At 65.2% G+C, this 230686-nt stretch carries 213 protein-coding genes and 1 tRNA gene (2 of these 214 cut by a window edge); 106 read left to right on the top strand and 108 right to left on the bottom strand.

What is annotated here, in order from left to right:
• Positions 1–398: the 5' portion of a helix-turn-helix domain-containing protein gene (locus KYE46_RS10315; protein WP_219000539.1), read on the bottom strand. 229 nt of this gene lie to the left of the window's left edge; the window shows 398 of its 627 coding nt (coding positions 1–398); it begins with the start codon at positions 396–398; its stop codon lies beyond the left edge, outside the window.
• A 66-nt stretch (positions 399–464) separates the two neighbouring features.
• On the opposite strand from KYE46_RS10315, the gene KYE46_RS10310 reads away from it, so the two are divergent.
• From KYE46_RS10310 to KYE46_RS10300, 3 genes are all read left to right on the top strand, one after another.
• Positions 465–1898 (top strand): class I adenylate-forming enzyme family protein, encoded by a 1434-nt coding sequence (locus tag KYE46_RS10310; RefSeq protein ID WP_219000538.1) that lies wholly within the window; start codon positions 465–467, stop codon positions 1896–1898.
• Positions 1895–2557, top strand: coding sequence for a DsbA family oxidoreductase (locus tag KYE46_RS10305; protein WP_219000537.1), 663 nt, complete (start codon positions 1895–1897; stop codon positions 2555–2557). Before KYE46_RS10310 ends, KYE46_RS10305 begins: the two co-directional genes overlap by 4 nt.
• Positions 2558–2727: 170 nt before the next feature.
• The gene (locus tag KYE46_RS10300) at positions 2728–3885 is read left to right on the top strand and encodes a multidrug effflux MFS transporter (RefSeq protein ID WP_219005087.1); all 1158 of its coding nucleotides are present in this window, start codon (positions 2728–2730) and stop codon (positions 3883–3885) included.
• Between the two features lie 15 nt (positions 3886–3900).
• Here KYE46_RS10300 and KYE46_RS10295 read toward each other — a convergent pair whose 3' ends face one another.
• The 3 genes from KYE46_RS10295 to KYE46_RS10285 all read right to left on the bottom strand — a co-directional run bounded on the left by KYE46_RS10295 (position 3901) and on the right by KYE46_RS10285 (position 8811).
• The gene (locus tag KYE46_RS10295; protein ID WP_219000536.1) at positions 3901–4671 is read right to left on the bottom strand and encodes a DUF2306 domain-containing protein; all 771 of its coding nucleotides are present in this window, start codon (positions 4669–4671) and stop codon (positions 3901–3903) included.
• 87 nt (positions 4672–4758) lie between these two features.
• Positions 4759–8208 (bottom strand): transcription-repair coupling factor, encoded by a 3450-nt coding sequence (gene mfd, locus KYE46_RS10290; RefSeq protein WP_219000535.1) that lies wholly within the window; start codon positions 8206–8208, stop codon positions 4759–4761.
• Between the two features lie 42 nt (positions 8209–8250).
• Complete coding sequence (locus KYE46_RS10285; RefSeq protein ID WP_219000534.1) at positions 8251–8811, bottom strand: component of SufBCD complex; 561 nt, start codon at positions 8809–8811, stop codon at positions 8251–8253.
• A gap of 103 nt (positions 8812–8914) precedes the next feature.
• Here KYE46_RS10285 and hemB point away from each other — a divergent pair, with 103 nt between their 5' ends.
• The 3 genes from hemB (at position 8915) to KYE46_RS10270 (ending at position 13283) form a co-directional block, all read left to right on the top strand.
• A complete protein-coding gene (hemB, locus tag KYE46_RS10280) occupies positions 8915–9913 on the top strand; it encodes a porphobilinogen synthase (RefSeq protein WP_219000533.1) in 999 nt (332 codons plus the stop codon).
• A gap of 155 nt (positions 9914–10068) precedes the next feature.
• Positions 10069–10644, top strand: a complete 576-nt coding sequence (locus tag KYE46_RS10275; RefSeq protein WP_219000532.1) for a lipid-binding SYLF domain-containing protein — start codon at positions 10069–10071, stop codon at positions 10642–10644.
• A 158-nt stretch (positions 10645–10802) separates the two neighbouring features.
• On the top strand, positions 10803–13283 hold the full coding sequence (locus KYE46_RS10270) for a penicillin acylase family protein (protein WP_219000531.1): 2481 nt from the start codon (positions 10803–10805) through the stop codon (positions 13281–13283).
• A 47-nt stretch (positions 13284–13330) separates the two neighbouring features.
• On the opposite strand, the gene hflX is transcribed toward KYE46_RS10270, so the two are convergent.
• The 9 genes from hflX to dusB form a co-directional block, all read right to left on the bottom strand.
• The gene (gene hflX / locus KYE46_RS10265) at positions 13331–14581 is read right to left on the bottom strand and encodes a GTPase HflX (RefSeq protein ID WP_219005086.1); all 1251 of its coding nucleotides are present in this window, start codon (positions 14579–14581) and stop codon (positions 13331–13333) included.
• A 53-nt stretch (positions 14582–14634) separates the two neighbouring features.
• Entirely contained in the window at positions 14635–14868 is a 234-nt protein-coding gene (gene hfq / locus KYE46_RS10260) for an RNA chaperone Hfq (protein ID WP_011455365.1), read from the bottom strand.
• 116 nt (positions 14869–14984) lie between these two features.
• A complete protein-coding gene (locus KYE46_RS10255; RefSeq protein WP_219000530.1) occupies positions 14985–16502 on the bottom strand; it encodes a potassium transporter TrkG in 1518 nt (505 codons plus the stop codon).
• A gap of 12 nt (positions 16503–16514) precedes the next feature.
• Positions 16515–17891: a Trk system potassium transporter TrkA gene (gene trkA / locus KYE46_RS10250; RefSeq protein WP_219000529.1), complete on the bottom strand. Its 1377-nt coding sequence runs from the start codon at positions 17889–17891 to the stop codon at positions 16515–16517.
• A 121-nt stretch (positions 17892–18012) separates the two neighbouring features.
• On the bottom strand, positions 18013–19410 hold the full coding sequence (gene ntrX / locus KYE46_RS10245; RefSeq protein ID WP_219000528.1) for a nitrogen assimilation response regulator NtrX: 1398 nt from the start codon (positions 19408–19410) through the stop codon (positions 18013–18015).
• Positions 19407–21629: a sensor histidine kinase NtrY-like gene (locus KYE46_RS10240; protein WP_219005085.1), complete on the bottom strand. Its 2223-nt coding sequence runs from the start codon at positions 21627–21629 to the stop codon at positions 19407–19409. The genes ntrX and KYE46_RS10240 overlap by 4 nt, the downstream gene beginning before the upstream one ends.
• A 132-nt stretch (positions 21630–21761) precedes the next feature.
• The gene (locus KYE46_RS10235; RefSeq protein WP_219000527.1) at positions 21762–23141 is read right to left on the bottom strand and encodes a response regulator; all 1380 of its coding nucleotides are present in this window, start codon (positions 23139–23141) and stop codon (positions 21762–21764) included.
• Between the two features lie 92 nt (positions 23142–23233).
• Entirely contained in the window at positions 23234–24301 is a 1068-nt protein-coding gene (locus KYE46_RS10230; RefSeq protein WP_219000526.1) for a two-component system sensor histidine kinase NtrB, read from the bottom strand.
• Positions 24298–25284 (bottom strand): tRNA dihydrouridine synthase DusB, encoded by a 987-nt coding sequence (gene dusB, locus KYE46_RS10225; protein ID WP_219000525.1) that lies wholly within the window; start codon positions 25282–25284, stop codon positions 24298–24300. Before dusB ends, KYE46_RS10230 begins: the two co-directional genes overlap by 4 nt.
• A gap of 180 nt (positions 25285–25464) precedes the next feature.
• On the opposite strand from dusB, the gene KYE46_RS10220 reads away from it, so the two are divergent.
• From KYE46_RS10220 to KYE46_RS10205, 4 genes are all read left to right on the top strand, one after another.
• Positions 25465–26631 carry a bifunctional 2-C-methyl-D-erythritol 4-phosphate cytidylyltransferase/2-C-methyl-D-erythritol 2,4-cyclodiphosphate synthase gene (locus KYE46_RS10220; RefSeq protein WP_219000524.1) on the top strand — a complete coding sequence of 389 codons (1167 nt, stop codon included), beginning with the start codon at positions 25465–25467 and terminating at the stop codon, positions 26629–26631.
• Complete coding sequence (locus KYE46_RS10215) at positions 26628–27113, top strand: phosphatidylglycerophosphatase A family protein (protein ID WP_219000523.1); 486 nt, start codon at positions 26628–26630, stop codon at positions 27111–27113. Before KYE46_RS10220 ends, KYE46_RS10215 begins: the two co-directional genes overlap by 4 nt.
• Complete coding sequence (locus tag KYE46_RS10210) at positions 27110–27574, top strand: CinA family protein (RefSeq protein ID WP_283095192.1); 465 nt, start codon at positions 27110–27112, stop codon at positions 27572–27574. Before KYE46_RS10215 ends, KYE46_RS10210 begins: the two co-directional genes overlap by 4 nt.
• A 152-nt stretch (positions 27575–27726) precedes the next feature.
• The gene (locus tag KYE46_RS10205; RefSeq protein ID WP_219000521.1) at positions 27727–28911 is read left to right on the top strand and encodes an ammonium transporter; all 1185 of its coding nucleotides are present in this window, start codon (positions 27727–27729) and stop codon (positions 28909–28911) included.
• 86 nt (positions 28912–28997) lie between these two features.
• Here the strand turns inward: KYE46_RS10205 and KYE46_RS10200 are convergent, their stop codons facing one another.
• The gene (locus KYE46_RS10200; RefSeq protein ID WP_219000520.1) at positions 28998–29450 is read right to left on the bottom strand and encodes a type II toxin-antitoxin system RatA family toxin; all 453 of its coding nucleotides are present in this window, start codon (positions 29448–29450) and stop codon (positions 28998–29000) included.
• An 85-nt stretch (positions 29451–29535) separates the two neighbouring features.
• Here KYE46_RS10200 and hpt point away from each other — a divergent pair, with 85 nt between their 5' ends.
• From hpt to KYE46_RS10185, 3 genes are all read left to right on the top strand, one after another.
• Positions 29536–30075 (top strand): hypoxanthine phosphoribosyltransferase, encoded by a 540-nt coding sequence (gene hpt, locus KYE46_RS10195; RefSeq protein WP_219000519.1) that lies wholly within the window; start codon positions 29536–29538, stop codon positions 30073–30075.
• A 151-nt stretch (positions 30076–30226) separates the two neighbouring features.
• The gene (locus KYE46_RS10190; RefSeq protein WP_219000518.1) at positions 30227–30703 is read left to right on the top strand and encodes a c-type cytochrome; all 477 of its coding nucleotides are present in this window, start codon (positions 30227–30229) and stop codon (positions 30701–30703) included.
• Between the two features lie 12 nt (positions 30704–30715).
• Entirely contained in the window at positions 30716–31624 is a 909-nt protein-coding gene (locus KYE46_RS10185) for a cytochrome c (RefSeq protein ID WP_219000517.1), read from the top strand.
• A 14-nt stretch (positions 31625–31638) separates the two neighbouring features.
• On the opposite strand, the gene lipA is transcribed toward KYE46_RS10185, so the two are convergent.
• From lipA to KYE46_RS10170, 3 genes are all read right to left on the bottom strand, one after another.
• Positions 31639–32592, bottom strand: coding sequence for a lipoyl synthase (lipA, locus tag KYE46_RS10180; RefSeq protein WP_219000516.1), 954 nt, complete (start codon positions 32590–32592; stop codon positions 31639–31641).
• A gap of 594 nt (positions 32593–33186) precedes the next feature.
• Positions 33187–33894, bottom strand: a complete 708-nt coding sequence (locus tag KYE46_RS10175; protein WP_219000515.1) for a hypothetical protein — start codon at positions 33892–33894, stop codon at positions 33187–33189.
• Between the two features lie 221 nt (positions 33895–34115).
• The gene (locus tag KYE46_RS10170; RefSeq protein ID WP_219000514.1) at positions 34116–35255 is read right to left on the bottom strand and encodes a DUF6456 domain-containing protein; all 1140 of its coding nucleotides are present in this window, start codon (positions 35253–35255) and stop codon (positions 34116–34118) included.
• A gap of 208 nt (positions 35256–35463) precedes the next feature.
• On the opposite strand from KYE46_RS10170, the gene KYE46_RS10165 reads away from it, so the two are divergent.
• A complete protein-coding gene (locus KYE46_RS10165; protein ID WP_219000513.1) occupies positions 35464–35706 on the top strand; it encodes a DUF6477 family protein in 243 nt (80 codons plus the stop codon).
• 160 nt (positions 35707–35866) lie between these two features.
• Here the strand turns inward: KYE46_RS10165 and KYE46_RS10160 are convergent, their stop codons facing one another.
• The gene (locus KYE46_RS10160) at positions 35867–37420 is read right to left on the bottom strand and encodes a trimethylamine methyltransferase family protein (RefSeq protein WP_219005084.1); all 1554 of its coding nucleotides are present in this window, start codon (positions 37418–37420) and stop codon (positions 35867–35869) included.
• A gap of 168 nt (positions 37421–37588) precedes the next feature.
• Here KYE46_RS10160 and guaA point away from each other — a divergent pair, with 168 nt between their 5' ends.
• Complete coding sequence (gene guaA, locus KYE46_RS10155) at positions 37589–39181, top strand: glutamine-hydrolyzing GMP synthase (protein ID WP_219000512.1); 1593 nt, start codon at positions 37589–37591, stop codon at positions 39179–39181.
• Positions 39178–39777 (top strand): YdcF family protein, encoded by a 600-nt coding sequence (locus KYE46_RS10150; protein ID WP_219000511.1) that lies wholly within the window; start codon positions 39178–39180, stop codon positions 39775–39777. The genes guaA and KYE46_RS10150 overlap by 4 nt, the downstream gene beginning before the upstream one ends.
• A 21-nt stretch (positions 39778–39798) precedes the next feature.
• Here the strand turns inward: KYE46_RS10150 and KYE46_RS10145 are convergent, their stop codons facing one another.
• Both KYE46_RS10145 and KYE46_RS10140 read right to left on the bottom strand, forming a co-directional pair.
• Positions 39799–41142, bottom strand: coding sequence for a PQQ-like beta-propeller repeat protein (locus KYE46_RS10145; protein ID WP_219000510.1), 1344 nt, complete (start codon positions 41140–41142; stop codon positions 39799–39801).
• Positions 41143–41247: 105 nt separating this feature from the next.
• Positions 41248–42153 (bottom strand): hypothetical protein, encoded by a 906-nt coding sequence (locus tag KYE46_RS10140; RefSeq protein ID WP_346345203.1) that lies wholly within the window; start codon positions 42151–42153, stop codon positions 41248–41250.
• Positions 42154–42451: 298 nt separating this feature from the next.
• Here KYE46_RS10140 and KYE46_RS10135 point away from each other — a divergent pair, with 298 nt between their 5' ends.
• Positions 42452–43798, top strand: a complete 1347-nt coding sequence (locus tag KYE46_RS10135) for an efflux RND transporter periplasmic adaptor subunit (protein WP_219000509.1) — start codon at positions 42452–42454, stop codon at positions 43796–43798.
• Positions 43795–47628 carry an efflux RND transporter permease subunit gene (locus KYE46_RS10130; protein ID WP_219000508.1) on the top strand — a complete coding sequence of 1278 codons (3834 nt, stop codon included), beginning with the start codon at positions 43795–43797 and terminating at the stop codon, positions 47626–47628. Before KYE46_RS10135 ends, KYE46_RS10130 begins: the two co-directional genes overlap by 4 nt.
• Positions 47629–47805: 177 nt before the next feature.
• Here the strand turns inward: KYE46_RS10130 and KYE46_RS10125 are convergent, their stop codons facing one another.
• The gene (locus KYE46_RS10125) at positions 47806–49695 is read right to left on the bottom strand and encodes an ABCB family ABC transporter ATP-binding protein/permease (protein WP_219000507.1); all 1890 of its coding nucleotides are present in this window, start codon (positions 49693–49695) and stop codon (positions 47806–47808) included.
• A 66-nt stretch (positions 49696–49761) separates the two neighbouring features.
• Positions 49762–51807 (bottom strand): LysM peptidoglycan-binding domain-containing protein, encoded by a 2046-nt coding sequence (locus KYE46_RS10120; RefSeq protein ID WP_219000506.1) that lies wholly within the window; start codon positions 51805–51807, stop codon positions 49762–49764.
• A 137-nt stretch (positions 51808–51944) separates the two neighbouring features.
• On the opposite strand from KYE46_RS10120, the gene KYE46_RS10115 reads away from it, so the two are divergent.
• The gene (locus KYE46_RS10115) at positions 51945–52493 is read left to right on the top strand and encodes an LOG family protein (protein ID WP_219000505.1); all 549 of its coding nucleotides are present in this window, start codon (positions 51945–51947) and stop codon (positions 52491–52493) included.
• Between the two features lie 110 nt (positions 52494–52603).
• The gene (locus tag KYE46_RS10110) at positions 52604–52897 is read left to right on the top strand and encodes a hypothetical protein (RefSeq protein ID WP_219000504.1); all 294 of its coding nucleotides are present in this window, start codon (positions 52604–52606) and stop codon (positions 52895–52897) included.
• Positions 52898–52962: 65 nt separating this feature from the next.
• On the opposite strand, the gene KYE46_RS10105 is transcribed toward KYE46_RS10110, so the two are convergent.
• From KYE46_RS10105 to KYE46_RS10060, 10 genes are all read right to left on the bottom strand, one after another.
• Complete coding sequence (locus KYE46_RS10105; RefSeq protein WP_219000503.1) at positions 52963–53457, bottom strand: baeRF12 domain-containing protein; 495 nt, start codon at positions 53455–53457, stop codon at positions 52963–52965.
• A gap of 16 nt (positions 53458–53473) precedes the next feature.
• Positions 53474–53704, bottom strand: a complete 231-nt coding sequence (locus KYE46_RS10100; protein ID WP_219000502.1) for a hypothetical protein — start codon at positions 53702–53704, stop codon at positions 53474–53476.
• 125 nt (positions 53705–53829) lie between these two features.
• Positions 53830–54429 carry a superoxide dismutase gene (locus KYE46_RS10095; protein ID WP_219000501.1) on the bottom strand — a complete coding sequence of 200 codons (600 nt, stop codon included), beginning with the start codon at positions 54427–54429 and terminating at the stop codon, positions 53830–53832.
• A gap of 159 nt (positions 54430–54588) precedes the next feature.
• Complete coding sequence (locus KYE46_RS10090; protein ID WP_219000500.1) at positions 54589–55152, bottom strand: sarcosine oxidase subunit gamma; 564 nt, start codon at positions 55150–55152, stop codon at positions 54589–54591.
• Positions 55145–58159 carry a sarcosine oxidase subunit alpha family protein gene (locus KYE46_RS10085; RefSeq protein WP_219000499.1) on the bottom strand — a complete coding sequence of 1005 codons (3015 nt, stop codon included), beginning with the start codon at positions 58157–58159 and terminating at the stop codon, positions 55145–55147. Before KYE46_RS10085 ends, KYE46_RS10090 begins: the two co-directional genes overlap by 8 nt.
• Entirely contained in the window at positions 58156–58479 is a 324-nt protein-coding gene (locus KYE46_RS10080; RefSeq protein ID WP_219000498.1) for a sarcosine oxidase subunit delta, read from the bottom strand. Before KYE46_RS10080 ends, KYE46_RS10085 begins: the two co-directional genes overlap by 4 nt.
• Positions 58480–58482: 3 nt before the next feature.
• A complete protein-coding gene (locus KYE46_RS10075) occupies positions 58483–59217 on the bottom strand; it encodes a glycosyltransferase family 32 protein (RefSeq protein ID WP_219000497.1) in 735 nt (244 codons plus the stop codon).
• 51 nt (positions 59218–59268) lie between these two features.
• The gene (locus KYE46_RS10070; protein ID WP_219000496.1) at positions 59269–59493 is read right to left on the bottom strand and encodes a hypothetical protein; all 225 of its coding nucleotides are present in this window, start codon (positions 59491–59493) and stop codon (positions 59269–59271) included.
• Positions 59494–59754: 261 nt separating this feature from the next.
• Positions 59755–60051, bottom strand: coding sequence for a hypothetical protein (locus KYE46_RS10065; protein WP_219000495.1), 297 nt, complete (start codon positions 60049–60051; stop codon positions 59755–59757).
• Positions 60052–60145: 94 nt separating this feature from the next.
• Positions 60146–61390, bottom strand: a complete 1245-nt coding sequence (locus KYE46_RS10060) for a sarcosine oxidase subunit beta family protein (protein WP_219000494.1) — start codon at positions 61388–61390, stop codon at positions 60146–60148.
• Between the two features lie 201 nt (positions 61391–61591).
• On the opposite strand from KYE46_RS10060, the gene ccmI reads away from it, so the two are divergent.
• Genes ccmI through KYE46_RS10045 form a run of 3 tightly spaced genes read left to right on the top strand, consistent with a single transcriptional unit; the run spans position 61592 to position 63560 of the window.
• On the top strand, positions 61592–62845 hold the full coding sequence (gene ccmI / locus KYE46_RS10055) for a c-type cytochrome biogenesis protein CcmI (RefSeq protein WP_219000493.1): 1254 nt from the start codon (positions 61592–61594) through the stop codon (positions 62843–62845).
• Positions 62842–63327, top strand: coding sequence for a Holliday junction resolvase RuvX (ruvX, locus tag KYE46_RS10050; protein WP_219000492.1), 486 nt, complete (start codon positions 62842–62844; stop codon positions 63325–63327). The genes ccmI and ruvX overlap by 4 nt, the downstream gene beginning before the upstream one ends.
• A complete protein-coding gene (locus tag KYE46_RS10045) occupies positions 63324–63560 on the top strand; it encodes a DUF1289 domain-containing protein (protein WP_219000491.1) in 237 nt (78 codons plus the stop codon). Before ruvX ends, KYE46_RS10045 begins: the two co-directional genes overlap by 4 nt.
• Before the next feature lie 4 nt (positions 63561–63564).
• On the opposite strand, the gene KYE46_RS10040 is transcribed toward KYE46_RS10045, so the two are convergent.
• The 3 genes from KYE46_RS10040 to KYE46_RS10030 all read right to left on the bottom strand — a co-directional run bounded on the left by KYE46_RS10040 (position 63565) and on the right by KYE46_RS10030 (position 68663).
• A complete protein-coding gene (locus KYE46_RS10040; protein WP_219000490.1) occupies positions 63565–64329 on the bottom strand; it encodes a hypothetical protein in 765 nt (254 codons plus the stop codon).
• The gene (locus KYE46_RS10035; protein WP_219000489.1) at positions 64326–65150 is read right to left on the bottom strand and encodes a sulfite exporter TauE/SafE family protein; all 825 of its coding nucleotides are present in this window, start codon (positions 65148–65150) and stop codon (positions 64326–64328) included. The genes KYE46_RS10040 and KYE46_RS10035 overlap by 4 nt, the downstream gene beginning before the upstream one ends.
• Before the next feature lie 111 nt (positions 65151–65261).
• A complete protein-coding gene (locus KYE46_RS10030) occupies positions 65262–68663 on the bottom strand; it encodes an indolepyruvate ferredoxin oxidoreductase family protein (RefSeq protein ID WP_219000488.1) in 3402 nt (1133 codons plus the stop codon).
• Positions 68664–68900: 237 nt separating this feature from the next.
• Here KYE46_RS10030 and KYE46_RS10025 point away from each other — a divergent pair, with 237 nt between their 5' ends.
• The 5 genes from KYE46_RS10025 to grxD all read left to right on the top strand — a co-directional run bounded on the left by KYE46_RS10025 (position 68901) and on the right by grxD (position 73577).
• Entirely contained in the window at positions 68901–69821 is a 921-nt protein-coding gene (locus KYE46_RS10025; protein ID WP_219000487.1) for a LysR family transcriptional regulator, read from the top strand.
• A 224-nt stretch (positions 69822–70045) separates the two neighbouring features.
• Complete coding sequence (locus KYE46_RS10020; protein ID WP_219000486.1) at positions 70046–70531, top strand: GNAT family N-acetyltransferase; 486 nt, start codon at positions 70046–70048, stop codon at positions 70529–70531.
• Between the two features lie 139 nt (positions 70532–70670).
• Entirely contained in the window at positions 70671–72830 is a 2160-nt protein-coding gene (purL, locus tag KYE46_RS10015; RefSeq protein ID WP_219000485.1) for a phosphoribosylformylglycinamidine synthase subunit PurL, read from the top strand.
• A 77-nt stretch (positions 72831–72907) separates the two neighbouring features.
• A complete protein-coding gene (locus tag KYE46_RS10010; protein WP_219000484.1) occupies positions 72908–73144 on the top strand; it encodes a BolA/IbaG family iron-sulfur metabolism protein in 237 nt (78 codons plus the stop codon).
• A gap of 73 nt (positions 73145–73217) precedes the next feature.
• Positions 73218–73577 carry a Grx4 family monothiol glutaredoxin gene (gene grxD, locus KYE46_RS10005; RefSeq protein ID WP_219000483.1) on the top strand — a complete coding sequence of 120 codons (360 nt, stop codon included), beginning with the start codon at positions 73218–73220 and terminating at the stop codon, positions 73575–73577.
• A gap of 244 nt (positions 73578–73821) precedes the next feature.
• Here grxD and der read toward each other — a convergent pair whose 3' ends face one another.
• The 4 genes from der to KYE46_RS09985 form a co-directional block, all read right to left on the bottom strand.
• Entirely contained in the window at positions 73822–75264 is a 1443-nt protein-coding gene (der, locus tag KYE46_RS10000) for a ribosome biogenesis GTPase Der (protein ID WP_219000482.1), read from the bottom strand.
• 80 nt (positions 75265–75344) lie between these two features.
• Positions 75345–75812, bottom strand: coding sequence for a YaiI/YqxD family protein (locus KYE46_RS09995; RefSeq protein WP_219000481.1), 468 nt, complete (start codon positions 75810–75812; stop codon positions 75345–75347).
• Entirely contained in the window at positions 75805–76857 is a 1053-nt protein-coding gene (locus tag KYE46_RS09990) for a hypothetical protein (RefSeq protein WP_219000480.1), read from the bottom strand. The genes KYE46_RS09995 and KYE46_RS09990 overlap by 8 nt, the downstream gene beginning before the upstream one ends.
• Positions 76854–77612, bottom strand: coding sequence for an HpcH/HpaI aldolase family protein (locus KYE46_RS09985; RefSeq protein WP_219000479.1), 759 nt, complete (start codon positions 77610–77612; stop codon positions 76854–76856). Before KYE46_RS09985 ends, KYE46_RS09990 begins: the two co-directional genes overlap by 4 nt.
• Positions 77613–77864: 252 nt before the next feature.
• Here KYE46_RS09985 and KYE46_RS09980 point away from each other — a divergent pair, with 252 nt between their 5' ends.
• The 12 genes from KYE46_RS09980 to yczE all read left to right on the top strand — a co-directional run bounded on the left by KYE46_RS09980 (position 77865) and on the right by yczE (position 86745).
• Positions 77865–79061, top strand: a complete 1197-nt coding sequence (locus KYE46_RS09980; protein ID WP_219000478.1) for an ABC transporter substrate-binding protein — start codon at positions 77865–77867, stop codon at positions 79059–79061.
• Positions 79062–79159: 98 nt separating this feature from the next.
• Positions 79160–79951, top strand: coding sequence for an ABC transporter ATP-binding protein (locus KYE46_RS09975; RefSeq protein WP_219000477.1), 792 nt, complete (start codon positions 79160–79162; stop codon positions 79949–79951).
• Positions 79948–80775: an ABC transporter ATP-binding protein gene (locus KYE46_RS09970; protein WP_219000476.1), complete on the top strand. Its 828-nt coding sequence runs from the start codon at positions 79948–79950 to the stop codon at positions 80773–80775. Before KYE46_RS09975 ends, KYE46_RS09970 begins: the two co-directional genes overlap by 4 nt.
• A gap of 5 nt (positions 80776–80780) precedes the next feature.
• A complete protein-coding gene (locus KYE46_RS09965; protein WP_219000475.1) occupies positions 80781–81206 on the top strand; it encodes a hypothetical protein in 426 nt (141 codons plus the stop codon).
• The gene (locus KYE46_RS09960) at positions 81203–81574 is read left to right on the top strand and encodes a hypothetical protein (RefSeq protein ID WP_219000474.1); all 372 of its coding nucleotides are present in this window, start codon (positions 81203–81205) and stop codon (positions 81572–81574) included. Before KYE46_RS09965 ends, KYE46_RS09960 begins: the two co-directional genes overlap by 4 nt.
• Positions 81575–81639: 65 nt before the next feature.
• The gene (locus KYE46_RS09955; RefSeq protein WP_219000473.1) at positions 81640–82041 is read left to right on the top strand and encodes a hypothetical protein; all 402 of its coding nucleotides are present in this window, start codon (positions 81640–81642) and stop codon (positions 82039–82041) included.
• The gene (locus tag KYE46_RS09950; RefSeq protein ID WP_219000472.1) at positions 82038–82418 is read left to right on the top strand and encodes a hypothetical protein; all 381 of its coding nucleotides are present in this window, start codon (positions 82038–82040) and stop codon (positions 82416–82418) included. The genes KYE46_RS09955 and KYE46_RS09950 overlap by 4 nt, the downstream gene beginning before the upstream one ends.
• 93 nt (positions 82419–82511) lie before the next feature.
• Positions 82512–83522 carry a branched-chain amino acid ABC transporter permease gene (locus KYE46_RS09945; protein ID WP_219000471.1) on the top strand — a complete coding sequence of 337 codons (1011 nt, stop codon included), beginning with the start codon at positions 82512–82514 and terminating at the stop codon, positions 83520–83522.
• Positions 83519–84865, top strand: a complete 1347-nt coding sequence (locus KYE46_RS09940; protein WP_219000470.1) for a branched-chain amino acid ABC transporter permease — start codon at positions 83519–83521, stop codon at positions 84863–84865. The genes KYE46_RS09945 and KYE46_RS09940 overlap by 4 nt, the downstream gene beginning before the upstream one ends.
• Before the next feature lie 138 nt (positions 84866–85003).
• Positions 85004–85357 (top strand): DMT family transporter, encoded by a 354-nt coding sequence (locus tag KYE46_RS09935; RefSeq protein WP_219000469.1) that lies wholly within the window; start codon positions 85004–85006, stop codon positions 85355–85357.
• A gap of 18 nt (positions 85358–85375) precedes the next feature.
• Entirely contained in the window at positions 85376–86008 is a 633-nt protein-coding gene (locus KYE46_RS09930) for a cysteine hydrolase family protein (protein ID WP_219000468.1), read from the top strand.
• Between the two features lie 80 nt (positions 86009–86088).
• The gene (gene yczE, locus KYE46_RS09925; RefSeq protein WP_219000467.1) at positions 86089–86745 is read left to right on the top strand and encodes a membrane protein YczE; all 657 of its coding nucleotides are present in this window, start codon (positions 86089–86091) and stop codon (positions 86743–86745) included.
• A 290-nt stretch (positions 86746–87035) separates the two neighbouring features.
• Here the strand turns inward: yczE and KYE46_RS09920 are convergent, their stop codons facing one another.
• The 4 genes from KYE46_RS09920 to KYE46_RS09905 form a co-directional block, all read right to left on the bottom strand.
• Entirely contained in the window at positions 87036–87812 is a 777-nt protein-coding gene (locus KYE46_RS09920) for an enoyl-CoA hydratase-related protein (protein ID WP_219000466.1), read from the bottom strand.
• A 68-nt stretch (positions 87813–87880) separates the two neighbouring features.
• Entirely contained in the window at positions 87881–88378 is a 498-nt protein-coding gene (locus KYE46_RS09915; protein WP_219000465.1) for a cytochrome c-type biogenesis protein, read from the bottom strand.
• Positions 88375–90363, bottom strand: coding sequence for a heme lyase CcmF/NrfE family subunit (locus tag KYE46_RS09910; RefSeq protein WP_219000464.1), 1989 nt, complete (start codon positions 90361–90363; stop codon positions 88375–88377). Before KYE46_RS09910 ends, KYE46_RS09915 begins: the two co-directional genes overlap by 4 nt.
• Positions 90364–90556: 193 nt before the next feature.
• The gene (locus KYE46_RS09905) at positions 90557–92119 is read right to left on the bottom strand and encodes a helicase HerA-like domain-containing protein (protein WP_219000463.1); all 1563 of its coding nucleotides are present in this window, start codon (positions 92117–92119) and stop codon (positions 90557–90559) included.
• A 535-nt stretch (positions 92120–92654) separates the two neighbouring features.
• Here KYE46_RS09905 and KYE46_RS09900 point away from each other — a divergent pair.
• Complete coding sequence (locus tag KYE46_RS09900) at positions 92655–93347, top strand: invasion associated locus B family protein (protein ID WP_219000462.1); 693 nt, start codon at positions 92655–92657, stop codon at positions 93345–93347.
• Between the two features lie 67 nt (positions 93348–93414).
• Here the strand turns inward: KYE46_RS09900 and KYE46_RS09895 are convergent, their stop codons facing one another.
• The 4 genes from KYE46_RS09895 to KYE46_RS09880 are packed head-to-tail and all read right to left on the bottom strand — an operon-like array spanning position 93415 to position 97644.
• Positions 93415–94620 (bottom strand): beta-ketoacyl-[acyl-carrier-protein] synthase family protein, encoded by a 1206-nt coding sequence (locus KYE46_RS09895; RefSeq protein WP_219000461.1) that lies wholly within the window; start codon positions 94618–94620, stop codon positions 93415–93417.
• A gap of 3 nt (positions 94621–94623) precedes the next feature.
• Positions 94624–94890 carry an acyl carrier protein gene (locus KYE46_RS09890; protein ID WP_219000460.1) on the bottom strand — a complete coding sequence of 89 codons (267 nt, stop codon included), beginning with the start codon at positions 94888–94890 and terminating at the stop codon, positions 94624–94626.
• Between the two features lie 29 nt (positions 94891–94919).
• Positions 94920–96017, bottom strand: a complete 1098-nt coding sequence (gene lpxD, locus KYE46_RS09885) for a UDP-3-O-(3-hydroxymyristoyl)glucosamine N-acyltransferase (RefSeq protein ID WP_219000459.1) — start codon at positions 96015–96017, stop codon at positions 94920–94922.
• Between the two features lie 31 nt (positions 96018–96048).
• Complete coding sequence (locus KYE46_RS09880) at positions 96049–97644, bottom strand: L,D-transpeptidase family protein (protein ID WP_219000458.1); 1596 nt, start codon at positions 97642–97644, stop codon at positions 96049–96051.
• Between the two features lie 410 nt (positions 97645–98054).
• Between KYE46_RS09880 and mepK the strand changes: the two genes are divergently transcribed.
• The 3 genes from mepK to msrA all read left to right on the top strand — a co-directional run bounded on the left by mepK (position 98055) and on the right by msrA (position 99804).
• Positions 98055–98612, top strand: a complete 558-nt coding sequence (gene mepK, locus KYE46_RS09875; protein ID WP_219000457.1) for a peptidoglycan L,D-endopeptidase MepK — start codon at positions 98055–98057, stop codon at positions 98610–98612.
• 236 nt (positions 98613–98848) lie between these two features.
• Entirely contained in the window at positions 98849–99298 is a 450-nt protein-coding gene (gene msrB, locus KYE46_RS09870) for a peptide-methionine (R)-S-oxide reductase MsrB (RefSeq protein ID WP_219000456.1), read from the top strand.
• Positions 99295–99804: a peptide-methionine (S)-S-oxide reductase MsrA gene (msrA, locus tag KYE46_RS09865; protein ID WP_219000455.1), complete on the top strand. Its 510-nt coding sequence runs from the start codon at positions 99295–99297 to the stop codon at positions 99802–99804. The genes msrB and msrA overlap by 4 nt, the downstream gene beginning before the upstream one ends.
• 15 nt (positions 99805–99819) lie before the next feature.
• On the opposite strand, the gene KYE46_RS09860 is transcribed toward msrA, so the two are convergent.
• The 4 genes from KYE46_RS09860 to KYE46_RS09845 all read right to left on the bottom strand — a co-directional run bounded on the left by KYE46_RS09860 (position 99820) and on the right by KYE46_RS09845 (position 103001).
• Complete coding sequence (locus KYE46_RS09860; RefSeq protein ID WP_219000454.1) at positions 99820–100821, bottom strand: Ldh family oxidoreductase; 1002 nt, start codon at positions 100819–100821, stop codon at positions 99820–99822.
• 153 nt (positions 100822–100974) lie between these two features.
• Positions 100975–101051 (bottom strand) — tRNA-Arg (locus KYE46_RS09855).
• 75 nt (positions 101052–101126) lie between these two features.
• Positions 101127–102116 (bottom strand): tRNA dihydrouridine(20/20a) synthase DusA, encoded by a 990-nt coding sequence (gene dusA / locus KYE46_RS09850; RefSeq protein ID WP_219000453.1) that lies wholly within the window; start codon positions 102114–102116, stop codon positions 101127–101129.
• 144 nt (positions 102117–102260) lie between these two features.
• A complete protein-coding gene (locus tag KYE46_RS09845) occupies positions 102261–103001 on the bottom strand; it encodes an IclR family transcriptional regulator (protein WP_219000452.1) in 741 nt (246 codons plus the stop codon).
• Between the two features lie 96 nt (positions 103002–103097).
• Between KYE46_RS09845 and KYE46_RS09840 the strand changes: the two genes are divergently transcribed.
• From KYE46_RS09840 to KYE46_RS09820, 5 genes are read left to right on the top strand one after another with little or no spacing between them, the layout of a single operon-like run.
• Positions 103098–104054: a cupin domain-containing protein gene (locus KYE46_RS09840; protein ID WP_219000451.1), complete on the top strand. Its 957-nt coding sequence runs from the start codon at positions 103098–103100 to the stop codon at positions 104052–104054.
• Between the two features lie 5 nt (positions 104055–104059).
• The gene (locus tag KYE46_RS09835) at positions 104060–104377 is read left to right on the top strand and encodes a recombinase-like helix-turn-helix domain-containing protein (protein ID WP_219000450.1); all 318 of its coding nucleotides are present in this window, start codon (positions 104060–104062) and stop codon (positions 104375–104377) included.
• A 12-nt stretch (positions 104378–104389) separates the two neighbouring features.
• Positions 104390–105442: an aromatic ring-hydroxylating oxygenase subunit alpha gene (locus KYE46_RS09830; protein WP_219000449.1), complete on the top strand. Its 1053-nt coding sequence runs from the start codon at positions 104390–104392 to the stop codon at positions 105440–105442.
• On the top strand, positions 105439–106179 hold the full coding sequence (locus tag KYE46_RS09825) for an SDR family oxidoreductase (protein WP_219000448.1): 741 nt from the start codon (positions 105439–105441) through the stop codon (positions 106177–106179). The genes KYE46_RS09830 and KYE46_RS09825 overlap by 4 nt, the downstream gene beginning before the upstream one ends.
• Positions 106176–106700, top strand: coding sequence for a pentapeptide repeat-containing protein (locus KYE46_RS09820; RefSeq protein WP_219000447.1), 525 nt, complete (start codon positions 106176–106178; stop codon positions 106698–106700). Before KYE46_RS09825 ends, KYE46_RS09820 begins: the two co-directional genes overlap by 4 nt.
• Before the next feature lie 8 nt (positions 106701–106708).
• On the opposite strand, the gene KYE46_RS09815 is transcribed toward KYE46_RS09820, so the two are convergent.
• From KYE46_RS09815 to KYE46_RS09790, 6 genes are all read right to left on the bottom strand, one after another.
• Positions 106709–107890 (bottom strand): FAD-dependent oxidoreductase, encoded by a 1182-nt coding sequence (locus tag KYE46_RS09815; protein WP_219000446.1) that lies wholly within the window; start codon positions 107888–107890, stop codon positions 106709–106711.
• Complete coding sequence (locus KYE46_RS09810; protein ID WP_219000445.1) at positions 107890–109452, bottom strand: sulfatase family protein; 1563 nt, start codon at positions 109450–109452, stop codon at positions 107890–107892. The genes KYE46_RS09815 and KYE46_RS09810 overlap by 1 nt, the downstream gene beginning before the upstream one ends.
• Positions 109449–110765, bottom strand: coding sequence for a TRAP transporter large permease (locus tag KYE46_RS09805; RefSeq protein ID WP_219000444.1), 1317 nt, complete (start codon positions 110763–110765; stop codon positions 109449–109451). Before KYE46_RS09805 ends, KYE46_RS09810 begins: the two co-directional genes overlap by 4 nt.
• A 3-nt stretch (positions 110766–110768) precedes the next feature.
• Entirely contained in the window at positions 110769–111263 is a 495-nt protein-coding gene (locus KYE46_RS09800; protein ID WP_219000443.1) for a TRAP transporter small permease, read from the bottom strand.
• 81 nt (positions 111264–111344) lie between these two features.
• A complete protein-coding gene (gene dctP / locus KYE46_RS09795) occupies positions 111345–112328 on the bottom strand; it encodes a TRAP transporter substrate-binding protein DctP (RefSeq protein ID WP_219000442.1) in 984 nt (327 codons plus the stop codon).
• Complete coding sequence (locus tag KYE46_RS09790; RefSeq protein WP_219000441.1) at positions 112312–113475, bottom strand: FAD-dependent monooxygenase; 1164 nt, start codon at positions 113473–113475, stop codon at positions 112312–112314. Before KYE46_RS09790 ends, dctP begins: the two co-directional genes overlap by 17 nt.
• Positions 113476–113621: 146 nt before the next feature.
• On the opposite strand from KYE46_RS09790, the gene KYE46_RS09785 reads away from it, so the two are divergent.
• Complete coding sequence (locus KYE46_RS09785) at positions 113622–114404, top strand: IclR family transcriptional regulator (protein WP_219000440.1); 783 nt, start codon at positions 113622–113624, stop codon at positions 114402–114404.
• Here the strand turns inward: KYE46_RS09785 and KYE46_RS09780 are convergent.
• From KYE46_RS09780 to KYE46_RS09750, 7 genes are all read right to left on the bottom strand, one after another.
• Positions 114401–115879, bottom strand: a complete 1479-nt coding sequence (locus KYE46_RS09780; protein ID WP_219000439.1) for an aldehyde dehydrogenase — start codon at positions 115877–115879, stop codon at positions 114401–114403. The genes KYE46_RS09785 and KYE46_RS09780 overlap by 4 nt on opposite strands.
• A gap of 7 nt (positions 115880–115886) precedes the next feature.
• Complete coding sequence (locus KYE46_RS09775; RefSeq protein ID WP_219000438.1) at positions 115887–116696, bottom strand: aspartate dehydrogenase; 810 nt, start codon at positions 116694–116696, stop codon at positions 115887–115889.
• The gene (locus KYE46_RS09770; protein ID WP_219000437.1) at positions 116693–118342 is read right to left on the bottom strand and encodes a thiamine pyrophosphate-binding protein; all 1650 of its coding nucleotides are present in this window, start codon (positions 118340–118342) and stop codon (positions 116693–116695) included. Before KYE46_RS09770 ends, KYE46_RS09775 begins: the two co-directional genes overlap by 4 nt.
• 18 nt (positions 118343–118360) lie before the next feature.
• Positions 118361–119152, bottom strand: coding sequence for an SDR family oxidoreductase (locus tag KYE46_RS09765; RefSeq protein WP_219000436.1), 792 nt, complete (start codon positions 119150–119152; stop codon positions 118361–118363).
• Positions 119153–119154: 2 nt separating this feature from the next.
• Entirely contained in the window at positions 119155–120063 is a 909-nt protein-coding gene (locus KYE46_RS09760) for a VOC family protein (RefSeq protein WP_219000435.1), read from the bottom strand.
• 1 nt (position 120064) lies between these two features.
• Entirely contained in the window at positions 120065–120904 is an 840-nt protein-coding gene (locus tag KYE46_RS09755) for an alpha/beta fold hydrolase (RefSeq protein WP_219000434.1), read from the bottom strand.
• A 268-nt stretch (positions 120905–121172) separates the two neighbouring features.
• Positions 121173–122687 carry a malonate--CoA ligase gene (locus tag KYE46_RS09750; protein ID WP_219000433.1) on the bottom strand — a complete coding sequence of 505 codons (1515 nt, stop codon included), beginning with the start codon at positions 122685–122687 and terminating at the stop codon, positions 121173–121175.
• Positions 122688–122937: 250 nt separating this feature from the next.
• On the opposite strand from KYE46_RS09750, the gene KYE46_RS09745 reads away from it, so the two are divergent.
• Positions 122938–124206 (top strand): aminotransferase class V-fold PLP-dependent enzyme, encoded by a 1269-nt coding sequence (locus KYE46_RS09745; RefSeq protein WP_219000432.1) that lies wholly within the window; start codon positions 122938–122940, stop codon positions 124204–124206.
• 135 nt (positions 124207–124341) lie between these two features.
• Here KYE46_RS09745 and KYE46_RS09740 read toward each other — a convergent pair whose 3' ends face one another.
• Complete coding sequence (locus tag KYE46_RS09740; protein ID WP_219000431.1) at positions 124342–126861, bottom strand: cation:proton antiporter; 2520 nt, start codon at positions 126859–126861, stop codon at positions 124342–124344.
• A gap of 196 nt (positions 126862–127057) precedes the next feature.
• Between KYE46_RS09740 and KYE46_RS09735 the strand changes: the two genes are divergently transcribed.
• Together KYE46_RS09735 and KYE46_RS09730 are read left to right on the top strand one after the other, a co-directional pair.
• On the top strand, positions 127058–127621 hold the full coding sequence (locus KYE46_RS09735; RefSeq protein WP_219000430.1) for an NADPH-dependent FMN reductase: 564 nt from the start codon (positions 127058–127060) through the stop codon (positions 127619–127621).
• Positions 127622–127768: 147 nt separating this feature from the next.
• Entirely contained in the window at positions 127769–129427 is a 1659-nt protein-coding gene (locus KYE46_RS09730; RefSeq protein ID WP_219000429.1) for a sulfatase-like hydrolase/transferase, read from the top strand.
• Between the two features lie 14 nt (positions 129428–129441).
• Here KYE46_RS09730 and KYE46_RS09725 read toward each other — a convergent pair whose 3' ends face one another.
• Positions 129442–131313: an FAD-dependent monooxygenase gene (locus tag KYE46_RS09725; protein WP_219000428.1), complete on the bottom strand. Its 1872-nt coding sequence runs from the start codon at positions 131311–131313 to the stop codon at positions 129442–129444.
• 160 nt (positions 131314–131473) lie between these two features.
• Between KYE46_RS09725 and KYE46_RS09720 the strand changes: the two genes are divergently transcribed.
• Complete coding sequence (locus tag KYE46_RS09720) at positions 131474–131701, top strand: DUF6455 family protein (RefSeq protein ID WP_219000427.1); 228 nt, start codon at positions 131474–131476, stop codon at positions 131699–131701.
• A gap of 7 nt (positions 131702–131708) precedes the next feature.
• On the opposite strand, the gene KYE46_RS09715 is transcribed toward KYE46_RS09720, so the two are convergent.
• The 12 genes from KYE46_RS09715 to KYE46_RS09660 all read right to left on the bottom strand — a co-directional run bounded on the left by KYE46_RS09715 (position 131709) and on the right by KYE46_RS09660 (position 144253).
• Complete coding sequence (locus tag KYE46_RS09715) at positions 131709–132722, bottom strand: aldo/keto reductase (protein WP_219000426.1); 1014 nt, start codon at positions 132720–132722, stop codon at positions 131709–131711.
• A complete protein-coding gene (locus KYE46_RS09710) occupies positions 132719–134785 on the bottom strand; it encodes an FAD-dependent oxidoreductase (protein WP_219000425.1) in 2067 nt (688 codons plus the stop codon). Before KYE46_RS09710 ends, KYE46_RS09715 begins: the two co-directional genes overlap by 4 nt.
• A 37-nt stretch (positions 134786–134822) precedes the next feature.
• The gene (locus KYE46_RS09705) at positions 134823–135722 is read right to left on the bottom strand and encodes a helix-turn-helix transcriptional regulator (protein WP_219000424.1); all 900 of its coding nucleotides are present in this window, start codon (positions 135720–135722) and stop codon (positions 134823–134825) included.
• The gene (locus KYE46_RS09700) at positions 135715–136167 is read right to left on the bottom strand and encodes an acyl-CoA thioesterase (protein ID WP_219000423.1); all 453 of its coding nucleotides are present in this window, start codon (positions 136165–136167) and stop codon (positions 135715–135717) included. The genes KYE46_RS09705 and KYE46_RS09700 overlap by 8 nt, the downstream gene beginning before the upstream one ends.
• 1 nt (position 136168) lies before the next feature.
• Positions 136169–137371, bottom strand: a complete 1203-nt coding sequence (boxA, locus tag KYE46_RS09695; RefSeq protein ID WP_219000422.1) for a benzoyl-CoA 2,3-epoxidase subunit BoxA — start codon at positions 137369–137371, stop codon at positions 136169–136171.
• Entirely contained in the window at positions 137368–137535 is a 168-nt protein-coding gene (locus KYE46_RS09690) for a hypothetical protein (protein WP_219000421.1), read from the bottom strand. The genes boxA and KYE46_RS09690 overlap by 4 nt, the downstream gene beginning before the upstream one ends.
• A gap of 57 nt (positions 137536–137592) precedes the next feature.
• A complete protein-coding gene (gene boxB, locus KYE46_RS09685) occupies positions 137593–139041 on the bottom strand; it encodes a benzoyl-CoA 2,3-epoxidase subunit BoxB (RefSeq protein ID WP_219000420.1) in 1449 nt (482 codons plus the stop codon).
• A gap of 118 nt (positions 139042–139159) precedes the next feature.
• Positions 139160–140815 carry a 2,3-epoxybenzoyl-CoA dihydrolase gene (gene boxC, locus KYE46_RS09680; RefSeq protein WP_219000419.1) on the bottom strand — a complete coding sequence of 552 codons (1656 nt, stop codon included), beginning with the start codon at positions 140813–140815 and terminating at the stop codon, positions 139160–139162.
• A gap of 147 nt (positions 140816–140962) precedes the next feature.
• A complete protein-coding gene (locus KYE46_RS09675) occupies positions 140963–141403 on the bottom strand; it encodes a DUF309 domain-containing protein (protein WP_219000418.1) in 441 nt (146 codons plus the stop codon).
• On the bottom strand, positions 141400–142221 hold the full coding sequence (locus KYE46_RS09670) for an alpha/beta fold hydrolase (protein ID WP_219000417.1): 822 nt from the start codon (positions 142219–142221) through the stop codon (positions 141400–141402). The genes KYE46_RS09675 and KYE46_RS09670 overlap by 4 nt, the downstream gene beginning before the upstream one ends.
• The gene (locus KYE46_RS09665; RefSeq protein ID WP_219000416.1) at positions 142218–143753 is read right to left on the bottom strand and encodes a benzoate-CoA ligase family protein; all 1536 of its coding nucleotides are present in this window, start codon (positions 143751–143753) and stop codon (positions 142218–142220) included. The genes KYE46_RS09670 and KYE46_RS09665 overlap by 4 nt, the downstream gene beginning before the upstream one ends.
• A gap of 32 nt (positions 143754–143785) precedes the next feature.
• Positions 143786–144253, bottom strand: coding sequence for a 4-hydroxylaminobenzoate lyase (locus KYE46_RS09660; RefSeq protein ID WP_219000415.1), 468 nt, complete (start codon positions 144251–144253; stop codon positions 143786–143788).
• Positions 144254–144403: 150 nt separating this feature from the next.
• On the opposite strand from KYE46_RS09660, the gene KYE46_RS09655 reads away from it, so the two are divergent.
• Positions 144404–144886: a MarR family winged helix-turn-helix transcriptional regulator gene (locus KYE46_RS09655; RefSeq protein ID WP_247716816.1), complete on the top strand. Its 483-nt coding sequence runs from the start codon at positions 144404–144406 to the stop codon at positions 144884–144886.
• Positions 144887–144962: 76 nt separating this feature from the next.
• Positions 144963–145745 (top strand): 2-(1,2-epoxy-1,2-dihydrophenyl)acetyl-CoA isomerase PaaG, encoded by a 783-nt coding sequence (paaG, locus tag KYE46_RS09650; protein ID WP_219000414.1) that lies wholly within the window; start codon positions 144963–144965, stop codon positions 145743–145745.
• Between the two features lie 18 nt (positions 145746–145763).
• On the opposite strand, the gene KYE46_RS09645 is transcribed toward paaG, so the two are convergent.
• Positions 145764–148070 (bottom strand): PIG-L family deacetylase, encoded by a 2307-nt coding sequence (locus KYE46_RS09645; protein ID WP_219000413.1) that lies wholly within the window; start codon positions 148068–148070, stop codon positions 145764–145766.
• 12 nt (positions 148071–148082) lie between these two features.
• Entirely contained in the window at positions 148083–149252 is a 1170-nt protein-coding gene (locus tag KYE46_RS09640) for an ROK family transcriptional regulator (protein WP_219000412.1), read from the bottom strand.
• 121 nt (positions 149253–149373) lie between these two features.
• Here KYE46_RS09640 and KYE46_RS09635 point away from each other — a divergent pair, with 121 nt between their 5' ends.
• The 7 genes from KYE46_RS09635 to KYE46_RS09605 all read left to right on the top strand — a co-directional run bounded on the left by KYE46_RS09635 (position 149374) and on the right by KYE46_RS09605 (position 157277).
• On the top strand, positions 149374–150636 hold the full coding sequence (locus KYE46_RS09635; RefSeq protein WP_219000411.1) for a sugar ABC transporter substrate-binding protein: 1263 nt from the start codon (positions 149374–149376) through the stop codon (positions 150634–150636).
• A 124-nt stretch (positions 150637–150760) separates the two neighbouring features.
• Positions 150761–151666: a carbohydrate ABC transporter permease gene (locus KYE46_RS09630; RefSeq protein WP_247716815.1), complete on the top strand. Its 906-nt coding sequence runs from the start codon at positions 150761–150763 to the stop codon at positions 151664–151666.
• Positions 151667–151669: 3 nt separating this feature from the next.
• On the top strand, positions 151670–152554 hold the full coding sequence (locus KYE46_RS09625; RefSeq protein WP_219000410.1) for a carbohydrate ABC transporter permease: 885 nt from the start codon (positions 151670–151672) through the stop codon (positions 152552–152554).
• Entirely contained in the window at positions 152551–154074 is a 1524-nt protein-coding gene (argH, locus tag KYE46_RS09620; protein ID WP_219000409.1) for an argininosuccinate lyase, read from the top strand. The genes KYE46_RS09625 and argH overlap by 4 nt, the downstream gene beginning before the upstream one ends.
• Complete coding sequence (locus KYE46_RS09615; protein ID WP_219000408.1) at positions 154071–155132, top strand: ABC transporter ATP-binding protein; 1062 nt, start codon at positions 154071–154073, stop codon at positions 155130–155132. Before argH ends, KYE46_RS09615 begins: the two co-directional genes overlap by 4 nt.
• Positions 155133–155328: 196 nt before the next feature.
• Positions 155329–156270, top strand: coding sequence for a p-hydroxyphenylacetate 3-hydroxylase reductase component (locus tag KYE46_RS09610; protein ID WP_219000407.1), 942 nt, complete (start codon positions 155329–155331; stop codon positions 156268–156270).
• Between the two features lie 92 nt (positions 156271–156362).
• Positions 156363–157277 (top strand): LysR family transcriptional regulator, encoded by a 915-nt coding sequence (locus KYE46_RS09605; RefSeq protein ID WP_219000406.1) that lies wholly within the window; start codon positions 156363–156365, stop codon positions 157275–157277.
• Positions 157278–157343: 66 nt separating this feature from the next.
• Here KYE46_RS09605 and KYE46_RS09600 read toward each other — a convergent pair whose 3' ends face one another.
• Positions 157344–158363, bottom strand: coding sequence for a Gfo/Idh/MocA family protein (locus tag KYE46_RS09600; RefSeq protein WP_219000405.1), 1020 nt, complete (start codon positions 158361–158363; stop codon positions 157344–157346).
• Between the two features lie 372 nt (positions 158364–158735).
• On the opposite strand from KYE46_RS09600, the gene KYE46_RS09595 reads away from it, so the two are divergent.
• The 7 genes from KYE46_RS09595 to KYE46_RS09565 all read left to right on the top strand — a co-directional run bounded on the left by KYE46_RS09595 (position 158736) and on the right by KYE46_RS09565 (position 165059).
• Positions 158736–159206, top strand: a complete 471-nt coding sequence (locus KYE46_RS09595; protein WP_219000404.1) for an OsmC family protein — start codon at positions 158736–158738, stop codon at positions 159204–159206.
• Positions 159207–159267: 61 nt separating this feature from the next.
• Entirely contained in the window at positions 159268–160161 is an 894-nt protein-coding gene (locus tag KYE46_RS09590; RefSeq protein ID WP_219000403.1) for an AEC family transporter, read from the top strand.
• A gap of 16 nt (positions 160162–160177) precedes the next feature.
• Positions 160178–161179: a TRAP transporter substrate-binding protein gene (locus tag KYE46_RS09585; RefSeq protein ID WP_219000402.1), complete on the top strand. Its 1002-nt coding sequence runs from the start codon at positions 160178–160180 to the stop codon at positions 161177–161179.
• A complete protein-coding gene (locus tag KYE46_RS09580) occupies positions 161176–161694 on the top strand; it encodes a tripartite tricarboxylate transporter TctB family protein (protein ID WP_219000401.1) in 519 nt (172 codons plus the stop codon). The genes KYE46_RS09585 and KYE46_RS09580 overlap by 4 nt, the downstream gene beginning before the upstream one ends.
• A gap of 39 nt (positions 161695–161733) precedes the next feature.
• A complete protein-coding gene (locus KYE46_RS09575) occupies positions 161734–163221 on the top strand; it encodes a tripartite tricarboxylate transporter permease (RefSeq protein ID WP_219000400.1) in 1488 nt (495 codons plus the stop codon).
• 58 nt (positions 163222–163279) lie between these two features.
• Positions 163280–164239 (top strand): Bug family tripartite tricarboxylate transporter substrate binding protein, encoded by a 960-nt coding sequence (locus KYE46_RS09570; RefSeq protein WP_219000399.1) that lies wholly within the window; start codon positions 163280–163282, stop codon positions 164237–164239.
• Positions 164240–164309: 70 nt separating this feature from the next.
• Positions 164310–165059 (top strand): maleate cis-trans isomerase family protein, encoded by a 750-nt coding sequence (locus KYE46_RS09565; protein ID WP_219000398.1) that lies wholly within the window; start codon positions 164310–164312, stop codon positions 165057–165059.
• Between the two features lie 16 nt (positions 165060–165075).
• Here KYE46_RS09565 and KYE46_RS09560 read toward each other — a convergent pair whose 3' ends face one another.
• The gene (locus KYE46_RS09560; RefSeq protein WP_219000397.1) at positions 165076–166122 is read right to left on the bottom strand and encodes an Ldh family oxidoreductase; all 1047 of its coding nucleotides are present in this window, start codon (positions 166120–166122) and stop codon (positions 165076–165078) included.
• 31 nt (positions 166123–166153) lie between these two features.
• Between KYE46_RS09560 and KYE46_RS09555 the strand changes: the two genes are divergently transcribed.
• The 5 genes from KYE46_RS09555 (at position 166154) to KYE46_RS09535 (ending at position 170309) form a co-directional block, all read left to right on the top strand.
• Complete coding sequence (locus KYE46_RS09555) at positions 166154–166570, top strand: cupin domain-containing protein (protein ID WP_219000396.1); 417 nt, start codon at positions 166154–166156, stop codon at positions 166568–166570.
• Positions 166571–166715: 145 nt separating this feature from the next.
• Entirely contained in the window at positions 166716–167402 is a 687-nt protein-coding gene (locus KYE46_RS09550; RefSeq protein ID WP_219000395.1) for a FadR/GntR family transcriptional regulator, read from the top strand.
• A gap of 105 nt (positions 167403–167507) precedes the next feature.
• A complete protein-coding gene (locus KYE46_RS09545; protein WP_219000394.1) occupies positions 167508–168593 on the top strand; it encodes a Gfo/Idh/MocA family protein in 1086 nt (361 codons plus the stop codon).
• Positions 168593–169450, top strand: a complete 858-nt coding sequence (locus tag KYE46_RS09540) for an NAD(P)-dependent oxidoreductase (protein ID WP_219000393.1) — start codon at positions 168593–168595, stop codon at positions 169448–169450. The genes KYE46_RS09545 and KYE46_RS09540 overlap by 1 nt, the downstream gene beginning before the upstream one ends.
• Positions 169443–170309: an NAD(P)-dependent oxidoreductase gene (locus tag KYE46_RS09535; RefSeq protein ID WP_219000392.1), complete on the top strand. Its 867-nt coding sequence runs from the start codon at positions 169443–169445 to the stop codon at positions 170307–170309. Before KYE46_RS09540 ends, KYE46_RS09535 begins: the two co-directional genes overlap by 8 nt.
• Here the strand turns inward: KYE46_RS09535 and KYE46_RS09530 are convergent.
• The 4 genes from KYE46_RS09530 to KYE46_RS09515 form a co-directional block, all read right to left on the bottom strand.
• Positions 170306–170767: a cupin domain-containing protein gene (locus KYE46_RS09530; protein WP_219000391.1), complete on the bottom strand. Its 462-nt coding sequence runs from the start codon at positions 170765–170767 to the stop codon at positions 170306–170308. The genes KYE46_RS09535 and KYE46_RS09530 overlap by 4 nt on opposite strands.
• A 13-nt stretch (positions 170768–170780) precedes the next feature.
• On the bottom strand, positions 170781–171692 hold the full coding sequence (locus tag KYE46_RS09525) for a dihydrodipicolinate synthase family protein (RefSeq protein WP_219000390.1): 912 nt from the start codon (positions 171690–171692) through the stop codon (positions 170781–170783).
• Positions 171689–172861, bottom strand: a complete 1173-nt coding sequence (locus KYE46_RS09520) for a zinc-dependent alcohol dehydrogenase (protein WP_247716814.1) — start codon at positions 172859–172861, stop codon at positions 171689–171691. Before KYE46_RS09520 ends, KYE46_RS09525 begins: the two co-directional genes overlap by 4 nt.
• A 141-nt stretch (positions 172862–173002) precedes the next feature.
• Positions 173003–174256, bottom strand: coding sequence for a serine hydroxymethyltransferase (locus tag KYE46_RS09515; protein WP_219000389.1), 1254 nt, complete (start codon positions 174254–174256; stop codon positions 173003–173005).
• A gap of 128 nt (positions 174257–174384) precedes the next feature.
• Here KYE46_RS09515 and KYE46_RS09510 point away from each other — a divergent pair, with 128 nt between their 5' ends.
• From KYE46_RS09510 to KYE46_RS09495, 4 genes are all read left to right on the top strand, one after another.
• Positions 174385–175284: a LysR family transcriptional regulator gene (locus KYE46_RS09510; protein ID WP_283095191.1), complete on the top strand. Its 900-nt coding sequence runs from the start codon at positions 174385–174387 to the stop codon at positions 175282–175284.
• Positions 175285–175432: 148 nt separating this feature from the next.
• Positions 175433–176644, top strand: a complete 1212-nt coding sequence (locus KYE46_RS09505; protein WP_219005080.1) for an acyl-CoA dehydrogenase — start codon at positions 175433–175435, stop codon at positions 176642–176644.
• Positions 176645–176796: 152 nt separating this feature from the next.
• Positions 176797–177510, top strand: coding sequence for an alpha/beta fold hydrolase (locus tag KYE46_RS09500; protein ID WP_219000387.1), 714 nt, complete (start codon positions 176797–176799; stop codon positions 177508–177510).
• The gene (locus KYE46_RS09495; protein ID WP_219000386.1) at positions 177504–178520 is read left to right on the top strand and encodes an AbrB family transcriptional regulator; all 1017 of its coding nucleotides are present in this window, start codon (positions 177504–177506) and stop codon (positions 178518–178520) included. Before KYE46_RS09500 ends, KYE46_RS09495 begins: the two co-directional genes overlap by 7 nt.
• A 40-nt stretch (positions 178521–178560) precedes the next feature.
• On the opposite strand, the gene KYE46_RS09490 is transcribed toward KYE46_RS09495, so the two are convergent.
• The 13 genes from KYE46_RS09490 to KYE46_RS09430 all read right to left on the bottom strand — a co-directional run bounded on the left by KYE46_RS09490 (position 178561) and on the right by KYE46_RS09430 (position 192397).
• A complete protein-coding gene (locus KYE46_RS09490) occupies positions 178561–180786 on the bottom strand; it encodes a heavy metal translocating P-type ATPase (protein WP_219000385.1) in 2226 nt (741 codons plus the stop codon).
• A gap of 98 nt (positions 180787–180884) precedes the next feature.
• Positions 180885–182072 (bottom strand): kynureninase, encoded by a 1188-nt coding sequence (kynU, locus tag KYE46_RS09485; RefSeq protein ID WP_219000384.1) that lies wholly within the window; start codon positions 182070–182072, stop codon positions 180885–180887.
• The gene (locus tag KYE46_RS09480; RefSeq protein WP_219000383.1) at positions 182069–182890 is read right to left on the bottom strand and encodes a tryptophan 2,3-dioxygenase; all 822 of its coding nucleotides are present in this window, start codon (positions 182888–182890) and stop codon (positions 182069–182071) included. Before KYE46_RS09480 ends, kynU begins: the two co-directional genes overlap by 4 nt.
• Before the next feature lie 24 nt (positions 182891–182914).
• The gene (locus KYE46_RS09475; protein WP_219000382.1) at positions 182915–183289 is read right to left on the bottom strand and encodes a Rieske (2Fe-2S) protein; all 375 of its coding nucleotides are present in this window, start codon (positions 183287–183289) and stop codon (positions 182915–182917) included.
• A 4-nt stretch (positions 183290–183293) separates the two neighbouring features.
• Positions 183294–184220: a metal ABC transporter permease gene (locus KYE46_RS09470; protein ID WP_219000381.1), complete on the bottom strand. Its 927-nt coding sequence runs from the start codon at positions 184218–184220 to the stop codon at positions 183294–183296.
• Positions 184221–185420 (bottom strand): metal ABC transporter permease, encoded by a 1200-nt coding sequence (locus KYE46_RS09465; RefSeq protein WP_219000380.1) that lies wholly within the window; start codon positions 185418–185420, stop codon positions 184221–184223.
• A complete protein-coding gene (locus tag KYE46_RS09460; RefSeq protein ID WP_219000379.1) occupies positions 185417–186256 on the bottom strand; it encodes a metal ABC transporter ATP-binding protein in 840 nt (279 codons plus the stop codon). Before KYE46_RS09460 ends, KYE46_RS09465 begins: the two co-directional genes overlap by 4 nt.
• Entirely contained in the window at positions 186253–187185 is a 933-nt protein-coding gene (locus KYE46_RS09455; RefSeq protein ID WP_219000378.1) for a metal ABC transporter solute-binding protein, Zn/Mn family, read from the bottom strand. Before KYE46_RS09455 ends, KYE46_RS09460 begins: the two co-directional genes overlap by 4 nt.
• A gap of 200 nt (positions 187186–187385) precedes the next feature.
• The gene (gene ugpC / locus KYE46_RS09450; RefSeq protein ID WP_219000377.1) at positions 187386–188435 is read right to left on the bottom strand and encodes a sn-glycerol-3-phosphate ABC transporter ATP-binding protein UgpC; all 1050 of its coding nucleotides are present in this window, start codon (positions 188433–188435) and stop codon (positions 187386–187388) included.
• Between the two features lie 14 nt (positions 188436–188449).
• A complete protein-coding gene (gene ugpE, locus KYE46_RS09445; protein WP_219000376.1) occupies positions 188450–189355 on the bottom strand; it encodes a sn-glycerol-3-phosphate ABC transporter permease UgpE in 906 nt (301 codons plus the stop codon).
• 12 nt (positions 189356–189367) lie between these two features.
• Positions 189368–190249 carry an ABC transporter permease subunit gene (locus tag KYE46_RS09440; RefSeq protein ID WP_219000375.1) on the bottom strand — a complete coding sequence of 294 codons (882 nt, stop codon included), beginning with the start codon at positions 190247–190249 and terminating at the stop codon, positions 189368–189370.
• Between the two features lie 104 nt (positions 190250–190353).
• Positions 190354–191652 carry an extracellular solute-binding protein gene (locus KYE46_RS09435; RefSeq protein ID WP_219000374.1) on the bottom strand — a complete coding sequence of 433 codons (1299 nt, stop codon included), beginning with the start codon at positions 191650–191652 and terminating at the stop codon, positions 190354–190356.
• A gap of 373 nt (positions 191653–192025) precedes the next feature.
• Positions 192026–192397 (bottom strand): methylglyoxal synthase, encoded by a 372-nt coding sequence (locus tag KYE46_RS09430; protein ID WP_219000373.1) that lies wholly within the window; start codon positions 192395–192397, stop codon positions 192026–192028.
• Between the two features lie 202 nt (positions 192398–192599).
• Here KYE46_RS09430 and KYE46_RS09425 point away from each other — a divergent pair, with 202 nt between their 5' ends.
• A complete protein-coding gene (locus tag KYE46_RS09425; protein ID WP_219000372.1) occupies positions 192600–193364 on the top strand; it encodes a DeoR/GlpR family DNA-binding transcription regulator in 765 nt (254 codons plus the stop codon).
• A gap of 1 nt (position 193365) precedes the next feature.
• On the opposite strand, the gene KYE46_RS09420 is transcribed toward KYE46_RS09425, so the two are convergent.
• On the bottom strand, positions 193366–194292 hold the full coding sequence (locus KYE46_RS09420) for a LysR family transcriptional regulator (RefSeq protein WP_219000371.1): 927 nt from the start codon (positions 194290–194292) through the stop codon (positions 193366–193368).
• Between the two features lie 104 nt (positions 194293–194396).
• Here KYE46_RS09420 and KYE46_RS09415 point away from each other — a divergent pair, with 104 nt between their 5' ends.
• The 8 genes from KYE46_RS09415 (at position 194397) to KYE46_RS09380 (ending at position 203218) form a co-directional block, all read left to right on the top strand.
• Positions 194397–195377 (top strand): sterol desaturase family protein, encoded by a 981-nt coding sequence (locus KYE46_RS09415; protein ID WP_219000370.1) that lies wholly within the window; start codon positions 194397–194399, stop codon positions 195375–195377.
• Positions 195378–195824: 447 nt separating this feature from the next.
• A complete protein-coding gene (locus KYE46_RS09410; protein ID WP_219000369.1) occupies positions 195825–196058 on the top strand; it encodes a Flp family type IVb pilin in 234 nt (77 codons plus the stop codon).
• Between the two features lie 87 nt (positions 196059–196145).
• Positions 196146–197384 (top strand): CpaE/TadZ family protein, encoded by a 1239-nt coding sequence (locus KYE46_RS09405; protein ID WP_219000368.1) that lies wholly within the window; start codon positions 196146–196148, stop codon positions 197382–197384.
• Positions 197381–199042 carry a TadA family conjugal transfer-associated ATPase gene (locus tag KYE46_RS09400; RefSeq protein ID WP_219000367.1) on the top strand — a complete coding sequence of 554 codons (1662 nt, stop codon included), beginning with the start codon at positions 197381–197383 and terminating at the stop codon, positions 199040–199042. Before KYE46_RS09405 ends, KYE46_RS09400 begins: the two co-directional genes overlap by 4 nt.
• Before the next feature lie 3 nt (positions 199043–199045).
• Positions 199046–200005 (top strand): type II secretion system F family protein, encoded by a 960-nt coding sequence (locus tag KYE46_RS09395; protein WP_219000366.1) that lies wholly within the window; start codon positions 199046–199048, stop codon positions 200003–200005.
• 30 nt (positions 200006–200035) lie between these two features.
• Positions 200036–201004 (top strand): type II secretion system F family protein, encoded by a 969-nt coding sequence (locus tag KYE46_RS09390; protein WP_219000365.1) that lies wholly within the window; start codon positions 200036–200038, stop codon positions 201002–201004.
• Between the two features lie 11 nt (positions 201005–201015).
• Entirely contained in the window at positions 201016–201444 is a 429-nt protein-coding gene (locus KYE46_RS09385; protein WP_219000364.1) for a TadE/TadG family type IV pilus assembly protein, read from the top strand.
• Positions 201434–203218 carry a pilus assembly protein TadG-related protein gene (locus KYE46_RS09380; RefSeq protein WP_219000363.1) on the top strand — a complete coding sequence of 595 codons (1785 nt, stop codon included), beginning with the start codon at positions 201434–201436 and terminating at the stop codon, positions 203216–203218. Before KYE46_RS09385 ends, KYE46_RS09380 begins: the two co-directional genes overlap by 11 nt.
• Before the next feature lie 85 nt (positions 203219–203303).
• Here the strand turns inward: KYE46_RS09380 and KYE46_RS09375 are convergent, their stop codons facing one another.
• Positions 203304–203921: a helix-turn-helix transcriptional regulator gene (locus KYE46_RS09375; protein WP_219000362.1), complete on the bottom strand. Its 618-nt coding sequence runs from the start codon at positions 203919–203921 to the stop codon at positions 203304–203306.
• Between the two features lie 511 nt (positions 203922–204432).
• On the opposite strand from KYE46_RS09375, the gene KYE46_RS09370 reads away from it, so the two are divergent.
• Positions 204433–204999 (top strand): helix-turn-helix domain-containing protein, encoded by a 567-nt coding sequence (locus tag KYE46_RS09370; protein ID WP_219000361.1) that lies wholly within the window; start codon positions 204433–204435, stop codon positions 204997–204999.
• Positions 205000–205113: 114 nt separating this feature from the next.
• On the opposite strand, the gene KYE46_RS09365 is transcribed toward KYE46_RS09370, so the two are convergent.
• Positions 205114–206061: a YihY/virulence factor BrkB family protein gene (locus KYE46_RS09365; RefSeq protein WP_219000360.1), complete on the bottom strand. Its 948-nt coding sequence runs from the start codon at positions 206059–206061 to the stop codon at positions 205114–205116.
• Between the two features lie 200 nt (positions 206062–206261).
• On the opposite strand from KYE46_RS09365, the gene KYE46_RS09360 reads away from it, so the two are divergent.
• The 6 genes from KYE46_RS09360 to KYE46_RS09335 all read left to right on the top strand — a co-directional run bounded on the left by KYE46_RS09360 (position 206262) and on the right by KYE46_RS09335 (position 213491).
• On the top strand, positions 206262–207464 hold the full coding sequence (locus KYE46_RS09360; RefSeq protein WP_219000359.1) for a glycine C-acetyltransferase: 1203 nt from the start codon (positions 206262–206264) through the stop codon (positions 207462–207464).
• Positions 207465–207472: 8 nt separating this feature from the next.
• Complete coding sequence (gene tdh / locus KYE46_RS09355) at positions 207473–208501, top strand: L-threonine 3-dehydrogenase (protein ID WP_219000358.1); 1029 nt, start codon at positions 207473–207475, stop codon at positions 208499–208501.
• 115 nt (positions 208502–208616) lie between these two features.
• Positions 208617–209186 (top strand): carboxymuconolactone decarboxylase family protein, encoded by a 570-nt coding sequence (locus KYE46_RS09350; RefSeq protein WP_219000357.1) that lies wholly within the window; start codon positions 208617–208619, stop codon positions 209184–209186.
• Positions 209187–209323: 137 nt separating this feature from the next.
• The gene (locus KYE46_RS09345) at positions 209324–209968 is read left to right on the top strand and encodes a DsbA family oxidoreductase (RefSeq protein WP_219005079.1); all 645 of its coding nucleotides are present in this window, start codon (positions 209324–209326) and stop codon (positions 209966–209968) included.
• Positions 209968–210567: a TetR/AcrR family transcriptional regulator gene (locus KYE46_RS09340; protein WP_219000356.1), complete on the top strand. Its 600-nt coding sequence runs from the start codon at positions 209968–209970 to the stop codon at positions 210565–210567. The genes KYE46_RS09345 and KYE46_RS09340 overlap by 1 nt, the downstream gene beginning before the upstream one ends.
• Before the next feature lie 134 nt (positions 210568–210701).
• Positions 210702–213491, top strand: coding sequence for an AMP-binding protein (locus tag KYE46_RS09335; RefSeq protein ID WP_219000355.1), 2790 nt, complete (start codon positions 210702–210704; stop codon positions 213489–213491).
• On the opposite strand, the gene KYE46_RS09330 is transcribed toward KYE46_RS09335, so the two are convergent.
• Positions 213469–214233, bottom strand: coding sequence for an SDR family NAD(P)-dependent oxidoreductase (locus tag KYE46_RS09330; RefSeq protein ID WP_219000354.1), 765 nt, complete (start codon positions 214231–214233; stop codon positions 213469–213471). The two genes, KYE46_RS09335 and KYE46_RS09330, sit on opposite strands and share 23 nt — an antisense overlap.
• Positions 214234–214346: 113 nt before the next feature.
• A complete protein-coding gene (locus KYE46_RS09325) occupies positions 214347–214808 on the bottom strand; it encodes an Lrp/AsnC family transcriptional regulator (protein WP_219000353.1) in 462 nt (153 codons plus the stop codon).
• 136 nt (positions 214809–214944) lie between these two features.
• Between KYE46_RS09325 and KYE46_RS09320 the strand changes: the two genes are divergently transcribed.
• From KYE46_RS09320 to KYE46_RS09300, 5 genes are all read left to right on the top strand, one after another.
• Positions 214945–216564 carry a thiamine pyrophosphate-binding protein gene (locus tag KYE46_RS09320; protein ID WP_219000352.1) on the top strand — a complete coding sequence of 540 codons (1620 nt, stop codon included), beginning with the start codon at positions 214945–214947 and terminating at the stop codon, positions 216562–216564.
• A 293-nt stretch (positions 216565–216857) separates the two neighbouring features.
• Positions 216858–218435 carry a flavin monoamine oxidase family protein gene (locus KYE46_RS09315; protein WP_219000351.1) on the top strand — a complete coding sequence of 526 codons (1578 nt, stop codon included), beginning with the start codon at positions 216858–216860 and terminating at the stop codon, positions 218433–218435.
• A gap of 1 nt (position 218436) precedes the next feature.
• On the top strand, positions 218437–219324 hold the full coding sequence (locus KYE46_RS09310; RefSeq protein ID WP_219000350.1) for a Rid family hydrolase: 888 nt from the start codon (positions 218437–218439) through the stop codon (positions 219322–219324).
• A 312-nt stretch (positions 219325–219636) separates the two neighbouring features.
• Positions 219637–220608, top strand: coding sequence for a PAS domain-containing protein (locus KYE46_RS09305; RefSeq protein WP_219000349.1), 972 nt, complete (start codon positions 219637–219639; stop codon positions 220606–220608).
• Between the two features lie 57 nt (positions 220609–220665).
• Positions 220666–221616, top strand: a complete 951-nt coding sequence (locus KYE46_RS09300) for an asparaginase (RefSeq protein ID WP_219000348.1) — start codon at positions 220666–220668, stop codon at positions 221614–221616.
• A 10-nt stretch (positions 221617–221626) separates the two neighbouring features.
• On the opposite strand, the gene KYE46_RS09295 is transcribed toward KYE46_RS09300, so the two are convergent.
• Entirely contained in the window at positions 221627–223294 is a 1668-nt protein-coding gene (locus tag KYE46_RS09295; RefSeq protein ID WP_219005078.1) for a GMC family oxidoreductase, read from the bottom strand.
• 213 nt (positions 223295–223507) lie between these two features.
• Between KYE46_RS09295 and KYE46_RS09290 the strand changes: the two genes are divergently transcribed.
• Both KYE46_RS09290 and KYE46_RS09285 read left to right on the top strand, forming a co-directional pair.
• Entirely contained in the window at positions 223508–224113 is a 606-nt protein-coding gene (locus KYE46_RS09290) for a TetR/AcrR family transcriptional regulator (RefSeq protein ID WP_346345201.1), read from the top strand.
• 125 nt (positions 224114–224238) lie between these two features.
• A complete protein-coding gene (locus tag KYE46_RS09285; protein WP_219000347.1) occupies positions 224239–225273 on the top strand; it encodes an NADP-dependent oxidoreductase in 1035 nt (344 codons plus the stop codon).
• Positions 225274–225381: 108 nt separating this feature from the next.
• Here KYE46_RS09285 and KYE46_RS09280 read toward each other — a convergent pair whose 3' ends face one another.
• The gene (locus KYE46_RS09280; protein WP_219000346.1) at positions 225382–227025 is read right to left on the bottom strand and encodes a BCCT family transporter; all 1644 of its coding nucleotides are present in this window, start codon (positions 227023–227025) and stop codon (positions 225382–225384) included.
• 328 nt (positions 227026–227353) lie between these two features.
• Here KYE46_RS09280 and KYE46_RS09275 point away from each other — a divergent pair, with 328 nt between their 5' ends.
• Complete coding sequence (locus tag KYE46_RS09275) at positions 227354–227968, top strand: hypothetical protein (protein ID WP_219000345.1); 615 nt, start codon at positions 227354–227356, stop codon at positions 227966–227968.
• Between the two features lie 24 nt (positions 227969–227992).
• Here the strand turns inward: KYE46_RS09275 and aac(6') are convergent, their stop codons facing one another.
• Positions 227993–228433 carry an aminoglycoside 6'-N-acetyltransferase gene (aac(6'), locus tag KYE46_RS09270; RefSeq protein WP_219000344.1) on the bottom strand — a complete coding sequence of 147 codons (441 nt, stop codon included), beginning with the start codon at positions 228431–228433 and terminating at the stop codon, positions 227993–227995.
• Positions 228434–228500: 67 nt separating this feature from the next.
• The gene (locus tag KYE46_RS09265) at positions 228501–228845 is read right to left on the bottom strand and encodes a winged helix-turn-helix transcriptional regulator (protein ID WP_219000343.1); all 345 of its coding nucleotides are present in this window, start codon (positions 228843–228845) and stop codon (positions 228501–228503) included.
• Positions 228846–228957: 112 nt separating this feature from the next.
• Between KYE46_RS09265 and KYE46_RS09260 the strand changes: the two genes are divergently transcribed.
• The 3 genes in view from KYE46_RS09260 to KYE46_RS09250 are tightly spaced (at most 56 nt apart) and all read left to right on the top strand, a layout consistent with a single transcriptional unit that may run on beyond the window.
• Positions 228958–229887, top strand: coding sequence for a ring-cleaving dioxygenase (locus KYE46_RS09260; protein ID WP_219000342.1), 930 nt, complete (start codon positions 228958–228960; stop codon positions 229885–229887).
• A 56-nt stretch (positions 229888–229943) separates the two neighbouring features.
• Positions 229944–230591: an alpha/beta hydrolase gene (locus KYE46_RS09255; protein ID WP_219000341.1), complete on the top strand. Its 648-nt coding sequence runs from the start codon at positions 229944–229946 to the stop codon at positions 230589–230591.
• An 11-nt stretch (positions 230592–230602) separates the two neighbouring features.
• Positions 230603–230686, top strand: the 5' portion of a protein-coding gene (locus tag KYE46_RS09250; protein WP_219000340.1) for a GNAT family N-acetyltransferase. It continues 204 nt past the right edge of the window; 84 of the gene's 288 nt are visible here — the first part of the coding sequence; the start codon lies at positions 230603–230605; its stop codon lies beyond the right edge, outside the window.

Below are 230686 nucleotides of genomic sequence, written 5' to 3'. Positions count from 1 at the left end.
CGGTAGGGCAGCATGGATTTCTGCACCAGTTGGTCGGCCAGCAACTCATGCTCGTAGGTCGTGGTCGCATGGGCCGCGCCCTCGCCCCGCTTGGTGGTGACCATCCGACCTCCGCCCTGCGGCGTGGCCGAAGGGGTGAAGAGCTGCGGCACCGAGATGCCAAGCCCCCCGGCCAGCTTCTTGAGCGCATCGTAGGTCGGCGACATCTGCCCGTTTTCGATCTTCGAGAGCGTCGAGCGCGCCAACCCGGCTTGGTTCGCGGCTTGCTCCAAGGTCCAGGCCCTTTCCTTGCGCAGCTCGCGCACCCGCGCGGCGAGATCGACCGGCAAGGGCGCGGTCTCTTCCCCCGAGGCGCGGGCGAGACGGATGAGGCTCGGGCTGTCTGACGGTAGGCTCATACCGCGTGCGATAGCGCACAGATGTGGCCGCTTGCAACCTGCGTCGTGGTCTCATACGCCCCTTACATGCAATGTCCCGACCGATTTAACCTCTCCTCCTACGTGTTGAGCGCCGCAGAGCGCACGCCGGACAAGATCGCCCTCGCGATCCTCGGGCCGTCGCGGTCGGAGCGGTGGTCCTTCGCGCGCCTGGAAGAGGCCGTGTCGCGGGCCGCAGGCGGCTTGATTGCGGCGGGGTTGCGCCCCGGAGACCGCTTGATGCTGCGCTTGGGAAACTCGGCGCGGTTTCCCATCGCATACCTTGGCGCGATCCGCGCGGGCATCGTGCCGATCCCGACCTCGGCCGCTTTCACGAGCCGCGAAGTGACCGCTCTGACGGGGTCGCTTCCCCCCGATGCTGTGCTGGCCGAAGAGGGCATCGCCCTGCCCGAGGTCGCCTGCCCCGTCCTGTCGCCCGAGGTGCTGGACGGGCCTCTGCATCCTGTCCACGACTCCGGCGCCGATGATCTGGCCTATATCGTTTTCACCTCCGGCTCCTCCGGTCGGCCCAAGGCCGTGGCCCATGCGCATCGGGCGGTCTGGGCACGACGGATGATGTGGGATGGGTGGTACGGGCTGCGCGAGGATGATCGCGTGATGCATACCGGCGCGTTCAACTGGACCTATACGCTCGGCACCGGCTTGCTGGACCCCTGGGCCATCGGCGCGACGGCGCTGGTTCCGGCCCCCGGCGTCGCGCCGGAGAGCCTTGCGCTGTTGGCCAAGCGCCACGACGCGAGCATCCTTGCGGGCAGCCCGGGGATCTTTCGCAAGCTCCTGCGCGCGCCGCTGCCGCCGATGCCGAAGCTGCGCCACGCGCTCAGCGCGGGCGAGGCCCTGCCCCCCGCGCTGCGCGATCGTTGGCGCGTGGCCACCAACACCGACATTCACGAGGCCCTTGGCATGTCCGAGGTCTCGACCTTCATCTCCGGCTCACCGACGCGCCCGGCACCGGATGGCGCCACGGGCTACCCGCAGGAGGGGCGTCAGATCGCTGTCCATGACGGGTGCCTCTCAATCCACGGCAGCGATCCCGGCCTGATGCTCGGCTACATCGATGGAGACACGCCGAAGCTGCCGCTGACAGAGGGCTGGTTTCGCACCAGTGACCGGGTGGAGCAGGCCGAGGACGGCGCGGTACGCTACCTCGGGCGGGCTGACGATATCCTGACGGCGGGCGGTTTCCGGATCGCCCCTCTGGAGATCGAGCAGGTCTTCGAGAGCCTTGAAGGCGTGACCGATTGCGCGGCCCTCACGCTGCAGCCGAACCCCGAGACCACCATTCTCGCCCTTGTCTATAGCGGCGATGCGCGCGAGGATCGGCTGCACGCCCATGCCAGCCCCCTCCTCGCCCGCCACAAACAACCCCGTGCCTATCTGCGCATGGATAGCCTGCCCCGTGGGGCCAATGGTAAATTGAACCGAGCCGCCCTGAAGGCGGCAGCGAAGGACATGATATGATCAAGCTCGACATCCTCTCCGACCCGATCTGCCCGTGGTGCTACATCGGCTGGTCCAACCTCGCGCGGGCCATGGAGGCGCGGCCGAACCACCCTTTCACCATCGAATGGCACCCGTTCCAGTTGAACCCGGACATGCCTGAAGGCGGCATGGACCGTCGCGCCTATCTGGAGGGCAAATTCGGCGGCAAGGAGGCGGCCGTCAAAGCCTATGCGCCGGTCGCGCAGAAGGCCGAGGAAGCCGGGCTGAAGATCAACCTCGGCGATATCAAGCGCACCCCCAACACCCGCGACGCCCATCGGCTGATCCACTGGGCCGGTATCGAGGGGCGGCAGACGCCGACGGTTCTGGCCCTCTTCCGCGCCTATTTCGTGGAGGGTCGCGACATCGGGGACCGCGAGACGCTTCTGGATATCGCCGAGAGCGTCGATCTGGACCGCGCGATGATCGCCAAACTGTATGAGAGCGGCGCGGATGCGGAAGACATCATGGCCCGCGATGCCCATGCCCGCGAGCGCGGCGTGCAAGCTGTTCCGACCTTCATCGTCGCCAACCAGCACGCAGTTCCCGGCGCGCAGCCGCCCGAGCAATGGGAGGCCATCATCGACGATCTGAACGCGCAGATCGAGAAAATGGAGCAGAAAGAAAGCAGCGGCTAGGCACCGGCCTCGCACCGACCCGACGGGCAGCGAAGCTGCCCGCAGACCCTCGCTTTTATCCCGGTGTTCCTGTGACGGTGAAAACCGCCTCGCAGGACGCCCTCTCCGGAGATCCTTCCTTGCCCAAAGCCCCCACCGCCCGGCTTTCCTCGGGCGAATTCATCGCCCTCATGGGGATGCTTTTCGCATCCATCGCCTTCTCGATGGACTCGATGCTGCCCGCCCTGCCGCAGATCGCGGAGGAACTCAGCCCGCAGGACGTGACGCTCGCGCAGTTGGTCCTGACGAGCTTCATCATCGGCATGGGCATCGGCACGCTCTTCGCCGGCCCCCTGTCGGACCGCTTCGGGCGCAAGAAGGTGATTTTCGCAGGCTCCTGCATTTACGTGGCGGGCGCTTTGCTTGCCTGGCAGGCACCGACGCTGGAACTTCTTCTGGCCGCGCGCGTCCTTCAGGGCTTGGGCGTGGCGGGGCCGCGCATCGTCTCCATGGCGTTGATCCGGGACCTCTATACCGGGCGCGAGATGGCGCGGATCACCTCCTTCGTGATGCTGGTCTTCACCATCTTCCCGGCCATCGCACCCCTGATCGGCTATGGCATCATCTCGCTCTTCGATTGGCGCGCGATCTTCCTCGCCTTCGTCCTTTTCGCCTTCATCTCCGTAGGCTGGCTGATCCTGCGCCAGCCCGAGACCTTGCCGCCCGAAAGCCGCAGGCCTCTCAACCTGGGCAAGCTCTGGGAAGGCATGGTCGAGACGCTCTCGGTGCGGCAGATGCAGCTTTCGATCCTCGTTCAGGCGCTGATCTACGCGATGCTGTTCGCCTGCCTCTCATCGATCCAGCAGATTTTCGATCTGACCTACGGCATGGGTGAATGGTTCCACTGGCTGTTCGCGGCCATCGCGCTTCTGACGGCCCCCTGCGCGCCGATCAACGGACGGCTGGTGGTGCGGATCGGGATGCGCCCCATCGTCAGCCGCGCGCTGTTCACGCAGGTCGCCGCCACGGCCCTTTTCGTGGCCGCCCTCATGCTCGGGACCGCGCCAGAGACCGAGGTGTGGATCTACTTCGTCTGGACGGTGAGCGTCTTCATGGTGATGGGCTTCACCATCGGCAACCTCAATGCTCTGGCGCTTGAGCCCTTGGGCCATGTGGCCGGGCTCGCCGCCTCGATCATGGGATCGCTCAGCACGATCGCAGGGGCGCTTATCGGCGGGCTGATCGGGCAGCTCTACGAGGGCACGGCTCTGCCTCTGGCGATTGGCGTAGCGGTGCTGGCAGGCATCGGCGGTCTGATCATGCTGCGCATGCCGCGCGAGCGTGTCTGACGCCGCGCGGCCGCCCTATTCGGCCGGGGCGGGCGAGAGCGATTGCCGCTCGGCCTTTACCTGATTGCGCCACCACCAGGCGACAACCAGCACATTTGGCACCCAACAGGTCCACCCGAGGTAGGGGAAGACCACGTCCATGTCCCAGAAAATGCGCAGCAGCGGTAGCTGCAATCGGAACGAGACCGCCCCGAAGCTGAGTGCGGCCATCATCACCATCCAACGCTGGTGCAACACGAGCTTCCGCTTCCGGATCGCCCAGATGCCCATAACCAGCGCGCTGAACCACGCGACCGAGCCAAGCGCGAAGCCCAGTTCCGACCAGAACGGCAGGCGCATGTTGAAGCTGATCGGCGGTGTGGTCAGCGCCGCGATGGTCACGATCGGCACCAGCGCCCACCCCAGATAGATGTGCTTGCGCCGGTCACCCCGGCGCCACATGCGGCTGACCTGGATCGGCACGAGGCAGACGGCAAGCCCGCCAAAGATCATGTGTACGGCCAGCGTCGTGCCGACGTTCTCGATATGATAGGCAACGTGATCCGCGCCCCGCTCGATCCCCTCGACAACGAAGCCCATCCACGTGGCCTCGACGCCCTCGCCCCAATTGCCGAAGACGCCGTAGAAAAGGCCCGGCGGAATGAACTTGAAGGCAGAGGCCGCCGAGATGAAGGAGAAGACGAGGAAGGCAATCCAGCCCCACTTGGGGATCTGGCGCGGCGGCTCGCGCCGGGCCGCTGCAGTCTCTGGCGCGGCGGTTGTCTTGGTGGGGGCGGTATCTGACATCGGGTCGAAATCCTGTAGATGACGTCGCGCTTTCGCACGCCTTCTACAGCGCGTGCCCTGCTCCCGCAATGCGCACGATCCGCCGCGCTACCCCTTCGCGAAAACCGCCAGATCGCGGGCGATGGCGAAGGCGCCCTTGATCTTGTCGGCGTCCTTGGGCCAATCGGCCATGACGACGATCTTGTTGTCCTTGACCTTCGCGCGGCCGTTCTGGTCCTGCACGAATTGCACGAGACCGCCGGGGTTCGGGAACTTGTCGTTGTGGAACTGGATCGTGACCCCCTTGGGGCCGGCGTCCAGCTTGGCGATATGGGCACGCTTGCACATCGCCTTGATGCGCACGACCAGCAGGAGCGTGTTGACCTCCTTGGGCAGCTTGCCGAAGCGGTCGATCAGCTCTGCGGCGAAGCCCTCGAGATCCACCTTCGTCTCGAGCTGCGACAGGCGCCGGTAGAGGCCAAGGCGCACGTCGAGGTCGGGGACGTAATCCTCGGGGATCAGCACCGGCACGCCAAGGTTGATCGTCGGCGACCATTGGCCGTCGCTGTCGCCCAGAAGCCCCTCGCCCTCGCCGGAGCGGATCTTGGCAATCGCCTCCTCCAGCATCGACTGGTAGAGCTCGAAGCCCACCTCCTTGACGTGGCCGGACTGCTCCTCGCCCACGATGTTGCCCGCGCCGCGGATGTCGAGGTCCTGGCTGGCGATGGTGAAGCCCGCGCCGAGGCTGTCGAGGCTCCCCAGAACCCGCAGTCTCTTCTCGGCCGACGTCGTCAGCTTGCCGCGCGGCTTGGTGGTGAGATAGGCGTAAGCCCTTGTTTTCGCACGCCCGACCCGGCCCCGGATCTGGTAAAGCTGCGCCAGACCGAACATGTCGGCACGGTGGATGATCATCGTGTTGGCGGTCGGAATATCGATGCCGGATTCCACGATGGTCGTCGCCAGAAGCACGTCGTATTTGCCGTCGTAGAACGCGTTCATGCGGTCGTCCAACTCGCCCGCCGCCATCTGGCCATGGGCCACGACATAGGTCACCTCCGGCACGTGATCGCGCAGGAATTCCTCGATTTCGGGCAGATCCTGGATGCGCGGCACCACGTAGAAGCTCTGCCCGCCGCGGTAGTGTTCGCGCAGGAGCGCCTCGCGGATCGTGACGGTATCGAATTCGGACACATAGGTGCGGATCGCCAGCCGGTCGACGGGCGGCGTGCCGATCATCGACAGGTCACGCACGCCCGAAAGAGACATCTGCAAAGTCCGCGGGATCGGCGTGGCCGAGAGCGTCAGAACGTGAACGTCCGAGCGCATCTCCTTCAGGCGTTCCTTGTGGGTGACGCCAAAGCGCTGCTCTTCGTCGATGATCATCAGCCCGAGGTTCTGGATCCGCACATTCTTGGCGAGGATCGCATGGGTGCCGATCACGATGTCGACGGAGCCGTCGGCCAGCCCCTTGCGGGTCTGCTCGGCCTCCTTGGCAGGGACGAAGCGCGAGAGTTGCCGCACGGTGATCGGGAAGCCGCGGAAGCGGTCCTGGAAGGTCTTGGCGTGCTGGCGCGCGAGCAGCGTCGTGGGCGCCACGACCGCCACCTGCATCCCGCTGGCCGCCGCCACGAAGGCCGCGCGCATGGCCACCTCGGTCTTGCCGAAGCCCACGTCGCCCACCACCAGCCGGTCCATCGGGCGGCCGAGGGTCATGTCATCGAGCACGTCGGCAATGGCGGACAGCTGGTCGTCGGTCTCCTCGTAGGGGAAGCGCGCGTTGAAGGCCTCCCACATGTCGCCCGGCGGCTCGAAGATCGGGGCCTTGCGCAGCTCGCGCTCGGCGGCGATGCGGATCAGCTTGTCCGCGATTAGGCGGATACGCTCCTTCAGGCGGGCCTTCTTGGCCTGCCATGCGCCGCCGCCGAGCTTGTCGAGCAACCCGTCATCGTGGCCATAACGCGACAGAAGCTCGATGTTCTCCACCGGCAGGAACAGCCGGTCGCCGCCGGCATATTCCAGCGCGATGCATTCGTGCGGCGCGCCGGCGGCGGTGACGGTCTCGAGCCCCTTGTAGCGCCCGACGCCGTGGTCGACATGCACCACGAGATCACCGGGGCTGAGGCTCTGCGCCTCGGTCAGGTAATTGTCGGCGCGCTTGACCTTGCGCTTGGGGCGGATGAGCCGATCACCCAGAACGTCCTGCTCGGAGATCACGGTGACAGCGCCGCCCGCCACGGGGCCGGTGAAGCCCTCCTCCAGCGGCCAGACGGTGAGGTTCACGCTGCCCGCCCCGCCGATGCCGCGCGCATCGTTAACGCGGTTAACCTCGGTCAGGCCCTCATCTTCCATCAGCCCTTCCAGACGCTCGCGCGCGCCCTCGGACCAGGAGGCGATGACAACGGCACTGTCCTTGCGCATCGTCCGCACGTGATCCGCCAAGGCACCGAAAAGGCTGAGGTTTTCCTGCTGACGCTCGGGCGCGAAGCTGCGGCCGACGCGGCCGCCTGCGTCGATGATACCGGGACCGGGAGCCGCCGCGTTGACCGAGAACTGAACGACCCTGTGACCCTCCACCGCCGCCTTCCAAGCCGCGTCATCAAGATAGAGAAGGCCCGGCGGCGCGGGCTTGTATACGGTATCGAGCCGTCCCTTCTGGGTCAGCGCCGTCTTGCGGGTGTCATATTGGTCGGTGATGCTCTCCCACCGCGCGAGGCGCTGCGGCGTGGATTGATCGTCAAGCGTGACCGTTGCACCGGGGAGGTAATCGAACAGCGTCTCCAGCCGCTCGTGGTAGAAGGGCAGCCAATGCTCCATCCCCTGCGCCTTGCGGCCCGCGGTCACCGCCTCGTAGAGCGGATCGTCCGAGCCACCGGCGCCGAACTCGACGCGGTAATTCTGCCGGAAGCGCGCGATGGCGGCCTCGTCGAGGATGACTTCGGAGACCGGCGCAAGCTCGACGCGGTCCATCTTCTCGGTGGTCCGCTGCGAGACCACGTCAAAGCGCCGCGCCCCGTCGAGCGTGTCGCCGAACAGATCGAGCCGAACCGGGCTTTCCTCGCCCGGCGGCCAGACGTCGATGATCCCGCCGCGCACAGCGTAATCGCCCGGCTCTGCCACTGTGGGCGATTGCACGTAGCCCATCCGCACGAGGAAGGCGCGCAGGGCGTTTTCGTCCACCCGGCCTCCGACGGTCGCCACGAAAGCGGAGGAGGCCAGCAGATCGCGCGGCGGCACCCTCTGGGTCGCGGCGTTGAGCGTGGTGAGCAGGATGAACGGCCCCGAGAGCCCTGCCGCCAGCGTCGCGAGGGTCGCCATGCGGGCCGCGGAAATTTCGGCCTGCGGTGACACGCGGTCGTAGGGCAGGCAATCCCATCCGGGAAATTCCAATACCGGCACGGAAGGATCGAAGAAGGCCAGCGCCGTGGCCATCGCGCGCAGACGCTTGTCGTCGCGCGCCACGTGAACCACGGGCCCGCCCTTGGCCGCTTCGGCAAGCACAAGGGTGGCGTCGAAACCCTCAGGCGCCCCGCCGCATAGAATTTGAGTTTGATCAGCCATGGATCGCCTCAGCTACGCCGCTTGGCGCTCAAGTCAAGGTCGCTACCCCAAGGGGCCGACATTAACGTTTTGATACATGCCCCAGAATGCGGTGATGAAGATGAACACGACGCCCAGAAGCTGCACGATCAACCGGTGCTGGCGCAGCATCTGCGAAACATGCTGGTAATCATCCGCCTTCAGCCTCTGAGAGGTCCAGACCGCGAGCGCCACCACGATCATCGAGGGGCAGAGAAGCAGGAAGATTGCCTGACAGAATTCCACCCCGTAGCCCCATCCGGTGATTGCCAGACCGGTGAGCAGGAAGGTCGAGAATGCCGTGGCAAATATGCCGGAGGTCTCGGAATAGGCGACGTTGCGCTCTGCGTTCATCCGGGCCAGCACCAGCATGTCGGCCTCGGCCTGGGGATCGCCACGCCTGGCGCGCGCCACGAGGCTGAAGGGCACGCCCACGGTCCAATGGCTCAGCGACGACCACAGAATGGCCAGGACGATCCAATACCACAGGTTCGAAAACGACCTGAGATTGATCACTTCGGTAAGCAGGTCGAGGAAGTCCAATGGCAGATCCAGTAAGCAGGCGGGCGGAATTTCGCGCACCATATGCGCGGCTTTTGCCAGATGCTAGCCCCGGGGCGTTGCGCTTGCGCGGGCAGCGTTGCCGTGGCACCTCTGTCGCATCTGAAAGCCCTGAAAGCCCTTGCCCATGAGTGTGAACCAAGCCCCGTTTCCGCGAACCCGTTTCCGTCGCACACGCGCCTCTGCGCCGCTGCGCAACCTGGTGCGCGAGAGCAGCCTTTCGGTCCACGATCTGATCTGGCCGGTTTTCGTTTGCGCCGGCACGAACGAGCGGCAAACCATCGGCTCGATGCCGGGAGTGGAGCGGCTTTCGGTCGATTTGCTGGTGGCCGCCGCGCGCGAAGCGGCGGGCCTCGGCATCCCGGCGATCTGCATCTTTCCCTATACCGACCCGGCCCTGAAGACCGAGCTTTGCGAAGAGGCCTGGAACCCGGACAACCTCTCCAACCGCGCGATCAGCGCGATCCGCGATGCGGGCATCGATATTGCGATCATGACCGATATCGCGCTCGACCCCTACAACATCAACGGACACGACGGGATCGTGCGCGACGGGGTGATCGTGAATGACGAAACCGTGGAGGCACTGGTGAAGATGGGTCTCGCGCAGGCCCGCGCGGGCGCCGATATCCTCGGGCCCTCCGACATGATGGACGGCCGCATCGGCGCGCTCCGCGCCATGCTGGAGGACGAGGGCCATCCCAATGTGACGATCATGTCCTACGCCGCGAAGTTCGCCAGCGCGTTTTACGGGCCGTTCCGCGATGCCGTCGGCGCCTCGGGCGCATTGAAGGGGGACAAGAAGACATACCAGATCGATCCGCTCAACGCGCGCGAGGCGCTGCGCTGCGTGGAGCGCGACCTGAGCGAGGGCGCGGACATGGTGATGGTCAAACCCGGTATGCCCTATCTCGACCTTTGCCGGCAGGTGAAAGACCGCTTCGGCGCACCGACCTTCGCTTATCAGGTGAGCGGTGAATACGCGATGATCGAGGCGGCGGCTCAGAACAATTGGGTCGACGGCGAAAAGGTGATGCTGGAGAGCCTGATGTCGTTCCGGCGTGCGGGATGCGACGGGGTGCTGACCTATTTCGCGCCGCGTGTGGCGAAGATCCTCAACGATTAGACGCCGCTCCTGCCTTGCCTCCGCGGAGCAATCGGCGAAAACCCGCAAGGACAGGGGTTTCGCGGATGACACCACGGGCGTTTCGGCGTAATCTTGCCGCCAAGGATCGGGGCACGAAGTCCCGGCGATAGCAGTGATATAGGCAAGGCATTCCCATGGCAGATGGTCTCTCTACTCCTACGATTTCCCGGCGTTCCCTTTTGCTCGGCGCAGGCGCGGCGCCGCTTCTGGCCGCTTGCGGCAACCCCCTCGGCAACGCCAATGGCCCGCGCATCGACAGTCGCGTGGATGCGGCGCTCGAGTTCATGCAGCAAGAAGTCCCCGGCACCTCCGACCTGATCAATCAGGCCTCGGGCATGCTGGTGATGCCGCTGATCTCCGAGGCGGGCTTCGGCTTTGGCGGCAGCTACGGGCGCGGCGCCCTGCGCGTGGGCGGCGCCACGGTGGACTATTACTCCGCCGTCTCGGGCAGCTTCGGGCTCCAGATCGGGGCGCAGCAATATGCCCACACCCTGTTTTTCATGACCCCGCAATCGCTGGCCGAATTCCGCGGCTCCGTCGGCTGGTCCGTCGGCGCGGACGTGCGTTATGCGGTCAACACGAACGCGGGCAACCTCGGGTTCGACACCGCCACGCTGGCCGAACCGGTCATCGCGGTGATCTACGGCCAGGCGGGCCTGATCATCGGCGCGACGCTCGACGGCACGCGCTACACCCGCATCATTCCCTGACCTGACAGGGCCGCGGCACGCCTTGGGCGCCTGCCGCGGCTCCCGCCGTCTCGCCGGCATGGTTTCGCCTGTCGCCATTGCGGCAGAGCCCGCTGCAAGGTAGATGCAGTCGGGCCGCGTTTGCGACTCTCCTACCCGAGCGAAGGGCTGTTTGGCTGATGATGACACTCCTGCGATGGCTGACGCGCCTTGTCGGCGTGGGTATCGCCGTGGTCGTGCTGATCGGCAGCGTCTTCTACTGGATGGCGGGCCGCTCGATCCCTGATTACGACGCAGATTGGACCGTCCCCGGCCTCAACGGTCAGGTCGAGATCGTGCGCAACACGGCCGCCGTGCCGCACATCTTCGCGCTTACGGATCATGACGCCTACTTCGGGCTCGGCTTCAGCCATGCGCAGGACCGACTGTGGCAGATGCTCCTGCTGCGCCGGCAGGGACAGGGCCGGTTGTCCGAGATTTTCGGGCGGCGCACGCTGGAGGTCGACGACCTCATGCGCCGGTTGGATCTGGATGGCTACGCCAGCCGCTCCCTCCCCGCCTATTCCGATGAAAGTCGCGCGATCCTGCAGGCTTACGCCGATGGTGTGAACGCGTGGCTGCGCCTTGTGGGGACCGAGGCGCTTGGCCGCGGCGCACCGGAACTGTTCCTGTTCGAGCCCGAAATCGCGCCGTGGCGGCCCAACGACTCCGTGCTGATCTCGTTGCTGATGGCACTGCAGATGACCACGCAACATGAGAGTGAGATCCTGCGGGCGCGGGCCTCCCTCGCGCTGCCTGATCCCGCGCGCATCACCGATCTGATGCCCGATGCGCCCGGCAACGGCGCGGCGGAGCTGGGCGATTTTGCCAGCCTGCTCGACCTGCCCCGCCGGATGTTTGCCGAGGTCGAGGGCGCAGGCGCCCCGCGCGACCCGCTTCATCCCAACGCCCAGGGCTTGAACCGCGGCGGCGCCTCCAACGTCTGGGCCGCCACCCCGGCGCGATCGGCGGCAGGTGGGGCGCTGATGGCCACCGATCCCCACGTGCCCCTGACCGCGCCGTCGCAATGGTATCTGGCGCGGTTGGAGCTGGCGACGGGCGCCGTGATCGGGGCCACGATCCCTGGCATGCCGAACATCATCAACGGCCGATCCGAGCGGCTGAGTTGGGGCCTGACCGCCGCCTATATGGATGATGTCGACCTCTATATCGAAGAGGTGAACCCGCAGAACCCGACGCAGTACCGGACCCCCGATGGATGGGCGGATTTCGAGACCCGGCGCGAGATCATCGAGATCGCGGACGAGGCACCGATCACCATCACCCTGCGCGAGACCGTCAATGGACCGGTCATCCCCGGCCGCCATTGGAACGCGGGCTCCGTGACCCCCGCCGGTCACGTGATGTCGATGCGCTGGACCGCGCTTACCGATGAGAATACCACGATCCAGGCCGGCCTCCGCCTGATGCGCGCGCGCAGCATCGAAGAGGCGCTGGAGAGCGGCGAGGATCACGTCGCCCCCGCCGCCAACCTGATGCTGGCCGCCGAGGATGGGCGCATCGCCATGCAGGTCGTCGGCCACATGCCGTGGCGGCTGAACGAGCATGAGACCCAGGCCCGCATGCCATCTCGCGGGTGGGTGGAGGGCAACCTCTGGCAAGGCACGACGCAGTATTTCGCCAATCCGACCTTCGAGGACCCCGAAAGCGGCGTGCTCGGCAATACCAACAACAAGATGGTGGAGCGCGCCTTCCCGCTTCACGTCAGCTTCAACTGGGGCGACACGCAGCGCATCCAGCGTCTGGGCCGGTTGATGGAAGCGCGCGAGGTCCATACCCGCGACAGCTTCATCGGCGCGCAGCTCGATACCGTCTCTCCCGCCGCGCGCAATCTCTTGCCTCTGGTTGCCCGCGATCTCTGGTTCACCGGCCAGCCCGCCGCCATCGGCACGACCGAACGCCTGCGCCAACGCGCGTTGGAGTTGCTGGCCGACTGGAACGGCGAGATGAACGAACATCTGCCAGAGCCTCTTATCTTCGCCGCCTGGATGCGCGCCCTGCAGCATCGGCTCATCCGTGACGATATCGGCCCCTTGGCCGAGGAGTTCTGGCAGGTGGAGCCCGTGTTCCTCGAGCGTGTCTTCCGCAACATCGGCGGCGCCTCTGAATGGTGCGACGTGCGCCCTTCCAACGCGGTCGAGACCTGCAACGAGATCGCCGAGCTGGCGCTGGACGAGGCCCTGCAGGAGCTTTCGGAGTCCTACGGGAGTGACATCGAAAGCTGGCGCTGGGGCGCGGCCCATGAGGCCGTCCACGAGCACCCGGTTCTGGGGGAGACCCGGTTCTTCTCGTGGATCGTGAACATCCGCCAAGCGACCTCGGGCGGAGATTTCACCCTCAACCGTGCCGCCACGCCCGGTCGCGGGCCGGAGCCCTATATCAACACCCACGGCGCGGGCTATCGCGGCGTCTACGACTTCGCAGACCCCGACAGCTCGGTCTTCATCATCTCAACCGGGCAATCCGGCCATCCCTTCAGTCGCCACTACGACGACATGGGAGAGCTATGGCGGCGCGGTGAATACGTGCCGATGACGCTGGATCCGGAGCTTGCGCGGGCCGCGAACCTTGGCATCACCGTGCTGTCCCCCGCACGATGAGCCGCAGTCTGCGGGATATTTCTTGAGAAAAGACTAACCGCGCGCGGTCAGAGCGCCCGGAAGGCTTTCTGCTGGCGCGCGGTCCACAGAACGGTCAGCTCGGTGCTGTCCTGACCGGGGGTCTCGTCCTCCACCACGCCCTGCTCGAACAGCCAAGCCCGCTTGCGCCCCTCGCTGTGCGACAGGGTCAAAACGCTCTGCGTGCGCGGCGGTGAGAGGGCCTCTGAGACGGCGGCGAGCATTTCTTCCATGCCCTGCCCCGTCAGCGCCGAGGTGGCGAAGATGGCGTCGTTGCGGTCCGCCTCGGTCTGGCGCGCCTCCTGCGTCGCAGGATCGAGCAGGTCGAGCTTGTTCCAGACCTCCAGCTGAGCCGATTGGTCCGAGACGCCCAAATCGGCAAGGATCGTATGCACGTCCTCGGCCTGCTCGGCGCTTTGCGGGTGGCTGATGTCGCGCACATGGACGATCAGGTCAGCGTCCAGAACCTCTTCCAGCGTCGCCCGGAAGGCCGCAACCAGCTGCGTCGGCAGATCGCTGATGAAGCCCACCGTGTCCGACAGGATCACGTCGGTGCCATCGGGCAGCGTCACGGCGCGCATGGTCGGGTCCAGGGTGGCGAAGAGCATGTCTTTCGCCATCACGTCCGCGCCCGTCAAGCGGTTGAAAAGCGTCGATTTTCCGGCGTTTGTGTAGCCCACCAGCGCCACGATCGGATAGGGCACCTTGGCCCGCGCGGAGCGGTGCAGCGCGCGGGTTTTCACCACCTTGGCAAGCTGCCGTTTGATCCGGGTCACCGCCTCGTCGATGGCGCGGCGGTCGGCCTCGATCTGGGTCTCGCCGGGGCCGCCGACGAAGCCGAGCCCGCCCCGCTGACGCTCGAGGTGGGTCCAGGCCCGCACCAGCCGCGTGCGCTGGTAGGACAGGGCCGCCAGTTCGACCTGCAACACGCCCTCGCGGGTCGCGGCGCGGTCGGCAAAGATCTCGAGGATGAGGCCGGTGCGGTCGAGCACCTTGCAGCCCCATTCCTTCTCCAGATTGCGCTGCTGCACAGGCGTCACGGGACCGTCGACGAGCACCAAACCGATGTCCATCGCCTCGATCAGATCGTGCAATTCCTTGATCTTGCCGGTGCCGAACAACAGACCCGGCTGCGCGCGCGGCAATCGCACCACCTGCGCGTCCACAACTTCCAAGTCAGGCAAGGCCGCAGCCAACGCCACGGCCTCGTCCAACGCGAATTCGGGCGCGCGGCGATCACGGTCGGACTTGATATCTGGATGCAGGACAAGCGCCCGCATCGGGCCTTTCCCAAGGTCCCCGTCTCCGACATCGGTGGCGCGGTTATCGGCGCTCACTCTTCCCCGTCGTAAAGGCTGATGGGTTGTGCTGGCATGACGGTCGAAATCGCATGCTTGTAGACCAGTTGCGACTGTCCATCGCGGCGCAGCAAGACGCAGAAGTTATCGAACCACGTGATCACACCTTGCAGCTTCACGCCGTTGATCAGGAAGATTGTCACTGGAACTTTGGTCTTGCGAACGTGATTCAGGAACGCATCCTGCAGGTTCTGTTTATTTTCGGCCATTTATTCGTACGCCCTGTTGGTGTTTTTTTCCCCGAGGTTCTGCTCGGTTACTTCACGTGCCTACGCACTATGGAGGCGATTCCTGCGGATTTCCACCCCCAGAGGTTGACAAGCCTTCAATCGCGCCAAAAGCCGGGGTTCAGCAGGGCGATCAGGACAAGGGTCTCGATCCGGCCGACGATCATCGCGGCGGCGCAGATCAGCTTCGCGGCATCGGTCAGGGTGAAGTAATCGATCGGGCGCGCGCCTGCGACCGAGGCCAGCGGCCCCGTCGTCGTCAGGCTGGAAATGGCAAGAACCGTGGCCGCCTCGAAGTCCAGCCCGGTGGCCGCCAGCCCCACCATGACCACGGCAATGCTGAGCACCAGCAGCATGAAGACGACCCAGGCGATATAGGCGCCTTCACGGCGGATGCGGCGGCCAAGGCGCCCTGCCCCGGCGACGGAGTTGGGGTAAATCAGTTTGCCCATCTCGCGCACGCCATGCTTATAGAGCGCATAGACCCGCAAGAGCTTCACGCCGCCGGTCGTCGTGGCCACGCCGCCGCCCATCAGGACCAGTCCGACAAGCAGAAGCCCCGGCGTCTGCAGGCCCGACCAGGTGCGGGCATCGACCCAGGCTTCGCTGACCCATCCCGTCGTGGTCAGGAACGACAGGACGGTGAACACCGCTCCCCAAAGCGCCGAGAGCGCCGCCTGCCCGTCGGAGAGGTCATCGACCTCCAGCGCGCCGACCCAATGGCGCATGAAGAGAAGCGTCGGCACCACGACGGTGGCAAAAAGCGCGAGGCGGATTTCACGGTCACGGGTCAGACGCTCGCGGAATTCACGGCCAAAGCCGCTGGAGTAGGTGCGCCGCGACAGGGCGAAGAGGAAGAAAAAGAAGATCAGCACTTCGCCCACGAAGCCCGGGGGGCGCGATTCCAACCCGGTGCCGGGGCTGATCCCTGAGGTTGCGAGGGTCGACATGGCGTGGATCGCCGCGACCAGCGGCGTCTCGCCCGAAGCGGCCAGCCCCACGGCGAGCACGACGGTCAGCCCGGCATAGATCGGCGTCAGCCGCATCGCGTGTTTTCGCAACCTCTCGGACGCGCCCGCCGCGCGCATCTGTCCGCGCGCGTTGACGATCTTGCCCTGCACCGTCGCCTCGGACGTCACCTCGTAGCCGCCGAGGTTCAGGGGTGCCAGCACCGCGAAGGCCGTGATCCAGATCAGCAGGCCGCCGAACCAGCCCACGAGCCCGCGCCACAGATGCACCGAGGGCGCCAGACGCATCGGCTCGAACACCTCCGCGCCGGTGGTGGTCAGCGCCGAGACCATATCGAGGTAGACGTTGACGAAGCGCGTGTTGCCCACCGCCTGATCCATCGGCAGGGCCAGCACCAGCGGCAGCCAGAGGTAGGCGAGAAAGAGCGAGGCCAGATGGCTCCGCTCAGACGGTGGCCGGCGCGGCGTCTGACAGGCAAAGCCCACCAGCATGGCCGAGATCAGGACCATCAGCCCCGAATAGAGAAACGCGCGCCCGGTCTCGAAATCCTGGCTTACGGTTGCCACGACCGCCGGCACCATCATCGCCCCCCCCGCGAGGAAGATCAGGATCGCGAAGAAGGGGAGGTTTCGGAAATAGGCAACCATCGTGCAGCGGGCTCAGAAGAAATCGATGGAAACTTGCAGCAAGGCCTCCACCGCTGGCACATCCTTGGTCAACGAGAAGATCATCACCGCGTCGCCTTCCTCGATCCTTGTGGCACCGGTGGGCCGCAGGACCTTCTTGCCGCGCTGCACCGCTCCCAGAAGCGCGCCTTCCGGGAAGTCGATGTCGCGGATCGCCTTGCCCGCCATGGGCGAGGTCGAGAGCACCTGCGCCTCGATCACCTCGGCCTCGGCGTCTCCGATGGAATAGACCCCGCGCACCCGTCCGTGACGGATGTGGCGCAGGATCGAACTGACCGTGGTCGAGCGGGGGTTTACATAGGCGTCGATGCCCAGGGGCGACATCAGCGGCACCAGGGTCGGATCGTTGACGAGGCTGATCGCCATACCCGCCCCGGCCGATTTGCCCCGGACGGAGGCCAGCATGTTGGTCTTGTCGTCATCGGTGAGCGACAGCACCACGTCGGCACGCTCGATCCCCGCTTCGCGCAGCAGGTCGATATCAAGCCCGTCACCATGGAGCACGATGGTCCGCTCCAGCGCGTCGGCGGCGCGTTCGGCGCGGGCCCGGTTCGCCTCGATCACCCGCGTGCGCATCCGCGTTGCCGCCTTCTCCAGCCGCGAGGCCACCGCCAGACCGACATTGCCGCCGCCGATGATCACGATCCGCCCGGGCATGGCGCGGGTCTTGCCGAAAATCTCGAGCGCGCGCGCGACGTCGTCGGAATGGCTGACCACGTAGATCTGGTCGCCTGCGAACATCTGATCCCCCGGCTCGGGCGCGAAAAGCGTGCTGTCGCGACGGATGCCCACCACGATGGCGCGCAGGGTCGAGAACAATTCCGACAGCTGCTTCAGCGGCGTGCCGAGCACCGGACAATCCTCGTCCAGCTCGATCCCCATCAGTTGCACCGCGTCGTCGAAGAAGCTCTCGGTGTCGAAGGTCGACGGCGATGCGATGCGGTTCAGGACGGCCTCGGCCACCTCCTTCTCCGGCGAGATCACCACGTCGATGGGCAGGTGATCGCGGCGGTAGAGGTCGCTGTAGATCGTGTCGAGGTAGCTTTGCGCCCGCAGCCGGGCGATCTTGCGCGGGACGGCGAAAACGGAATGGGCCACTTGGCAGGTGACCATGTTGACCTCGTCCGAGAAGGTCGCCGCGATCACCATATCGGCGTCGCGCGCCCCGGCGCGGTCCAGCACATCGGGATGGCTCGCAAAGCCCGTCAGGCCTTTCACGTCGAGCGTATCCGTGGCGCGCCGCACCAGATCGGCGTTGTTGTCCACGACGGTTACGTCGTTGTTTTCCGAGGAAAGGTGCCGCGCGATCTGCCAGCCGACCTGACCCGCGCCACAGATGATGACCTTCATACCAAGGCTCCGCCCTATGCGCCGCTCAAGGGACGCTTTGCTCCTTCCCGTCTAACGGGAAAGGCCGAGGGTTGGAAACCAATCTTTGACCCTGTGCCGCGCGGGCGTGCCGGCAGCCCGCCTAGCCTTCGCTTACTTGCGCCACGCGCGTGCCGGCCTTGGAGGTCGTCACCACGCCGAGGGATTTCAACTTCCGGTGCAGGGCCGAGCGTTCCATGCCCACGAAGCTCGCGGTGCGCGAGATGTTTCCGCCGAAGCGGTTGATCTGCGCCATGAGATATTGCCGCTCGAACAGCTCGCGCGCCTCGCGCAGCGGCAAGGTGGTGAGCGACGCCGAAAGCGCCATGTCGTCCTCGCTGGTGGGCGCTTCCTCCTGGCCGGGAAGATCGCGCGCCTCGATCGGGCCTGTGCCCTCGCCAAGGATCATGACCCGCTCGATCACGTTCTTCAGCTGCCGCACGTTGCCGGGCCAGGACATTGTCTGCAGCATGGCGCTGGCGTCCTCGCCCAACTCGCGCGCGGTAAGGCCCTGTTCGCGATTGAAGAGGTCGATGAAGTGGCGCGCGAGTTCCGGCACGTCCTCGCGCCGATCCTCCAAGGAGGGCACTTCGACCGGGACGACGTTGAGACGATGGAACAATTCCTCACGGAAACGGCCCTCCGCGATCTCGACGGTCAGGTCCTTCGTCGTGGACGAGATGACCCGCAGATCGACCCGCACCTTGGCGGTGCCGCCCACACGGGTGAAGCTCTGGTCCACCAGCACCCGCAGAATCTTCGCCTGGGTCGCAAGCGGCATGTCGGCGACCTCGTCGAAATAGATGACGCCGCCGTGGGCCTGCTCCAACAGGCCCTGCTCCACGCCGCGCTGCTGGCTCTCGCGGCCGAAAAGGACCTCTTCCATGTGGTCGGGCTGGATCGAGGCGCTGGAGACGGTCACGAAGGGCGCATCGGCGCGGTTGCTCTCGGCGTGGATGTAGCGTGCGGCGACCTCCTTGCCCGTGCCCGGCCCCCCTGTCAGCATCACGCGCCCGTTCGACTTGGTCACCTTGTCGAGCTGGCTTTTCAGGGTGCGGAACGCCGAGGAGCTTCCCACCATGTCCGCCGACCGCGTGTCCTGGCGCCGCAGCGAGACGTTCTCACGCCGCAGACGCGAGGTCTCCATCGCGCGTTTGATCACCACCATCAACTGGTCGATGTTGAACGGCTTCTCGATGAAGTCGTAGGCGCCCTGCTTGATCGCAGCGACGGCGATTTCAACGTTGCCGTGACCCGAGATGATGACCACCGGCACTTCCGGGTTGTCGCGCTTCACATGGCCGAGGATGTCGATCCCGTCCATGTTGCTGTCCTTCAGCCAGATATCGAGGATCATCAGCCCCGGCTGGCTCTTGTTCAACTCGGCCATCGCCTCGTCGGAATTCCCCGCCATGCGGGTCGAGAACCCCTCATCCTGCAAGATGTCACAGATCAATTCACGGATGTCGCGTTCGTCGTCAACGACCAGAATATCGCTCATGTGGGTTCTCCATTACTGTCGGGAAGACGCGGCAGGATGATGCGGGCCATGGCGCCGGGATGCGCGCCGTCGCTGAACGGCTCCGCATCCTGCAAGACCAGCGTTCCGCCGTGCTCTTCAATGATTTTCTTGACGATCGGCAGGCCTAGGCCAGTGCCCTTGTCGCGCGTCGTCACATAGGGTTCGAATAGTTTCGAGCGGTCCGGCGGCAGGCCGATCCCGTTGTCGGAAATCTCGATGCAGATCACCTCGGGCGTCAGGGTGACGTCCACCTTGATCTCCGGTTCATGGCCTTCCGGCTTCTTCTTTTCGTAAAGGCTTTCAATGGCTTCGCCGCCGTTCTTCAACAGGTTTGTCAAAGCCTGACCGATCATCGTGGCGTCGACTTCCGCCAGCACCTCGCGGTCGGGAATATTGGTCGTGAAGTGAGTGTCAGGCTGACCGGCACGTTGCAGCATGACAGCATTGTTCAACAGTTGAACCATATCCTCGCGGCGGGTTTCGGGCTCGGGCATCCGGGCGAACTTCGAGAACTCATCGACGATGCGGCGCAGATCGTTTGTCTGGCGCACGATCACCCCTGTCATCTGCTCAAGCGCTTCTTTATCTTCGCCTTCCAACATTTTGGAAAACTTGCGCTTTATGCGTTCTGCCGAGAGCTGGATCGGCGTCAGGGGGTTCTTGATCTCATGGGCAATGCGGCGGGCCACGTCTCCCCAAGCGGCCATGCGCTGTGCGCTGACCAGTTGGGTCACATCGTCGAAGGCAACCACGTAGCCTTCCAACTCACCCTTGTCGTTGCGCCGCGTCGCCATGCGCACCAGCAGGCTTTCCTGCTTGCCGCCTCGGGTCAGCTTGATCTCTTCCTGAACAGCCTCGGCCGCCGTGCTCTTCAGCTTCTCGAAGAGCGCGGCGAACTCCGGCACGGCCGCTTCCAAGGTCAGCCCGCTGTCGCGCTGCTCCACCAAGGAGAGCAACCGCCGGGCCGAGCGGTTCATGAAATCCACGCGGCCGCCCTCTTCCAGCCCGACCACCCCGGCGGTCACCGACGAAAGCACCGAGTCGAACAGGCGCCGCGATTCCTCGGTCGCGGCGTTCTGCTCCACGAGCGTCTCTCGCTGGCCTTTCAACTGGCGCGTCATCTGGTTGAAGAGGCGCCCCAACATCGCGATTTCGTCGTCCGAGGTTTCTTCGCGCACCCGCACGTCAAGATCACCCTGCCCCACGCGCTGCGCCGCGCCCGCCAGTTGCCCCACGGGCCGGGACAGACGCTCGCCGAATGACAGGCCGGCCCAGATCGCGGCGAGGATCATCAGCGTCGCGAAGCCGAGGTAGAGCAGCGCGAAGTCGAACAGCAGCCTGCCGCGATCTTCCTCCACCTGCCGGTAGAGCCTCACGGTCTGCTCGGTCTCGTCCAACAGGGCGATGATCTGGCCGTCTACCTCTCGCGAGATATAGAGGTAGCGATCGGGGAAAGCGGCGAGCCGGAACAGGGCGCGGAATTCGTTCTGGGCGCGGTCCTCGGTCAGCACCACCTCGCCCTCCGCCGCAGCCGCCAGGTCCTCCGCGCTCGGGGCGTCGTAATCGAACAGGTAGGACCGCGCGCCCCGCGCCCGGATATTGCCGGCGCTGTCGATCACGAAAGCCTCTCGCAACCCGCGTTGGATCTGGCTTTGCCCGGCGCTGAGGACTTGCCGCAGATCACCGTCGGACAAAAACGGCGTCGTGCGCCGGTTGATGTTCAAATAGGCCGCCAGCGCACGGGCGTCCTGCTCCAGATCGTCCCGGTGCTCCTGCTGGTAAGCCACTGCCGCGTCAACGGAATTTCCAAGCGCGGTGGAGACCCGGTCCGAGAACCATCCCTCCAACCCCATGTTCACCGACAGGACCGCGAGAACGGCCACGACGACGGTTGGCACCAGCGCCACGACGCCGAAAATCGCCGTCAGCCGCAGATGCAATCGCGAACCCGCCGATTGTGCGCGGCGCGAGGCGACGATCCGCGCAACCTCGCGCAGGACAAGGGTTGCCACGACAAGAATGTAGACGAGGTCGGCCATGATCACGAGGCGCAGGCCGGGGCTGTCCGTGACCTCTGCCAATGGTCCGAACGCGAGGAAGGTCGCCAGCGCCAGCACCGGGGCGAGGATCACCAGCCCGATGGTGCCAAAGCTCCGCAACTGCCTGTTGCGGCGCAACAGACCGATGCGGTCCCACATTGTCAGATGATCGCCCGTACCTCGGGCGGATTCGTCCACCACTCGCAACCCCCAGTTCGCGCGTTTTTCCGGCCTGACAGGACCGTTGCACCTCCGAGAGCCTGTTCCCGAAGTGCCACGCGTGTTGCGATATTACACCAGTTTGCGGCGGCGTGTCACGCGAATATCCAGATCGGTGATCTTTTTGCGCAAGGTATTGCGGTTGATCCCAAGAAGATCGGCACATTTAGCCTGATTTCCCGCGGTCGCATCAAGGGCGATTTCGATCAAAGGAGCCTCAACTTCCCTTAAAATACGCGCGTAGAGGCCCGGCGAAGGCAAAACGCCGCCGTGCAGATCGAAGTAACGGCGCAGGTGTTTCGCGACCGACGCGCTCAGCTTGTCGCCTTCGCTGGAGCCAGACATCAGCGGCTCGATCTCGGGCTGCGAGCCGAGCACGGCTTCCACCTCGGCGCGGGTGATCTCGGCCACCTGGGCGGTCACGGTCAGGCGGCGGATCGTGTTTTCCAACTGTCGCACGTTCCCGGGCCACGAATAGGCGCGCAGCAGGTCCAAGGCCTCGCCGGAGAGCCGCCGCGCGGCCGCGCCGTCACGCTCTGCACGGGCGAGGAAATGCGCGGCCAGCAGCGGGATATCGTCGACCCGTTCCCGCAGGGCCGGCACTTCGATGCTGACGCCGCCGAGGCGGTAGAAGAGGTCCTGCCGAAACTCCCCCTGCTCCATCCGCTCCGCCAGATCCTTCTGGGACGTCGCCATGATCCGCGGATTGGCAGGCGGCATGGCGTCGAGCATGCGCACGATCTTCGCCTGCGCCTCGTCGTCCAGATCGCTGACTTCCTCGAACAGGATCGAGCCGCCCTTGGCGCGATTAAAGATCGTCGAAGGCCCGTCGGCCCCCATCAGATCAGCCCCCGTCGCGACCACGAAAGGCAGCGTCCGCCGGTCGGAGAAATCGTGAATGGCCCGCGCGATCAGGGACTTGCCGGTGCCGCTTTCGCCGGTGACCATCACCGTCAGATCGCTGTTCATCACCCTTGCGACAAGGCGGTAGAGCGCCTGCATCGACGGGGTGCGCCCGACCATCGGCAGTTCATCCCCGACGGCGGCCAGCGCCGGATCCGTGCTTGGTGCCGCAGCAGGCTTGTGACGCTTCTGGTCCAGAGCCCGCGCGGCGCGCTTCATCAGATCGGGCAGGTCGAAGGGCTTCGGCAGGTAATCATAGGCGTCCTTTTCGGTCGCTTGGATCGCCGTCATGATCGTGTTCTGAGCCGAGATGATGATGACCGGCAGCCCCGGCCGCCGCTGGTTGATCAACGGCAGGGTGTCTAGCCCGTTTCCGTCGGGCATCACGACGTCCGAGATCACCAGATCGCCCTTGCCCTCGTCCACCCACCGCATCAGCGTCACGAGGCTGGAGGTCGCGTGCACCTTGCAGCCCGCGCGGGTCAGGGCTTGGGTCAAAACGGTGCGGATCGTGCGATCATCATCTGCGACTAATACGGTTCCGTCCATGAGTCAGGCGCCTTTTGTTCGGTTTGTTGTCAGTAGCTTGAGGCGTTTGCGGCGAGCGCTGCCGGGCCACGAGCCCATCTTAAATAAGATGCTCATTGCGCCTCCTTCGGCGCGACCGGCAGCGATACGCGAAACGCGGTGCGGCCCGGCTTGCTCTCGACCGCGATCCAGCCGTCATGCTCCGCCACGATCTTCGAGATCAGCGCGAGGCCCAGTCCGGTGCCGTTCTCGCGGCCCGAAACGAAGGGCTCGAACACGTCCTGCTGCAGTTCCGGCGCGATGCCGGGTCCGTCGTCGATTACCTCGATCTGAAGCGGCGCCGCTGTCCCCGTGCCGTCCGCGCGCCGCACTTTCAGCGAGGCCTCGTAGAACGTCTTGAGCTGGATTCTGCCGCCGGACTTGCCCGCCTCGGCCGCGTTTTTCAACAGATTTACAACGACTTGCTGCAACTGGTCCGGATCGGCCCAGGTCGGCGGCAGGGACGGGTCGTAGGCCTCGGAGATGACCATATGGGACGCGAAGCCCACCGAGGCGGATTTCCGCGCGCGATCCAGCACATCGTGAATATTGACCGCGCGCCGTTCGGGCGGGCGCACGTTGCCGAAGTCTTCCACCTGCTCGAGCAGCTTCAGAACGCGCCGGGTCTCCGCCACGATCAGATCGGTCAACTCCCGGTCCTCGGCATTGGCGTTCATCGAGATCAGCTGCGCCGCCCCGGTGATGCCCGCGAGCGGGTTCTTGATCTCGTGGGCCAGCATCTCGGCCATGCCGATCGCGGATTTCGCCGCGGTCTTCGACGACATCGCGCGGCTCATCCGGCCTACGAGTTCCCGGTTTTCCAACAGCACGAGCACATGATCGGGGCGATCAGCGAGGGGGCCGATCTGAATGTTGCACGACACCGGGCGGCGGCTTCCGGTGCCCACGTCGACGCCGTTCACGAACATCGGCGTCTGCGCCGCGCGGACGCGGGCGACGCTCTCGCTCAAATCGGGCTCCACCGTGATTTTCGTCCAGGCCAGATGACCATCCAGCGCCCGGCTCGAAGCATTCAGAAACGTCTCGGCCATGGGGTTCACGTCACGGATACGATCCTCCGCATCAAGGATCAGGGCCGGCGTGGGCAAGGACGCCCAAAGCGCTGACGTCGTCACACTCATGCGGCGGCCATCCGGTCCGTGGGCGTGAGCGCGTCGGCCAAAAGACGCAGGACATTCGCCGGCACCTTCTCGGTCAAGACGCGCTTGCGCAGGCTGGCCTCGGTGCCGACATGATCCATGTACCACCCGAGGTGCTTGCGGGCGACGCGGCTGCCCAGATCGGCGCCATAGAAGCTCAGCATTTCCTCGTAATGGTCCGAGACCATCGTGGTAAACGCGTCGTCCTGTGGGACGTCCGGGGCCGCGGCGCCCCAAAGCGCCGCCCCGATCTGCGCCAGCAACCACGGCTGTCCCTGTATCCCGCGCCCGACCATGACGCCGTCGGCGCCTGAGCAGCGCAAGGCCTGCGCGGCCGCGGGCGCGTCGGTGATATCGCCGTTGGCGATCACCGGGATCTCCACGGCGTCCTTGACCGCGCGAATGGCGTTCCAATCGGCGGTCCCCTTGTAGAACTGGCACCGGGTCCGGCCGTGGATCGTGATCATCTGGATGCCCGCCGCCTCTGCCCGTCGCGCGAGGTCAGGCGCGTTCAACGTGTCATCATCCCACCCCAGACGCGTCTTCAGCGTAACAGGAACGTTAACGGCGTTAACCACGGCTTCGATCAGGCGCAGCGCATGGTCCAGATCGCGCATCAGCGCCGAGCCGGACAGGCCGCCGACGACCTTCTTGGCGGGACAGCCCATGTTGATATCGATGATCCGCGCGCCCTGCCCTTCGGCGATCCGCGCGGCCTCGGCCATCCAGTGCGCGTCGCGCCCGGCCAGTTGAACGGCGGTCGCCTGCTCCATGAACCCCAGTTCGGCGCGCGCGCGGACCGAGGGCTTGGCCTCCACCATCTCCTGGCTCGCGACCATCTCGCTCACCACCAGACCGGCGCCAAAGCTGGAAACGAGCCGCCGGAACGGCAGGTCCGTAATCCCCGCCATGGGCGCGAGAAGGACCGGAGGGGTCAGGGGTATGGTGCCAAGCGTGACAGGCAAAAGGCGGCTCCTTGAGGAATTGGGTTTCTGGTAGTCCTCGCAGGCCGCGATGACAAAGGTGGGAAGGCGTCATTTTGCATGGATCGGCGCAGTTGCACAATAATTAGGCACATGCGGCGCATTTTTAGGCAGGTGATCAAGCGATTGTGCCAGTGCGGGTTTGGGCCTAGACCCTTGGGCATGACTGATTTGCCCCCCTCCGATGGATCGCCCAAGGCCTGCGCGCTGATCGTCGCGGCCGGGCGTGGCACTCGCTTGGGTGGCGGAATCCCGAAACAATACAGGGACTTGTGTGGCGAGCCGGTGATCTCCCGGACCATCCGGGCTTTCGACACGCACCCGGCGGTGACAGAAATCGTCGTCGTGACCCATGCAGACGATCGGGACATCTTCGACACCTGCTGCCCCTCCACGCAAACGCCTCTTCGTTTGGCACTCGGCGGCGCGACGCGGGACGACTCCGTTCGCGCCGGCCTCGCGATGATCGAAGACTGTGACCGCGTTCTGATCCACGATGCTGCACGACCGCTGATCAGCCGCGCCGTGATCGACGGCGTGCTGAATGCGCTCGACACCCACGAGGGCGCCGCCCCTGCGCTGCCGGTGACGGATGCGCTTTGGCGGGGCGAGGAGACGGTCGAGGGAGTTGCTGACCGCACCAACCTGTGGCGCGCGCAGACACCGCAAGGTTTCCACCTCGACGCGATCCGCGCCGCCCATGCCGCCCACGACGGGCCCGCCGCCGATGATGTCGCTGTCGCGCGCGCCCTCGGAATGAAGGTGGCAATCACGCCCGGCTCGGAGGACAACCTCAAGCTGACCGCCCCCGGCGACTTCGAGCGGGCCACCGCGATACTGGAGAGAGTGATGGATATCAGGGTCGGAAACGGTTTCGACGTGCACCGGTTCGGGCCGGGCAATCAGGTCTGGCTGTGCGGCGTCTCGGTGCCCCATGACCGGGGCCTGCAAGGCCATTCCGACGCCGACGTGGGCCTGCACACGGTGACGGACGCCATCTATGGCGCGCTGGCCGAGGGGGATATCGGGACGCATTTCCCGCCCTCGGACCCCCAGTGGAAGGGCGCAGAGAGCCATATCTTCCTGACCCACGCCGTCGATCTGGCCGCCTCGCATGGGTTCACGATCTCGAACGTGGACCTGACGCTAATGTGCGAACGTCCCAAGATCGGCCCCGTGGCCGCAGAGATGCGCGCCCGTCTGGCCGAGCTTCTGAGGATCGAGACCGCGCGCGTTTCGGTAAAGGCGACAACAACAGAGAGGCTCGGGTTCACGGGCCGGGAAGAAGGGATTGCGGCGATGGCCACGGCAACTTTGGTGCGCAAATGATGCGCGCGATCACGACATTCGGCGGCGTCGGCCTGTTACGTCCGGCACCCGGAACCTGGGGCAGTCTCGCGGGACTGATCGCGGCGGTCCTGCTGCACATGATCGGCGGCTTCTGGCTGCTCTTCGTGGCGACCTTTGCGGTGACCGCCTTGGGCTGGTGGGCCGTGCAGGCAGAGGTCGGTGACAACGAAGACGACCCCTCGGAAATTGTAATCGACGAGGTCGCGGGGCAATGGGTGGCGCTCTGGCCCGTCTCCTTCGGTGCCGCCATGATGGGTGCCGATATCCTCGCGCTCTACCCCGGGCTGATCGCAGCCTTCGTGGTCTTCCGTCTGTTCGATATCGCGAAGCCCGGCCCGGTCGGGTGGGCGGACCGAAAGCACGGCGCCTTCGGGATCATGGCCGATGACCTGATTGCCGGATGGCTGACCGCGATGGTCGTGATGGTCCTCGCGGTCTTTGCGCATCTGGTGTTGATGTGAGTGTTAACGTCGTTAACGCCCTGCGCGCGCGCGGTTGGATGCTGGCGACGGCCGAAAGCTGCACCGGCGGGCTGATCGCGGGCGCGGTCACGGATGTCGCGGGGTCCTCGGCGGTCTTCGACCGAGGCTTCGTGACATATTCCAACGCCGCGAAGACCGAGACGTTGGGCGTCCCCACTGAGCTGATCGAGGCCCATGGCGCCGTCAGCGAAGAGGTGGCCCGAGCCATGGCAGAGGGCGCCTTGACGCGCTCTGACGCGCAGGTCGCGGTTTCGGTGACGGGCATCGCGGGACCGGGCGGCTCGGAGCACAAGCCCGAGGGCCTCGTGTGTTTCGGCCTCGCCACGGCGGCGGGCGTCCGGTCGGAAACCGTCGCGTTCGGCGCATTGGGCCGGGCCGAGGTGCGCCGAAAAACTGTGCAACATGCCCTGTCATTGGTCGAATTGGCGGCGCAGGGTTAGCCCAAGGTTCGGGCAACACGTCCCCGCAGTGCCTATTTTTCGGGCAATCGCAGAACCGCCCCTCTTTTCAGCACGGAATTCACGCACCGCCTCTTTTTCTCGCGCGTTGAACCCGCTCTTTCGCAATGAAACGAAGCGAGAGGACCGTCAGAATGAACGGAGCAGACACCGCATGGATCATCGTCGCAACGGCGCTGGTTCTCTTCATGTCATTGCCAGGACTGGCACTTTTTTACGGCGGCCTCGTTCGGGCGCGCAACGTGCTGAGCGTGTTCATGCATGTCTACGCCACCGCCTGCGTGATGAGCATCCTCTGGCTGGCCCTCGGCTACTCCATTGCTTTCGGCCCGGGCGACGGCGGCTTTTGGGGCGGGCTCGACCGCGCGTTTCTTAACGGCGTTAACGCGGAGACCCTTTCCGGCACCCTGCCCGAGGTTCTGTTCTTCGCGTTCCAGATGACCTTCGCGATCATCACGCCGGCCCTTATCGTCGGCGCCTATGTGGAGCGTATCGGCTTCGGCTTCGTGCTTCTGTTCAGCGGGCTCTGGATGCTGGTCGTCTACGCCCCCGTCGTCCACTGGATCTGGGGCGGCGGCATGTTGTCGGACGGCGGCATCTTCGGCGAGATCGGCGTGCGCGATTTCGCGGGCGGTATCGTCGTGCACGAGACGGCAGGCCTCGCCGCGTTGATCCTCGCGGTGATGTTGGGGGCGCGGAAGAACCGCACCACGCCCCCGCACAACCCCGGCATGGTGATGATCGGCGCGGGCATGTTGTGGGTCGGCTGGTTCGGCTTCAACGGTGGCTCGCAGTTGGCAGTCGATGGCGGGGCCGCCATGGCGATCACCGTCACGCATATCTCGGCGGCGGCGGCATCGCTCACCTGGGGTCTGTGGGAAAAGGTTAAATACGGTAAGGTTTCGCTCGTCGGCGTGGTGACAGGCACGATCGCGGGCCTCGCCTCGATCACGCCGGCCTCGGGCTTCGTCGGACCGGTCGCGGCGCTGATCATCGGCTCGGTCGCGGGCATCCTCTGTCAGGAAGCGGTCAATTTCATCCGCAACAAGGCGCGGGTCGACGACACGCTGGACGTCTTCGCCGTCCACGGCGTCGGCGGCATCTTCGGCACGATCATGATCATCTTCTTCGCAGATGACGTGAGTGCGCTGGCCCAATTCGGCGGATTGGCGGTGGTGGGCCTCTATACCTTCGTGATGACGGTGGTCATCGCCAAGCTGGTGAGCCTTGTCACCCACCTGCGGGTGGACGCGGAAACCGAGGTCAATGGCCTCGACCTGACGGTCCATGGAGAGCGCGCCTACGACATGACGTCCTGATCGTTAACGACGTTAACGAAGCGCCCGGGTCTCGCTCGGGCGCTTCCCATTGCCAGCACGTTATCGAAGACGGCCGCGACGCCCGTTCAGGCGCCCGGCCCGTAAAGCGCCGCAGCCCGTGCTTCGAACGCGCGCACGATGCGCTGCATGGCATCCATGAAGAACAGCCCCGCCGCGCCCTGCAACAGCCTGTTCTTGAACTCGAAATCCACCTTGAAATGCACGTTGCTTCCGGTCGGCGTATCCTCGAACTCCCAATTCGAGACGAGGTATTTGAACGGCCCGTCGACATACTCGGTATCAATCTTCTTCGCGTCCTCCCAAAGCGTGACCCGGCTCTGGAACCGCTCTCGGAACATCTTGAAGCCCACGACCATATCGGCGTGCATCACCTTATGGTCGCCCACCTCCTCGACCGAGAGCACGCGGGTCGCGATCGTCCAGGGGATGAAGTCGGGATACTTGGCCACATCGGCCACGAGGTCATACATCTGCTGCGCGGTATATGGCAGCGCGCGGGTTTCGGAATGGCTTGGCACGGGCGCCCTTTCGGCTTTTACCTTTGGGGACCATGTCATAAAACGGACGCAGGAATTCAAGGCACCACAAGGATTTGGGGGCGAAATGGCGCAGCAGGGCTACACGGTCGAGCAGATGATCTCGGCCAAATCCATCGCCGCTCGGATTGAAGATCTCTGTCGGGAAATCGAAAACGCCTATGCCGACACCAGCAAACTGGTCGTCGTGGGGTTGCTGCGCGGCTCCTTCGTGTTCATCGCCGATCTGGTGCGCGAGCTGGACCTGCCGGTGGAGGTCGATTTCCTAGAAGCCTCAAGCTACGGCGACGGCATGGAGAGCTCGCGAGAAGTGCGTATTCTCAAGGACTTGCGCGGCGAAATCGGCGGACGTGACGTGCTCGTGGTCGAGGATATCGTCGACACCGGCCACACGCTGACCCATGTCGTGGCCTTGCTGAACCAACGCAAACCCAACCGGCTGAAAACCATCGCGCTTCTCAACAAGAAGATCCGCCGCGAGGTGGATATCGAGGCGGATTGGGTGGGATTCGAGATCCCCGACGAGTTCGTCGTGGGCTACGGCATCGACTACGCGCAACGTAACCGAAACCTGCCCTTCATCGGCCGGGTCCGGATGGAAGACTGACGCCTCTGCTCTGCGCCTCTGGGCCGGGTCCCCTGCAATCGCGCAGAGACATGGTTCGCGAACGCACCGAAGCGTGAGTTGACAGACTGCCAGCGCCCCGTACGCTCGAAAGTGCCACGTTATTTTGTCCGTAGCCATTTTGGAGCCCGCCATGCAGTCCACGCTGAAGAACGCCATTCTCGCGCTCACCACCGCCGCCACCGCCGCGACGTTTGCCGTCACCGCCCATGCCGATGGGCACGAGAACCCGGCCGTGAACGCCCGTCAGGGCTACATGCAGTTGATGTCTCTCAACATCGGCGTTCTGGGTCAGATGGCGCGGGGCAACACTGAATACGATGCAGAAACCGCCCAAGCCGCCGCGAACAACCTGCTGACGCTCAGCCAGATCGACCAGCGCTTCATGTGGGTGCCCGGCACCGACACCGAGAACATGGAGGGCACGCGCGCCCTACCCGCGATCTGGGCCGACGACAGCCGCGTGATGGAAATCATGGGTGAATTCAACACCGCCGCCGAGGGTCTTGCCGCAACGGCGGGCGATGGGCTGGACGCGCTGCGCGCCGGTCTGGGGCCCGTGGGGTCGGCCTGCGGCGATTGCCACGACGATTACCGTCAGCCGCAGTAAGGCGCGGTTGCCGTGCGGCGCCTCATCGGCATTGGCGCGGCTCTGGCCGTGCTCGGGCTCGGCCTCGCGTGGGTGCTGACCCGGCCTACCCACATCACCGAGGCCGAAGTCGCGGAGCTGACCGGCGATGCCGAGGCGGGTGAGGCTGTGTTCTGGGCGGGGGGCTGCGCCTCGTGCCACGCGGGCGAAGAGGCCGCGGGCGAGGCTCGGCTGCTGTTGTCCGGCGGGCAATCCTTCCCGAGCGACTTTGGCACCTTCAGGGCGCCCAATATCTCGCCACATCCGGAGCAGGGCATCGGCGACTGGACGCTGGCGGAGTTTCTGACGGCGCTCCAAAACGGGATCAGCCCCGAGGGCCAGCACTATTATCCCGCCTTCCCCTATACCGCCTACCGGTTGGCCGAACGCCAGGACCTCGCCGATCTCTTTGCCTTCATGCAGACCCTGCCGCCCTCGGACGCGGCGTCCCTGCCCCATGACGTGGGCTTTCCCTTCAACATTCGCCGCGCCGTGGGCTTCTGGAACCTCCTGAACCTTCGGGATGGCTACACGGTAACGGCCGAGCTTCCGGAAGACGCCGCGCGGGGGCGCTACCTTGCAGAGGCCTTGGCGCACTGCGGCGAATGCCACACCCCGCGCGACATGCTCGGCGGGCTGGACCGTTCCGCATGGTTGAGCGGGGCGCCGGACCCCAGTGGGCGCGGCACGATCCCGGCGCTGACGCCTGATGAGCTGGACTGGTCAGCCTCGGAAATCGCGGCCTATCTCACCGATGGTTTCACGCCGGAGTTCGACAGTGCGGGCGGCCACATGCGCTCGGTCATCCTGAACCTCGCAAACCTGCCCGACAGCGACCGCGCCGCCATCGCCGCCTACCTTGGCGCGCTGCCGGCGCAGCCAGAGAGCAGCGCAAACCCCTAAGATTGCAGTAGGCTTTACCGGCTCGCCAGTCTCTCCAACCGGTTCGCCCGCAGCCGCGCGAAGTCGTCGCCCGCGTGGTAGGAGGAGCGCGTGAGCGGCGTGGCGGAGACCATCAGGAACCCCTTGCCCCAAGCCGCCTTCTCGTAGCTGGCAAATTCCTCGGGTGTCACGAAGCGATCCACCGCGTGGTGCTTCGGCGTCGGTTGCAGGTATTGGCCCACGGTCATGAAATCCACGTCGGCAGCGCGCATGTCGTCCATCACCTGCATCACCGACTGACGGTCCTCGCCCAGACCGACCATGATGCCGGACTTGGTGAAAATCGTCGGGTCCAGCTCTTTCACCCGCTGCAGCAGGCGGAGCGAATGGAAGTAGCGCGCACCGGGGCGCACCTCGGGGTAAAGGCCGGGCACCGTCTCGAGGTTGTGGTTGAAGACGTCGGGCTTGGCAGCCACGACGATTTCCAGCACCTCGGGGGCGGCCTTGATGAAATCGGGCGTCAGGATCTCGATGGTGGTGTCGGGAGAGCGGCGACGCACGGCGCGGATCGTCTGGGCGAAATGCTCGGCCCCGCCGTCCTCCACGTCATCGCGGTCCACGGACGTGATCACCACGTGGTTCAACCCGAGCTTGGCGACCGCATCGGCGACCCGGCCCGGCTCGAACACGTCGAGCGCTTCGGGCGGCTTGCCGGTCGCGATGTTGCAGAAGGTGCAGGCGCGGGTGCAGACCTCGCCCATGATCATCATCGTGGCGTGACCCTGCGACCAGCACTCGCCCACGTTCGGACAACCTGCTTCCTCGCAGACCGTGGTCAGCTTGTGCTCGCGCATGATCGAGGCGGTCTGCTTGTAGCCTTCACCGACCGGGGCCTTGACCCTGATCCAGGATGGCTTCTTTGGCTGAGGATTGTCCGGGCGCCGCGCCTTTTCAGGGTGGCGTTGTTCAGGAATCTTCAGATCACGCATGGCTGCTCACTCTCCTCCGTCGCGCCTTGTCTACCGCAATTCCAGGGAAAGGCCACGGCCCAAATCCGCACATCCGGCTTGAACGGCACGCATGACTGAGGGGGATTTGGAGACTCGGGGGCTTCGACGCAGTGCGGAGGGGGTCGCTGGCAGTGGGCCGTTAGCAGAAGGGCTGTTGTGGTGTCCGGAACGCGTCGGATTCAATTGTGGCGATTTTCAGGCAGGCGTGTCGAACAATTCGCTAATTTCCGCCAGATTGTTGCCTCAATTAATTTACCATTCGGAAAAAGATGGAAGGATTGCCAAATCGAAAAACCCAATACTCTTCATTTCGGATTCAAGACAACAAGTATACACCTCGGATTTACGATGTTTCTTTGATCGGACGCTCAGAAACAAATGCTACCCTGATCAAATGATCATTTACGGAAGCTCGCGATTTTAATCGTCCGATAAATTACGGCACTTCCTAATTTTGATCGTCCGATAAATAGCAGCCTATCGCCGGCCACCCGCCACGGGAAAGAGGCGACAATTCGCGCCGCCTCTTCTTTGGGCTTTCGTCTATTTCATGCCTCCGAAAGAGGCAGAGTGTCAATTCAGGATATTGATCCCGACAACCTCCAGAGACAGTCCGGAGTCGCCGCCAACTTCCACCTCGGCCAGCGAATGGCCACCCAGGTCAGCATCGACGCCCAAGCCGCCGCTGTCGCCCGATCCCACCGTTACATCAGCGAGATCATGGCCCGCCAGGTCGGCGTCCACGGACAATCCGGAGTCAGACCCCGCGACAGTCGCGTCGAGCAGATCGTGGCCGCCAACATCCACGTTGGCATTCAGGATCGTGCCGTCGTGCCCAAGCAACATCTGGCGTGTGCCCGTTGCTGCACTGACCTGAACCAAGGAACACGACTGCGTTGCGCCGTTGGTCAAATCGATGCACGCATCCGCCCCCAACCGTCCATTCCGCAAGGCCGAAGCCGTGACAGTCAGTGTTCCGCTTGCAGAGTTTCCACCGTCAGAGCCGCCGGGCGAACCGGGGTTGCCGGGGTTGCCGCCACCGGTTCTGGAGCGTGTGATTTGCTGGCGATTGTCTCCGTCGCCCTCACCGATGCGGTTCATCAGGCCTTGGCACGCTTGAAAGATCCGCGGTCGTACGAGCGAGCGATCCATTTGCAAGATACTTCTGCACTCCGACGCCGACAAAGTCGTTTGCGCGTTCACCGCCGAAGTTCCCATTACTGTTCCGCCGGCAATCAAAAGCACACCCAGAACATTTCGAGCATTACTGTAAGTCGTCATTAGTAGTCTCCTTTCAGTAGGCCCCCACAATTAATCAAGCTACGGGATTGCGAAATGGTTCCAATAAAAATTCAAGCCATTTCAATTCCCGGCGACTTTCCGCCGTTTCGTTCTCCATATTCATTAGTTACAATTTTCAATACCATCAGGTCAGTCTCGTAACGTAATAGGAATGCAAGAATTGAACGCGCGATCATTCCGTAGACGCGGGAATTGCAGACTCACTCACAGGTTGCCGGTTTGAATCCGTAAGCCGCCTCGTAATGCTGCAGAAGACGCTGCAACCCGATCTTCAGAACGACCTTGCCGGAACGGGCGGACCAACCCAGTCGCTTTTCAGCGGATTCCAATCCTTCCAGAAAACAGCAGACCCGCATCACCACATCGGCAAGCCCGGGTCCGAGCGCATCGAGCGCGGCAGAGACCCGCTCCCGCGCATCGCGGGGGCCCTCTCCGATACCGCCGTCCGACAAGAATCCGCCCCGGTCCGAGCCCGTCAGGAACCGGTCCCAGTTCTGCCCCACCCGCGGGCCCATCTGCGCCCGCTCGAAATCCTCGCGCAATCGCTCGCCCGCCTGCACGAGGTCCGCGCCCAGAAATGGCTTCCCGTCCGAGCCCTTGCGCCGCGCCAGCCCGGCAAGCGGCGATTCCGAGAGGTTGACGCGCAGGCTCTGGCGTCGCCCATCTGCGCCCTCAACCTTGCGCGTGCCCCAATTGGCGTGCTGCCCTTGAAACGCGCTCGGCCCCTCTGCAAAGCCCGCGCCGCCCATGCGACGCTTGCGGTCTTCCTCCAGCAGGCGTTTCAGCGCCGTCTTTCCTACGGACGTGATGGCATAGCGGGCCAGCTTCCCGCCCTGTTGCACGCAGGAGATCCAGTCCTTCACGGCGAAGGCCTGCGCAATCCGGCGGTCGACGACGGCGGTGCGGGTCTGGTCGCCCGCCGGCCCCTGTCGCAGCACCACGGCCTTGTCCATATCCTGCGCCACGGCGAGGATCGCGCCGGTCTCGCAGAGGCGACGGAGAATGCGGCGGGCCTCGCGGGTTACGAGGGCTTCATCGTTGGGGGGCGTCCGTATCGGGGCAGTCATGCACCTGGTCTCCTTGTTCGTTGTCCGGTAGCGACGCGGGCCGGGCTCCTCAGCCAGACGGTCGAGCGCCTCATTGATCAGTAGGTCATCGCGCAGGGTTTCGACCTGACGCACCCGTCGGCAAACCGTCGAGGGCGATTGCCCGGCCCGCTTCGCGATCTCACGCATGGGTTCACCCGTTGCCACATGAGCCAGGTATTGATCCGCCGCATCGGGCAGCCATCCCGGCTTCTTTCGGCTGATGCCTTGTCCATTCTGTACGTCTGGTGTCATGGCCTCCGGCCCTTCGAGTTGCTTGAGAACAGCGACAAAATTCCGCCTTATTGATTACAGAAAGGTTAAAATCTGTGGATAAAGCTAAGATTGTTTCCAAACCGTAAACAAACGGGAAGGCACCGCGCGCATGTTTGCCCTCCGACGCAACAGGTGGGTGCGCCGGGGCAATCTGGGGATCGGATTTCAGCTTGTAGGAGCCACTCCCATGACCGATCTCACCACTCACCTGTCGCAGATGCACCGGCCCGGATTGCTGGTGAAAGCCGCGACTTTGGCCTGTGTTACAGGGGATGCGCACCGCCGCGCCAAGCGTCGGCCGGTCGGAAAACTGCTGGCGGAAGAGGAGATGCTGAACGCCGCGCGGCTCGGCGGCGGCATAGGGTATTCCCCCACCCGACACGTGCAGGTGATGAGCGCGCTGCTGGCGGCGGCACGGGGTGTCTCGTAGACACTTTTAGCAAAACGCGCGGCGTTAAGGATTTTGCCGAAAATGTGGATAACTGCCCCGGCGGTGGCCGGCGCAAGCCCCGAGTCGCGCAGATACCGAGGGCGGAAGACGCCCCGCCCCGCACGCCAATCGCACGGGACGGGCCGCTGTCAGATCCGCCTCAGATGAAGGCGTCGGGCATCGAGGCCTTCTTCTCGGCCACGTAAGCGCGCAGCGCCTCGTCGGTGACCGGATCGAGATGGGGCTGCTGATAGTCCGCCAGCATCTGCGTGACCTTGGCGGCAGCCAGCTCGTAAGAGCTGCGGCTGCCTTCTTCCGACCACGTCTCGTAGGGTTTGTAGTCAAGCACATTGGTGCGCCAGAAGGCTGTCTGGTAGTTGGCCTGCGTGTGAGCACAGCCAAGGAAGTGGCCGCCGGGACCGACTTCGCGCAGCGCGTCCATCGCCTGCGCATTCTCATCGACCGAAACGCCCTCGGCGAGCTTGTGCAGGATACCCAACTGGTCGGCGTCCAGCACGAATTTCTCCGGGCTCGCGGCCAGGCCCCCTTCCAGCCATCCGCAGGAGTGCAGCATGAAGTTCACGCCCGACAGAAGACCCATGTTGAGCGAGTTCGCGGTCTCGTAGCCTGCCTGGGCGTCGGGTATCTTCGAGCCGTTGAACGAACCCGAGGAGCGGTAGGGCAGCCCCAAGCGGCGGGTCAATTGCCCCATGCCATAGGTGATCTGCGAGGCCTCCGGCGTGCCGAAGGTGGGCGCGCCCGAGTTCATGTCGATCGACGTCACCATCGCCCCCATGATCACCGGCGCGCCCTTGCGCACCAGCTGGCTGTAGGCCACGCCCGCCAAGCCCTCGGCGAGGCATTGCGTCAGCGTTCCGGCGACAGAGACGGGCGCCATCGCGCCGCCGACGATGAAGGGCGAGATGATCGAGGCCTGACCCGCCGCCGCGTAATGCTCCAACGCGCCCATCATCACGCCGTCGAAGGTGAGCGGCGAGTTGATGTTGATCAGCGAGGTCATCACGCAGTTGTTCTCGACCACATCGGCACCGAAGAGGATCTTCGCCATCTCGATCGAATCGACAGCCCGCGAGGGTTCGGTGACCGAGCCCATGAAGGGTTTGTCCGACAGCGACATGTGGGCGTAGAGCATGTCGAGGTGGCGCTTGTTGACCGGCACGTCAGTCGGCTCGCAAACGGTGCCGCCCGAGTGGTGCAGCCATTTCGACATGTAGCCGAGCTTCACGAACTTCTCGAAATCTGCCATCGTGGCGTAGCGCCGACCGCCCGCGTGGTCGTGCACGAAGGGCGGGCCGTAGACCGGGGCCAGCACCAGTGAGTTGCCCCCGATCTCCACGTCGCGGTCGCGGTTGCGGGCGATCTGGGTGAACTTCGAGGGTGCGGTCTTGATCAGCTCCCGCGCGAGGCCCTTGGGGATATGGACCCGCTCACCGCGGACATCCGCGCCCGCCTCGCGCCAACGCTCCAGCGCGGCGGGGTTCTCGACGAACATGACGCCGATCTCTTCCAGCACCGTTTCGGCGTTCGCCTCGATGATCTGCAGGGCTTCTTCGTTGAGGATGTCGAGGTTGGGGATCTTCCGCTCGATGAAGCGCGCCGTCTCGAAGCTGACCGCAGAGCGCGAGGCCCGCCGCGCCGCGCCACCGCCGCCCCGTGCCCGCCGTTTACCCGTCGTCTGTTCTGCGTCGCCCATGACATCCTCCACCGGCGTGAAATTCATGCTCTTCCCTAGACCCTGCCGCCCCAACCGCATCGCCGGAGTGCGACATGTGGGGGGCGGATGCGACATCGGCCTCCGCCAGAGCGCCAAGCCGTGCCCGAGGGACTTGCGCAGACCAGCCCCGCGCCTTAATCGACGGACATGAAAAACGCCGCTGTCCCCGACCCCGCCAACCATGAACGCCTGCTGATCATCGACTTCGGATCGCAGGTGACGCAATTGATCGCCCGCCGCCTGCGCGAGTTGAACGTCTATTGCGAGATCCACCCGTTCCAGAACGTCGACGACGCCTTCGTGAAGGACTTCGCGCCCAAGGCGATCATCTTCTCGGGCGGGCCGGATTCAGTCACGCGCAAGGGCTCGCCCCGTCCGCCTCAGGCGGCTTACGACGCGGGCGTGCCGATCCTGGGCATATGCTACGGGCAGCAGGCGATGATGCAGGACCTCGGCGGCGAGGTGCATGGCGGCAAGATTTCCGGCGGCGGCGGCACGGCGGAATTCGGTCGCGCTTTCGTGGAGCCCACCGGCGCGCTGGCGCTGCTGCAGGGCTGGTTCTCGGAAGGGTCCGAGCAGGTCTGGATGTCCCACGGCGATCACGTCGCGAAACTCGCCCCCGGCTTCGAGGTCTACGGCACCTCGCCCAACGCGCCCTTCGCGATCACGGCGGATGTGGAGCGCAACTTCTTCGCGGTCCAGTTCCACCCCGAGGTGCACCACACCCCGCGCGGCGCGATGCTCTACGAGAACTTCGTGCGGCTGGCCGGGTTCTCGGGCGACTGGACCATGGACGCCTACCGCGAGCAGGCGATCGAGGCGATCCGCGCGCAAGTGGGCGACGCCAAGGTGATCTGCGCGCTTTCGGGCGGCGTCGACAGCTCGGTGACGGCAGCGCTGCTGCACGAGGCGATCGGCGACCAGCTGACCTGCGTTTTCGTCGACCATGGCCTCCTGCGTCTGAACGAGGGCGCGGACGTGGTCGAGATGTTCCGTGACCACATGAACCTGCACGTCATCCACGCCGAAGAGCAGGAGCTCTTTCTCGGCGAATTGGAGGGCGTCAGCGACCCCGAGACCAAGCGCAAAATCATCGGCAAGCTCTTCATCGACGTGTTCCAGAAATACGCCGACCAGATCGAGGGCGCGGCCTTCCTTGCCCAAGGGACGCTCTACCCGGACGTGATCGAAAGCGTGTCCTTCTCGGGCGGTCCTTCCGTCACCATCAAGTCGCATCACAACGTCGGCGGCCTGCCGGAGAAGATGGGCCTGAAGTTGGTGGAGCCGCTGCGCGAGCTCTTCAAGGATGAGGTCCGCGCGCTTGGTGCCGAACTCGGCCTGCCGCCGCACTTCATCGCCCGCCACCCCTTCCCCGGCCCCGGCCTCGCGATCCGCTGCCCCGGCGAGATCACCCGCGCCAAGCTCGATATCCTGCGCCAGGCCGATGCGGTCTACATCGACCAGATCCGCAAGCACGGCCTCTACGACGAGATCTGGCAGGCCTTCGTCGCGATCCTGCCGGTCCGTACCGTGGGCGTGATGGGCGATGGCCGGACCTATGACTACGCCTGTGCCCTTCGTGCCGTCACCTCGGTCGACGGGATGACCGCCGATTACTATCCCTTCAGCCACGATTTCCTTGGCGAGACGGCGACGCGGATCATCAACGAAGTGCCCGGCATCAACCGCGTCACCTACGACATCACCTCGAAGCCTCCGGGCACCATCGAGTGGGAGTGAGCCGCCGCGGCTGGATCCTGCGGCTCGCGCTGCTTCTTTTTCTCCAGACACTGGTGGTGATCGCGGGTGTCGAATTGTTCTGGCCGCGCGACCGGCTTCCCGCGCCCGCCGCGGCCTTGGTCTGTCTCGGGGGCGGGGCGAGCCCTTCGGCGTTGAACGACGACAGCCGCGCACGGGCCAATCGCTGCGCCGCGCTCTATCACGCCGGCGTGGCACCCGTGATCTACTTCACCGGTGTCGTCGCGGCCCCCCTGATGGCGGAACTGGCCGAGGCGCAGGACGTCCCCCGCGCCGCGATCTTCGTGGAAGACCAGAGCCAATCGACCTTGCAAAACGCGCTTTTCACTTCGGAAATCGCGCCCTTCGAGGGCCGCATCGTCGTGGTCAGCAGCGCCTACCATTTGCCCCGCGCCGCCGTCGCGTTCTGGGTGATGGGCTATGAGGAGATCGGCCTGACCGCGGCGGGCGCGCCGTCTCTCCGGCCCCGTCCCCTTCTGCGCGAGGTACTGGCCACGTGGTTCAACATGGGCCGCGTTGTCCTGTGGTGGGTCACGCCCTGGCTCGACGCCGATACGCGGGCCGCGCTTCTGGCTTAGGCCCTCGCGGGCCTCATCGCCTTAGCGGAAGGCCTGCAAGCGTCCGTTTTCGGTCACGACCAGCAGCGTGTCACCCACGACAATCGGATGCGCGGCGGCGCCGTTGCGCATCTGAACCGCGCCAGTCAGTACGCCGGATTCGGGGCTGAAGAAGCGCACGTTGCCATCGCCCGAAGCCACGACCAGACGCCCGCCCGCAAGGATCGGGCCGAAGTGGGTGAAGACCGCGCGCCGGCGGCGCTCGCGGTTGGCGACGTAGAGCGGTAGCTCCGTGCCCCAGACGCGGGTGCCCGTGCTGGCGTCCAGACGGATCAGCTCGTTACGGTCCGAGACGAAGAAGATGTCGCCCCCGGTGTGGAGAACCGGCGAATAGGCGCCCTCGTCCGCTTCCCAGATCCGTCGGCCCTGCTCGGCATCGAAGGCCACGACGCGGCCGGACTGGTTGCCCGCGAAGATGCGGTTGCCGACGACGACAGGATCGCTGGTGACGTCATTGATGTTGGCATAGGCCACGCCGTTGCGCCCACCGGCGACCGAGGTGTTCCAGAGGAAGGTGGCCGAGCGGCGCAGGACGCCGCCGATCTCGCCGGAGCCATAGGGCATGACGGCAAGGCGGCTGGTGATCGCGGGCGCTGCCGCGCCAGAAAGGACCGCGCCCGTGGCCGTGCCCGGCACGTTCCATTCCAGACGCCCCGTGGCCGCGTCAATCGCCCACCCCTCGTTGTTCCGGCTGACCACGTAGACCGTGCCATCGCTGACGGTCGGCGCGCCGATGCCCGCGTCGAGGCGCTGCCGCCAGGCGATGCCGCCGGTCGCGGCATCCATCGCGATCAGCTCGCCGAAGCCGGTGGTGGCATAAAGCGTGCCGCCCGAGACAGCCAGACCGCCGCCCGAAACGCTCCCGCCCCGGTCGAAGCCCGGTTGCAGGTCGGCGGTCCAGAGGGTCTGGCCCGAGTTCAGGGCAGTCGCCACGACGCCGGCGCGCGAATCCATCGTGAAGACGCGCCCATCGGCAGAGACGGGATCGGCGGTGATACGGTTGCGGCGGGTGTTGCCCTGCCCGATATCGGCGGTCCAGATCGGGGTCAGGCTGGCGCCGAGGGCCGCGTGGGGCGTGCGGTTGGTCGCATTGAAGCCCCGTTGTTCCCAAGAGCCGATCCGCGCCATCGAAGGCAGGCTGATCGCCCGCGGCGCGTCGGTCGTCACCGCGACGCCCGCTTCGCCGTCCAGGATCGCATCGACCGAGAAGCGTTCGCCCGGCAGGATCGTTTCGCGCTCGCATCCGCTGAGGACAAGGGCGGCCACCATGGCCAAGCCCGCCTGCACAAGCGTTCTGGAAGGGATAATCGTGCTTACAAGGCTCATGCCGCGTCCACCACTAGGTTCGGGACCATCGCGTCCTTGACGGTTGCCAAGTCCGGTCCGCGTGTTTTCGTCTTGCAGGCCCGAAAGCGCTTGTGCGCGCCGGTCCTATTCGTCCTCTGCCGCGCCGTTCGCGGGCTCATCTGCGTCGGCGTCCTCCGCCGGGGCCTCCTCCGCAGGTGCCTCCTCAGCCGGAGCCTCGTCTTCCGCCGGAGCCTCGTCTTCCGCCGCAGCCTCGTCTTCGGCCGGGGCCGCCTCGGCCTCTTCCACCGGCGCTTCCTCAGCAGGCGCATCCTCGGCAGGCGCTTCTTCCACCTGCATTTCCTCCGCAGGCGCTTCTTCGACCGGAGCCTCGGCACGGGCGTCCACCAGAACTGCACCACTTTCCAGCGCCACAATCAACTGCCCGGCGCGTTGTTGCAAGCCTGCCGTTGCAGCGGCGCTGCGCTCGATCGCGCGCAGCCGGTCGAGGGCGGCATCCAGATCACCGGCGCGGACCTCCATCAACGCGAGTTGCTCTTCCGCCAGCGCCGAGTAGGGCGCGCCGGGAGCGGCCAGCGCTTCCAGAACGATCCGGGCCTCGGCCTCGGGCGCCGGGTCGAGCATCTCGGCCTTGAGAAGTGCCAGATCGACATAGCGGCGCTCCACGCCGGGGGCGTCGGCCGCCGCGCGCAGGCGGGCCGCAGCATCGGCGCGGTCCTCGCCATTTGCCGCTTCACCGGCAGCCAGAAGCGCAAGGATGATGCTGGCGTCGGCGGTAGGCGCTTCCACGGCTTCCAGCGCGGCGATGCGGGCTTCGGTGTCTTCGGCGTCCAGCGCGCCCAGAAGCGCGTCTCCGAAGGCCTCGGCCTGCGCGCGTTCCTGCGCCCCCGACCATTCGACATAGGCCGCGCCGCCGACAATGGCGATCACCACGAGGATGGGGATCCAGCCCCAACGGCGCATCAACGCATAGAGACGGTCGCGGCGGACCTCTTCGCTGACCTCATCGATAAAACTGTCGGTATTCGCCATGGACGCCGCCCCACCCCGGATCGCTGTTTGTTCGGTCCGACTTACCCCGCCTTTGCCCATGGGGGCAAGGCCCCGTTAACGCGGCGCTTTCCCGAGCGCGTGGGGCCTTCCGGCCTGCAGCACTTGCCGTCGCGACAACTTGGTGGCAGGAGGCATATCTGAACCGCTCGGTTCACTCTTGTGCAGGTTGTACACAGGTCGTAAACTGAACTGGTCGGTTTACTGCTGCGAGACCAGCACCAAAGCGATTGCGTCTCTCCCGGCGGAAGTCTGACGGTCGGGCAAGAAAGGTTTTTGGATGAAGCTGTTTCCGCTCCTGACCGCTGCGCTCGTCTGCGTGGTGCTCTATTTCGCGATCCTGGACCGCGACAGCCTGGTAAACTTCGCTGACGGCTTCGCCTCGACCGCGCGCGACGTGCTGCCGGAGCCCAACAACACCCCGAACGACATCACACCGCTCGCCGATGAAGACGCCGCGGGCTTAGACGATGGCCTGATCAATGTGGTCGTGCGCCGGTCCGAGGCGCAGGTGACCGAGAACGCGGTGGTCCTGCGGGGCCGGACCGAGGCGCTGCGGCTCGTGGACGTTGCCTCGGAAACCTCCGGGCGCATCATTTCGACCCCGATCCGCGCGGGCGCTTTCGTGGAAGAGGATCAAGTCCTCTGCGAGATCGATCCCGGCACCTCCGGCACCGCTTTGGAAGAGGCGTTGGCCCGTCTGGGTGAAGCGCAGGCCCGTGTCCCCGAGGCCGAGGCCCGCATCCCCGAGGCAGAGGCGCGCCTGCCGGAGGCCCGCGCGATGCTGGCGCAGGCCGAGGCACAGCTTACCGCCGCCGAGATCGACGGCAACGCCGCGACACGGCTCGCGGAATCGGGCTTCGGCTCCAACACCCGCGCGGCCTCGGCTACGGCGAGCGTTGCGGCGGCGCAGGCCGGCGTTGAAAGCGCGATGGCGCAGGTGCAGGGCGCGCAGGCGGGCGTTCAAGCGGCGCGCGCGGGCGTCCAATCGGCGCAGGCCGGCGTCCGCGCGGCAGAGGCCGCCGTGACACGCGCCGAAGAAGCCATCGAGATGCTGACGATCCACGCCCCCTTCTCGGGCCTGCTGGAAACCGACACCGCCGAACTGGGCAGCCTGATGCAGCCCGGTGCGATCTGCGCCACGATCATTCAGCTCGATCCGATCAAGCTGGTGGGCTTCGTTCCCGAGGCGCAGGTCGACCGGGTCCGCGTCGGCGCCACGGCGGGCGCGCGTCTGGCCAGCGGCCAGGAGGTTCAGGGCGAGGTCACCTTCCTCTCGCGCTCCGCTGATGAGCGCACCCGCACCTTCCGCGTCGAGATCACCGTCCCCAATTCCGAGCTTGCGATCCGCGACGGCCAGACCGCCGACATCCTGATCCAGACAGAAGGCACGCCCGCCCATCTTCTGCCCGCCTCGGCGCTGACCCTCAACGACGAGGGGCTGCTTGGCGTGCGCACGGTCGAGGACGGCATCGTCCAGTTCGTCGAGGTGGAGATGCTGCGCGACACCGCGCGCGGCGTCCTTCTGGCAGGACTGCCGGAGAACGTCGATATCATCGTCGTCGGACAGGAGTTCGTCACCGCCGGTGTCGAAGTCGCGACGACCCTTGAGGAGTTGACCCAATGACGGGCGTCATCGACTGGGCCGCCTCCCGCGCGCGCATGGTCATCGCCTTCGTCATCCTGTCGCTGACCGCCGGCACCGCGGCCTACATCGGCTTGCCGAAAGAGGGTGAGCCCGACATCGACATCCCCGGCCTCTTTGTCTCGGTCCCCTTCCCCGGCATCTCGGCGCTCGACAGCGAACGCCTTCTTGTGCGCCCGATGGAGGCCGAGTTTCAGGACCTCGACGGGCTGCTGACGATCAACGCCACGGCAGCAGAGGGCTATGCCGGGGTGTTTCTCGAGTTCGAATTCGGGTGGGACAAGGGCGAGACCATCGCCGATGTCCGCGACGCCATGGGCCGCGCCGAGGTGCAGTTCCCGGACGGCGCCGAGAGCTATTCGATCAACGAGATCAACTTCTCGGAATTCCCGATCATGGTTGTCGCGCTCTCGGGCTCCGCGCCCGAGCGCACCCTGATCCGGCTCGCCAACGAGATGCAGTCCGAGCTCGAATCCCTCTCTCCGATCCTCTCGGCGGGCATCGCGGGCGCGCGCGACGAGATGCTGGAGGTGATCCTCGACCCCCTCGCGCTGGAGGCCTATGACGTCACCGCCGCCGACCTGATCAACGCGGTGCAGGGCAACAACCAACTGATCGCAGCGGGCGAGGTCACGACCGAAAGCGGCTCGATCTCGGTCACGATCCCGGCCAGCTTCGAGACGGCGCAAGACGTCTACAACCTCGCCATCACGGTGAACGGCGACCGCGTCGTCACGCTCGGAGAGCTGGCCGACATCCGCCTGACCTATCAGGACCGCGACGGCACCGCGCGCTTCAACGGCGAGACGACGATCGCCCTGCAGGTCGTGAAACGGCAGGGTTTCAACATCATCGACACGGTCGCGCTGATCCGCGAGACGGTCGCCTCGGTCGAGGCGACATGGCCCGAGGAACTGCGCGCCTCCGTCCACGTGGAAACCACACTGGACCAATCGGTGCAGGTCGACGGCATGGTGCGCCAACTGGAAGGCTCGGTCCTGACCGCCATCGCGCTGGTGATGATCGTGGTGCTGGCCGCCCTCGGCACCCGCTCGGCGCTGCTGGTGGGCTTCGCGATCCCCACCTCCTTCCTGCTCTGCTTTATCCTGCTCGGCGTCATGGGGATCACGATTTCCAACATCGTGATGTTCGGCCTGATCCTCGCCGTGGGGATGCTGGTGGACGGGGCCATCGTCGTGGTCGAATACGCCGACCGCCGCCTGTCCGAGGGCGCGCGCCCGATGCAAGCCTATACCGAGGCCGCCAAGCGCATGTTCTGGCCCATCGTCTCCTCGACCGCGACCACGCTCTGCGCCTTCCTGCCGATGCTGTTCTGGCCCGGCGTGCCCGGCGAATTCATGGGCATGCTGCCGGTCACGCTGATCTTCGTACTCTCCGCCTCCCTGATCGTGGCGCTGATCTACCTGCCGGTTCTGGGCGGCGTGGCGGCGCGCTTCAGCCGCCTGATCGAGACCTCGGCCATGGCCTTCAAGGGCCTGTTGCCGTGGTATGTCGCGCGCCTCGCTGTCACCATCGCCATGGGTTACGTGATGTTCCTCGCGGCGCTTCAGGTCGTGCGCAACGGGGTGCTCTTCACCCTGCCCGCCGCCCTCTCGCCCGTGGTGCAGATGGCCATCAGCGGCGCCGTCTTCGTGCTCGTCTGCGTGGTGATGTCGATCCTCGTCTCCTCCATCCAGCTGCCGCATCGCGAGAAGAAGGTCACCTCCGGCTACCGCCGCGGCGCCTTCGGCTGGTTCATCCACGCGCTGACCGGCAACCCGGTGATGCCGCTGGTTTCCATCGCTGCCGTGGGCTTCTTCGTCGTCAGCGTCTTCACCTACTTCGGCGAACACAGCCGCGGCGTGGAGTTCTTCGTCTCGACCGAGCCCGAGACCGCCATCGTCTACGTCCGCGCCCGCGGCAACCTCTCGATCGCCGAGCAGGACGCCATGGTCGCCCAGGTCGAGGAAATCGTGCTGAGTCAGGAGGGCGTGCGCGACGTCTTCGCCTTCGCGGGCTCCGGCGGGCTCGACAACAACACCGGCGGCGCGGCAGCCCCCGCCGACACGGTGGGCCAGGTGCAGATCGACCTCGAGCCCTGGGGCACGCGCCCCGGCGGTGACCTGATCCTCGAGCAGTTGCAGGCCCGCCTCGACCGCCTGCCGGGTTTCGAGACCGAGATCTTCTCGGTCGCCACCGGCCCCGCGGCAGGCAAGCCGGTCTCGCTGCGCCTCTCCGGCGACAATTGGGAGGAATTGCAGGAAGCCACCCGTGTCGTGCGCGCCTATTACGAAGGGCTCGACGGGCTGACCCTCGTGGAAGACACCCTGCCCCTGCCCGGCATCGATTGGGAGATAAACGTCGACGTGGAGGCCGCGGGCCGTTTCGGTGCCGACGTGCAGACCGTGGGCGCCATGGTGCAGCTTGTCACCCGGGGCATCCTGCTCGACACCATGCGCGTGCCCACCTCGGACGAGGAGATCGACATCCGCGTCCGCTTCCCCGAGGAGGCCCGCGTCCTCTCCACCCTCGACAGCCTGCGCGTGCGCACCCCCGACGGGCTGATCCCGCTGTCGAATTTCGTCACCTACGCCCCCGCGCCGCAGCTGGCCACGATCGAGCGCATCGACCAGTCGCGCTTCTTCATGGTGAAGGCCGATGTCCTCTCCGGGTTGGAGCAGGTCTCCGACGCCGAGGGCACGCCCGTCGCAATGCTCCGCGATGTCGCCGAGATCGCCACCGGCGGCAGCGTGGAGCTGACCTACGCCGACACCGACTACCAGATCTTTGCGCGCTACACGGACCTCACACCGGATCAGATCGAGGCGGGACTGCTGGCAGGCGATCTCACCACCACCCCGGTGAACGCCAACGAGCGGATCGAGAACCTGACCGAGTGGCTGGAGACGGAATCCCCCCTGCCCGCCTCGGTCTCATGGGAATGGGCGGGCGACCAGGAGGAACAGGAGGAATCCCAGGCCTTCCTCTCCTCCGCCTTCGCCGCCGCGCTCGGGTTGATGTTCATCATCCTGCTGGCGCAGTTCAACTCGATCTACAATGCGGTGCTGGTGCTTCTGGCCGTGGTCCTCTCCACCACCGGGGTGCTGATCGGCATGCTGGTGATGGACCAGACGTTCTCGATCATCATGACCGGCACCGGCATCGTGGCGCTGGCCGGCATCGTGGTGAACAACAACATCGTGCTGATCGATACCTATCAGGAATACGCGCGCTTCATGCCCCGGCTGGAAGCCATCGTGCGCACCGCCGAAGCCCGCATCCGCCCGGTCCTTTTGACCACGATCACCACCATGGCCGGCCTCGCGCCGATGATGTACGGCATCTCTCTCGATTTCGGCGACGGCGGCTACACGATCAACAGCCCGACCGCGCTCTGGTGGAAACAGCTCGCGACAGCCGTGGTCTTCGGCCTCGGCATCGCCACGGTGCTTACCTTGGTCTTCACCCCCTCGCTGCTGGCGCTCCGGGTCTGGTTCTGGACCATCCTCGGCGGCGCCTTCCGCGCCCTTGCACTTCTGGGCGCACGCCGCCTCAGCGTGCGGGCCCAGGATTGGGCGCTGAAACGGCAGGCCCGACGCACCCGGGATCCGGTGATCTTCTGGGATGAAGAACCCGCGCCCGCGCAACCGGACAACCCCACACCGGCTGAGCACCCCGAGCCCGCGCAAGACGCGCTGATCGGCCCGCCGCGCCCCCCGGTCAACCGGCCAGAGCCCCCGGCCGATCCCTACGCGGACACCGAACTCGACAGCGACATCGGCCCCCGCCCGCCGCTCCGCGCCGCCGAATAGCCGCATCCAAAAGGCACACCCCCAGAGACGGCACACAACCGCCCCCACCTTCCCCGTTCTTCAAATATCCAAAATCCCCAGACCGGCCCCACCCGACCCGCTCACAGCCAAAACGCCGCTCTGGTAGCCTCCCACCTCCGGCTGCGACCAGAGCGCAACCCGCCGCACACCCTTACCTCAGGCTGCGTCTTCCTCGTCCGAGGCCTGGCGATGCCAAAGCTGCGCGTAGCGCCCGCCGCTGGCCAGAAGCGCCTCGTGGGTGCCTTCCTCGACAACTTCGCCCTTCTCCAGCACCACGATCCGGTCCGCGTCGACGATGGTCGAGAGCCGGTGCGCGATGGTCAGCACCGTGCGGCCTTCGCCCATGGCCTTCAACTCGGCCTGGATCTCCATCTCGGTGTCCGTGTCCAGCGCGCTCGTGGCCTCGTCCAGAACGAGGATCGGCGGGTCTTTCAACAGGGTGCGCGCGATGCCCACCCGCTGCTTCTCGCCCCCCGAAAGCTTCAGGCCGCGCTCGCCCACGGGGGTGTCATAGCCCTCCGGCAGCGAGAGGATGAAATCGTGGATCGCCGCCGCCTTGGCCGCCTGCTCCACTTCAGCGCGGGTCGCCCCGTCGCGGCCATAGGCAATGTTGTAATAGATCGAGTCGTTGAACAGCACCGTGTCCTGCGGCACGACGCCGATTTGGGCATGGACCGAGGTCTGCGTCACGTCGCGCAGGTCCTGTCCGTCGATGGTGATCCGCCCGTCGCCCACGTCGTAGAAACGGAACATCAGCCGCCCGATGGTCGATTTGCCGGACCCTGAAGAGCCCACGACCGCCACCGTTTCACCGGCAGGAATGTCGATATCGACGCCCTTCAGGATCGGCCGCGCGGCGTCATAGCCGAATTTCACCCCCTCCAGCCGCACATTGCCGCCCGTCACCTCCAGAGGCTGCGCATCGGGGGCATCGCGCACTTCCTGAGGCTGTTCCAGAAGGTTGAACATCTCGCCCATATCCACCAGCGCCTGCCGGATCTCGCGGTAGACAGTGCCGAGGAAGTTCAGCGGCATGGTGATCTGGATCATGTAGGCGTTGACCATGACGAAATCACCCACGCTCAGGCTGCCGTCCTGCACGCCGAGCGCGGCCATGACCATGACGATCACGAGGCCCGCGGTGATCAGCACCGACTGGCCGAAATTGAGGAAGGCCAGCGAGTACGACGTCTTCAGCGCCGCCGCCTCATAGCCCTCCATCGCCGCGTCATAGCGCTTCGCCTCCCGCGCCTCGGCGCTGAAATACTTGACCGTCTCGAAGTTCAGCAGGCTGTCGATCGCCTTCTGGTTCGCGTCGGTATCCTGATCGTTCATCTGCTTTCGGATGCGGACCCGCCATTCGGTCACCTTGAAGGTGAACCAGATGTAGAGGCCGATGGTGACGGCCAGAACGATCAAATAATTGATGTCGAACACCACCGCGAGGATGATGCCGGTCAGCGCCAGCTCGAGGATCAGCGGACCGACCGAGAACAACAGGAACCGCAGCAGGAACTCGACGCCCTTGACCCCGCGCTCGATGATCCGGCTCAGCCCGCCGGTCTTGCGCTGGATGTGGTAGCGTAGCGACAGGGCGTGGATGTGCTGGAACGTCTCCAGCGCCAGCTGCCGCAGGGCACGCTGCGCGACCTTGGCGAAGATCGCGTCGCGCAGCTGGTTGAACCCCACCGTCAGCGCCCGCGCCATGCCGTAGGCCACGGTGATGCCCACTGCCCCGACGCCCAGAACCCAGGCCGGGTCGACGGCATTCTCGCCGGCCAGCATGTCGACGGCTGCCTTGTAGAGGAACGGCGTGCCCACCGCGATCAGCTTGGCTACGGCCAGCATCACCAGAGAGATCACCACCCGCTGCTTCACCCAGGCCTGATCCGCAGGCCAGAGATAGGGCGCGACCTTGCGGATCGTGCGCCACCCCGAGGCGCGTTCGGCCTCGGCATAGGCGGCATTGGCCGCGGCTTCGGCTTCCGCGCGAGAACCGGGCGCGGTGTCTTGCGGATCGTTGGTGACTGTCGTGTCGGCTGGCATGTGGCGGGCGTCCCTTTGCTGCCCTCTACCTAGGGCGCGGACGGGCCAGAGACCAGAGGCTCCGCGTCAGTTCTCGTCCGCTTCCGTCGCCAACTCGGGAATTCGGAAGATCTGGCCGGGGAAAATCCAGTCCGGGTCGCGGATCTGATCCTGATTTTCCTCGAAGATCTGCACGTAGAGAATGCCTTCACCGAAGGTGTCCTCGGCGATCCCCCAAAGGGTGAAGCCCGGCTGCACGGTGATCACGTCGATGCCGCCGTCCGCCACCCGTGGCGCATCGGCCACCCGGTCGGGGTCTTCGCGCAGGAAAGGCGTCTCGACGCTGCTGGTGGTGGTGCCATCCTCAGCCAGCCCGGCGACCGTCAGCGTGTAGGTGCCCGGATCGACGTCGGGTAGTTGCAGGGACCAATCGCCCCCGGCGCTGACTTCGCCCAATTGGATCGGCTGGTTGTTGAGGTAGACCTGGATATCCGAGGCCACCGGACCGCGCCCGGCGAGGATCACCGCGCCTTGGGTATTGTAGGAGATCGCGTCGAGTTGCACCGAGGTCTGCACCGTCGGACTTGACGCGGCACCCTGCACCACGCGCACGCCCTCTGGCCCCGCGATGACCACCGCAGGCGCACCCGATGGGCGGGGCGTAGAAGCGGGTTCGGCTGTGTCTGGCGTATCGGCTGCTTCCGGCGTGCCAGATGCATCTGGCGTATCGGCTGCGTCTGGCGCGTTAGTCGCGCTCGGCGTATCGGCGTCCGTTTGTGCCGCCGCGATTTCTTCGGGCTCCGGGTCCACCGCGGCCGCATCGTCACCAAGGGCAACCTGCGCCTCGGGCTGCGCGTCCACGCCTTGCGCATCCGCTCCGATCTCCCGAGGCCGCTGCGTTGGCTCGACCGGCGTTTCAGGCGTTGCACTCGCGACCTCCACGGAGGTTTCCTCACTCGCAACATCGGTAGTCGCGGCATCTGCGCTGGCAACCTCTGCGGCGCTGCCCTCTTCCGGGTCACCCGCCGCGATTTCGGTCTCGCTGCCAACGGACGGAGTCTCCTCCGTCACCGCAATCTCAGCACTCTCGCCCGTCTCTGGCGAGGCATCCGCCGTGGCCAAAGTCTCGGTCAATTCAGCCTCAGCTTCCGCGCCGGTCTCAGCGACCTCTGCACCATCGCCTGGAACGGGCGGCTCCGCACCTTCAGCCTCTGCACCTACCGATGGCGCGTCCACCTCGGTGCCGACCGTCGGCAACTCCGCGCTTTCGGTGTCCGCCAGCGCGAGTTCGTCGACCTCGGGGGCAGAGGCCAGCTCTGGGGCCGGTGTCGGCTCCGGCGTCTCGGCCGCTGCAACCTCCGTTCCGCCCTCCGTCACGGTCGCATCCGGCGCAGCTTCCTCTGCCGTGCCCTCCATTGCGACATCCTCCGCCGCCGCGCTCGTTTCCGGCACGGCCTCCGCGTCTAGTGCGTCGGCCATCTCCGGGCCGTCTGCCTCAGCCTCTGCGTCGGAAGCGGCGGCAATGTCGATGGTCGTCTCGGGCGACGAGAACGGCGCGATCAGCACGGTCTCTACCCCGGCCAGAACCGGGCCGTTCTCGGGGCGCGCTTCGACGGCAAGCATCCGCGGCGCGTCGGACGGGTCGAGCGAAAGGAGGGCCACGAAGGCCCCGGTGCCATCGGCGCGCGCCACGGCAATCTCTTCGCCGTCCAGAACGATCGCAACCGAAAGGTCAGGAGATGTCTGTCCGGCAATCACAGCGTTGCCCGCAGCGTCCACGCGCACCACGTCAAGGCGCGGTGCTTCCAGCGGCAATACCGGTACCGTCTCGGGTTCCTGAGCCGGCTCTGCCGCCTCGGACGTTGCCTCCGCCGCATCGACCGTTGCATCAGGCGCGTCGTTGTCAGCCGGTCCGGCGCCCGCCTCGGCCTCGGACCCGCCATTGGCGACATCGGGGGCGACCTCGGGCGCGCTGCCTTCAACCGCGACTTCCGCGACCGTTTCCGGCCCCTCGCCCTCGCGCTCTGCATTATAGACAGAGACACCTACCGCCCCCGCGATCAGCACCACGGCACCAATGGCCGTTGCCCCGATCGCGCTGGAGCTGCTTCCGAACATCGTCGCAAGTTTCATCGAATGACCTCAGGCACGGTTTCCCCCTCTAAAACCCTGCGAATTCCGTGGCATCCTCAAGGGGATACCCCTTGCACGTGGACGCCACTCACGCGCAGTATTAGGGCCGAACATATCCAAAAGCGCAAGGTATTGTGATGAGACGACTGTCTTTGTGTGTCTATTGTGGCTCTCGCATGGGCGCAGACCCCGCGTACGGCGAGATGGCTGCCGCTTTGGGAGCCGAGATGGCGCGCCGCGATATCCGGCTGGTTTACGGCGCGGGCGACGTCGGCCTCATGGGCACGGTGGCCCGGGCGGCGCAGGCCGGCGGGGCCGAAACCTTCGGCGTGATCCCCACCCACCTGATGAACCTCGAAGTCGGCAAGGTGGATCTGACCAGCTTCGTTGTCACCGAGACGATGCACGAGCGCAAGAAGGTCATGTTCATGAACGCCGACGCGGTCGTGGTGCTGCCCGGCGGCGCGGGCTCGCTGGACGAGTTCTTCGAGGTTCTGACGTGGCGCCAATTGGGGCTGCACGACAAGAAGATCTTCCTGATGAACACCAACGGCTACTGGGACCCACTGCGCAACCTTGTCGACCACGTGGTTGCACAAGGCTTCGCGGATGAAAGCCTTCTATCGCTGGTGGAGACCGTGCCGGACGTGGCGGCGCTGATGTCCGCGCTCGACGGTCCCGCCTGATCCCGAAGACGACTGCCCGCGACGACGCGCTGAATTTGAGGCCGAAGCGGACGCATTAACTCATTCTTAACCCCTTTGAGGCACGCTCGGCGCATTGACCTTGGGGGCGAATGGGACATGCGATGACGGACGAGGAAATGACCCGCGCGCTGCGCTCTGTGGGCTATGCCGCGTTCGTCGATCACATCACGGTCTTCGACTCGGGGATGTCAGGGGTGAATGCGGTGGCGGAATTGCAGGAAAGGACCGGTTGGGCCGCCTCCGCCTGTCATACCCGCGTGAGCCGGGCCCGCAGCGTGATCGAGGCAGGTCGCGTCACGGATGCGTTGGAGCTGATCGCGGCGTCCGAGAGGGTCTCTAGCCAGACCCGCTTCAAGGCGCGGGCGTTGTTGGCGACGGTCTAGCCTGCGCGCAGCACAAGGCCCGCCGTGGGACGGGCGGGCCTTGTTTCTGTCTCGGCCAACCGCTGTCAGGCGTCAGGCGTCGTGGCGTCCGCAACACGTTTGGCGATCTCGTCCACCGGATGGTTCGTCAGCGTCAGGTCCGCTTCCGCCACGACCTTGTCGGTCACGACCTGATGAAGCTCCTTGCGCAATTCACCCAAGATCTTCGGAGAGGCGCAGATGATCAGGCGCTCGAACTTGTTCTGATGCGCCTTCTTGTAGAGGATATTGGCCAAGTCACTGGCGAAACGCTCTTTCTCCAGCCAATGCCAATCGGTGTCCTCCACCGCGGACCGATGCACCGAAGGGCCATCGTTGAACCGTCCCGGCTCGTGGGTGCCCTGCTCGTGGGTCGGCGGATTTTCCTGCTCTTCCTCGCGGAAAACCTCGAGGTTCGGATCATCGGCGTCGGTCACGTTGCGCAGGAACAAGGCCTTCTCGCCGTCAGCCACCAGCACCCAAGTGCCATGGGTCAGGGGCGAGCGGTTCTTGGTTACCTGGTCGACGTCAGTCTGCTTCATGGAAGGTTGAGCCATCTTACTTGTTCCTTTCGCCAAGGTTGTCGGTTCCGGCACGGTCCTCGTCGGACTTGGTGACGCGCGTGGCCCCGGCGGAGGAATTGGTGAAGTGTCGCAACTCATCCTTCGTGCCGGTCTTGCGCGCTAGGTCACCGCCGCTGCGGCCTGCGAAATCGGGCGCGTCGGGGTTATCGCCCAGAAGCTCTTTCGTCTCGCTCCGACCGTCTTTCGATCTGTGACGCTCTGCCATGGGGGTATCCTCCTCGATTGGTTTCACCTGGGGAGTCAACGCCTGCAACGGCTGCCAGTTCCGGCCAGACACGAAAAGGCCCGCCGTTTGACGGGCGGGCCTGAAGGCTTGACGGGGCCCGCAGCTTACATGCGCGAGGCGACGTTTTCCCAGTTCACCAGGTTGTCGAGGAAGTTCGACAGGTAGGCCGGGCGCTTGTTGCGGAAGTCAATGTAGTAGGAATGCTCCCACACGTCGCAGCCAAGCAGCGCGGTCTGGTTGAAGCACAGCGGGTTCACGCCGTTCTCGGTCTTGGTGACGGCCAGCGAGCCGTCGGCGTTCTTGACCAGCCAGCACCAGCCGGACCCGAACTGGCCCGCACCTGCGGCAGAGAACTGCGACTTGAACTCGTCGACGGAGCCGAAGCTCTCGTTCAGGGCGTTCTCCAGCTCGGAGGGCATGGAGGACGCGTCGGGGCTCATCATTTCCCAGAACTGATTGTGGTTCCACAACTGGCTGATGTTGTTGAAGATGCCGGACTGCGCGACGGCATTGGAATCGTAGGTGCCCTTGATGATCTCTTCGAGGGACTTGCCTTCCCACTCCGTACCCGCAATCGCCTTGTTGCCGTTGTCGACATAGGCCTTGTGGTGCAGGTCGTGGTGATATTCCAGCGTCTCGGCGGACATGCCGTGGGCGGCAAGGGCGTCGTGCGCATAGGGAAGGTCTGGAAGTTCAAAGGCCATGTTGTGGTCCCCCTGTTTGGTTGCAGTACGTTACGGCACAGATGGAGCGTGCAGCCCCCCGTCGTCAAGGGGCGGCAGCAAAATCCGCCCCCGTCGCACGGGCGTTTCCGGCGCGGGTCACGGGCTTGGAGAGGCCGCTTCGCGGCGTCCCGCTGCGCGTCAGTGATAGCCCACTTCGCTGCCCGGCGTGGCGGCATTGGCCAGCAGGTCGAAGGCATATTGCGCGACCGAGCGGAAACAGATGATCGTCGCATCCCCCGCCTCGTTGAACCAGAACGCGCCGGGCACCTGCGCGAGCCGCGAGCGGCGCATCTCCCGCGCGGGCAACCCGCCCAGATCGGCGGGTGTCAGCTTGCCCAGAACCTCGCGCGCGCCCGCACCCTTGACGCAGAACACTGCACGCGCGTCCGAGACGTTGACCGCAAGATGATGCGCCGCGCCCAGTTCCGCCGAGAGGTCGGCGACAATCTGGTCGGCCTTCGCGTGATCGCAGAGGATCAGCACCTCGTCGGGCGCCATCCATGCGACCTGTGTGCCGCCTTCCTCTCCCGTCATGGCCCGGCGCGCGGGCACCGTGGCGCCGGTGACCGATTGGAGTGCGGACATGGTCTCGGGCGCCTCCAGATCGGCCTTGAGGGTCACCATCCCGACAAGCCCCTGCTCCGTGACTTCAGCGAAGCCGTGGAAGCTCGCCCCTTGCAATGCACTGACAGCCTTAGACATTTTGCTTCTCCCCCTTGGGATCAAAGAACACGGGGTTCACGATTTTCGCGGCCACGGTCGAGCCGTCGACCTTGTTGAACTTCACCACCTCGCCCATACGGTCCGGCCCGTCGAGGACCAGCCCCATGGCGATGCCACGCTCCACGGTGGGCGAGTAATAGGTCGAGGTCACGCGCCCCTCCACATTCGCCTGCCCGTTGGCGTTGGTGCCCTCGGCCACCGCATAGGCGCCGTCGGGTAGCACCGATTTGTCGAGGGTCTCCAGACCGACCAGTTTCCAGCGCTTCGGATCGGTCATATAGGTCCGCTGCTGGCCGCGCTTGCCAAGGAAATCCTCCTTCTTCTTGGAGATCGCCCAGTTCAGCCCCAGATCCTGCGGGATCACGGTGCCGTCGGTCTCGTCACCGATCATGATGAAGCCCTTCTCGGCCCGCATGACGTGCAACGCCTCGGTGCCGTAGGGCGTGGCGTCCCATTCCGCGCCGGCCTCGTGCAGCGCCTCCCAGAACGCCATTCCCTGGCTGGCGGGCACGGCGATTTCGTAGCTGAGCTCACCCGAGAAGGAGATGCGGAAGACGCGGGTGTCAAAGCCGCCGATCCGGCCTTCGGCCATGCCCATGAAGGGCAGCGCCTCGGCCGAGAGGTCGAAGTCCGCGCCCATCTTCTCCAGCAGCTTGCGCGCGTTGGGACCGACCACGGCCACCTGCGCCCATTGCTCGGTCACGTTGACGGTGTGAACCTTCCAGTCCCACCATTCGCACTGCAGCCAGTCCTCCATGTGGGCATGGACGTGATCGGCCCCGCCCGAGGTGGTGTGGGCGAGGAAGGTATCCTCATCCAGACGCACAACCACGCCGTCATCCATCAGGAAGCCGTTCTCCGAGCACATCAGCCCGTAGCGGCATTTGCCCGGTTTCAGATTGCTCATCATGTTGGTGTACATCATGTCCATCAGCTTGCCCGCGTCCGGCCCCTTGACGATGATCTTGCCAAGGGTCGAGGCGTCGAGCAGCCCGAGCGAGCCGCGCGTGGCGTTGATCTCGCGGATCACAGCGTCGGCGTGGCTTTCACCCGCCTTGGGGAAGCAATAGGGCCGCCGCCAGCCGCCGACGGGCTCCATGTAGGCGCCCTTCGCCTCGTGCCAGTCGTGCATCGGCGTGCGGCGCAGCGGCTGGAAGATTTCGCGGCTGGCCTCGCCGGCGATCGCCCCCATGGAGATCGGCGTATAAGGCGGGCGGAACGTGGTCGTGCCGACCCGGGGGATGGCCTCGTTCAGCGCGTCAGCTAGGACAGCCAAACCGTTGATGTTGCTCAACTTCCCCTGATCCGTCGCCATGCCGAGAGTGGTGTAGCGCTTGGTGTGCTCGACGCTCTCGTAGCCCTCGCGCGCGGCCAGTTGCACGTCCGAGACCTTCACGTCGTTCTGGAAATCCAGCCACATCTTCGAGCGTTTCTTGTAGCCCGCACCGTGGGGCATGACCCAGACCGGGGCCAGCGGATCCTCGGCGGCGCTGCTGGCCGAGCTGCCCTCCCCGGCTGATTTACCCATCGCCTGCAACAGGTTGGCGGTGTTCGTTAAAGCGTTCTCCAGCGTCTGAGACGCCTGCATCGCGCCATCGGCGCTGCCGACGCAGGTCACGAACCCCTCGCCGTTCTGGTTCAGGGGCGGACGGCTCTCGTCGGGGCGGAAGAAGGCGTTGGTCTCGTCCCATGTCAGCTTGCCGCCGCAATGGGACCAGAGGTGGACCACCGGCGACCAGCCGCCCGACATCGCGACGGCGTCGCAGGAGATCTCGTCCAGCACCGCGCCGTCGCCGTCCTGCGCGCAGAGCGTCACCCCGGTGACTTGGCGCAGGCCTTTGACCATACCCACGGCGGAATTTACCTTAACGTCGATCCCCAACTCTCTGGCTTTACGCGGCAATTCACCATCGGCGGTGCGACGCGCGTCGACCACGCAGGCAACCTTCAGCCCGGCCTCGACCTGGGCAATCGCCGTGCGGTAGCCGTCGTCGTGGTTGGTGACGACGACGATGTTCTCGCCCACGGCCACGCCGTAATTCACCAGGTAATCGCGCACGGCCGAGGCCAGCATCACGCCGGGCTTGTCGTTGCCCGCAAAGCTCAGCGGCCGTTCCAGCGCGCCGGTGGCCGAGAGGATATGCTCTGCCCGGATGCGCCACAGACGGTGGCGCGGGCCATCGGCCTCGGGCGCGTGATCGGTCAGACGCTCGTAGCCCAGGACATAGCCGTGATCGTAGACGCCCGCGACCATGCAACGGGTGCGCAGCTCGACGTTCTCCATCGACTCCAGCTCCAGCAGCGCGCCGCTGACCCATTCCTCCGCCGGCAGGCCGTCGACCTCGACGCCATCGACAGGCGCGCGGCCGCCCCAATGGGCGCTCTGCTCCATCAGCAGAACCTTCGCCCCGGCGCGGCCTGCCAGCAGCGCGGCCTGCAGGCCCGCGATGCCGCCGCCCGCGATGACCAGATCGGTGTGGGCGTAGAAATGCTCGTATTTGTCGGGGTCGCGCGTCTCGGGATCGGGCGCGCGGCCCAAGCCCGCGGATTTGCGGATCACCGGCTCGAACACATGCTTCCACGCGGCGCGGGGGAACAGGAACGTCTTGTAGTAGAAGCCCGCCGGCAGGAAGCGCGAGACGAGGCCGTTGATCTCGCCCACATCGAACTCCAGCGAGGGCCAGTGGTTCTGGGACGTCGCCGTCAGATCGTCGAAAAGCTCCGTCGTGGTGGCGCGCTGGTTCGGCTCATGGCGGTTGCCCTCGCCGAGGTTGACGAGCGCGTTGGGCTCCTCCGCGCCGCTGGTCATGATGCCGCGCGGGCGGTGGTACTTGAACGAGCGCCCCACCAGCGTCTGGCCGTTGGCCAAGAGAGCCGAGGCCAGCGTATCGCCGCCATGGCCCTGCATGGTCTTGCCATTGAAGGTGAAGGAAACCCGAGAGGTGCGGTCGATCAGGCGACCGTGGGAGTCAAGACGAGTGCTCATTGTGCGTAGCTCCAGCCGGGGCGTTTGCTTTTAATTTTCTCGATCAGCTCGGCGGGCGGCTGAAGGGTTTGCGCCGAATAGGTCCCGAAGACCTCCAACGTGGCGGTGTCGCGCGCGGCGAGGAACCACTTGCCGCAGCCCGCCGCATGGCGCCAGCGCTCGAAATGCACGCCCTTGGTGTTGGGGCGCATGAAGAGGTATTCCTCGAACTGGTCATCCGTGGAGCCGGGGCCGTAGCGCTTGAGATGCGCCTCGCCGCCGGGGGCAAGCTCGGTTTCGCAGGCGGCCACGCCGCAGACGGGACAGGTGACGGTCAACATGGGTCAGCGCTCCTCAGAGGTCGGTTCGGTCAGGGGCAGAGGCTCGGTGGCCTCAAGGACGTAGGCCACGTCATCGAACAATTGCGGGTTCGGGGTGCCCTCGTATGTGTCGAGCGTCGTGCCCCAGTGGTGTTCGGCATAGATCGGTCCCGGCCCATCGTAGCGCGGGCCTTTCTTGTGGCGCGGCACGAAGAAATAGGCGGGCCAGATGCGCAGATCGGTGATCTGGTCGCGGTACTTCTCGACCAATCCGCGCAGGAAGAGATTGCCGACGCTGATCCACGGCTGGCGCGCGGTCTCTGGCGCTTGCGAGAATTGCGCGTGGATCTCGTCGATCGTCAGCGCCAACGTCCGGGTCTCGGGGGCAGAGGCGAGGAAAGGCGTCAGCTTCGAGCGGCGCTTGGGGTGCGTCTCGTAACAGGTGTAGGTGCAAGGCTCGTTGAAGAGCGCGTCGCAGGGCTGCAACGCCTCGAAATCCGCGCCGGGTAGGAAGCCACCGCGCTCGAACAGGATCTCGTAGCGCATCAGATCGGCCACGCCCTCAAAATGACGTTTGCGAAAATAATGCGCCATCAGCCGCTGGTTTCGCCACCGGCGGCCGGTCAGGTAGATGTTGTCATAAAGGGTGTAGGTCCAATCGGGGTGCAGGTTGCGCCACGTATCCATCCAGCGCCGAGGCGCCGGGCGATCCCCGATCCAGATATGGCCGAGGTGCTTGGGGATGGCGACCGCGCTCATCGGCGCGCGCCTGGCCCGGACGAGACCTGCCCCGTCCGGGCCTTGGTGGTGTCATTCGTCCGCCACAGCGGGTGTCGTGGTCTCGACGGCAGGCTCCGTCGGGACAAGGACACGCTCTTCCGGAACGGTGTCGTCGGTTCCACCCATGAACAGCAGGGCAAGGATGAACAAAACGACGATACCGGCGATGAAGATAAGCGCGCCCGCACCGGTGCCGCGCCGCGTGGGTGGCGGCGTGTCAAAGGCGTGGTCGCGATGTTGGTCATAGTTTGACATTGTGCGTCCTCCTTTTGTGCGCATCCCAATGATGGGGGGCAGGAGGGGAGCCGCGCAAAGGCGCTGTTCCGAGGGGTGAGATTTGGGCCAAAAAGGGCCGCGCGGCCCTTGAAACATGGGCCAAAGACCGCCGGTTCCATCAGCAGTGTCGGTTTTTGCACCGCGCCCGTCTGGATGCCGGACACAGCACGAGAGAGGCCCTCAAAGAAGGCCTCTCTGCGCGTTTTCAAACCGTGTCGTAAGGGGCGATTGCCCGCGAGGTCATTCGCTCTCGACGACCGCTTCTGCACCGGCTTCGGCGCCACCGGCGTCTGCATCAGCGGCTGCCGCGGCATCGCCGTCACCGTCGCTGCCGACCGTGACATCGACGCTGGTCGAGGCGCCGTCACCGACGTCGGCCGTGCCGCCGTCATTGTCCATGCCGAACATGAGGAATGCCAGGATCGCCAGAACGACGACAACGGCACCCAGGATGAACGCCATCCCGCTGCCGCCCCCGCGATCGACTTCGCGGTATTCGGTCCGGGTATGGGTCTCTCTGTGGTTGGGATCGGCCATAATGCACCTCTCAAAGTTTGCGTACTCGGTGATAGAACACCGCGCACGCCCCTTTGGTTCCCTGCCCGCCTGCTATGACATTGGACGGCCTTCATCAGTGCGCCACACCCGCGGCGACGGATTCGTCGATGAAACGGCCCTCGCGGAAGCGCTCCATGCCGAATTCCTCGGTCAGGGGGGAATGCCCCTTGGCCATCAATTCGGCAAAGCCCCAACCGGAGCCGGGGATCGCCTTGAAGCCGCCCGTGCCCCAACCGCAGTTCATGAACATGCCCTCCACGGGCGTTTTCGAGATGATCGGAGAGCGGTCGCCGGTGACGTCCACGATCCCGCCCCATTGGCGCAGCATCTTCAGGCGCGAGAGCATCGGGAAGGTCTCGATCAGGGCGCGGACGGTCTCCTCCACATGGTGGAAGGAGCCGCGCTGCGTGTAGTTGTTGTGCCCGTCGGTGCCGCCGCCGATCACCATCTCGCCCTTGTCGGACTGGCTCAGGTAGCCGTGCACCGTGTTGGCCATGACGACCACGTCCATGCAGGGCTTGATCGGCTCGGAGACCAGCGCCTGCAGCGCCACCGATTCCATCGGCAGACGGAAGCCCGCCATCTCGGCCAGCACCGAGGAATGGCCCGCCACGACGCCGCCAAGCTTCTTGCAGCCGATGAAACCCTTCGTGGTCTCCACCCCTTGGACCGCGCCGCCCTCGACCCGCACGCCCGTCACCTCGGTCTGCTGGATGATGTCCATGCCCATGTCGGAACAGGCGCGCGCGTAGCCCCAGGCCACCGCGTCATGGCGCGCGGTGCCACCGCGCGGCTGCCAGAGCCCGCCCAGAACCGGATAGCGCGGCCCCTCGATATTCATGATCGGCACAAGCTTCTTGACCTCGTGCTTGTCGATGAAGCGGGTCTCGACCCCCTGCAGCGCATTGGCCTGGGCCGTGCGCAGGTAGCCGCGCACCTCGTGGTGTGTCTGCGCTAGCATGATCACGCCGCGGGGGCTGAACATGATGTTGTAGTTCAGGTCCTGGCTCAAGGTCTCGTAAAGCGACCGCGCCTTCTCGTAGATCGCCGCCGAAGGGTCCTGCAGGTAGTTCGACCGGATGATCGTCGTGTTGCGGCCCGTGTTGCCGCCGCCAAGCCAGCCCTTCTCGATCACCGCGACATTGGTGATGCCGTGGTTCTTGCCGAGGTAATAGGCCGTGGCGAGCCCGTGTCCCCCGGCGCCTACGATGACCACGTCGTAGGAGGCTTTCGGCGTGGGCGAACGCCACGCGCGCTCCCATCCCTCGTGGTGGCGGAAGGCTTCTCGGGCGATGGCGAAGGCGGAATATTTGCGCATGGACGGGCTCCGGATCTGATACCTTGCTTTTCCGCTGATTCCGGAAAAAGAGGATACCCGGCGCGACATTTATGGAACGGTTTGCGACGCCCCGCCATCTTGTCGGCAACCGGCCCATTTTCAGTCCATTGACGCTCACGTGTCTTTCGCTCCCGCGCCATGCGTTCTATGTGGGGACCACTTGTAGGAGGACGGCGACCCATGGCGTTTTGGTTGGCAGCGGGCTTCATCAGCATCGTGGTCGCAGGCATCGTCTTTCTGGCGGCCCGCCGCCCTGCCCCGGCGCAGGCCCCGGCCGCCGCCTATGATCTGCAAGTCTACCGCGATCAACTGGCCGAACTGGACCGCGACGTGGCCCGCGGCACCCTCTCTGACGAGGAAGCGAGCCGCGCCCGGACCGAGGTCAGCCGCCGCATCCTCGACGCCGACCGCGCGTTGCAGGCCGCCGGTGACCGCGCCCGCGGCAACGCCCTTGGCACGGCAGCCATCGGCGCGGGCCTCATTGCCACGATCGTCGGGGCCGGCTGGCTCTACACGCAAGTGGGCGCCCCCGGCTATCCCGACATGCCCCTGCAGGCGCGCATCGCCACCATCGAAGAGGCCCGCGCCAACCGCCCCGCGCAGGCCACGGCCGAGGCGCAGGCACCGGCGCGTCCCGAGACCGCCACCGACCCCGAGCGCGAGGCGCTGGTGGCGCAACTCCGCGAGGTCATGGCCGAGCGCCCCGACGACACGCAGGGCCTCACCCTTCTGGCCGCGAACGAGGCGATGTTGGGCAATTTCACCGCCGCCCATACCGCGCAGGCGCATCTGATCGACCTTCTCGGCAGCGAGGCCAGCGGCCGGCACTACATCGACCTCGCCGAGATGATGATCTTCGCCGCCGGCGGCTATATCTCCCCCGAGGCCGAGCAAGCCCTGCGCGCCGGTCTGGCGCTGGAGCCCCGCGACGGTACCGGACGGTATTACGCCGGAGAGATGTACGCACAGCAGGGCCGCCCCGACCTCGCGCTGCCGATCTGGACGCGCCTGCTCGCCGACTCGCGGCCTGAGGCGCCCTGGGTCCTCCCGATCCAGCAACAGATCGAAGCCGTGGCCTCCGCCGCCGGGGTGGACCTCGACCCCGCCCTGCTCGCCCCCGCCCCCGGTGCGGCGGCGGCAGGTGGGCGCGGCCCTTCGCCCGAGGATATCGCCGCGATGGAGGATATCGCCCCCGAAGACCGGCAAGCCATGATCACCTCGATGGTGGAGGGCCTCGCGGACCGGCTCGCGCGTGAGGGCGGCCCGCCCGAGGATTGGGCCCGCCTGATCACCGCCTACGGAGTCCTCGGCCGTGTGAATGCCGCGCAGATCGTCCACGACGACGCGCTCTCCGTCTTCGCCGATGCCCCGGACGCCCTGGCCCTGATCGAGAACGCCTTTCGCGCTGCGATGGCACGGGCGGGCGCCGAATGATCCACGCAGAGCTGGAAGAGATCGTCCCCCTCCTGCCCCCCCTGCGCGGGCTGATGGGGCTGGACCTCGGCACCAAGACCATTGGCGTCGCGGTCTCCGACCGGCTCCTGACCTCGGCCAGCGCGGTCGAGACGGTGAAGCGCCGGAAGTTCGGCGTCGATGCCGATGCTCTCGCGGCGCTGGTGGCCCGGCACGAGGTCGCAGGCCTGATCCTCGGCCTGCCGCGCAACATGGACGGCTCCGAAGGCCCCCGAGCCCAGGCCACCCGCGCCTTCGCCCTCAACCTCTCGCGCCGGCCCGATTTCGCCGAGCTTCCCATCGCCTTCTGGGACGAGCGCCTCTCCACCGTCGCCGCCGAACGCGCCCTGATCGAGGCGGATACGACACGCAAACGTCGCTCCGAGGTGATCGACGCCGTGGCCGCCAGTTATATCCTGCAAGGGGCGCTCGACCGATTGCGCCATCTGAGGGCTGGTACATGAGCAAGGACATCTGGCAACGCGACGAGGTGCAATCGCCCTGCGTGAACATCTGCGTCATCCATCCCGATGCCCGACTTTGCACTGGCTGCCTGCGCACGATCGAGGAAATCACCCAGTGGCACAGCCTCTCGGACGCGGCCCGGACCGAGGTGATTGAAGCCCTGCCCGCCCGCAAACCGCAATTGGCCATGCGCCGCGGCGGTCGCGCGGCCCGGCTGGCCCGCAAGCCCTGAGCCGCTAGGACAGCGCCAGCCAGTCCTCGGGCCGCGCTACGAGGGGCCGGAAATAAGCGGTCGCGCGCCCCTCCGGCGGCGCGTCGGCGCCCGCCTTCCAAGGGGCCACGCCATGGATCGTCATCCTGTGCAACAGGACCGATTGACCCGGCCGCAAAGGCACCTCGATCCTCTCGCAGCGCTCGAACACGTCCGCCCGCGCGGCACGGTAGGTCTCGGTCACGTCCCGCGTCGCCCAATCGTGCGGCGCGATGCCGTCAAAACCCTGCGCGAAGGCGCGGCGGATGATCTCGTGGCTCCCGTCCCAGACCACCAGCGGCGCGGCCTGCGCCGAAGCCGCGTTGAGCGCGATGCCGAGGATCCAGGCATGGGGCTCGCGCAGCTGACGGCGCTTTTCGGGCCCCACGGGCAACAGACCATCCAGATGCGCGGCGTCGCGGTCACGGCGAAACCGGTGGTTCGCCGCGCTTTCCTCCGGATCGCGCCCCGGATAGCCTGGATGCGTGACCGAGACCTGCGCCCGGTGCAATTGCCGCACGCCGGTCTGCAAGGCGGCTTCCGCGAAGGCGGCCCCGCGCAACGGAGGCCCGCCCGTGACCCGCCCCTCGGCGTCATTGTCCAGAATGTCGACGCCGACGCACCATGTCCCGCCATGGCGCCGCGGCTCCCGCGCCGCCGCCGCCAGTGCCGGCACCCGCGCCGCCTCGACCCAGGCCGCCACCGCAGGTTCGCTGTCGAAAACCTGCCAGCCGCGGCAGAGCCAGCTCAATACCCCAAGGCCTTTCGCAGCATGTTCAGCGCCATCACCATGATGAACAGCGCGAAGACACGCTTGAGCGGCTTGGGGTCCATCGCATGCGCCAGCTTCACCCCGAGCGGTGTGGTGACCAGCGTCATCGCGACGACGACTGCGAAAGCGACGAGGTTGACCTGCCCGACGGTAAAGGGCGGCCGGTTTGCCGCCTCGCCCGGCGTCAGCAGGAACCCCACGACCGCGGGCACCGCGATGATCACGCCAAAGCCCGCCGCCGTCGCCACCGCGCGGTGGATCGGCACGCCGTAAAGCGTCATCATCGGCACCCCGAAAGAACCGCCCCCGATGCCCATGAGAACCGAGAGAAACCCGATGATCGGAGACGTCACGACAGTGCCGGCCGTGCCCGGCATCTGCGTGCCCAACCGCCACTCCGGCCGCCCGAACGCCATGTAGAGGCCGACGCCCAGACCAAGCACGCCGAAAATCGCCATCAGCACCTCGTTGCGCAACCCGCTGGCCGCCACGACGCCGAGGCAGGCACCGATGACGATGCCCGGCCCCCATCGCCGCAGGATCTCCCATTCCACCGCGCCGCGCCGATGATGGCCCAGAACCGAGCGCAGGGAGGTCACCACGATGGTCGCCAGCGAGGTCGCGAGGCAGATCTGCATCAACCCCTCCGGCCCGTAGCCGAGCCCTTCGAATGCAAAGAAAAAAGCGGGGACCAGTACGATGCCGCCGCCCACGCCCAAAAGCCCCGCGATCACACCCGCAAGCGCGCCGATCATCAGGATCAGGGCCAACATCGGCAAGAATTCAGACAGTTCCGGCATCGGCCCTCCAGATTTCCACCCGTCGCGCCTACCGCAAGGGCGGAGGGTAGGAAACCCCCCTCCGCCCTTCATCTTTTCAAAAATACGGACAAGACTGCCCGCGCAAGGCGCCTATTCGGCGGCGCGCAGGGTGCTCCCTGCGCCTTCCAGCGCCAATAGCAACTCCTGGCGACGCGCCTCGGCTTTGGCGGCATTGGCCTCCTTGATCGGACCGTACCCCCGGATCGACAGGGGCAGCTCCGCCAGCGCCACCAGCGCTTCCATCCGCGCCGCATTTGCCTTGGGCAGCCAGACCAGCATGTCGTCCTGATACTGACGGATCAGGTCACGCTCCATGCGGCGGTCGGCGCTGTAGCCGAAGACATCGAAGGGCGTGCCGCGCAGGACCTTCATCTTCGCCAGCACCTTGTAGACACCGCCCACCCAGGCGCCAAAGGCACGCTTTTTCGGGCGGCCGTTGCTGTCGCGTCCGGGCAGCAGCGGCGGGGCCAGATGATAGGTCATCTTGAAATCGCCGGTCAGGGTCTCGCGGGCCTTGGCCTCGGTATCCAGATGCAGCCGTGCGACCTCGTATTCGTCCTTGTAGGACAGGAGCTTGTGGTAGCCCTTGGCCACGGCCTCCTTCAGGCGCGGGTCGCGCACGCTGTCGACCATCTTGCGGTAGCGTTTCGCCAGCCGCTTGCCCTGGTAGGCCACGAGGTGCGCCTCGCGGAAGGCGATCTTCTCGTCCAGCGATTTCGGCAGGGCCACGACGTTGGGCTCGGTCAGCCCCTTCACGCGCTCGGGGTTCTCCACCGCCCAACGGCCCATCTCGAAGGCCTCCTTGTTGGCCTCCACTGCCGCGCCGTTCATCTTGATCGCTTCCATGATCGCCTTGCGGCTGAGCGGCACGAGCCCCATCTGCCAGGCCGCGCCGAAGGTCATCATGTTGGAATAGATCGAGTCGCCCAACAGCACCCGCGCCAGTTCGGTGGCATCGAACAGCACCAGCTTGTCGCGCAGCCGCGCCTGCAGCGCCACTTCCAGATCCTTGCCCGGAATGGTGAATTCGGTGTCGAGGGTGAAATCCCCCGTGGTGATCTCGTGGCTGTTGACCGCCGCACCGGTGCGCCCGGTGGTCATCTGCGCCAGCGTCTTTGCGCCGCCGGTCACGACGAGGTCGCCGCCAATCACCGCATCCGCCTCGCCCGCGCCCACGCGGATCGCCGAGATGTCCTCAGGCCGGTTCGCCAGCCTCAAATGGATCGCCACGGCGCCGCCCTTCTGGGCCAGTCCTGCCATCTCGATCATGCCGACGCCCTTGCCGTCGAGCTGTGCCGCCTGCGCCATCACCGCGCCGATGGTCACCACGCCGGTGCCGCCCACGCCGGTCACCAGCATGTTGTGGGTGCCATCGATCTCGGGCAGCACCGGGTCCGGCAGGCCCTTCAGGTCGACCGAGGCCGAGGCCTCCTTGCGGATCGCGGCGCCTTCAAGTGTCACGAACGAAGGGCAGAAGCCCTGCAGGCAGGAGAAATCCTTGTTGCAGGTCGACTGGTCGATCGCCCGCTTGCGGCCCAACTCGGTCTCGACCGGCACGATGGAGACGCAGTTCGACTGCACGCCGCAATCGCCACAGCCCTCGCAGACGTCGGTGTTGATGAAGACGCGCTTGTCAATGTCGGGGAAAGTGCCGCGCTTGCGGCGGCGGCGCTTCTCGGCGGCACAGGTCTGCACGTAGATGATCGCGCTCACGCCCTCAAGCTTGCGGTATTTCTCCTGCACCTGCATCAGGTCGTCGCGCTCGAACCGCTCGCAGTCTTTCGGGAAGGCCGCGAAATCGACTTCTTCCTTCGGATCATAGACCAGCGCGATGTTCTTCACGCCCATGGCGCGGATCTCGCGGGCAATGCGCGCAGGGTCCAGATCGCCCTCGTTATCCTGCCCGCCGGTCATCGCCACGGCATCGTTGAACAGGATCTTGTAGGTGATGTTGGTGCCCGCGGCCAAGGCGGCCCGGATCGCGAGGATGCCCGAGTGGTTATAGGTCCCCTCGCCCAGGTTCTGGAACATGTGGTCGCGCTTGGAGAACAGGCTCTCGCCGACCCAGTTCACCCCTTCGCCGCCCATGTGGGTATAGGCCTCGGTCTCGCGGTCCATCCATTTCGCCATGAAGTGGCAGCCGATCCCCGCCCCCGAGCGCGAGCCTTCCGGCACCCGCGTGGAGGTATTGTGCGGACAGCCCGAGCAGAACCACGGCACCCGCTTGGCCAGATCCGGCGCGTTGGAGGCGCGGCGCGCCTCTTTCACCGTCGCGATGCCTTGGCGGGTACGCTCGGTGGCGCAGCCTTCCTCGATCAGGATATTGCCCAGTTTCACCGCGATATCAGCGGGATCGAGCGCGAATTTCTGCGGGAACAGCGTGTTGCCATGGCCGTCCTTGTAGCCATAGACGCGGCGGCCCCGGCGGTCGTCGAAAATTGCCTCCTTGACCTGCACCTCGATCAGCTTGCGCTTCTCCTCGACCACCACGATCAGGTCCAGCCCGTCGGCCCAATCATGGAAGCCGCGCATGTCCAGCGGCCAGACCTGCCCGACCTTGTAGGTCGTGATCCCCATCGACCGGGCGGTTTCCTCGTCGATCCCGAGCGCATCGAGCGCCGAGACCAGATCGAGCCAGTTCTTGCCCGCCGCCACGAGGCCGATCTTGGCCCCCGCTTGGCCAAGCACGCGCTTGTCGATCTTGTTGGCATGGGCGAAGGCCTCCGCCGCATGGCGCTTGTATTCCAGCAGGCGCTCCTCCTGCGGGATCCAGTGATCGCCCAGACGGATGTTCAACCCGCCCTCGGGCATGTCGAACTCGGGCTCGACCAGCTCCATCCGCTCGGGCCGCGCGTCGACCACCGCCGTGGCCTCCACATTGTCCTTCACGCACTTCAGGCCCACCCAGACGCCCGCATAGCGGCTGAGCGCATAGCCATAGATGCCGTAATCGAGGATTTCCTGCACGCCGGCGGGGCTGAGAACGGGCATATGCACGTCGACCATCGCCCAGTCGGACTGGTGGCACACGGTCGAGCTTTCGCCGGTGTGGTCATCGCCCATCGCCATGATCACGCCGCCATGCTTCGAGGTGCCCGCCATGTTGGCGTGGCGCATCACGTCGCCGGTGCGGTCGACGCCCGGCCCCTTGCCGTACCAGAGGCCGAAGACGCCATCGAACTTGCCCTCGCCGCGCAGTTCCGCGGTCTGCGTGCCCCAATGCGCCGTCGCCGCAAGGTCCTCGTTCAGGCCCGGCTTGAACGTCACATCCGCCTCCGCCAGCACCTTTTCGGAACGCGACATCTGCAGGTCGAGCCCGCCAAGGGGCGAGCCGCGATAGCCGCTGACAAAACCTGCCGTGTTCAACCCGGCTGCCTCGTCGCGGGCCTTCTGCATCAGCATCAGCCGCACCAAGGCCTGTGTGCCGTTGAGCAGAACCGGGGATTTCGTCAGGTCGAATTTATCTTTTAGCGAGACTTGCTGCACTCCCATAGGGACCTCCCGTGCGTCAAACGGGCCCGATCGCGCCCGATGAAATGTCTGCCTCCCTTATAGGTCATAATTGCTGACCTGTCCACTCTTCTGCGCATTGCCGGGATTTTCAGCGCCCCGCGGCGGGTTAGCTCTTGCGCGTGCCGTGTTAACCCTTGATCTACACCGTTCCCCTAAAAAGCTTTGCACCTGCAGCATTGCACACTACGTTAACGCTAACTCGAGGAAGGGCTCGGAATGGACTGGGATAAACTGCGCATATTTCATGCGGTCGCTTCTGCGGGGTCACTGACCCATGCGGGCGATATCTTGCACCTGTCGCAATCCGCCGTCTCCCGTCAGATCCGCGCGCTGGAGGAAGGGTTAGACACCACGCTGTTCCACCGCCACGCCCGCGGTCTGATCCTGACCGAGCAGGGAGAACTTCTCTACGACGCCACGCGGCACATGACCAAGCGGCTCGACGCGGCCTCGGCGCGGATTCGCGACAGCGAGGAAGAAGTCTTCGGCGAGCTGCGCGTGACCACGACCATCGGGTTCGGCTCGCTCTGGCTCGCACCCCGCCTGCCCGCGCTCTACGAGAAATATCCCGACCTCAAGATCGACCTGATGCTGGAGGAACGCCTGCTCGACCTGCCGATGCGCGAGGCCGACGTGGCAATCCGCATGAAAGAGCCGTCGCAGGCCGACCTGATCCGCCGTCGCCTGATGACGATCAACATGCGCCTCTACGCGACGCCCTCCTACATCGAGAAGAACGGGATGCCCGCCAGCATCCGCGATCTCGGCACCCATCGCCTGATCTCGCAGAACGCCTCCGCCGCGCAGGTTTCCGCAGGCGCCATATTGGTGCGCGAATTGATGAGCTATGACGTTGGCTCAACGCTGTCGGTGAATAACTATTTCGGCGTATTGCAGGCGGTGATCAACGATCTGGGTGTCGGCGTATTGCCCGATTACCTGACCCAGGATTTCCCGGACCTCGTCCGCGTCCTGCCCGAGATCGAATCGGCGGAAGTCCCGGTGTTTCTCGCCTACCCCGAAGAATTGCGCCACTCGCGCCGGATCGAAGTGTTTCGCGATTTCGTCTCGGAAGAGGTCATTGCCTACCGCAGACGCCAGCGCGAGGCCGAGGCTTCGCCGGTGCTCAATCCTTGAGCAACAGGCATCCAAGGCTGTGTGCTATGCGCCACAGACATAACGGGTTTGCGCTCACGAAGGCCGGTTTGCCTTGATCGCAGGCGTTTTGATTAATAAACGTCAGTTATTGGAACCGCCGCTTAGCGGCACTCCAATACCTCCCTGTTGGACTTCGGCCGAGATTCGTCTCGGCCTTTTTTTTGGCCTATGGCCAGAGCCTAGAAACAGAGGATGACAGCGCCATGACGCAGATCAATGTTCAGGTTAATCCCCCAGTTAGCCCGCGTCCGGCGGATATCCACAAACTTCTTGATACGACCTACGCCTATATGAACGGGCGCATCGATCCGCCCTCGTTTCTGGTCGGCATGACGACGCAGGATGTGGCCCGGAAAATGGCGTCCGAGGATTTCTTCCTCGTGCAGGACGGCCCCCGCCCCGTTGCCTGCGGCTTCGGTCACGGGGTCGAGGGCGCGCCCGGCCTCTACGAACTCGGCAAGCTTGCCGTGGCCGGAAGCCACCAGCGCCGCGGCATCGCCCGCGCCCTGATCGATACCGCCGCCGATCACGCCCGCGCGCGAGGCTTCGCGACGCTGCAGCTCTTCGCCCGGGTGGAGCTCACCGAGAACCATGCCGTCTACGAGGCGCTCGGCTTCACCCGCTCGGGCAGCTTCACCCATCCGGGCTTTGCCGCCCCCACCGCCCATGTGTTCCAGCGCCCGCTGTGACCGGGCGCGAAAGTCACAGCGCGGCCCCGGCGTTCCGTGCGACATGGTGTGAGGGTTCCCACCCGCGCCCCGGCCCCTTATAGAGCCTCCAAGATCATGACCCCTCGGGGTCTGACATGCGCAAATCTGGGGATTCTGAATGACCGATCCAGCCATCACACCCGATGTGATCGCCGCCCATGGCTTTACCGACGCCGAATATGCCGAAGTCAACTCGATCCTCGGACGCGCGCCGAACTACACCGAAATGGGCATCTTCTCGGCCATGTGGAACGAGCATTGTTCCTACAAATCCTCCAAGAAATGGCTGCGCACCCTACCCACGGAAGGCCCCCAGGTCATCTGCGGCCCCGGCGAAAACGCGGGCATCGTGGACATCGGCGACGGGCAATGCGTCGTCTTCAAGATGGAGAGCCACAACCACCCCTCCTACATCGAGCCCTATCAGGGGGCCGCGACGGGCGTGGGCGGCATCCTGCGCGACGTCTTCACCATGGGCGCGCGGCCCATCGCGGCGATGAACTCGCTGAGCTTCGGCGAGGTCGCCCACCCCAAGACGCGGCAGCTGGTCCATGGCGTCGTGGAAGGCGTCGGCGGCTACGGCAACTGCTTCGGCGTGCCGACCATCGGTGGCGAGGTGCGGTTCCACCCGGCCTATAACGGCAACTGCCTCGTCAACGCCTTCGCCGCGGGCCTCGCGGATACCGACAAGATTTTCTACTCTGCCGCCTCGGGCGTCGGCATGCCTGTCGTCTACCTCGGCGCCAAGACCGGCCGCGACGGCGTCGGCGGCGCGACCATGGCTTCGGCCGAGTTCGACGACACCATCGAAGAGAAGCGCCCGACGGTGCAAGTCGGCGACCCCTTCACCGAGAAGCGCCTGCTGGAGGCGACGCTGGAGCTGATGGCCTCGGGCGCGGTGATCTCGATTCAGGACATGGGCGCGGCGGGCCTCACCTGCTCGGCGGTGGAGATGGGCGACAAGGGCGGGCTCGGCATCAAGCTGAACCTCGACGCCGTGCCGATCCGAGAAGAGGAAATGACCGCCTACGAGATGATGCTGTCCGAGAGCCAGGAGCGGATGCTCATGGTGCTCAAGCCCGAGCTGGAAGACGTGGCTCGAGAGATTTTCGTGAAATGGGACCTCGATTTCGCCGTGGTGGGCGAGACGATCCCCGAGGATCGCTTCATCATCATCCATAACGGTGAGACCAAGGCCGACCTGCCGCTGTCGAAACTGGCCTCCACCGCGCCGGAATACGACCGTCCCTGGGTGCCGACGGAACCGGCCGAGGCGCTGGACGCGGTGCCCGAGATCGACCCGATCGACGCGCTGCGCGCCCTCGTCTCCTCGCCCAACTACTGCTCGCGCCAGTGGGTCTACCAGCAATACGACCACCAGGTGATGGGCGACACGGTCGTCTCGCCGGGGCTTGGCGCGGGCGTCGTCCGCGTGCATGGCACCGACAAGGCGCTGGCCTTCACCTCGGACGTGACGCCGCGCTACGTGAAGGCGAACCCCGTGGAGGGCGGCAAGCAGGCGGTGGCGGAAGCCTATCGCAACCTCACGGCGGTGGGGGCAAAGCCGCTGGCCACCACCGACAACATGAACTTCGGCAACCCCGAGAAGCCCGAGATCATGGGCCAGTTCGTGGGCGCCATTCAAGGCATCGGCGAGGCCTGCCTCGCGCTCGACACGCCGATCGTCTCGGGCAATGTCTCGCTCTACAACGAGACCGACGGCACCGGCATCCTCCCCACGCCGACCATTGGCGCCGTGGGTCTGCTCGACCATATCGACGAGTTGATCGCGGGCGTCGCGCGCGAGGGCCATGTGCTTTTGCTGGTCGGCGAGACCGAGGGTCACCTCGGCCAATCCGCGCTGCTGGCCGAGGTCTTCAACCGCGAAGATGGCGACGCGCCCCGTGTCGATCTGGAGGCCGAGAAGCGCAACGGCGACTTCATCCGCGACAACCGCGAATGGATCGGCGCCTGCACCGACCTCTCCGACGGCGGGCTGGCCCTTGCCGCCTTCGAGATCGCCCATGCCGCCGGCACCGGGGTGACGCTCGACCTAGCGGACACCGCGACGCTCTTCGGCGAGGACCAGGCGCGCTACCTGATCTCGACCTCCTTCGACAAGGCCGAGGCGCTGATGGTGGCGGCCGGTCAGGCGGGCGTGACCCTCGGCACCGTGGGCAAGGTCGGCGGCGAAATGGTGCGGATCGGCGGCTCGGAAGCGTCGCTCGCGGAGCTGTCGGAGGCCTACATGGGCACCTTCGCGGCGACCTTCGCATGAGCGCGCGCCACCGCCCGCTTGCGACCCGCAACGCCGCGTCCTACATCTAGGACAAGACCAACCCAAGGATCCGACCCATGCCGATGCAAGCCTCCGAGATCGAAGCGCTCCTGCGCCAGACTTTTCCCGACGCCAAGATCGAAGTCTCGGGCGATGACGGTGTCCACATGGCCGCGATGGTCGTGGACGAAAGCTTCCGCGGCATGAACCGGGTGCAACAACAGCGCGCCGTCTATGCCGCGCTGAAAGGCAAGATGGACGGCTCTGCGGGCGAATTGCACGCGCTGGCCCTGACCACCAAGGCACCGGATTGATGCGCCGCCCGCGCCCTGCGGACCCAACTTTTCCCCGCGCGCCCCGCGTGCGGATGACCAAAGGACCCAATGAATGACCGCTGAGACCCAGATCAAAGACACCATCACCGCCAATGACGTCGTGCTGTTCATGAAGGGCACCAAGGAAATGCCGCAGTGCGGATTTTCCTCCCGCGTGGCGGGCGTGCTGAACTACATGGGCGTGGATTTCGCCGATGTGAACGTGCTGGCCGACGAGGGCCTGCGCCAGGGCATCAAGGATTTCTCCGACTGGCCGACGATCCCGCAGCTCTACGTGAAGGGCGAATTCGTCGGCGGCTGCGATATCATCACCGAGATGACGTTGTCGGGCGAGCTGGACACGCTGTTCTCGGAAAACGGCGTCGCCTACGACAAGGACGCCGCCGACAAGATCCGCGAAGCGAACGCCTGAGGGTGCGGTCCGGGGGGTGCACCGGGCCGGATAAGGTACGGGAGGGTCCGCCTTTGGCGGGCCCTTTTTTTCTGGTGATTGGTTGGGGGATGTAACCGGCGGGGGCCAGTACGTGGGGCGGCCGGGGGGGCTCTGCCCATGACCTTTATTCGGGGCTCTGCCCATTAATACTATTCGGGGGCTCTGCCCCCGGGCCCCCGGAGTTGTACGGCCAAGATGAAGGAGCGGCGGGGTGGTCTGCCGCTTAGTCCTTCTTCTTGGTCAAGCCCTTTTTCACGTGTTTGTTGAGCCGCGAGGGGATGGATTTCTTGCGGTTCTTGTAGGGGTTATCCTCGGCCTGGCTGCGCATGTAGAGCCGGATCGGGGTGCCGGGCATGTTGAAATCCTCGCGCAGGCCGTTGATCAGGTAGCGCGAATAGGCCTCGGGCAGGAGTTGCGGGTGCGAGCACATGACCACGAAGCCCGGCGGGCGGGTTTTCACCTGGGTCATGTAGCGCAGCTTGATGCGGCGGCCGCCCGGCGCGGGGGGCGGGTGCGCCTCGATCATCGCCGAGAGCCATTGGTTCAGGCGCGCGGTGGAGATGCGGGTGTTCCAGGTCTCGTGGATCTTCATGATCGCGGCGTGGAGCTTGTCGAGCCCCTTGCCGGTCTTTGCCGAAACGGTGACCAGCGGCGCGCCGCGCAGTTGCGGCAGGAGGCGTTCGAAGCCCACGCGCAGGTCTTTGAGTTTCTGCTGCTTTTCAGGCTCGAGGTCCCATTTGTTGACGGCGACGACCACGGCGCGGCCCTCGCGCTCGGCGAGGTCGGCGATGCGCAGGTCCTGGCTCTCGAAGGGGATGGCGGCGTCCAGCAGCACGACGACGACCTCGGCGAATTTCACCGCGCGCAAGCCGTCGGAGACCGATAGTTTCTCCAGCTTTTCCTGCACCTTGGCGCGTTTACGCATGCCGGCGGTGTCGAAGATGCGCATCGGCACCTCGTCCCACTCGAAGGTCAGGCCGATGGCGTCGCGGGTGATCCCGGCCTCGGGCCCGGTGAGCAGGCGGTCCTCGCCGATGATCTGGTTGATCAGGGTGGATTTGCCCGCGTTGGGGCGGCCCACGACCGCGATCTGCAGCGGCTTGGTGGCGGTGATGACGCGGTCGTCGCTGTCCACGTCCACATCGGTCTCGGCCTCTTCGGTGTCCTCCTGCGCCTCGATCAGGGGGCGGAGGACGGCGGCGAGATCGGCCATGCCCTCGCCGTGTTCCGCCGAGAGCGCCAGCGGCTCGCCCAGGCCGAGCGAGAAGGCATCGAGCAGGCCGGACTGGCCCGCGTTGCCCTCGGCCTTGTTGGCGGCCAGCAGGACCGGGCGGCCGGACTTGCGCAGGATGTCGGCGAAGACCTCGTCGTTGGCGGTCACGCCTGCGCGCGCGTCCATCAGGAACAGCGTCGCGTCCGCCATCGCCACCGCGCGCTCGGTCAGGCGGCGCATGCGGCCTTCGAGGCTGTCGTCGGTGGCATCTTCGAGTCCGGCCGTGTCGATCACCGTGAAGCGCAGGTCCGCGAGCTTCGCCGCGCCCTCGCGCAGGTCACGGGTCACGCCGGGCTGGTCATCGACCAGCGCCAGCTTGCGCCCGACCAGGCGGTTGAACAGCGTCGATTTGCCGACATTGGGGCGGCCGACGATGGCGAGAGTGAAGGACATGGGAACAACCTTGAATTGAAGAGGCGCACCTACGCTGCTTTTGCCGGTATTTCAAGCGCCCTCGGGGGCGGGGCGGCGGCTCAGAGCCGGCGCAGCGCGGTTTCCAGCGCATTGGAAAAGGCGGAGCGATCGGCCTTGGAGAAGGGCTTCTGCCCGCCGATCCCCTGCCCCTCCAGACTGGCGCGCAGATCGGCCATGATCGCGCGGGTCGCCACCTGCGCGCCGATGGAGTTGGCGGTGAAGGGCTGGCCCTTGTGGTTCAGCACCACCGCGCCGTTCTCGAGGCACCGCTCGGCCAGCAGGATGTCGGCGGTGATCACGAGGCTGCCCAGACCGGCACCCTCGGCGATCACGTCATCAGCGGCGTCGAAGGCCTCGCCCGCCATGACCATGGTGATCAGCGGATGATCGGGGTGGCGCAGGTAGCTGGCGGCGACGAGCTTCACCGGGATCTTGTGGCGGTAGGCGCAGGTATAGACCTCCTCCTTCACCGGGCAGGCGTCGCCGTCGATCCAGATCGTGCGGGCATCGCGGGGTGTTTCAGTCAAAGTGATCCTCCGGGAAGGGGATGGCCAGCCCGTGGCCCGAGGCCTCGGTCAGCTGCAAATGTCCGTCCTTCAGCGTGATGTCCGACAGCTCGGACCATCCGGGCGGGCGCGGCAGGGAGACCATGGCGTGACGGATCACGTGGCGCGCGCCGAGCGTCAGCGCGGTGGGCACGCCCATGGCCGTCAGGCGGTTGTCGGCCAGCGCCGCGGCCAGCCCCTCGCCGCCCATGGCGCGGCCGTCCTCGATCCCCAAAACGCCCTTGTGCCGGCTGTTCCAGGGCGGGAAGTCCCTTGCGCCGTTGGAGATCCAGAGCATCGTGATCGGCAGCATCTGCGCGTCCTTCAGGACGATCACCATGTCGTCCTCGGCGTTGCGCATCACGCAGGTCCAGCCGAGCGTCGCGCCCCGCGCCTCGACCAGCGTGCAGAAATCCTCGACCACGTGACCCGCCGGATAGGTGCCCAGATGCCACTGGCTGCCGTCTTCACAATCCAGTTCCAGATCGCCGCGCAGCTGGTTGAGCGCCCAGAGGTTCGCGCCCTCGTGCTGCGCCACCGGGTCGGTCAGCGCCGCGCGCTTGGGGCTGAACGACAGCCGCCCGCCCTCGGCCATGCGGGTCATCGGATGGTGGGCGAAGGTCACCTCGCCCGCGCCGCCCTCCACCACGTGGGTGCTGAGAAGCGCCGAGCCCACAAGGCGGATTTCCTTGGTGACATGGGCGCCGAGCACGTCGGTCGAGAGCGCGAAGCGCGCGCTCGCAGCATCATGGGCGACGAGGTTCCACGGGTCATTCGCCGGGGGGCCGTGGATCGGCCCGTCATGGACATCGTCGCGTCCGAAGGGCATGCACAGGAAATCGCCCGCCAGCCGCTTGTCCACCAGCGCCACGTCGGGATCGTCCTGCACCTCCGCCTCGTCGCGCCATGGCGCGGCGTGCAGAGGCTCTCGCCCCGAAACCTGCCAATGGGGGATATTCCCGACGGAGGCGTCGATCAGCGCCTCGGCGTCGCCATGGGCGATGCGGATCATCGCGGGGTCGGTCATGGACGTGCCAGCGCCGCGAGACCCGCCTGCAGGATGCCCGCGTCGCCGCCGCAGCCGAGGAAGTTGACGCCGGCCTCGGTCACCCGCGCCTCCATCTCCGGCCCGCTCACGATGATGCCCGCGGCCTTGCCGCCGCGCCGCACAATGGCGATGGCCTCGACGATCTCGCGCCACAGTTCCTCGTTGCCGAGGTCGTCGCGGAACCCCATGTCTGCGCCCAGATCGGCGGGACCGATGAACACCCCGTCGACGCCCTCCACGGCGGTAATTGCCACGATATCCTTGAGGGCGGCGCGGCTTTCAGCCTGCACGAGGATGCAGATCTCGTCATTGGCGGTCGCCGCATAATCCTCGGTGGCACCATAGGCGCCCGCGCGCGCGACCATCGCGCCCATGCCGCGGATGCCTTCGGGTGGATAGCGGCAGGCACGCACGACCGCGGCGGCCTCTTCGGCGGAGTTGACCATCGGCACCAGCACGGTCTGCACGCCGAGGTCCAGCGCCTGTTTCAGCACCCAATCCTCGCCCACCGGCACCCGCACCACGGCGGGCGTGGGCGTGGCGGCCAGCGCGGTCAGCTGCGCGCGGATCGCGGTGGGGTCCCAGGGGCCGTGCTCGCCATCGATCAGGCACCAGTCGAAGCCCGCGCGCCCGGCCATCTCGGCGGTGACCATGCCGGGCAGGTTCAGCCAGAGGCCGCGCTGCATCTCGCCGCGCGCGAGCGCTGCCTTGAGGGTGTTGGTGGGCGCGGCCATGGCGGGTTCCTTCTCGAGGTGACGTGAACGGGGTAAACCTGTGCGCAGTCGATCAAATCCGCGTTGCGGGCGCAAGGTGGCATGGACCGTCATCGCCGCGATTGCGCCCCCCCGGCCCTCCTCGAAATGTATCGAAACCTTGCAGGCGCGCCCCTACGTCAGCCTATTTTTTGACCCCTTCCCCTTTGAAACGACCGCAGCTAGTCTTCGCCTCACCAAGGGCAAGTAATGTCCACACCAGGGAGATACGTTATGAAGAAGTTTTTGCTGGCATCCGCCGCATCCATGGCACTGACCGGTGTCGCCATCGCCGATGGCCACCAGGGCGACGTCACGCTCGGCGTGATCCTCGGCTTCACCGGCCCGATTGAATCGATCACGCCTGCGATGGGCGACGGCGCCGAGCTGGCGATGTCCGAAGTCACCGAATCCGGCATGCTGTTCGGCGGTGCCTCCGTCACCTCCGTGCGTGCGGACAGCACCTGCGTCGACAGCTCCGCGGCCCAGGCCGCAGCCGAGCGTCTGATCACCTCCGACGGCGTGCATGGCATCGTCGGCGCCGACTGCTCCGGCGTGACCGGCTCGATCCTCGCCAACGTGGCCGTCCCGAACGGCATGGTCATGGTCTCGCCCTCCGCCACCTCCCCCGGTCTCTCGACCGCCGAGGACAACGGCCTGTTCTTCCGCACCGCGCCTTCCGACGCGCGTCAGGGTGTTGTGATGGCCGAGATCATCATGGAGCGCGGCATCGACACCGTCGCCGTGACCTACACCAACAACGACTACGGTCAGGGCCTCGCCGATGCCTTCACCGCAGCCTTTGAAGAGGCCGGCGGCACGGTCACGCTGTCCGCTGCCCATGAAGATGGCCGCGCGGATTACTCTGCTGAAGTCGGCGCACTGGCCTCCGCCGGTGGTGACGCTCTCGTCGTGGCAGGCTACGTGGACCAGGGCGGCTCCGGCGTGATCCAGGCCGCGCTCGACACCGGCGCGTTCGATACCTTCGTCTTCCCCGACGGCATGGTCTCCCAGGCGCTGGTCGACAACTTCGGTTCCGACATCGACGGCTCCTTCGGCCAGAACCCCGGCACCGACAGCGAAGGCGCGGGCATCTACCAGTCCATGGCCGAGGAAGCCGGCTTCGACGGCACCTCGCCGTTCTCTGCCGAAAGCTATGACGCGGCTGCGCTGCTGATGCTGGCCATGGCTGCCGCGGATTCGCGCAACCCCGCCGACTACATGGGCGAGATCATGAACGTCGCCAACGCGCCGGGCACCGAGATCCTGCCGGGTCAGCTTGGCATGGCGCTGGAGATGATCGCCAATGGTGAAGAGATCGACTACGTCGGTGCCTCCGCCGTTGACCTGATCGGTGGCGGCGAGAGCGCCGGCAACTACCGCGAGATCGAGATCTCGGGTGGTGAGCTGACGGTTGCTGGCTACCGTTGATTGATCGACCATTGATCTAGGGGCGGCCCGGTTCTTCAACCGGGCTGCTCTTTTTCTGCTACAGGCCTGCCCGCGCACGGCAGACCAGGGGGACGCACATGATCGAAGTCCACGACCTTCACAAACATTTCGGTGGTTTCCATGCCGTCGACGGCGCGAGCCTGCGGATCGAGACCGGCTCCATCACCGGGCTGATCGGCCCCAACGGCGCTGGCAAGACGACGCTGTTCAACGTCATCGCGGGCGTGTTGCCCCCCACCTCGGGGCGCGTCGTGATGGATGGCGAGGACATCACCGGCCTGCCGCCCCATGAGCTCTTCGGCAAGGGCCTTCTGCGGACCTTCCAGATCGCCCATGAATTTTCCTCCATGACCTGCCGCGAGAACCTGATGATGGTGCCCGAGGGCCAATCGGGCGAGGCGCTCTGGAACACCTGGTTCGGCCGCAAACGCATCGCCGACGAGGAACGCGCGCTGCGCGCCAAGGCCGACGAAGTGTTGGAATTCCTCACCGTCGAACATCTGGCCGAGCAACCGGCGGGACAGATCTCGGGCGGGCAGAAGAAGCTGCTGGAACTGGGCCGCACGATGATGGTGGACGCCAAGATCGTCTTCCTCGATGAGGTCGGCGCGGGCGTGAACCGCACGCTTCTCAACACCATCGGTGACGCGATCATCCGCCTCAACAAGGAGCGCGGCTACACCTTCTGCGTCATCGAGCACGACATGGATTTCATCGGCCGCCTCTGTGACCCGGTCATCTGCATGGCCGAGGGTCACGTGCTGGCCGAAGGCTCGCTGGCCGAGATCAAGGCCAACGACGCGGTGATCGAGGCCTATCTCGGCACCGGATTGAAGAACAAGGACCAGTTGGAAGGGGCCAGCGCATGAGCGATCCCTATCAGAACGACCGCGGCAACAAGGACCGCTCGATCACCAAGGCGGCGCCGCCCTCGATGGGCGATCCGATCCGCAAGAGCGGCAAGGCGCAGGCGGTGGCGGGGGATCATCCCTTCCTGATCGGCGAGGCGATGACCGGCGGCTATGGTAACGGGCCCGACATCCTCCACGATTGCACGATCGCGGTGAACCCCGGCGAAATCGCCGTGATCGTCGGCCCCAACGGCGCGGGCAAATCCACCGCCATGAAGGCCGTCTTCGGGATGCTGAACCTGCGCCAAGGCCGGGTGCTGCTGGACGGGCAGGATATCTCCTCGCTCAGCCCCCAGGATCGGGTCGGCGCGGGCATGGGGTTCGTGCCGCAGACCTCGAACATCTTCACCTCGATGACGGTGCAGGAGAACCTCGAGATGGGGGCCTTCATCCGCAAGGACGATTTCCGCCAGACGATGGAGCAGGTCTTCGACCTCTTCCCGATCCTGCGCGAGAAACGCGCGCAGGCGGCGGGCGAGTTGTCGGGCGGCCAGCGTCAGCAGGTGGCCGTGGGCCGCGCGCTGATGACCAAGCCCAAGGTGCTGATGCTCGATGAGCCGACGGCGGGCGTCTCGCCCATCGTGATGGATGAGCTTTTCGACCGCATCATCGAGGTGTCGCGCACCGGCATCCCGATCCTGATGGTGGAACAGAACGCGCGCCAAGCCCTTGAAATCGCGGACAAAGGATATGTCCTCGTGCAGGGGCGCAACGCCTATACCGGGACCGGGAAAGAGCTTCTGGCCGACCCGGAAGTGCGCAAATCCTTCCTCGGAGGCTGATGCTAATGGCGGGGCTTCGCACCGCGCTCACCGCGCTTTGCGTGGCCTCTCCCGCGCTGGCCGAGCTGGAGCTGGAAACCAGCCCCGCGCCCTATCGCGGGCTGTGCCAGATGAACGAGGTCTGCACCCCCGCCGGCCACTGCGGCGCGATGCCTGCCCTTGGCGACACCGCCTTGCAGATCGACGCCCGCGGCACCCGCATGGGGCCGGACTGGTCCGATCTCTCCGAGGTCGATCGCTACCCGAGCCTCGACGCGGCCCTGCCCCTGCCCGCGATTTCCGAGGCGCGGCGCAATTTCCTCGTCGATCTTCCGTCCGACGGCACGGCGCGCCGCTTTGCGCTCCACGTCCAGACCGCCGACCCCGAAACCGGCGCGCCCCGTCTGCGGCCGCAATCCTTCGTGCTCTCCTGCACCGAGGTCGCGCCATGAAGCCGCTCATCCTCTCCGCCGCCGCGCTCCTGCTGCCCGCGCCCGCCACGGCGGCCGGGCTGGCGTGCACCTTCACGACGATCTGCAGCCCGCTCACCGATTGCCAGACCCACGACGGCGTGCCCTTCCGCTTCGACGTGACCGAAGACAGCCTGCGCTTTACCACGCCCGAGCAGGAGGTCATCGGCACGCCCCTGCCCCATATTGACGCCCCCGCCTTCGCGGGCCTGTTCGAGACCGGGCCCGGCGGCACGATCCTGCTCAGCGTATCGGGCACCGGCGAAGCGGTGATGACACAACAGGACATCGACAGCGCGGGCCGGGTGCAATCCGTCTCCTACTTCGGCATCTGCGAGCCTGCCGCATGACCGCCCTCGCCCCTGTTGCCGCCTCCGCTTCGCGCCGCCCTGCCGCTCTTCGAAAGATACCGCCCATGCGCCTTTCTGCCCTCGCCCTCCTTCTGATCACCCCGCTGGCCGCGCAGGCACAGGATGCGCCCGTGAACCTCGCCTGCGATCTGGCGATCCTCTGCCCCGATGCCGGTGCCTGCCGGGACTGGGATCAGACGATCACAATCGTCGAGGGCTCGGACGGCTGGCAGGTGAACTGGAACGCCGATCTGCCGTCTGATTACGAGCTGATCGCCGATTACCTGCCGCCCGCCGATTCCGTCGAGCCGGTGCGCGTCCGCACCCTGATGTTCCGCAACACCCGCGCGCAATCGAGCCAGATGGTGACCTTCGACAGCACCGGCCGCGTGGTCGTCACCGGCCACCAGCCGCAGGCCGGCACCCGCGTCGTGACCGGCATCGGCACCTGCGAGCCTGCCGAATGAACCGCGCCGCCGCAGCCTCCTGCCTTCCGGCGGTCCTGCTCGCCGTGTCGCTGGCCCTGCCCGCGCGCGCCGAGCCCTGGGCCTGCCAGATGACCGTGCAATGCGACGGTCAGGACTGCTTCGCGATCGATGACCTCTACCAGATCCTGCCCGCCGATCACGCCGGAGAGCTGTTTCTCTCCTCGCCCTCCGGGGACCGACCGGCGACCCGCCTCAGCGCACCCGACGCCCTGCCCGCGGCCTACGCCAGCGCCGGCATCCACGCGATGGGAGAGCTGATGACGATCACCCCGGACCTGCTTGCGACGGTGACATTCCACCGGACCGACGGTCCGACCCGCACAACCACATTTTTCGGCACCTGCGAGGCGTTTTAGCCCCGCTTTTACTGGAAAACGGCGCCCATGCGCGCTACCAAACACCGATGCACGCAGCGCCATAAGCTGCGGCGACACTAGGGGAGACATTGCGTGGACTTTCTCAACGCACTCGTGGCACTGGCGAATTTCGTCCTTGTGCCCGCAACGGCATATGGCGCGCAACTCGCGCTCGGCGCGCTCGGCGTCACGCTGATCTACGGCATCCTGCGATTCTCGAACTTCGCCCATGGCGACACGATGGCCTTCGGGACCATGGTCACGATCTTCGGCACATGGGGCCTGCAGGCCGCAGGCGTCACGCTCGGGCCACTGCCCACGGCGCTGCTGGCACTGCCACTCGGCATCGCGGTGACCGCGGCGCTGATGATCGGCACCGACCGCGTCGTCTATCGCTTCTACCGCGAGAAGAAGGCCAAGCCGGTGATTTTCGTGATCGCCTCGCTCGGGGTCATGTTCATCATGAACGGCATCGTCCGCTTCCTGATCGGCGTCGACGACCAGCGCTTTTCCGATGGCGAGCGCTTCATCATCCGCGCACGCGACTTCCGCGAGATGACCGGCCTCGACGAAGGTCTGGCCTTCCGCACCACCCAAGGCATCACCATCGTCGTGGCGGTGATCGCGGTGGTGGCGCTGTTCTGGTTCCTCAACCGCACGCGCACCGGCAAATCGATGCGCGCCTTCTCCGACAACGAGGATCTGGCGCTTCTGTCGGGCATCAACCCCGACCGCGTGGTGCTGGTGACATGGATCATCGTGGCGGCGCTGGCGACCACGGCGGGGGTGCTCTATGGCCTCGACAAGTCCTTCAAACCCTTCACCTATTTCCAGCTGCTGCTGCCAATCTTCGCCTCCGCCATCGTTGGCGGTCTGGGCAACCCGCTCGGCGCGATCCTCGGCGGCTTCCTCATCGCCTTCTCCGAGGTCGGCGTGACCTATGCCTTCCGCAAGGTGGTGGGCTATCTCGGGCCTGAGGACTGGCAACCCGAGGGGCTGCTGCAGCTTCTCTCCACCGACTACAAGTTCGCGGTCTCCTTCGGGATCTTGCTGATCGTGCTTCTGTTCAAGCCTACGGGCATCATGAAGGGGAAATCGGTATGAGCGACGTGACCTCACCCACCGCCACCGCGCCTGCGCCCTCGGGCTTCAACGCCAAGAACGTGGCCCTTTTCGCGCTGGTCGCCGTCCTGTTCCTCGGCACCGGCTTCGTGCAGTCGTGGAACACTGCGCTGACGATCTTCAACATGGGGCTGATCAGCTGCATCATGGCGCTCGGCGTCAACATGCAGTGGGGCTACGCGGGCCTGTTCAACGTCGGCGTCATGGGCTTCGTGGCGCTCGGCGGGCTGGCCACCGTGCTGGTCTCCGTCGATCCCGTCCCCGAGGCGTGGTCGGCCGGCGGCTTGCAGGTGATCATGGGCCTCATCCTCGGCGCGCTGACCATCGTGGGCGCGATCCTGCTCTGGAACGCCATGCCCAGAGGCCGGCTCCGAGGGCTGGTGATGCTGGTCGTCCTGCTGGCGGGCTTCGTCGTCTTCCGGCAGGTCTTCGACGGCGGCACCCAGGCCGTCGAATCCATCGACCCGGCGGTGTCTGGCTTCCTCGGCGGCCTTGGCCTGCCGGTGCTCTTTGCCTGGCCCGTGGGCGGGCTGCTGGCCGCCGGTGCAGCATGGATCATCGGCAAGACCGCCCTCGGCCTGCGCTCGGACTACCTCGCCATCGCGACCCTCGGCATCGCCGAGATCATCATCGCCGTGCTCAAGAACGAGGACTGGCTGGCGCGCGGCGTGAAGAACGTCATCGGCATCGACCGTCCCGTTCCCTACGAGGTCGAGCTGCAGGCGAACCAAGGCTTCGTCGACATGGTCACCACCTACGGCGCGGACCCGGTGACCGCCTCCACGATCACCGTGAAGCTGCTCTATTCGCTCCTGTTCATCGTCGTGCTCGGCCTGCTGATCTGGCTGTCTGAGAAGGCGTGGAACTCGCCCTGGGGCCGGATGATGCGGGCGATCCGAGACAACGAGGTCTCGGCCTCGGCCATGGGCAAGAACGTCAAGAAACGCCACATGCAGATCTTCATCCTCGGCTCCGCCGTCTGCGGCATCGCCGGTGCGATGATGACGACGCTCGACAGCCAGCTTGTGCCCGGCACCTACCAGCCTTTGCGCTTCACCTTCCTGATCTGGGTGATGGTCATCGTCGGCGGCTCCGGCAACAACTGGGGCGCGGTGCTCGGCGGCTTCCTGATCTGGTGGCTCTGGGTGCAGGTCGAACCCCTCGGCCTCCTGCTGATGCAGACGCTGACCTACGGCATGGAGGACGGCTACTGGCTGCGCGAGCACCTGCTCGACAGCGCCGCCCATATGCGCCTGCTGACCATGGGGCTGATCCTGCTCCTCGTGCTGCGCTTCAGCCCACGGGGCCTGATCCCCGAGAAGTAGGCGGCACAATCACTTTAGCCCGAAGGCCGTCCCATCCGGGGCGGCCTTTGCGCATCCGGGCCGGACTTGAACCGCGCGCCCGCCAATACTAGACTAGACCGATACCGCCCGCCGGGACGACCCGGCCGCAGATTGGGCATGTGCCAGGACGACCTGCAATTGGGGGAGGTCGACGTGGCCTGGATTTATCTCTTCATCGCCGGCGCTCTGGAAGTGGCCTGGGCCGCAGGGCTCAAACGCCTCGGGCTTGGCGGCGGCTGGATGCTCGGCATCCTCACCCTCATCACCATGGCCGCGAGCCTGCTGGCGCTCTACGCCGCCATGGCGCGGTTGCCCCTCGGCATTGCCTACCCGATCTGGACCGGCATCGGCTCCGTCGGCTCGGTCGCCGTGGGCGTGCTCTTCTTCAACCAGACAATCGGCGCGAGTACCGTGGCAGGAGTCCTCCTGCTCGTGGCAGGCATGGTCCTGCTCGGCGCCGACGCCCATTGACCCGAAAGGACGCAAGACATGACGACGAAAACCAAAACGGCCCGTGCCTTGATCGAGGGGCGCCCGGCGCTGATCGTGATCGACATTCAGAAGAGCACCTTCATCGACGACAGCGCCGAGCGTTCGATCGACAACATGCCCGGCTACCGCGCGCGGATGGAGGCCGCCCGAGGCCTCGTGGACGCCGCCCATGACGCGGGCGTTCCGGTGATCTTCATCCAGGAGGTGCACCGCCCCGACCTCGTGGATTTCGGCCGCGAGCTGGACGGCGACGAGGATATCCACTGCCTCGAAGGCGACCCCCGCACCGAAGTGGCGAAGGAGGAGATGGGCTTCCGCCGCGGCGACTACGTGATCCCCAAACGCCGCTACTCGGCCTTCTTCGGCACCGATTTCGAGATCCTGCTGCGTGGCCTGAAGATCGACACGCTGATCCTCTGCGGCGGGTTGACCGATGTCTGCGTCCATTACACCTTCGTCGACGCGCACCAGTCCGACTACTTCTGCCGCGTGGTGGAGGATTGCGTCGGCGGCTCCTCGCTCGAGGCGCATGAGGCCGCCTTGCGCGCGATGGAATATTTGCAGACCGGGGCGGTCCAAAGCCGCGAAAGGGTGATTGCCGCGCTGGCCGACCATCGGGCCGCGGGCTGAGGCCCGATGGCGCTGCCTTGCCGTTCCCGGCATAAATGTGCACGAGTGTCGCATACGCTTCTCATGCATGGATCCGCGCCTTGAGCTTTCTTTCGGTCACCTCGGTCCCGAGACTCCGCTGGAGCGCGCCCCGGGCCTTCACCCTGCGGCCGCCCGCGGCCTCGCTGGTGTTCCTCGTCATCGGCCTCGTCGTCTTCGGCACCGGCGAGGCGCTTCTGGTCACGGCAGGTGTTGGCGTCAGCCCCTGGACGCTGTTCGCCGAGGGCGTGACGCAGGTGACCGGCTGGAGCCTCGGCTTTGCGACCTTCGTGATCAGCGCGTCGCTGCTGGCGCTCTGGGTGCCGCTGAAGCAGACGCCCGGCCTAGGGACGATCCTGAACGCGATCATCATCGCGCTGGTGCTGGAATACCTCCTGCCTTACCTGCCTGCTTTCGAAAGCTACGCCGCCAACGCCCTGCTGGCCCTCGTCGGCGTCATGGTGACCGGCTTCGGCGCGGCGATCTACCTTGTCGCCAACCTCGGCCCCGGCCCCCGTGACGGGCTGATGACCGGCCTGCAAGCCGTCACCGGCCTGCCCATCGCGCTGGTCCGCACGGCATTGGAGCTGACCGTGGTCGCCATCGGATGGGCACTTGGCGGCACCCTCGGCCTCGGCACAGTGCTCTTCGCGCTCGGCATCGGACCGGCGATCGCCACCGGAATGCAGGTCCTGCAGCGGTTTGAGACCCGGCATTAGCGGGTCCATGCGGGAGTGTTGGCGGGTCCGGGTGGACTGGACCTCGAGCTTTGGCGCGGGCCGAGGGTGCGGAAGCCTCCGGCGGGAGTTGTATTTACCAAGATGAAGGGGGAGCGGTGGGGAGATGCACGCTCGTCGCGCCGTGGCCTTGCTCTGACCGCAAGAAAAACCCCTCGCGCGCCGGGGCATGCGAGGGGGTTGGATATGGTTACCGATAGGTTAACGCGCGAGGTGAAGGGGTGCGTTTACAGAGGCTTAGCCAATGTGCGCACGCTTGAACGCGGGTGGTTTCAGCGCCCCTCGAACTGCGCCGGGCGCTTCTGGAGGAAGGCCATGACCCCCTCCATGAAATCGCGCGATTTTCCGCATTGTCCCTGCAGCTGCCCCTCCAGAAGGAGCTGCTCTTCCAGGCTGTTGCCCGAGCTGGCCCGCATCACCTGCTTGATACGCTTGAAGGCCTCGCTCGGCCCCGTCGCCAGGTGCGTGGCGCGGGCTTTCCAGACCTCCTCGAAGGCCTCGTCCGCCGCCACTTCCCAGATCATTCCCCAGTCCGCGGCCTGCGTTGCCGTGATCTTCTCCGCAAACAGGGCCGCTCCCATTGCGCGCTGCAGGCCGATGGTCCGCGGCAGCGCCCAGGTGCCGCCCGCGTCGGGGATCAGGCCGATCTTCGAAAAGGCCTGGATGAACGACGCGCTCTCGGTCGCGATTGTCACGTCGCAGATCAGCGCGAGGTTGGCGCCTGCACCCGCCGCCGTGCCGTTGACCGCCGCGATGACCGGGACCGGGCAATCGACGATGGCGTTGAGCATCGGGATATACTCGTCGCGCAAGGTCCGCTCGAGGTTGATGTTGCCCATGTTGGCCCGGTCACCGAGGTCCTGACCCGAGCAGAAGGCCGCGCCCGTGCCCGTCAGCACGACCACCCGCGCCTCCTGTCCCGCCGCGCTGACCGCGTGGGTGATCTCTGCGCGCATCTGCGTGTTGAGCGCGTTCATCACGTCGGGGCGGTTCATCGTGATGACAGCCATCCCCTCGCGGGTCTCGGTGGTGATTGTCTCGTAATTCATGGGTAGGCCTCCCTAAGGTTGCGGGAACCATAGCAAACGGGCCCGGCCGGACCAGCCTAAACGCGGCGTCAGTTCTCAGGGGGCGTGCTGTCGCGCTCGGCGCTGTCCGAGAGGATGGCCTGCAGGCGCGCTTCCTCCTCGGGGGTCAGTTGGTCGGCGCCTGCGGGCTCTGCCGTCGCGCGCGTGCGCAGGTAGCTAACCGAGAGGCCGAGGCCGGCGAGCAGCAGCAGTGGCCCGGCCAGCCAGAGCAGGATAGAGGAGCCGTCGAAGGTCGGGCGAAGGAGGACGTATTCGCCGTAGCGGTCGACGATATAGGCCACGGTCTCGGCATCGGTGTCGCCTGCGACCAGACGCTCCCTCACGAGGAGCCGCAGGTCGCGGGCGAGGTCGGCATTGCTCTCGTCGATGCTCTCGTTGCGGCAGACAAGGCATCGCAGACCCGCCGAGATGTCGCGCGCTCGCTCTTCGAGGACGGGGTCGGAGAGGACCTCGTCCGGCTGCACCGCCGTGGCCGGCGTGGCCAGGCTGGCGGTCACAAGAAGCAGGGCGCAGAGGAGACGTCTCATTCCGCCGGCACCTCGCGCACGGCGGGGCGCGAGCGGGCGGCGCCTGCGGCCATGCGGTAGCGGCGGTCGGAGAGGCTCAGGAACCCGCCCAAGGCCATGATGATGGTGCCGCCCCAGATCCAGTTCGCGAAGGGTTTGACCCAGACCCGCAGCGCCCATCCGCCGCCGTCCTGGGGATCGCCGAGGGTGATGTAGACGTCGCGCGTGATGCCGCCGTCGATCCCGGCCTCGGTCGTGGGCATCCCGGCGACCGGGTAGATGCGGCGCTCAGGGGTGAGCGTGGCGATTTCTTCTCGGGTCTCGGCGTCCCGGACGAGAACCGAAGCGATCGTGGAGATATAATTTGGCCCGCGGACGTTCTCCTCGACGCCCAAGAGCTCGACCTCGTAGGCGCCGACGACATAGGGCGTGCCCTCCTGGGCCACGCGGATGTCTTCGATCTGGTAGCCGGTCAGTGCGACGACCCCGAACATGGTGACGCCGAGGCCTGCATGGGCGATGGACTTGCCCCAATCGGCGCGGGGAAGGCGCGCAAGGCGGCGCAGGCGTCCGCGCAGATCGCCCCGGCCGGTCCGGGTCCAGAGATCTGTCACGGCGCCGGCCAGAAGCCAGACGGAGAGGCCGATGCCGAGAGGCGCGATGGCGGTTTTGCCGGAGTACATCGCCCAGGCCAGTAGCCCCACCGAGAGCGCGAGAACTGCCGCCGGCATCAACGCGCGCGCGGGCTTGGGCAGCCGGGCGCGTTTCCACGGCAGCATCGCGGCGATGGGCATGGCGATGGCGAGGCCGAAGACGAAGGGCGTGAAGGCCGCGTCGAAGAAGGGCGGGCCGACGGAGAGGGTGCGCTCAAAGAAGAGCTCGGCCACCAGCGGCCAGATCGTGCCGATGAAGACCACGAAGCAGGAGACGGCCAGCAGCAGGTTGTTGAGCACCAACCCGCTCTCGCGGCTGACGGTGGCGAAGACGCCCTTGGCCTCCATCGCGCCCGCGCGGAAGGCGAAGAGGAGGAGCGCGCCGCCCATGAAGATCGCGAGGATCGCGAGGATGAAGATCCCGCGCTCGGGGTCATTGGCGAAGGCATGGACCGAGGTCAGCACGCCCGAGCGCACGATGAAGGTGCCGATGAGCGAGAAGCCGAAGGCGAGGATCGCCAGCAGGATCGTCCAGCTTTTCAGGCTCTCGCGCTTCTCCACCACAATGGCCGAATGCAGCAGCGCCGCCGAGATCAGCCAGGGCATGAAGGAGGCGTTTTCCACCGGGTCCCAGAACCAGAAGCCGCCCCAACCAAGCTCGTAATAGGCCCACCAGGAACCCAGGCCGATGCCGATGGTCAGGAAGATCCAGGCCGCCAGCGTCCAGGGGCGCACCCACCGGCCCCAGGCGGCGTCGACGCGCCCCTCGATCAGGGCGGCGACGGCAAAGGAGAAGGACATCGAGAGGCCAACGTAGCCGAGGTAGAGAAACGGCGGGTGGAAGGCGAGGCCCGGGTCCTGCAGCAACGGGTTGAGGTCCTGCCCGTCGAAGGGCGGGGTCGCGAGCCGCAGGAAGGGGTTGGAGGTGAAGAGGATGAAGGCGAAGAAGGCCGTGGCGATGGCCGATTGCACCGCCAGCACGCGGGCGCGCAGGCTTGGCGGCAGGCCCTTGCCGAACCACGCCGCGCAGGCGCCGAAGAGCGTGAGGATGAGGACCCAGAGCAGGAGCGAGCCCTCGTGATTCCCCCAGACGCCGGAGATCTTGTAGAGCATCGGCTTGGCGGTATGGGAGTTGGCGACAACGAGGCTGAGGGAGAAATCCGAGGTCACGAAGGCGTAGGTCAGTGCCGCGAAGGCAAGGCCGGTGAGAAGGAACTGGGCGCTTGCGGCGGGCTCCGCCGTCGCCATCCACGCGCGATTGCCCCGCGCGGCCCCCACCATGGGCACGATCGTCTGGAAGATCGCGACCGCGAAGGCGAGGATCAGGGCGAAATGTCCGAGTTCTACTATCATGGGTCCTTTGTAGGCTGCGCGCGCAGGGGGCGCCAGAGAGCAAGCGGCTCGGTGCGACGCATTGGCGGCCCGTTGACGGGGATGTGAGCGCCGAGATCAGCCGTGGTCAGGGCGTGTGGGGCGGATCGACCCTCCGGGGGGAGTTGTATGGGCCAAGATGAAGCGGGAGCGGTTCGTGCAGTGCCGCCGGGGGTTAGCGGCCGCGGAACAGGCCGCCGAGGATGCCCCGGACCACGGCGCGGCCCGATTGCGTCCCCATCTGGCGGGCGAAGCTCTTGGCGAAGGCGGTGCCGACGCTGTCGGAGCGGCTGGAGCGGCGGCGCGGTTTCGAGGTGGAGCGGCTGACGTTGGGGGCGGAATAGCGGCGTCCGGCGCGGTATTCACGCTCGGCGGGGGCGGCTTGCTCTTCCTTCGCCTCGGCTTCCTCGGCCTCGCGCGCGGCCTCGGCGGCGCGTTTCTGGAGGATTTCGTAGGCGCTCTCGCGGTCCTCGATGGTCTCGTATTTGCCCGCGATAGGCGACTGGCCGATCAGCGCGGCACGGGTGGCCTTGGTGATCGGGCCGAGTTGCGAGGACGGGGGGCGGATCAGCGTGCGTTGCGCGACGCCGGGGATTCCCTTGCGTTCCAGAAGTGAGGTCACGGCCTCGCCGACGCCCACCTCGCGGATCGCGTCCTCGATGTCGAAATCGGGATTGTCGCGGTAGTTCTGCGCCGCCTGCTGCAGGGCGCGGCGGTCCTTGGCGGTGAAGGCGCGCAAGGCGTGCTGGATGCGGTTGCCGAGTTGACCGAGGATATCTTCGGGGACATCGGCCGGGTTCTGGGTGATGAAGTAGACGCCGACGCCCTTGGAGCGGATCAGGCGGGCCACCTGTTCGACCTTGTCGACGAGCGCCTTGGGGGCATCCTCGAACAGGAGATGCGCCTCGTCGAAGAAGAAGACCAGCTTTGGTTTGTCGGGGTCGCCCACCTCGGGCAGCGTCTCGAAGAGTTCGGAGAGGAGCCAGAGCAGGAAGGTCGCGTAGAGGCGCGGCGACTGCATCAGCTTGTCGGCGGCAAGGATGTTGATGCGCCCTGCCCCCGTCTCGTCTGTCAGGAACAGATCATCGAGTTCGAGCGCCGGTTCGCCGAAGAACTTTGCGCCGCCCTCGGTCTCCAGCACCAGCAGGCGGCGCTGGATCGCGCCGACGGAGGCCGAGGAGACATTGCCGTAGCGCAGCGAGAGCGTCTTGCGGTTCTCGCCGACCCAGACCAGCAGCGCCTGCAGGTCCTTGAGATCGAGGATCGGCCAGCTCTCCTCATCGGCGACGCGGAAGGCGATGTTGAGCACGCCCTCCTGCGCGTCGGTCAGGTCCAGGAGGCGCGACAACAGCAGCGGGCCCATTTCGGCCACGGTGGTGCGGATCGGGTGGCCCTGTTCGCCGAAGAGGTCCCAGAAGGTGACGGGGAAGGCGCGGTAGGCGTAATCGGTGAAGTTGATCGTCTCGGCGCGGGCGATGAAGGCATCGTGGAGCTTGAAGCTGTCGGAGCCCGCCTGCCCGAGGCCCGAGAGGTCGCCCTTCACGTCGGAGAGCACCACCGGGACGCCGAGGGCCGAGAAGCTTTCGGCGAGGATCTGCAGCGTCACCGTCTTGCCGGTGCCGGTGGCACCCGCGATTAACCCGTGGCGGTTCGCGTAGTCAGGGCGGAGGTATTGCGCTTCCGAGTAATCGCGGCCCCCGCCGCCCACGAAAATCCCGCTTTCGCCCTGATCTGACATCACTCATCGCCCCCGATTTCGTTTTTTCTGCTCGAGACAATACATTTTTAACATTTGTACGCCAGAGTGAGTTCATCACCCGGCCAGATGGCTGGTGATGACTTCCTCCCTGTCAACTGGCCGCGCCACACTGGCGCGGCTTTTTTCGGTCGTGATCCTCGCTGGAACCGCCTCAAATCCACTGCAAATTCCGTACCGTAACTTTCCTCGAAATGCACTGTTGACGGCTTGCAAAGCGTCGCTTACGTTCCGGTACACAAGTCGGCCAGTCCGACAGGGAGAGACAAAAGAAAAGGGTCCGTACTGCGGACCCTTTCGCCTTTTTCGAGGGGTGTGTCTGACCCGCGGCGGACGCCCGGTGAGAGAGCCACTGCACCGTCTTTGCCCCCTCTCCTTCTGCCGCCTCGTCATCCGCAAGCCTTTGCCGATGCCGCATTTTGCGCCTGACAGACCCGCCTTCGCCGTGGTAGCCACCGTCATTGAAAGCCCGCACGCCGGGTTGCATCTGACTTAAGTTTAAAAGGACGCGCATCGCATGACTTTCTTGAAGCCGCTCGCCGCTGGCCTTCTGGCCGCACTCACCCTGCCCGGACTGGCTCTGGCCCAGGCCGAGCCTCTGGTTCTGCCGGACCGCTCGGAAGTCGAGGCGGGGGAGCCCTATGTCGCCGAGATCTTCCGCGACTGGCAGGTGCGCTGCATCCGGGCCGAGACCGACGAGATGCCCGACCGCTGCGAGATGTTCCAACTTCTGGAAGAGGAAAACGGCAACCCGGTTGCCGAGTTCCGGATCGCCGCCGCGCTGATCGATGATGGTGAGACGGTCGCCAACGCGACGATCCTGACGCCTCTCGACACGCTGCTGAGCCCCGGCCTGCAGATCCGCGTGGATGATACCGAGCCGGCCGTGGTGCCCTTTGCCTTCTGCCGCAATATCGGCTGCTTCGTGCAGCTTTCGCTGACCGCAGAGAACGTGGCGCAGTTCGAGAATGGCGCCGACACGCAGGTGGTGCTTTTCGCGCTGGTCCGTGACGAGCTTGGCCAGATGGGCGGCGCGCCGGTGCCGACGACGGCGTCCCTGCGCGGCTTCACTGCGGCCTTCGACTCGCTGGAAGAGCGGATCGTGGGCGTGCGGGAATTCCTCGCCGAACAGCAGGCCGCCGCACAGCAGGGCGCGGCTGAAGAAGGCGCGGAAGAGGCCGAAGGCGAAGGTGAGGCGGCCAGCGAATAAGACTCGCGCCGCTCTGTCAAACAGGCCCGCCAGAGCGATCCGCGCGGGCCTTTTTCTTGGCCGTCACTCAGGGCGCGGCGCGCAGCGCCAGCACCGCGTTGAAGCCGCCGAAAGCGAAGGCATTCGTCAGGCAGGCCGTGACCTTCGCCTCGCGCGCCTCGTTGGGGACCACGTCGAGGGCGCATTCCGGGTCCGGCTCCTCGTAGCCGATGGTCGGCGCGATGATGCCGTCCTTGAGCGCCATGATGCAGGCCAGAAGCTCGACCGCGCCGGTGCCGCCGATCAGGTGGCCATGCATCGACTTGGTGGAGGAGATCATCAGATCGTCGGCATGGGGGCCGAAGGCATGGGCCACGGCGGCGCATTCGACCTTGTCATTGGCGGCCGTGCCGGTGCCATGGGCGTTGATGTAGCCCACGTCGCCCGCGTTCAATCCGCTGTCCCTGAGCGCCGCGCTGATGGTGCGGGCGGCGCCCTGCTGCGACGGCATGACGATGTCGGCGGCGTCGGAGGTCATGGCGAAGCCCACCACTTCTGCGAGGATGTCGGCACCGCGCGCGCGGGCACGCTCATATTCCTCGAAAACGAAGACCGCCGCGCCCTCGCCCTGAACCATACCGTTGCGGTTGGCCGAGAACGGGCGGCAGGCGTCCTTTGACATCACGCGCAGCCCTTCCCACGCCTTGACGCCGCCAAACGAGAGCATCGCCTCGGAGCCGCCGGTGACCATCACGTCGGCGCCGCCATAGCGGATCAGGTTGAAGGCCTGCCCCATGGCGTGGTTCGACGAGGCGCAGGCGGTCGCCACCGAGAACGACGGCCCCTTCAGGTTCCATTCCATCGAGACGTGAGAGGCGGCCGCGTTGTTCATCAGCTTGGGCACGACGAAGGGATGCACGCGGTTCTTTCCCTCCTCGTAGACCGTGCGGTAATTCTCGTCCCAGGTGTTCACGCCGCCGCCTGCGGTGCCCAGAACGACGCCCGCGCGGATCGCGTCCTCGCCCGAGAAGCTCATCCCCTCGAGCGCCTGTCGCGCAGCGATCATCGTGAACTGGGTGAACCGGTCGTAGAGGGCGATCTGCTGGCGGTTGAACAGGCTCTCGGGGTCATAGCCCTTCACCTGCCCGCCGATCTTCACGCTCAGCCTCTCGACGTCGCGCAGCTCCAGATCCGAGATGCCGCAGCGTCCCTCGCGGAAGGCCTCCAACGTCGTGGGCACATCGGTGCCGAGGGCGTTGATCGTGCCCTGCCCGGTGATGACGACGCGGCGCAAGGGCTAGACCTTCTGCTCGGCCAAGAGCCCTTCGACCGCGCGGATGATGGCGGCAACAGAAGAGATGTCGAACTCCGAGGCCTCGGGCTCGTTGGCATTGAAGGGCACCTGGATATCGAAGGCCTCTTCGATGGCGAAGATCGATTCCACCAGCCCTAGGCTGTCGATCCCGAGGTCTTCCAACGTCGCGGTTTCGGTCACGTCGGAGGGCTCCAGCATGGCCTGCTCGGCGATGATGGCGATGATCTTCTCTCGGACGGTCTGGGCCATGGCTCTCTCCCCGCTGTTCAGGTGGGGATTTAAGATGTCTTGTCGGGGTTGGAAACGGCTTTCTGCAGCGCCTGGACGATGCGGGACGTGCGCGGCAAGCGGCGCAGGGCTTTGTACATCTCCACATGGGTGTCCATTTTCACCGCCGGATGGCCCATGACCATGCGCCCCGAGGGCACATTGGTGAAGAGCTTCGAGGCGCCCGCGGCCACCACGTCGGAGCCGATGGTGATGTTGTCGCTGACCCCGCATTTGCCGCCCAGAACCACGCGGTCGCCCATCTGGACGGAGCCAGCAAAGCCCGTCTGACCGCAAATCAGGCAATCGCGCCCGATGACGCAGTTGTGGCCGATATGGACGAGGTTATCGACCTTGGTGCCGTCGCCGATCTCGGAATTGGCGATGGTGCCCCGGTCGATGGCTGCATTGGCGCCGATCTCCACATCATCGCCGATGACGAGGCTGCCGAGGGAGTGGATACGGGTCCAGGATTGCTCGATCGCGGCGTCGGTGGCGGTGCCGAGGCTTTCGCGCGCGGCTTCCACTTGCGACTTTTGCGGGGTGACGAAGCTGAAGCCATCGCCCCCCAGAACCGCGCCGGGCTGTGCAATGAAGCGATCGCCGATGCGGACGTGGTGACAGATGCGCACGCCCTCGTGGATCAGCGCATCGTCACCGATCTGGGCGCCCGCGCCGATGGAGACGTGGGAGGCGATGCGCGCCCGTGCGCCGATCTGCGCGCCTGCGCCGACGACGACGAACGGGCCGATGGCAGCATGCGCGCCGATCTGCGCGCTCTCGTCGATGACGGCCGAGGGATGCACGCCGGGCGCAATATCCGGACCCGGGTCCATCGCGGCGGTGACACCTGCCATGGCGTAGCGCGGACGCGGCGCCACGATGGCGGCTTCCAGCCCAAGATCTTGCCAATCCATGCCGGCCCCGATGACGGCTGCGCGCGCCTGGCCCGTCCGCAAGCCTTCCGCGTATTCGGGCCGCATGGCGAGGGCCAGATGCTCAGGCCCGGCTGTGGCGGGTTCGGCGACACCGCTTACCAAAAGATCAGCGGCGCCCAGGGCCTCTGCCCCAAGCGCCGCTGCGATTTCCCTGATGCTGAATTCAGCCATGCTCTTCCCCGCGTCCGACACGGGTCGAGATTTAGCTGTTCACGCCTCTGATCTCCACCCCAAGGTTCTCGATCGCCTGCCGCAACTGGGCGTTGCGCCCGTAGATGTCGTTGCGGAAGTTCAGGCGGCCGTCGGTGTCGACCCAAGCGGTCCAGTAGACGAGGTGCACGGGCAGCGGCACGTCGAGGTTCACCTGGGTCTCGCGGCCCGAGTTCAGGATGCGGTCGAAGAAGCCTTGCGGATCCTCCTCCTGGGCGGCGAGCAGGTGGTAGGCGAACTCGTAGGGGTCATCGAGGCGCACGCAACCAGCGGAGTAAGCGCGGACCTCGTGGGTCATCAGGTACTGGTCCGGGCTGTCATGCAGGTAGATGTTCCAGCGGTTCGGGAACATGAACTTCACCAGACCGAGCGCGTTACGCGGACCGGGGGGCTGGCGCAGGTCGAAGGGGAAGTTGTTCGCCGAAACGCGGCTCCAATCCACGTTGCGCCGGCTTACCGGACGGCCGTTGGCCATCAACTCCAGATGGTTGGCCCCGCCCGCAAGGATACGCGGGATGTAGTCGCGCGCGATGGAGCGCGGCACGTACCAGCTCGGGTTGATGACCATGTGCTCCATTGTGTCGGAGAACTCCGGCGTGCGACGGTCGCTGTCGCGCGAGCCGATGACGGAGCGGGTGATGAAGGTGATCTCGCCGTCATCGATCACGCGGACGTGGAAATCGGGAAGGTTCACGAAGACATGGCGCTCGCCGCGGTCGAAGTTGAGCCAGCGCTGCCGCTCCATTGCGAGGATGACCTCGGACAGATGCTCGGTGGCGGAACGGTTGACCGCACGGATCGTCTCGCCCCCGGCGATGCCGTCCGCGGTGATGCCGTTGTCGACCTGAAACTCGAGCACGGCCTGCTGCAGGTTCACGTCATAAGTCGCGGTGGCCGAGCGGTCGAGGTAGCCCATCGCCATCAGGCGGTTGCGAAGCTGCACGACAGGCGCGCCGGTCGCACCGGGCGCGAGAGAGCCCGCGGCGACGGTCGGCCCGTAGCCTCCCTCGTCGATCAGACGCTCAAGACGCAGCTTGGCGCGCATCAGGCGTGTGTATTCGGGGTGCTGCGGGGCGAGCGTCGAAATGTACTCGTAGGGATTGGCGCTCACGAACTCGGTAAACAATTCCAGCGGATCGCGACGCGGCAGGGTGTGGACGATGTCGCCCACGATTTCGCCGGGCTCCAGGAAGCCGGAGTGGATGTCTTGCGCGTAACGCAGGAAAAGGAGCGACGCCTGAACGTCGGCGCGGCCCATCTCGTAGGGATTCGTCGCCGACTCGAAAGCCGCCACGAGGTCCGTCGTGTCATAGCGCTGAGTCGGCAAACCGTGGTTCGAGGCCTCCGCCAAGGCGCTGAACAGCGCATTCCGGCGGTCGGCGGCGTCCGCGGTCGTCCAGATCGGCTGAAAATCGCGCTCGCGATAGAAGGCTGCCAGCTGCTCTTCGGTGGAGGAAGCCTCCGCAATGGCTTGACGCAGCGAGGAAAAAGCCTGCGCTTCGGCTTGAACCGGGGTCAGCATGGTCGTCGCCATCGGCACGCCGGCAAGGGCCAACGAAAGAAGCGAAAATTTAGCGAATTTCAACATGTTAGGTTTCCCCGGGGCGGTAAAGAATTGGATCGGCGCGGCTTTGTTCTACAGTCGCGTGACAGGCAATGACTGTCTATTCACGTTTCTGTAAGTTTTTATGTGTAGTTTCAATCGGGCAACGGTGGATTTCCGTATTGAGAGGATGGTTCGACAGAGAATGGTACGAGATCACGTGATCTCCGGGTTGGCTCGAGTTCGCCACCACAGACCCGCTAAACCGGCAGAAACTTGCCTAGAATCGAAGGCATGCTGGTCGCGAAGTGCAATGGCTCTTCCAGAAAAGTTTCGATTGTGTCATTCAACACACACTAAGCCTGTGGGGACAGCGCATGGATCGTAAGGGTCGTTTTGGACGAACGACTTGATCCTGCTGATACGGAACGGGCAGCTAAAAGGGGCAGATTCCCATGACGACACAATTCTCACGACGCTCGCTTCTCCGGGCGTTCGCAGCCACAACTGTTGCCGCAGCGCCGGTGATGGCCAACGCGACCGGCTTGTTGCGCGGCGCGGGCGATATTCGCCGGCTCAACATGTACAACGGTCGCTCGGGCGAGAGCCTGAACATGATCTACTGGATCGAGGGCGAATACATCGCTCCCGCTTTGGAAGAGGTTAACTACTTCATGCGCGATTGGCGCACGGATGGTGTGATCGAAATCAACGCTCGCACAGTCGACATCCTGGCCGCTGCGCACAACCTGATGGACACGACGGAGCCCTACACGCTTCTGTCGGGCTACCGCTCTCCCGAGACCAACGCGATGCTGCGTCGGCGCTCTTCCGGCGTTGCAAGCCGCTCCCGCCACATGGTGGGCGAAGCGGCGGACGTGCAACTCCAGTCGCGGTCGATCAACCAGATGTTCCAGGCCGCGCGTGCCTGCAACGCCGGCGGTGTCGGTCGCTACTCCAGCAGCAACTTCGTACACATGGACTGCGGCCCCGTTCGCAGCTGGGGCAGCTAAGACAGATTGAGGGCGCAGTGCGGGTGTCATGCTCGATTAACGCGCCCGGCCCTGTCCGGTTCCCTACCCTCCGTGAAGTTCTGCAATTATTTTTCAAAGCGTCCCGTGCTGCCCGCCGGGGCGCTTTGCTTTTGCGCCGCATCGTGGCGCGGTAACGCAGCTTCGTGAACGTCCGGCGGGTTGGACATTTCCCGCCGCGCCCCCATATCCTGCGCAGACATCCAAGCGGAGGCCCCATGAGCAATTACACAAAGAATCCCGACGCGATCGCCAATCTCACGCCGGAGCAATACCGCGTGACGCAGCAGGACGGCACCGAGCGCCCCGGCACGGGCGAGTACCTCGACAACAAGGAGCCGGGAATTTACGTCGACGTCGTCTCTGGCGAGCCGCTTTTTGCCTCGTCCGACAAGTACGAATCCGGCTGCGGCTGGCCGAGCTTCACTAAGGCAATCGATACCTCGATGGTCAACGAGTTGCGCGACACCTCCCTCGGCATGATCCGCACCGAGGTGCGCTCGACCCATGGAGACAGCCACTTGGGACACGTCTTCCCCGACGGCCCCGCGGACCGCGGTGGCCTGCGCTATTGCATCAACTCCGCGTCGCTGCGCTTCATTCACCGCGACGACATGGAAGCCGAAGGCTACGGCGCATATATCGACCAGGTGGAGGACGTGGCATGAGCGAGCGGGCAGTACTGGCAGGCGGATGCTTCTGGGGGATGCAGGACCTGATCCGCAAGATGGATGGGGTGATCTCCACCCGCGTAGGCTACACCGGCGGTGACGTCGAGAATGCGACCTACCGCAATCACGGGACCCACGCGGAGGGGATCGAGATCATCTTCGATCCGGACCGCATCAGCTATCGCAAGCTGCTGGAATTCTTCTTCCAGATCCACGATCCCACCACGCTGAACCGCCAAGGCAACGACCGCGGGATGAGCTATCGCAGCGCGATCTACTACGTCGACGATGCTCAGAAGGAGATCGCAGAGGATACGATTGCCGATGTGAACGCGTCAGGTCTCTGGCCCGGTGAAGTCGTGACGGAGCTGGAACCCGCGGGGCCGTTCTGGGAGGCCGAGCCCGAGCATCAGGATTACCTCGAGCGTATTCCCAATGGCTACACCTGCCACTTCGTGCGGCCGGACTGGGTCCTTCCCAAGCGCTCAACTGCTGCTGAATGAATGCGCGGCGGGGGTTCAGGCCCCCGCCGTTTTCTGCCCTGCCAGGGCCTGCACCGACGCCCAGAGTGCGTCGGGCACATCCACCGGATCGAGATGCCGCCGCGGCACGCCCGGAATGCGCCCTGATCCGCCGTCATTCTCCAAAACCTCCGCCACCCGGCGCAGACGCGCCGTCATCGTGTCGCGCCCCGCATGGGCGTCTGGGTCGATGAACAGGTAGGTCTGCCCCAGATCATGCGGCTTGCCGTCCGGCAACTTCAGGCCTTTCACGTCCAGCGAATTGACCGAGCCGGTCAGCCCCGCCGCCATCACCTCGACAAGCAGGCCGAAGGCCCATCCTTTTGGCCCCGCCGCGCTCACCAGGGCGCCCTTGATCGCCGCTTCCGGGTCCGTCGTGGGCTGTCCTTCCGCGTCCACCGCCCATCCGAGGGGGATCTTCTCGCCCGCAGCCTTCGCCATGGTGATTTTGCCCAGAGCCACCGCCGAGGTCGAGAAATCAGCGTGCATCAAGGGCCCGTCGTCGCCGGGTATCGTCATGGCAATCGGATTGGTGCCCAGGACCGGCGCCGTGCCGCCCGGCGCGGCGACGATGGCCGAGGCGTTGGTGAAACCGATAGCGATCAACCCCTCCGCCGCGATCTGCTCGGTGAAATAGCCAAGCGACGTGCAGGTATGGGCATGGGCCACCGTAAGGGTCGCGACACCCACGTCACGGGCCGCCGCAACGGCCTGGGACAAGGCGCGGGCAAAGGCCGGCTGCGCGAAGCCAAAGCGGGCGTCGGCCCGCACAACACCTTGTTTGGGCTTTGAGATTTCAGGCTCGACGGTGCCCTCCACCCGCCCGGAGGCCAGCTGCGTGCAATAGCTCTCCAAGTAGTAGAGCCCGCAGATAATATTCCCGGTCTCCTCCGCCCGCGCGACGGCCTTGGCCACCTCTGCCGCCTGAAAGGCCCCGGCCCCATGGGCAAGCAACGCGGCTTCAGAGGCGGCGCGAATGTCAGCGATGGCGATGTGCATGGGTGGCCCCTTCAAGCGGATACGTCTCGGCTGACGGAACAGGAATGCACCTGACGACGCAAGAGATTTGACGCGAGGGGCCAGACGGAACGATGGGCGATCGCCGCCGGAACCATGCCGATGACGGCGATGTTTGCGAAGTATTTACGAAAATGGCGGACCCTAGAGGATTCGAACCTCTGGCCTCTGCCTTCGGAGGGCAGCGCTCTATCCAGCTGAGCTAAGGGTCCGCTGTCGGGCGGTATATCCGCACCGTCCCGGCCCCGCAATCTCAAATCCGGCATCTTGCGCAGCGATTTCGGGGGTCATGCGGCGCGGGCGGTGACTTCCTGCAGGGCGCGTTCGATCAGCTCCGGCCCGGCGCCGTCGAGGTGGGCGCCCTCGGAGAGGACGCGCTTCCAGCCGCGCGCGCCGGGGCGGCCGGCGAAGAGGCCGAGGATGTGGCGGGTGATCTGGTTCAAACGCCCTCCGGCGGCCAGATGCGCGTCGATATAGGGGATCATGTCGAGCGCCACCTGCTCGGCGGTCCGGGCAGGATGCGCGGCGCCGAAGATCAGCTGGTCGGCCTGCAAAAGAACCTCGGCGGGCGTGTGGTAGGCGGCGCGGCCGAACATCACGCCGTCCATTCCGGCATCGAGATGCGTGCGGGCCTCGTCCAGTGTCGTGACGCCGCCGTTGATCGAGAGATGCAGCTGCGGATATTCGCGCTTCATCACGTGCACGAGATCGTAGTCGAGCGGCGGCACGTCACGGTTCTGCTTCGGGCTGAGCCCTTGCAGCCAAGCCTTGCGGGCATGGATCGTGACCCGCTGCACCCCTGCCGCGACCATCGCATCGAGAAACGCGGGCAGCGCCTCCTGCGGGTCCTGCTCGTCGACACCGATGCGGCATTTCACCGTGACCTCCACGGCGCTGGCCTCCTGCATGGCCCTGACGCAGTCGGCGACCAGCGCAGGGCTCTTCATCAGCACCGCGCCGAAGCAGCCCGATTGCACCCGGTCCGAGGGACAGCCGACGTTGAGGTTCACCTCGTCATAGCCCCAATCATTGGCGATCCGGGTGGCCTGAGCGAGTTCCTCGGGCACGGAGCCGCCAAGCTGCAGGGCGACAGGATGCTCGGCCGCGTCGTAATCCAGCAGTCGCGCGCGGTCGCCGTTGATCACGGCGGGGGCGGTGACCATCTCGGTATAGAGCAACGCCTCGCGCGACATCAGCCGATGGAAGTAGCGGCAATGGCGATCGGTCCAGTCCATCATCGGGGCGACGGACAATCTGGCGTGTCGGTTCAGGTGCATCTGCGTCTTCTCGGGCGGTTGCTCAGGGCGCTTGCGGGCGCGGCTTCGCGGGGGCTGTCTGTCTAGGATAATTCTTCCCCCATATGAAGGCTGCGGGCGAATCTTCCAAGAGGGCACGGCGCGGGACGCGCGTGGGCTGCGGGATCAGGCCGGCTCGAACCCCATGGCGCGGCTGATGGCGTAGGCGGATTTCAGAACCTCGCGCTCCACGTGGGGCGGGACTTCTTCGGTCTGTTTCGTGGCGCTGATGGCGGCCACGACGTCGCCAGACATGTCGTAGATCGGCGCGGCGACGCTGCAGAGCCCGGTCTCGAAACTGCCGTTGTGAATGACCGAGGGGCTGGCGCGGTCGGTCTGCCAGGCCGCAAGAGCGCGCTCGATCGCCAGTTTCGGCTGTCCGTCCAGCAGGCGGCGGATCTGCGGCTCGGTCTTCTGGGTCAGCAGCACCCGCCCCATCGCGGTCATGGTCACCGGCAGGCGGCTTCCCACGTGCACCAGCGACGAGAGGCCATCGGAGGCCGGCAGGCGCATCAGGTAGAGGATCTGCCGCCCGTCGAGCACCCCGAGATGACCGGACCAATCGAGCTGATCGCGCATTGCTTCCAGCGGTTTCTGCGCCACTTCCAGAAGCTCGCGGCTGGCAAGATAGCCGTAGCTGACGCGCAGCACGGCGGGGCCGAGGCGGAAGTGTTTGCCGTCGGGCACCGCGAGGAGGAACCCTTCCTGCACCAGCGTGTGCACGGTGCGGAACACAGCGGACCGGGTGATGCCGAGCTTCTGCGCCAGTTGCGCCATCGTCTGTTCGGGCTGCTGCGGCGTGAAGGCCTGCAGCAGCTTCAGCCCGCGCACAAGGGCGGGGACGGCGTAGGGGTCATTCTCGCTCATCAGGCCTCCAATGCGTTTCACCGGTAAAACGCGAGCTTCCCAACTTGAGCGTCTGCGGTACGTTCGGGTCAAGCACAATTCAAGCGGAGGATCACCATGAACGTCGCAGCCACTCCCACCACGACCCTTGCCGAAAAGATGGAGGCGCACACCGGGCGCTTCGTCGACAAGAAATTCGATTGGAACGCCTTTCCGTCCAACGACGGTTTCGAGGACCTCGCCCGCGCCCAGATGCGCTACATCGGTGCCGGCGGCTCGCCCAAGGTGGGTGACCCCTCTACCCTGAAGGCCGACAACTTCACCCTCAGCATGATCTACAAGGAGCCGGGTCGCTACGCCGCCTGCCACAGCCACGAGATCGAGGAGAGCTTCCTGATCATCTCCGGCGCGCTGATCGTCGGGTGGGAGAAGCACGGCGAGGTCGTCGAGGTGAACCTCGGTCCCAAGGACATGATCCTCAACGCCCGCGAAATCGGCCACGGCTTCCGCGTCGACGGCGTGGAGCCGGTAATGATGTCGATCTCGGTCGACGTGGGCAAACCCCTGCCCCCGGTCTACCACTACCACCCCAAGGAGCATCCGGCCGAGCTGGCGCGGACCTTCGGCGCAGAGCCGGGCAACACCATGCCCTTCGACCGCAATGGCGAGCACGAGATCCAGAAACTGATGTCCGATTACGTCGTGCGCTTCGCAGAGCTGCCGACGATCTGGGAAGACGCGGGCTTCACCCGCAAGGTCTACGTGGGCGATGCGCCCGGCGCGGTTCACCACGACAGCACCCGCAAGGAGATGTGGGGCCTGCCCATGGGCGCGAAACTGGCACCCTTCACGCGCACCGTGGAAGACGCCTATCTGTGCCTCGAGGGCAGCGTGGAGGTTGTCTGGGTCGGCGAAGACGGCGAAGAAGCCAGTGTCGAGCTTGGCCCGCGCGATCTGGTCAAGACACCGGCAGGTCAGGCACATTACCTGCGCAATCCCGGTGCGGGCGCCGCGACGGTCTGGACCGTGATCGGCACCTCCGGCGACGATGGCGCGGTCTACAAGAAAGGATGAACGTGATGAGCAGCAACAACCGCCCCGATGCGTTCAAGGAAATGATGCAGGCCGCCCGCGCCGCCGGACGGCCCGAGCTGGCCCATCAGGGTCGGGGGCGCCCCCTGACCGAGGCAGAGGACGCCTTGGCCGACGCGCTGATGGCGATCTATGACGAAGGGAAAACGGGAGAGGCCGATCTGGCCGAGGCTCTGGCCGCGCGCAAGGTCGCCCGGCCCTCCACCGGCAAGCCCGACTGGACGGCAGAGACTCTGGCCGCGGAACTGAAGGCGATCAACGCCGATCTGGACGCGGCCTATCAGGAACACGGCTTCGGAGCCTGAAGGGAGGATATCATGGCATTATCACCAGAGAAGAGAGCGCGGATCGAAGCGCGCGTGAACGAAGGTGTCCGGGATCAATGGTATCCGGTCGCCAAATCTGTCGAGGTCCGCAGCGACCGCCCCGTGGGCGTCGTGGCGCTCGGGCAGAAGCTGGTCATGTGGCGCACCTCGGACGGCTCGATCAAATGCATCGAGGATTTCTGCCCGCACCGCGGCGCGCCGCTGAGCTACGGCGAGATCCACGGCGAGCACATCGGTTGCCGCTACCACGGCGTCGTGGTGGACGGCACCGGCACCGTGCAGCAAGTGCCCGCCATGCCCGATTGCCCGATGGAGGGCCGCAAGGCGCTGCGCTCCTTCCACGTGGCCGAGCACAGCGACGCGGTCTTCGTCTTCATGTCCTCCGACGAGGCGACCGAGCCGCCCGAGCTGCCGCTCTCGCCCGAGCTGACGGACCCGGAGTGGGAAGGCTTCCTGTGCACCGCGGTCTGGGACGTGAACTACCGCTATGCGCTCGACAACCTCGCCGATCCGATGCACGGCTGCTACCTGCACGCCGAGAGCTTCACCCTCGCCTTCGGCTCCAAGCAGGACCTGCTGGAACTGGACAACCGCGAGGACGGCTTCCGCGTCGCCCGCGTGGGACAGACCGGCGAGAACTTCGACTGGGTCGAGTTCGAGACCCCCGAAGGCGGCATGTATTGCCACCTCGACATCCCCTACCCGCCCTCGGCCGGCCCCGGCGGCAACATGCGCATCGTGGGCTACGTGCTGCCCATGGGCCCGCAGCGCTGCAAGGTCTTCTTCTGGCGCATGCGCAAGGTGCAGGGTTTCGAGCGTGACAGCTGGCGCTTCCTGTTCCGGGCGCGGCTGGAAGAGCGGCACTGGAACGTGCTGGAACAGGACCGCGTGATGCTGGAAGGCATGCCCGACGACGCCCGTCGCCGCGAGATGCTCTACCAGCATGACATCGGTCTTGCGCACCTGCGCCGGGCGCTCAATCGCCTCGCCCGCACGCAGATTGAAGCGGAAGATGCGGCAGCCGACGGCGTGGCCGCGCAATGAGCCTGGCCTGCGACCTTGCCGGCCGGCACATCCTGCTCACCGGGGCCGCGCGCGGATTGGGCGCGGTCATCGCCCGGCATCTGGCAGAAGCCGGCGCGCAGCTGACCCTTGCCGACATCCTCGAGGATGAAGGCCGCGCGGTGGCCGGAGAGCTGGATGCCGACTTCCACCGCGTCGACCTGCGCGACCCCGCCAGCATCGAGGCGCTTGGCGCAAAGTTGGAGGGTCCGCTCCACGGGCTCTTCAACAACGGCGCCATTGCCACCGGGATCGGCGGCATCGGCTTCGAGGAGGTCGACATCGACACCTGGGACCGGGTGATGGAGGTCAACGTTCGCGGCACATGGCTGATGACCAAGGCCGCCACCCCTGCCCTGCGCGCCGCGGGCACGGGGCGGATCGTCAACGTCGCCTCGGACACCGCGCTTTGGGGCGCGCCCAACCTGATGAGCTATGTCGCCTCGAAGGGCGCGGTCATGTCGATGACCCGCTCGCTCGCGCGCGAGTTGGGGCCTGACGGGATCGGCGTCACCGCCATCGCGCCGGGCATCCTCACCACCGAGAGCACCGATTACGTCCCGCAGGCACGCCACGACCAATACGGCACCGGCCGCGCCGTGCCCGGCCCGCAACCGCCCGAGGACGTGGCCGGAACGGTCGCCTTCCTGCTGAGCGAGGCGGCGCTGACCCTCACCGGGCAGGTGTTGCCGGTAAACAGGGGCTTCGTGTTCACATGACAGTGGATGAGCTTATTGCCGACCTCCAGCGTCCCTGGCACCACGGCGAGCATGTCGATGCCCGCGGCCTCGTGCTGGACGAGCCCTTGGTGCTCGACGGCATGGAGGTGCGCGGCTTCGACCTTTCGGGCGCGCAACTCAACGGCGGGTTGAGCGCGCGGGGCACGCGGTTTCGCGGCCTCGCGTGGCTGCGCAAAGCCACCATCAAGGGCACCTGTGACCTCCGCGAGGCCTCCTTTCGCACCGATCTGCGAGCGGATCAGCTGGAGGCCGAGGACGTCCTTCTGGACGATTGCGAGTTGCAGGGCGTGTTGTCGCTTGCCGGTGCCACGCTCCGCTCCCTCTCGTTGCGGAATGCGCTGATGATGGCGAACGTGACGCTGGAAGGCGCGCGGATCGACGGTGAGGTCGTGCTCGACGGTGCGGAGATCATGGGCGGCCTGTGGTCCGCCGAGGCCGGCATCGGCGCGCTGGATCATGGCGAGGCAGATATCTTCGGGCGGCTGCGCCTGCCGGGATAGACGCGTCGTCAGAACCGCGCCGAGGCACGCAACTCAGCGAGCCTCATATAGAAGCCATCCACCTTGGCTTGCGCGGTCTCTCGCAAGGCAGCGTGGCGCGCCTCTTCATCGCCAGACGTCTCCCGCGCGCCGTCTTCGCCCACGGCGCGCGAGACGTTCTGCACGAATTCGCAGACCGGGAACCGCGCCTGCCCAAAGGCAGTGAGCGCGGCCTCGAGATCGGGCACGGCTGCCAGCGCCTCGGCCAGCACCACCGCGTCCTCCATCGCCATCGCCCCGCCCTGCCCCATGAAAGGCGTCGAGGCATGGGCCGCGTCGCCGATCAGCTGCACCCGGCCCCGGTGCCAGTGCAACGGCAGGGCGACCTCCTCGACGGCGGTGTAGAGCACCTCGCTCTCGGCGTTCAACTCGGCGAGGAAGGGTGCGGCGGGGCCTTCGAACTCGGCGAAGCGCGCGCGCATCAGCTGCGGCCAATCGGCGGGGGCGTAGTAGCTGCCCGCCGGCTCTGCCATGGTGCCGAAGGTGTAGAGCCGGTCGTCGCTGATCGGCATGATGCCGAAACGCTTGGCTGGCCCCATCATCATGATCTTGTCGGTCAGCTCCGGCGGCCTCCGGTGGACCGAGCGCCAGACGCCGACCCCGGTGTAGCGCGGCGCGACGTCGATGCCGATCATCGCGCGGGTGGCCGAGCGCAACCCGTCCGCGCCGACCACGAGGTCGACCATTTCGTTACTGCCGTCCGACAGCACCGCCGTGATGCCGTCGGTCTGTTCCTGCAGGTTCGTCACGGTGGTCCCAAGAGAGATCGGCACCCCCAGGGCCGCGACACGGGCCGCCATGACCCGGTGCATCTCGGCGCGTTTGATCCCGAGGATGGCGGGGATCGTCCCACCATCAGCGGTGGGATAGAAGGTCTCCACGATGGGGCGGCCGCGGTGATCGTAATAGGCGTTGCGCCCGTCGGGCACCGCGAAGCCGGCGGCGAGGATGTCGTCCAGCAGGCCGAGTTTCCCGAGGCTTTCCAATCCGTTGGCATAGACGAAGATGCCTGAGCTCTGGAAGCGCCATTCGCTCTGCTTCTCGACGATCCGCACCCGGTGGCCAGCCTGCCCGAGAGCAATCGCCGCGCAGCATCCGGCGATGCCGCCGCCGATGATCAAGATGTTCAGCGCGCGGCCCTGCATTTGCATCACGCCTGATGGGTGGAGAGCAGCGAGGTGTCACGCAGCGCGAGCATGCGTTGGGCGAGGTGCTTGATCATCTCGGCGCGGCGCGTGGCATGGGCCGGGTCGGCCCAGAGGTTCGACAGCTCGTGGGGGTCGGCCTCGAGATCGTAGAGCTCGCCCAGGTCCGTGCCCTCGAAAAGGCTCAACCGCCAGCCCTCGTGCACCAGCGTGCGGCTCGCCGTGCGGCCATCATCGCTGGCAAAGGCGAGACCCGAGTCCTCGATCAGCACCGGCAGGTCGGCGGCATCCTCGGCCAGCAGGTCGCGGCCCTGCATGCCGACGGGGCACTTCAGCCCGGCGCTTTGCAACAGCGTCGGCGCGAAGTCGATGGCGCTGCCCTGCAAGGCCGAGACCTCTGCCCCGCGCCGGGGGTCGGCCCAGATCAGCGGCACACGGATCAGCCCGTGGGTGTGCAGCCCGTGCTTCAGAACGGTGCCGTGATCGCCCATGTAATCGCCGTGGTCGGACATGAAGATGACCACGGTGTCCTCGGCCTGCCCGCTTTGTTCCAGCGCGGCCATGATGCGACCCACCCAATCGTCGACCATGGTGATCGCGCCGTAGTTGAGCGCGATCATCCGGCGCGTGGCCTCGGCATCGGTGTGGAAGGGCCAATAGGCGTCGGGCTTCTCGGCGCCGATCTCGTAGACGCGCTGGATGTGGCGCGGCAGATCGCGGCGCGCGCGCGTGGGATGATCGAAGCTTTCGGGCAGCGGCATGTCGTCGGGGTCGTACATGTCGAAGTAGTGGCCCGGCGGCGTGAAGGGATGGTGGGGGTCCGGGAAGGACACCAGCAGCAGGAAGGGATCCTCATCGGCGGCGGCAATGAAATCGCAGGCCTCCTGCCCGACGTAGCTGGTCGGGTAGAGCTCCTCCGGGACGGCCGTGCGCCAGACCTGCGGCGCGTCGCCGGGCGTGTTGTCGAGCGCAGCGGCCCGGCCCCGGGGATCGGGCGCGCCGTCGAGGCGATCTTTCAGCCAGCGCGAGTAATGACCCTCAACCTGGTCGCCGTGGCCGATGCACAGGCGCAGGTGGTCGAAGCCGTAGTAGGGGCGCGGCACCTCGCGGTCGGGGTTCTCGACCCAGTTCTTGCGGATCTCGTGGGCATATTCCGGGCCGCGCCGCTGGCTCCGCCGGGCGAGGTCGTAGGGATCGGGCGGTGCCTCCCCCTGCCCCTTGGCGGGCGGGACCGGCGCGGGAATGGGCGAGACGTTCTGGAAGTGCGCCTTGCCCACCAGCCCGGTGCGATAGCCCGATGCGCGCAGCACGTCGGCGTAGGTCGTGGCATCCAGCCCGAGGGGGATGCCGTTCTGCCGGCACCCGTTGACCGAGGTCAGCTGCCCCGTAGCCAGCGCCGCGCGGTTGGGCTGGCAGATCGGGTTGGCGACGTAGAAGCGATCGAACCGCGTGCCCCGCGCGGCCAGCGCGTCGATATGGGGCGTCCGGACGATGTCGTTGCCGTAGCAGCCCAGGTGATCCGCGCGCTGCTGATCGGTCATGATCACCAGAAAGTTTGGCCGGGTCATCGGAACATCAGGTCGACCGGGAAGGTCACCAGCTCGGGGATGAAGAAGATCAGCAGGATCGCCGCGAGGTCGAGGATGATGAACGGCACCGCCGCGCGGTAGATCTCGCCCATGGTCGTCCCTTTCGGGGCCACGGCCTTCATCACGAAGAGCGCCGCGCCGAAGGGTGGAGAGGTCGCGCCGGTCTCGATCGCCACGAGGAACAGCGCCGCGAACCAGATCAGGTCCATGTTGAACTGCTGCACCACCGGGATGAAGATCGGCAGGGTGATCAGCATGATCGGCAGCGGGCCCATGAACATGCCCATGAAGACCACCAGCATGATCATCATGAAGACGATGGCCTCGTTCGAGATGTCGAGCGAGAGGACCGCGTCGACCATGCCGTAGGTCGCGCCGGTATAGGCCAGAAGCTGCGAGAAGGTGACCGCGCCCGAGACGATCAGCAGCACCATGACCGAGATGTTGGCGCTGGAGAACATCGTGTCGCCGAAGACCTTGCCCGTCAGGCGGCCGCGCAAGGCGGCCAGTGCCAGCGTCGCGAAGGCGCCGGTGGCGGCGGCCTCGCTCGGGGTGGCGATGCCGAGGAAGATCACGCCCACCACCGAGAAGACGATGACCGAAAGCGGCAGGATGTTGACCACCGTCGCGCGCATCTTCTCACCGAGGGTCACGGGCGGCACGTCGAAGGAAGGGGCGAGGTGCGGCTGCAGGTGGCAGCGGCCGAGGATGTAGGCGATGTAGAGCAGCGCCATGACGAGGCCCGGCACGATGATGCCGATCAGGATGCGCCCGATGGAGATGTCACCGATCACGCCCAGAACCACCGCCAGCGACGAGGGCGGGATCATGATCGCGAGGCCGGAGGAGCCGAGGATCGGACCGAGGGACATGGATTTGGCGTAGCCGCGCTTCTCCATCTCGGGCGTCAGCGAGGAGCCCAGAAGTGCGATGGAGCCCATGGAGTTGCCGGTCAGCGTGGAGAACAGCACGCCGCCGCCCACAGCCATCAGCGCGAGCCGCCCGCGCAGCTTGCCGAACCATTTGTCGAGCGTGTCCATCAACTCGATCGCGATGCCCGATCGGAACATCGCCTCGCCCATGATCATGAACAGCGCGATGGGGATCAGCGTGAAACTGGTGATCGAACCCACGGTGTTGAGGACAAGTTGCTCCAACCCCGCAAAGCCCCCCATCAGAAGGTAGGCACCCACCAGATTGACCGCGAGGAAGGAGAAGGCGACGGGCAGGCCCATCATCATCAGGACGAAGAGCGGCAACAGGATTACCGCGAGCGTGACATACCATTCCATGGTTCAGACCCTCTCGCCGCGGAAGGAACGGATCATCTGCAAGAGAAACTCCAGGGTCATGAGGGCCATGCCGACGGGCATCGCCAGTGTGATCCACCAGCTCAGCGGGCGCATCACGGTGACTTGCCGGACGCCAAGCTGGAACTGCTCCACCACCACGCTGATCCCGATCACGGTCAGGATCCCGCAAAGCGCAAGCCCGATGGTCGCGTTGATGATCTGCAGAACGATGCGGGGGCGATGCGAGAGGCTGTCGTAGACCAGGTCGAGAACCACATGCATGTTCTTCTCAAGCAGGTAAGGCGCGCCGAGGAAGGTGATGAACAACAGCGCGTATTCGCTGACCTCGATGACCCAGAGCTGCGAGGCAAACCCGAGCGAGCGGACCGTTACCTCGAAGCAGATGATCACCGCGATCATGAGCAGAAGGCCCGCGCCGATGATGGCGCAACACAGGTTCACGGCGCTCAACAGGCGTCGTAGCTTAACCAAAAACATCTCTACCTGCCGCCTTTCGTTCGTGTCGGATGGCGAAGCCGAGGGCACCCGGCTTCACCGTTATCACTTGGACCGCGCCGCTTACTGGCGGTCGAGCATCTCGCGCAGTTCTGCGGCGACTTCGGCGCCGGCGTTCTCTGCGGTCATCTCCCAGGCGGCGTCCATCGCCATGGTCTCGTAACGCGCGGCCTCTTCCTCGGAAAGCGTCAGGTATTCGAAACCTGCCGCTTCCTGTGCGGCACGCTCTGTCGCGATGTCCTCGGTCCAGATGTCGTCGATGCGCGGGGCGAAATCTTCACGAAGGAAGGTGGTGAAACGCTCCTGCAGGTCCGGCGACATCTCGTTGAAGAGGTCCATGTTCATCAGGACGGGGAAGCCTGCGCGGTAGACGCCCGGCTCGATCACGGTGGAGACGAGGCCTTCGAACTGCGCTGCCTGGCCCAGAGGGCCCTGCATGAAGCCGTCGATGGTGCCGCGCTCCAGCGCGGTGTAAATTTCCTGCATCGGCAGGACGATCGGCTCGGCGCCCAGAGCCTGCACCAGCGGCAGCAGGGTCGGGAACACGCGGATGCGCTTGCCTTCGAGGTCGGCAAGGCTCGTGACCTCCTCACCCATGTAGATGCGGAAATCGAGCTCGGTGGCCGGGATCTCGCCGATGAACGCGAGGTTCTGCTCGGCGTGGAGCTCCGTCATGCGCTCGTGGTAATCGGTCTCGGCGATTTCCGCGTAGTTCATGAACGAGAGGTTCATCGTGCCGGAGGTCGGCACCAGGCCCTGGTAGTAGCTCGGGCTGGTGTAGGTCATCCCCATGGCGCCGTTGCGCACACCCTCGGCCTGACCGAAGGGCGGCATGACTTCCGGGCCACCGCGCCAGGTGATCTCGATCTCGCCCTCGAACCGCTCGTTCACCTCTTCGACGAACTGCGCGAAGGGCTGCGTGATGTAGACGGAGCGCGGCGCCAGCGTGACGGCGTTGATTTCAACCGGGTCGGCGTAGGCGGGGGCGGTGCCAACGGCAGCGGCAATACCGGCTGCCAGCAAGGCTGTGCTATACACATGTTTCATGGGAACTCCCTTCGAGTTTGATGTCGTTGAGCGGTGTGGTCCAGGCGTTGTAGCCATAGACCCAATCGGCATTGCCGGCCTTTTTCAGCCAGTCGTTGGCAAGCGAACTTTCCTGGACCCGCGCGGTGCGGGGCTTGCGTTCCGTCTCGTACCGCGCAAGCGCGGTGTCGATATCGTCGGGGCTGCTGTCCAAGGCGCGGGCCAGCACGACGCCGTCCTCGATCGCCATGCAGGCGCCCTGTGCCATGAAGGGCACCATCGGATGCGCCGCATCGCCCAGAAGCGTCGCGCGCCCCTTGGCCCATTGCGGCATGGGATCGCGCACATGCAGCGCGGAACGCGTCACATCATCCAGCGCGTTCAGCAGCTTGCGGGCATCGCCATGGAAATTGGCGTAGGCCGTGCGCAGGTCTTCCACGTCTCCGGGCAGTGTCCAGCCCTCCTCCGACCAATCCTCCTGCGGCAGGGTCGCGAAGACGAAGATCTCCGTGCCTTCCGTGAGCGGGAAGGTGACAATCTGCTTCTCGGGGATCTCGCCCCACCACTTGGTGAAGGCCTCGGCGTCGGCAATGTCACCGGCCGCCTCGCGCGGGAAGGTGCCGCGGTAGGAGACCATGCCGGTGTAGCGCGGGTGATCCTCGCCCCAGAGCGCTTCCCGCACGGCCGAATGGATGCCGTCGGCGCCGATCACCAGATCGAAGGCCTCGCTGGTTCCGTCGGCGAAGGCCACCGTGGCCTTGTCCGCGGCAAGCTCGACCGAGGCCGCCGCCCGACCCAGGTGCAACGCGCCCTCGGGGAGCTGCGAGCGCAGGGCTTCCAGCAGATCGGCGCGGTGGATGGTGAGCTGTGGCGCGCCGTACTTCTCTTCCGCCGCCGAGCTCATCGGCAGCCGCGAGGTTTCCTCTCCGGTGACACCATCCCGACTGATGCGGAATGTCGGCCGCGCCGCGCGTTCGCGCAGGAACGCGCCGACGCCGAGCTTATCGAGCGCGAAGACCGCGTTCGGCGTCAGGTTCACGTCAGCGCCAACGCGGTTGATCGCGCGCGCCTTTTCAAACACCTGAACCGAGTGACCCGCGCGGTGCAGAGCGATCGCCGCTGCCAACCCGCCGACGCCGCCGCCGCATATGCCGATAGAAAGTGTCACATCATCCCTTTCAATCTTGTCAGATGTTCTATTGTGAACTATATGTTCAAAGATAATATTACATGTCCGTGACGGTCAATAGCTTTCAGCCTCATCACGGGGCTTCCCTTGGACCGGTTCGGATTTGAACGACAGGACGCACCCCAATGGCCGAAACGCCCGCGCAGACGACGTATTCCGTTCCCCCGGTTGAACGTGCCTTGAAGCTGCTTCATTACATCGGCGAAGGCCAAAGGGCGCGGAACCTCTCGACCGTGTCGCGTGATCTGGGGATCAACCGCACGACGCTGATCCGCCTGATTCATACCCTCGTGGCGCATCGCATGATCGAAGAGATCGACGACGGCGCGGGGTACCGTCTTGGCGCCGGGCTGGTCAGCCTCGGGGCGCAAGCGATCCAGGGGCGCGATATCGCGCAGGTCTGCCAGCCGATCCTGCGCAAGCTCTGCGAAGAGACCGGGATGTCGGCGCATCTGGGTGTTCTGGACGGGCGCGACGTCATCTACCTCGGCCGTGAAGCGCCGAACTCGCATCTTGTCAGCAACGTGCGCACCGGCTCTCGTCTGCCGGCCCATGCCTCGTCGATCGGGCGCGCGATTCTGGCGGAATACACCGAGACGCAACTGCGGCAGATCTTCTCGGACGACGCGCTGTCTCAGGCCACCGACAAGACCCCCCAGACCGTCGAGGCGATCCTCGGCCAGGCGCACCATGACAAGGCCGAGGGGTTTGCCTGGAGCGAAGGCAATTTCGAGGCCGGGATCGGCTCCTGCGCGGCGGCGGTCTTCGACCATACCGGGCAGGTCGTGGGCGGGATCAACGTCTCGGGCCCCGAGGCACGTTTCTCGGATCGTGACCCGGCGCTGATCGACGCCGTCACCTCGGCCGCGCACGAAGCCTCGCGCGCGATGGGATATACCCCGCGCTAGGGCCATCGCGCCCACGGATGGGGCTGGCCGGACATGTCCTCGTAGATCGACTTCTGCCGCTGGTAGGCGCGCAGGCCGTCGCGGCCCTTCTCACGACCCATGCCGCTGTTGCCGTCGCCGCCGAAGGGCGTCGAGATCGAGAACTGCTTGTAGGTGTTGATCCAGACCGTACCGGCGCGAATGGCGCGGGCGATGCGCTGGCAGCGGCGGTGATCGCTCGACCAGATGCCGCAGGCCAGACCGTAGTCGTTGTCATTGCCCTGGGCGATCACGTCGGCCTCGTCGTCGAAGGGCATGACCACCAGCACCGGGCCGAAGATTTCCTCGCGGCAGGTCTGCGCCGTGTTTTCCAGCCCGGCGATGATCGTCGGCAGGTAGTAGGCCCCGTCCGCGTATTCTGCGCCCTCTGGTGCTGCGCCGCCGCAGAGGATCTCGCCCCCCTCTTCGCGGGCAATCTCCACGTAGCGCGCCACGCTGTCGCGGTGCTCGGCATGGACCAGCGAGGAGACCTGGGTGGCCGGATCGAAGGGATGGCCGACTTTCAGCGCCTTCGTGGCCTCCACGAGACGGGCGACGAACTCATCGTAGATGCTGCGCTGCACGAAAAGGCGCGAGCCCGCGATGCAGCTTTGCCCCGACGACGAGAAGATGCCGAAGAGGATACCTGCGATGGCGAGGTCGGTGTCGCAATCGTCAAAGACGATGGTCGGGGATTTACCCCCAAGTTCGAGCGAGACCGGCATCAGCTTGTCCGCCGCCGAATGGGCCAGACGCCGCCCGGTGGAGGTGCCGCCGGTGAAGGAGACCTTGGCGATATCGCGGTGCTCGACCAGCAGGTTGCCGACCTCGCGCCCCGATCCCGGAAGGACAGAGAGAAGCCCCGCAGGCAGCCCCGCCTCCTCGGCGATGCGCGCGAGTTCCAATGCCACCAGCGGCGACCAGCTTGCGGGCTTCAGCAGCACGGCGTTGCCTGCGGCCAGCGCCGGGGCGACCTTCTGGGCGTCGGACGCGATGGGCGAGTTCCACGGCGTGATCGCGGCGACGAGGCCGAGCGGCTCGTGGATCGAGGCCGTTGTGTAATCACCGCGCGGCACGGTCAGCAGCTCGTCCGCCGTCTCCGCCACGGCGGCGAAGTAGCGGAAGGTGGCCGCGGCCGAGGTGGCCAGCGCGCGGGTCTCGCCGAGGGTCTTGGAGGTGTCGCGGCTCTGCACCCAGGCAATCCGCTCGATATTGGCGGTGATTCCCTCGGGGATCTTGTGCAGCACGGTGGCGCGCTCGTGGGGCTTCAGCGCGGCCCAGGCGGGCTGCGCGTCGCGGGCCCGCGCGATGGCGGTCTCCACGTCTTCGGCCGAGGCGCCGGTCAGCGTGGTGTTGACGCTGCCCTCGGCGGCGAAGCGGGAGGTGATCTGCGCACCGCGGCCTTGCTGCCAGGTGCCGCCGACGAAAATCAGGTCGTCGCGAAAAGTCTGTTCCATGGGTCCCTCAGATGACGATCGCGGCGCGCCGGCTCAGGACGGCGCGGGCGATGCTGTAAACGGTGGATCGGGAGGTCTTGGGGTTAAGCGGCGACGGCTTACCCACCAACCTCATCGAGAATTCAATGGCTTGCGAGGCGACGCTGAAGCTGTGCACGTTCTCGGTCGCGCCCGGATCGGCGACGAGGCTGACAGTGGTCTCATCCATGCCAAGCCCGGCCAGGGCCAGCGTTGCGGCGACGTTGGCGTTCTTGGGATAGGCCTGCGCCGCCTCCCGCGCCGTGCCCTCGAAGAAGGTGAAGGGCTCGCTCAGGGCGGCGAGGTCGCAGGCCTCCTCCGCCGGAGTGCCGGACCACGCCGAGGGGGGCTTCGTCCCGGTGTAGCGCACCGAGGTGAGGCCCGAGAGTCGCGCGGCGCCCAGAGCATCGATGCCGCCGATGGCGCCCGAAGGCACAACGCATTGCGCCCCGGACTGGCGGGCCGTCTCGGCCAGCCGCGCGGCAAGTTTGGCGTCGGCGAGCGCACCGACCGAGGCCACGACAAGATCGGTGCCGCTCTGCAGCACCTCGGGGCCGTAGGCGGTCACGGCGCCGTGACCCGCGCATTCCACGACCACATCGGGCTGCGCGGCCAGCAGCGCCGCGAGGTCGGCGCTCACCAAAGCGCGGTCGCCAAGCGCTTGGCTGACCTCCTCCACCCGCTCGGGCCGGACCAGCACGGAGAGCTTGCCCGGCGCCTCGTCCTGGGCGCGGAGGATTTCGACAAGGTCCTGCGCGATGGCGCCGAACCCGATGATGACGACGTGACCCAGGCTCATTTCGCGCTGCCCGCAGCACCAGCCGGGGGACCCGCGAAGGATTCCGCGAAGGGGCCGATGGCGATCATGTCGACCTCGACGACCATCGGACCCTTGCGGTCGAGCGTGGCGTCGAAGGTCTCGGCGAAGGCCTCGATGTCGGAGACCCGGACGTGGGGCATGTCGATGGCGTCGCAGAGCTTGGCGAAGTCCGGGGTCTTCAGGGCCGAGTAGTGGCGCCGCCCGTCGTATTGCGCGTCCTGAATGTTCTCGATCACGCCGTAGGCGGCGTCGTTCATCAGCACGAAGGTGATCGGCAGCTCCGCGTCGACCGCCGTGATCAACTCGGCGATGCCGAGTTGCGCGCCGCCGTCGCCCACCAGCGCGATGGTGCGCGCCTCAGCACCCGCCGCCGCACCCACCGCCATGGCGATGCCCTGGCCGATGCCGCCGCCGAGGGCGTGGACGCCAAGGTTCGGCTTGGCGAACTGCACGTAGCGGTTGCCGAAGGTGGAGTTGGAGATCGTCACGTCGCGCACCCAGGGGTGGCCGCCCTCGGGCACCACGGAGAGCAGGTGATCGGCGACGACCTGGTAAGGCCCGAGGCGGCTGCGCAGGGCGCCCTCGGATTTCGCCCGCGCCACGGAGATGTCGTAGTGCAGCTGCGGATCGGTCTCCAGCGTCTCGGGCAGACGGTCGAGGAGCGCCCGCAGCGTCTGGGCCGCGTCACCGCAGATGAAACCGTCGACCGAGTAGTTGCGGCCGCCCTGGGTGGGCTCCATGTCGATCTGGTAGAGCGGCTTCGGCAGTGGCATCTTGTTGTTGCGCGTCTCGTTGCCGCGCAGGCGCGAGCCGACGACGATCATCAGGTCGCTGCTCTTGTAGATCTCCTCGGCCTCGGGCGTCATGTTGAAGGCCCCGAGCGTGCCCTTGTGGCTTTCGGGCACGATGGCGCGGCCTTGCGTCGAGCTGACAGCGCCGAAACCGCGTTCCACCAGTTCCAGGGCCTCGGCCCCTGCCCCACGCGCCCCGCCGCCGAGCCAGATCATCGGGCGCTTGGCGCTCTTCACCTTCTCGGCCAACGCGTCGAGCGCGGCTTCCTCGACCGGCGGCAATGCCGGGCGCGGCGGTGTCAGGCGCATGCCCGGCACGGCGGGCACGCGCTGCACGTCCACCGGCACCTCGAGGCTGACGGGGCCGGTCGGCGGTGTCATCGCGGCGCGGACGGCGGCGGCCACGGTACTCAGCGCGCCGGTCTCGTCCCAGATGCGGTAGACCGCCTTGGAGACGCCGCGCAGCATCTCGGGCTGTTTGGGCACGTCGTGGATGGCGGCGCGGTCGCGGTCCATGAAGGGCCGGTCGATCTGGGTGGTCAGGTGCAGCACGCGGCTGCCGGCGGTCAGCGCCTCGGCCTGTGCGCCGGCGGCATTGCCTGCCGCGGTGCCGGTAGAGGTCAGCGCCACGCCCAACTGGCCCGAGACGCGGCTGAAGGCGTCGGCCATGTTCATCGCGCCGGCCTCGCCGCGCGCGGGAATGAAGCGGATGCGCCCCTGCTCGGCTATCGCGTCGAGGATCGGCATGTTGTGGATCGAGATCACCCCGAACATGGTGGTGACGCCGGCATCGGCGAGGGCCTCGGCAATCTGGTGGCCTACGGTCTGGGACATGGTCTGGTCTTTCATTGGTCAGGCAAAGCGCGACACGCCGCCGGAGATTTCAAGCTTGGCGCCGGTGATGTAGCTGGCTGCGGGAGAGGCGAGGAAGGCGATGGCGCGGGCAGGCTCCTGCGGATCGCCGAGGCGGCCCATCGGGATCTTCTTGCTGCGCGCGAGCGCGGCGAACCATTCTTCGCGGGACTGCGATGGATCCTCGCGCGCCTCGAAGCGGCGTTGCCACTGGGCGCTGTCCACGAGGCCGAGGAGGATCGAGTTCACCCGGATCGCAGGCGCGAGTTCCGTGGCGAGGGACTTGAGCAGGTTCTGGACCCCGGCACGGGCAGCGGAGGTGCAGACCATGTGCGGCTCGGGCTGGAGCGCCAGCAGGGAATTCACCGCAACGATCGCGCCGCCGCCGCTGTCGCGCAGCATCCCCTCGAAAGCGCGGATCGGGTGCAGCTGGCTGAAGAACTTCAGCTCCAGCTCGTCACGCCAGTCGTTGTCGCTGGTGTCGGCGAAGGTCGAAACACGCCCCTGTCCCGCGTTGGTTACCAGCGCGTCACAGCCGCCGAAGGCCGTGCGGACCTCCTCGGCGAAGCCCGTGACGGCCTCGGCGTCCAGCACCGAGAAGGCGCGCCCCATCACCCGGTCAGCGCCGAACTCCGACGAGAGCTCGGTCACGACCTTCTCCAGCCGCTCTGCACCGCGGGCGCAGAAGGCGACCTTCGCGCCGTCAGCCAGGAAGATCCGCACCGCCGCCAGGCCGATGCCGGAGGTGCCGCCGGTCACGACGACGCGACGGTCTTTCAACCCGAGGTCCATGCTCAGCCCTCCTTCGGGAAGCCGGGATCGGGGCGCCCGGCCATGACCGCGCGTTGCGCCGGCGTGGGCGGGCCCGCCGTCATCCACTGGTCCATCGCCTCGGGATCGCTGCGCGACCAGACCTTGGGCTCATGGGTCTCCTCGTCGATCTGCTGCACCTCGGAGGTGAACTCGATCACGAAGCCCGAAGGCGAGACGAAATAGGCGAAGGGGTTGTTGCCCGGCCCGTGGCGGCCCGGCCCCCAACTGGGCACCTGACCCTTCTGCTTCATCCGGCCGATGCCGCGCATGAAGCTGTCGATGCCGGGCATCTCGAAGGCCACGTGGTTGACCGAGGGGTATTGTGCGCGCACGAGCGCGATGGCGTGGTGGTCGCTGCCGCAGCGCAGGAACACCATCTGGTCGGCGGAATAGTCCGAGGTGCGGAAGCCGAGCATGTCCTCGTACCACTTCTGCACGCCGTCCATGTCGGGAGAGTTCAGCACCACATGGCTGATCTTGCGCGGGTAGGCGTGGGTGTCGTCAGCCTCGCGCAGCTCGATGTCGGCGGTGATGCGCAGGCGGCGGTTGTCGGGGTCCGCGACCTCGAAGCCGTAGCCGCCGAAGGGTCCGTCGAACGTGCCGGGGGCGCCGCGCAGGTCGGCGCCCTTGCCCTCGAGCTGGCGGTAGAGCGCGTCGACGCCCTCGCGGTCGGGCATGCCGAAGTGGATGTATTCGATCCCGTAGGTGGAATCATCCTTGAGGCCGTAGATGAACGGCTGCTCACCGGTGCCGCGCAGGTAGGTGATGCCTTTCTCTTCATGGGCGAGGTGGAGGCCCCATTGCTCGGTGTAGAACGGGGTGGTGGCGGTGATGCCCGGCGCGCGCATCACGATGCCGCGCAGGTGGTGCAATCTGAGCTCTTGGGTCATGTCAAACTCCCTCGGGGTTGCGGGATGAGGCGGGGGCGATCTGCGCCATCAGGGCATCGCAGAAGGCATCGGGCTGTTGCAGGTAGACCGCGTGGCCCGCCTGGTCGATTTCGGTGACGCGCGGGGCGGCGCCATGGGCCGCTTGCCACGCATCGGCGGCGGCCCGGGTCTGCGCCTCGGGCGTGACATTGTCCTGCGCGCCGATGATGAAGGCGGGGCGCATCTTCACGGCGCCGATGTCGCCAGCGAGGTTGCCGGAAGCGAGCATGCGCACCGCCTGTTCGTAGCCTTCCGGGTTCACCTGGGCCATGGCGGCTTCCACCTGTGCCACGATCTCGGGGTTGGCCTCGGGGTCGTGGACGAGGTTGGCGGCGCGCGCCTTGGCGAACGCGGCGGGGCCGAGCGCTGCGAGATCCTCGAGCCGCTTGGCCGTCTTGTCGGAGAGCGCGCCCCCCGGCGTCACACCGTAGCCATTGGCAGCGGCCGCGAGGGTCAGGCTGTCGAGCCGGTCGGGGGCGCGGCGGGCGAAGGCGGTGGCGATCAGGGTGCCGAGGGAATGGCCGACCAGATGCACGCGGCGATGGCCGAGGGCGTCGAGAAACCGCTCCAGCGCGCAGGCATAGTCGTCCGCAACGGGCCAAGGCTCCGCCTGAGGCGCCGAGTCGAGATAGCCCGGCGCGTTCCAGGCGACGAGGTTCAGGTCCGCGGGCAGCCTGTCGAAGACCGGCGCGAAGGAGGCCGCGTTCGAGCCAATGCCGTGCAGGAACACCACCACGGGTCCTGAGCCGGAGCGCGTGAGGTAGGACACCTCGCCGGTGGACTGACGGCTGACCTCAGTCATGGCGGAACCTGTTAACCTGCGAACGTCGGCTCATTGGCGCATCCTTAGCGACTGGCAAATCTGCGATTGTTCAATTGTGAACTTTGCGTTCAAAATATATTGCAGCGGCAAGGGGGTGCCTGTCAAGGCACGGGTTGCGGCCTGTCAGGGAGCGTCGGCAGCGGGGCGAGCGGTGTGCGTGAACCTCTGGCAACCACGATACCAAGTTTCCCCGCGAGGATACGCGGCGGTCTCAGCAGCTCATGCGCCGCGAAGCCGCCCTGCCCGTCTATGCCGTGAAGACTTCGGCGAACTGATCCCGAAGGTTCTTCTTCTGAACCTTCCCCATCGTGTTGCGCGGCAGCGCGTCCATCACGGCGATGTGGCGCGGCCGTTTGAAGCCGGCCAGATCGCGGCGCACGGCTGCATCGACCGCGTCGAGATCAAGCGGCACGTCCGCCTCCGCGACCAGCACCGCCACGACGCTTTCGCCGAGATCGGGATGCGGGGCCCCCACGACGGCGCTTTCAGAGACGCCGGGCAGAGCGTTGAGGAACATCTCGATCTCGGAGGGATAGATGTTGTAGCCGCCCGAAATGATCAGATCTTTCCCGCGCCCGACGATGGTGATGTAGCCATCCGCGTCGATCCGGGCGAGATCGCCGGTAATGAAGAAACCATCGGCGCGCAATTCCTCGGCGGTTTTCTCGGGCATCTGCCAATATCCGTTGAAGACATTGGGTCCGCGCACTTCCAACACGCCGATCTCGCCCCGGGGCAGCTCGGCGCCGGTTTCGGGATCGCAGACCTTTGCCTCCACCCCGGGCAGCGGGAAGCCCACGGTGCCCGCGCGCCGCGCACCGTCATAGGGGTTGGAGGTGCTCATCGAGGTCTCGGTCATGCCGTAGCGCTCAAGGATGCGGTGACCGGTGCGTTCCTCGAAGCGCTCATGGGTCTCGGCCAGCAGCGGCGCGGAACCCGAGATGAAGAGCCGCATGTGCTGTGTAAGGGCACGGTCGAAGGCAGGCTCGCTCAAGAGGCGGGTGTAGAAGGTCGGCACGCCCATCATGGTGGTTGCGTCCGGGAGACGCTCGATCACGCGCGCGACGTCGAATTTCGGCTGGAAGATCATCGACCCGCCCGCCAGAAGCATCGTGTTGCAGGCGACGAACAGGCCGTGGACGTGGAAAATGGGCAGCGCGTGCAGCAACACGTCGTCAGAGGTGACGCGCCATTCCTCCACCAGCGATTGCGCGTTCGACAGCAGGTTATTCTGCGTCAACATCGCCCCCTTCGAGCGTCCGGTCGTCCCCGAGGTATAGAGCAGCGCGGCAAGGTCATCGGGGCCGCGATCGGCCACCGGGGCGGTAACCGGCTGGCTCTCGACCAGATCGGCGAAAGACCCGCTGCCATCTGCGGCGAGGGTATGGAGCGTGCAGCCATTCTCCGCCGCGATCCCCGCAAGAGCCTCGGCTTCAGAGGGGTCGCAGACAAAGAGCGAGGCCCCGCTGTCGCCGACGAAATATTCAAGCTCGAACGGCGTGTAGGCGGTGTTGAGCGGCAGGAAGACAGCGCCGCTCTGGAGGCACGCGGCATAGAGCGCGAGAGCCTCCGGCGACTTGGCCACATGGACGGCGACCCGGTCTCCCGCCTGCACATCCAACTCGCGCAACGCACAGACGGTCTGCGCCACCTTCTCCATGAAGGCGCCGTGGCTGACGGTGCTGCCGTCCGGCAGGTGAAGGAACGGCGTGTCCTGCCCGACGTGGCGGGCCAGCAGGGCGTCGTAGAGGGGGTTGGCCATGGTGTGTCGTGCCTCCGGATAGTCTCGGGTGTCTCGTCTCTCGGGTCGGTTTATCGCATTCCGATCATGGAACAACCCAGTGGCAGACGAGGTCCTGACCCTCCACACCGCGTCGCAGGGCGGCCCACCAAAGGGGGCGGCTGCTTGTCGTTCCCGGAAAGTCGCCTTACGGATGCCATCGGAAAACCGGCCGCCCCCGCATCCGCGGCCATGAACATTGCCCTCAACCTTATTTTTCTGGAGTACAGATATGCTCACGACCAAGCCCGGCCTCCTCGACGAGGTTCGCGCCCGCTTCGCCCATGTTTCCGAGTGTCCCTTCGTCGGGCCGCGCGTATTCTTCGAGAACGCAGGCGGCGCGCTGACGTTGAATTCGGTGGTCGAGACCTCGGGCAAATTCGCCGCGATCCCGGACAATCAGGGCCGCGACAACCCCGCAGCCAAGGCGCTGGTGGCGACCATCGACAAGGCCAAGGCCGATATGGCGGTGATGTTCAACGCGCCGGAGGGTCAGTTCTTCGTCGGCGAGAGCGGCACCGAGCTGCTGTTCCGCCTGATCCGCACGGCAATTGTTGGCACGCCCGAGGGCAAGGTCTTCTCCAGCACGGTCGAGCATCCCGCGAGCCGCTCGGCGGCGGCCAAATGGGCCGAGACGATGGGCAAGGAACACGTCTACATCGCCCATGACGACGCCACCGGCGCCGTCGACGCCGAGGCCTATGCCGCGCAGGTGACGCCGGATGCACAGGTTGTGACGATCCTGCACACCTCGCCGGTGACCGGGATGGGCATGGACGTCGCCGCGATTTCCAAGGCGGTCCGGGCCATCGCGCCGGAGTGTTTCATCATCGTCGACGGCATCCAGCACGCGGCCCACGGGCAGCTCGACATCGCCAGCTATGACATCGATGGCTACGTGATCTCGCCCTACAAGATGTTCTCGCGCCACGGCTACGGCATTGCCTGGATCTCCGACCGGCTCTCCAACCTGCCGCACGAGCACCTTGTCGGCGCGCCGGGTGATCCGTGGGAGTTCGGCACCCGCGACACTGGCTCTTACGCGACCTTCTCGGACGTGGTGGATTATTTCGACTGGTTGGGCAGCAACTTCACTGACAGCGACGACCGCCGCGCGCGTATCGTCGCCGCGGGCAAGGCGATCCACGCCCATGAGCGTCAGCTTTGCGAGGCGATGATCCATGGCACCGGCAACCAGAAGGGTCTGGCTGACATGGCGGCAGTCACGATCATCGGCGGCGAGGACAACCCGCGGCGCGAGGGGCTCGTCTGCATCTGTGTCGATGGCATCGCCTCACCGGACGTGGTGACGGCGCTTCGGGAACGGGGCATCCGCACCCACACGCGCAAGGCGGATCATTACTCGGGCAACATCCTCGATCCGCTTGGCCGCACCGACGCGATCCGCGTCTCGATGTGCCACTACAACACGGAAGCGGAAGTGGCGCAGTTCCTGCAGGCGATGCGCGAGATCACGGAAGAGCTTGAAGCGGCGGCATGAGCTAGCGCTGTGGCATCACGAAATTTTTTAATAGAGCGGGCGCGAGGGGAAACCCTTGCGCCCGTTCCGTTTGCAGAGGGGCGTCTGATCTAGGTCAGCTTTGAAGCAGTGCGGACAGCCCCCTGACCGCCGCGCTTACGCCTGTGCCGGCACTTGCACATCATCCAGCAAGCGATCCGGATCGATACCGCGCTTCTCGGCGCTTTCGCGCACCGCGTTCTGCAGGGCGCGGCTGCGGTCGAGCAGCGCGCGGAAGCGGACGATATCAAGGACCAGAAGCGTCGTCGGCGCAATCGCGCGGACCTGCGCGCGGCGGGCGTTCTTGATCAAGATCGCCACCTGCCCGAACATCTCACCCCGCCCGAGCCGCCACGTCTGGCCAGCGCTTTCCAGTTCCACCGCGCCGGACGCGATGAAATAGACGTTCTTCATCGTGTTTTCCTTGCGCACGATGATGTCGTCAGGGCTGACATAGCGAAACTTCAGCGCCCGGTTGAGCCGCCGGAGCGCGCGATCGTCGAGGTCGGCGAAAAGCGGAAACTGGCGCACCAGTTCCAACCGCTTGAGGCTGATGTCGAGCGAGGGGCGCTCCTTGGCCTCGGCGCGGCGGCGGGCGATGTCCTGGGTCAGCGTCGTGAAGACCTCGGCCCCGATCAACCCATCCTCGCGCATGGAAATATATTCGCGCTCCTCCATCCGCCACGCGGTGCGGCGGATGAAGCGGCGTTCCAACTCTTCCGCGTAGCCCGGATATTGCAGGCGCAACCCGTCGAGGCCGGTTTCCACCATCTCGATCCGGCGCGCGGTCATGTCGTGGAGCAGTTCCGCCACGCGGCGGCCGTGGATGCGGCGAATGCGATTGTCGATGAAAACATCGAGGTCACGCAGGATGAGTTGCTGTGACAGCAGCTTCTCGAAGCGGTCCGCCGTCATCCGCACCAAGGGCGCCGAGATGCCGAACCGCGTGTGGATCGCAACGGCGAGCCGCATCGCACGGCCATATGCCACCGAACGGCGCGCGACGCGCTGATAGCCGCTGCGCCCCCCGCTTCGCGCGGCCTCCAGCAGGCGGTCGGCCTCCAATAGGATCTGCTCGGCCATGCTGGCCGAGATCGTCCCCTCGCGAACCTTCTGCAGAATCCGGTCCCTCTCGAACCCCGCCAGCGCGATCAGCCCCAGGGTGATGCGGTCGCGGTCGAGGATGTCGTCGCTTTCCTCCGCCGCCTTGACCGCCCTCTCCAGCCGCTCACCGAAACTCTTCGCCTCGGTCCGCACGACATCGTGGGTCAGGTCATAGGCTTCGGTCGTGCGCGCCACGTCCTCGCGCACCGTCTGCAGCGCCACGGCGACGACCTGCCGCGCCATGGCCTCGTCGATGGGCGACAGGCGGTCGAGCCCGAGCCGCGCGATGATCCAGCGCAGCGTAGAGCCCTGCGCCATCAGCGTGAACAGCGTGAAGCCGGTGGCGAGGATACCGACAAGCCGTTTGACCTCGATGGGCACCCGGATGCTTTCAGTCACGGCAAGGGCCAATGCGAGCGTCACCGCGCCGCGCAAGCCGCCCCAAAGGATCGCGGTGCGGTAGGGACGCTCGACCACGGGTGAGAGGCGCAGGAAGCTCAGGAGCGGCAGCAGCCCGAAAAGGATGACGGCGCGCGCCGCGATTGCGGCGATCACGACGACACCGATCAAGATGAAATCGCCGGGCCGCGCCCCTTCCAGAAGACGGGGGATCAGCAGGGCCGCGAGGATAAAGATCAACGCGCCCGCCCAATGGGCCAGCAGGTCCCAGACCTCGCGCAGATTGATCCAGGCCTGCGGCGGCAAGCGGCCCGGCCCGGCGAGGTTCAGCGTCAGCCCCGCCGCCACCACCGCGATGACGCCCGAGGCGCCGACCAGTTGCTCGGCCCCGATATAGGCGAGGTAGGGCAGCGCGATGGAGATGGAGATGACGGCCAACTCGTGGACGCTGAACGACGCCATGATCCACAGCCCCACCCGGGCCGCGAGCCAGCCGGTCAACGCGCCTCCGGCGATCAGGATCGGAAACTGCCGCGCGGCGGTGCCGAGCTCGGGGTTGGGCACGCCGATCATGACGAAGCCCATGAACAGGCCGAAAAGCGCGATGGCGGCGGCATCGTTCAGCAGGCTCTCGCCCTCGATGATCCGCGACAGGCGCCGCGGCGCCGAGATTGAGCGGAAGATCGAGACCACGGCCGAGGGGTCGGTTGTCGAGACAATCGCGCCAATCAACAGGCAGGCCGCCAGCGGCAAGGTGCTGACCCAGGACAACGCGTAGCCCACCGAGAGCGTCGCCACGAAGACCGCGACGACCGCCAGCACGAGGATCGGCACCCAGTCGTCCATCATCCGCCGCAGGTTCATGCCAAGGGTGGCCTGAAACAGCAGCGTCGGCAGGAACACGTAGAGGAAGACGTTGGACCGGATCGGCAACGCCAGAATCGTCTCGGCCACCGGGTTCAGCGCATCGGTCAATTCGGTGCGCAAAAAGAAGCTCGCTGCGACCGCGATCAGGATACCGAGCAGCGCAAGGATCACGGTATAGGGCAGCCGCGCCCGTTCCGAGAGCGGCTCCGCCACGCCGATGATGACGAACAGCGATGCGATGGTCGCAGTTATCAAAACGATGTCCATTACAATGCTTTATCCTGTTTCTCCGGGAGCCGGAACTGCCAGCTTGAGCGTGCTGACGGAAACTTGCGCCCTGCCTCTCGCGTGCCGCGAGAAAGGCCGCGCGTGCCGCGTAAGCGCGCGTTGTTGATTACCGCCGCGCCCGCATTACCATCGCCTCGGGAGGGCGCGTTCCTTCGATCAATGGAAGGACAGGCAAATGACACGCATCCTCGGCATCTCCGGCAGCCTCCGGCGTGGCTCCTACAACACGGCCCTGTTGCGCGCGGCGCAGGCATTGATGCCCGAGGGCAGCACTCTGATCGAGGGGACCATCGCAGGCATTCCGCTTTACAACGGCGATGACGAGACGGTCCACGGCATCCCCGCGCCAGTCGAAACATTGAAACAGCAGATCATCGACGCTGACGGGCTTCTCCTCTTCTCGCCCGAGTACAACAATTCGGTCCCGGGCGTGCTGAAGAACGCGATGGATTGGGCGAGCAGACCGTCGAGCGACATGGCGAAGGTATTTGGCGCCAAGCCCATCGCGGTCGTCGGCGCGACGCCGGGCGGGTTCGGCACGATCCTTGCGCAGGATGCGTGGCTGAGCGTCTTTCGCACACTCCGGACGCGGCCGTGGCACGAGGGTCGCCTGATGGTCGCCCGCGCGGGTGACCTGTTCGACGAGACCGGCGCGCTGACGGACGAGAAGATGCGAGACCGTCTGGCCGCCTATCTCGCAGGTTTCACCGCCTTCGCGCGCGGCGAAAAGGACCGGTAACAAGGGCGCTGAAGCCCACGAAAGGTCTAGACCTCGCCCGCATTGACCTTCATCAATCGCTCAATGAATACACCGCCTTGCGCGGTGCCTGACCCGCTGTGCCCTGCGCAAGCTGCGGTCATCACGCGAGAATGAGGATACAGGCTGATGAGCACTCCCCCCAATGTCTTGTGGATCATGGCCGATCAGCTTCGCTTCGATTATCTCAGCTGCTACGGACATCCTCATCTGCACACGCCGCACATCGATGCGCTGGCCGCGCGGGGGGTGCGTTTCGACAAGGCCTACGTGCAGTCGCCGGTCTGCGGCCCCTCGCGGATGTCTGCCTATACCGGGCGCTACGTACGCAGCCACGGCTCCACCTGGAACGGCATGCCGCTGCGCATCGGCGAGCCGACGCTCGGCGATCACCTGCGCGGTGCGGGGGCGCGGGCGGTGCTCGTCGGCAAGACCCACATGGTCGCCGACGCCGAGGGGATGGCATGGCTCGGCATTCCGCCAGAGAGCGAGATCGGCGTGCGAGTACGCGAATGCGGGTTCGAAGCGTTCGAGCGCGACGACGGCTTGCATCCCGACAGCGCCAAGCAGAACTGGTCCGCCTACGATGATTACCTCGTGGCCCATGGCTTCGAGTCCGATAACCCTTGGGAAGAATTCGCCAATTCCGGCATCGATCCGGATGGAGAACTGCTTTCGGCCTGGCTCCTGAAGAACTCACGCCTCGCCGCCAACGTGCCCGAAGAGCATTCCGAAACCGCCTATATGACCAACCGGGCGATGGATTTCATGCGCGAGGCGAAGGACGACGACCGCCCCTGGGTCTGCCACCTCTCCTACATCAAGCCGCACTGGCCCTATATCGTGCCGGCGCCCTACCACGACATGTACAACGAGCGGCATATCGTCGAGCCGATCCGCTCGCAGGCCGAGTTCGACAATGACCATCCGCTGATGGCCGCGTACCGCGAGGCGCGGGTCAGCCGCAGCTTCTCGCGCGATCACGTGCGCGAACATGTCATCCCCGCCTACATGGGCCTGATCAAGCAGCTCGACGACAACCTCGGGCGGCTGTTCGCGTGGATGGATGACGAGGGGTTGAGCGAGAACACCATCGTGGCATTCACCTCCGATCACGGCGATTACATGGGCGATCACTGGTTGGGCGACAAGGATTTCTATCACGAGATGGCGGTGAAGGTGCCGCTGATCATCGCCGATCCGCGTCCCGAGGCTGACGCGACGCGCGGCCATGTCTGCGACGAGTTGGTGGAGATGATCGACCTCGCCCCGACCTTCATGAATGCCGTGGGGTGCGAGGCGAAGCCGCACATCATCGAGGGCCGCGACCTGACCCCGATCCTGCACGGCACCGAAGGCTTCTCGCGCCGCTACGCGATCAGTGAGCACGACTACAACTGGTCTGAGATGGCCGCCGCCCTGAAGCAGCCGCAGTTTGACGCCCATACCAAGATGATTTTCGACGGCCGCTGGAAATTCATTCGCTGCGAAGGGTTTCGCCCGGTCCTCTTTGACCTGGAAACCGACCCGCAGGAGCTGGTGGATCTCGGCGCCTCGCCAGAGCCGGAACATGTCGAGGTGCGCGCCCGGATGGAAGCGGCGTTGCTTGAATGGGCCAGCCGCCACCACACGCGGATCACCGCAACGCCGCAGGTTCTTGCAGGACAAAAAAGCGCGTCAGACGTCGGCATCCTGATCGGCTTCTGGGACGAGGAGGAATATGAAGAGGTCGCTGGCAAGCCCTTCGCCTCCCTGACCCCGGCGGGCCCTGCGTCACGCCGGAAGTGACCGAGACGCGGGGTTTATTCCGCCGGTTGCATGAACCCCGCGAAGAAGTCCGAAAGCGCGGCGTGGCTGTCGAGTGGCAGCACATGGGCCACGAACTGATCCGGGCGGATCACCACTAGCGCACCGGCTCTGCGGTCGATGCCGCGCTGCTTGAAGATATCAACCGGGCCGCGCGTGTCGACGGTGAAAATCTTCTCGTAATCGATCAAATCAAGCCGTCCCTTGCGCGGCAGCAGCAGCCCCGGCATGGCTGAAAGGTCGAGGTCGCGGTGCGATTGCTGGAACACCGCGCGCAAATCGATCACGGCATCGGGATCGGCGCCCCTCGGCGTGTAGCGTTGCAGCGGCGAGGCCGGATCATCCGACAGGTAGTCGCATAGCCGCGCCACCGCGCCGCCTTCCGTGCCGTCGTCGTCCTCTCCGGCAAAAGCCACGATGCGCCACCGTCCGTCCGCCAGAAGCTCCTGCGCGAATTCCAAAGGCTTGGCGTCAGCGAGCCGGATCACCGGTGCGGAGTGGAACCGCTTGCCGATGACCTGACCCGTCGCAAGATGCTGATGGCTGTCCGGGCCGACGATGGGGGAGCTGTCATAGGTCGTCTCCACCCCGGCGGTGTAGCGGCCGTGGGTCTGGAAGTAGGTCTGGAACCTTGCCTCTTCCTCGGCGTTTCTCGGCTTCTCGCTGAACAGCCGCGCCATGTCGCGGTCGAAGTCGATCAATTCCTGCGCCTTGGCCTGACGCTCCGCCGAATAGGTTGCCAGAAGCGAAGGGCCCGCCTGCCCCTTCAAGACCGAGGCCAGCTTCCAGCCGAGGTTGAAGGTATCGGCCATGGAGACATTCATCCCCTGCCCCGCCTTAGGGCTGTGGGTGTGGCAGGCGTCACCCGCGATGAAAATACGCGGATCGCGGGCCTCATTGGCGTCATCGAAGGCATCACAGACCCGCTGGCCAATCTCGTAGGCCGACCACCATGCGACTTCGCGCACCTCGAAGCGGTAGGGCGCGAGGATCGCCTGCGCCTTTTGCTCCAGCATCGCGGCGGTCACGTTGCGGTCCGCCGCGCGCTCGTCGCCGTGGAGGGCATCCAGCTCGATATAGAGGCGGACCATGTAGCCGCCCTCGCGCGGGATCAGCAGGATGCTGCCCGCCTCCGCCGACTGGATCGCGCATTTCAGGCGGATGTCGGGGAAATCTGTGTCGGCCAACACGTCCATCACGCCCCAGAGTTGCCGCGCTGCGTCCCCCTTCAACGCCAGCCCGAGCGACTTGCGCACTGCGCTGCGGGCGCCGTCGCAGCCCACGATGTATTTCGCTCGCACGACCTCTTGCTCACCGGGCGCGTCGAGGCGGTCAAAGGTGGCAGTGACCGGATACTCGGCGGTATCGTCCCGTGTCAGCGAAACCAGATCCCGCCGGTAGTCCGGCGTCAGACGCGCGGGCGCGTTCGCCATCACCTCGAGGAAGAAATCATGAATACGCGCCTGGTTGAGGATCACGTGGGGCTGGTGCGAAAGATCATCCTCCACGTCCTGAATGCGGTCGGCCCGGCGCAGGCCCGAGCCGCCGGGCCTGGGGCGCCAGAAGGTCGTCTCGTTCACCCAATAGGCCTCGCGGCGGACCTTCTCGACAAAGCCGAAGGCCTCGAACATCTCCATCGAGCGGCAGGCGATGCCGTCGGCCTGCCCGACCTCCAGCGGGCCCTCCTTGCGATCGAAGATGCGCACGCTGAGCCCACCGATGACGGCGAGTTGCGCGGCCAACGTCAGCCCGGCAGGTCCGCAGCCGACGATGATGACATCCACCTTATCATGCGGCGTGGCGGGCTGATCGACGGCGGGAGACACATGGGGATCGCCGGGACGAAACCCTTCGAGGTGGTATTGCATCTAATCCTCCCGTCACGTTGTCGCGAATATAGTATGCCTACTTACTAAATGCAACAACTTTGGAAGGCACCCCAATCGAGCGGAGGACGTTGATCCAAATCAAGGCGCACTTGTCAATTCCAAGCCATCCTCGGTCGGGTCAGAAGGAAAGAGGTGACCCATGTTCTACAGGAAAATTGACGAGAGTTGCAGCCTCACCGCGGGGATGGCCGACCGCCTTGGCACGCGCGTCCCCGGCACAACCACATCGCCAACGGAGGCCGATGCGGCCGCCTACCGGTCCGCGATCCTGCGCTGTGCGGCTTGCAAGGAGCACGCGGCTTGCGCGCGTCTGCAGGCGGAGAACCCGACGCTCGACGCCGCGCCCTCCTATTGTCGCAACTGGTAACCGCCGCTCAGGCGCGGGGCCGGAACGGGTGCATCTCGTTATCCTTGCCGAAGGCGAAGCGCTGCAGGTAGGGCGAGCCGATCAGGTCATGGGGAAATCCCAAACGCGGCGCCGTGGCCTTCGTCAGGCGCGCGGCTACCTCCGGGTCCAACGGCCCATCGGCCGAAGCCAGAGTCTCCGAGAGCTGCGCGGCATCGCGCGCGCCGATCAGGGGCACGACGGGGGCTGCCTGCCCGTCCCGCAGCAGCCAGCGCAAGGCCGCCTCGGGCAGTGACAGCCCGGCCTCCTCCGCGATCTCGCGCGCCGCGTCGACGTTGGCGCGCACCGCGCCGGGCACCTTGTCCGCCGGGCGCCGCTGCGGATTTGCGCCGCCGCTGAGCGCGCCTGCCGCCATGGCACCCCACCCCACGATGCCGAGATCCAGAGCCGCGGCCATCGGTATGAATTCCCGCTCCGCCTCGCGCGCGGCGAGCGAATATTCTACCTGAACCGCCGCGGGCCGCGCCCATCCGCGGAACTCCGACATGGTCGCCGCGCGGCTCACCAGCCAGGCAGGGACGTCCGAAAAGCCGGTGTAGCGGATCTTGCCCGCGCTCAGGAGCGCATCGAACCCTTTCAGGATCTCGTCCAGCGGTGTCGTGCCGTCCCAGAAATGCAGCCACAGAAGATCAATGTGATCGGTCCCGAGGCGTTTCAGGCTGGCCTCGACCGAGGCCACCATTGTGCGGGCACTGTTGCCGCCGGCCAGCACGTGAGGGTCACTAGAAGCCGTGTATTTCGTCGAAACCACGACCTCGTGCCGCCGGTCCGCGATGAAGGCGCCGATGATCTCCTCGGCTGCACCCTTGGCGTAGTTCGGCGCGCTGTCGATCAGCGTGCCCCCTGCCTCGGCAAAGGTCGAGAGGACCCGCAGCGCCTCTTCCCGGTCGACACCCCAGGCCTTCTGCTCGCCGAAATTCAGCGAGCCGAGCGCGATTTCCGAGACCCGAAGGCCCGAGTTCCCAAGCAGCCGGTACTTCATGCCGAGGGCTTCGCGTCGGCAAGAGGCGTGTCGGTTTCCGCGCAGCGGCGCAGCAGCGGCGAGACCTTCCAGACCAGCGGGTCTTCCTTCTCGTATTCCTCGAGCTGCGCGACGATTGCCTTGGCCCCAAGGGTGTCGGCGTAATGCATCAACCCGCCCCGCCACCGGGGGAAGCCATAGCCGAAGACCGTCACCAGATCGATGTCACGCGCCGATTGTGCGATGCCCTCGTCGAGCAGGTCGGCGGCCTCGTTGATCATCGCATGCAGCAAACGCGAGCGGATCTCGCCCTCGGAGTAATCCACGCGGGTGATCCCGGCGAAATGCGCCTCTTCCAGCGCGAGGTCAGCCACGATGGGGTCCGCGACCTTGCCGCCGCCGCCGGGATAGCGATACCACCCTGCCCCGGTCTTGCGGCCCAGTTTGCCCATCTCCACCAGACGGTCAGCAATGGGGATGTAGCGTCGGTTCGGATCGCGGGTGGCGTCCTGGCGGCGACGGTTGGCGTGGGAAATGTCGAGGCCCGAAAGGTCCTGCGTCTCGTAGAGGCCCATCGCATAGCCGAAATCGACCATGGCATCGTCGATCTCCCACGGGGTGGAACCGTCCATCAGGACCGTGTCCGCCGCCTCGCGGTACCGCGCAAGGATGCGGTTGCCGATGAAGCCGTCGCAGACGCCCGCCAGCACCGGCACCTTGCGCAGCTTCTTGGCGAGCGCGAAGCCTGTTGCCAGTGCCACGTCGCCTGTCGCGTCCGCGTTCACGATCTCGAGGAGCTTCATGATGTGGGCGGGCGCGAAGAAGTGCAGCCCCACGACGCGCGACGGGTCCGCGACGCAGGAGGCGATTTCATTGACGTCGAGGTAGGAGGTGTTGGAGGCAAGGATCGCGTCGGCCGGCAGCACCGCTTCCAGCTTGGCGAAGACGTCGCGCTTGACCTCCATCGACTCGAAGGCGGCCTCGATCGCGAGGGTCGCCTTGTTCGCCTGCCCGTAGTCGTCGGTCACCGTCAGCCGGGCGCGGTGATCCTCGGCGCGGGCCGCATCGATCATGCCGCGTTTCAGGCTCGCCTCGACGATCTTCTCGACGTTTGCCTTGGCCCGCTCGACCCCATCGGCGTCAGTCTCCAGCAGCGTGACGGAAAGGCCCGCGTTCAACAGCGCATAGGCGATGCCCGCGCCCATGGTGCCACCGCCCACGACGGCGACCTGTTCCAGCGGCACCGGTGCAGCATCGAGCCAGTCGGGCGCCTTGGCGGCACGTTCGGCAAAGAAGATGTGGCGCAGCGCGCGGGCCTGTTCACCGCCCTTCAGCTCGATGAAGGCGGCGCGCTCGGTCTTCAGCGCCTCGTGGAACGGGACCGACAGGCCATGCTCGATCACGTCGATGGCGCGCTGCGGGGCGATCTGATCCGACATCTTTGCGGCCACACGCTCACGGGCCGCTGCGAGGACATCTGCATCGGCCTCGGGCGGGTTGAACTCCCAGGTGGGGACGATGCAGCCCAATTCCTCGGTGTTGACCATGAAGGCCGCGTCGACGGGGTTCTCATCGACCATGTGGACCAGGCCAGCCGCCAGCGCTGCTTCCGCGCGGAGCGGTTTGCCGCCGGTGATCATGTCGAGCGCTTTCTCCAGACCGACAAGGCGCGGCAGCCGCGCGGTGCCGCCAGCGCCCGGGATCACGCCGAGGGTGACTTCGGGCAGGCCGATCTGAGCGCCCGGCGCCATGATGCGCATCCGGCAGGCCATGGCGATCTCGGCGCCGCCGCCAAGCGCCACGCCGTTGATTGCCGCGACCCAGGGCACGAAGCTCTCGTCGATGGCGTTCATCACGTCGGGCAGATGCGGCTCCACCGGGGCCTTGTCGAATTCCTTCGCGTCCGCTCCCGCGGCAAAGGCACGGCCGGCGCCAGTGACGATGACCCGGTCCAGCATCTCTTTCTCGGCCCACCGCACGGCGTCCAGAAGCCCTTGGCGGACGGCCTGGTTAATGGCGTTAACGGGTGGGTTGTCGATCTCGACGAAGCCTACGTTTTCTTCGCGGCGCGTGGTCACGCTCATGGCGATCTCCTTTTATGTGCTAGGGCGAATGGCCGGATCAGCGGCGATCAGCGCCCAGAATTTGATAGGTTTGGATCAGGTCCGAAAGCTCCGCCTCGCTGACATCCACCGACTTTCCGCTGGTGTCTAACAGGTGGTCGGCCTGCGCGTAATAGACCTCTCGCGCCTTCAGGATCTGGCGCAATTGGATCATGGCCTGGGGGTTGCCCTCCATCGGGCGCACGTCGCCTTGGGCGCGGACGCGCTCCATGTGTTCACCGGGAGACGTGCGGACCCAGACGGAGTGGAAGCGCGACAGCAACTGCTGAAAGGTGGTCTCTTCCGAGACGATGCCACCGGCCACGGCAACGATGGCGCGCTCGTGGCTTTTCACGATGGCGCCAAGGGTGTCGGCCTCGAGCTGGCGATAGCCCTCTTGGCCGTAGAGCGCGATGATCTCGGCCACGGGCATGCCGGCGTTCTGCTCGATCTCGTCGTTCAACTCGATGAACGGCGCGTCGAACGCAGCAGAGATGCGTGCGCCGAGGGTCGATTTCCCCGCGCCACGAAGCCCCACGAGACAAAGCCGTTCGGCCTTTTGGGCGCGGGTTCGTTCGGGGTCGAGAACCTGCAGCACCCGCGCGCGTGTTCCGGCGTCGGCGCGGCGATACATCTGCATCATGTGCAGGGTTTCGGCGGCCTGGGGATCATCGCGCACGAGGATTTGTTCCACCGGTGTATCCAGCGCCAGCGCGACCCGCTTGAGCAGGCCGATGGAGATATTGCCGTCGCCGCCTTCCAGCTTCGCCAGATAACGCGGCGACACGCCCGAGGTCTCGGACAATTCGCGCCGCGACATGCGCCGCGCCTTGCGCAGCGACAGGACCTTCTCGCCGACGTGGTGGATCAGCTCTGCCACGTCTTCCTCGAAGGGGATATGACGCGCGTCGTCAGGCATCGGCGGTTACGGGCTGCGGCGGGATCAACGGCTCAACAATGGCGCGGATCTCGGCGGGTGCCGGTTGTTTCTGGAACTTGTCAGCCACGGTGAAGACGCTGACCGACCGGCTGGAGAAGCACAACTTGCCGTCCTGCTCCGCGTCGACGCGGAAGGTGATCGACGAGGTGCCGAGCTTCTCGGGCCAGACGTAGCACAGCAGCTTGTGGCGCGGGGTCACCGGAGAGGTGAAATCCATCTCCAGCCGCACGAAGGGCGTACCGACATTGCGGTCGAGCTCCATCTGGAACCAGCCATCACCGTCCAGATGCGCCTCCCACCAGCCGTTGATCGCATCGAGCGCAAACCACGGCAGCCGCGCGGTATAGGCGATCATGGCGGGGTCGCAATCGCCCCACGTCACGTTGATCTCGTGGCAATGGGCGCTGTCGGGCTTTGGCGTCATGTCAGTAGGTCTCCACGTGATAGCGGCCATCCTCGCGCATGCCGTCGCGCAGGTTGATCCACTGCTCGCCGATCGACTCGGCGATGGTGGTGAAGGCGCGCTCCACGCCCTCCTCCATGCCCTTCAGGCCGCAGATGTAGATGTGGGTCTTGGGATCGTTGAGATACTCGGCCACACGGTCTTCTTCCGCCAGCATCCGGTCCTGCACATATTCCTTCTGCTGCTCGGGCATCCGGCTGAAAACGAGGTGCTGCTCCAGCAGGTCCGAGGGGATTTTCTTCAGCGGCCCGAAGTACGGCAGGCTGTCGGGGGTGCGGGCGCCGAAGAACATCATCATGCCGCCCGGCTTCACGCCGACGCTGCGCTGGCGCGCCATGGTAAACGCGCGCATCGGCGCGGAGCCGGTGCCGGTGCAGATCATCAGCAGCCGCGCGTCGGGGTCCGAGGGCATCAGGAAGGTCGCGCCGAACGGCCCGGTGACGCGCACCTTGTCGCCCTTCTTCAGGTCGCAGACATAGTTGGAGCAGAGCCCCCCCTCCTCGCGCTTCACGGTGAGCGAGACGTTGTGATAGCCCGCCCGCTCGCCATCACGGGGGCTGGAAACGGAGTAGAGCCGCGGCAGATGGGCCTTGCCCTCGGCGTCAGCACCCGGCGCGATGATGCCGAGGGACTGGCCCTCGAGCACGGGGAACGGCTTGCCTTGGAAATCGAGGATGATGTGGCGCACGTCGGCGTCGGAGCTCTCGGCAGTGAGGCGGTAGTTGCCCTGCACCACGGCCTCGACCGGATGGCCGAGGTTGTAGAGGTTGACCGAGGGCTTCGCGGCGCTGGCGGGCGCCTTGGCCTTGCCGCCCGCGCCCGCATGGGCCTCGGCCAGCAGGGCGGCGACGGGATCGACCTCGGCATCGCCATCTTCGGTGCCTTCCGGCGCCGCCGCGGCCTGAGCGATCTCGCCCTGCTCGGGGAGTTCGTCGAATTCGTATTGTTCTTCCAGCGAATAGGGCTCGTTGACCACGCGCCATTCGTCGATGGAGCCGGTCGGGCAGACCGGGATGCAATCCATGCAGAAGTTGCAGGTGTCGGGGTTCACGACGACGTTGTTGTCGTCATGCTCGATCGCGCCCACCGGGCATGTCATCTCGCAAGTGTAGCAGCGGATGCAGATTTCCGGGTCGATCAGGTGCTGTTTCAGGGGTTTGTTCACGACTGGCCCTCCCGGCGGCGACGGAGCAGAATTTCAGGTAGCAGGAACATCTGCATCAGCTCGGTACAGGTTCCCTTGCAATCGGTGCAACCCATGCAGCTTTCGCGGAGCCGGGCAATGGCCGGCGCGGAGATGGGTGCGGTCGCTTGGCGGCTGATAACCATGTCTGTCCTCCCTGACGCAGATGGGAAGGCCGGTGGACCGGCCCTCCCGCAATGGCATCACGCCATGTGCAGTTTGACGTATTCGAAGTCGCCCGGCTTGTTGTCGATGCCGATCTTCGGCGCCGAGATCCAGCTGGCGTATTTGCCGGGCTCGTAGCAGGGCACCATGAGCGACTGGATGAAGGCCCCGTCTTCCTTGGTGGGGATCCACTTGTGCTCGTTCGCGGCCCATTCCTCTTCCGAGATGATGTCGCCCTGCGGGTTTGCCTTGATCGCGGCGAACACGCCGATCTGACGGTGGAAGGCCTCGTGCGGCATCTCCAGCTGGAAATCGATCCCGGCTTTCTGCAGCAGCTTGTTCCAGCGCCCCACGCCGCCCGAGGCGTCGCGAATGTAGTCGTCGCGCAGGCGCATGTTGATCGCCGTCAGTGCCGGGACCTCCTCGGCCACGATCTTGCCGTCGACGACGTTGCGCACGATGTAGGTGTCGTTCTGCAACTTGTGGTCGTCGTCGATGCGCTGCTCCATGTAGCGGCCCTTGATGCCCGAGTTGAAGGCGTTGGCCGCGTTGGTGGAGACCTCCTGACCGAAGAGGTCGAGAGACAGCGAGTAGTGCAGGTTCAGCTTCTTCTGGATCGTCGGCAGGTCGATCACGCCGAGGTCGCGGACCCGGCCGATGTCGTAGGGATCGGTGATGCCGGCCTTGTTCATCGCATCGCAGGTCGCCTGCAAAACGCGGCCCACGCCGGTTTCACCCACGAACATGTGGTGCGCTTCCTCGGTCAGCATGAAGCGGCAGGTGCGCGAGAGCGGGTCGAAGCCCGATTGCGCGAGGCTTTCCAGCTGCATCTTGCCGTCACGGTCGGTGAAATAGGTGAACATGAAGAACGACAGCCAATCCGGCGTTTCCTCGTTGAAGGCGCCGAGCATGCGGGGCGCCTCGTCGGAACCGGAGGAGCGGCGCAGCAGGTCATCTGCCTCTTCGCGGCCATCCTTGCCGAAGTATTTCTGCAGCAGGTAGACCATCGCCCAGAGGTGACGGCCCTCCTCCACGTTGACCTGAAACAGGTTGCGCATGTCGTAGAGCGAGGGCGCCGTGAGGCCGAGGAACTTCTGCTGCTCGACCGAGCCCGGCTCGGTGTCGCCCTGGATCACGATCAGGCGCTTGAGCATGTTGCGGTATTCACCGGGCACTTCCTGCCACGCGGGCTTGCCGGCGTGCTCACCCATGGGAATGGTGCGGCCCTCGACCTGCGGCGCCAACAGAACGCCCCACCGGTATTCCGGCATCTTCACGTAGTCGAACTTGGCCCAACCCTTGGGGTCCACGCTGACGGCGGTGCGCAGGTAGACCATGCTTTCCTGAAAGTTCTGCGGGATCAGGTCATTCCACCAGTTGATGTAACCGGGGTGCCATTTCTCCAACGCCTTCAGAACCTTGCGGTCTTCGCTGAGGCCCACGTTGTTGGGGATCATCGTGTCGTAGGATACGTCGATTGCAGTCATCTTGCTTCTCCTCCTGAGCGCGAGCCTCGGCCCGGCCAATGTCTGTCGGTCTGGTCGCGGCCCGGGCCGAAAGCCCGGACGCGCTGCGGGTCAGTTCCCGCCGTCCTGTCCCGGCGGGTTACACCCGCTCCATGTTGTAATCGCCGCGCACACCGGTGCCGTAGCGCTGCAACGCGCCGTCCTCGCCGACCGCGTTGGGGCGGTTGAAGATCCAGTTCTGCCAGGCGGTGAGTCGCCCGAAGATCCGCGTCTCCATCGTCTCGGGGCCCGCGAAGCGCAGGTTGGCTTCCATGCCGGTCATCGCGTCGGGCGAGAAGCTGGCGCGCTCTTCCATGAAGATGCGAACTTCGTCTTCCCAGTCGATGTCGTCGAGGATCATCGTCACGAGGCCAAGCGCGTCCGCCGCTTCGGCGTCGAGGCTTTCACCGATGTTTTCCTGCGCCTTTTCGACCATCTCGGGGGTGCCGAGGAAACGGGTCTGCAGGCGGGTCAGGTCGTTGCCCATCGGATAGGGGCCGAAGTTGGAGGACGACAGCTTGATCGCCGCCTCGGGGCGGTTGTCGCCCTCGAATTCGCCTTCCATCATGTAGCTCCGGTCGACGGCGAAGAGCAGCTCGGCCAGCAGGCCCGCGAAGCAGGAGCCGTTCTCGACAAACGCCGCCAGCGAGCGCGAGGTCACGTCGACGCGCTTGAGCGTGCGCTTCCAGTACTGGCGCACCTCGTTGGCGAGCCAGTGGTCGCTGTCGGCGATCACCGCCTCGTGGGCGAGGAAGGCATCGGCATCACCCACCGTCTTGAAGATCCAGAGGCCGGTTTCCATCTCGTTCAACCGCAGGTGCAGGATCGCGTCCTCCAGCTCGCGGCAGAGCTTCAGCAGGTAGGCCTGATCGCCCTGGGCGTGGAAGGCCTCCATGTCGGCGGGGGCGTCTTCCTCGGGGCCCTTGAGGGTGATCGTGGCGCGGCGCGCGTCACGGTCCAGCTCGACTTCGACCAGATCGTACGTCACCGAGTTCTCGCCAATGGTGCGGTTGAGCGGACCGAAAGTGACACCCTCGGAGGCTTCCGGCTTATCGGAAGCGGTGGCGAATTCGCGGGCGCGCTCCTGCACCGTCTCGTCGAACTTGGAGTTGGCGATGACCTCGTCGACCAGCCGCCAGTCCTTCGCGCGCTTGCCCTTCACGCCCTCTTCGATCGAACAGAAGATGTCGGCGAGGTCACGGCGCACCTTGCGCTTGTCGGTCACGCGCGTCAGGCCGCCGGTGCCGGGCAGAACCGCCAGCAGCGGCACCTCGGGCAGACCCACGGAAGAGGTGCTGTCGTCGGTCAGCATGATGTGGTTGCAGGCCAGCGCCAGCTCATAGCCGCCGCCCGCGCAGGCGCCCTTCACGGCCGCGACGTATTTCTGGCCGCTCTCTTCTTCCGCCGCCTCGAAAGCGTTGCGGGTCTCGTTGGTGAACTTGCAGAAGTTGACCTTGTGGCTGTGCGCGGCGCCGCCCAACATGCGGATGTTGGCGCCGGCGCAGAAGACCTTGTCCTTGCCCGACTGCATCACCACGACCTTCACTTCCGGATGCTCGAACCGCATCCGCTGGACGATGTCGTTAAGCTCGATATCGACGCCCAGGTCGTAGGAGTTCAGTTTCAGCTGGTACCCATCGAACAGGCCGCCATCCTCATCGACATCCATGTAGAGGTTCGCCACCGGCCCCTCGTATTCCACGCGCCAATGACGGTAGCTGGATGGATTTGTTTGAAAATCGATCACCTTGCCCATGTGGGTGTCCTCCCTGGAAACTGTTGCCCACATCTTAGGGTGGGCGGATTGGTAAGTAAACTCATTATGGCACGATAGAGCAGAGTTAAATGTGATGTTTTTCAGCTCATTAGCATTTGACCCGGTAGGATCAGGTCACTTTATGCACTATAGATCATCACTCAATTCGCCCTCAAGGGAATCGATCTGCGCCACGATGTCAGCCGTCTCGATACCCATGATCACGCCGCCGGACGTCTCCTCCAGCAGCCCGCGCACGATAGCACAAAGCCGCAGCGCGGCCTTCGGTCTTTCCATGCGATGTTTGAGCCGGGCATTCGCCAACTGGATCAGCGCCTGCACGAACAATCGCGCGTCGCATTCTTCCGGAAGGATCATCCAGACCGGTTCCAGAACCTCGTGCGCCTCCCAGAAATACCCCTGCTCGAGGTAAGCGAGCCCGGTCTGGAAGGCGTCCGTTTCAGCCAGCGCCCGCGCATCCATTCCCGGTTGCGCAGTGTCGCGGATCGCGTCGAAACAGCCCTCGGGATGGCGCGGCGTCTTGCCCGGCACATAGGCGTGCGTGGGGGTGAACACCGCGCGCGTCATTGCACGGGGGCTGCGCCCGCGGCTTCGATCTCGGTCAGACGCAGGCAATAGTCGGCCACGGCGCCGAGCACGGCGTCGGACTGTTCCAGAAACGGCGCGTGGCGGCAATCATCGAGCACCAGTACCTCCACCGGCGCGTAGCTGCGGCGCTCCATCACCTCGATCTGGGCCAGCGTACCGTATTGGTCCTCACGCCCCTGGATCGCCAGCACCGGCACCCGGATGTAATCCAGCACTTCCTCGACGTTCCACTTCTTGAAATCGGGATGCAGCCAGGCGTCGTTCCAGCCGCGAAACGCGTTGTCGGGATCGGCGTGGTATTTCGCCATCTTCGCCCGCAGATCGGTCGTCTCGAAGGCTGTCTTCGCGGCCGCAATCTCGGTCAGGCCCATGTCCTCGGTGAAGAAATGCGGCGCCATGGTGATGACGCCGCGCACCCGGTGATCCTGCACGCTCCCGGCATAGATCGCCGCGATCGTGGCGCCGTCGCTGTGCCCCAGAAGGACCGCGCGCACCACGCCGAGCGCGTCGAGCACCTCGGGCAAGACATCAACTGCCTCGCGGGTCATGTAGTCGAGCGGGCGCGGCAAGTCGGCCGGGTCCGATTGCCCGTACCCGGCGCGCGAATAGGCCACGACGCCGAAGCCGGTGGCCTCGGCCAGCCGCGCCGGGAAGTCCCGCCAAAGCGCCGTGCAGCCGAGCCCTTCGTGAAGCAGCACCAGCGTCGGCGCGTCAGCGGGCGCAGGCCCCCAACAGGCGTATTCCAACGCCTTGCCGCCGGCCAGCAACTGCCCGTTCGGAACCCAAGCCGCGCTCATGCCAGCTCGCGCAGCTTGAAGCGCTGGATCTTGCCCGTGGCGGTCTTCGGCAGGTCCTCCACGACCTCCACCCACCGGGGATATTTCCATTTGCCGATCTTGTCCTTGATGAAGCTCTTGAGACCGTCCAGCTCGAACGGCTCATCGGTGTTTTTCAGCACGATGAAGGCTTTGGGCTTCTCCAGATCATCACTGTCGCGGTGCGCGACAACGGCGGCTTCCAGCACGCAGGGATATTCCACCAGCGCCTGCTCGATCTCGAAGGGGCTGACCCAGATACCCGAGACCTTGAACATGTCGTCGGTGCGGCCGCAGTAGATGTAGCGCCCGGCCTCGGTCAGCTCGTACTTGTCGCCGGTCCGCGTCCACTCTCCCTCGAAGGTGGTCCGCGTCTTCTGCCGCTGGTTCCAGTAATCCGCCGCAGAGGAGCCGCCGCGCACCAGCAATTCGCCCACACCGCCCGCAGGCACATCGTGGCCGTCCTCATCGACCAGACGGACCTCGTAGCCCGGTACGGCCGTGCCCGAGGTGCCGTATTCGACCTCTCCGGGGCGGTTCGACAGGAAGATATGCAGCATTTCGGTCGAGCCCACGCCGTCGAGGATATCGACACCCCAGAGCGCCTTCCACTTGCGTCCGATCTCGGCCGGCAACGCCTCACCGGCGGAGGTGCAGACCCGCAGCGGCGCCTTCGGGGCTGCGCCATCGGCCTCCCACTTGTGCAGCATGGCGGCGAAAAGCGTCGGCACGCCGTAGTAGATCGTTGGCTGATAGGTGGCGAGGATCTCGGACACGCTGTCGGGCGTCGGCCGCCCCTTGAACAGCAGGCTGGTGGCGCCAACCGACATGGGGAAGGACATGCCGTTGCCCAGACCATAGGCGAAGAAAAGCTTGGCGGCCGAGAACACGACGTCATCCTCGCGGATCGCCAGCACGTCGCGGCCGAAGGTGTCGCAGGTGACCTGCAGCGCGCCATGGACATGACGCACCCCCTTGGGCGCGCCGGTGGAACCGGACGAATAGAGCCAGAAGGCGACCTCGTCGGCGGAGGCAACGACCGCCTCGCGCGGCTCCGCGCCTTGCAGGAAGTCATCCCAGGAAATCGTGCCGTCGGGCGCCTCGCCGCCGATCACCACGATCTGGCGCAGATGGTCCGACGCCCGGACGGCGGGCAGGACCACGTCCAGCAACTCGGCCGACACGAAGGCAATTGCGGCGCGGCTGTCTTCGAGGATCGAGCGGTAGATATCTGTCGCCAGCAAGGTGTTGAGCGGCACCGGCAGCACGCCCGCCTTGATCGCGCCCCAGAACACCTGCGGAAATTCGATCTGATCGAGCACGAACATCGCCGCGCGCTCCTCGCGCATGATCCCCGCGCGGGCCAATGCGCCCGCCACGCGGGATGCGCTGTCGGCCAAGGCGCCGTAGGTCAGCTCGCGCCCGCCGTCCCATGCCTCGCGAAACGCGGGCTTGTCGCCGCGCCCCTCCTCCAGATGCCGATCAACAAACCAGTTTGCTGCATTTCCCGTCATAATGTGGCTTCCTCCCTGCCGCTTATGTGGTGTTATTTTCCGGTGAACTCGATCGCCCCGTCCGGAAGCAGGTATAGCACATAGGCGTCCCCTTCCGTGACCGTCGGATGGTGGTCCGAGCCGGGCGGGTAGACGTACCACCCCGGCGCGATGCCATCGAACTTCGGCGCGCCCTCAATGGGCATGATCGCGCCGATTTCACCTTTGGTATGAATGTGATGCGGGCCCGCGACGTCCTTCATGCGGACCACGTCGACACTGTAGCTGCCCGCCGCCTCTCCCGGCTTGATCGCTCGGCCGTACTTGATGCCACCGTGCTCACGCGCCATCAGCCAGCCCTCGGCCTCTCCTTCGGCACAGAGCGCGGCCAAGCGCTGAAAAGTCTCTCCCTCGGCGGGAAACTTCTGGTTCAGATCAGCGGCCATCGCGGCGTCGAGCGCCCTGCCCTCGAGGCCCGACGCGACCTTCGTCATCAGCTCGTGAAATTCCTGTTGCGACATCTGCGCCCTCCCTCGGCAAGAATCAGCTTTTAGTAAGCGTACATTCTAAATCGACCTCATGCAATTTATTGCGTCAGCCACCTTGCCCGCGCAACAATGTGCAAAATAATGCACGCTTGCCAAATGCCGCCCCCTCCGTATGTTTTTGCCATGAGCGACATTTACTCCATGCCCGGCCACCTGATCCGACGCCTGCACCAGATCTCGGTGTCGCTGTTTTCCGAGGGCATGAAATCCGCCGGGATCGACATGACCTCGCCGCAGTTTGCGGCCCTCGCGATCCTTGAGGAAAACCCCGGCATTGATCAGGCCACGCTCGCGGGGATGATCGCGCTGGACCGGCCGACCATCGGCGGCGTGATCGAACGCCTTGCCGCCAAGGGTCTGGTCGAACGCAAGACGAGCCCGACTGACCGACGCGCGAAATCCCTTGCGCTGACCCCGGCTGGCGCCGAGATGGTGCAGCGGATGCGGCCCGTCGTGGTGGAGACGCAATCCAGGGTTCTCGATGGGCTCAGCGAGGCCGAGAAGGAGAAGTTCATCTCTCTCGCCGAGAAGATCACCCTGCTGCACAACGACCGAAGCCGCGCGCCTCTTGTCATACGCAAGAAGAAAGAGGTCTCGCAGGTCTGACGCCGCCGCGGGATTGCTCTCGCGCAGGCAGCGTGCAAATGATGAGCATACAAATCATCTGACAGGAGGCCGCGCCATGGCAGACCCCATTCTGGTCGAGGACCACGACACCTGGTGTGAGATCACCCTGAACCGGCCGGACCGGCTGAACTCCTTCACGCCCGAGATGCACCTCGCCCTGCGAGACGCCTTGAACGGTGCGCGCGACAAACGCGCCGTGCTGCTGACCGGCGCCGGGCGCGGCTTTTGTGCAGGCCAGGACCTGGGCGACCGCGATCCGCGCAAGATGGACGGCCCGCCTGATCTGGGCGAGACGGTGCGAACCTACTGGGCGCCGCTGGTGCGCCAGATCCAGGCGTTGGAGATGCCGGTGATCTGCGCCGTGAACGGCGTGGCGGCGGGCGCGGGTTCCAGCGTGGCGCTGGCCTGCGACATGGTTCTGGCCGCCGAAAGCGCCAAGTTTATCCAGTCATTCTCGAAGGTTGGCCTGATCCCGGACACGGGCGGCAGTTGGCACCTCACCGCGATGTTGGGCCGCGCCCGCGCCATGGGTCTTGCGCTGACCGCCGAGCCGCTGAGCGCCGCGCAGGCCGCTGATTGGGGCCTGATCTGGAAGGCTCTGCCCGACGACGCGCTGATGGAGGAGGCCCGCGCGCTGGCCGAGAAGCTCTCCCACGGCCCGACCTTCGGCTACGCCCGCACCAAGGATGCGATCACCGCGGCGGCGACAAACACCCTCGACGCACACCTCGATTACGAGGCCGAGTTGATGAAGCTCTGCGGCGAGCATCCGGATTATGCCGAGGGCGTCTCGGCCTTCCTCGACAAGCGCGCCCCGAAGTTCTCGGGGTCGCGCTGAGGCTCTGGCGCGGCGACGCTATTCGCCGCCGCGCAGATCCAGGATATTGGCCATCAACCGGTAGGCGCCGGGCACGAGGTGCTCCAGCTGGTGATGCAGGTTCAGGGCCACGTGGGCGTGGCACCCCTGCCCGATCTCGCCCACGAGAAGCCCACCGTCGAGCGGTTGCTCATCGGGGTCCGCCATCCGTAAAAGCGGCGTATAGGCCGCGTCCCACGCCTTCGCGAAATAGAGCCCACGCTCCTTCTTCCAGCCGTTCCAATCCTCCGGCCCGATCGGGTTCGGACCGCTGAACACCCGATGCTCTGGTGCGAGCACGGTGACCTCCGCCTCCGCATCGGTGATCCGCCAGCGCAGCGAGGGCTGGCCGATCTCGATCATCGCGGGCGGCGTCGTGTCGGGCCGCCAGTTGTCCCACGGGCGGTGGTAGAGGGTCACCAGCGTGCCGCCATCCTTCACCCAGGCGTTCAGCGTGGCCACCACGGGCTGCAACGCGGGGCGGAAACGGTGGGCGAAAACACCGACGAGGATCGTGTCGAAGCCCGCGAAAGGCTCGGCGCGGGCGAGGTCGGCGTCGGAGAGGTCCGTGACCTCGATTCCCGCCGCCTGCAGCGCAGGCGCGATCCGGTCGTTGCCGGCGCCGATGTAGGCGATCCGTCCTCGCGGAAGCGCCACCTCGGCGAGCCGGAGCGAAAGCGTCGCGGGGCTGTGGGTGATGGTTGGGCGGATGTGCTCATGGGTGAGGACCTGCGCCTCGAAAGCCTGCTTGCCGTCCGCCTTCAACGGGAGATCATACATTCCTTCCAATGGGTTATCAGGCACCGTCAATGTGACCTCATCGCCCTCCCACCGCTGTTCAAACCCTTCGGGCAGATCGAACGCGCCACCCTTTGCATGCACCGACAGCGATACGTCGCGAGCGGGTTGGGAGAGGTTCAGGAACGCGCGCTTGCGCGACAGCGTGGCGCGCGGCTCAGGTAACACGAGGAGCGGCTCCTCCATCGGGACGGCGGCTGAAATCTCCGTGTCGTGGAGGCGGGCCACGACGCGGACAGCCGGCGCGCGCGGGCTGAGCGGGGCATAGGTGTCAGGGTACGGATCGGTCGGCGCGGCATCGGCGCTGACCTTGATGGAGTCGCCCGTGGCGGTCATGCCATCCGGCACCTCGAGGGAGACATCGACGCTCTCCGAAATCCCTTCACGGACCTCAAAGCTGATCGGCACCGAAGCTCCCGGCGAAACGGCGATCTGCTCCGGCCTCGCACGGACGCTGACGCCCGCGACAAGCTGCACGAGCCGCGCAAGCTGCTGGCGCTTACGGGTGACGCGGTGGCTGTGCTCCTCGGCCACCTTCCCATTCGTCAGAAGCTGGAAAGCCTCCGCCCCCAATCGGGCCATGGCGGCGAAGTTCGGGAAGGCGGCCAGCATCTCGTCAATCTTCGACTGCGCATCCGGCAAGCCGATATCGGCCAGCGTCTGCGGCAGGTTGTCGGTCACCGCACCAGCATCCTCGCCCACGCGGCTCCACGCCAGATGCAGTGGCCAGTCGCGCTCATCGCCGGGCGCGAACCACCGGCCCATGCCTTGGGTGCGGTGGAACTGCCGCGACCATTGGCCGATGCGCTCATAGCTCATCCCGAGCATCTCGTCGCCGCCCTTTGCCGCGACCGTCAGCGTCGCGGGCGGCGGAGGCACCTCGTCGTCATAGGCGCCGCCCGCGCCGGAGAAGGCGGGCAGATAGAGCTTGGAGACCTGCCAGACCGGCAGATCGCAGGGGAAGTCCGGATCGGCGGCGAGGTCGATGACGGCATGGGCCGCCTCGGTCATCGCGCGGTGGTGGCCGTGCTGGCCGGGAATATCGAGGAAGGTCGGGCAGAGGATGTCAGGGCGCTCGGTCCGCACGATCTCCACGAATCGCTGCAGAAGCCGCTCGCGGCCCCAGATTCCCATGGTTTCCTTGCCGGATTTGGAGAAGCGGAAATCGGTGATCGTGTCGTCGGGCGACTGGCCGTGCCAATACATCACCATGTCGAGCACGTCGCAGGCGCGCTCCATCTCGGCGGTGCGCAGCGCTCCCAAGGCCGGGCCCGCCTCGGTGCCGATGTCATTCTGCCCGCCCTCGCCCCGGGTCGAGCAGGCGTAGGAGAGGTTCACCCCGTCGCGCAGCCAGAGAGCGGCGAGCATGGCGCTGGTCTCATCATCGGGATGGGCGCCGGTGTTCATGAACCCCACGACAGAGCGCAGGCCCGCCATCGCCCGCCAGACCCGCGCGATGAGCGGATCGCCAGCTTCGGACAGAATGCGGGATTGGACGGCATTGGACATGGGTGCTTGATCCTATTGGGCGTCGACGAGACGCGGAGAAATTGCGGAATTGACCACCAGTGCCGCCGCCCCGAGGGTCGCGGCGCGCGGCCCCGCTTGACCCACGACAAGGCGCGGGCGGGCCCGGTCGGCACGGTTGGAAACGGAAAGCTCGGGCAGCGGGACACGGTCCACCAGCTCGGCCAGCAGCGGCGCGGGGAGCGCGCCGGTCATCACGATGGTCTCTGGGTCGAGCATGTTCTCGATCACCTGCACCGCTTGGCCAAGCGCCTCGGCGGCTGTGTCCAGCCACGTTGAAAGCGCAGCGGGGCGACCGTGATATTGCGTGGTGAGGTCGGCGACGGTGCGCGCGTCGATGCCGTCGGCGGCAAGTGCCCGCACAAGCGTCACGCGGCTGGCCTGCGATTCCAGCGAGCGTTGGCCCGCTGCCGTCACGACGGGGATGTGCCCGATCTCTCCGGCATTGCCGAACGCGCCCGAGAAAACCACGCCCTCGTGGACAAGCCCAAGGCCCACGCCGGCGCCGAAATAGAGGCAGGCGAAGGTGCCGAGCCCCTGCGCGGCCCCTAGGATACGCTCGGCCATGGCGGCGGCGTTGGCGTCGTTTTCCAGCTTGATTGCCACGCCAAGCGCATCGGCCAGCGCCGCTTCAGGGGCGACATCGCCCCATCCCGGCAGTTGCGTCGCCCGATCCGAGAGGCCCGTCTGCCCCACCGGGCCGGGCATCACCACGCCCGCGCCGATCACCGTGGCATGGTCTACACCGGCGCGCGCGCCAAGTTCCGGCAATTGCGCGATGATCGGCAGCACATCCTCGGGCCGCGCGGAGGGCAGCGCGATGCGCTCCTTGTGGAGAATCGGCCCGCCCAGATCGATCCATGCCGCGAGCACGGCGTCGGGCCGGATCTCGACCCCAAGCGCGGTGTGAGCGCCGCAGCGGATCGCGTAGGTGACTGCCGGAAGCCCGCGCTGACCCGCGCGGCGTCCGGTCTCTTCCACCCAACCTTCATCCAGCAAATGCGCGATGATATTGCTGACGGCCTGGGTGCTAAGCCCTGATGCGCGCGCGATTTCGGCGCGTCCGGCCTCTCCCTCGCGGTGCAAATGCCCGAGGACCAGACCGATGTTATAGGTCCTGCTACGTTCGGCGTTAGAGCCGGGAGGGAGAGGTTTGGAAACCATGACCAATCGAATAACTCAACTCACTTGATAACTCAACGGCCCTGCGCTAGCGTCACTCTCAAGGGCACCGTCCAGAGAATTCGGGCCTCCGACCAGATCAGCAACTCAGGGAGAGTTTCCAATGCTTCGCAGAACCCGGAACACGCTTGCCGTGCTCGCCACCTCCGCCGCCGCTCTGACGGCCGCGGGGGGCGCATCGGCGCAGGAACAAGTCACGATCGAATATTGGCAGTACTTCTTTGAAGCGCGCGTCGACGCGATGGAGCAGCTGATCGAGAATTTCGAGGCGGCCAACCCGAACATCAACGTCGAGATGACCCATTTCCCCTACGCCGACTACCGCACGCGGACCGCCGTGGCGGTGCCCTCGGGCGAAGGCCCTGACGTCGTGCAGCTCTTCTACGGCTGGCTGAACGACTACATCGACGCGGGCCTGATCCAGCCGCTGCCGACCGACCCGTTCTCGCCCGAGATGGTGGAGGCCGAGTTCTTCCCGATGGTGCAGGCGATGGAGCGCGATGGTCAGTATTACGCCCTGCCCACTGCCGTGCGCTCGCTGGCGCTGTTCTACAACGAGCGCCTGCTTGAAGAGGCGGGCGTCGAGGTGCCCACCACGCTGGATGAGCTTGTCGCCGCCGCCGAGGCCACGACCGAGCGTGACGGTGCGGGCAACATCACGCAGGTGGGTTTCACCTCCGGCATGACGGCGCAGGACCACCATTGGTTCCGCGAAGTGCTGGTGCGCCAGTTTGGCGGAGAACCCTATACCGATGGCTACCGCAACGTGAACTACGACACCGAAGCCGGACGCGCCGCGCTCGACTTCTACCTCGGGCTGGAGGAACAGGGCGTCACGCAGTCGGGCTTCATGGACGAGCCCCAGGCCGCCTTCCGCTCGGGCCGCGCGGCCTTCCACATCGACGGCTCGTTCCGCATCGGCGCGCTTGAAGGCGAGCGCGGCTTGCGGTGGGGCGTGACGGAACTGCCCGCCAACAACGATGGCGAGCGCTCCAACTATTCCTCCTACTGGGTGAACGCGATCACCTCCTCGGCAGAGGGTCCGGAATACGAAGCCTCCGTGGCCTTCATGGAGTACATCACCTCGCCCGAGGCGATGGAAATCTGGCTGGAGACGGTGGGCGAGCTGCCCGCCCGCTCGGCCGTGGGCATGACCGAAGAGAACGCCAACGACCCGGTCTTCGGGCCCTTCATCCGCGGGCTGGAATACGCCCACACCACGATCTTCGCCGACGAATCCGCACAGCGCCAGGTTCTGGTCGACATGGTGGAGCGGGTGCAGCTGCAGGACATGGACCCGGGCGAGAGCCTGACCATGGCAGCCGAGGCCGAACAGGCGCTGCTTGACGACTTCCACGGCGAATAAATCTCCGTGACACTTCCCTGACGCCGGGCGATGCTGTCGCCCGGTGTCTTTCTTTCCCCTTCCGATTTCCACCCAGAGGCTCTCCATGGCGCACTCTCCATCCCCTGCCCCAAGCACTGCCCCGGTGAGCACACCGGCGCCGGCGGCGGGCGGGCTGACGATCATGCAGAAGCGCACGCTCTGGGCGTGGGGCTTCCTCTCCGTGCCGATCCTCTTCTACGTGGTGATCCGCTTCTACCCGACCGGCAACGCCATGGTGCTGTCGTTCCAGGAATGGAACCTCCTGGGCGAGCGGACATGGGCCGGGCTGGAGAACTACCGCGTCCTGCTCTGGGATCCGGTCTTCTGGCAGGTGTTCCGCAACACCTTCATGTATCTGCTTCTGGGCACGCCAATCAGCCTCGTGCTGGCTTTCTTCGTGGCCTATCACCTCGATCAGGTGCGCTTCATGCACGGGACCATCCGGGCGCTCTACTTCGTGCCCTTCATGACCTCTGCCGTGGCCATGGCATGGGTCTGGCGCTGGTTTTACCAGGACGTGCCCATCGGCCTTTTCAACAATGCGCTGGCTTCCATCGGCATACCGCAGATCGATTTTCTCGACAGCACCACCAACGCCCTGCCCTCGATCCTTGCGCCCGCAATCTGGGCGGGTCTGGGCTTCCAGATCATCATCTTCATGGCCGGGCTGCGCGCCATTCCGCGCTCGTTCTACGAGGCGGCCAAGATCGACGGCGTTTCCACCTGGACCGTGCTGTGGGAGATCACCCTGCCGCTTCTGCGCCCCACGATCGTTTTCGTGGTCGTTCTGTCCTCCATCGGTTTCCTGCGGATCTTCGATCACGTCTTCAACATGACCTCCGCCAACCCCGGCGGGCCTTTGAACACCACCAAACCGCTGGTGCTGATGATCTACCAGACCGCCTTCGACAGCTACGACATGGGCTATGCCGCGGCGCAAACCGTCATCCTGTTCCTGATCCTGCTGGTCGTCAGCCTGATCCAACTGCGCCTGCTGAGAGATCGTTGAGCCATGACCACTGCTGATGACCTGACAATCCGCCCTTCCTCCGAGGCTCTTCTCAAGGCGCCCGCGCCGCCCAAGCGCCGCAACATGGGCCAGTTGATCCGCTGGATCCTGCTGTTCGCGGGCGGCATCCTGATGGTGATGCCGCTGGCCTACATGATCTCCACCTCGCTGAAATGGCCCTGGGAGGTCTACGAGATCGGCCTGATCCCGGAAGAGCCGACGATCGAAAACTATACCTACGTGCTTGAAGACGGGCGCTTTTTCAGCTGGTTTATCAACTCGACCGTCATTGCCGCGATCACAACCATCTCGGCGCTCTTCTTCGACAGCCTCGTGGGCTACACGCTGTGCAAGTTCCGCTTCCGCGGGCGCTATATCGTCTTCATCGCGATCCTCTCGACCCTGATGATCCCGACCGAGATGCTGGTGATCCCCTGGTACATGATGAGCCAATCGCTTGGCTGGCTGGACACCTACTGGGGCATCATGTTCCCCGGCCTGATGACGGCCTTCGGCGTCTTCCTGATGAAGCAGTTCTTCGAGACGGTGCCTGACGACTTCCTCGAAGCGGCGCGGATCGACGGGCTGAACGAGCTGCAGATCTGGTGGCAGGTCGCGATGCCGATGGTCCGCCCGGCCCTCGCGGCGCTAGCGATCTTCATCTTCCTCGGCAACTGGACGGCCTTCCTCTGGCCGCTGATCGTCACCACCTCGCCCGAGCTCTACACGTTGCCGGTGGGGCTCTCGTCCTTCGGCGACGAGGCCGATGTGGCGTGGGAGCTGATCATGACCGGCGCGGCGATCTCGACCCTGCCGACGCTGATCTTCTTCCTGATCTTCCAGCGCTTCATCATCCGAGGTGTCGTCATGGCGGGGCTGAAGGGATGAGCGGAGAGACTGTCACGGCATCGGAGGCGCCGACGGATACCACGACCTTCCCCGATCCGACCTACCGCGACACGGTCCTCGCGCCGCTGTTCGAGGGGGTAAAGACCCACTTCGCCGATCATATGGATGCGATCAATCGCGCGCATCTCGTGATGTTGGTGGAGACCGGCATCCTGAGCCGCCAAGATGGCGCGGCCATCGCCAGAGCCTTGGCGGATATCGAGGTGAACGTCGACCGGCAAGCCCTTGAATATACCGGAGAACACGAGGATTGGTTCTTCCTTGTCGAGGCCAAATTGCGGGAACGTCTGGGCGATCTCGGTGGCGCACTGCACACCGCGCGCTCGCGCAACGACATGGACCACACCATGTTCAAGATGGCGCTGCGCGCCCGGGCGGAGGATGCCTTGCGGCGCATGAACGTCCTCGCGCAAGCCCTTCTGGAAAAAGCGAAATCCGAGCGTGATACGCTGATCGTGGCCTATACCCACGGGCAGCCCGCGCAGCCCTCGACCTTTGGCCATTACCTTTCAGCCGTTCTCGAGGTTCTGCTGGCCGATGCCAAACGGCTGGAGGCGGCCATTCTGCACGTCGACCATAGCCCGATGGGTGCGGCGGCAATCACCACCTCGGGCTTCCCGATTGACCGTGAGCGGATGGCAGAGCTCTTGGGTTTCGACGGCGTGCGGGTGAATGCCTATGGCTGCATCGCGGGCGTCGACTATGTCACCGGGCTCTACTCTGCCCTGAAGCTGCCAATGATCCACCTGGGTCGTGTGGTGCAGGACATGGCCTTCTGGTCGGCATTCGAGGTCGGGCAACTCCACGTCCCGCGCAGCCTCGTGCAGATCTCCTCGATCATGCCGCAGAAGCGCAACCCGGTCCCGATTGAGCACATGCGCCACCTTGCCTCCGTCGCCGCCGGGCGCTGCGACGCCGTGGTGAACACGATGCACAACACGCCGTTCACCGACATGAACGACAGCGAGGGCGAGGTGCAGCAAGCGGGCTACGGCGCCTTCGATCACGCGGGCCGGGTGCTGGATCTGCTGACCGCCTTCCTGCCTGCGTGCTCGATCAACGCCGAGCGCGTGGCGCGCACCACCGACGCGGCCTGCATCACCATCACCGAACTGGCTGACACCCTTGTGCGCGAGGATGGGTTGAGCTTCCGCCAAGCCCATGACGTGGCCGCCGAAACGGCCCGCGCGGTGATCGCTGCGGACCAACCACTCGGCGGCGGGTTCAAAGCCTTCTCGCAGGCCTTTGAAGCGTGCATCGGCAAGACCTCGTCGCTGGACGAGGCCGCCTTCAAGGAAGCCGTCGACGCACGCAGTTTCGTGAGCCGGCGCGACCGGACCGGTGGCCCGGCCCCTGCCGCGCTTGATGCCGCCTTCGACATTTACCAGTCAAAAATCAACGCCTTGCGCGATGATCTTGAAGCGCGTGTGACCCGCCGGTCCCGTGCTTCAGCCTCCCTTTCCACCGCCTTTGAAGCCCTCCTGAAAGACGCGCAATGACCGAACTGATCCTCACCGACCTCGTGAAGAAATACGGGGAGACCGAAGTCCTGCACGCGATCAATCTCACGGTGGAACCGGGCGAATTCCTTGTCCTCGTGGGTCCGTCCGGCTGCGGCAAATCCACGACCCTGCGCATGATCGCGGGACTGGAGGAGGTCTCTTCGGGCACCATCGAGATCGGCGGCCGGGTGGTGAACAATCTGGAGCCGAAAGAGCGCAATATCGCGATGGTTTTCCAGAACTACGCGATCTACCCCCATATGTCGGTGCGGCGGAACATCGGCTTCGGCCTGAAGACATCGAAGCTGTCGAAGGCGGATAAAGACAAGCGTATTGAGGAAGTTGCGGGCATCCTCGGGATGACGGACCTGCTGGAGCGCAAACCCTCGCAGCTTTCGGGCGGTCAGCGGCAGCGGGTGGCCATCGGACGTGCCATGGTGCGCGACCCGGCGGTGTTCCTCTTCGACGAGCCGCTCTCCAACCTCGACGCGCAGCTGCGCACCCAGATGCGGCTGGAGATCAAGAAGCTCCACGCGCAGATGGGGCGGATGATGGTTTTCGTGACCCATGATCAGGTCGAGGCGATGACCATGGCCGACCGGATCGTGATCATGAAGGACGGGCACATCCAGCAGATCGGCACCCCGGCCGAGGTCTACCACGCGCCCGCGAATACCTTCGTCGCGCAATTCATCGGTGCGCCGGCGATGAACCTTCTGACCGCCACGAGCACCGGCAGCGGAGCGACGCTGGTGAATGGCCACAACGTGGATTTGCCGGGCCTTTCGGTCCCCGCCGGCCAACCGGTGCATCTGGGCATCCGGCCCGAAGATCTCACGGCTGACGGCGAGACCTTCCTGACCGGCACCGTCTCCGTGGCGGAGCCTCTGGGCTCGGAAACGCTGGTCTATGTGGACGTGGATGGCGTCGAGATGACGGCTACCGCCTCGGGTCGCAACCCGCCCCGCGCGGGCGATGTGATCCACCTCGGCTTCCGCACCGACACCGTGCATCCGTTCGATGTGACGACCGGCGAGCGTCTGACGGCAGGCTAAGGGATCGCACCTCGGATCGGCGACGCCCGGGCGGCGCTTATCTGAAAAGCCGATGCCTAACATCAGAAATATTCGGTTTTCCTGATGCGCCTCCGGGTCCACCTTTGGGTCAATGCAAGACGGCCCGAGGCCCTTTGAGCAGCGCCCGAGCGCGCCGCGGTTTCCCTCCTCGAGCCCCGCCAAACGGAGAGACACCATGGACGCCGAGACAGACGCCCCCGAGATCAACCCCAAGGCCTTTCGCCGGGCTCTTGGCAACTTCGCCACCGGTGTCACCATCATCACCGCCCGCGCGCCGGACGGGACCACCGTGGGCGTGACGGCGAGCAGCTTCAACTCGTTGTCGATGGACCCGCCGCTGATCCTGTGGAGCAGCATCAAGGGCACGCCGAGCTGTGCGATCTTCGAGCAGGCCGAGCATTTCGCCGTCAACATCCTCGCATCGGACCAGATGGAGATGTCGAACCACTTCGCGCGCCAGCAAGAGGACAAGTTCGCCGGCGTCGAATGGGAGCCGGGCCTTGGCGGGGCGCCGATCTTTCCCGATTGCGCAGGCCGTTTCCAATGCGAGACCTATGCCAAATTAGACGGGGGCGATCACTGGATCTTCGTGGGGCGTGTGATGGCGTTCGACGATTTCGGCCGCCCGCCGCTCTGCTTTCACCGCGGCTCCTATGCCATGGTGTTCGATCACCCGAGCGCCTTCCCCCAGACCGGCGACATGCCCTTGCCCGACACCGACGGCGGGCGCATGGGCAACCACACCTTCTTCATGATGATGCGCGCCTGCCGCACCTATCAGGCCCGCTACCAGCCCAAACTGGAAACGCTGGAATTGAGCCTGATCGAGTCGCGCAGCCTGCTGGCGCTCAACGACATGCCGGGGCTCACGCCCGAGGATGTCGTCCCCCACGTCCACGCGCCGATCAATGAGACCCGCGTGGCCCTGGTCAACCTCGCCGACCGCGATCTCGTGGTGCTGGAGGACGGCGGCTACTTCCTGACGCCCGCCGGACAAGAGAAGGCCGAAGAATGCTGGAACGTCGCCAAGGCGCATGCGAAGGAAGCCTTCGACGGCGTGAGCGCCGAGGAGCTGGCGACCTTCGACAAGGTGCTGCGCCAGCTGATCGCGCCTTAGGCAGGTCCGGTGCACCGGGGGCGCGGCTTCGATTGGCCCTTCACATCCGATGATGATGACAGCTACCCTGCATCAAAAAAGCGGATAGAGTGATGAAGCTTCAACAACTGAAATATTTCGCGGCGGTGTTCGAAAACGGTTCGTTCTCCGCCGCCGCCGACAAGGTGAATGCCACGCAATCGGGGCTGTCGATGCACGTCAGCCAGATCGAGAAGCGCTACGACATCACCTTGTTCACGCGCACCTCCTCGGGCGTGACGCCCACGGAAGCCGGGCGCGCGTTCTACGAGGATGCGGTCAAGGTCCTCGCCGCCGCGCGGCTGGCGGAAGATCGGCTCAGAACGCTGTCGAAATCGGTTGTGGGCCACGTTCAGGTTGGCCTGATGCCCACCTTCACCCGTGCGGTGATGCCCTCGGTCGTGCTGCGCTTTGCCGAGGAATATCCCAACGTCCGCCTGTCGATCACCGAAGCCTATTCCAGCGTGTTGAGCCAGGACGTGGCCGAGGGAAATCTGGATTTCGCCGTGGTCCCGACCCTGCTGGAGGCCAGCGACGTTCTGCTCACCAAGCCGATGGGGCAAGACCGCGAGTGCCTGGTCTGTCGCCCGGACCGGGAGCTGCCGATCACGGACAACAAGGTGAAGTTGCGCGATCTGGGGCCGCTGAAGCTCGTCGTACCCGGCAGAAGCAACGCGCGGCGTCAGAGCATCGAGCACTACCTGATGATCAACAATATCGAGGTCGCGGAAATCCTCGAGCTGGACACCATGCACGGCACCTTGGGCATCGTGGCGAATTCCGAGTGGGTGACGATCCTGCCCGGCATCCTTTGCCTCCCCGATCTGGGGGGAGACCGCCGCAAGGTCGTGCCCCTTGCCGATCCGCCCCTGACCGTGGACTACGCAAGGATCGAGCCCGCCAAACAGCCCCTTAGCACCGCGGCGCAAGCCTTCGCGGACATCCTGCAGGAAGAGCTGAATTCGGCGCTGGAAATGGACCTGCACTGACACGGCGGCGCCGCGGCGCGATCGTGTGACGCGCGCGCAGGGTCCCGCTGCACGCGCGTCAGGGGCTCAGACGTCGGAGAGACTAACGACCTTGCCCGTCTCGGAGGACCGCTCGATGGCCTCCAGAACCTGAATGTTGTGGATCATTTCCTGCGGTGAGAACGGATACTCGGCCCCTCCCAAGGCCGCTTCGGCGAAGGCTTCGAGGTTGAACGTCACGGCGTCTTCCCAGGCGTAATCCTGCTGCGTGACGGGCTGGTCCGAGCGCCCGGTCAGGACCCGCACGATGCCGTCGGGCGTGTCGGGGTGGCTGTCGTTGATGACCTCCACCCATTCGGTCGAGCCAAAGACATGCATGCGGATGAAATGCGGCGTGTGCAGGATGGCGCTGAACGTCGCTGTCATTCCGGCCTCGAACTTCATCTGCACGGTGACCACATCGCCGGTTTCCCACCCGAGCGAGCGGTCGGCGGTGAAGGCATGGAGCGACTCGACCGGGCCGAAAAACGAGATCAGAAGATCGCTGAGGTGGATGCCCATTCCCGTCATGCCGGCTGCGGGCGCCACGTCCTTGCGGGTCCGCCAATCGCCGGGCTGAATACCGATCAGCTTGTCGTGGCTGAAGGCGGCCTCGGCGTGCATGATCGTGCCCAGTTTGCCCGCATCGAGCGCCTTGCGCAGGGCGATCATCGCCGGTTCGAACCGGCGCTCGTGCCCGATGCCCAGTTGCACACCCGCGTCGAGACAGGCCTGCACCGAGCGACGCGCACTGTCGGCGGTGAGGCCCAGAGGTTTCTCGCAGAACACATGCTTGCCGGCGGCGGCAACCTGACAGACCTGCGCTTCGTGCAGCGGGTTGGGCGTCGTCAGGATCACCGCGTCGATATCGTCCCGCGCGAGGGGGGCGTCGAAATCGTCCCAGGCCTCCAACCCCATCTCGGTGATCGCGCCGTGGTTCTGGGTTGCCGGCTCGATCACACCCGCCACGTTCAGCCACGGATGCCCTTGCAGCCGGGTCGCGATGTGTTTTCCCCACCAGCCGAAACCGGCAATGGCGACGGTGAAGCTCTGCGGCGCTTGGGTCATGACGTCCTCCCTCGGAAATTCTGTCGCGTGCTCGGTGAGGGCCCGGATGGCCTGCCCGCAGGGCGCGCGTAAGCGACAGTATCGGCAGGAAAATCCCCGCGCCAAATCATGTAAGCTGATGCCGCCTGACACTTTCGCTGATACCGAAAAATCCATGAAAACCATGCGGTTAAGGGTATCAACTTTCCTGAAGCCAGATAGGTGAAAACACAATTTCCTTTGCTACGACCGGTTGTGCAAGATTTTTTGGACAACGTGCCAGGCTTTGGGAGGAGCGGCGCAAGAGTGGGAGGACGGATGGCTCGGAAGAGCCCGTTCCCCGCACCTGCCACCCCCCTCAGAACTTGCTGACAGCCATCGAGGGAGTAGCAGATGTCGACCGTCAAAGAGAAACCTATCTGGAAGTTCACGGTTAACGGCCGCCAGAACACCAACACGCAGTCCGTGGCGGAAGCGCGCGGCAAAAGCGTCGTGATCGACGAGCCGGTCCCGCGCGGCGGCACCGATGAAGGCCCGATGCCGGTGGAATACGTCTTCATGGGGCTGGTGGGCTGCACCCATGTGATCGCCAACAAGCTCGCGGCGGCCAACGGCATCACCTTCACGTCGATGGACATCAAGATCGACGTGACCATGGACAGCCACGGCACGCGCCTGATCCACCCGATCGACGTGCCGTTCCCGTCCTGCACCCTGCATATCACCGCCGAATTCGACGGCCCGCGCGAAGGTGCGATGAAAGTGACCGAGCAGCTGCGCGACCATTGCGCCGTGTCGAAGATGCTTCAGGAATCCGGCACCATCGTGACCGAGAACTGGATGCTGAACGGGGTCGCGGTCTGACCCATGACCTGCGAGCGACGCCCCCAACGGCCCCTCTCCCCCCTGACCGGAGTGCGATGCCATGTTGAGCCAGATGATCGAGGTCCTGGCACCGATCTGCATCATCGTGTTGATCGGGTTCCTCATGGGACGCTCGAAGGCAGGGCTGGAGACACGGGCGCTCAGCTCGCTGGTGCTGCTGGTGGCGACGCCCGCGTTGATCTTTCATACGCTGGCCTCGCTGCAAGTGCCGACCGAGACCATCCAGATCATGTCGGGCGCGGCGCTGTTGTGCCTTGCCGTGGCGGGCGGATTGGGTTTGGCGGCCCTGCTGATCTTCAAGGGCGCGGTACGCAGCTACCTGCCGCCCCTGATGTTGCCCAACTCGGGCAACCTCGGCTTGCCGCTGGTGTTTCTCGCCTTCGGGCAGGAGGGGCTGGAACTGGGCATCGCCTATTTCTTCGTGGTGGCGCTGGTGCAGCACTCTTTCGGGATGTCGATCTATGCCGGGACCCTGAAACTCGGCGTTCTGGCCCGGCAACCGCTGTTCTATGCCGTAGCCGCCGTGATGGCGGTGACATGGCTGGATGTCACCGTGCCGACGATCGTGCTGACCACGACGGAAATGTTGGGCGGCATGATGATCCCCACCATGCTGATCCTGCTCGGCGCGTCCCTGTCGCGGCTGCAGATCACCGATCTGCGCCCGGCCCTTGCGATCGCCTTCGGGCGGCTGATCATCGGGATCTCCTCGGCGCTGCTGGCGATCTACCTGCTCGATTTCAGCGGCGTGATGGCGGGCACGGTGTTCCTGCTGGCCTCCATGCCGACGGCAATCGTCAATTACATCTACGCAGAGCGCTACCAGCATCATCCGCGTCAGGTGGCGGGCTCCATCGTGGTCTCGACCGTGCTGACCTTCCTGTGCCTGCCGGGCATCGTCTGGGTGGCCCTCGCGATTGCGGGGCCGCAATGAGCCGGAGGTTGGCACGATGAGCGGGCCCGTGCGGATCACGCTGGCGGGCTACCAAGGCCCGGATTCGGTGCACACCCGGGGGCTGGAGGCCTTTCGCGACGCGCTGACGGCCGCTGTGGGCGACCGCGTCGAGGTGATCCTGCGCCCCAACGTCGGCCCCGATGGCATCAAGACCGAGGCCCTGCCCGGCCTGGTCGAGGCCGGAGAGCTTGACGCCTGCTATATTGCGTCGAGCTATCTTGCAGGCCGGGTCCGCGAGCTCTCGCTGTTCGACATGCCGTTCAGCGCGCCGGACCGGCACCGGGCCTTGGCGCTGGTGGACGGACCTCTCGGCGCGCGGTTTGGCAGCGCGCTTGCTGCCGCGACGGGACTGACGCTGCTCGGCGTCTGGGACAACGGGTTGCGGCACATGGCAACGGCGCGGCAGCCGCTCCATGATCCGTCGGAATGCGACGGCATGGTGCTGCGCACGCTGCCCAACGACGATCACCAAGCCGCGTTTCGCGCGCTCGGGTTCCGCCCGCTGGTGATCGACGCCAAGGATCTGACCCAAGCGGTCTGCGACGGCGAGGTCGACGCGCAGGAAAACCCGCTGACCAACACCTATAATTTCAACCTGCATGGGCGTCTGCCGGTCATCACCCTGACCGGCCACCTGATGGGGATCGCCCTCTTCGTGTTCAACAAGGACCGGTTTGCCGCCCTGCCCGAAGATCTGCGGCAGGCGATCTCTGCGGCGGCGGCGGAGGCGACCCGGGCACAGCGCGCGCTGGCCGAGAGCGAAGATGAACATTGCGCCCGCGCCCTGCGCGACGACGGGGCGACGCTGGTGGTGCTGACCGACGCACAACGCGCCGCATGGCGGGAGGCCGCCGCGCCCCACACCGAACGCGCGCGCGCGCAACATGACCCCGAGCTGCTGGCTCTCTTCGATGCCGAGACCGGCACCGATGACAAAGCCCCGGACCCCACCCCTGAACCAGCCACTGCGCTCCTGAATACAAGAGGTGAGATGTGAACCTTAAAGCCCTTCCACGCACGCCAGAGACGATGACGACCCTCGCCCTGCTGGTGGCCTCGCTCCTGTCGTTGGTGTTCATGAGCGCGCTCATCGCGGCACCTCGCGCCTTGTTCGGCCGTGCGCTCTCCGCGATCCCGCCAAGCCTGTTTCCGACGATCACCATTGGCCTTCTGGCAATCCTCTGCGCCACCGCGCTGGTGCTGATCGCGAAGGGCACGGTGGCCGAGCAGAGCGCCCGGATGAGCCGGACGGAATGGGGTCGCTCCGCACTTCTGTTCGGCATCCTCACCTTCTACGCGCTGATCATGGTGCCCTTCGGCTTCCTGATCTCCTCCGCTCTGACGGTCGTGCTGCTGTCGCTGATGATGGACGCGCGCAACCCGATCCAGATTGTTCTCGTCGCCCTGATCGGCCCCGTCGCCCTCTATCTCGGCACAACGCGGCTTCTGGCCGTGTCACTTCCGGAACTCATCGCGATCGATCTGTTCTACGCGCGTCTGCTGCCGTTCTGACCTGAACCCTGACACCTGACCCCTACCGAAGAGGCTTCAATGCTAGATCAATTTATCGAAGGTTTCGGGATGGCCATGCGACTGGACACAGTCACCATGGTTGCCATCGGCCTTTTCGCCGGCATGCTGGTCGGGTCACTGCCGGGCTTCACCACGCTGATGGCCATGGCAATCCTGCTGCCGATCTCGTTCTTCATGGATCCGCTCGTCGGCATCCCCTTCCTTCTCGGCATCTACAAGGGCGGCATCTTCGGCGGCAGCGTTCCGGCGATCCTGCTGTCGATGCCCGGGACGGGTGCCGCGGTGGCGACCTCGAGGGATGGCTACAAGCTTACCCAAAAGGGCCAATCGCGCAAAGCGCTGGACATGGCGCTGTTCTCGTCCGCCTCGGGAGATACCTTTTCGGACATCTTCACAATCCTGATGATCTTCCCGATCGCCTTCCTGGTGATGCAGTTCGGCCCGCCAGAGCTTTTCGCGGTCCTGCTCATGAGCCTCGTGATCATCGCCGCGACCTCGGCCGCGAACCCGGTGAAGGGCCTGATCATGATGATGTTCGGCCTCTGGCTGTCCTTCATCGGCACCGACCCGCTCGGCGGCGTGGAACGCTTCACCTTCGGGCTGTTCGATCTGCGTTCCGGCATTCCGCTGCTGCCGATGCTGATCGGTGTCTTCGCCATCCCCGAGGTCGCCTCGGTCGTGATCCGCAACGAGAAGGGCCGCAAACTGGCTGCCCTGATGGGCGAGCGCCTGAAGTTCCACGAGTTCCGCCGCTGCGTCCGCACCATCGGCCGCTCGACATTGATCGGCACCGGCATCGGCATCATCCCCGGCCTCGGACAGATCGTGGCGGCGCTGATGGGCTATTCGGCGGCCAAGAACGCCTCATCCCACCCCGAGACCTTCGGGGAGGGTGAGCTGGAGGGCGTCGCCGCCGCAGAGGCCGCCAACAACGCGGTGAACGGACCGACGCTGGTGCCGCTGCTGACCCTCGGCATTCCCGGCGACAACGTCACCGCGATCCTTCTGGGCGCCTTCGTGGCGCAGGGTCTGCGGCCGGGGCCGGAGCTTTTCGAGACCCAGGGCGCGACCGTTTTCGCGATCCTCGTCGCGATGGTGCTGGCAAACCTGCTCTTCGTGGTGATCGGTTACCTCGCGATCCCGTTCTTCTCGCGGCTGGTCACGATCAAGACCTCGATCCTGATCCCCATCGTGATCATGTTCGCCTTCGCGGGAACCTATGTGTTCCGCTCCGACGCCACCGACCTGCTGATCCTCGTGGCCTTCGGCCTTTTCGGGATCATCGCGAAGGCCGCGAAGTTCGACGTGATGCCCATGGTGATGGGCTTCATCCTCGGGCCATCGATGGAATACGCCTTCGGTCAGACCGTCGCGATGTCGAACGGCGATCCGGTAGGCTTCTTCGCCACACAGCGCATCGGCGCTCTGATGATCCTGCTCGCGACCCCGGTCCTCGGCTACGTGCTGTGGAAGCGGCTCTACGGCAGACCCAAGACAATCGCATGAGAAGGAGGGCGGCGCAGCGATGCGGCGCCTTCCACATTTAACCAAAGGGAGACAAGACATGATGAAGAAACTCGCAGCCGCATTGGCGGTCACGGGCGCGGCCCTGACAGCTTCCGGCGCCACGGCCCAATCGGACTATCCTGAACGCCCGATCACCATGGTCATTCCACTGGGAGCGGGAGGCTCCCATGATTTGAACGCACGGGTCATCACTTCGATCATTCCGAGCTACCTGGAGCAGGCCGTCATTGTGCGCCTTTCCCCCGGTGCCGGCGGTCAGCTCGGGACGCAGGAAGTGGCGAACGCGCCCGCCGATGGCTACACGCTGCTCTTCACCCACAACTATATCGACATGCTGCAGCAGCACGTCGAGAACCTGCCCTACAATCCCTCCGAGGATTTCGTGACCGTGGCCCGGGTCAACTACGCGCCCATCGCGATCGCCGTGCGCGCGGACAGCCCCTACGAGACCATGGACGACCTGATCGAGGCCTCGCGCGAGAACCCCGGCAGCATCCAGATGGCCCATTCGGGCAACTGGGGCGCGCTGTTTGTGCCCGCGGCTCAGTTCATGCAAGCCCTTGATATGTCGTGGAACCTCGTGCCTTATCAGGGCGGCGGACCGGCTCTGCAGGCGCTTTTGGCAGGCGACGCAGATGTAACGATGGGCTTCCCCTCGTCGCTCGGCTCCCATCTTGATGCGGGCACCATCCGCATCTTGGCGACCGCCGGGCCCGAGCGGATCTACGACGACGTTCCGACCTTCTCCGAGGTGGGCGTGGAAGGCGACGTGGGCTTCATGCACCGCGTGGTTCTGGCCCCGGCCGACACCCCTGAGGAGGCTTTGACCACCCTGCGCGAGGCCTTCGAGGCCCTGGGCGAGGACACCACCTTCAACCGCATGATGGGTCGTCTGGGTGAGAACATCGACATCATCACCGGCGATGAATACGAGGCCATGCGCGCCGAGCAAAGCGTCGCCTACGAAGCGCTCGTGAATGAGCTGACGTCGCAATAAGCGATACTCGCGGGGGCCGCGCCCACGCGGCCCCTGCACCCCCCTTCCCTAACATGTGTGGAGATTGCCCGTGCCTGACAGATACGGACCCAAGGGCGTCCTGGCGCTGATGATCCCGCAACAGAATTCCAACATGCAGCCCGAGCACGAGATGCTGCGCCCCGAGGGTGTGAGCAACCAGACCTACCGGTTTGATATCTCGGTGCAGGACAAGGTGCCGGAGGCGATGGTCTCGATCATGGGGCAGGCGCGGGGGTGCTGGCCCGACATGGTGCTCTGCGCAAATTCGGTCGAGATGCGGAATTGGTCTCTGGACCGCCAGATCGCCTACCGTGCCGACCTTGCCGCCGCCCTGCCCGGCGTTCCGATCGTCACCGCCGGAGACGCCTGCGTCGCCGCCCTCAAGCTCATGGGCGCCAAGCGGATTGGCCTCATTTCCCCGATGTCCGAGGAATATTCCGAAAGCGCGCGCGGCTTTTACCGTGCCCATGGCTTTGACGTGCCCGAGACCGCTTGGCTGCACGTCAAGACCTCTGACAAGATCATCGACGTGCCGCTTGATGCGATCCATGACGCATTCGACAAGGTGAATACCGACGCGGTGGACACGATCCTCCACGTGGGCGGCGCGCTCGGGATTGCCGATATGATCGACGACCTCGAGGCGCGGCTCGGCAAGCCGGTGATCTCGTCCACCGCGGTCGGCTATTGGTATGCGCTGCGCCAGATGGGGCTGGATATGCCTTTGACGTTAGGCGGCCAGATCACCCGCAAGCCCCTGCCCGATGACTTCCGTGATCCGACCCGGCTTGTGGCGTGACGCCCGCGCGGGCCGCTTAAAGCGGCGCGACGCCAAGCTCTCCGGCCAGTTCATCCAACTGCGCGCGCAGCGCGTCAGAGAGCGGGATGCCCTTGCTGGCACGCTCCTGCCTGACACGGTCCATCCGCTCGCCGGGCAAACGGATCTCGTCCACGCCCGGCATCCGCGCCGAGGATTTCATCTGCCGCCAGACCTCGTCGATGTCCGCACGGAAGGCGTCCGGGTCCGCGAAAGCCGCGATATCGAGGGCGAGGATCATCTGCCCGGTGTTCGTCACCGTCGTGGCATCGGCGTTGAAATCTACCACGTCGCGCCCGAACGCCGCGCCGTTCAGCACGCCTGCGAGGATGCCGAAAATCAGCGACAGCCCGTAGCCTTTCGGCCCCCCGATGGGCAGCAGGAACCCTTCCGAGGCGCGGGTGGGATCGGTGAGCGGCGCGCCCGTGCGGTCGATCATCCAGCCCTCCGGCATCTCCTCGCCCCGCTGCGCGGCGGTCTTGACCTTGCCGTAGGCGGCGACGGTCGTGGCCATGTCGAGCACGATCGGCGGGTAATCCTTCGAGGGCAGCGCGACCGCGATCGGGTTGGTCGAAAGCAGCATGTCCGTCCCGCCCCAGGGCGGCATGTGGTTGGCGGAACCGACGGCAAGATAGAGCCCGATCATGTTCTCGCGCGCGGGCATCGTCGCGTAGAGCGCGGCGGGGCCCGCGTGGTTCGACATCCGCGCCCCAACCCAGGCGACGCCGGTGGTGCGCGCCTTCTCCATCGCCAGTTCGGTCGCATGGTGCATCACCAGATGACCCATCGCGTTGTCCCCATCGATCAGCGCCGTGGCGGGACGCTCGGACAGACGCTTGAACGTCGGGGTCATGTTCATACCCCCCGCGCGGATGCGTTTGATGTACATGGGCAGGCGGAAAACGCCGTGCCCGTCCTGCCCGTTCACATCGGCCTGCGCCATCAGGGCCGCAACCTTTGCGGCGTCACTCTCGGGCATGCCGACAGCGCTCAGGCTGCGGGAGATGAAAGCCTGCAAAGCGCTCTGCGCGACACGTTCAGACATTGGATACCTCATCAGGAATAAAGGGAAAATCATGGGAAATGGACAAGAGACCGGCACGATCGTCAGCTATGGCGAGATCAAGCCCTTCGCGCGGGGGGACGGGGTCGAGACACGGTTGATGATCGGCAAATCCGTCGCGGATGCCGCGCCGTTTACGACCGGCACGACGGTCTTCCCGGCAGGCGCCGCGGCGCCGTTGCACACGCATAATTGCGCCGAACAGGTCACGATCCTTTCGGGCGAGGCTGAAGCCATGGTCGGCGGAGAGGTGCGGCAGTTGGGGCCGATGGATACCAGCTTCGTGCCGGCCGAGGTGCCGCACTACTTCCGCAACATCGGCGACGGCCCCCTCACCATCCTCTGGATCTACGCCGCGCGTGACGTGACGCGCACCTTTGTCGAGACCGGAGAGACGGTCGCGCATATGTCGCCCCGCGATCAGGTCTGACCTTCGCGCGGTCATGCAATGATTTGGTTGACCAATCGCTGTCATACGTGACACCTTTTCCTCACGGAAGTCAGCTTAGAGGCTAATTTTCTGGCGCGGTAGCACGAAGGTCACTCCGGGGCCGACTTTAACGATTGGACGACCATTGCAAGACAAGAACCTGATCCGACTGCGCCGCTGGATAGCCACATCGGACATGACACGGGGCGCGCGCCTGCCCGCGGAGCGGGCGTTGAGCAGCACGCTCGGGCTGAGCCGCGCCGAACTGCGCAACGCGCTGCTGGTGCTGGAGGCCGAGGGCGTGCTGGAAAGGCACGTCGGACGCGGGACGTTCCTTGCGAAATCGCCCAATGCGGCGCGCAACGGTCGGGGGATGGAGGCGACCATCGCCACCCTGTCCGAGACGACCGCCCCTATCGACGCCATGGACGCGCGCCTTGCGCTGGAGCCCGAGCTCACCCGGCTTGCCGCCGTGAACGCCAGTCCGAAACAGCTTCGCGACCTGCGCAGGCTGTCCGACGACATGCGCGCGGCGCCCACCTGGGCCGCCTACGAGACGCTGGATCACGACTTCCACGCCGCGATTGCGGCGGGCTCCGGCAATGCGCTGCTGCAAACCCTCTCCGAGATCCTCAACGGTGTGCGGCAGGTCGTCGTCTGGCGCCGGCTTGCGCCGTCTCAACAACGCCCCGAGCCGGAGTATCACTCCTTCGATGAGCACGATGAGATCGTCGCGGCGCTGGAATCCCGCGATGGGGTTGCCGCAGCTAAGGCCATGACCCGGCACCTGAAATCCACCCGGAATGCGCTGATGGAAACCTCGGAGGACTGAGGCGGGTTCAGAAGTTCGCATAGCCCCTATCAGGAATGCTTGCTTGCCCGCGCCCTGCCCATTTCCCTACAAACTATCAAACACTTGGACAGGATGGATGTGGGCATGAGACAGGTAGAAGTCGCGGTCATCGGAACCGGCTGGTGCGGAGGTATGCGTGCGGAATCGCTCGCGAAATCCGCGCTCGTCGACAAGCTGCATATCTGCGAGATCAAGCCGGAACGCCTCGCCGAAGTCCGCGAGCTGACCAATCCGGCGACGGCGACCGATGATTATCAGGATATCGTCAAGAACCCCAATATCGAGGTCGTCTATATCTCCACCACGCCGGAGCCGACCCACTACCCCATCGCGCGCGACTGCCTGAAAGCCGGTAAGCATGTGCTGCTGGAAAAGCCCATCGCCATGGAGCTGGCCGAGGCCGACGACCTGATCAATATCGCGAACGAAAAGGGCGTGAAGTTCACCATCGGCTATTCGCAGCGATTCAATCCCAAGATCGCCTGGGCGAAGAAAACCATCTCTGAAGGCAAGCTTGGCAAGATCGTCAACGTCATGGTCAGCCGCCACCTGTCGCGGAGCCTCGGCTCGCGGATCGCGGGACGGGTGAAGCTCTCTCCGGCGGCGATGGAATCGACACACGATCTGGACTTCGTCTACTGGCTGCTCGATGCCAAGCCCACCAAGGTCTACAGCCAGGGCGCCTATGGCTACATGGAGGAGCTCAACGGGTCCTACGACTGCATGTGGAACACGGTAAACATGGATAACGGCACGCTTGTGGTCATCGGCGGCGGCTGGAACCTGCCCCCTGCCTACCCCAATTACTGCGGCACGTGGATCGAGATCACCGGCACCGAAGGCGCCTTGATCCTCGACGATACATCGCGCGACAACTGGTACTCCACCGTCGACAACCACACGCAATTTCCCCTCTCGACCATGCCCGGTGAGCACGTGGACCACATGTACGCGGGCCAAATGGGACCCGAGACGATCCATTTCCTCGAGTCCGTCTTGCTGGACCGCGATCCCCTCGTCTCGCCGAGCCATGCCCGCATGGTGATGGAGAGCTACCTCGCGGCGGATATCTCGGCGGCGACCGGCGATCCGGTGGAACTGCCGCTGTCCAACCACGCCATGGCGACCCTTGCGGACATGCTCGCGGCGCAAAACGGTGACGACGCGTGATGCGCGTCGGCGTTGTCGGACTTGGCCAGATGGGAGGCGGCATCGCCCGCTGTCTCGACCGCGCGGGCCAGCTCCATGCCGCGCGCGACAGCAAGCCCGACCAGCGCCGGGTCGCGGGATTGTCCGAGGGTGTGAGCGATGACATCGACGCCTGCGACGTGTTGCTGTTCGTCGTGCCAAGCACCACGCAAGTGGCTGACGTCATGGCGGAAATTGATACCCACGACGGGCAAATCATCGTCGATCTGACAACCTCCCACCCCGATCAGAGCAAAGCACTTGCCGAGACGTTGCGCCCGCGCGGCTTGGCCTATGTCGACGCGGCCATGACCGGCGGCGCGGCGGGCGCTGACGCGGGCAAGCTGACGCTGATGATGGGCGGCGATGCAGAGGTGATCGCACAGATCGCGCCGGTGCTCGACATCATTTCGGCGCAGCGGTTCCACCTGGGCGAGGTTGGCGCAGGCCATGCCATGAAGCTCGTGCACAACCTGATCCTCCATTCCGCATTCCTCGCCACCTGCGAGGGGCTGACACTGGCCGAAAAGGCCGGGCTTGACGTGGCACGTGCCGTGGACGTGCTGAACGCGGGCAACGCACGCAGCTTTGTGACCGAGGTTCGGTTCCCGCGCGACATCCTCGGCGGCGTGATGAACGGCCGTTCGGTGATTTCCAACCTCGAGAAGGACCTTGGACTTGCACGCCGCTTCGCAGACGCGCTCGGCGGCCCCTCGGTCTACACCGACCTCACCCACGACGTTTTGCGCACCGCCACGGATGGCGGCGACGGCGGCACCGATTTCTCCTACCTTTTCCCGATGTTCGAAGGGCTCGCGAAAGAGGCCCGAGGTGAATGATAAAGCGCTGAAGGTAGGCGTTTTCGGCCTCGGCCTGATCGGCACGGCGCTGGCGGGTCGTCTGCTTGCGGCAGGCTATGCCGTTGCGGGCACTGACCCGAGTGCCGAGCGATGCAAGGCGTTCAAAGCGCTCGGCGGCACGCTCGCGGATAGCGCGGATATCTGGTCTTCGGACGTCGTTTTCTCTTGCGTCTTCGACACCGCACAATTGGCGGACCTCATCGCGCAAGCCCCTGGAACGGAAGCGGTTCTGGTGTCGATGAGCACATGTGACCCGGATCAGATGGCACCGCTGGCGACAAAGGCACAAGCCCGCGGAATCACGCTGATCGAGGCGCCGATTTCCGGCACCAGCAAGGCGCTGGCGGCGGGTGACGTTCTGCTTCTTGTCGCGGGGGCAGAAGCTGCGGTCGCCCGTGCGGCACCGCTGCTTGACGCGCTGGCCCGTCAGTTCCTCCACGTGGGCGAGATCGGCAATGGTAACCGCGCCAAGCTTGCCATCAACCTCGTGCTCGGTCTGCATCGCGCGGCGTTGGCCGAGGGGATGGTCTTTGCCGAAGCCATCGGGTTGGACGCTGCGGATTTCCTCGAAATGGCCAAGGCGTCGGCGGCCTATTCGGCGGTCATGGATGCCAAGGGCGACGCCTTGGTCCATCGCGACTTCACGCCGCTTGGGCGCATCGCGCAATCGGCCAAGGATTTCGAGCTGATCCGCGATCAGGCCAAGGCGGCCGGACAAGGCTTGCCCTTCACCGGGACCTATCTCGACATGATGCGGGACGCGTTGGCTGCGGGGGAAGGCGACCTCGACAACGCAGCCGTCCTTCTCCCCATTTCGCGGGCCGTGCCGGAAGGTTAATCGGGTTTCTTCAGGCGGACGCTGTCCGGCACATCTAGCGGCGCGTTGGGCCCGTCGATGAATTCTACTGTCGTGAAGAGAAGGTCCGTTTCGCCAATGTTTTCAACGGAATGGACCATGTGGTCACCTTCGCCATAGTCGAAGTGCTTGGTCTCTCCGGCGTAGTGGACGACATCCCGGATCTCACCTGAAGAGAAGTATCCCCGCGCCTTGCCGCCGACGAGAGCGGACCAGAAATAGCGGTTCACATGGCGGTGAAACCGGCACCGCCCGCCGGCGGGGATATGCAGGTGCCAGATGCGCATGGTGTCAGTCTCGGACACCAGAACGGACCCCACGCAGCCATTGTCCAGGTCGGACAGCATCTCCTGGTAGAGACCATCCGGCCAGTGAGCGAAAGCATTGAGATCGCGATTGATCACGACGTGGTCGGGGCCGTGGGTCTGAGAAGTGGTCATGGTATCCTCCGGGTCAAGTCGCTGTAATCGTGGAAAGATCGTCTTTCAGCTGCGCCTTCAGCTCCTCGGTCAATGGCGTGAGGGGCGGTTGCATTGTCAACCAGCTGTCATCGCCGCTGCGCCAACACTCTGCCGTTTTCATCGCGGCCATCAGCGGGTATTTCGCCGCCGTCGTGCGGGCCGCGCGCACTTTCTCCATCGCCGCGTCACGGGCAGTACCCTCAGGCGCCTTTTTCGCCTCTTGGACCGCGCGCGCGGTGAGGTTCGTGGAGCCCGAGATGATGCCGGCAGAGCCGATCGAGAGGCCGTCCCACAGGAAAGCCTCGGAAGACGGATAGACGTCGAAATCCTGCGCCACGCCGCCGGTCGCCTCGATAAAAGCGCGGGACTGGTCGAAATCACCCGAGCTGTCCTTCAGACCGGCGATGATGGGGCCGAAGGCCTGTCGCAGACGCAGGACCAGATCGGTCGAGATCGGGACCTGTGACATCTGGGGGAAATGGTAAAGAAATATCCGCAAATCGTCGCGGCCTACCTGCTCGATGAGCTTGGCGTAATAGGCAAAGAGGCCGTCATCCGAGGGCGACTTGTAGTAATAGGGCGGCAGGACGAGCGCATTGACGTAGCCCGCCTCGCAGGCCGCGGAGGTGATCGCCACGCAATCGGGCAGAGAGGGCGCGCCGGTGCCGAAGATCACCCGGTCCATCTCGATCCCGGCATCTGCGAAGGCTTCGGGCAGCGCCAGACGATCGGCCTTGGCGATGGAGGTCCCCTCACCCGTCGTGCCGGTGGGTGCCACGCCGTCGCAACCGCCGTCGGAGAGCAAGTGCTTGCAATAGCTGACAAGTTTGTCCGTCATGACACGGCCATTTTCGTCGAAGGGGGTGATTGCGGCGGCGTAGATGCCGCGTCTTGCCTTGGTCATGTCTTGTCCTTTGCAGGTTTCGGGCCGCCCACGACGCCGGGCCGGTTCGAGACGACAACCTTGATCGCGTCATCGATGCGCTCGCGGGCGTATTTCAGCGCGGTGGGCAGGTCGTCCATCGGAAACGTATGGGTATGGATCAGGCTCGCGTCGAAGGTGCCTGCCTCCATGAAGGCCATCGCGCGATGGGTGGCCGAGCGCCCTTCCCCGCGGATGCCGTAGAGGTAGATATTGTTAACAGCCAGTGCGCCGAGGTTGAACTCCACCGCGTTCTTCGGGAAGGCCGCGAGGCAGATCTTGCCGCCGCGATTGGTCATCGCCACGGCCTGGTTCACCGTCGTCTCGTTGCCAGCGCAATCGACGACGTAATCGGCACCCTTGCCGGTCAGTTCCTTCACCCGCGCCACGACATCCTCTGACCGCGCATCGATCACGTGATCCGCCCCCAACTTGCGCCCAATCTCGTTCCGGCTTTCGCGGGTGCCCACCAGAATGACCGGCGCCGCACCGAGGGCCTTGGCGACGGCGACCGCCAGCAGGCCGATCGGACCGGGCCCGATTACCACCACGCTTTCGCCCGCAACGAGCCCGCCCAACTCGGTTAGCCCGTACATGGAGGTGCCGGCGGTGACCACCAAGGTGGCTTCCTCGTCGGTCATCTCGTCGGGCACCCGGATCAAGGTGTTAATGTTGTTAACCGCGTACTCCGCGAAGCCGCCATCGGTGGTGAACCCATTGGCGCGGTGGCCCTTGTCTTGGTCGCCGTAGTTCAAGCCGTAGTTATGGCACGAGGTGTACATGCCCATGCGGCAGCGTTTGCATTGGCCACAGCCCGCGTGGATCTCGACCGTGACGCGATCCCCGACCACGAATTCATCGACGCCCGGTCCAAGCGCCGCAACAGTGCCCATGTACTCATGACCGGGTGTGTAGTTCTTGTTGAACGGCGGCCCACCCTCGATCAGCGCTGGTGTGCCATAGGTCAGGATCTCCAGATCCGTGGCACAGATCGCCACAGCATCGATGCGGACGAGGACCTCGGCACGGCCGGGCGTCGGCATGGGCTTCTCGATCAGGCTCAGCTCTTCAGGGTCACCGAGCACCCAAGCGCGCATCTTGTCCGGCAGATCACTTCCGATACCTCGGTTCTGCGCCATCACTTCGCTCATCTGACCACCCTCTTGGCAAATTGGTTTACCAATAATACTAAGGTAAACACCATGCCCTTGTGATCCCGCATCCATCACAATAAATCAAGAGACATTTCGCGCCACATGGTTTCACATTGGTCAACCAATTAGGCGCGGTTGCTACTGATCTTCATGAATTGGATAAGCAGCGCAGAGCCGCGCCACCTCTTCCCGAGCCGTTGCCACCTGATGCTCGCGCGCGCCCTCCTCTGCCGTCAGAAGGCCTGCGATCATCGCCCCGAGCGATCTGAAATCATCGGTCGAGAAACCGCGCGTGGTGGCGGCGGCAACGCCGAGGCGCAGGCCCGACCACTTGGCAGGGTTGGAGACATCGAAGGGCACCGGGTTCTTGTTGCTCGTGATATTGGCGCGGTCGAGCAAAGCTTCCGCCTCCCGTCCAAGCAAGTTGAGGCGAGAGAGGTCCAACAGTACGATATGCGTGTCCGTGCCGCCCGAGACGATATCGACGCCGCCCGCGCTCAGTGCCTCTGCCAGCGCCCTTGCATTCTCCACGATTTGGCTTGCGTAGGTCTTGAAGGCGGGCTCCGACGCCTCCTTCAGGCACACCGCCTTTGCCGCGAGAACCTGCGTGTGCAAGCTGCTCTGAACCCCCGGAAAAACCGAAGATTGCAGCTTTTTGCTCCAACCCGCGTCCTTCGCAAGGATCATCCCGCCCCGCGGCCCTCGCAGGGTTTTCGTGGTCGTGCAGGTCACGATATCGGCGTGCGGCAGCGGCGAGGGATGCGCCCCGCCCGCCACCAATCCGGCGAAATGCGCCATATCGACCATGAAATAGGCCCCCACGCTTTGTGCAATCTGAGCCATCCGCGCGAAGTCGATCCAGCGCGGATAGGCCGAGCCGCCGGCGATCAGCAGCTTCGGACGCACCTCGCGTGCACGCGCCTCCACCGCGTCGTATTCGATCACGCCAGTGTCACGGGTCACGCCGTAATGATGCGCCTCGAACCAGCGCCCCGAGAGGTTTGCCCCCAAGCCGTGGCTCAGGTGTCCGCCCGCCGCCAGATCGAGGCTCAGGACCTTGTCGCCGGGGGTGAGCAGCGCGAAGAAAACCGCGAGGTTGGCCTGGCTGCCGGAATGGGGTTGCACGTTGGCGTAGCCACAATCGAAAAGCGCGCAGGCGCGGTCGATGGCGGCCTGTTCCACCACGTCGACATGCTGCCCGCCGCCGTGAAACCGCGCGCCGGGATAGCCTTCGAGCGTCTTGTTCGTGATCTCGTGGCCAAGGGCATCGAGCACCGCGCGGCTCACGATATTCTCGGAAGCAATCAACTCGATCTGATCCTGCTGGCGGCGGCTTTCATCCCTCAGCGCCTTGGCTACCACGGGGTCGGATTGGTCGATGGCTCGGGTCATGTGATGGGACATGGGGAATGCTTTCTCTCAACGCACGGCATGTGCGGCAGAGGTTTATTGAGCACTCTCGCCCCTTTCTGCGCAAACGAGTTTTACTTCCCCTTAGGCGTAGGCTAGCTAAGCCTAGCATGACCAAGCCACCTCCGACCCCAAAGCCCGCGCAACGGCAAAAATTGCCACCCCTCAACGGGTTGCGCGCCTTTGAGGCTGTGGCCCGACTCGGCAGCTTCGTGGCAGCCGCTGATGAGCTATACGTCACGCCCGCCGCGATTTCGCAGCAGATCAAGGCCCTTGAGGGCTGGTTGGGATTAACCCTCTTCGATCGTCACGCGCAGGGTGTCACCCTGACAGATGCCGGTCGGAACGCGGTGCCCGATCTGACGCGGGCGTTCGATTTGATGGGTGGCGCCGTCGGCACGTTGCTCCGCAAGGCCAGCCCGCTCACCATCCGCATCGCCACCTTGCCGAGCGTCGCGCACCTCTGGCTCGCCCCGCGCCTTGGCGCTCTGCGGGCCGCCGTGCCGGACCTGCGCATTTCCGTCACCACGCGCGAGACGCCGCCGAACCTGATGCGCGAGCCGTTCGACCTGAGCCTGTTCGTCCTCGACCCGATCGCCGGCGAAGGCACCTTGACCGTGGCCCCGGACGAGATCTTCCCCGTCTGCACGCCCGAAATCGCCGCCCGCCTGACCTCGCCGTCGGATCTGAACCGGGAGACATTGCTGCGCGATGACAGTTGGCACGAGGACTGGATGTGGTGGAACACCCGCACCGGCGCGGGGCTGGAGTTGCAGCCATCGGGGCCTGTCTTCTCGCTCTACGGGCTGGCTTTGGAGGAAGCGAAACACGGCGCGGGCGTGCTCATGGGACATGGCTTTCTGGTGGAAGAACAACTGGCAAGCGGCGCCTTGGTCGCCCCCTTAGGCAAACGCGTGCCGTTGAGCCAGAACCTTTGCCTGCGCCTTGGCAAGCCGCGCGGGCAGGATGAGGTCATTGACCGGATCGTAGAAGCTCTGCTGGCGAATTGACCTGTGAGAGGCGCGCGGCGCCTCGCGTCCAGGGCCCTCCGGCACCCCGTACTGAGACATTCGGCTCGCTTGAAGTCCCACCGGAGAGGGCCTAGACAATCGCGACCCCTCAACAACCGGAGAGTGCCCCATGGACGCCGCCGCCGCGATGACCGCCACCCCCGAAGCCGCCCGCGCGAAACCTGCGGCGTTGGTCTGGGACGACCCCTTCCTGCTGGAGAACCAACTGTCGGAAGAAGAGCGGATGATCCGCGACTCGGCGCGGGCCTATTGCCAGGAGGCGCTCGGCGCGCGGGTGGTGATGGCCAACCGGCACGAGACGTTTGACCGCGAAATCATGACCGAGATGGGCGACATGGGTTTGCTTGGCGCGACCATCCCCGAGGAATACGGTGGCATCGGGGCCAATTACGTCTCCTACGGCCTCGTCGCCCGCGAAGTGGAGCGGGTCGACAGCGGCTACCGCTCGGCGATGTCGGTGCAGAGCTCCCTCGTCATGCATCCGATCTTCGCCTATGGCACCGAGGCGCAGCGCCAGAAGTACCTGCCCGAGCTGGCCTCGGGCCGCATGGTCGGCTGCTTCGGCCTGACCGAGCCCGACCACGGCTCGGACCCCGGATCGATGGTGACGCGCGCCAAGCCGGTCGACGGCGGCTATTCGATCTCGGGTGCCAAGAACTGGATCACCAACTCGCCCATCGCCGATGTCTTCATCATCTGGGCCAAGTCCGACGCCCATGACGGCAAGATCAAGGGCTTCATCCTCGAGAAGGGCATGAAGGGCCTGAACGCGCCCAAGATCGAGGGCAAGTTCTCGCTCCGCGCCTCGATCACCGGGATGATCCAGATGGACGAGGTCTTCGTGCCGGAAGACAACTTGCTGCCCGAAGTCAGCGGCCTCGCCGGCCCCTTCGGCTGCCTCAACCGCGCCCGCTTCGGCATCGCCTGGGGCGCCATGGGCGCGGCCGAGGCCTGCTTCCACGCGGCCCGCGAGTACACGATGGACCGCAAGCAGTTCGGACGCCCGCTGGCGCAGACGCAGCTGATCCAGAAGAAGCTCGCTGACATGCAGGCAGAGATCGCCCTTGGCCTGCAGGGCGCGCTGCAACTGGGCCGCATGTTCGACGATCACACGGCGCCCGCCGAGCTGATCTCGCTGATGAAACGCAACAACTGCGGCAAGGCCCTCGCCATCGCCCGCGAGGCCCGCGACATGCACGGCGGCAACGGCGTCAGCGACGAATACGGCGTCATCCGCCACGTGATGAACCTCGAAGCGGTCAACACCTACGAGGGCACCCACGACGTCCACGCCCTGATCATGGGCCGCGGCATCACCGGCCTGCAGGCCTTCGCCTGAGCGGGGGGCGCCGTAGGAAGCTCGATGACCTTGGGTGACATCCAGAAGTCTGCGCGCGTAGCGGAGCTTTTGCTGCGGGCTGGCCCTGCGACTTTGCCACGACCCGTGCGCAGATCGGCGTTTCGGGCCGCATGTGCCATCCGAGGTCGTCAATGAACACCGCCCCTGCCCTGCCCCTGCTGCTGATCCCCGGCATGATGTGCGACGCGCGGCTTTTCGCGCCCCAGATCGCCGCCTTCTCGAGCCATCGATCTGTCATGGTCGCCAATCTGACCGGGCAGGAGACCATCGCGGGCTTTGCAGAGGACATCCTTGAGAACGCCCCGCCCCGGTTCGCGCTGGCGGGCCTTTCCATGGGCGGGATCGTCGCCATGGAGATCATGGCCCGCGCGCCGGAACGGGTCAGCCATCTCGCCCTTCTCGACACCAACCCCTTGGCCGAGCCGCTCGAGCGGGCCCGTGCCCGGCTGCCTCAGATCGAGGCGGTTCAAGCCGGAGGCCTGCGCCGGATCATGCGCGACGAGATGAAGCCGAACTACCTCGCGGATGGGCCGCGTGTGGGGGAGATCCTCGATCTTTGCATGGAGATGGCGGAAGCCCTGGGCGCCGAAGCATTTGTCCAGCAATCCTGCGCCCTTGCCACGCGACCCGACCAGATGGAGACCCTTGCGCAGATCGCCGTGCCGACCCTCGTGCTCTGCGGGTCTGAAGACGGGCTCTGCCCGCCAGAGCGGCATCGGCTGATGCGGGACACGATCCCCGGCGCCCACCTCGACATCATCGAAGGCGCCGGTCACCTGCCGACGTTGGAGCAACCAGACCGCACCAACGCCGCCTTGGCCAGCTGGCTGCAGCGCCCGTGCTGATCCTGCTGCGCACCTATGTCATCGCGGCGGTAGGCGTCGTCGCCTTCTACCTCCTCAACCTGCCTCTGCCATTCCTCCTCGGGCCGATATTCGCCTGCCTCGTGGCCGCGCTTTTCGGCGTTTCCATGCGCGGCAACGCGACGATCAACGACGCGATGCGCGCGATCCTGGGCGTGGCGGTCGGGGCGACGTTGAGCATGAGCGTGGTCGTCAGCATGGGCGCGATGTGGCCCACGCTTCTGATGATGCCCATCATGATCGCGATCATCGGCGTGGTCGGCATCCCCTATTTCCAGAAGCTCTGGGGCTTCGACTTTCCGACCAGTTACTACTCCGCGATGCCCGGCGGCTTGCAGGATATGCTGGCCTTTGGCGAGGACGCGGGCGGCAACATTCGCACGTTGTCGCTGGTTCACGCGACCCGTGTCTTGGTGATCGTCACGATCCTGCCTTTCATCCTCGCCGGAGCTTGGGAGGTCGACCTCAGCAATCCCCCCGGCGCGCCCGCAGCGACGCTGCCCTTGGCGCAGATGGCGTGGATGGTCGCCGCGGGATTGGTCGGATGGCGCGTTGCGAAGGCGGTCGGGCTCTTCGGGGCCTCGATCCTCGGGCCTTTGATTGCGGCGGCGATCCTCGCGGTCAGCGGCATCCTTGACTACCGCCCGCCGGCCGAAGCGATTTTCGTGGCACAATTCTTCATTGGGATGACAGTCGGAGCGAAATACGCGGGCATCACCGGCGTGGAAGTGCGCCGCGATGTGGTGGCGGCCTTAGGGTATTGCGTGGTGATCCTGATCATCGCGGGCGCCTTTGCCGAGGCCGCGGTCGCCCTTGGCCTCGCGCCCCACATGGAGGCGCTTCTGGCCTTCGCCCCCGGCGGACAGGCCGAGATGACGGTGCTCGCGCTGATCGCAGGCGCGGACGTGGCCTTCGTGGTGTCCCACCACCTGTTCCGCATCGTGACCGTCATCATCGGCGCGCCCATCGCGTCGCGCCTCTTCGATCGTTAGCGGCGTTAACCTTTGGCTCGCGGGCTATGTGCGCTGAGACCTATCCCCGCTCCATCCCGCGGAGCCTCAGCGCATTGCCGATCACCGAAACGCTGGACAGAGCCATCGCCCCCGCTGCGAAGGCCGGAGACAGCAACATGCCCGTAAACGGATAGAGCAGACCTGCCGCCACGGGGATGAGCGCGGTATTGTAGACGAAGGCCCATCCGAGGTTCTGGCGAATGTTGCGCATGGTATGCCGGGACGCATCGATGGCGGTCACGACGCCGGTCAGGTCACCGGACATCAGGACGACATCGGCACTTTCGATGGCCACGTCCGTGCCGGTGCCAATCGCGATGCCAACATCGGCCTGCGCCAGCGCCGGCGCGTCGTTGATGCCGTCGCCCACGAACGCCACGGCGCCCTCACCGCGCAATTCGTTAAGAGCGTTAACCTTGCCGTCTGGCATGACCTCCGCGATCACGTCGTCGATGCCGATCTGCGCCGCGATGGCCTCTGCGGTCGCCCGCTTGTCGCCCGTGATCATTGCCACACGCAGACCGCGCGCGTGCAGGGCCTCGATAGCCTGCTTGCTGGACGGCTTCACTGCGTCGGCCACGGCGATCATCGCCGCCAATGCGCCGTCCACCGCCACGAATATGGTTGTCTCACCGCGCCCCATGTGGGCCTCTTCCGCCTCCGAGAGAGCTTGCACCTCGACGCCCGTTTCCGCCATGAAACGACCGGAGCCTACGGCGACGTGACGTCCCTCGACCTGCGCTCGGATGCCCTGTCCGGTCACGACTTCAACCTCACTTGCCGTGAAGACATTCTTCGCGGCGCGGATGATTGCGCTGGCGATGGGATGCTCGGAGGCGCCTTCGACGGCGGCCGCGAGCGACAGGACGGTTTCGCGTGCAAAGCCCTCTGCGAGGATGACCTCTGTCACCTCGGGCCGGCCCTCGGTGATCGTTCCGGTCTTGTCCAAGGCAACCGTGTCGATCCCGCTAAGTTGCTGAAGCGCATCGCCTTTTCGGAACAGCACCCCAAGCTCCGCCGCGCGTCCGGTGCCCACCATGATCGAAGTCGGCGTGGCCAGACCCATGGCACAGGGGCAGGCGATGATCAGCACGCTGACCCCGGCAACCAACGCGTAGGTGAGCGTCGGTTCCGGACCGAACAGCAGCCAGATCAGGACGGTCAAGGCGGCCACCGCCATCACGACCGGCACGAAATACATCGTCACGCGGTCGACAAGAGACTGGATCGGGAGCTTCGCGCCTTGAGCATCCTGCACCATGCGGATGATCTGTGACAGGGTCGTGTCCGCCCCCACCCGCGTGACGCGGACCTGCAGCGCGCCGGAGCCGTTGACCGTGCCGCCGGTGACAGTCGAACCAACTGATTTCTCGACAGGAATTGGCTCTCCGGTGATCATCGCCTCATCAAGGTACGAGGTGCCCTCGATCACTTCGCCGTCGACGGGCACTCTCTCACCGGGGCGCAGGACGACGACGTCGCCCACCATGAGGTCGTCGATTTCAATGTCCGTCGTCGCGCCGTTGCGCAATACGCGGGCCTGGCGCACTTGCAGCCCCACCAGAGCGCGGATCGCCGCGCCGGTCCGCCCCTTCGCGCCGGCTTCCAATGCGCGGCCCAGAAGGATGAGGACGACGATCACGGCGGCGGCCTCGAAGTAGACAGTGCGGGAGGCGGCGGGCAGAAGTTGCGGCGCAAAGGTCGCCACGGTCGAGTAGCTGAACGCCGCCGCCGTGCCGAGCGCCACAAGGCTGTTCATCTCGGGCGCGCCTTTGAGCAAGGCAGGCACGCCGAGGCGGAAGAAAACCCGGCCCGGCCCCAAAAGGATTAACGCGGTTAAGGTGAATTGGATCAACCACGATCCCTGCATTCCGATGCTGCCTGCAATTGCGCGGTGGATTGCGGGAATGGTGTGCGCCCCCATTTCCAGCAGGAAGACCGGCAGCCCCAGGGCCAGCGCGATCCACATGCGTCGGAAAGCATTGCGGGTCTCATCCGTGCTGTCGGGCGCAGAAACCGTACCGTCTTCAACCACTTCCGCGGGATAGCCCGCCTCGGTCGAGGCGCTGGCCAATGCCTCGACATTGACCGCGTCGGAGGCGTAGCGGACCCGCGCCGTCTCGGTCGCGAGGTTGACGGCGACCTCATCGACACCGGGCACCGCGGCGAGAGCCCGTTCCACCCGCCCGACGCAGGACGCGCAGTTCAGGCCTTGGACGGAGAGGTTGGCGGTGGCGTGTTTCATGGCGGTGATCCTTAAGAGCGTTAACCTCTCCTACACCTTCCAGTTACTGGAGGATCAAGCGCTAATTCGACACAGCGTTCGATCCTCCGGTAGCGCCCCTACGTCACCCGCTTTCGAGTGGTGTATTCCGGTGTGTCCCAAAGCCTGTCGCGCAGGATTTCAGACAAAATTTCAACAGCTTGCGTCACGTCACCAGCATCGAGATAGAGCGGTGTGAACCCGAAGCGCATGATATCGGGCGCGCGGAAATCACCGATGACCCCTCGGGCAATCAAGGCCTGCATCGCGGCATAGCCGTTCTCGAAATGGAACGAGACCTGAGAGCCGCGCAGCGCAGGGTCTCGCGGGCTGGCAAGCGTCAGATCGGGACAGGACGCCTCGACCTCCTTGATGAACTGCTCGGAGAGCGCGATCGAGGCGGCGCGAAGCTCCTCCATGTCCACGTCGTCCCAGACCTCCAACGCCTTCTCCAGCGCGGACAGTTGGAGCACCGGCGGGGTGCCGACGCGCATCCGCTCGATCCCGGTGCCGGGGCGGTAATCCATGTCGAAGGCGAAGGGCGCTTCATGGCCCAACCAGCCCGCAAGCGCCGGTTTGATGTCGTTGACGATGTCGGGGCGCACGTAGATGAAGGCCGGCGCGCCCGGCCCGCCGTTGAGGTATTTGTAGGTGCAGCCCACCGCGAATTCCGCGCCCGACGCTTCCATGTCGACGGGCAGTGCCCCCGCCGAATGGGCCAGATCCCAGATCATCACAGCGCCCGCCTCGTGGGCGGCCTCGGTCAATGCGCGCATGTCGTGGGTGCGGCCGGTGCGATAGTCGACTTGCGTGATCATCACGGCCGCGACGGTCTCATCGATGGCACCGGCGACGTCTTCGGGCGCCACGACCCGCAGCTCGTGCCCCTTGTCGAGTTGCTTGATCAACCCGTCCGCCATGTAGAGATCGGTCGGAAAGTTGCCGCTGTCCGACAGGACGACCTTGCGGTCGGGTCGCATCTGAAGGGCGGCGGAAAGAGCCTGATAGACCTTGAGCGACAAGGTCTCGCCCATGACGACGGTGCCTTCGGGCGCGCCGATCAGACGGCCGATCCGGTCCCCGACCCGCGTCGGCTGCGCCATCCATTTGTCGACGTTCCAGCCCTTGATCAGGTTGGCACCCCATTGATCGGCGACCACCGTCGCGACATGGGCCGGCACATCGGCGGGCAGCGGCCCCAGAGAGTTGCCGTCGAGGTAGATCGTGCCCTCGGGAATGACGAATTTTTCTTTTTTTGGCAGTGTCATAGCTGACCCCTCACGTTCCAGAGTTCGGGGAACAATTCCACGTCCAGCATACGGCGTAAATAGCTCACCCCCGAGGTGCCGCCAGTGCCGCGTTTGAAGCCGATGACCCGCTCCACGGTGGTGACGTGGTTGAAGCGCCAGCGCCGGAAGTAATCTTCCAGATCGACCAGTTTCTCGGCCAACTCGTAGAGGCTCCAATGGGCTTTCGGATCGCGGTAGACCTGCGCCCATGCGTCCTCGATCTCCTTGTGGGCCGTGTGCGGCGCATCAAGCGGGCCGCTTGGCAACTCGCGTCCGAGCGTCTCTCCCAAGCGCGTGACTGCAACATCGTAGAGGGAGGGCTGAGAGAGCTCCTGCGTCAGCATCTGGTGCAGGTCCTTGCGGTGCTCGTGCACGCGCATCATCGCGGTGTTGCGGTTGCCGAGGATGTATTCGATCAGGCGGTATTGGTGAGACTGGAAACCGCTCGACTGGCCCAAATCCTCGCGGAAATCGGTGTATTCCGAGGGCGTCATCGTGCGCAGAACGTCCCAGGCGTTGTTGAGCTGTTCGAAGATGCGCGCCACGCGGGTGAGCATCTTGAAGACCGGCTGATCCTCGCCCTGCGCGAGCGCCGCCCGGGCGGCGTCCAACTCATGCAATGCCAGACGCATCCACAGCTCCGACGTCTGGTGCTGGATGATGAACAGCATCTCGTCATGGGCGTTGCTGAGGGGTTTGGATGCCCCGAGGATCGGGTCTAGCGACAGGTAATCGCCGTAGCTCATTGCATCCTTGAAGGACATTCTCGCGCCGTCGTCTTCGGGGTTCTCCGCCATGGGGTCTTTTGGCCTCTTGTATGGTTAATTTTCAGATGGGCCGCCGATCAGCAGCGCGTCTTCATGGACCGATATCGGCACGGGGTCCAGAGCACAGCCCTGCGCGAAACCGTCGATGCCTGCGCCGGTGCAAGCATCGAAGCCGGCGTCGTGATTGGAGCATCGCAGCAAGTCTCCATCGCCCGAAAGGATCGCGCTGCTGCGCCAGTCCAACGGCAGGAACTGGTGCGGGCAAGCGTTCACATAGGCGCGAAGCCCCTCGGCTGAGGCCACGAGGATCAGGGGAAAGCCGTCGATATCGAAGCTTTTCACGCCAGTGGTCGGCGCATCGGCAGTGGCGCAGATGCGCGTGCCGGGCAGTGGCGCATTCGGGAAGGTTTTCCACGCGTCCGCGTTCACCGCCCTAGCCTCCCGCTGCCACGCCCACCCGGCTCCGGGCGGGTCCGAAGAGACAGGCGAGCGCCAGGATCACGCCGGAGACGACCGCCACCATGCCAGCCGCAGAGACGGAGGAGGCCGCGCCGATCCAGAGCGGGCCGTAGCCTGCAAGCACGTAGCCCGCGATGGCCGAGATACAGGCAAACAGCATGCTCCACGCCACCTGCTTGCCGAGCCGATTGGTCATCAGCCGCGCGGCGGCGGGCGGGCAGATGAACATGGCGATCACGATGATCGAGCCGACCGCATCGAATGCCGCGACGGCGGCCGCGGCGGCGGCGGTGACCAACCCCAGTCCGATCAGCGTGACGGGCAGGCCGAGCGCGCGCGCGAAGCCTTCATCGAAGGAGGCGAGCTTGAGGGGCCGCCAGAACACCAGCGTCAGCAGGCCGATGATCGCCGCGACCACCGCCATGCGCGGCAGCTCCGGCGGCAGATGCGCCAGTGCCTCGGGGTCCAGCAGCGAGCCCCACCCGTCAGCGCGCAGCCAGATCAATTGCTCGAGGTTGCCCATCAGCGCGTGTTCCACGTCGAGGTGGACGGACGAGGTATCGGATTGTTCCAGCAGCAAAACGCCCGCCGCGAAGAGCGAGGTGAAGACGACGCCCATCGCCGCGCCGGGCTCGATCCGGCCAAGGCGGCGCACGGCCTCGATCAACACCACGGCGAGGAGCGCTGCACCGGCCGCGCCTAGAAGCATCGGCCAGGTCGTGACGGTGCCGGTGATCAGGAACGCCACGACGATGCCGGGCAGCACAACATGGCTGATCGCATCGCCGATCAGGGCCTGACGGCGCAGGATCAGGAAGTTGCCGGGCAGCGCACAGGCCATGGCGGCGAACATGCCGATCAGGATCGGGGTCAAGGAAAACTGGACGAATTCGGCTCCCATTCAGGCGTTCCTCTCCATGGCGGCATCGAAATGGGCGATCTCGTCGGCGGTGAAGACGCTCTCGATCGGGGTGAGACCGTCATAGCGCCCCGTCAGGGCGGTATCGAGGTGCTGCTTGCGGGCGATGGACCAACGCCGCTCGTCACGGGAGATTTTCTCGCCCGCCGCGCGCCCTTCCGCCGTCGCAACCCCGTCGGCGCGCATCAGGTTCTCGCGGCGCAGGATCTTGACCGTGAGCGGATCATGGATGGGCTCGGACCGGCTAAGAGCCAGAAGCCCCTGCCGCCGATGCACGCGGGCCTGAAAGGCGCGGCGCGCGAGGACCGAGGCCAGAACGCCGCGGGCCGGGGCGAAGAGCAGGGAGAGGACGAACAGCGCGGCCGAGATCAGCACGATGATCGGGCCGGTCGGCAAAGCCGGGGCGGAGGCCGACACAGCCGCGCCGACATAGCCCGACACTGCGCCGAGGGCGCCGGCGGACCAGACCACCGCCTCGGCGCGTTCCGACCAGAAACGCGCGGTGACCGGCGGGATGATCAGAAGCGCCACGATCAGGATCAGGCCGACGAGCTTCAAGCCGATCACCGTCACGGCCAGCACCAGCCCCATCATCGCAAGATCGACCCGGCGCACGTCCACCCCCCGCGCGGCGGCGAAGCCGGGGTCGAAGGCCACCAGCGTCATCGGGCGGCGCAATATCCAGATCAGCGCCACCACGGCAGCCCCGCCTCCCGCGATCAGGACCGCGTCTTGGAACAGCATCCCGGCGGTCGAGCCGAGCAAGAAGCTCTCCAACCCGGCTTGCCGGCCCTGGCTCATGCTCTGGATCACCGTCAGCAGGACCACGCCCAAGCCGAAGAAGACCGAGAGGATGGCGCCGATCGCCGCGTCTTCCGACAGGCGTGTCCGGCGCACGATCCATTCCACGGCCAGAAGCCCGAGCCAGGCGGATATGGCGGATCCTGCCAGCAGGCCCGGAAGGCTGCGTCCGTCGCCCCCAAGCAGGACCATCACGATGAAGGCCAGCCCGACGCCCGGCAGGGTCGCATGGGCCACGGCGTCCGAGACCAGCGCGCGTTTGCGCAGGAACAGGAAGCTGCCCCCCGCGCCCGCCGCGAACCCCAGAAGCGAGGCACCGATGGCCACCAGCGCGGCGTTGTAGCCACCTTGCAACAAAAGCGCGCTGAAGAAAGAGCTCATCGTGGCAGCGTCCGGAGTTCTGCTTGCGGATGCGGTTTCGGCCCCGTCTTCGACAGCGCGAGGCTGTCGATCTGCACCGCGCCGAGGCGCCCGCCGTAAGTCTCGGACAGGGTCTCTTCCGTGAAGGCTTCCGCGACCGGTCCTTCGGCGATCCGGGTCAGGTTGATCAGCATTACATGGTCGAAGTAGGCGGTCACGGTCGAGAGGTCATGGTGCACGGCGACGACGCTGCGTCCCTCGGCCTTGAGGGATTTCAACACGTCGATGATCGCGGATTCCGTGGCCGCATCGACGCCGGCGAAAGGCTCATCCAGCAGGAACAGGTCCGCCTCCTGCGCCAGCGCGCGGGCGAGGAACACGCGTTGCTGCTGGCCGCCCGACAGCTGACCGATCTGGCGATCGGCAAAATCCGCCATGCCGACACGGTCGAGACAGGCGCGGGCGCGCTCCCTGTGCGCGCCGCTGATCCGCCGCCAGAGGCCGACCTGTCCGTACAGCCCCATCAGGACGACGTCGATTGCCGTGGTCGGAAAGTCCCAATCGACCGAGGCGCGTTGCGGGACGTAGGAGATCCGGTCGCGCGTGGCGGCAACCTCCTGCCCGAAGATGCTGACCTCACCCGAGACGCGGGGGATCAGACCGAGCGCGGCCTTTAGGAAGGTCGATTTACCGGCGCCGTTCGGGCCAACGATGGCCGACATCGCTCCTGCCGGAAACGTGGCATCCAGCGAGAAGAGCGCCGGTTTTTCGCCGTAGGAGACGGTCATGCCCCGCACCGCAAGCGGGCTTGCGGGGTCCAGCACGTTGGCCTGCGTCGGGGCTGTGAAATCCTTCATTCCAGCAACCCCTGCATCCCGCCTTCCGGCGCGTCGCCGCCAAGCGCGCGGGCGATTGTCGTGACGTTGTGGTCGATCATGCCGATCCATGTTCCTTCATAGGTGCCGTCCTCGCCCATGGCGTCCGAGTACAACTCGCCGCCGATGGTGACCTCATGGCCGCGCGCGGCGGCGCCTTCGATCAGGGCGCGGATATTGCGATCCGAGACCGAGGATTCCACGAAGACCGCACCGATGTTGCGGGTCACGAGCATATCAACGAGTTCGCCCACCCGCTGCAAGCCCGCCTCGGACTCGGTGGAGATGCCCTGAATGCCGATCACCTCAAACCCGTAGGCCTCGCCGAAGTAATTGAAGGCGTCATGGGCGGTCAGCAACACGCGGGAAGCTTCGGGAACCGAGCCCAGAACCTCCGCGCTATAGGCGGTGAGTGCTTCGATCTCGGCCTCGAGCGCATCGGTATTGGCGGCAATGACCTCTGCGGAGTCGGGCAGCGCGTCGGTCAGGACGCCCTCGATGGTTTGCACGACGTCGGCCCAGATCGAAGGGTCCATCCAGACGTGGGGATCGAAGCGATCGGGGTAGTCGGCGGAAGACAGCAGGTTTTCGCGCGGAAGGGATTCCGCGACGGGGATGACCGTGTTGGTCTCGGCCAGTTCCAGCAGGAACTCTTCCATCTGCGCTTCAAGGTAGAGCCCATGCCAGAGCACGATATCCGCCCGCGCAGTTGATACGATGTCCGAGCGCGTCTGCCGATAGGCGTGCGGGTCCACGCCCGGCCCCATCAGAGCCTGCACGGAAACGAGGTCGCCGCCCACCTGCCGGGCGGTGTCGGCGATCATGCCGGTCGTAGCCACGATGGACAATTCAGCCTGAGCCGGGGCTGCCGCGGACAGCGTGAGAGCGAGGGCGGTAAACGCGAAGCGCATGTTGGGCGTGTCTCCAAAAGCAGGTTTGGAATGAATATGAGAGTTAATCGCAACAACGTCAAGGCAGCTGCGAACGACTTGCAAAAACTGTCGACAAACTTGCGCGCAACGCTCGGAATTCGTGCGGCAAGCTCACGAAAAAGGCGGCGCACGAAGCGCCGCCCTTTCAGAGGTTCTCGAAGGTTTTACCTTGCACCTTGTCAGAGGCGGCGTCCGGTCTGCGCCGCAAAGAGATGCACCGCGCCGGGCTTCACGCTCAGCTTCATCGGGCCGAGAGCGGCTTCCTTGTCTTTCGGCACAGCCACCGAGAAGGCCTGACCACCCACATGCCCGTGCAACAGACGCTGCGCGCCCAATTCCTCGATGATATCGACGTCAAAGGCGAGATCGCCATTCGGGTCAGGCCATGTATCTTCGGGACGAATGCCCACGGTGATCGCACCGTCATGGCCGTGGGCGTTGGCGTGGGGCACATCCACCCCGCCTTCCAGCGTCACCGCCCCGCCGCGCGCTTCGCCGCGCAGAAGGTTCATCGGCGGCGCGCCCATGAAGGAGGCCACGAAGGTGGAGGCCGGGTGCTCGTAGATCTCGTTCGGCGTGCCGATCTGCTCGATCACGCCCGCGTTCAGCACGATGATCCGGTCGGCCATGGTCATGGCTTCCACCTGATCGTGGGTCACATACATTGCGGTGGTGCCGAGGCGGCGCTGCAGGGCGCGAATCTCGATCCGCATCTGGTTGCGCAGCTTGGCATCGAGGTTCGATAGCGGCTCGTCGAAGAGGAACAGGTCCGGCTCGCGCACGATGGCGCGGCCCATGGCGACGCGCTGGCGCTGGCCGCCGGAAAGCTGCGAAGGCCGCCGGTCGAGGAACTCGGTGAGGTTCAGCATCTCGGCCGCTTCGCGCACCTTGGCGGCGATCGTGGCCTTGTCCATGCCCCGGTTCTTCAGGCCGTAGCCCATGTTCTGCGAGACGCTCATGTGCGGGTAGAGCGCGTAGTTCTGGAACACCATGGCGATGTTGCGGTTGGCGGGATCGATGTCGTTGACGATGCGTTCGCCGATGGAGAGCTCGCCCTCGGTGATGTCCTCCAGCCCCGCCACCATGCGCAGGAGCGTGGACTTGCCGCAGCCCGAAGGCCCGACGAGCACGGTCAGCTCGCCATCGGGGATGGTGAAGGTGGAGGGCTCCAGCGCCTCGGCGCCGTTGGGGTAGATCTTGCGGACGGCGTCCAGCGTAACTTGTGCCATTTTGATGGTTCTCTCTACTTGTCTGACTCGGTGAGGCCCTTGACGAACCAATTCTGGAAGAAGACGACGATCAGCACCGGGGGCGTCATGGCGATGATCGCCAGTGCCGCCGCCTGGCCGTAATCGGGCGTCTCGGAGCCGTCGGCATAGGACTGGATGATCTGCCGGATGCCACGCACGAGGGTGAAGAGGCTCTCGTCCGTGGTGATCAGCGTGGGCCAGAGATACTGGTTCCAGCCGAAGACGAACATGATGATGAACATCGCCGCGATCATGGTTCGCGACAGGGGCACGAGGATGTCGATGAAGAATTTCACTGGCCCTGCCCCGTCGATCCGTGCCGCCTCGATCAACTCCTCGGGGACCGAGCGGAAGAACTGCCGGAAGAAGAAGGTCGCCGTGGCGCTGGCGATCAGCGGCACGATCAGGCCGGTGTAGGTGTTGCCGAGGTTCATCGCGGTGATGACCTCGTAGGACGGCAGGATGCGCACCTCCAGCGGCAAGAGCAGCGTGGTGAAGATCATCCAGAAGGCCAGCGTCGCGAACTTCAGGCGGAAGTAGACGATGGCATAGGCGGCCATCATGCCGACGACGATCTTGCCGATGGCAAAGCCCAGACCAAGGATCATCGAATTGGCCAGCATCGTCATGCCGTTCACGCTGTCGGTGAAACCGCCGTATTCGAAAAGCGCGGCGTTGTAGTTCTCCACGAAGCGATCGCCGAAGCCGAACTGCATGCCGTTGCGATGCACCGTGATCGCGTCCCAACTTGACGTCGCGAAGACCATGTAGACCGGCACCAGCATCAAGAGCGCGCCGGCGATCAGCACCGCGTGATCGCCGATGGTGTCCCACCGGAACCGCTTTGCCGGCCGCGTCGCTGTCGCGGGGGTGGTTCGGGTGTCAGAGATATCAGCCATGTCCGAGCCCCCTTACGTGTAGTGGATGCGGCGTTCCAGAAAGCGGAACTGCACGATGGTGAGAATGAGCACGAGGATCATCAGGACGACCGATTGCGCCGAGGAACCGCCGAGGTCCTGGCCGCGGAAGCCGTCGACGAAGACCCGGTAGACCAGTGTCATCGGGTTGTTGCCGGGCTCGCCCTTCACGATGGTGTCGACGATGCCGAAGGTCTCGAACAGCGAGTAGGTGATGTTGATGATCAGCAGGAAGAAGCCTGTCGGCGCCAGCAGCGGGAAGGTGATGTCCCAGAAGCGCCGCGTGCCCGAGGGATTGTCGATCATTGCCGCCTCGCGCACCGAGCGCGGGATCGCCTGAAGCCCCGAGAGGAAGAAGATGAAGTTCACCGGGATCTGCTTCCAGATCGACACGGTGATCATCGCGATGGCGGTGTCCCAGTAATTCACGCCGAGGCGATACTCGATCCCCATCATGCCGAAAAGTTGCGTGAGGTTCCCGCGTGACTGATCGAAGAGCATGACGCCGATCAGCCCGGCGACGGGCGGCGCGATGGCGTAGACCCACATCAGAAGCGTCCGATAGGTCTTGGCGCCCCGGATCACCTTGTCGGCCTTGACCGCCAGCAGCAGCGCGATGGCGAGCGCGAAGAAGGTGACGACGGAGGTGAAGATCAGCGTGAACCAGGCGCTTTCCATGTAGTTGGAGGAGCGCGTCAGCCGCGTGTAGTTCTCCAGCCCCACGAAGGTGGAACCGAAACCGAAGGGATCTTCGAGGTAGAACGAGGATTGGATCGCGTAGCCCGCAGGCCAGTAGAAGAAGATCGCGATGATCGCGAGTTGCGGTATCAGGAGCAGGATCGGGAAGCCGATATGCCCGAATGCGGCGCGTTTCACGGAAGGTAACCCCCTTAGGTCTTTTGTCTTTTTGGTTGGCAACTGGCCGGGCGCGAGGCCCGGCCAGTGCAGTCGTGAGGGCTGGTGTCAGCCGAGAGGTTCGATCAACCCTGGGTCTGGGCGAACCGTGCCAGCAACTCGTTGGCTTCTTCCTCGATCGTGGCGAAGGCATCCTCGGCGGTGGTTTCACCGGCGATGATGCGGGAATATTCGCGGATCATCACGTCGCGGATCTGGACGTAGAAGCCCAAACGGTAGCCGCGGGTATTCTCACCGGACGGCAGCTGCAGCTGCTGGATGCCGACTTCGGCGGCCGGGAATTCCTCGTAGTGGCCCTGCTCGGCGGCCAGCTCATAGGCTTCCGTGGTGATCGGAACATAGCCGGTTTCAACGTGCCAGAAGACCTGGTTCTCGGCAGAGGCGAGGTAGTCGAAGAAGGCAGCCGTGGCGGCGTTCTCTTCCTCGCTCTGACCGGACATGGCGAAGAGGGCCGCGCCGCCGATGAACGTCTGTGTCGGCTCGGAGGTCACGCTCTCCCAATACGGCAGGAAGGTTGCACCGAAGTTGAAGTCCACACGGTCGGCGATGCCGCCGAAGGAACCGGAGGAGCCGATCCACATCGCGACTTCACCCGCCTCGAAGGGGTTCTGGTTGTCACCCCAGCCCGCGCCGTACCAGTTGTAGTAGCCGGCCTCTTCCCACTCCGCGAGGGAGGTGAAGTGATCCACGATGGCAGGATGGTTCACCAGCAGCTCGACGTCGGTGCCGCCGTAGCCGTTGTCATTGGTGGCGAAGGGCAGGTTGTGACGCGAGAAGAAGTTCTCGGTCATGGTCCACTGCAGAAGCGACGCGCTCATCCCGGCATAACCGGCTTCCAGCAGCGCGGGCGCGATCTCTTCGAAGTCCTCGTAGGTCTGCGGCGGCTCGACACCGGCTTCGGCCAGCGCGTCGGCATTGTAGTAGAGTACCGGCGTGGAGGAGTTGAACGGCATACCGATCATCATGCCGTCGGAATCCGCGTAGAAGTTGCGCACGCCCGAGATGAATTCTTCACGGTCGAATTCATAGCCATTGTCGGCCATGAGGGTCTCGACCGGGATCGTCGCGCCCTGCGCTGCAATCACCGTGGCGGCGCCTGCATCGAAGACCTGAACGATATTGGGCTGCTCGCCCGCGCGGAACGCGGCAATCGCCGAGGTCAGCGTTTCTTCATAGGTACCCTTGAAGACCGGGGTGATGACGTATTCGTCCTGGCTTGCGTTGAAGTTCTCGGCCATCTGGTTGACCGTTTCGCCCAACTGGCCGCCCATGGCGTGCCACCATTCGATTTCGGTCTGCGCCTGAGCGGCGCCAGCCATCAGGCCGAATGCAAGGCTCGCGCCTACGGTATACTTGAGCTTCATTGGTCTCTCCCATCGTGACGCGGCCTGTCTGCGGCCGCATTGATCGCGTTACTTTCCCCTGACCGTGGACGGCGGGGCGGTTGATCTCATTGCCGGAGCGCGAAGAAGCGCACTCCCCGGATCTTCGCGCGAGCGTCAGACTACACGCAGAACGAAAGAGTGCAAACATTTGCGAACCAGTTTTTCGGTTCGTTTTGTCCGCCCCCTTGGCACGCGCTGCCTAGGGCTTTCACGTGACAGCCGTATGACATCGACGCCGCACCTCCCATGTGCCGTCACTATAGCTGTTTCTCCGCGAAAGCTCAGTAACCATTGCGCGAAAGCCCGCGAAACAGCGGCGCGATGCACGCGCCTCTCCGGCACGTGCCGAGGGTTACGTTGCGGGAAGTCCCTTCATGACAGCGGTTGCCGTCTCTTCGTTCACCGCCAGAAGTGTGTCGTAGAGAATCGCCAGACGGATCAGGGACTTCACGTCCACGTCGTGGGGCATGGCGGACAAGGGATCGATGAAGAACACCAGAACCTTGAGCTTGCCCTCCGCAATCATCGCGCCCAGTTGCGCGTCGCCACCCAGAGGGCCGGACTTCAGCGGTGTCACGTCGAGGCTCGTCTCCGCCTGCAAGCGCCCGCCAGTCGTCCCGGTGGCGTAGAGCTTGTGCCCGGCCAAGGCGTCCTCGTGGGACTTTGCCCAGGCGACAAGCGCGTCCTTCTTCTGGTCATGGGCCACGAGGGCGATGGTCGTCATGGGCGTTCTCCGGTTGCGCCCTGATGCCATAGCCTACGGACGGCACGGCGTCACGCGCCCCGCGTCATGAGCCCGTTACCTGTAGCCGGCACTCTCCGGGCAAGTCATTGCGATAAACGGCTTTGTCCCCTGTCGCCAACTGGGTAAAGTGCCCCTACCCCACACGCCGCGCCGACGCGTGTCAGCTATCAGGAAGCCCGCCATGCCGCTTGGATTTCGACAGGCCGAAATACTGGAGATCACCGAGCGGGACGGCAAGGTGACCGTCGACGGCCTCGCCGCGCATTTCAACGTCACCGTGCAGACCATCCGCCGCGACCTGACCGAGCTGGATCAGGCGGGCCTTCTCAACCGCGTCCACGGCGGCGCGATGCCGGCATCGGGCACGCACAACTTCGCCTACGAGGAACGCCGGGGCCTGCAAGCCGAGGCGAAAGAAAGGATCGCGCGCGCCTGCGCGGCAGAGATCCCCAACGACTGCTCCGTCTTTCTCAACATCGGCACCAGCACCGAAGCGGTCGCCGAACACCTGCGCCGGCACGAGAACCTTCTGGTCGTGACCAACAACCTCAACATCGCCAACATCCTGTCGCAAAGTCCCGGCATCGAAGTCGTCGTGACCGGCGGCACCCTGCGCCGCACCGACGGTGGCTTGATCGGCCCCCAGGCTGTGGACACGATCAGCAACTTCAAGCTGGATTTCGCCGTCATCGGTTGCTCGGCGCTGGATCTCGATGGCGATGTGCTGGATTTCGACGTGCAGGAAGTCGGCGTGAGCCAAGCCATCGTGGCCCGTTCGCGCAAGACGTTTCTCGTGGCCGACGCCTCGAAATTCGACCGGACAGCTCCTGCTCGAATTTGTTCGTTACGCGATATCGACGGGTTCTTCACAAACGCGCCTCTCGACACAGGCCTCGCGGCGCGGTGCGAGGATTGGGGCGTGGCGCTGCACGTCAGCGCACCCTAGCTCAATCACCGATAACGAGGCACCGGTGCGCGCCCTCCTCGGCGAAATGCGCCCGACACTTCTCGACAAAATGCGCGACCAGCCGCCGGGGCCGGGTCCTGTCATAGCCGATCGACAGGGTGAGCGGCGGCAGCGGATCGGCAATCGGCACGCCCACGACCCCCGCGCCGCTATAGGTGACCCGCGTCTGCGGTTGCATGTTGAGGATCGCGCATCCGTGCCCGGCCCCCACGAGGCTGCGCACCATCTCAGTCGAACTGGCATAGGCGACGATCTTCGCGCCCTGGGCATGGGACTCGTAGAGCCGTTGGTAATAGGCCGCGGCGACGGGGCGGTTGAGCACGACCAGCGGCTCTCTCGCCAGTTCCGCCATGGTGACCCGATCCTGCCGCGCGAAGCGATGGCCTTCAGGGACGAGACAATAGGCGGGCGCTTCGGCCAACACATCGAAAGACACCGCAGGCCGCGCCCCTTCGCTCACAAAGAGGATCACGTCGTAAGTGCCGTCCAGCAGCCCCGCTTGAGCACTGTCGTTGTCGCATTCCTCGAGATGCAGGGTCACGTCGGCATCATCCGGCAGAAATGACGCGAGGATCGGCGGCAGGAAGGCAGGGGCAATGGGCGCGTAATAGCCAATCCGCAACGCGCCGCTCAGCGCATGTTTCAGGTCCGCGCCCTCGGCGAGGGTGGTGCGGTAGTCCTCCAGCAGACGTTCCAGCTTCCGCGCCACGAGCCGCCCGCTGGCATTGGCCTGGATGCCCCGAGACCGTTGCCGCGTGACCAGCGTCAGGTCGAACTCGGCCTCCACCTGATCGATTGCCGTCGCCACGGCAGAGGGCGCGATGTGCAGCGTCTCGGCGGCCTGCGCGATGTTGCCCAGCCGCACGGCTGTCGTGAAGTAAGTCATTGCCTTGAGTGTGATCGCCATGCCTACCCCGGAAAATCAGCGCTTGATGAAACATATATACTGTTTTTCGGATCAATGGAATTCGGGCAGTCTGTCCAAGACCACGCAGCAGAGGAGCCGGGGGCATGGACGACACACCATTGAAGGGTTGGAACTACGTACCGGACGTGCCGATCAAGGTCTCGCCCCTGTTCAGTTGGCCGCCGCGCCCGAGGGAGATGGTGTCCTGGGTCTGGAACGCGTGGTTCCTGATCAGCGAGAAACTGATCATCGTCGCCATCGCCTTCGCCTCGTTCTACTGGTTCCAGCCGCCGTTGGAGGAATCGCGCACGCTGGCCTTCGGCTGGATCGCGCAGATGTACCTGCGGAACCTGCTGTTGATGACCATCGTGGCCGGCGGTCTGCACCTATATTTCTATACCTTCACCAAGCAGGGCAAAAAGCTTCGCTTCGACCCCCGCCCCCTGATGAAGAACGGACGCCAGTTCACGTTGGGCGGGCAGATCCGCGACAACATGTTCTGGACGCTTGCCAGCGGCGTGACGATCTGGACCGCCTACGAGGTGCTGATGTTCTGGGCGCTGGCCAACGGCTACGCGCCAATGCTGACCTGGGCCGCGCATCCGGTCTGGTTTGTCGTAATGTTCCTCGCCATCCCGGTGTGGGAGAGCTTCTATTTCTACTGGATCCACCGCCTGCTGCACGTGCCGTTCCTCTACAAGCACGTCCATTCCCTGCATCATCGCAATATCAACGTGGGTCCATGGTCCGGCCTGTCGATGCACCCGGTTGAACACGTGATCTTTCTGGGCTCGGTCCTGATCCACTGGGTCGTCGCCGCCCATCCCGTCCATATCCTCTTTCACCTGCAGTATTACGCCCTGACCGCCGCCACGACCCATACGGGCTTCGAGGGGGTTCTGGTGAAGGACAAGAACCGGCTCGCCCTGGGGACGTTCCACCACCAGATGCACCACCGCTATTTCGAATGTAACTACGGCTCGCTCGAGATCCCCTGGGACAAGTTCTTCGGCTCCTTCCACGATGGGACCAACAGCGCGAACGAGCGGATGAAAGAGCGGCGCAGGCGGATCATGGGTAACTGAGAGGCGCTGTCCGTCGCTTCGCCGGCCGGCGAGGCGTCCGGCTGCTGCTGGCGCTGACCTCGGTAGTCTTGGATACGAAATGGGGAGCCTGAGCCTTCGCGCTCAAGGCTCCCTAGCTGCGCTCTGAAAGGGCGAGTCGCCCTTGGCGGATGAGGCCATTCGGCACCTTCGGATTGCGAAGTAATCCGGCCCGAAAAATGGCTATTCTGTGCCCTTCATTTTCAATTGTGTCATTGCTGTGGAGAGGCGCAAAGCCGCTCTGTAAGCTATTGAATTTTAGATCAAATTATAGATCTCATACCATGGTCTTACGGGCTTAATCCCTCGGTCGGGTGGTAGTGGTTTGCCCCCCTTGACGGATAGGTTTCCGAGGCGCGCTCCGCGATCAATGGGACATCGGCGGCCACAAGGTCCTGCCATCATACACCCACCTATGGAGCTACCCCAATGACACGTCTTTTCAACATCTCGCCCCTCTCCGCTTTCGCCAAGGATGAGAGCGGCGCCACCGCCATCGAATACGGCCTCTTCGCCGCTCTGATCGCTGCCGTCATCGTCGGTTCGGTAGCTACCCTCGGCACGGATACGAACAGCGGCTTCCAGACTGTCTCCACCGCCATGCAGAACGCAAATGGCGAAAGCACCACGACGGAAGAAGAGACCACCGTGGTCCCGCAGTAAGTCTTACAAAGTCCCGCGGAACGACACTTGTACCCGGACGTTCCGCGGGCACCTCCATTCTTTTTCAGCGTTCTTCAGGAGGCTCCCATGCCGTCGCTCGTCAAACCTGCCGCAGTCGCCCCTCTGCAAAGCCCCATCACCGCTTATGTCTGCACCGAGCAGGGTGCTGCGGTAGCGCGGGAGCTTGCGGCGAACATCGGCAGTGACGAGCCCGCCCTCTTCGGTGGCGGTGTCAGCGGCGCGGCCCGCGTGGCGGACGCCGAGAAAGCCTCCCACATCCTGTTGACGGAGATCGGCAATCTGCCCCTCTCCACCGCCTGCGAGAGCGTTGCCGAAATCCACCGGACCGGCGCCCGCGTCGTGGTCTTCGGTCAGCAGAACGACATCACTACCTACCGCGCCATCGTGGCGGCAGGGGCGGTTGATTACTTTCCCTTCCCCGTGCGCTCGGCCGATATCGTCGAGTCGCTGACCCGGACGCCCGCCAACGACCCCGCGACCGCCCCCGAGGCCGTGGCCGCCCTGGCAGCAGAGCCTGCGCTGCGCATCGGCGTGACCGGCTCCAACGGCGGCGTGGGGGCCAGCGTTCTGGCCCAGAACCTCGCCTATACGCTCGCCACGCAGAAAAAGGGTGCCAAGCGCACCGCCCTGATCGACGGCGATCTGCATTTCGGCTCGATCGCTTGTGACCTGAACCGCAATCCCACGCCCGGCATGTTGGAAGCGCTCTCGGCGCCCGACCGGGTTGACGAGACGTTTCTCAACGCTTCGATGGACCAGATGAGCGACACGCTCTCGATCTATTCCGCCCATCTCCACCACGGCGGCGATGATACCCGTGCCTGTGAAGGCATGACGCGGTTGATCCCCACGCTCTCGGACCACTTCGACGCCACCGTGCTTGATGCGCCGCGCGATCTGCTGCTGCGCAAGCCGGCGCTGCTCGAGACGCTCCACCGCCTCGTTCTGGTGGTGCCGGGCGGCTACTCCGGCGTCCACGCGGCGGTGCGCATGCTCGACGCGTTGAAAGAGGCCGCGCCGGAGCTGACCGTGATCCCGGTCCTGACCGAGCTGCGCCGGGATGCCGGGCTGTCCGTGAAGGACATGTCGAAGGCGCTGAGCATGGAGCTGCGCTACACCCTGCCGCGCAGTGACGCCGCGATCCTGCGGGCCCACCGCGCCGGTGCGCCTCTGGTGGCCCGGCAGCCGCGGGCACCCTACGGCAAAACGGTGAAGGCGCTCTGCGCCGAGCTCGCCAAGCCCGTGGCTGAGCCCGCGCCAAAATCGGCGCCGCGCCGCGGTCTGCTCAAGCGGGTGGCAGGATGACCCTTCATATTGAACAGCCCTCCCTGCGCGAGGCGCTGGAGCACGTCGTAGACCTCGCCCGGCGCATCGACGCCCATGGCCTTTCGCCCACGGACCGCGCCAACGCGGCGATCACGCTCGTGGTCGAGGACAGCGGCCACCCCTGGCCGCTTGCGCTGCAACGACAGATCCTGACCCAGGCCGCCGCCATCCTGGCTGCTGATGACAGCGCCGGAGACTTCACCGCGCCTGTCCGCCCGTCCGAGGCGTCGCAGGTGATCACCCCGAAATTCGCGAAATCCAACGCGCCCGCCGCAAGCTCCCCGGAAGCCGACACGCCCTCCGGCCCCGATCTATCGGCTTACAAGAACCAGCCCGCATCGACCGCCTCGGTGAACGGCGGAATGGACGAGACCATGTCGCGCCTGCGCATGGCCAACGAGATCACCCTGGCGCTGTCCAAGCGCATGGATTTCGCCGCGGTTGCCGGGCAAAGCCGCCGCGAGCAGGAAGAGAACATCCGCGCCGCCATCTCGGACCTGTCCAGCGAGCGGAAGCTGCAGCTCAACGGCACCGAGATTGCCGATCTGGTCGGCACGATCCTTGCCGACATGTTGGGTCTGGGCCCGCTGGAAGCGCTGCTTGCCGATGACACGATCTCGGACATCATGGTGAACGGACCCGATCAGGTTTACGTGGAACGCGGTGGCAAGCTGACGCTGACCCCGGTGCGGTTCCGTGACAACGCCCATGTTCTGGGCGTGGCAACGCGTATCGTGGCCGACGTGGGCCGCCGGATCGACGAGGCGCAGCCGATGGTCGACGCCCGTCTGCCCGACGGCAGCCGCGTCAACGTCGCCATTCCGCCGCTGGCCATTGACGGTCCCACCATCACGATCCGGAAATTCCCCAACCGCGCCGTCAAGTTCGACACGCTGGTGCAGGGCGGCTCGCTCTCTGCGCAGATGGCGGGCTTTCTTGGTCTCGCCTCGCTTCTGCGGCTCAATATCCTCATCTCCGGCGGCACCGGCTCGGGCAAGACGACGTTGATGAACGCGCTGTCCGAGTTCATTCCCCGCGATGAGCGAATCGTCACCATCGAGGACGCCGCCGAACTGCGTCTGCAACAGCCTCACGTCGTTCGCTTCGAGACCCGTCCCCCCTCGATCGAGGGCAGTGGCGAGGTCACGACCCGCACGCTGGTGCGCAACGCCCTGCGGATGCGGCCGGACCGGATCATCATCGGCGAGATCCGTGGCGACGAGGTATTGGACCTCCTGCAAGCGATGAACACCGGCCACGACGGCTCCATGTCGACGCTCCACGCCAATTCCCCGCGCGAGGCGCTGACCCGGGTGGAGAGCATGGCGGCGCTCGCCGGTTATGCTCCGGGCGCGGGCGTCGTGCGCAAACAGCTGGCAGATGCCGTGCACCTTGTCGTTCAGGTCAGCCGGATGCGCGACGGACACCGCCGCATCACCTCGATCTCGGAGATCGCGGGACTGGCCGAGGATGCGATCACGCTGCAGGAAATCTTCCGTTTCGACGTGTCGCCCGACAGCACCCGCGCCGCGGTTCAGGGGCAGTTCGTGCATTCCGGCTATCGCCCGAACTTTGCGACCCGTGCGGCTGAATACGGCCTTGGGGACGATCTCGATCGGATCCTCGGAGCGCGGTGAACCATGGGGCTTGATATTCTCTTTCTGATCCTCGGCGGCGTCATGCTGGCAGCGATGGTTCTGGGCGCGTTGATCGCGCTCGACCGCCGTCGTCGTGCGCATCTGGAGCGGATCGAGCGTGCCCTGCCCGCCCGCCAGATTGCCCATACCAGCGCCCCCTCGCGCCGGAAATCCAGTGCCTCTTCCGCTGCGAATGCCACTGGTGTTGCGCGGCTTCTGGGGCAACTCGAGGCGGCCCTGCGCCGGGCTGGCCTGCGCCTGTCCGTCACCGAATGCCTCGCGCAGGTGGGGATCGCGGTGCTGATCCTTTTCGCCGGCCTCACGCTCGGCCTGCGCCAGCCCCCGTTTCTCGCAGCGCTTCTGGCCGCGATCATTCCTGCCATCGTGCTCGTCCTGATCCTCAGGCTGTCCTACGCGCGCCGCATCGCTGCCTTCACCCTGTTGCTCCCCGAAGCGCTGGACGTCTTCGCGCGTGGCCTGAAGGCCGGGCGTCCCGTTGCGGATTCCCTCGCCATCGTGGTCGAGAACGCGCCCGAGCCGCTGCGCTCCGAGTTCGCGATCTGTCACGGTCAATTGACCCTCGGCACGGGTTTGGCCGACACCTTCACCGACCTCGCCCACCGGATGCCGACGCCCGAGGCAAATTTCTTCGGGGTCGCGACCTCCTTGCAGACCGAGACCGGCGGCAATCTTGTCGACACCATCGAGAACCTCGCGCAGCAGCTGCGCGACCGGCGGCGCCTGAAGCAGAAGGCCCGCGCGCTGTCCTCGGAAGCCCGCGCCTCTGCCGTGATCCTCGCCTCCCTGCCCTTCGGCATCACCGGGGTCATCTTCGTCCTCAACGCCGATTACCTCTCGCCGCTGTTCTTTGACCCTCGCGGGGTGAAGCTGCTGGTTGCCGGATTGGTCGGCATCATCATCGGCGTCCTGATGATGATCCGCATGGGGCGGCTCGATGTTTGATCGCGAGCACCATAGCGCGGAGGGCGCAGGATGCTGAACGGCGACAGCAGCATTTTCTGGCTGGCGTTCGGTGGCCTGAGCCTCGGTCTTCTGGCCTGCGCGGCGCTGATTGCCGATGCCCGGACGAAATCGGTGACCGAGGCGCGTTTGATGTGTGCCGCCGGTCGCGCGAAGGGCCGCGACGCCCTGACAGGCGAGCCTGACGCGCCGCTTCTGACCCGCGCGCGGTCCGCGCTTTTGACGATCATCGCCCGGATGGGAGAGCGCCTGTCCGTGCTTCTGGGCGGCGAAGCCTCAAAGTCCGCGGCCGATCTGCGCTCCGCCGGGTTCAAGGACCGCGACGCGTTGATGATCTACGCCTTCGCCAAGACGCTCCTGCCCCTCGCGACGGCCGCCATCGGCATCGCCTGGGTGATGCTCACACGCGCGCCGCACGAGGCGTTGATGATCCCCCTCGCCACCAAGGTCGCCGCGGCGCTGGCGATCTCCAAAGGTGTCGACATCGCGCTCGACACGATGCGCAAGAACCGCCTCAACCGCATACGTGCCGGGGTGCCGGACTTGCTGGAGCTTCTGGTCATCACCAGCGAAGCCGGCCTCGGCCCACAGCCCGCCCTGCAACGGGTGGCGCGAGAAATCGCCGTCGCACATCCTGAGCTATCCGCGGAAGTGCTTCAGATGGTTGCCGAAATGCGCATGACCAACGACCGTCGCAGCGCCTATGAGAGCCTGTCGGACCGCGTCCCCCTGCCCGAGATCGGCGTCTTTACCCAGACCCTTGATCAATCAGACCGCTACGGCACGCCGTTTTCCAAGGCGATGAAGACCCTGATGGCCGAGATGCGCAGCGATCGGCTGTTGCGGGTCGAGGAAAAGGCCGCCCGCCTGCCCGTCATCATGACCGTGCCGCTGATCTTCTGCATCATGCCCGCCGTCTTCGTCGTGCTGATCGGCCCCGCCGCCATCAGCATCATCGACAACATCTTCGGCGCGGGCTGAGTGGAGGCATGATGACCAAGCTGATCACCCCCCTCCGGCACTTCACCCGCCGTGAAAACGGTGCCGTCGCGATTGAATTCGTGCTGCTCGCGCCGCTGCTTTTCGGTCTGCTCTTCGGGATCGTCGTGATCGGCTATGCCATGGCGCTCAGCCATTCGGTGCAGCAATTGGCCGGCTCCTCGGCACGCGCCAGTGTCGCAGGCATCACGACGGATGAGAGGCGCGAGCTGGCACAGGCCTATCTCGACAATGCCTCCGCCAATTACCCGCTGCTGGTCCAGTCCTCCATCGCACCCACCGTCGCCGTGGCCTCATCTCCGTCCGCCAACATCCGGGTGGACGTCCGCTATGCCATCGACGGGTCGATCGTCGATCTGGCGAGCGGCATCCTCGGCATCGAGATGACCCATCTGGAGGGGAGCGCCTATCTTGCCTATTAACCCCTCCCCCACCATCGCCCGGCTGATGCGCGCCTATGGCCGCTCGGAAGAGGGCGCGGCCGCCGTGCTTGTCGCGCTCTTGCTGACCGTGTTGCTGATCTTCGTAGCCTTCGGCACCGACATTGCCGTGATCTACCGCGACCGCGCGCAGCTACAGACCTACAACGACCTCACCGCCCTTGGCACCGCCGCCGATCTGGACGACGCCGACGCCCGGATTGCCGAGATGCTCGATGGCAACGGGTTGGACCCCGCGGCCGTTGAGGAGGTTCAGTTCGGCCGCTACCTGCGCAACCCCGCCATCGCGCGAGAGGCGCGGTTTCAGCCGCTGGAGCAGGGCGCACCGGGCGTCAACGCCGTGGCCCTGCGCTTGCGCTCGGAAGCGCCGCTTACCTTCGGCCAGCTGATCAGCGAAGACGATAGCGTACCGCTTTGGACCACCGCCACCGCCGCGCGGACCGGGGCGGCGAGCTTCACCCTCGGCTCCCGCTTCCTGTCGATGGATCCGGCCGCCCTCTCGGCGCTGCTGTCACAACAGTTGAACGCGGCCATCTCGCTCTCGCTCGCGGATCAAAACGTGCTCGCCAGCGCTCGGATCGACACGACCGAGCTCATGGAGACGCTGGCCTCCCGGCTGGCCTATGACCCGCTCAATCCCGCGGACGTCCTGACCCTGCGCCCCAGCCTGTCGGATCTGGTGCGGTCGATGATCGACGTCCTGCCCTCCGGCCTGTCGGCGCAACTGGCGCAGTTCACCACCCTGCCCGCTTCCATTCAGGTCGAGATCAGCGACATTTTCGCCGCCGACGACCGCGAGCTTGGCCTTACGCTGACCGAATTCCTGTCGGAAACCGAAGTCACTGCGCTCGACGTGTTGCTTGCCGCAGCCGACGCCGCCGACAGCACCTCGACCTCCGATTTGAGCGTCAGTGCCTCGAACCCCGCGCTGCTCTCGATTGATGCCAGTCTCGACCTGCAGGAGCGCCCGGCGGAGTCCGGTTGGGTGGCCATCGGAGAGGAAGGCACGACCCTGCACAGCGCCGCCGCGCGCGTGACCACGGATGTCGAGATATCGCCCAGCATCCTCGGCAATCTCGGCGTCGGCGTGACCGCGACGCGCCTCGAGATCCCGCTTTATCTGGAATTGGCAGGCGCGACCGCCACGCTGACCGAGCTGAATTGCGCCGTCTCCGCGCCCTCCGATAGCATCGCGCGGTTCTCCACCTCGCACCGCCCCCTGTCGCCCACCGACGGCGTATCCCTCGCGACGCTGCACCTTGGCGAGTTCGACACGAGCGCCCTGACCACAGGCAGCGCCCTCGACGAGGCGGATCTCGACTACGCGGATTTCCTCGACGTGTCATTGAGCCTGCTGCTGACGAGCGTCGATCTCACGATCCAGATCCGCTCCAGCGCCTCCGTCGGAGAATCGCGGGTGGAGGAAGTCGCCTACACGTCCCAAGATTGGGAGACAGGCAACGTGACCCGCCGGTTCGGCACCGGCAATCTTCTGGGCACCGCGATCAGCACCCTCCTGTCACCGGGCACGGTCGACATCCGGGTCAACCCCGCGGACCAGGGGCTCGTGACCTCGGCGCTCAGCGGTCTGGTCAACACACTGCTGGCCTTGCTTCCCGACCGCCTCCTGACGACCCTTGCGACACCTCTCGACGCGGCGCTGGACGGCGCGCTGGACGCCGCCGGCCTCAGCCTTGGCGAGGGCGAGCTGACCCTGACCGGCTACCATTGCGAGCGGGTGCAACTTGTCCAGTGAACACGCCTTCTCACCCGACATGCGAAAGCCAGCACAGGGGTCCGTGCTGGCCTCAACGGGTATTACGACGTTTGCGAATGAGGCGTTAGGCCTGAGCGGCGGCGCGCGGCAAGGGCGAATCAATGGCCGAGGAGGCATCCGCGGCGCGATCCACGGCGGACCGGCGGCGCTTCTTCTCGACGGGAAGCTCGGTGACGTTCGACACATCCGCCATCGGCGTGTCGGTCGTCTGAGCGAGGGTGCAGACCTCGTCGGTGACGAAAGCCATCAACTGATAACGCGTCTCAAGACCGGATTTCTGGTAAATGCTGCCAAGCTGAGATTTCACCGTCGCAATGGCGCAACCACGCATGTCGGCAACCTCGGCGTTGGAAAAACCCTTGGCCACGAAAAGAGCCACGTCGCTCTCGGCCTGGGACAGACCCCATTGACGCGCGTGGCGCTGGATGACCGCTTCTTTTGTGATGCCATGTGCCGTGACAGGCTCCGGACGGACCGGGCTTTGATCTTCGAAATGCGCGCGAAAACAATAGAGTGTTCCGGCCGCGACGCTGGCTGTCACGCCGCATAGCGAAATGAAGAGACCGACGATCAATGTGGGGCTTTGTTGCGCCTGAGGCACCAGGAACTCCAGTGCCAGACCGGTTTTGAGTGCCCCCACCAGCCCAACTCCGATAGCCAACGTGACGATCACTTTTGTCATTCTTAACTTCCTTATACCCGTTCCGATCGAAGCTAGGCTCGGAATGTGGCGAAATTTGGTGGCGCTTGCGTAGAGGAGAAGGCTGGTTTGAGGGGGATTGGCGGCGCACGTGCGGGTTGTCGCTGCGGTTCCAGTGCTTGGATCGGTGCGATGTTGGGGGAGGTTACGGGCCGATAAAGCGGGCTGAAGTGCCAATGACGCAAGGCGACTTGAGATGCATGGTCTTGCGCGCAAAGACAGGTCGCGGCGCCTCGGGTACTTGCGCGTCAGTGTGACCGATCGAGACCTGATCGCGTCCACAAATTTCATGGCGATTTAACGATTACGCAACGGCAGGCCGCTAGCATGAGCCCACTACGTCGCCGATTCCCTCTGCAGGAACAGACCCAGTGACGTGACCGTTTTGGCGAATAGCGAAGGGAAATCAGCCAGCATGTAAATGAAGCACGTCCGTGGACAGGCCGCACCTGTCCGATATATTGGACGCCGCACCACAGGAGGCGGCTTCGGCATGACGGACAGGGCAGAAATCACGGCGCGACTGGCCTCGCGCCTGAAGGAAGAACGTGCCGCCAAGGGATTGAGCCTCGATGCACTGGCGAAGCTCTCGGGTGTCTCCCGCTCCATGCTGAGCCAGATCGAACGAGGCGAAAGCAGCCCCACGGTCGCGAGCCTGTGGAACCTGACGCGCGCCTTGGCAGTGGACTTCGCCTCATTGCTCGATGACGAGGCAGAGCCCCGCACACCGATCCGCGAGGTCGTCCACGCCGACAACACGCCGGTCATCCGCAATCGGGAGGCTGGCTGCGAGATCCGGATCCTGAGCGCCCCTGAAGATGTTGGCGCGACCGAGGTCTACGATATCCGCTTCGACGCCGGCGCGGCGCTGGAAAGCGCGCCGCACAAGGCTGGATGTGTCGAGCATCTGACGGTTCTGGAGGGCGCTCTCCTCGTGGTGTCCGACGAGGCGCGAGCCTCGGTTCAAACCGGAGATACAGTGCGCTACGCGGCCGACGTCGAACATGCCATCCGCGCCGAGGCTGCGGCGCGGGCGCTGTTGATCGTCAAGAACGCCTGACGCCGTGCACCTCGGTGCGTTCGGCGATCGCGGACACGACACGAGACGAGGGTTCGGACAATCGGCCGCAGTTTCTCGCCACGGTCGGTAGCGCAGATCTACACCCGAGCAGCCTCACTTACCGGCCGCTTCGCCCAGGTTATCCGCCTTTTCCGCATCGCGCTGCCCCATGGGCAGGTCTTGCCCCTCGGTGGTATCCTTGCGGGTTTGGGCTTCCATCTCCGCGTTCAACTCAGCGCCCAACAGGATGATGAAGGCGGAGATCCAGAACCACATGAGCAGCACGATCACACCGGCGAGGGTGCCGAAGCTCTCGTTGTAGGAGCCGAAATTGCTGACGTAAAAGGCGAAACCCGCCGAGGCGATCAGCCAAAGGATGCAGCCGATGACCGCGCCGGCGGAGGCCCAGTTCCATTCGGGTTCGTCGCGTGACGGGCCATAGCGATAGAGCACCGCGAGGCCGATCATGGTCAGCACCAGTAGAACTGCGAATGAGACGAGGGACGTGAGCACTTCGGCCACGTCACCGAAGTTGAAAACCGCCAGCGCGGCGGGCAGACCGAGCATCATCAGAAGTGCCACAACCAGGCCGAACATCAGGAAAAGCGTCAGGCCGAAGGTCACCAGCTTGAGGCGGATGAAACCGCGCTCTTCTTCTTCGTCATAGGCGACATTGATGCCCTCCATCAGGCTCGCCATGCCTTTTGAGGCCGAATACAGCGCGAGCAACAGGCCGAAGATCGCGGCGAGGCCAAGGCCGCCCTCTCGCGAACCGGCAACAGCGGTGGCCTGATCGGTGACGATGGTGATGACCTCTTCAGGCACGACACCGCGCAGGCCGCTCAACTGCTCGATGACCGTATTGGGCTCGACCAGCAGGCCGCTGATCGCGATCAGAGCCGTAATGGCGGGAAACAAGGCCAACAGGCCGTAGAAGGCCACGCCCGCTGCGATCAGGCTGATATGGTCTTCGGAGATCTCATCCTTGAGTCGGAAGGCAATGTCTTTCCAGCCCTTGGCCGGAATTTCGGTGGGTTTGTCAGCAGTGCGGCCACGCGCCATCGTAAGTCCTGTCGAATTAACGTAAAAAAGGCCAACTCGGCAGCGTCTGGTTAAGTTCCTCGCGACGTTGGATTTTCTCGCGTACTGACGGCCCCATCCAACTTAACGGCGGTATTCCCATATATTGACGCATGACGGAGTGACGGATAGACCTCCGTTAAATCGGAGGCTCGGCAGCCTCCCCAATCGGAGGGTCTTACATGTCCACGCAATTCCTCGACCACATCGCGTCTACGCTCGAAGGCATCGAGGCCTATGGCCTCTATAAGCGCGAGCGGCTGATCACCTCCCCTCAAGCGGGGCGCATCACAGTGGACCCGGCGAGAGGGTCAGAACGCGAGGTGATCAACCTTTGCGCCAACAATTACCTCGGGTTGGCGGATCATCCGCGCCTGATCGCGGCAGCCAAGGACGCGATGGATGCCCATGGCTACGGCATGGCTTCGGTCAGGTTCATTTGTGGCACGCAGGACCTGCACCGGGAGTTGGAGCGCAAGCTTGCCGCATTCCTTGGCAAGGACGATTCGATCCTCTTCGCCGCCTGTTTCGACGCCAACGGCGGCCTGTTCGAGCCGCTTCTGGGCCCGGACGACGCGATCATCTCCGACAGTCTGAACCATGCCTCGATCATCGACGGCATTCGCCTCTGCAAGGCGCAGCGCTATCGTTACGCGAATTCCGACATGGCGGATCTGGAAGCCAAGCTGAAGGAGGCGCGAGACGGCGGCGCGCGTTTCGTGATGATCGCGACGGACGGCGTCTTCTCGATGGACGGCTACCTGGCGAAACTGCCGGAAATCACTGAATTGGCCCAGAAATACGACGCTCTGGTGATGGTGGACGATTGCCATGCCACGGGCTTCATGGGGCCGAAAGGCGAAGGCACGCCCGCCCATCACGGGGTGGATGTGGACATCCTGACCGGCACCCTCGGCAAGGCGCTCGGCGGGGCGATCGGTGGCTATATCGCCGGGCCGCAGCCGGTGATCGACCTGCTGCGCCAGCGCGCGCGGCCCTACCTGTTCTCAAACTCCCTGCCGCCCGCCGTGGTCGCCGCCGGGATCGAGGCGCTGCGGCTGGTCACTGAAGGCGATGACCTGCGCAAAACGCTGTTCGAGAACGCGGCCTATTGGCGGTCCGGGCTGCAGAATCTGGGCTTCGAGCTGCTGGAGGGGGAGCATCCGATCATCCCGGTGATGTTGGGTGACGCGCAGTTGAGCCAGCAGATGGCGTCGCGGTTGTTCGAACTCGGGGTCTACGTGGCGGGGTTTTTCTTTCCGGTCGTGCCCAAGGGACAGGCGCGCATCCGCACGCAAATGAACGCGGCGTTGAGCCGGGACGACCTGGACCGCGCGCTGGAGGCTTTCGCGACAGCGGGACGTGAAATGGGAGTGATACGATGAAGGGCGAAATGAAGTGTCTGGTAAAGGCCCGCGCCGAGAAAGGCCTGTGGATGGAGACGCGCCCGATCCCCAAGATCGGCGCGGACGAGGTGCTGATCCGCGTCAACAAGACCGGCATCTGCGGCACCGACGTTCACATCTGGAACTGGGACGAGTGGTCCTCGAAAACCGTGCCTGTGGGGCTCATCACCGGCCATGAGTTTGCCGGAGAGATCGTGGAGCTCGGCCGCAATGTCGATGATCTGCAGGTGGGCCAGCGCTGCTCGGGCGAGGGGCACCTGATCAGCAAGCATTCGCGGCAGAGCCGGTCGGGCAAGTTTCACCTCGACCCGGCCACCAAGGGGATCGGCGTCAACGTCGACGGCGCCTTCGCGGAATACCTCGCCCTGCCCGCCTTCAACGTGGTCCCCCTGCCCGACGCGATCCCCGACGAGATCGGCGCGATCCTCGATCCGCTTGGCAACGCGGTGCACACGGCGCTGAGCTTCGATCTGATCGGTGAGGATGTGCTGATTACCGGCGCGGGGCCGATCGGCATCATGGCCGCCGCCGTGGCGCAGCACGTGGGCGCGCGGCACGTAGTGATCACGGATGTGAACCAGGCGCGACTGGACCTTGCCTCGGCCGTTACCGAAGTCGTGGCGGTGAACGTCGCGGAGCAGGACCTGAAGGGCGTCATCGACGGGCTCGGCATGAAGCAGGGCTTCGACGTGGGCCTCGAGATGTCGGGCAATGCGGCGGCCTTCGATCAGATGGTGGAGGCAATGGTGATGGGCGGGCGCATCGCCATGCTCGGTATCCCGCCGGGCAAGGCGCAGGTGGACTGGAGCCGCATCGTCTTCAAGGCGCTGACCATCAAGGGCGTCTACGGGCGCGAGATTTTCGAGACCTGGTACAAGATGATCGCCATGCTCGAGGATGACCTCGACATCGGGAAGGTGATCACCCACCGCTTTGCGGTCGATGACTTCGAGCAGGGTTTCGACGCCATGCTGTCTGGCAACTCCGGCAAGGTGGTGCTGGACTGGCGAAGCTGAACGGCCCACACCCTCACATTTGAGTGATTGCTCAATTACGTTCTTGAGCAATCACTCAAACACCCTTAGGTCCCCTTCATCCGGTGCAACGACGCGCCCTCTGAAAGGACAGACCATGGCTGAATTCCCCATCCACACCGTCGAAGACGCTCCCGAAGCGGCCAAACCGTTGCTCGAGACCTCCTACAAGAACAACGGCCGCATCCCCGGTCTGCACGGCACGATGGCGGCGGCCCCGCCGCTGCTGGCGGCCTACAATTTCGCCCATCAGCAATTCATGGCCACGACCCTGACCGACGAGGAAAAGACCGTCGTCTGGCAGACGATCAACGTCGAGAACAACTGCCACTACTGCGTGCCCGCCCATACCGGGATCGCGAAGATGATGAAGGTGGATGATGCCATCACCGAGGCGCTGCGCGACGAGACGCCCCTGCCCACGGCCAAGCTCGAGGCGTTGCGCAGCTTCACGCTGGCGGTGATCCGGGACCGCGGCTTCGTGTCCGAGGCCGAAACGCAGGCCTTCCTCGACGCGGGCTACACGGAAGTGAATATCCTCGAGATCATCCTCGGGGCGGCGCAGAAGCTGATGTCGAACTACGTTAACCACTTTGCCGGCACGCCGGTCGACCAGGTGTTCCAGAAGTTTGCCTGGGAGAAGAAATCCGCCGTCGCCGCGGAGTGAACAGGACAGCCGGGGGGTGGTGCTTGCCGCAGGACCCCCATATGTCAGCCAGAGAGGCAGGCCGTGACGGCATGGCCTGCCCGATCCGTATCGCCGACCACATGACGCCCGTGAACGCCCGTCCGAAAGGAAATACCATGTCCGACCCGTTGAAAATCGACATCATCTCCGACGTCATGTGCCCTTGGTGCATCATCGGATACCGTCAGCTTGCCGCGGCGCTGGAGGAGACGGGCACCCCCCATGAAATCCAGTGGCATCCCTTCGAGTTGAACCCGCAGATGCCGCCCGAGGGGCAGAACACCCGCGAGCACATCATGGAGAAATATGGCTCCACCGCCGAGCAATCCGAGCAGTCGCGCCGGCAGATGAAGGAACTGGGCGAAAGCCTCGGCTTCGATTTCGCCTGGGACGAGAATTCGCGGATGCACAACACGTTCAACACCCATCAGTTGCTGCATTGGGCCAACACCCAAGGCCGGATGCATGATCTGAAACAGGCGCTTTTCACGGCTCATTTCACCGAGCAGCGCAACCTCTCGGACAATGCCGTGCTGGCCGATGTGGCGGCCGGGATCGGTCTGGACCGGGCCGAGGCCGAGGCGGTGCTAGAAGATCAGCGCTACGCCGAAGAGGTACGCCGCGAGGAGCAGTTCTGGCAGCAGCAGGGCATCACCGGCGTTCCTGCCATGGTGTTCGACCGCAAGCACCTCGTGACCGGGGCGCAGGGGGTCGACAATTACCGCAGCATCCTCAAGCAACTGGCCGAGATGCGCGCCTGATGCCCCGCGCCGCGAATTACGACCGGGAGGCTGCGCTGGACGCGGCGATGGACGTGTTCTGGCGCAAGGGCTACCACGCGACCTCCCTCAAGGATCTGGAGGCCGCGCTGGCGATGAAGCCGGGCAGCATATACGCCGCCTTCGACAGCAAGGAAGCGCTCTACCTGTTGGCGATGGAGCGCTATTTCGAGATGTCTCGCGCCGCGTTTGAAGCGCAGGTGGAAAAGGCCGACACGCCGCTCGCAGGGTTGGCCGCGCAGTTCCGGAGCTACGCCGCGCTGGCGGGTGACGGCGCCTCGCGCAAGGCCTGCATGTTGATGAAAACCATCATCGACACCTCGGCCACCGATCCGCAGATTGCCGAGGCCTCCCAACGCCATTTGGACGAGATGTGCGCCGCGTTCGCGCGGGTATTCGAGGCCGCACAGGCCCGCGGCGACCTGCCGGCCGAGGCGGACCCAAAGCGGCTGGCGCGGCGGTATCAGGCCAATATCTCGGCCCTCCGGGTGGAGCTTCTGCGCGGCACCGAGCCTGATCAGGTCGCGATGCTGGCCGACGATATGGCGCACGAAGTGATGCAGCTTTCCTCCCCTGCCTGAGGTGCGTCGGCCGCCGGTTGGACTACCCGGGCCAATTGCGCCTTGAACTTCCTCTGCGATGGGTCGAAGAAAGCCACCGTGTCGTAACTGCTGGCAATAGCGTCGCAATTGCCCCGCCCGGAAGGTGCTCCCCATTGTCCGCACGCTCGAACGTCCCCGCACAACTGACGCAGGCCTTGCACGAACACGCGCCCCGGCTCGCCCTGACGGACCATGCGCTCAGCCTGACCTATGGCCAATTGGCGGCGCTTACGGTCCGGCTTCAGCCGCATATGCCAACCGATGCCCCCGTGGCGGTGTTCGGCAAGCCCTCAACGCTCTTCGGGGCGGCCGCGGCGGCCTGCGTGATATCGGGGCGGCCCTTCGTGCACCTCGACCCGGCGATGCCGCGGGAGGTGTTGCGCAATATCCTTGAGGAACTGGCGATTGCCACGGTTTTCGTGGCGGAGCCGCCAGCGGAGGGGCAATTGCCGGAGGGCATCACGCCGGTAGAGGTCAGCGCACTGGCCGCCGATTTGCCCGACGATGCCACCCCGATCGAAGCGCCAGACGTGGCCGATGACGCGGCGATCTACATCGTCGCCACCTCGGGGACGACTGGCAAGCCGAAGTGCATCCCCGTCACGCAGCGCTCGGCGTTTCTGTCCTACGAGTGGCGCGATGCCTACACGCCCTATGGGCCGGAGGATCGCGTCGGCGCCTATATCTTCGCCATCTGGGAGATGTTCCGCCCCCTTCGCCGCGGCGCGCGGGTGACCTTCGCGCGGTTCAACGAACTCATGAACCCCGCCGATCTGGTTCGCTTCTGGCAGCGGACTGGCGTGACCGAGATGCTCTTCACCCCCTCGGCGTTGGAGAAAGCCCTGCGCGCCCTGCCCGCGGGGCCGATACCGGGGGTGGCCCTGCAACGGATCATCCTCAACGGTGAGGTTGTGAACGATGATCTGATCGCAGCGGTGGCCGAGAAGTTGCCGGGCGTAAGCCTCTGGAACCTCTACAGTATCTGCGAGACCCATGACATCTCGATCACCGACGTGACGGCGCGCGGCGCGGTGGACGGGGCGGTCTCGGTCGGTGTGCCGATGCCGCATCTGCGCGCCGTGGTGCTGGACGATGCGGACGCGGTCTGCGGCCCCGGCCAGCCCGGATTGCTGCATTTCGAGGGGACGGAGATGTTGGGCCCGGGCTATGTGAACCGGCCAGAGGAGACAGCCCTGCGGTTTCGCAACCTGACGCTGGAGGGCCGCGAGCGGCGGCTCTATGACACCGGCGATCAGGGCTATGTCGGCGCGGATGGCGCGGTCTACGTGATTGGGCGCATCGCGCATATGCTGAAGCTGCGCGGCCACAGCATCCAGACCCGCGAATTGACCGAGTCCCTGCGCGGCTACATCGGCTTCGGACAGGCGGTGCCTTGGATCAAAGAGGTGGAGGGTCAGGGCAAGGTGCTTGTCCTCTACTACACCAGCGACGCGGCGCAGCAGGCGCAGAACCGGGCCGATTGGGGTCTGGACACGGGCCAGATGCGGATGCCCGCAGCGCTCTCCAAGGCCATGCGCGCCGTGCTGCCGGCCTATTGCGTGCCGGCCTATCTGGTGCGGCTCGACGAGATGCCGATCAATGCGGTCTCGGGCAAGACAGATTACAAGCGCCTGCCCGACATCACGCCACAGGAGGCAGAGCAGAGCGACGTCTCGGCGGTCCCGACCGTGGTGGAAGCGGCGCGGGTCATGGGATGCGCCGTGGGGGAGCTGGATGCGGCGCTGTCGTTCCACGCGCAGGGTGGCGACTCCCTGATGGCGGTGACGTATTTGTTGGCGCTGGAGGAGATCTACGCCCGGCCGGTGGACTTCGACTTCGCATTGAACGTCGCGCTCGGGCGCTTGCACGAACTGCTGTCAGACACGGCGCAAACCGGTGTGACGCGCGCGGATTTCACCCGCAAGGGCGTGTTGTTGACCGGGGCCACGGGCTTTCTGGGCAGCCGCCTGCTTGCCGCCGCCGCGCGGGATTTGCCGGAGGATCACGTCGTCTATTGCGTGATCCGCGAGAAGCGAAACGCCCCGACAGATCGGATGCAGCGCGTGGCCGAGGCGCAGGGGGTCGATCCCGACAGGCTGGTGCTGATTTCGGCCTCGATCGAGGATGCGCAATTCGGGCTCGACGCAGAGAGCTACGGCGCGTTGACCGATTGCGTGACCCGCGTGATCCATTGCGCGGCGATGGTGAACCTCGCCGTGGACCGCAGCCATAGCGAGGCTTGGTCGCAGGCAGGTATTTCCAACGTCATAAGGCTGTGTCAGGACGCGGGCGCAGAGCTGCGCTTCACGTCCTCCTCTGCGGTCTTTCCCGACACCGGCGGACCCTTTGCCGAGGCGCCGGCGGTGCTTTTCGACGGGTGCTCTGGCTACGGCGCCGCGAAGATCGACGCCGAGGCCCAGATTGCCGATGCCGGCATCGCCGCCGCAATCGTGCGGCTGCCCTCGCTCTATGATCTGGCCGAGCCGAATGCGAAGGACATCTACGAAATCATCATGGCAGCCTGCCAGCGCTGCGGCGCGGTGCCCGAAGGATTGATGTTCCGAATGGTCGACGCAAACGCCGTGGCGCGGTTTCTGACAGGACTGCCGTCGCGCGAGGGCGTGCATTACTACAACTTCGCGCCGGACACATGGTTGCGCTTGAGCGATCTGCCGAAAGGATACGATGCCCTGCCGCAAGATGAATGGCTGGAAGCCGCGCCCCTGAGCCCGGCAGAGCGCAACCTGATCGCGGCGGACCCCACCGTGTTGCACGCCGATTCCCGCTTCGAACACGCTGGCGCAGATGCGGCGTGGCAGGCGATGAGTGGAGAGCCGCTATCCGCCATCTCCGACGCCCCTGCCCTCGCCGCCGCGCGGTTTACCAGTTCGTTGCCGCGTTAACCTTGATGTCTTCCATGGTGATAGCGCGGGCCGCATCGCTGGTCAGGAAGGCCACGAGGTCCGCGATCTCCTCGGGTTGCACCAGCTTGTTCTGCGGATTGGACGCCTCGTATTTGGCCTGAACCTCGGCACGCGGCAGGCCGGTTTCGGCGGTCTCGGCATCGACGAAGGATTTCAGCATCTCGGTCTCGACCCACGTCGGGCTGATCGAGACGCAGGTGATGCCATGGGCCGCGCCTTCGAGACTGACGCAGCGGCCAAGCCCCAGAAGGCCGGCCTTGGAGGTGCAATAGGCGACGTTGTTCTCCAGCCCTTCGTGAGCGGCCGTGGAGGCGAGGTTGATGATCCGCCCCCATCCCTGCGCCTTCATCAGCGGCATCACGGCGCGGATCATCTTGAAAGAGCCGGTCAGGTTGGTGTCGATATGGGCGTCCCACATCTCGTCCGGATGGCCGATCACGGGGGCCTCCTCGTAGACGCCGGCGGTGTTGAGCAGGATATCGACGCGGCCGTATTTCTCGGCCACGCGGGCGACGAAAGCCTCGACGCTGGCGGTATCGCGGACGTCGAGCTTGTCGACGAAAACCGGGGTGCCGAGCTTCTCGTGCAGTTCGGCCACCACGGCCGCGTCTGCGCCGCGACGCGCGCCGATGCAAACGGTGACGCCGTCCGCCAGAAGCCGCTTGGCGCTGGCCAATCCCATGCCCGACAATCCGCCGGCAATAATCGCTACTTTCGTCATCTGAGGCCCGTTACTTGAAGTGTGCCCGCGCTTTATGTCTGACGGTCGGGGGGATGTAAAACCGGCCGTTTTCAGCGCGGCAGACAAGGCGGACACGGGCCGCTTCAGAGCCCTCAGACCTCCACCGGCAGCGCGCCCGAGACCTTGATCTGGCGGAGGATGAAGATCGTCGTCGTGGTGCGCACGACACCCAGTCGGCGGAGCTTTTGCATGATGAATTGCTCCAGCGCCTCGGGGTCATTGGCCGCGACCTTCAGGATGAAATCGAAGTCGCCCGTGATCGAGGCGCATTCAAGCACCTGATCGCTTTGGTCCACGAAGGCGTGGAAGGTCTTGATCGACGCCTCGGTATGATCGAGCAGCGAGACCTGCACATGGGCCAGCGCGTTCAGGCCCAGCTTCTTGCCGTCGAGAATGGCGGCGTAGCGGGTGATGAAACCCTCCTCCTCCAACCGCTTCACACGCCGCCAACAGGGCGAGGGAGAGAGGCCGACGGCATCGGAAAGCTCCTGCGTGCTGGCGCGGCCGTTGCGTTGAAGCACCCTCAGGATCAGTTTTTCGAATGTGTCGAGCATATCGTGTCTCAATCTGGGCTAGAGCAGGCAAAATCTTGCGGAGAATAGCTGCAACCGTCGCCTGAAGGAAAGGATTTGCCTCGATTTCGGTGATATCATGTCAGGTAAAGCGTGCCAGACAACAAGAGGTCCCCAGATGAGCCAGCCCCATGTGTTCAAATCCATCGCCCACGGCGTCAAGGATCATGGCGTCGAGACGATGTTCGGACTGATGGGTGACGCCAACCTCTTCATGGTCGACAGCTTCGTCCGCGATTTCGGCGGGCGCTTCGTGCCGGCCGCGTTCGAAGGCAGCGCGGTTCTGATGGCGGCGGCCTATGCGCGTGTGTCGAGCCGGGTGGGCGTGGCGACGGTGACCCACGGTCCGGCGCTGACCAACTGCATCACGGCGCTGACCGAGGCGGCGCGCGCCCATGTGCCTCTGGTCCTTCTGGCGGGTGATACGCCCGTCGACAATCCCCGGCATCTGCAGGGCATCGATCAGCGTGAGCTGGTTCAGACCACGGGCGCAGGGTTTGTCCAGCTCCGCTCTCCCGCCACGGTCGGCAAGGACGTGGCGCGGGCCTTCTACCGCGCGCAGGTGGAGCGGCGACCCATTGTGTTGAATATGCCCGTCGAATTCATGTGGGAGACCGCGGCCTACGAGATGCAGGTGCTCGACGTGTTCACGACACCGGGCGGCGTGGCCGAGGGCGAGGTGCTCGACAACGCCATCGGGATGATCGCCTCGGCGCGGCGGCCCCTGATCCTCGCGGGGGGCGGCGCAGTGGCGGCGCGGGCGCAATTGGTGAAACTGGCCGACCGGCTGGAAGCACCTTTGGCGACGACCTTGCAGGCCAAGAGTCTGTTCAACGACCATCCCTACAACATCGATATTTTCGGCACCCTTTCGACCCCTGCCGCCTATGACCTGATCGCGCAGTCCGACTGCATCGTCTGCTTCGGCACCGGGTTGCACGATTTCACCACCGATCGCGGCAAGCTGATGAAGGACAAGCGCGTGGTGCAGATCGATGCGGACCCCACGGCGATCGGCGGCGGGATGCACCCCGATGCGGCGCTGATCGCCGATGCCGGTCTGGCAGCCGAGACGATTACCTATTGGCTCGACGAGGCGGAAATACCCGCGAGCGGCTTCACGCGGGAGCTCGATACCGAGACATTGACCGCGCATCCGGCGGGCACGGCGCGCGCCGAGGAAGGCTTCGTGAATTACGTGCACGCGTTGGAGCGGCTGGAGGAGGCTCTGCCAAAGGACCGGGTGCTGGTCACCGACGGCGGGCGGTTCATGACCGAGGTCTGGTGCCGCGTCTCGGCGCCCGACCCGCGCAGTTTCGTGAGCACGGTCAATTTCGGTGCCATCGGTCTCGGGCTGCAGGAGGCCATCGGCGCGGGCCTCGCGGCGCCGGATCGCCCCGTGGTGCTGTTCAGCGGCGACGGCGGCTTCATGATGGGCGGGATCAACGAGTTCAACACCGCCGTGCGGCTTGGGCTCGACCTGATCGTGATCATCGCCAACGACAGCGCCTATGGGGCGGAGCATATCCAGTTCGTGGACCGGCAGATGGACCCGAGCCTGACGCAGTTCCACTGGCCGTCTTTCGCGCAGATCGCGAAGTCGCTTGGCGGCGACGGGGTGGAAGTGCGCTCGGACGCAGAGCTGGAAACGGCGCTGACCGCGCTGCGTGATCGCAAGGGGCCTTTCCTGATCGACCTGCGCCTCGACCCGATGGACGTGCCGCCGATGCGTATCTGAGGCGCATGGGCCGGAAGGCCAAAAACCGGCGCGATCTCCCTTGCCACAGCGCGTTCTGACGCTACGACCGAAACCATAGGCAAAGTTTCGCCGACGGGATTCTACTGCTTTGAAACCAAAAATTTACTCTGGTTAACTGTAGACACACGACAATCTTTGCCGCTGACGCGCGGGTCGCGCAGGCGCTGTTTTCAGCGTCGCGGCTCGGTGTCTGAAGTTGTCGGATTGGCAGGGCTTACGATGGCACGCATCGGGAGGGCACCCCCGCCAAAAATGGAAACGGGAGATTCACCATGACAGGGATGACGCGCCGAAGTCTTCTTACGATGATCGGCACCGCTGCGGGGAGCAGCGCAATGTATTACGCGATGACGGCGATGGGACACGCCATGCCGTCGGATTATTCTGGGCCGATCCAGTTGGAGGGCAACCCCAACGGCACCAAGGTTCTGATCCTCGGCGCGGGCCTTGCGGGCATGACCGCGGCCTTGGAAATGCGGGCCGCAGGCTATCAGGTTGAAGTGCTGGAATTCCGCGAGAAAGCCGGCGGCCGCTGCTGGACCCTGCGCTCGGGCGATACCTACACCGAGCTTGGCGGCGCCACCCAGACCGTGGACTTCGCCGAAGGCAACTACATCAACCCCGGCCCGTGGCGCATTCCGCACAACCATTACGCCGTGATGGATTACTGCCGTCGTCTTGGCGTCGAGTTGGAGCCCTTCATCCAGACCAACTACAACGCCTACGTCCACCGCTCCGACGCCTATGGCGGCCGTCCGATGCGGATGAAAGAGGTGTTGACCGATTACCGCGGACACATCTCTGAACTGCTGGCCAAGGCGGTCGACCAGGACCGGCTCGACGACATGGTGACCGAAGAGGACAAGGAGCTGTTGCTCGACAGTCTCCGGCGCTTTGGCGTGCTCAACGATGAGCATGAATATGTCGAAAGCCTGTCGACCAGCCGGTATCGCGGCTACGAGAAGCAGCCCGGTGGCGGTGAAGGCGCGGCCCCGATCCCGTCGGAACTGCTCGACCCCTCCGAGGTCATCCAGTCGCGGCTCTGGACCTACCTCGCGACCCACGAGACGATGAACCACCATTCGCCCATGTTCCAGCCGGTCGGCGGCATGGACGGCATCGCGCGCGGCTTCGAGCGCGAGGTGGGCGACCTGATCACCTACAATGCCAAGGTCGTCTCGCTCCAGCAGGACGAAAACGGCGTCACGGTGCAATGGGAAGACAAGGTCAACGGCGGCACCAATACCAGCACCGCTGATTACTGCGTCTGCACGATCCCCTTCTCGATCCTCGGCCAGATCGATCACAACCTCTCGGGCGGGCTGTCGCAGATCATCAGCGAGATGCCCTACAACGGCGCGACCAAGGTCGGGCTGGAATTCAACCGGCGCTTCTGGGAGCAGGACGAGGATATCTACGGCGGTATTACCTATACCGATCAGGCGATTACCCAGATCAGCTATCCCTCGACGGGCTACCTGTCGGACGGCCCTGCCGTGCTGCTTGGCGCCTATACATGGCGCGGGCCGAACACCTTCCAGTTCAACGCGATGCAACCGGAAGAGCGCATCGAGATGGCGCTGCAGATGGGCGAGAAGATCCACCCGCAGTACCGCGAGGAGTTCAAGACCGGCGTTGCCGTGACATGGCACAAGGTGCCGTGGGTGCTCGGCTGCTCGGGCATATGGCAAGACCGGGAGCGGGACTACGAGACCGCCATCCAGATCGACAACCGCGTGGTCTGCGCGGGCGAGCATCTGTCCTACCTGTCCGCCTGGATGGAAGGGGCGATCCTGTCCTCGCTGGACGCGGTTTCGCGTCTCCATGAAGTCGTGATGAATGGTGAATGATATGAAAACCAAGTTCCTGACAGCACTCTCCATCGGCGCGATGACGGCGTTCGGCGCCCATGCCCAAACCTCCACCCCGGCAACCGAGGCCTTCAATGCCGGCGGTTACGTCACCACGGACGGCGAGCAGATCTACCAGACGTTCTGCGCCGGGTGTCACATGCCCAATGGCGAGGGCGCGGAAGGCGCGGGCGTTTATCCCGCGCTGGCCAACAACCCGAACCTGGAGTTCTCGTCTTACGCGACCTACCTGGTGATCAACGGCCAGGGCGCCATGCCGGCGCTTGGGCAACACCTCGACAACGAGCAGATCGTCAACCTGATGACCTATCTGCAGACCAACCTCGGTAATGATTACGAGCCGGATGCGACCGTCGAAATGGTGGCGGACACGCGGCCCGTGGCGCCCGAGGAAGAGCTGGCCGAGCACGAGGTGCGGGAAGCCGCGGCCGAAGGCACGGCTGGTGTGACGCGTCACCCGATCCCCGGATCGGATTTCCCCATCGCCTTGGCGGTCGAAGTGCCTGCCGATGCCACGATGGTCTTCGTCAGCGGGACCGTTCCTCAGGTGGTCGACGACACCGCCGAGCAGGGCGCGCCCGAGCGCTACGGTGACACCACGGCACAAACCGTGAGCACGCTTTCGGCGATCGAGGAGCGTCTGGCCTCGCTGGATCTCACGATGGGCGACGTGATCTCGATGCAGGTTTATCTGGTGGCGCCCGAGGGGGCTGACGGCATGGACTTCAGCGGTTTCATGGAAGGCTACGTGCAGTACTTCGGCACCGACGATCAGCCCAACCTGCCGACACGCTCCGTGTTCGAGGTCGCCGGTCTGGCCAACCCCTCATGGTTGGTGGAAATCGAGGTCGTGGCCGTGCGCCCCTGACCTGATCACCGCATGACAGTTAACGCGGGCGCCTCGGGATCATCCCGGGGCGCCCGTTCGTTCTTGGCGGCCGTTTTCCTCCAATAAGTCGATTTCTCCGGGTCAAACCGAAGCTATCGGCGAATTAACTTTGCTTCGCAAAGCAGTTTCGTAGTTTCTGGTGGTCCAAGGCGTGCGTAGCCTTTACAAACGCTGAACTCATACTCGACGGCAGTCGTATCGACGTGGGCATCCACCGCGTGGGCAAATCACTTCGAGTCGAAACGTAAAATTGGTTGGCCTATGTCCCTGAAGCTACAAGAACTCGAAGATTTGAGCGCGCTCACCATGCGTCGCAACAACGTCTTCGAGCATGCCATCCGCCATAGCCGCCTGCCCCTGTGCATCTCGGACCCGAGCCTGCCGGACATGCCGATCGTGTTTGCGAACGAGGCCTTCTGCAACCTGACCGGCTATTCGGTGGACGACATCCTCGGCCGCAATTGTCGGTTCCTGCAGGGTCCGGAAACCACGCCCGAGAGCGTGCAGGAGATCCGAGACGCGTTGGCCTCGCACGAAGTCACGATGGTCGAGCTGGTCAACTACCGCAAGAATGGCGAGAAATTCATCAACGCTCTGCAGCTTGGGCCCGTCTTCGATGACGACGGCAAATTGATATACTTCTTCGGCTCGCAACTCGATGTGACCGAAGCCCGCGAACGCGAGCGGCGCGAGGCGGCGCTGCGCACGTCCGAGCTGGTGCACCGCCTGCGCAACATCGTGAATGTCATGCACGTGGTGATCAAGATATCGGGCCGCTCCGAGACCGACATCAAGGCCTACGGCGAGAAGATCGCCAACCGTCTGGTGGCCCTTGGCCAAGCGCATCTGGACACGCTGACCGATGAACAGCCGAAGTTCCTCAAGATCAGGGATCTCGCCCATGCGCTCTTGCTGGCCTATGCGCCCTTGGGCGAGCAGCAGTTCAAGTTCAAGGGCCCCGATCTCGAGCTGCCCCACGACACGGTGACAACCCTCACCCTGCTGTTGCACGAGCTTGCCACCAACGCGGTCAAGCACGGCAGCCTTGGGGCGGTCGGCGGCGTGGTCGAGCTGGAATGGGCCGAGACGGACGATGAGCACCTGCACCTGAAATGGCGCGAGCGGTTCGGTCCGACCGTGGTCAAGCCCACGCGCAAAAGCGGCTTGGGCATCGTCGAGACGCTGATCACGACCTCGTCGGGCAAGCTGAGTTTCGACTGGGACCCCGAGGGGTTGGTCGTCGATCTGATGTTACCCAAGTAGCGGCAGAAGGCTGGCCCGTAGGGACGGCCTGTCGCGCGCAACACTTGAGGATATGCCTTGCGACTTCTCCTGATCCACACCGGCGGCACGATCGGCATGGTGAAGACCGATGCCGGCTTCGCCCCCGGCGCGGGCGTCGTGGAAGACGCACTCGCCCGGCTGATCACGGCAGGAGAGGTCCCCACAGACATCACCATCCGGACGCTGGAGCCCGGCATCGACAGTGCGCAAGCCACGCCGGCTGACTGGATGCGGATCGCCGCCTGCATCGTGGAGGAGGGTGAGGAATTCGACGCCGTGGTCGTGACCCACGGCACGGACACGCTCGCCCATACCGCCGCGGCCCTGTGCCTCGCCTTGCCGGGGCTTGCGCGACCGGTCGTCGTCACCGGCGCGATGCTGCCCCTGACCGAGCCCGGCAGCGATGGCGAACGAAACCTCCGCGATGCCCTGCAGATCGCAGAGCAAGGCCCGGCGGGTGTCTGGGTGCAATTCGCGGGCAAGCTTCTCCATGGTGGACGGGTGCGGAAATCCCATTCCAGCGCGTTTGACGCCTTCGAGGCGGACGAAAGCCCCCTGCCCCCGATCCTGCAAGCTGACGCGCCCGGCCTGAACACCCTCTCGGCGCAGAAGGTCGGTGTTTTTACCGTCACGCCGGGCGCGTGTTGGGACGTTCTGGCCTATATCGTCAGCCATTGTGACGGCTTGGTCCTGCGCTGCTACGGCTCTGGCACCGCGCCAGACACGCCCGAGATCTGCGCGGCCCTTGCCAAGGCGCGCGACCGGGGCGTGCCGGTCATCGCGGTCAGTCAATGCCCCGAGGGCGGCATGAAGTTGGGCACCTATGCCGCGGGTCAGGCGATGCGTGAAACCGGCGTGATCGACGGCCGCGACACGACGCCCGAGATGGCGCTGGTGAAGATGCACTTCGCCTTGTCACTGCACAGCGATTACGCGGCGCAATGCGCCTTCCTCGGCCAAAACCTCGTGGGAGAGCGCAGTTCGTGAGGCGACGCGGTCACTGATCGGAGAGGATCCAGCCCGCGGCCTTCTCGGCGATCATGATGGTCGGCGAATTCGTGTTGCCGCTGGTAATCTCGGGCATCACTGACGCGTCCACAACCCGCAGCCCCGCCACGCCTTTCACCCGCAGATGAGGGTCGAGCACCGCTGTCGGATCATCGGCGCGACCCATCTTCACCGTACCTACGGGATGGAAGATCGTGCTGGCGATGTCTCCGGCCAGCCGGGCGAGATCATCGTCGCTCTGATATTGCACGCCGGGTTTGAACTCTTCCGGCGCGTAGGCCGCCATCGCGGGTTGCGCCATGATCTCGCGCACCTGCCGCAGGCTGTCGGCGGCGACTTTGCGATCGTCCGCCGTATCGAGGTAGTTCGGCGTGATCTTCGGCGCATCGCGGAAATTGCCGGAGGCAATACGCACGTGGCCGCGGCTCGTGGGGTTCAGGTTGCAGACGCTCACGGTCATGGCCGGGAAGTCGTGCAGATCCTCGCCAAACGCTTCGAGGCTGAGCGGCTGGACGTGATATTCAAGGTTGGCATGGCTGCGGGATGGGTCCGACCGGGTGAAAGCCCCCAATTGGCTCGGTGACATGCTCATCGGTCCGCTGCGCTTGAACAGATACTCCAGCCCGATTTTCGCCTTTCCAACCAAGGTATTGGCTAGCGTATTCATGGTCTGGGTGCCCTTGACCTTGAACACGGCACGGATCTGCAAATGGTCCTGCAGGTTCTCGCCCACGAAAGGCTGGTCCAGCGCGACCTCGATGCCGTGCTCCTGCAAGAGCTGCGCCGGACCGATGCCCGACAACTGCAGCACCTGGGGCGAGTTGACCGCGCCTGCCGAGAGGATGACCTCCTTGCGCGCCGTCACGTGGCGAGCCTCGCCCGCGCGATGGACGCGCGCGCCGGTGCAGAGCAGCGCGCCATCGTCACCCTTGCTCAAGGTCAGCTTCTCCACATGGGCCTCGGTCCAGATCGTGAGGTTCGGGCGGTCCTTCACCGGACGCAAGAACGCCTTCGACGTATTCCAGCGCCAGCCCGAGCGCTGGTTCACGTCGAAATAGCCAACGCCCGCATTATCGCCGCTGTTGAAATCATCGGTCCGCGCGATGCCCTGTGCCTCGGCGGCCTCTGCGAAGCTGTCCAGCACGTCCCACCGCAGCCGCTGCTTCTCGATCCGCCACTCACCGCCGTGGCCGTGCATGTCCGAGAACCGTCCATTGTCGCCGGTCGCGGGATCGGCGCCATCGTCAAGCTTGTAATGATCCTCGTGCGCCTTGAAATCGTTCAGGGAATTCTCCCAATTCCACTCCGGCTCCCCGGTCAGTGCCGCCCAATTATCATAGTCGCGCGCCTGCCCGCGCATGTAGATCATGCCGTTGATCGAAGAGCAGCCGCCGAGGGTTTTGCCCCGCGGATAGAGCAAACTGCGCCCGTTCAGGCCGCGGTCGGGTTCGGTCTTATACATCCAATCGGCGCGCGGGTTGCCGATGCAATAGAGGTAGCCGACAGGGATATGGATCCACAGATAGGTGTCAGCCTTGCCCGCCTCCAGCAGCAACACGCGGTTGGCGGGATCGGCGCTGAGCCGGTTCGCCATGAGGCACCCGGCGGAGCCGCCACCGATCACGATATAGTCGAAAGCGCCCTCGGCGTCGGTCATTGCGTCGTCCATCCTGTTCTCGCCACCGCCTTCGCCTGAGATGATGCGACATCCAAGGCTGCGGAATGTCTTCTTGGCAGATGAACCCGCCAAAGAGCAGACCTTTTTCGCGTCGCATCCGGATCAGACCCCTTCCCAGCATTTTCCCGGCGACCAACACCATTATGTGAGGTGGACAGTCAGCCACTAGACGACCGGTCTAGTAGAGGCTAGATGACCCCCATGACAGAGCAAAGCAAAGATACGCGCAGCCACATTCTGGCAGTCGGGCGCAGCCTGACGGCGCGACAGGGATTTACCGGCGTCGGGTTGAATGAACTGCTGAAAGCCGCATGCGTCCCCAAGGGCTCATTCTATCACTACTTCGCATCGAAAGAGGCCTACGGCTGCGCCCTGCTCGAGGATTTCGTGGCGCAGTACCGCGAGAGTCTCGGCTCGACGCTCAGCCGTCAGGATCAGCCGGCGCGGACGCGGCTCCTCGCCTATTTCGAGGAGTGGCTGGCACGGCAAACGAGCCCAGATGTCCAGCAACGCTGCCTTGTGGTCAAGCTTTCGGCAGAGATTGCCGATCTGTCTCCGGACATGAGCCGGATCCTTCAGAACGGCGTGACGGGCATCATCGCGAGCCTTACGAAGACGCTGGAAGATGGGGCAGCGGATGGATCGATTGCACCGATGCAGGACGCCGATCAACTTGCCCAATCAATCTACCATCAATGGTTGGGCGCGAGCCTGATCGCCGGATTATCGCACGACGATGCTCCGCTGCGATCGGCGATGGAAGCCACGAGACAGGCGATCTCTCCGCCTGATCTCTGACCCTCGAAAAGTGCGAGCAATACTCAAGCCTTACCCCTAGACGACTGGTCTATTCGCACCAGCCACCTCTGCCGCGCGCAGGACCAGACACAACGAAAACCAATCCTGAAACAAGAAAGACAAACATGCCTCAGACAAACACAACGAACCGACAATTGGTCCTCGCGGAGCGCCCGAAAGGCGAGCCTACCAACGACACCCTGAACCTGATCGAGACGGAAATTCCGACCGCAGGCGACGGACAGATGCTGCTGCGCACCACCTATCTTTCGCTCGACCCCTACATGCGCGGTCGGATGAGCGATGCGCCCTCCTACGCGGCGCCGGTCGAGATCGGCGGCACCATGGTCGGCGGCACCGTCGCGCAGGTCGTGACATCCAACGTCGAGGGCTTCTCGGAGGGTGATTACGTCCTCAGCTTCAACGGATGGCAGGACTACGCCCTGTCCGATGGCACGGGCGTCACCAACCTCGGCACCTCGCCCGAGCATCCTTCCTGGGCGCTTGGCATCCTCGGCATGCCCGGCTTCACCGCCTGGGCCGGCCTGACCCGCATCGGAGAGCCGAAGGCGGGTGAAACCATCGTGGTCGCGGCAGCAACCGGCCCCGTCGGCGCGACCGTGGGACAGATCGGCAAGCTTCTGGGGTGCCGCGTCGTGGGCGTCGCGGGGGGTGCGGAGAAGTGCGATTACGCCGTGAACGAATTGGGCTTTGACGCCTGCCTCGATCACAAGGCCGATGACTTCGCGGAGCAACTGACCGCCGCCACGCCCGACGGCATCGACGTCTATTTCGAGAACGTCGGTGGCAAGGTACTCGACGCCGTGATCCCGCAGCTCAATGCAAACGCCCGGATGCCCGTCTGCGGCCTCGTCTCGCAATATAACGCCACCGCGCTGCCCGAAGGTCCGGACCGGATGAACTGGCTGATGGGTCAGATCCTGCGCAAGAAGATCAAGGTGCAGGGCTTCATCATCTTCGACGATTTCGGGCACCTCTACCCCGAGTTTGCGAAGGAAATGTCAGGCTGGATCGAAGCGGGCAAGATCAAGTACCGCGAAGAGGTGATCGACGGGCTCGAGAATGCGCCGGAGGCTTTCGTCGGCCTGCTGCGCGGCGAGAATTTCGGCAAGCGGGTGATCCGCGTCGCCCAAGACTGAGGCTGGACGGCGCGCGCGGTTGGTCCGCGTTCGCGCTGAACATCTTTGACAAAGAAAAACGGGCGCAGAGAAATCTGCGCCCGTTTTCGTTTGCTATGGTCGTTGGAGCTACTTCAGCTCGGCCCGCTCGCTCTGCAAGCCACGGAAGATGCAGTAGCACATCACCAGCAGGATCACCGTGAAGAGCAGCCCGGTGGAAATCACCATGGACTGCAAGGCCGCCAATCCACCGCCGATAAGCAGGGCAATGGCCACGGCGCCTTCGAACACGCACCAGAACACGCGCTGCGGCACCGGCGCGTCAACCTTGCCGCCCGCCGTGATCGTATCGATCACGAGCGACCCGGAGTCGGAGGAGGTGACGAAGAAGACAATCACCAGAACGATGCCGATGAACGAGGTGATCGACGCAAGGGGCAGCTGTCCGAGCATCTGGAACAACTGGCGCGGCAACTCGGCGCTCTGGGCACCGGTGAAGTTGTCCGCAATCACCTGATGGATCGCGGTACCGCCGAAGATTGACATCCATGCCACGCAGACCAACGAGGGGATCAGCAGCACGCAGACGATGAACTCGCGCACCGACCGGCCGCGGCTCACGCGGGCGATGAACATGCCCACGAAGGGTGACCAGCTGATCCACCACGCCCAGTAGAACGCCGTCCAGCCTTGGCTGAAGTTCACGTCTTCACGGCCAAACGGATTGGCGAGCGCCGGCAGGAACTCCACGTAGGCCTTCAGGCTGTCCCAGAAGAACGCGAAAAGGAACGCCGTGGGGCCGACGATCAGAGTGAAGAGCGCCAGCAATCCGGCAAGACCCATGTTCACTTCCGACAGGACCTTCACGCCGCCGTCGAGCCCTCGAAGGACCGACACAAGCGCCACTGCCGTAATCGCCGAAATGAGGATGACCTCGGTCGTATTGCCAATCGGCACACCGAACAATTCGTTCAGGCCGGCATTGGCCTGCGTTGCACCGAAGCCCAGGGATGTCGCGAGGCCGAAGAGCGTCGCGAAGACGGCCAGAACGTCGATGACGTGGCCCGGCCAGCCCCAGATGCGGTCTCCGAACAGCGGGTAGAAGGCCGAGCGAATGGTGAGCGGCAGACCCTTGTTGTAGGTGAAAAGCGCCAGCGCCAGGCCGACGATTGCGTAAATCCCCCAGGGATGCAGGCCCCAATGATAGATGGTCGCGGCCATGCCAAGACGGATCGCGCCTTCCTGATCGTCGAGCGCCCCGGTGAGAGGTGCCCAGTCCGAGCGCAGCCCGTCTTCCGATACGGGGCCTCCGACCGAGGACGAGAAATGCGACAGCGGCTCGGACACGCCGTAGAACATCAGGCCGATGCCCATGCCCGCGGCAAAGAGCATCGAGAACCAGCCAAGGTAGGTGTAATCGGGCTCGGCCGTCGAGCCGCCCAGACGCACGCCGCCGTAGGGGGTCACGATCAGCAGCAGCGCGAAGAGCACGACGAGATCTGCCGAACCGATCAGGAACCAGTCGAAGTTCTTGGTGGTGAAGTTGAACATGCTCTGGAAGATCGCGCCGGCCTGATCTGGCAGCGCGAGGGTGAAGAACACGAAGGCCACGATCGCCGCGCCAGAGATGGCGAAGACCGGGTTGTGGATGTCGAAACCGAAGGGGCCAACCGTGCCGTCGACGTTGTCCTGTCCGATTTCGTATTCAGTATCAATGATGTCGGCCTCCCCCTCCGGTAAGGGTATGCCTTGATTGTTCGTTTCGTCTGTCACTACGAATCTCCTTCTTGGGGTCAAAAGCCGAGGCGAGAGCGTGAACATGCTTCGCTGCCGTCTCAGCGCGTCCCGGGGTTTTCGCGCGTGTCACGCGTCCCCTTCGTCACTGTACCACGCGTGCCGGCCCGTTCGAGCAAATGCGGCCACGGTGACGCGCGTGTAACAGCCATGATTACAGATCGAAAGCAGTTGGCGAAGGGAAAAGGGACTGCGTGTCAGCGGTTTTGCCGGCAAAACGGGTTGCTTTGACGGCTCATCGCAACGAATTCGGTCCCAAACGCGTTGTCATTCGATACGTAACGCCTCTCGGAAGGACGCAGGCAACATGCTCGATTGGATCGCTGCGAATTCATCATCCCTGCAATTGGCGATCAGCCTTGCGACGGCGGTGATCTGGATGGCTTACCTGCACATCCTGTGGCTCAATTTCCGCAGGCAGCGGCAGGCTGTGATCCTGATCAACCGGTCCATCGCGCAGGATGAGAACGCCCATTGCTTCGTGACCAACATGGGCGCCGAACCGATCTACCTGATGGAGGTCATGGCGCGGGTGAAAACCGACGACAAGACCTACGTCGTCAAGGTGACGGAGCGCGAGGAGATCCCGCTTGAGGATATGGACGACCCGCTGGCGCGGACCAACCAGGGCCCGCTCAAGAGCGGCGAGTTCGTCGACATCGGCAGCTTCCTCGACATCCTCCACCGCGCCGACGCCCGTGTCGGTACCGACGGGCTGTTCCACGAGGTGCAGGAGATGGAGATCATCGTCGCCGCCGCGGACGGCCACGCCAAGCACCTGATCGCCGCGTCCCGCAACTTCAACGCGGAATGGACGGACGACAAGCCTTGCTTCGTGCCCGACACCATCATGACGCGTCAGATCCGAAACTTCTTCCATCGCCACGGCATCGTGTCCATGCTGAAAGAAGAACTGAGTTAACGCGGCCCCGCACGCGTGGTCGGCTCAAAGTCGCAGACGGTAATAGACCACCCTCTCCGTCTCTTCGAACCCCGCGGCTTCATGGAACGACTGGCTGACGCGATTGTCGAGGTCGACGTCGGACGCCAACTCGGAACACCCCTGCCCCACGGCCCAGTCCCGGACCCTGTCGGTCAGGGCCATGCCGATGCCGGCACCGCGCAGATCGGAGCGCACGAAGAGACCTTCGAGATAACCCACCGGCGATGTCTCGCAGCCGTTCACGTGGTCCCGGCGCAGCGCGGCTTCTGCAAAGCCTTGGAGGCCCGCCGTTTCGTCGACGCTCAAAAAGGCCACGGCGTCAGACCGTTGCAGCATGTCCGTCACCTCGGCGCGATGCACATCCAGAGTGTCGCCGGGCCAAAGTAGCACACGCAACTCAACCCAATCTGCAATATCTGCCTCGGTCGCGATCCGGATTGTCATATCGCCAGCCTGCGAGAACTCCGTGCCTTATGCAACGTTAGGACGTCGGCGCGAGCCGCACTTCCATTCACTCCGACTGCATAGCTTCCGCAATCGGGTCAAACTGCTTGAGCACCTCGTGGATCGCATGGCCCGCCTCGGTAAGCCCGTAGGTCACCTTGGGTGGGATCGTGTTTTCCTGCTCGCGCCAGACCAGACCGTCGGCCTCCAACTCGCGCAGCCGTTGGGTCAGCACCTTGGGCGAGATGCCCGCGATGGTGCGTTTCAGAACGCCGAACCGGCAGGATTGTTGCGTGCCAAGAACGTAGATCACATGGGTTTTCCACTGGCCCCAGAGCTTTCGAAGCAGAGCGTCGGACGGACAACTCATCGCGTTCTCAATGGCTTGCGCCGATTTCAGGGTGGTTTCCATTCGGTAACGACTTTCAATAGGTGCCTGCGGATCTACATAGGATGGCAGTAGCGAAACACAACGGCACAGCGCAGGATGAAAGCCTCAGGTGCCGGCGAGAGAGGAGCATTCCATGTCCAGTTCCGATGCGAGAGCCATCCCCGGCCTGCACCACGTCACGGCCATTTCCGGCCCGCCGCAGGAGAACCTCGATTTCTGGGTCGGCACGCTCGGCCAGCGGTTCGTCAAGCGCACGGTGAACTTCGACGATCCCGGCACCTATCACCTCTACTACGGCGACGCTCAGGCCGCGCCGGGCTCGATCATGACCTTCTTTCCCTTCGTCGATGCGGGCCCCGGCCGCGCGGGCGCGGGCATGGCCTCGGCCGTGGCCTATGCCGTGGCGGATCTGGACAAGCGGATGGGCGAACTGGCGGACGCTGCCGTCGATTTCGAGGGTCCTTTCGAGCGATTTGGAGAACGCGCCATCGCGCTGAAAGACCCCGACGGCCTGCGGGTCGAACTGATCGAGGGCGGCGCGCGGGACGAGGGCTTCCACTCCGTCACCCTTTGGCTGAAGGACATCGCCGCGACCGCCTCGGTGCTGGAGGCCATGGGCTACGAGCACGAGGCCGACGAGGAGATCGTCACCGGCGGCACGGGCGGCACCGAGACACGCCGACGCTACCGCTCCACCGAGCCCGAGCGCGGCTCGGCGGTGGACCTGTTGACCTCGGATGCAGCCTCCATCGCGCGGCCGGGCGCCGGCACGATCCACCACGTGGCCTTCCGCGCCCGAGATGGAGAGGAGCAGCGCGCCTGGCGCGAGCGGCTCTCGGCCATCGGGCAGGAGGTGACGCCGGTGATCGACCGCCAATACTTCGACGCGATCTACTTCCGCACGCCCGGTGGCGTCCTGTTCGAGATCGCGACCGATCCACCGGGCTTCGCCGTCGATGAGGACTTCGAGCATTTGGGAGAAGCCCTGAAGCTGCCTGAGCAATACGAGGGCGACCGCGCGCGGCTCGAGCGGATCCTGCCACCGATCAAGGTGCCGAAGTGAGCGCCGGGATCGTTCCGGAAACAGGCGGGCACGGTCCACATGCGGGTCAGCGGCTGGTGAGCGCCGGTGCTCCGCTGGCGCGGGCCTCGGCCGTGGCGGTGATGCTGCACGGACGCGGTGGTCAGCCCGATGATATGATCGGGTTGGCCGAGCATTTGGGCCTTCCCGATCTCGCCGTCGTGGCCCCCGCCGCGGCGGGCCATTCCTGGTGGCCGGACTCGTTCCTGGCACCGTTGGAGGCCAATGAGCCGGGCCTCAGCAGCGGTTTGAGCGTCGTCGAGGCCTTGCTTGAGGCGCTGAGCGCCGAGAGTGTCGCGGCCGACAGGGTCGTTCTTGCAGGCTTCTCGCAGGGCGCGTGCCTCGCGCTGGAGGCCGCCGCGCGTCTGGCGCGTCCGTTCCGCGCCGTCGCCGCGTTGTCGGGCGGGCTGGTCGGCACGGATGACACGACAGAGCCCGGCTCCGAGGCGCTCTACGGTCATCGCCCGAAGCGCTTCGACTACGAGGGGCGCCTCGACGGGGTGCCAATCCTGATCGGCTGCCACGAGCGTGACCCCCATATCCCCCTCGCCCGCGTGCGGGAGAGCGCGCATGTGCTGCAAGAGATGGGGGCGGAAGTCGATACGATCATCATCCCCGGTGCCGGTCATGGCATCATCGAGCAGGAAGCAGCCTGGCTGCGCAAACACTTGAACAGCGACGCGTGACGGAGGCGAACATGAGCGACGATATCGAGATCACCCGCGAGGAAGGCGAGACCAAGGGGCGGTACAGGGCCGTCGTGGACGGCCACGAGGCCGAG

The sequence above is a fragment of the Gymnodinialimonas ceratoperidinii genome (genome assembly GCF_019297855.1).
In the GTDB taxonomy this organism is placed as follows: domain Bacteria; phylum Pseudomonadota; class Alphaproteobacteria; order Rhodobacterales; family Rhodobacteraceae; genus Gymnodinialimonas; species Gymnodinialimonas ceratoperidinii.
This window is presented reverse-complemented; position numbering and strand designations above follow the sequence as displayed.

Coding starts and splice junctions, on each gene's coding strand:
- KYE46_RS09740 (WP_219000431.1), bottom strand. CDS start 126,861: ATGGACATCGTTTTGATAACTGCGACCATCGCATCGCTGTTCGTCATC.
- KYE46_RS09470 (WP_219000381.1), bottom strand. CDS start 184,220: ATGGGAGCCGAATTCGTCCAGTTTTCCTTGACCCCGATCCTGATCGGC.
- KYE46_RS09435 (WP_219000374.1), bottom strand. CDS start 191,652: ATGAAGCTCAAGTATACCGTAGGCGCGAGCCTTGCATTCGGCCTGATG.
- KYE46_RS10135 (WP_219000509.1), top strand. CDS start 42,452: ATGAAGCTGTTTCCGCTCCTGACCGCTGCGCTCGTCTGCGTGGTGCTC.
- KYE46_RS09880 (WP_219000458.1), bottom strand. CDS start 97,644: ATGTTGAAATTCGCTAAATTTTCGCTTCTTTCGTTGGCCCTTGCCGGC.
- KYE46_RS09525 (WP_219000390.1), bottom strand. CDS start 171,692: ATGACCAAGGCAAGACGCGGCATCTACGCCGCCGCAATCACCCCCTTC.
- hflX (WP_219005086.1), bottom strand. CDS start 14,581: ATGCGGGCGCTTGTCCTGCATCCAGATATCAAGTCCGACCGTGATCGC.
- KYE46_RS09785 (WP_219000440.1), top strand. CDS start 113,622: ATGGCCGAAACGCCCGCGCAGACGACGTATTCCGTTCCCCCGGTTGAA.
- purL (WP_219000485.1), top strand. CDS start 70,671: ATGACCGATCCAGCCATCACACCCGATGTGATCGCCGCCCATGGCTTT.
- KYE46_RS09480 (WP_219000383.1), bottom strand. CDS start 182,890: ATGGCGGAGAACCCCGAAGACGACGGCGCGAGAATGTCCTTCAAGGAT.
- KYE46_RS10215 (WP_219000523.1), top strand. CDS start 26,628: ATGATGCGCGCGATCACGACATTCGGCGGCGTCGGCCTGTTACGTCCG.
- KYE46_RS10105 (WP_219000503.1), bottom strand. CDS start 53,457: ATGAAGCAGACTGACGTCGACCAGGTAACCAAGAACCGCTCGCCCCTG.
- KYE46_RS09960 (WP_219000474.1), top strand. CDS start 81,203: ATGAAGCCGCTCATCCTCTCCGCCGCCGCGCTCCTGCTGCCCGCGCCC.
- KYE46_RS09370 (WP_219000361.1), top strand. CDS start 204,433: ATGACGGACAGGGCAGAAATCACGGCGCGACTGGCCTCGCGCCTGAAG.
- KYE46_RS09970 (WP_219000476.1), top strand. CDS start 79,948: ATGAGCGATCCCTATCAGAACGACCGCGGCAACAAGGACCGCTCGATC.
- KYE46_RS09625 (WP_219000410.1), top strand. CDS start 151,670: ATGACCACTGCTGATGACCTGACAATCCGCCCTTCCTCCGAGGCTCTT.
- ruvX (WP_219000492.1), top strand. CDS start 62,842: ATGATCCACGCAGAGCTGGAAGAGATCGTCCCCCTCCTGCCCCCCCTG.
- KYE46_RS09420 (WP_219000371.1), bottom strand. CDS start 194,292: ATGGCGATCACACTCAAGGCAATGACTTACTTCACGACAGCCGTGCGG.
- KYE46_RS09930 (WP_219000468.1), top strand. CDS start 85,376: ATGACGACGAAAACCAAAACGGCCCGTGCCTTGATCGAGGGGCGCCCG.
- KYE46_RS10075 (WP_219000497.1), bottom strand. CDS start 59,217: ATGAGCGCGGTCGCCATCCCCAAGCACCTCGGCCATATCTGGATCGGG.
- KYE46_RS10095 (WP_219000501.1), bottom strand. CDS start 54,429: ATGGCCTTTGAACTTCCAGACCTTCCCTATGCGCACGACGCCCTTGCC.
- KYE46_RS10130 (WP_219000508.1), top strand. CDS start 43,795: ATGACGGGCGTCATCGACTGGGCCGCCTCCCGCGCGCGCATGGTCATC.
- KYE46_RS10190 (WP_219000518.1), top strand. CDS start 30,227: ATGCAGTCCACGCTGAAGAACGCCATTCTCGCGCTCACCACCGCCGCC.
- KYE46_RS09395 (WP_219000366.1), top strand. CDS start 199,046: ATGGGGCTTGATATTCTCTTTCTGATCCTCGGCGGCGTCATGCTGGCA.
- KYE46_RS10145 (WP_219000510.1), bottom strand. CDS start 41,142: ATGAGCCTTGTAAGCACGATTATCCCTTCCAGAACGCTTGTGCAGGCG.
- KYE46_RS09520 (WP_247716814.1), bottom strand. CDS start 172,861: ATGAGCGAAGTGATGGCGCAGAACCGAGGTATCGGAAGTGATCTGCCG.
- KYE46_RS09415 (WP_219000370.1), top strand. CDS start 194,397: ATGGACGACACACCATTGAAGGGTTGGAACTACGTACCGGACGTGCCG.
- KYE46_RS09575 (WP_219000400.1), top strand. CDS start 161,734: ATGCTAGATCAATTTATCGAAGGTTTCGGGATGGCCATGCGACTGGAC.
- KYE46_RS09955 (WP_219000473.1), top strand. CDS start 81,640: ATGCGCCTTTCTGCCCTCGCCCTCCTTCTGATCACCCCGCTGGCCGCG.
- KYE46_RS09810 (WP_219000445.1), bottom strand. CDS start 109,452: ATGACCCGGCCAAACTTTCTGGTGATCATGACCGATCAGCAGCGCGCG.
- KYE46_RS09705 (WP_219000424.1), bottom strand. CDS start 135,722: ATGCCTGACGACGCGCGTCATATCCCCTTCGAGGAAGACGTGGCAGAG.
- KYE46_RS09775 (WP_219000438.1), bottom strand. CDS start 116,696: ATGAGCCTGGGTCACGTCGTCATCATCGGGTTCGGCGCCATCGCGCAG.
- dctP (WP_219000442.1), bottom strand. CDS start 112,328: ATGAAACATGTGTATAGCACAGCCTTGCTGGCAGCCGGTATTGCCGCT.
- KYE46_RS10140 (WP_346345203.1), bottom strand. CDS start 42,153: ATGGCGAATACCGACAGTTTTATCGATGAGGTCAGCGAAGAGGTCCGC.
- mepK (WP_219000457.1), top strand. CDS start 98,055: ATGACGACACAATTCTCACGACGCTCGCTTCTCCGGGCGTTCGCAGCC.
- trkA (WP_219000529.1), bottom strand. CDS start 17,891: ATGAAGGTCATCATCTGTGGCGCGGGTCAGGTCGGCTGGCAGATCGCG.
- KYE46_RS09905 (WP_219000463.1), bottom strand. CDS start 92,119: ATGTCAGATCAGGGCGAAAGCGGGATTTTCGTGGGCGGCGGGGGCCGC.
- KYE46_RS10165 (WP_219000513.1), top strand. CDS start 35,464: ATGACCGATCTCACCACTCACCTGTCGCAGATGCACCGGCCCGGATTG.
- KYE46_RS09860 (WP_219000454.1), bottom strand. CDS start 100,821: ATGCACATCGCCATCGCTGACATTCGCGCCGCCTCTGAAGCCGCGTTG.
- KYE46_RS09360 (WP_219000359.1), top strand. CDS start 206,262: ATGTCCACGCAATTCCTCGACCACATCGCGTCTACGCTCGAAGGCATC.
- KYE46_RS09465 (WP_219000380.1), bottom strand. CDS start 185,420: ATGAGCTCTTTCTTCAGCGCGCTTTTGTTGCAAGGTGGCTACAACGCC.
- KYE46_RS10090 (WP_219000500.1), bottom strand. CDS start 55,152: ATGTCTAAGGCTGTCAGTGCATTGCAAGGGGCGAGCTTCCACGGCTTC.
- KYE46_RS09890 (WP_219000460.1), bottom strand. CDS start 94,890: ATGGCCCAGACCGTCCGAGAGAAGATCATCGCCATCATCGCCGAGCAG.
- KYE46_RS09965 (WP_219000475.1), top strand. CDS start 80,781: ATGGCGGGGCTTCGCACCGCGCTCACCGCGCTTTGCGTGGCCTCTCCC.
- KYE46_RS09840 (WP_219000451.1), top strand. CDS start 103,098: ATGAACGTCGCAGCCACTCCCACCACGACCCTTGCCGAAAAGATGGAG.
- KYE46_RS09675 (WP_219000418.1), bottom strand. CDS start 141,403: ATGACGCGCGCGGTGTTCACCCCCACGCACGCCTATGTGCCGGGCAAG.
- KYE46_RS09560 (WP_219000397.1), bottom strand. CDS start 166,122: ATGTCTGAACGTGTCGCGCAGAGCGCTTTGCAGGCTTTCATCTCCCGC.
- KYE46_RS09615 (WP_219000408.1), top strand. CDS start 154,071: ATGACCGAACTGATCCTCACCGACCTCGTGAAGAAATACGGGGAGACC.
- KYE46_RS09725 (WP_219000428.1), bottom strand. CDS start 131,313: ATGCAATACCACCTCGAAGGGTTTCGTCCCGGCGATCCCCATGTGTCT.
- KYE46_RS09315 (WP_219000351.1), top strand. CDS start 216,858: ATGACAGGGATGACGCGCCGAAGTCTTCTTACGATGATCGGCACCGCT.
- KYE46_RS10275 (WP_219000532.1), top strand. CDS start 10,069: ATGGCAGATGGTCTCTCTACTCCTACGATTTCCCGGCGTTCCCTTTTG.
- KYE46_RS10160 (WP_219005084.1), bottom strand. CDS start 37,420: ATGGGCGACGCAGAACAGACGACGGGTAAACGGCGGGCACGGGGCGGC.
- KYE46_RS09765 (WP_219000436.1), bottom strand. CDS start 119,152: ATGGACCTCGGGTTGAAAGACCGTCGCGTCGTCGTGACCGGCGGCACC.
- KYE46_RS09590 (WP_219000403.1), top strand. CDS start 159,268: ATGTTGAGCCAGATGATCGAGGTCCTGGCACCGATCTGCATCATCGTG.
- lipA (WP_219000516.1), bottom strand. CDS start 32,592: ATGCGTGATCTGAAGATTCCTGAACAACGCCACCCTGAAAAGGCGCGG.
- KYE46_RS09600 (WP_219000405.1), bottom strand. CDS start 158,363: ATGACCCAAGCGCCGCAGAGCTTCACCGTCGCCATTGCCGGTTTCGGC.
- KYE46_RS09670 (WP_219000417.1), bottom strand. CDS start 142,221: ATGAGCGCGGCTTGGGTTCCGAACGGGCAGTTGCTGGCCGGCGGCAAG.
- KYE46_RS09510 (WP_283095191.1), top strand. CDS start 174,385: ATGACCAAGCCACCTCCGACCCCAAAGCCCGCGCAACGGCAAAAATTG.
- boxC (WP_219000419.1), bottom strand. CDS start 140,815: ATGGGCAAGGTGATCGATTTTCAAACAAATCCATCCAGCTACCGTCAT.
- KYE46_RS09285 (WP_219000347.1), top strand. CDS start 224,239: ATGCCTCAGACAAACACAACGAACCGACAATTGGTCCTCGCGGAGCGC.
- KYE46_RS09320 (WP_219000352.1), top strand. CDS start 214,945: ATGAGCCAGCCCCATGTGTTCAAATCCATCGCCCACGGCGTCAAGGAT.
- KYE46_RS10175 (WP_219000515.1), bottom strand. CDS start 33,894: ATGACGACTTACAGTAATGCTCGAAATGTTCTGGGTGTGCTTTTGATT.
- KYE46_RS09820 (WP_219000447.1), top strand. CDS start 106,176: ATGACAGTGGATGAGCTTATTGCCGACCTCCAGCGTCCCTGGCACCAC.
- hpt (WP_219000519.1), top strand. CDS start 29,536: ATGGCGCAGCAGGGCTACACGGTCGAGCAGATGATCTCGGCCAAATCC.
- KYE46_RS09570 (WP_219000399.1), top strand. CDS start 163,280: ATGATGAAGAAACTCGCAGCCGCATTGGCGGTCACGGGCGCGGCCCTG.
- KYE46_RS10085 (WP_219000499.1), bottom strand. CDS start 58,159: ATGAGCACTCGTCTTGACTCCCACGGTCGCCTGATCGACCGCACCTCT.
- KYE46_RS10240 (WP_219005085.1), bottom strand. CDS start 21,629: ATGTGGGACCGCATCGGTCTGTTGCGCCGCAACAGGCAGTTGCGGAGC.
- KYE46_RS09645 (WP_219000413.1), bottom strand. CDS start 148,070: ATGTCCAATGCCGTCCAATCCCGCATTCTGTCCGAAGCTGGCGATCCG.
- KYE46_RS10070 (WP_219000496.1), bottom strand. CDS start 59,493: ATGTCAAACTATGACCAACATCGCGACCACGCCTTTGACACGCCGCCA.
- KYE46_RS09915 (WP_219000465.1), bottom strand. CDS start 88,378: ATGAGACGTCTCCTCTGCGCCCTGCTTCTTGTGACCGCCAGCCTGGCC.
- KYE46_RS09640 (WP_219000412.1), bottom strand. CDS start 149,252: ATGGTTTCCAAACCTCTCCCTCCCGGCTCTAACGCCGAACGTAGCAGG.
- KYE46_RS10305 (WP_219000537.1), top strand. CDS start 1,895: ATGATCAAGCTCGACATCCTCTCCGACCCGATCTGCCCGTGGTGCTAC.
- KYE46_RS09345 (WP_219005079.1), top strand. CDS start 209,324: ATGTCCGACCCGTTGAAAATCGACATCATCTCCGACGTCATGTGCCCT.
- hfq (WP_011455365.1), bottom strand. CDS start 14,868: ATGGCCGAAAATAAACAGAACCTGCAGGATGCGTTCCTGAATCACGTT.
- KYE46_RS09430 (WP_219000373.1), bottom strand. CDS start 192,397: ATGACGACCATCGCCCTCGTGGCCCATGACCAGAAGAAGGACGCGCTT.
- KYE46_RS09500 (WP_219000387.1), top strand. CDS start 176,797: ATGAACACCGCCCCTGCCCTGCCCCTGCTGCTGATCCCCGGCATGATG.
- KYE46_RS10110 (WP_219000504.1), top strand. CDS start 52,604: ATGGGACATGCGATGACGGACGAGGAAATGACCCGCGCGCTGCGCTCT.
- KYE46_RS09950 (WP_219000472.1), top strand. CDS start 82,038: ATGAACCGCGCCGCCGCAGCCTCCTGCCTTCCGGCGGTCCTGCTCGCC.
- KYE46_RS10030 (WP_219000488.1), bottom strand. CDS start 68,663: ATGGGAGTGCAGCAAGTCTCGCTAAAAGATAAATTCGACCTGACGAAA.
- KYE46_RS09990 (WP_219000480.1), bottom strand. CDS start 76,857: ATGACCGACCCCGCGATGATCCGCATCGCCCATGGCGACGCCGAGGCG.
- KYE46_RS09815 (WP_219000446.1), bottom strand. CDS start 107,890: ATGCAAATGCAGGGCCGCGCGCTGAACATCTTGATCATCGGCGGCGGC.
- KYE46_RS10310 (WP_219000538.1), top strand. CDS start 465: ATGCAATGTCCCGACCGATTTAACCTCTCCTCCTACGTGTTGAGCGCC.
- KYE46_RS09405 (WP_219000368.1), top strand. CDS start 196,146: ATGCCGTCGCTCGTCAAACCTGCCGCAGTCGCCCCTCTGCAAAGCCCC.
- KYE46_RS09585 (WP_219000402.1), top strand. CDS start 160,178: ATGAGCGGGCCCGTGCGGATCACGCTGGCGGGCTACCAAGGCCCGGAT.
- KYE46_RS10125 (WP_219000507.1), bottom strand. CDS start 49,695: ATGCCAGCCGACACGACAGTCACCAACGATCCGCAAGACACCGCGCCC.
- hemB (WP_219000533.1), top strand. CDS start 8,915: ATGAGTGTGAACCAAGCCCCGTTTCCGCGAACCCGTTTCCGTCGCACA.
- KYE46_RS10010 (WP_219000484.1), top strand. CDS start 72,908: ATGCCGATGCAAGCCTCCGAGATCGAAGCGCTCCTGCGCCAGACTTTT.
- mfd (WP_219000535.1), bottom strand. CDS start 8,208: ATGGCTGATCAAACTCAAATTCTATGCGGCGGGGCGCCTGAGGGTTTC.
- KYE46_RS09720 (WP_219000427.1), top strand. CDS start 131,474: ATGTTCTACAGGAAAATTGACGAGAGTTGCAGCCTCACCGCGGGGATG.
- KYE46_RS09260 (WP_219000342.1), top strand. CDS start 228,958: ATGTCCAGTTCCGATGCGAGAGCCATCCCCGGCCTGCACCACGTCACG.
- KYE46_RS09325 (WP_219000353.1), bottom strand. CDS start 214,808: ATGCTCGACACATTCGAAAAACTGATCCTGAGGGTGCTTCAACGCAAC.
- paaG (WP_219000414.1), top strand. CDS start 144,963: ATGGCAGACCCCATTCTGGTCGAGGACCACGACACCTGGTGTGAGATC.
- KYE46_RS09515 (WP_219000389.1), bottom strand. CDS start 174,256: ATGACCCGAGCCATCGACCAATCCGACCCCGTGGTAGCCAAGGCGCTG.
- KYE46_RS09800 (WP_219000443.1), bottom strand. CDS start 111,263: ATGTTTTTGGTTAAGCTACGACGCCTGTTGAGCGCCGTGAACCTGTGT.
- KYE46_RS09365 (WP_219000360.1), bottom strand. CDS start 206,061: ATGGCGCGTGGCCGCACTGCTGACAAACCCACCGAAATTCCGGCCAAG.
- KYE46_RS10065 (WP_219000495.1), bottom strand. CDS start 60,051: ATGGCCGATCCCAACCACAGAGAGACCCATACCCGGACCGAATACCGC.
- KYE46_RS09755 (WP_219000434.1), bottom strand. CDS start 120,904: ATGACTGAGGTCAGCCGTCAGTCCACCGGCGAGGTGTCCTACCTCACG.
- KYE46_RS09805 (WP_219000444.1), bottom strand. CDS start 110,765: ATGGAATGGTATGTCACGCTCGCGGTAATCCTGTTGCCGCTCTTCGTC.
- KYE46_RS09750 (WP_219000433.1), bottom strand. CDS start 122,687: ATGGCCAACCCCCTCTACGACGCCCTGCTGGCCCGCCACGTCGGGCAG.
- KYE46_RS09275 (WP_219000345.1), top strand. CDS start 227,354: ATGCTCGATTGGATCGCTGCGAATTCATCATCCCTGCAATTGGCGATC.
- KYE46_RS09710 (WP_219000425.1), bottom strand. CDS start 134,785: ATGAGCGTGACCACGCGCCGCGAAGAAAACGTAGGCTTCGTCGAGATC.
- KYE46_RS10235 (WP_219000527.1), bottom strand. CDS start 23,141: ATGGACGGAACCGTATTAGTCGCAGATGATGATCGCACGATCCGCACC.
- ccmI (WP_219000493.1), top strand. CDS start 61,592: ATGGCGTTTTGGTTGGCAGCGGGCTTCATCAGCATCGTGGTCGCAGGC.
- KYE46_RS09655 (WP_247716816.1), top strand. CDS start 144,404: ATGAGCGACATTTACTCCATGCCCGGCCACCTGATCCGACGCCTGCAC.
- ntrX (WP_219000528.1), bottom strand. CDS start 19,410: ATGAGCGATATTCTGGTCGTTGACGACGAACGCGACATCCGTGAATTG.
- KYE46_RS09605 (WP_219000406.1), top strand. CDS start 156,363: ATGAAGCTTCAACAACTGAAATATTTCGCGGCGGTGTTCGAAAACGGT.
- KYE46_RS09310 (WP_219000350.1), top strand. CDS start 218,437: ATGAAAACCAAGTTCCTGACAGCACTCTCCATCGGCGCGATGACGGCG.
- KYE46_RS09900 (WP_219000462.1), top strand. CDS start 92,655: ATGACTTTCTTGAAGCCGCTCGCCGCTGGCCTTCTGGCCGCACTCACC.
- KYE46_RS09690 (WP_219000421.1), bottom strand. CDS start 137,535: ATGGTTATCAGCCGCCAAGCGACCGCACCCATCTCCGCGCCGGCCATT.
- KYE46_RS09545 (WP_219000394.1), top strand. CDS start 167,508: ATGAGACAGGTAGAAGTCGCGGTCATCGGAACCGGCTGGTGCGGAGGT.
- KYE46_RS09340 (WP_219000356.1), top strand. CDS start 209,968: ATGCCCCGCGCCGCGAATTACGACCGGGAGGCTGCGCTGGACGCGGCG.
- KYE46_RS09455 (WP_219000378.1), bottom strand. CDS start 187,185: ATGCGCTTCGCGTTTACCGCCCTCGCTCTCACGCTGTCCGCGGCAGCC.
- KYE46_RS09715 (WP_219000426.1), bottom strand. CDS start 132,722: ATGAAGTACCGGCTGCTTGGGAACTCGGGCCTTCGGGTCTCGGAAATC.
- KYE46_RS10120 (WP_219000506.1), bottom strand. CDS start 51,807: ATGAAACTTGCGACGATGTTCGGAAGCAGCTCCAGCGCGATCGGGGCA.
- KYE46_RS10285 (WP_219000534.1), bottom strand. CDS start 8,811: ATGGTGCGCGAAATTCCGCCCGCCTGCTTACTGGATCTGCCATTGGAC.
- KYE46_RS09735 (WP_219000430.1), top strand. CDS start 127,058: ATGACACGCATCCTCGGCATCTCCGGCAGCCTCCGGCGTGGCTCCTAC.
- KYE46_RS09780 (WP_219000439.1), bottom strand. CDS start 115,879: ATGGAACAGACTTTTCGCGACGACCTGATTTTCGTCGGCGGCACCTGG.
- KYE46_RS10255 (WP_219000530.1), bottom strand. CDS start 16,502: ATGGTTGCCTATTTCCGAAACCTCCCCTTCTTCGCGATCCTGATCTTC.
- KYE46_RS10205 (WP_219000521.1), top strand. CDS start 27,727: ATGAACGGAGCAGACACCGCATGGATCATCGTCGCAACGGCGCTGGTT.
- lpxD (WP_219000459.1), bottom strand. CDS start 96,017: ATGGCTGAATTCAGCATCAGGGAAATCGCAGCGGCGCTTGGGGCAGAG.
- KYE46_RS10115 (WP_219000505.1), top strand. CDS start 51,945: ATGAGACGACTGTCTTTGTGTGTCTATTGTGGCTCTCGCATGGGCGCA.
- ugpE (WP_219000376.1), bottom strand. CDS start 189,355: ATGGCTGATATCTCTGACACCCGAACCACCCCCGCGACAGCGACGCGG.
- KYE46_RS09530 (WP_219000391.1), bottom strand. CDS start 170,767: ATGACCACTTCTCAGACCCACGGCCCCGACCACGTCGTGATCAATCGC.
- KYE46_RS09610 (WP_219000407.1), top strand. CDS start 155,329: ATGGACGCCGAGACAGACGCCCCCGAGATCAACCCCAAGGCCTTTCGC.
- KYE46_RS10170 (WP_219000514.1), bottom strand. CDS start 35,255: ATGACACCAGACGTACAGAATGGACAAGGCATCAGCCGAAAGAAGCCG.
- ugpC (WP_219000377.1), bottom strand. CDS start 188,435: ATGGCACAAGTTACGCTGGACGCCGTCCGCAAGATCTACCCCAACGGC.
- KYE46_RS09490 (WP_219000385.1), bottom strand. CDS start 180,786: ATGAAACACGCCACCGCCAACCTCTCCGTCCAAGGCCTGAACTGCGCG.
- KYE46_RS10100 (WP_219000502.1), bottom strand. CDS start 53,704: ATGGCAGAGCGTCACAGATCGAAAGACGGTCGGAGCGAGACGAAAGAG.
- KYE46_RS09980 (WP_219000478.1), top strand. CDS start 77,865: ATGAAGAAGTTTTTGCTGGCATCCGCCGCATCCATGGCACTGACCGGT.
- KYE46_RS09460 (WP_219000379.1), bottom strand. CDS start 186,256: ATGAAGGATTTCACAGCCCCGACGCAGGCCAACGTGCTGGACCCCGCA.
- KYE46_RS09845 (WP_219000452.1), bottom strand. CDS start 103,001: ATGAGCGAGAATGACCCCTACGCCGTCCCCGCCCTTGTGCGCGGGCTG.
- boxB (WP_219000420.1), bottom strand. CDS start 139,041: ATGACTGCAATCGACGTATCCTACGACACGATGATCCCCAACAACGTG.
- KYE46_RS10300 (WP_219005087.1), top strand. CDS start 2,728: ATGGGGATGCTTTTCGCATCCATCGCCTTCTCGATGGACTCGATGCTG.
- KYE46_RS10220 (WP_219000524.1), top strand. CDS start 25,465: ATGACTGATTTGCCCCCCTCCGATGGATCGCCCAAGGCCTGCGCGCTG.
- grxD (WP_219000483.1), top strand. CDS start 73,218: ATGACCGCTGAGACCCAGATCAAAGACACCATCACCGCCAATGACGTC.
- KYE46_RS10295 (WP_219000536.1), bottom strand. CDS start 4,671: ATGTCAGATACCGCCCCCACCAAGACAACCGCCGCGCCAGAGACTGCA.
- KYE46_RS10045 (WP_219000491.1), top strand. CDS start 63,324: ATGAGCAAGGACATCTGGCAACGCGACGAGGTGCAATCGCCCTGCGTG.
- KYE46_RS10060 (WP_219000494.1), bottom strand. CDS start 61,390: ATGCGCAAATATTCCGCCTTCGCCATCGCCCGAGAAGCCTTCCGCCAC.
- KYE46_RS09295 (WP_219005078.1), bottom strand. CDS start 223,294: ATGACCGACGCCGAGGGCGCTTTCGACTATATCGTGATCGGTGGCGGC.
- KYE46_RS09940 (WP_219000470.1), top strand. CDS start 83,519: ATGAGCGACGTGACCTCACCCACCGCCACCGCGCCTGCGCCCTCGGGC.
- KYE46_RS09555 (WP_219000396.1), top strand. CDS start 166,154: ATGGGAAATGGACAAGAGACCGGCACGATCGTCAGCTATGGCGAGATC.
- KYE46_RS09830 (WP_219000449.1), top strand. CDS start 104,390: ATGGCATTATCACCAGAGAAGAGAGCGCGGATCGAAGCGCGCGTGAAC.
- KYE46_RS09975 (WP_219000477.1), top strand. CDS start 79,160: ATGATCGAAGTCCACGACCTTCACAAACATTTCGGTGGTTTCCATGCC.
- KYE46_RS09770 (WP_219000437.1), bottom strand. CDS start 118,342: ATGTCCCAGACCGTAGGCCACCAGATTGCCGAGGCCCTCGCCGATGCC.
- KYE46_RS09425 (WP_219000372.1), top strand. CDS start 192,600: ATGCCGCTTGGATTTCGACAGGCCGAAATACTGGAGATCACCGAGCGG.
- KYE46_RS09330 (WP_219000354.1), bottom strand. CDS start 214,233: ATGACGAAAGTAGCGATTATTGCCGGCGGATTGTCGGGCATGGGATTG.
- KYE46_RS09400 (WP_219000367.1), top strand. CDS start 197,381: ATGACCCTTCATATTGAACAGCCCTCCCTGCGCGAGGCGCTGGAGCAC.
- KYE46_RS09350 (WP_219000357.1), top strand. CDS start 208,617: ATGGCTGAATTCCCCATCCACACCGTCGAAGACGCTCCCGAAGCGGCC.
- argH (WP_219000409.1), top strand. CDS start 152,551: ATGAGCGGAGAGACTGTCACGGCATCGGAGGCGCCGACGGATACCACG.
- KYE46_RS09920 (WP_219000466.1), bottom strand. CDS start 87,812: ATGAATTACGAGACAATCACCACCGAGACCCGCGAGGGGATGGCTGTC.
- KYE46_RS09390 (WP_219000365.1), top strand. CDS start 200,036: ATGCTGAACGGCGACAGCAGCATTTTCTGGCTGGCGTTCGGTGGCCTG.
- msrB (WP_219000456.1), top strand. CDS start 98,849: ATGAGCAATTACACAAAGAATCCCGACGCGATCGCCAATCTCACGCCG.
- KYE46_RS09700 (WP_219000423.1), bottom strand. CDS start 136,167: ATGACGCCAAAGCCCGACAGCGCCCATTGCCACGAGATCAACGTGACG.
- KYE46_RS10270 (WP_219000531.1), top strand. CDS start 10,803: ATGATGACACTCCTGCGATGGCTGACGCGCCTTGTCGGCGTGGGTATC.
- KYE46_RS09505 (WP_219005080.1), top strand. CDS start 175,433: ATGACCGCCACCCCCGAAGCCGCCCGCGCGAAACCTGCGGCGTTGGTC.
- KYE46_RS09410 (WP_219000369.1), top strand. CDS start 195,825: ATGACACGTCTTTTCAACATCTCGCCCCTCTCCGCTTTCGCCAAGGAT.
- KYE46_RS09385 (WP_219000364.1), top strand. CDS start 201,016: ATGACCAAGCTGATCACCCCCCTCCGGCACTTCACCCGCCGTGAAAAC.
- der (WP_219000482.1), bottom strand. CDS start 75,264: ATGTCCTTCACTCTCGCCATCGTCGGCCGCCCCAATGTCGGCAAATCG.
- kynU (WP_219000384.1), bottom strand. CDS start 182,072: ATGACACTGCCAAAAAAAGAAAAATTCGTCATTCCCGAGGGCACGATC.
- KYE46_RS09910 (WP_219000464.1), bottom strand. CDS start 90,363: ATGATAGTAGAACTCGGACATTTCGCCCTGATCCTCGCCTTCGCGGTC.
- KYE46_RS09665 (WP_219000416.1), bottom strand. CDS start 143,753: ATGACGGGAAATGCAGCAAACTGGTTTGTTGATCGGCATCTGGAGGAG.
- KYE46_RS10230 (WP_219000526.1), bottom strand. CDS start 24,301: ATGAGTGTGACGACGTCAGCGCTTTGGGCGTCCTTGCCCACGCCGGCC.
- KYE46_RS09595 (WP_219000404.1), top strand. CDS start 158,736: ATGTCGACCGTCAAAGAGAAACCTATCTGGAAGTTCACGGTTAACGGC.
- KYE46_RS09835 (WP_219000450.1), top strand. CDS start 104,060: ATGAGCAGCAACAACCGCCCCGATGCGTTCAAGGAAATGATGCAGGCC.
- KYE46_RS10035 (WP_219000489.1), bottom strand. CDS start 65,150: ATGCCGGAACTGTCTGAATTCTTGCCGATGTTGGCCCTGATCCTGATG.
- KYE46_RS09540 (WP_219000393.1), top strand. CDS start 168,593: ATGCGCGTCGGCGTTGTCGGACTTGGCCAGATGGGAGGCGGCATCGCC.
- KYE46_RS09825 (WP_219000448.1), top strand. CDS start 105,439: ATGAGCCTGGCCTGCGACCTTGCCGGCCGGCACATCCTGCTCACCGGG.
- guaA (WP_219000512.1), top strand. CDS start 37,589: ATGAAAAACGCCGCTGTCCCCGACCCCGCCAACCATGAACGCCTGCTG.
- KYE46_RS09730 (WP_219000429.1), top strand. CDS start 127,769: ATGAGCACTCCCCCCAATGTCTTGTGGATCATGGCCGATCAGCTTCGC.
- KYE46_RS10080 (WP_219000498.1), bottom strand. CDS start 58,479: ATGTTGACCGTCACCTGTCCCGTCTGCGGCGTGGCCGCCTGCGAAACC.
- KYE46_RS10025 (WP_219000487.1), top strand. CDS start 68,901: ATGGACTGGGATAAACTGCGCATATTTCATGCGGTCGCTTCTGCGGGG.
- KYE46_RS09635 (WP_219000411.1), top strand. CDS start 149,374: ATGCTTCGCAGAACCCGGAACACGCTTGCCGTGCTCGCCACCTCCGCC.
- KYE46_RS09375 (WP_219000362.1), bottom strand. CDS start 203,921: ATGACAAAAGTGATCGTCACGTTGGCTATCGGAGTTGGGCTGGTGGGG.
- KYE46_RS09660 (WP_219000415.1), bottom strand. CDS start 144,253: ATGTCGCAACAGGAATTTCACGAGCTGATGACGAAGGTCGCGTCGGGC.
- dusA (WP_219000453.1), bottom strand. CDS start 102,116: ATGCACCTGAACCGACACGCCAGATTGTCCGTCGCCCCGATGATGGAC.
- KYE46_RS09290 (WP_346345201.1), top strand. CDS start 223,508: ATGACCCCCATGACAGAGCAAAGCAAAGATACGCGCAGCCACATTCTG.
- KYE46_RS09760 (WP_219000435.1), bottom strand. CDS start 120,063: ATGACCCAAGAGCTCAGATTGCACCACCTGCGCGGCATCGTGATGCGC.
- KYE46_RS09935 (WP_219000469.1), top strand. CDS start 85,004: ATGTGCCAGGACGACCTGCAATTGGGGGAGGTCGACGTGGCCTGGATT.
- msrA (WP_219000455.1), top strand. CDS start 99,295: ATGAGCGAGCGGGCAGTACTGGCAGGCGGATGCTTCTGGGGGATGCAG.
- KYE46_RS09745 (WP_219000432.1), top strand. CDS start 122,938: ATGCTCACGACCAAGCCCGGCCTCCTCGACGAGGTTCGCGCCCGCTTC.
- tdh (WP_219000358.1), top strand. CDS start 207,473: ATGAAGTGTCTGGTAAAGGCCCGCGCCGAGAAAGGCCTGTGGATGGAG.
- KYE46_RS10020 (WP_219000486.1), top strand. CDS start 70,046: ATGACGCAGATCAATGTTCAGGTTAATCCCCCAGTTAGCCCGCGTCCG.
- KYE46_RS09265 (WP_219000343.1), bottom strand. CDS start 228,845: ATGGAAACCACCCTGAAATCGGCGCAAGCCATTGAGAACGCGATGAGT.
- KYE46_RS09985 (WP_219000479.1), bottom strand. CDS start 77,612: ATGGCCGCGCCCACCAACACCCTCAAGGCAGCGCTCGCGCGCGGCGAG.